The organism is Acinetobacter schindleri, assembly GCF_010918895.1.
In the GTDB taxonomy this organism is placed as follows: Bacteria; Pseudomonadota; Gammaproteobacteria; order Pseudomonadales; family Moraxellaceae; genus Acinetobacter; species Acinetobacter schindleri.
Map to the genome: position 1 here is coordinate 1383994 of NZ_CP044483.1, position 230686 is coordinate 1614679.

218 protein-coding genes, 1 rRNA gene, 2 pseudogenes and 2 riboswitches (2 of these 223 running past the window's edge) are annotated in these 230686 nt (G+C 41.8%); of the genes and pseudogenes, 125 read left to right on the forward strand and 96 right to left on the reverse strand.

Features of this window, described 5'->3' with window-relative positions; translation table 11 throughout:
- A 5S ribosomal RNA gene (gene rrf, locus FSC11_RS06750) occupies positions 1-107 on the forward strand; it begins 8 nt to the left of the window's first position.
- A gap of 728 nt (positions 108-835) precedes the next feature.
- Here rrf and FSC11_RS06755 read toward each other — a convergent pair.
- The 10 genes from FSC11_RS06755 to FSC11_RS06800 all read right to left on the reverse strand — a co-directional run bounded on the left by FSC11_RS06755 (position 836) and on the right by FSC11_RS06800 (position 9595).
- Positions 836-1252 carry a roadblock/LC7 domain-containing protein gene (locus FSC11_RS06755; protein ID WP_163165868.1) on the reverse strand — a complete coding sequence of 139 codons (417 nt, stop codon included), beginning with the start codon at positions 1250-1252 and terminating at the stop codon, positions 836-838.
- Positions 1253-1262: 10 nt separating this feature from the next.
- Positions 1263-1799: a GTP-binding protein gene (locus tag FSC11_RS06760; protein ID WP_163165870.1), complete on the reverse strand. Its 537-nt coding sequence runs from the start codon at positions 1797-1799 to the stop codon at positions 1263-1265.
- 12 nt (positions 1800-1811) lie between these two features.
- Entirely contained in the window at positions 1812-2783 is a 972-nt protein-coding gene (locus tag FSC11_RS06765) for a hypothetical protein (RefSeq protein ID WP_163165872.1), read from the reverse strand.
- 54 nt (positions 2784-2837) lie between these two features.
- On the reverse strand, positions 2838-3197 hold the full coding sequence (locus FSC11_RS06770) for a hypothetical protein (protein ID WP_004895102.1): 360 nt from the start codon (positions 3195-3197) through the stop codon (positions 2838-2840).
- Between the two features lie 485 nt (positions 3198-3682).
- The gene (locus tag FSC11_RS06775; RefSeq protein WP_163165874.1) at positions 3683-4264 is read right to left on the reverse strand and encodes a lytic transglycosylase domain-containing protein; all 582 of its coding nucleotides are present in this window, start codon (positions 4262-4264) and stop codon (positions 3683-3685) included.
- Between the two features lie 133 nt (positions 4265-4397).
- Entirely contained in the window at positions 4398-4883 is a 486-nt protein-coding gene (locus FSC11_RS06780) for a GNAT family N-acetyltransferase (RefSeq protein WP_005222337.1), read from the reverse strand.
- A 112-nt stretch (positions 4884-4995) separates the two neighbouring features.
- Positions 4996-6195, reverse strand: a complete 1200-nt coding sequence (locus FSC11_RS06785) for an acyl-CoA dehydrogenase family protein (protein WP_005222334.1) — start codon at positions 6193-6195, stop codon at positions 4996-4998.
- 28 nt (positions 6196-6223) lie between these two features.
- Positions 6224-7519: an acyl-CoA dehydrogenase family protein gene (locus FSC11_RS06790; RefSeq protein WP_163165876.1), complete on the reverse strand. Its 1296-nt coding sequence runs from the start codon at positions 7517-7519 to the stop codon at positions 6224-6226.
- Positions 7520-7765: 246 nt separating this feature from the next.
- Positions 7766-9139: an ABC1 kinase family protein gene (locus FSC11_RS06795; RefSeq protein WP_004809593.1), complete on the reverse strand. Its 1374-nt coding sequence runs from the start codon at positions 9137-9139 to the stop codon at positions 7766-7768.
- Between the two features lie 147 nt (positions 9140-9286).
- Positions 9287-9595, reverse strand: coding sequence for a hypothetical protein (locus FSC11_RS06800; RefSeq protein ID WP_004809591.1), 309 nt, complete (start codon positions 9593-9595; stop codon positions 9287-9289).
- A 199-nt stretch (positions 9596-9794) separates the two neighbouring features.
- On the opposite strand from FSC11_RS06800, the gene FSC11_RS06805 reads away from it, so the two are divergent.
- The 5 genes from FSC11_RS06805 (at position 9795) to FSC11_RS06825 (ending at position 15675) form a co-directional block, all read left to right on the forward strand.
- Positions 9795-10178 (forward strand): hypothetical protein, encoded by a 384-nt coding sequence (locus FSC11_RS06805; protein WP_004895092.1) that lies wholly within the window; start codon positions 9795-9797, stop codon positions 10176-10178.
- A 358-nt stretch (positions 10179-10536) separates the two neighbouring features.
- Positions 10537-11547, forward strand: coding sequence for a 50S ribosomal protein L3 N(5)-glutamine methyltransferase (prmB, locus tag FSC11_RS06810; protein ID WP_004809587.1), 1011 nt, complete (start codon positions 10537-10539; stop codon positions 11545-11547).
- Positions 11548-11559: 12 nt separating this feature from the next.
- A complete protein-coding gene (gene aroC / locus FSC11_RS06815) occupies positions 11560-12645 on the forward strand; it encodes a chorismate synthase (RefSeq protein ID WP_163165878.1) in 1086 nt (361 codons plus the stop codon).
- Between the two features lie 414 nt (positions 12646-13059).
- Positions 13060-13968 carry an AEC family transporter gene (locus FSC11_RS06820; RefSeq protein ID WP_163165880.1) on the forward strand — a complete coding sequence of 303 codons (909 nt, stop codon included), beginning with the start codon at positions 13060-13062 and terminating at the stop codon, positions 13966-13968.
- A 240-nt stretch (positions 13969-14208) separates the two neighbouring features.
- Positions 14209-14296: riboswitch (glycine riboswitch) on the forward strand.
- Positions 14297-14427: 131 nt separating this feature from the next.
- Positions 14428-15675 (forward strand): D-amino acid dehydrogenase, encoded by a 1248-nt coding sequence (locus tag FSC11_RS06825; protein ID WP_163165882.1) that lies wholly within the window; start codon positions 14428-14430, stop codon positions 15673-15675.
- 61 nt (positions 15676-15736) lie between these two features.
- Here the strand turns inward: FSC11_RS06825 and FSC11_RS06830 are convergent, their stop codons facing one another.
- Both FSC11_RS06830 and FSC11_RS06835 read right to left on the reverse strand, forming a co-directional pair.
- A complete protein-coding gene (locus FSC11_RS06830; protein ID WP_154320143.1) occupies positions 15737-16438 on the reverse strand; it encodes an IS1 family transposase in 702 nt (233 codons plus the stop codon).
- A gap of 79 nt (positions 16439-16517) precedes the next feature.
- A complete protein-coding gene (locus FSC11_RS06835) occupies positions 16518-17177 on the reverse strand; it encodes an A1S_1983 family putative colistin resistance protein (protein WP_163165884.1) in 660 nt (219 codons plus the stop codon).
- Positions 17178-17276: 99 nt separating this feature from the next.
- On the opposite strand from FSC11_RS06835, the gene ispF reads away from it, so the two are divergent.
- Entirely contained in the window at positions 17277-17765 is a 489-nt protein-coding gene (gene ispF, locus FSC11_RS06840) for a 2-C-methyl-D-erythritol 2,4-cyclodiphosphate synthase (RefSeq protein WP_004895085.1), read from the forward strand.
- On the opposite strand, the gene FSC11_RS06845 is transcribed toward ispF, so the two are convergent.
- The 3 genes from FSC11_RS06845 to FSC11_RS06855 form a co-directional block, all read right to left on the reverse strand.
- Positions 17753-18277 carry a protein tyrosine phosphatase family protein gene (locus tag FSC11_RS06845; protein WP_163165886.1) on the reverse strand — a complete coding sequence of 175 codons (525 nt, stop codon included), beginning with the start codon at positions 18275-18277 and terminating at the stop codon, positions 17753-17755. The genes ispF and FSC11_RS06845 overlap by 13 nt on opposite strands.
- A gap of 62 nt (positions 18278-18339) precedes the next feature.
- Positions 18340-19431 (reverse strand): 3-deoxy-7-phosphoheptulonate synthase, encoded by a 1092-nt coding sequence (locus FSC11_RS06850; protein WP_111810749.1) that lies wholly within the window; start codon positions 19429-19431, stop codon positions 18340-18342.
- A 127-nt stretch (positions 19432-19558) separates the two neighbouring features.
- Entirely contained in the window at positions 19559-20449 is an 891-nt protein-coding gene (locus FSC11_RS06855; protein WP_163165888.1) for a sulfite exporter TauE/SafE family protein, read from the reverse strand.
- Positions 20450-21008: 559 nt separating this feature from the next.
- Between FSC11_RS06855 and lpxB the strand changes: the two genes are divergently transcribed.
- Positions 21009-22181 carry a lipid-A-disaccharide synthase gene (gene lpxB / locus FSC11_RS06860; protein ID WP_163165890.1) on the forward strand — a complete coding sequence of 391 codons (1173 nt, stop codon included), beginning with the start codon at positions 21009-21011 and terminating at the stop codon, positions 22179-22181.
- Positions 22182-22190: 9 nt separating this feature from the next.
- On the opposite strand, the gene FSC11_RS06865 is transcribed toward lpxB, so the two are convergent.
- Positions 22191-23126, reverse strand: coding sequence for an AraC family transcriptional regulator (locus FSC11_RS06865; protein WP_171521735.1), 936 nt, complete (start codon positions 23124-23126; stop codon positions 22191-22193).
- Positions 23127-23304: 178 nt separating this feature from the next.
- Between FSC11_RS06865 and FSC11_RS06870 the strand changes: the two genes are divergently transcribed.
- Positions 23305-24519 (forward strand): alkane 1-monooxygenase, encoded by a 1215-nt coding sequence (locus tag FSC11_RS06870; protein WP_163165894.1) that lies wholly within the window; start codon positions 23305-23307, stop codon positions 24517-24519.
- A gap of 83 nt (positions 24520-24602) precedes the next feature.
- On the opposite strand, the gene FSC11_RS06875 is transcribed toward FSC11_RS06870, so the two are convergent.
- Positions 24603-26390 carry an acyl-CoA dehydrogenase gene (locus tag FSC11_RS06875; protein WP_163165896.1) on the reverse strand — a complete coding sequence of 596 codons (1788 nt, stop codon included), beginning with the start codon at positions 26388-26390 and terminating at the stop codon, positions 24603-24605.
- A gap of 113 nt (positions 26391-26503) precedes the next feature.
- On the opposite strand from FSC11_RS06875, the gene FSC11_RS06880 reads away from it, so the two are divergent.
- Positions 26504-27484: a GlxA family transcriptional regulator gene (locus FSC11_RS06880; RefSeq protein WP_004895070.1), complete on the forward strand. Its 981-nt coding sequence runs from the start codon at positions 26504-26506 to the stop codon at positions 27482-27484.
- Positions 27485-27491: 7 nt separating this feature from the next.
- On the opposite strand, the gene FSC11_RS06885 is transcribed toward FSC11_RS06880, so the two are convergent.
- Both FSC11_RS06885 and FSC11_RS06890 read right to left on the reverse strand, forming a co-directional pair.
- Positions 27492-28688, reverse strand: coding sequence for an MFS transporter (locus FSC11_RS06885; protein ID WP_163165898.1), 1197 nt, complete (start codon positions 28686-28688; stop codon positions 27492-27494).
- On the reverse strand, positions 28681-29058 hold the full coding sequence (locus FSC11_RS06890; RefSeq protein WP_227591011.1) for a MarR family transcriptional regulator: 378 nt from the start codon (positions 29056-29058) through the stop codon (positions 28681-28683). Before FSC11_RS06890 ends, FSC11_RS06885 begins: the two co-directional genes overlap by 8 nt.
- Before the next feature lie 317 nt (positions 29059-29375).
- Between FSC11_RS06890 and FSC11_RS06895 the strand changes: the two genes are divergently transcribed.
- Positions 29376-30095 (forward strand): hypothetical protein, encoded by a 720-nt coding sequence (locus FSC11_RS06895; RefSeq protein ID WP_227591012.1) that lies wholly within the window; start codon positions 29376-29378, stop codon positions 30093-30095.
- A gap of 332 nt (positions 30096-30427) precedes the next feature.
- On the opposite strand, the gene FSC11_RS06900 is transcribed toward FSC11_RS06895, so the two are convergent.
- On the reverse strand, positions 30428-30982 hold the full coding sequence (locus FSC11_RS06900; protein ID WP_163165902.1) for a thermonuclease family protein: 555 nt from the start codon (positions 30980-30982) through the stop codon (positions 30428-30430).
- A gap of 232 nt (positions 30983-31214) precedes the next feature.
- Positions 31215-32132 (reverse strand): LysR family transcriptional regulator, encoded by a 918-nt coding sequence (locus tag FSC11_RS06905; protein ID WP_163165904.1) that lies wholly within the window; start codon positions 32130-32132, stop codon positions 31215-31217.
- 91 nt (positions 32133-32223) lie between these two features.
- Between FSC11_RS06905 and FSC11_RS06910 the strand changes: the two genes are divergently transcribed.
- The 5 genes from FSC11_RS06910 to FSC11_RS06930 all read left to right on the forward strand — a co-directional run bounded on the left by FSC11_RS06910 (position 32224) and on the right by FSC11_RS06930 (position 36633).
- Positions 32224-33465 (forward strand): acyl-CoA dehydrogenase family protein, encoded by a 1242-nt coding sequence (locus FSC11_RS06910; protein ID WP_163165906.1) that lies wholly within the window; start codon positions 32224-32226, stop codon positions 33463-33465.
- A gap of 50 nt (positions 33466-33515) precedes the next feature.
- Positions 33516-34637, forward strand: coding sequence for a phosphotransferase family protein (locus FSC11_RS06915; protein ID WP_004895055.1), 1122 nt, complete (start codon positions 33516-33518; stop codon positions 34635-34637).
- Positions 34634-35332: a histidine phosphatase family protein gene (locus tag FSC11_RS06920; protein ID WP_163165908.1), complete on the forward strand. Its 699-nt coding sequence runs from the start codon at positions 34634-34636 to the stop codon at positions 35330-35332. The genes FSC11_RS06915 and FSC11_RS06920 overlap by 4 nt, the downstream gene beginning before the upstream one ends.
- 36 nt (positions 35333-35368) lie before the next feature.
- Entirely contained in the window at positions 35369-36112 is a 744-nt protein-coding gene (locus tag FSC11_RS06925; RefSeq protein WP_163165910.1) for an SDR family oxidoreductase, read from the forward strand.
- A 179-nt stretch (positions 36113-36291) separates the two neighbouring features.
- Entirely contained in the window at positions 36292-36633 is a 342-nt protein-coding gene (locus FSC11_RS06930; RefSeq protein WP_163165912.1) for a hypothetical protein, read from the forward strand.
- Positions 36634-36884: 251 nt separating this feature from the next.
- Here FSC11_RS06930 and FSC11_RS16260 read toward each other — a convergent pair whose 3' ends face one another.
- Positions 36885-37139, reverse strand: coding sequence for a thioredoxin domain-containing protein (locus FSC11_RS16260; protein ID WP_227591013.1), 255 nt, complete (start codon positions 37137-37139; stop codon positions 36885-36887).
- 45 nt (positions 37140-37184) lie between these two features.
- A complete protein-coding gene (locus FSC11_RS16265; RefSeq protein WP_227591014.1) occupies positions 37185-37910 on the reverse strand; it encodes a thioredoxin domain-containing protein in 726 nt (241 codons plus the stop codon).
- Positions 37911-38022: 112 nt separating this feature from the next.
- Here FSC11_RS16265 and FSC11_RS06940 point away from each other — a divergent pair, with 112 nt between their 5' ends.
- Positions 38023-38814 (forward strand): helix-turn-helix domain-containing protein, encoded by a 792-nt coding sequence (locus FSC11_RS06940; protein ID WP_163165914.1) that lies wholly within the window; start codon positions 38023-38025, stop codon positions 38812-38814.
- Positions 38815-38893: 79 nt separating this feature from the next.
- Here FSC11_RS06940 and FSC11_RS06945 read toward each other — a convergent pair whose 3' ends face one another.
- Both FSC11_RS06945 and FSC11_RS06950 read right to left on the reverse strand, forming a co-directional pair.
- Positions 38894-39442, reverse strand: coding sequence for a TetR/AcrR family transcriptional regulator (locus FSC11_RS06945; protein WP_163167734.1), 549 nt, complete (start codon positions 39440-39442; stop codon positions 38894-38896).
- A gap of 9 nt (positions 39443-39451) precedes the next feature.
- On the reverse strand, positions 39452-39796 hold the full coding sequence (locus FSC11_RS06950) for a DMT family transporter (RefSeq protein ID WP_026056812.1): 345 nt from the start codon (positions 39794-39796) through the stop codon (positions 39452-39454).
- Between the two features lie 523 nt (positions 39797-40319).
- On the opposite strand from FSC11_RS06950, the gene FSC11_RS06955 reads away from it, so the two are divergent.
- The 3 genes from FSC11_RS06955 (at position 40320) to FSC11_RS06965 (ending at position 43026) form a co-directional block, all read left to right on the forward strand.
- On the forward strand, positions 40320-41381 hold the full coding sequence (locus tag FSC11_RS06955) for a fatty acid desaturase (protein ID WP_008307398.1): 1062 nt from the start codon (positions 40320-40322) through the stop codon (positions 41379-41381).
- Between the two features lie 314 nt (positions 41382-41695).
- Positions 41696-42406: an SGNH/GDSL hydrolase family protein gene (locus FSC11_RS06960; RefSeq protein WP_163165916.1), complete on the forward strand. Its 711-nt coding sequence runs from the start codon at positions 41696-41698 to the stop codon at positions 42404-42406.
- Positions 42407-42441: 35 nt separating this feature from the next.
- Positions 42442-43026 (forward strand): uracil-DNA glycosylase family protein, encoded by a 585-nt coding sequence (locus tag FSC11_RS06965; protein ID WP_163165918.1) that lies wholly within the window; start codon positions 42442-42444, stop codon positions 43024-43026.
- A 143-nt stretch (positions 43027-43169) separates the two neighbouring features.
- Here the strand turns inward: FSC11_RS06965 and FSC11_RS06970 are convergent, their stop codons facing one another.
- From FSC11_RS06970 to FSC11_RS06980, 3 genes are all read right to left on the reverse strand, one after another.
- Positions 43170-43697 (reverse strand): pyridoxamine 5'-phosphate oxidase family protein, encoded by a 528-nt coding sequence (locus FSC11_RS06970; RefSeq protein ID WP_171521704.1) that lies wholly within the window; start codon positions 43695-43697, stop codon positions 43170-43172.
- Between the two features lie 125 nt (positions 43698-43822).
- Positions 43823-44260, reverse strand: a complete 438-nt coding sequence (locus tag FSC11_RS06975) for a hypothetical protein (RefSeq protein ID WP_017401702.1) — start codon at positions 44258-44260, stop codon at positions 43823-43825.
- 186 nt (positions 44261-44446) lie between these two features.
- Positions 44447-46003: a phospholipase D-like domain-containing protein gene (locus FSC11_RS06980; protein WP_163165922.1), complete on the reverse strand. Its 1557-nt coding sequence runs from the start codon at positions 46001-46003 to the stop codon at positions 44447-44449.
- 123 nt (positions 46004-46126) lie between these two features.
- Here FSC11_RS06980 and FSC11_RS06985 point away from each other — a divergent pair, with 123 nt between their 5' ends.
- The 5 genes from FSC11_RS06985 to FSC11_RS07005 all read left to right on the forward strand — a co-directional run bounded on the left by FSC11_RS06985 (position 46127) and on the right by FSC11_RS07005 (position 52586).
- Entirely contained in the window at positions 46127-47239 is a 1113-nt protein-coding gene (locus FSC11_RS06985; protein WP_163165924.1) for an S-(hydroxymethyl)glutathione dehydrogenase/class III alcohol dehydrogenase, read from the forward strand.
- A gap of 205 nt (positions 47240-47444) precedes the next feature.
- Positions 47445-47975, forward strand: coding sequence for a hypothetical protein (locus FSC11_RS06990; protein ID WP_163165926.1), 531 nt, complete (start codon positions 47445-47447; stop codon positions 47973-47975).
- 521 nt (positions 47976-48496) lie between these two features.
- Complete coding sequence (locus FSC11_RS06995; protein WP_163165928.1) at positions 48497-49546, forward strand: 3-deoxy-7-phosphoheptulonate synthase; 1050 nt, start codon at positions 48497-48499, stop codon at positions 49544-49546.
- A 244-nt stretch (positions 49547-49790) separates the two neighbouring features.
- A complete protein-coding gene (locus tag FSC11_RS07000) occupies positions 49791-50969 on the forward strand; it encodes a PilT/PilU family type 4a pilus ATPase (RefSeq protein WP_163165930.1) in 1179 nt (392 codons plus the stop codon).
- A 411-nt stretch (positions 50970-51380) separates the two neighbouring features.
- Positions 51381-52586, forward strand: coding sequence for a PilT/PilU family type 4a pilus ATPase (locus FSC11_RS07005; protein WP_048881092.1), 1206 nt, complete (start codon positions 51381-51383; stop codon positions 52584-52586).
- 57 nt (positions 52587-52643) lie between these two features.
- On the opposite strand, the gene FSC11_RS07010 is transcribed toward FSC11_RS07005, so the two are convergent.
- The 6 genes from FSC11_RS07010 to FSC11_RS07035 all read right to left on the reverse strand — a co-directional run bounded on the left by FSC11_RS07010 (position 52644) and on the right by FSC11_RS07035 (position 59486).
- Entirely contained in the window at positions 52644-53822 is a 1179-nt protein-coding gene (locus tag FSC11_RS07010) for an MFS transporter (protein ID WP_163165932.1), read from the reverse strand.
- Positions 53823-54051: 229 nt separating this feature from the next.
- Positions 54052-54426 (reverse strand): glycine cleavage system protein GcvH, encoded by a 375-nt coding sequence (gene gcvH / locus FSC11_RS07015; RefSeq protein ID WP_004809515.1) that lies wholly within the window; start codon positions 54424-54426, stop codon positions 54052-54054.
- A 72-nt stretch (positions 54427-54498) separates the two neighbouring features.
- On the reverse strand, positions 54499-55527 hold the full coding sequence (locus tag FSC11_RS07020; protein WP_163165934.1) for an AraC family transcriptional regulator: 1029 nt from the start codon (positions 55525-55527) through the stop codon (positions 54499-54501).
- 152 nt (positions 55528-55679) lie between these two features.
- Complete coding sequence (locus FSC11_RS07025) at positions 55680-56129, reverse strand: MaoC family dehydratase (protein ID WP_004895014.1); 450 nt, start codon at positions 56127-56129, stop codon at positions 55680-55682.
- A gap of 3 nt (positions 56130-56132) precedes the next feature.
- Complete coding sequence (locus tag FSC11_RS07030; protein ID WP_163165936.1) at positions 56133-57977, reverse strand: ABC transporter ATP-binding protein; 1845 nt, start codon at positions 57975-57977, stop codon at positions 56133-56135.
- A gap of 252 nt (positions 57978-58229) precedes the next feature.
- Positions 58230-59486, reverse strand: coding sequence for a mechanosensitive ion channel family protein (locus FSC11_RS07035; RefSeq protein ID WP_004809506.1), 1257 nt, complete (start codon positions 59484-59486; stop codon positions 58230-58232).
- A 358-nt stretch (positions 59487-59844) separates the two neighbouring features.
- Here FSC11_RS07035 and FSC11_RS07040 point away from each other — a divergent pair, with 358 nt between their 5' ends.
- Positions 59845-60624 (forward strand): hypothetical protein, encoded by a 780-nt coding sequence (locus tag FSC11_RS07040; RefSeq protein WP_163165938.1) that lies wholly within the window; start codon positions 59845-59847, stop codon positions 60622-60624.
- 155 nt (positions 60625-60779) lie between these two features.
- Positions 60780-61427 (forward strand): ParA family protein, encoded by a 648-nt coding sequence (locus FSC11_RS07045; protein WP_163165940.1) that lies wholly within the window; start codon positions 60780-60782, stop codon positions 61425-61427.
- Positions 61428-61502: 75 nt separating this feature from the next.
- On the opposite strand, the gene FSC11_RS07050 is transcribed toward FSC11_RS07045, so the two are convergent.
- The 5 genes from FSC11_RS07050 to FSC11_RS07070 form a co-directional block, all read right to left on the reverse strand.
- On the reverse strand, positions 61503-62039 hold the full coding sequence (locus FSC11_RS07050; protein WP_163165942.1) for a DUF2058 domain-containing protein: 537 nt from the start codon (positions 62037-62039) through the stop codon (positions 61503-61505).
- Positions 62040-62061: 22 nt separating this feature from the next.
- Positions 62062-62730, reverse strand: coding sequence for a YoaK family protein (locus FSC11_RS07055; RefSeq protein WP_163165944.1), 669 nt, complete (start codon positions 62728-62730; stop codon positions 62062-62064).
- A 47-nt stretch (positions 62731-62777) separates the two neighbouring features.
- On the reverse strand, positions 62778-63974 hold the full coding sequence (gene sstT, locus FSC11_RS07060; RefSeq protein WP_008307373.1) for a serine/threonine transporter SstT: 1197 nt from the start codon (positions 63972-63974) through the stop codon (positions 62778-62780).
- Between the two features lie 310 nt (positions 63975-64284).
- Positions 64285-66036, reverse strand: coding sequence for a SulP family inorganic anion transporter (locus FSC11_RS07065; protein ID WP_163165946.1), 1752 nt, complete (start codon positions 66034-66036; stop codon positions 64285-64287).
- 200 nt (positions 66037-66236) lie between these two features.
- A complete protein-coding gene (locus FSC11_RS07070; protein WP_004809492.1) occupies positions 66237-66548 on the reverse strand; it encodes an ArsR/SmtB family transcription factor in 312 nt (103 codons plus the stop codon).
- 283 nt (positions 66549-66831) lie between these two features.
- Here FSC11_RS07070 and cysK point away from each other — a divergent pair, with 283 nt between their 5' ends.
- The 4 genes from cysK to FSC11_RS07090 all read left to right on the forward strand — a co-directional run bounded on the left by cysK (position 66832) and on the right by FSC11_RS07090 (position 71322).
- Entirely contained in the window at positions 66832-67830 is a 999-nt protein-coding gene (gene cysK / locus FSC11_RS07075; RefSeq protein WP_163165949.1) for a cysteine synthase A, read from the forward strand.
- Positions 67831-67978: 148 nt separating this feature from the next.
- The gene (locus FSC11_RS07080; protein WP_163165951.1) at positions 67979-70663 is read left to right on the forward strand and encodes a heavy metal translocating P-type ATPase; all 2685 of its coding nucleotides are present in this window, start codon (positions 67979-67981) and stop codon (positions 70661-70663) included.
- 4 nt (positions 70664-70667) lie between these two features.
- The gene (gene cueR / locus FSC11_RS07085) at positions 70668-71099 is read left to right on the forward strand and encodes a Cu(I)-responsive transcriptional regulator (protein ID WP_163165953.1); all 432 of its coding nucleotides are present in this window, start codon (positions 70668-70670) and stop codon (positions 71097-71099) included.
- A 28-nt stretch (positions 71100-71127) separates the two neighbouring features.
- A complete protein-coding gene (locus FSC11_RS07090; RefSeq protein WP_005222267.1) occupies positions 71128-71322 on the forward strand; it encodes a heavy-metal-associated domain-containing protein in 195 nt (64 codons plus the stop codon).
- 42 nt (positions 71323-71364) lie between these two features.
- On the opposite strand, the gene FSC11_RS07095 is transcribed toward FSC11_RS07090, so the two are convergent.
- Both FSC11_RS07095 and FSC11_RS07100 read right to left on the reverse strand, forming a co-directional pair.
- A complete protein-coding gene (locus FSC11_RS07095) occupies positions 71365-71970 on the reverse strand; it encodes a TetR/AcrR family transcriptional regulator (protein ID WP_163165955.1) in 606 nt (201 codons plus the stop codon).
- A gap of 210 nt (positions 71971-72180) precedes the next feature.
- On the reverse strand, positions 72181-73272 hold the full coding sequence (locus tag FSC11_RS07100) for a zinc-binding metallopeptidase family protein (RefSeq protein WP_004894986.1): 1092 nt from the start codon (positions 73270-73272) through the stop codon (positions 72181-72183).
- 317 nt (positions 73273-73589) lie between these two features.
- Here FSC11_RS07100 and ureE point away from each other — a divergent pair, with 317 nt between their 5' ends.
- The 9 genes from ureE (at position 73590) to FSC11_RS07145 (ending at position 81249) form a co-directional block, all read left to right on the forward strand.
- Entirely contained in the window at positions 73590-74072 is a 483-nt protein-coding gene (gene ureE, locus FSC11_RS07105; protein ID WP_163167736.1) for an urease accessory protein UreE, read from the forward strand.
- The gene (locus tag FSC11_RS07110) at positions 74059-74724 is read left to right on the forward strand and encodes an urease accessory protein UreF (RefSeq protein ID WP_163165957.1); all 666 of its coding nucleotides are present in this window, start codon (positions 74059-74061) and stop codon (positions 74722-74724) included. The genes ureE and FSC11_RS07110 overlap by 14 nt, the downstream gene beginning before the upstream one ends.
- A gap of 17 nt (positions 74725-74741) precedes the next feature.
- Positions 74742-75356 (forward strand): urease accessory protein UreG, encoded by a 615-nt coding sequence (gene ureG / locus FSC11_RS07115; RefSeq protein WP_004809476.1) that lies wholly within the window; start codon positions 74742-74744, stop codon positions 75354-75356.
- A 30-nt stretch (positions 75357-75386) separates the two neighbouring features.
- The gene (locus FSC11_RS07120) at positions 75387-76268 is read left to right on the forward strand and encodes an urease accessory protein UreD (protein ID WP_163165960.1); all 882 of its coding nucleotides are present in this window, start codon (positions 75387-75389) and stop codon (positions 76266-76268) included.
- Positions 76269-76621: 353 nt separating this feature from the next.
- Positions 76622-76924 (forward strand): urease subunit gamma, encoded by a 303-nt coding sequence (gene ureA, locus FSC11_RS07125; protein WP_004894978.1) that lies wholly within the window; start codon positions 76622-76624, stop codon positions 76922-76924.
- Between the two features lie 9 nt (positions 76925-76933).
- Positions 76934-77242, forward strand: a complete 309-nt coding sequence (locus tag FSC11_RS07130; protein ID WP_004894975.1) for an urease subunit beta — start codon at positions 76934-76936, stop codon at positions 77240-77242.
- A gap of 15 nt (positions 77243-77257) precedes the next feature.
- Positions 77258-78958, forward strand: coding sequence for an urease subunit alpha (gene ureC / locus FSC11_RS07135; protein ID WP_163165963.1), 1701 nt, complete (start codon positions 77258-77260; stop codon positions 78956-78958).
- Between the two features lie 181 nt (positions 78959-79139).
- Positions 79140-80261 (forward strand): hypothetical protein, encoded by a 1122-nt coding sequence (locus FSC11_RS16270; RefSeq protein WP_163165965.1) that lies wholly within the window; start codon positions 79140-79142, stop codon positions 80259-80261.
- A gap of 100 nt (positions 80262-80361) precedes the next feature.
- Positions 80362-81249, forward strand: coding sequence for a DMT family transporter (locus FSC11_RS07145; protein WP_163165967.1), 888 nt, complete (start codon positions 80362-80364; stop codon positions 81247-81249).
- A 69-nt stretch (positions 81250-81318) separates the two neighbouring features.
- Here the strand turns inward: FSC11_RS07145 and pcaD are convergent, their stop codons facing one another.
- From pcaD to FSC11_RS07205, 12 genes are all read right to left on the reverse strand, one after another.
- Positions 81319-82098 carry a 3-oxoadipate enol-lactonase gene (pcaD, locus tag FSC11_RS07150; protein WP_163165969.1) on the reverse strand — a complete coding sequence of 260 codons (780 nt, stop codon included), beginning with the start codon at positions 82096-82098 and terminating at the stop codon, positions 81319-81321.
- 93 nt (positions 82099-82191) lie between these two features.
- Positions 82192-83397, reverse strand: a complete 1206-nt coding sequence (pcaF, locus tag FSC11_RS07155) for a 3-oxoadipyl-CoA thiolase (protein WP_163165971.1) — start codon at positions 83395-83397, stop codon at positions 82192-82194.
- 171 nt (positions 83398-83568) lie between these two features.
- Positions 83569-84222, reverse strand: a complete 654-nt coding sequence (locus FSC11_RS07160; RefSeq protein ID WP_005222235.1) for a 3-oxoacid CoA-transferase subunit B — start codon at positions 84220-84222, stop codon at positions 83569-83571.
- A gap of 19 nt (positions 84223-84241) precedes the next feature.
- Positions 84242-84913 (reverse strand): 3-oxoacid CoA-transferase subunit A, encoded by a 672-nt coding sequence (locus tag FSC11_RS07165; protein WP_163165973.1) that lies wholly within the window; start codon positions 84911-84913, stop codon positions 84242-84244.
- 37 nt (positions 84914-84950) lie between these two features.
- Entirely contained in the window at positions 84951-86171 is a 1221-nt protein-coding gene (benE, locus tag FSC11_RS07170) for a benzoate/H(+) symporter BenE (RefSeq protein WP_004894958.1), read from the reverse strand.
- A gap of 58 nt (positions 86172-86229) precedes the next feature.
- Positions 86230-87015, reverse strand: a complete 786-nt coding sequence (benD, locus tag FSC11_RS07175) for a benzoate diol dehydrogenase BenD (RefSeq protein WP_005251917.1) — start codon at positions 87013-87015, stop codon at positions 86230-86232.
- 17 nt (positions 87016-87032) lie between these two features.
- Positions 87033-88049, reverse strand: coding sequence for a benzoate 1,2-dioxygenase electron transfer component BenC (gene benC, locus FSC11_RS07180; RefSeq protein WP_163165975.1), 1017 nt, complete (start codon positions 88047-88049; stop codon positions 87033-87035).
- Positions 88050-88145: 96 nt separating this feature from the next.
- Positions 88146-88637 carry a benzoate 1,2-dioxygenase small subunit gene (benB, locus tag FSC11_RS07185; RefSeq protein WP_071320743.1) on the reverse strand — a complete coding sequence of 164 codons (492 nt, stop codon included), beginning with the start codon at positions 88635-88637 and terminating at the stop codon, positions 88146-88148.
- On the reverse strand, positions 88634-90022 hold the full coding sequence (gene benA / locus FSC11_RS07190) for a benzoate 1,2-dioxygenase large subunit (RefSeq protein WP_163165977.1): 1389 nt from the start codon (positions 90020-90022) through the stop codon (positions 88634-88636). The genes benB and benA overlap by 4 nt, the downstream gene beginning before the upstream one ends.
- A gap of 75 nt (positions 90023-90097) precedes the next feature.
- Positions 90098-91018, reverse strand: a complete 921-nt coding sequence (catA, locus tag FSC11_RS07195) for a catechol 1,2-dioxygenase (RefSeq protein ID WP_163165979.1) — start codon at positions 91016-91018, stop codon at positions 90098-90100.
- Positions 91019-91180: 162 nt separating this feature from the next.
- Positions 91181-91471 carry a muconolactone Delta-isomerase gene (gene catC / locus FSC11_RS07200; protein ID WP_004809440.1) on the reverse strand — a complete coding sequence of 97 codons (291 nt, stop codon included), beginning with the start codon at positions 91469-91471 and terminating at the stop codon, positions 91181-91183.
- A 23-nt stretch (positions 91472-91494) separates the two neighbouring features.
- Complete coding sequence (locus FSC11_RS07205) at positions 91495-92604, reverse strand: muconate/chloromuconate family cycloisomerase (protein WP_163165981.1); 1110 nt, start codon at positions 92602-92604, stop codon at positions 91495-91497.
- A gap of 114 nt (positions 92605-92718) precedes the next feature.
- Here FSC11_RS07205 and FSC11_RS07210 point away from each other — a divergent pair, with 114 nt between their 5' ends.
- The 3 genes from FSC11_RS07210 to FSC11_RS07220 all read left to right on the forward strand — a co-directional run bounded on the left by FSC11_RS07210 (position 92719) and on the right by FSC11_RS07220 (position 96895).
- The gene (locus tag FSC11_RS07210; RefSeq protein WP_005222226.1) at positions 92719-93633 is read left to right on the forward strand and encodes a LysR family transcriptional regulator; all 915 of its coding nucleotides are present in this window, start codon (positions 92719-92721) and stop codon (positions 93631-93633) included.
- 415 nt (positions 93634-94048) lie between these two features.
- Complete coding sequence (locus FSC11_RS07215; protein WP_163165983.1) at positions 94049-95419, forward strand: MFS transporter; 1371 nt, start codon at positions 94049-94051, stop codon at positions 95417-95419.
- A 111-nt stretch (positions 95420-95530) separates the two neighbouring features.
- Positions 95531-96895, forward strand: coding sequence for a DcaP family trimeric outer membrane transporter (locus FSC11_RS07220; protein ID WP_171521705.1), 1365 nt, complete (start codon positions 95531-95533; stop codon positions 96893-96895).
- A gap of 38 nt (positions 96896-96933) precedes the next feature.
- On the opposite strand, the gene FSC11_RS07225 is transcribed toward FSC11_RS07220, so the two are convergent.
- A complete protein-coding gene (locus FSC11_RS07225) occupies positions 96934-98346 on the reverse strand; it encodes an aminotransferase-like domain-containing protein (protein ID WP_163165987.1) in 1413 nt (470 codons plus the stop codon).
- Between the two features lie 185 nt (positions 98347-98531).
- Between FSC11_RS07225 and FSC11_RS16125 the strand changes: the two genes are divergently transcribed.
- From FSC11_RS16125 to FSC11_RS07245, 5 genes are all read left to right on the forward strand, one after another.
- Positions 98532-98699, forward strand: coding sequence for a hypothetical protein (locus FSC11_RS16125; RefSeq protein WP_004894933.1), 168 nt, complete (start codon positions 98532-98534; stop codon positions 98697-98699).
- 258 nt (positions 98700-98957) lie between these two features.
- The gene (locus FSC11_RS07230; protein ID WP_163165989.1) at positions 98958-100613 is read left to right on the forward strand and encodes a long-chain-fatty-acid--CoA ligase; all 1656 of its coding nucleotides are present in this window, start codon (positions 98958-98960) and stop codon (positions 100611-100613) included.
- A 316-nt stretch (positions 100614-100929) separates the two neighbouring features.
- Complete coding sequence (locus FSC11_RS07235) at positions 100930-101952, forward strand: flavin reductase family protein (protein ID WP_163165991.1); 1023 nt, start codon at positions 100930-100932, stop codon at positions 101950-101952.
- A gap of 27 nt (positions 101953-101979) precedes the next feature.
- Complete coding sequence (locus FSC11_RS07240) at positions 101980-103143, forward strand: fatty acid desaturase family protein (RefSeq protein ID WP_163165993.1); 1164 nt, start codon at positions 101980-101982, stop codon at positions 103141-103143.
- A gap of 390 nt (positions 103144-103533) precedes the next feature.
- The gene (locus FSC11_RS07245; RefSeq protein WP_026056741.1) at positions 103534-103884 is read left to right on the forward strand and encodes a hypothetical protein; all 351 of its coding nucleotides are present in this window, start codon (positions 103534-103536) and stop codon (positions 103882-103884) included.
- Between the two features lie 81 nt (positions 103885-103965).
- Here FSC11_RS07245 and FSC11_RS07250 read toward each other — a convergent pair whose 3' ends face one another.
- Positions 103966-104676 carry an HAD family hydrolase gene (locus FSC11_RS07250; RefSeq protein WP_163165995.1) on the reverse strand — a complete coding sequence of 237 codons (711 nt, stop codon included), beginning with the start codon at positions 104674-104676 and terminating at the stop codon, positions 103966-103968.
- 282 nt (positions 104677-104958) lie between these two features.
- On the opposite strand from FSC11_RS07250, the gene FSC11_RS07255 reads away from it, so the two are divergent.
- From FSC11_RS07255 to FSC11_RS07300, 11 genes are all read left to right on the forward strand, one after another.
- Positions 104959-105852, forward strand: coding sequence for a LysR family transcriptional regulator (locus tag FSC11_RS07255; protein ID WP_004894919.1), 894 nt, complete (start codon positions 104959-104961; stop codon positions 105850-105852).
- Between the two features lie 203 nt (positions 105853-106055).
- A riboswitch (guanidine-I (ykkC/yxkD leader) is annotated at positions 106056-106167 on the forward strand.
- A gap of 30 nt (positions 106168-106197) precedes the next feature.
- Positions 106198-106935 (forward strand): urea amidolyase associated protein UAAP1, encoded by a 738-nt coding sequence (locus FSC11_RS07260; protein WP_163165997.1) that lies wholly within the window; start codon positions 106198-106200, stop codon positions 106933-106935.
- Between the two features lie 15 nt (positions 106936-106950).
- Positions 106951-107601, forward strand: a complete 651-nt coding sequence (locus FSC11_RS07265) for an urea amidolyase associated protein UAAP2 (protein ID WP_163165999.1) — start codon at positions 106951-106953, stop codon at positions 107599-107601.
- A gap of 3 nt (positions 107602-107604) precedes the next feature.
- Positions 107605-111210 carry an urea carboxylase gene (gene uca / locus FSC11_RS07270; protein ID WP_163166001.1) on the forward strand — a complete coding sequence of 1202 codons (3606 nt, stop codon included), beginning with the start codon at positions 107605-107607 and terminating at the stop codon, positions 111208-111210.
- Positions 111211-111291: 81 nt separating this feature from the next.
- Complete coding sequence (locus FSC11_RS07275; protein WP_163166003.1) at positions 111292-112668, forward strand: hypothetical protein; 1377 nt, start codon at positions 111292-111294, stop codon at positions 112666-112668.
- Between the two features lie 241 nt (positions 112669-112909).
- Positions 112910-113113 carry a hypothetical protein gene (locus tag FSC11_RS07280; RefSeq protein WP_005251881.1) on the forward strand — a complete coding sequence of 68 codons (204 nt, stop codon included), beginning with the start codon at positions 112910-112912 and terminating at the stop codon, positions 113111-113113.
- A 490-nt stretch (positions 113114-113603) separates the two neighbouring features.
- The gene (locus tag FSC11_RS16410; protein ID WP_263600635.1) at positions 113604-113738 is read left to right on the forward strand and encodes a hypothetical protein; all 135 of its coding nucleotides are present in this window, start codon (positions 113604-113606) and stop codon (positions 113736-113738) included.
- Positions 113731-114174, forward strand: a complete 444-nt coding sequence (locus FSC11_RS07285) for a CopG family ribbon-helix-helix protein (protein ID WP_163166005.1) — start codon at positions 113731-113733, stop codon at positions 114172-114174. The genes FSC11_RS16410 and FSC11_RS07285 overlap by 8 nt, the downstream gene beginning before the upstream one ends.
- Positions 114175-114185: 11 nt before the next feature.
- Positions 114186-115994 carry an allophanate hydrolase gene (atzF, locus tag FSC11_RS07290; RefSeq protein ID WP_163166006.1) on the forward strand — a complete coding sequence of 603 codons (1809 nt, stop codon included), beginning with the start codon at positions 114186-114188 and terminating at the stop codon, positions 115992-115994.
- On the forward strand, positions 115991-117013 hold the full coding sequence (locus FSC11_RS07295) for an ABC transporter substrate-binding protein (RefSeq protein ID WP_005222141.1): 1023 nt from the start codon (positions 115991-115993) through the stop codon (positions 117011-117013). The genes atzF and FSC11_RS07295 overlap by 4 nt, the downstream gene beginning before the upstream one ends.
- 55 nt (positions 117014-117068) lie before the next feature.
- Positions 117069-118094 carry an ABC transporter substrate-binding protein gene (locus tag FSC11_RS07300; protein WP_005222139.1) on the forward strand — a complete coding sequence of 342 codons (1026 nt, stop codon included), beginning with the start codon at positions 117069-117071 and terminating at the stop codon, positions 118092-118094.
- A 65-nt stretch (positions 118095-118159) separates the two neighbouring features.
- On the opposite strand, the gene FSC11_RS07305 is transcribed toward FSC11_RS07300, so the two are convergent.
- The 6 genes from FSC11_RS07305 to FSC11_RS07330 all read right to left on the reverse strand — a co-directional run bounded on the left by FSC11_RS07305 (position 118160) and on the right by FSC11_RS07330 (position 123396).
- Positions 118160-119059: a YncE family protein gene (locus FSC11_RS07305; protein ID WP_163166008.1), complete on the reverse strand. Its 900-nt coding sequence runs from the start codon at positions 119057-119059 to the stop codon at positions 118160-118162.
- Entirely contained in the window at positions 119056-120069 is a 1014-nt protein-coding gene (gene ahr, locus FSC11_RS07310; protein ID WP_005222137.1) for an NADPH-dependent aldehyde reductase Ahr, read from the reverse strand. Before ahr ends, FSC11_RS07305 begins: the two co-directional genes overlap by 4 nt.
- A 3-nt stretch (positions 120070-120072) precedes the next feature.
- A complete protein-coding gene (locus FSC11_RS07315; protein WP_004894890.1) occupies positions 120073-121149 on the reverse strand; it encodes an isopenicillin N synthase family dioxygenase in 1077 nt (358 codons plus the stop codon).
- 68 nt (positions 121150-121217) lie between these two features.
- Entirely contained in the window at positions 121218-121547 is a 330-nt protein-coding gene (locus tag FSC11_RS07320; RefSeq protein ID WP_004894887.1) for a DMT family transporter, read from the reverse strand.
- An 11-nt stretch (positions 121548-121558) separates the two neighbouring features.
- Positions 121559-122452 carry an ABC transporter ATP-binding protein gene (locus FSC11_RS07325; RefSeq protein WP_005222134.1) on the reverse strand — a complete coding sequence of 298 codons (894 nt, stop codon included), beginning with the start codon at positions 122450-122452 and terminating at the stop codon, positions 121559-121561.
- Positions 122452-123396, reverse strand: coding sequence for an ABC transporter permease (locus FSC11_RS07330; RefSeq protein ID WP_163166010.1), 945 nt, complete (start codon positions 123394-123396; stop codon positions 122452-122454). Before FSC11_RS07330 ends, FSC11_RS07325 begins: the two co-directional genes overlap by 1 nt.
- Positions 123397-123706: 310 nt before the next feature.
- On the opposite strand from FSC11_RS07330, the gene mtlD reads away from it, so the two are divergent.
- The gene (mtlD, locus tag FSC11_RS07335; protein ID WP_163166012.1) at positions 123707-125833 is read left to right on the forward strand and encodes a bifunctional mannitol-1-phosphate dehydrogenase/phosphatase; all 2127 of its coding nucleotides are present in this window, start codon (positions 123707-123709) and stop codon (positions 125831-125833) included.
- Between the two features lie 65 nt (positions 125834-125898).
- On the opposite strand, the gene FSC11_RS07340 is transcribed toward mtlD, so the two are convergent.
- Together FSC11_RS07340 and FSC11_RS07345 are read right to left on the reverse strand one after the other, a co-directional pair.
- A complete protein-coding gene (locus tag FSC11_RS07340; RefSeq protein WP_163166014.1) occupies positions 125899-126903 on the reverse strand; it encodes an ABC transporter substrate-binding protein in 1005 nt (334 codons plus the stop codon).
- Positions 126904-126913: 10 nt separating this feature from the next.
- Complete coding sequence (locus tag FSC11_RS07345) at positions 126914-127492, reverse strand: ANTAR domain-containing response regulator (RefSeq protein WP_163166016.1); 579 nt, start codon at positions 127490-127492, stop codon at positions 126914-126916.
- A 400-nt stretch (positions 127493-127892) separates the two neighbouring features.
- Here FSC11_RS07345 and FSC11_RS07350 point away from each other — a divergent pair, with 400 nt between their 5' ends.
- The 15 genes from FSC11_RS07350 (at position 127893) to FSC11_RS07420 (ending at position 145370) form a co-directional block, all read left to right on the forward strand.
- A complete protein-coding gene (locus tag FSC11_RS07350) occupies positions 127893-129242 on the forward strand; it encodes an MFS transporter (protein WP_163166018.1) in 1350 nt (449 codons plus the stop codon).
- A 35-nt stretch (positions 129243-129277) separates the two neighbouring features.
- Positions 129278-131824, forward strand: coding sequence for a nitrite reductase large subunit NirB (gene nirB / locus FSC11_RS07355; RefSeq protein ID WP_163166020.1), 2547 nt, complete (start codon positions 129278-129280; stop codon positions 131822-131824).
- A gap of 24 nt (positions 131825-131848) precedes the next feature.
- Positions 131849-133459 (forward strand): nitrite reductase small subunit NirD, encoded by a 1611-nt coding sequence (nirD, locus tag FSC11_RS07360; protein WP_163166021.1) that lies wholly within the window; start codon positions 131849-131851, stop codon positions 133457-133459.
- A 274-nt stretch (positions 133460-133733) separates the two neighbouring features.
- Positions 133734-136514 (forward strand): nitrate reductase, encoded by a 2781-nt coding sequence (locus tag FSC11_RS07365; RefSeq protein WP_163166023.1) that lies wholly within the window; start codon positions 133734-133736, stop codon positions 136512-136514.
- Positions 136514-137137: a molybdenum cofactor guanylyltransferase gene (mobA, locus tag FSC11_RS07370; protein ID WP_163166025.1), complete on the forward strand. Its 624-nt coding sequence runs from the start codon at positions 136514-136516 to the stop codon at positions 137135-137137. Before FSC11_RS07365 ends, mobA begins: the two co-directional genes overlap by 1 nt.
- A 226-nt stretch (positions 137138-137363) precedes the next feature.
- Entirely contained in the window at positions 137364-138425 is a 1062-nt protein-coding gene (moaA, locus tag FSC11_RS07375; RefSeq protein ID WP_163166027.1) for a GTP 3',8-cyclase MoaA, read from the forward strand.
- Between the two features lies 1 nt (position 138426).
- On the forward strand, positions 138427-138693 hold the full coding sequence (locus tag FSC11_RS07380; RefSeq protein ID WP_004809395.1) for a MoaD/ThiS family protein: 267 nt from the start codon (positions 138427-138429) through the stop codon (positions 138691-138693).
- A gap of 1 nt (position 138694) precedes the next feature.
- Positions 138695-139267 (forward strand): molybdenum cofactor biosynthesis protein MoaE, encoded by a 573-nt coding sequence (locus tag FSC11_RS07385; protein WP_163166029.1) that lies wholly within the window; start codon positions 138695-138697, stop codon positions 139265-139267.
- Positions 139268-139312: 45 nt separating this feature from the next.
- Entirely contained in the window at positions 139313-140236 is a 924-nt protein-coding gene (moaCB, locus tag FSC11_RS07390; protein ID WP_163166031.1) for a bifunctional molybdenum cofactor biosynthesis protein MoaC/MoaB, read from the forward strand.
- Positions 140233-141480 (forward strand): molybdopterin molybdotransferase MoeA, encoded by a 1248-nt coding sequence (locus FSC11_RS07395; protein WP_163166033.1) that lies wholly within the window; start codon positions 140233-140235, stop codon positions 141478-141480. The genes moaCB and FSC11_RS07395 overlap by 4 nt, the downstream gene beginning before the upstream one ends.
- 14 nt (positions 141481-141494) lie before the next feature.
- Positions 141495-142250, forward strand: a complete 756-nt coding sequence (modA, locus tag FSC11_RS07400; protein WP_163166035.1) for a molybdate ABC transporter substrate-binding protein — start codon at positions 141495-141497, stop codon at positions 142248-142250.
- Between the two features lie 12 nt (positions 142251-142262).
- Complete coding sequence (modB, locus tag FSC11_RS07405; protein WP_108675985.1) at positions 142263-142949, forward strand: molybdate ABC transporter permease subunit; 687 nt, start codon at positions 142263-142265, stop codon at positions 142947-142949.
- Entirely contained in the window at positions 142949-143596 is a 648-nt protein-coding gene (locus FSC11_RS07410; protein ID WP_163166037.1) for an ATP-binding cassette domain-containing protein, read from the forward strand. The genes modB and FSC11_RS07410 overlap by 1 nt, the downstream gene beginning before the upstream one ends.
- 94 nt (positions 143597-143690) lie before the next feature.
- Positions 143691-144893: an MFS transporter gene (locus tag FSC11_RS07415; protein WP_004894840.1), complete on the forward strand. Its 1203-nt coding sequence runs from the start codon at positions 143691-143693 to the stop codon at positions 144891-144893.
- Between the two features lie 273 nt (positions 144894-145166).
- The gene (locus tag FSC11_RS07420; RefSeq protein WP_163166039.1) at positions 145167-145370 is read left to right on the forward strand and encodes a hypothetical protein; all 204 of its coding nucleotides are present in this window, start codon (positions 145167-145169) and stop codon (positions 145368-145370) included.
- 150 nt (positions 145371-145520) lie between these two features.
- Here the strand turns inward: FSC11_RS07420 and FSC11_RS07425 are convergent, their stop codons facing one another.
- Entirely contained in the window at positions 145521-145859 is a 339-nt protein-coding gene (locus FSC11_RS07425; RefSeq protein WP_163166041.1) for a P-II family nitrogen regulator, read from the reverse strand.
- 406 nt (positions 145860-146265) lie between these two features.
- Between FSC11_RS07425 and FSC11_RS07430 the strand changes: the two genes are divergently transcribed.
- Positions 146266-147279, forward strand: a complete 1014-nt coding sequence (locus tag FSC11_RS07430) for a M48 family metallopeptidase (RefSeq protein ID WP_163166043.1) — start codon at positions 146266-146268, stop codon at positions 147277-147279.
- Positions 147280-147581: 302 nt separating this feature from the next.
- Here the strand turns inward: FSC11_RS07430 and FSC11_RS07440 are convergent, their stop codons facing one another.
- Together FSC11_RS07440 and FSC11_RS07445 are read right to left on the reverse strand one after the other, a co-directional pair.
- Complete coding sequence (locus FSC11_RS07440) at positions 147582-148190, reverse strand: MarC family protein (RefSeq protein ID WP_103800003.1); 609 nt, start codon at positions 148188-148190, stop codon at positions 147582-147584.
- Positions 148191-148218: 28 nt separating this feature from the next.
- On the reverse strand, positions 148219-150255 hold the full coding sequence (locus FSC11_RS07445; protein ID WP_163166045.1) for a choline transporter: 2037 nt from the start codon (positions 150253-150255) through the stop codon (positions 148219-148221).
- A 269-nt stretch (positions 150256-150524) separates the two neighbouring features.
- Here FSC11_RS07445 and betI point away from each other — a divergent pair, with 269 nt between their 5' ends.
- The 10 genes from betI to FSC11_RS07495 all read left to right on the forward strand — a co-directional run bounded on the left by betI (position 150525) and on the right by FSC11_RS07495 (position 162475).
- Positions 150525-151130: a transcriptional regulator BetI gene (gene betI, locus FSC11_RS07450; protein ID WP_005222098.1), complete on the forward strand. Its 606-nt coding sequence runs from the start codon at positions 150525-150527 to the stop codon at positions 151128-151130.
- Positions 151127-152602 carry a betaine-aldehyde dehydrogenase gene (gene betB / locus FSC11_RS07455; protein ID WP_163166047.1) on the forward strand — a complete coding sequence of 492 codons (1476 nt, stop codon included), beginning with the start codon at positions 151127-151129 and terminating at the stop codon, positions 152600-152602. The genes betI and betB overlap by 4 nt, the downstream gene beginning before the upstream one ends.
- 11 nt (positions 152603-152613) lie before the next feature.
- Positions 152614-154269 carry a choline dehydrogenase gene (gene betA / locus FSC11_RS07460; protein WP_163166049.1) on the forward strand — a complete coding sequence of 552 codons (1656 nt, stop codon included), beginning with the start codon at positions 152614-152616 and terminating at the stop codon, positions 154267-154269.
- 127 nt (positions 154270-154396) lie between these two features.
- Positions 154397-155167 carry a TorF family putative porin gene (locus FSC11_RS07465; protein WP_163166051.1) on the forward strand — a complete coding sequence of 257 codons (771 nt, stop codon included), beginning with the start codon at positions 154397-154399 and terminating at the stop codon, positions 155165-155167.
- 334 nt (positions 155168-155501) lie between these two features.
- On the forward strand, positions 155502-157703 hold the full coding sequence (locus FSC11_RS07470; protein WP_163166053.1) for an OsmC domain/YcaO domain-containing protein: 2202 nt from the start codon (positions 155502-155504) through the stop codon (positions 157701-157703).
- Positions 157704-157943: 240 nt separating this feature from the next.
- Complete coding sequence (locus FSC11_RS07475; protein ID WP_163166054.1) at positions 157944-158942, forward strand: acyl-CoA dehydrogenase family protein; 999 nt, start codon at positions 157944-157946, stop codon at positions 158940-158942.
- A complete protein-coding gene (locus FSC11_RS07480; RefSeq protein ID WP_163166057.1) occupies positions 158930-159724 on the forward strand; it encodes a PIG-L deacetylase family protein in 795 nt (264 codons plus the stop codon). The genes FSC11_RS07475 and FSC11_RS07480 overlap by 13 nt, the downstream gene beginning before the upstream one ends.
- Positions 159705-160313, forward strand: coding sequence for a class I SAM-dependent DNA methyltransferase (locus FSC11_RS07485; RefSeq protein ID WP_005222089.1), 609 nt, complete (start codon positions 159705-159707; stop codon positions 160311-160313). Before FSC11_RS07480 ends, FSC11_RS07485 begins: the two co-directional genes overlap by 20 nt.
- On the forward strand, positions 160310-161032 hold the full coding sequence (locus FSC11_RS07490; protein WP_004894797.1) for a glycosyltransferase family 2 protein: 723 nt from the start codon (positions 160310-160312) through the stop codon (positions 161030-161032). The genes FSC11_RS07485 and FSC11_RS07490 overlap by 4 nt, the downstream gene beginning before the upstream one ends.
- 210 nt (positions 161033-161242) lie before the next feature.
- Positions 161243-162475 (forward strand): MFS transporter, encoded by a 1233-nt coding sequence (locus FSC11_RS07495; protein ID WP_034434010.1) that lies wholly within the window; start codon positions 161243-161245, stop codon positions 162473-162475.
- 31 nt (positions 162476-162506) lie between these two features.
- On the opposite strand, the gene FSC11_RS07500 is transcribed toward FSC11_RS07495, so the two are convergent.
- A complete protein-coding gene (locus FSC11_RS07500) occupies positions 162507-163937 on the reverse strand; it encodes an alpha,alpha-trehalose-phosphate synthase (UDP-forming) (protein WP_163166059.1) in 1431 nt (476 codons plus the stop codon).
- Positions 163904-164791, reverse strand: a complete 888-nt coding sequence (otsB, locus tag FSC11_RS07505; protein ID WP_005222084.1) for a trehalose-phosphatase — start codon at positions 164789-164791, stop codon at positions 163904-163906. Before otsB ends, FSC11_RS07500 begins: the two co-directional genes overlap by 34 nt.
- A 665-nt stretch (positions 164792-165456) precedes the next feature.
- On the opposite strand from otsB, the gene FSC11_RS07510 reads away from it, so the two are divergent.
- Together FSC11_RS07510 and FSC11_RS07515 are read left to right on the forward strand one after the other, a co-directional pair.
- On the forward strand, positions 165457-165966 hold the full coding sequence (locus FSC11_RS07510; protein ID WP_227590963.1) for a CocE/NonD family hydrolase: 510 nt from the start codon (positions 165457-165459) through the stop codon (positions 165964-165966).
- Between the two features lie 309 nt (positions 165967-166275).
- Positions 166276-167193: a LysR family transcriptional regulator gene (locus tag FSC11_RS07515; RefSeq protein WP_163167738.1), complete on the forward strand. Its 918-nt coding sequence runs from the start codon at positions 166276-166278 to the stop codon at positions 167191-167193.
- Positions 167194-167304: 111 nt separating this feature from the next.
- Here the strand turns inward: FSC11_RS07515 and FSC11_RS07520 are convergent, their stop codons facing one another.
- Together FSC11_RS07520 and FSC11_RS07525 are read right to left on the reverse strand one after the other, a co-directional pair.
- A complete protein-coding gene (locus tag FSC11_RS07520) occupies positions 167305-168357 on the reverse strand; it encodes an aromatic ring-hydroxylating oxygenase subunit alpha (protein ID WP_163166061.1) in 1053 nt (350 codons plus the stop codon).
- Positions 168358-168549: 192 nt separating this feature from the next.
- Entirely contained in the window at positions 168550-169479 is a 930-nt protein-coding gene (locus tag FSC11_RS07525; protein ID WP_171521737.1) for a LysR family transcriptional regulator, read from the reverse strand.
- Positions 169480-169747: 268 nt separating this feature from the next.
- On the opposite strand from FSC11_RS07525, the gene FSC11_RS07530 reads away from it, so the two are divergent.
- From FSC11_RS07530 to FSC11_RS07565, 8 genes are all read left to right on the forward strand, one after another.
- Entirely contained in the window at positions 169748-170803 is a 1056-nt protein-coding gene (locus tag FSC11_RS07530; protein ID WP_163166065.1) for an aromatic ring-hydroxylating oxygenase subunit alpha, read from the forward strand.
- A gap of 159 nt (positions 170804-170962) precedes the next feature.
- Positions 170963-171310: a nucleoside deaminase gene (locus FSC11_RS07535; RefSeq protein WP_264821050.1), complete on the forward strand. Its 348-nt coding sequence runs from the start codon at positions 170963-170965 to the stop codon at positions 171308-171310.
- Positions 171311-171721: 411 nt separating this feature from the next.
- Positions 171722-172813, forward strand: coding sequence for a BMP family ABC transporter substrate-binding protein (locus FSC11_RS07540; RefSeq protein ID WP_163166067.1), 1092 nt, complete (start codon positions 171722-171724; stop codon positions 172811-172813).
- A 105-nt stretch (positions 172814-172918) separates the two neighbouring features.
- Positions 172919-174523, forward strand: coding sequence for an ABC transporter ATP-binding protein (locus FSC11_RS07545; protein ID WP_420867670.1), 1605 nt, complete (start codon positions 172919-172921; stop codon positions 174521-174523).
- Between the two features lie 41 nt (positions 174524-174564).
- A complete protein-coding gene (locus tag FSC11_RS07550) occupies positions 174565-175662 on the forward strand; it encodes an ABC transporter permease (RefSeq protein WP_163166069.1) in 1098 nt (365 codons plus the stop codon).
- Between the two features lie 21 nt (positions 175663-175683).
- The gene (locus FSC11_RS07555) at positions 175684-176604 is read left to right on the forward strand and encodes an ABC transporter permease (RefSeq protein ID WP_163166071.1); all 921 of its coding nucleotides are present in this window, start codon (positions 175684-175686) and stop codon (positions 176602-176604) included.
- Between the two features lie 32 nt (positions 176605-176636).
- Entirely contained in the window at positions 176637-178022 is a 1386-nt protein-coding gene (locus FSC11_RS07560) for an amidohydrolase family protein (RefSeq protein ID WP_163166073.1), read from the forward strand.
- A 119-nt stretch (positions 178023-178141) separates the two neighbouring features.
- Positions 178142-178825 (forward strand): metallophosphoesterase, encoded by a 684-nt coding sequence (locus tag FSC11_RS07565; RefSeq protein ID WP_163166074.1) that lies wholly within the window; start codon positions 178142-178144, stop codon positions 178823-178825.
- A 79-nt stretch (positions 178826-178904) separates the two neighbouring features.
- Here the strand turns inward: FSC11_RS07565 and cynS are convergent, their stop codons facing one another.
- The gene (gene cynS, locus FSC11_RS07570) at positions 178905-179354 is read right to left on the reverse strand and encodes a cyanase (protein ID WP_163166076.1); all 450 of its coding nucleotides are present in this window, start codon (positions 179352-179354) and stop codon (positions 178905-178907) included.
- Between the two features lie 284 nt (positions 179355-179638).
- On the opposite strand from cynS, the gene FSC11_RS07575 reads away from it, so the two are divergent.
- From FSC11_RS07575 to FSC11_RS07585, 3 genes are all read left to right on the forward strand, one after another.
- The gene (locus tag FSC11_RS07575; protein ID WP_000323725.1) at positions 179639-180448 is read left to right on the forward strand and encodes a formate/nitrite transporter family protein; all 810 of its coding nucleotides are present in this window, start codon (positions 179639-179641) and stop codon (positions 180446-180448) included.
- Positions 180449-180499: 51 nt separating this feature from the next.
- Positions 180500-182224: a bifunctional protein-serine/threonine kinase/phosphatase gene (locus FSC11_RS07580; RefSeq protein ID WP_163166078.1), complete on the forward strand. Its 1725-nt coding sequence runs from the start codon at positions 180500-180502 to the stop codon at positions 182222-182224.
- 187 nt (positions 182225-182411) lie between these two features.
- Positions 182412-183737: a PQQ-dependent sugar dehydrogenase gene (locus FSC11_RS07585; protein ID WP_163166080.1), complete on the forward strand. Its 1326-nt coding sequence runs from the start codon at positions 182412-182414 to the stop codon at positions 183735-183737.
- Positions 183738-184239: 502 nt separating this feature from the next.
- Here the strand turns inward: FSC11_RS07585 and FSC11_RS07590 are convergent.
- Positions 184240-184938 carry a DUF1826 domain-containing protein gene (locus FSC11_RS07590; RefSeq protein ID WP_163166082.1) on the reverse strand — a complete coding sequence of 233 codons (699 nt, stop codon included), beginning with the start codon at positions 184936-184938 and terminating at the stop codon, positions 184240-184242.
- Between the two features lie 259 nt (positions 184939-185197).
- Between FSC11_RS07590 and FSC11_RS07595 the strand changes: the two genes are divergently transcribed.
- The 8 genes from FSC11_RS07595 (at position 185198) to FSC11_RS07630 (ending at position 193771) form a co-directional block, all read left to right on the forward strand.
- Positions 185198-186196: a putative oxygenase MesX gene (locus FSC11_RS07595; protein WP_163166084.1), complete on the forward strand. Its 999-nt coding sequence runs from the start codon at positions 185198-185200 to the stop codon at positions 186194-186196.
- A gap of 42 nt (positions 186197-186238) precedes the next feature.
- Positions 186239-187282, forward strand: coding sequence for a methionine synthase (locus tag FSC11_RS07600; RefSeq protein WP_163166086.1), 1044 nt, complete (start codon positions 186239-186241; stop codon positions 187280-187282).
- A gap of 97 nt (positions 187283-187379) precedes the next feature.
- A complete protein-coding gene (locus FSC11_RS07605; RefSeq protein WP_163166088.1) occupies positions 187380-187874 on the forward strand; it encodes a flavin reductase in 495 nt (164 codons plus the stop codon).
- A gap of 424 nt (positions 187875-188298) precedes the next feature.
- Positions 188299-188970 (forward strand): DUF1345 domain-containing protein, encoded by a 672-nt coding sequence (locus FSC11_RS07610; protein WP_004894751.1) that lies wholly within the window; start codon positions 188299-188301, stop codon positions 188968-188970.
- 235 nt (positions 188971-189205) lie between these two features.
- Entirely contained in the window at positions 189206-189907 is a 702-nt protein-coding gene (locus tag FSC11_RS07615; protein WP_004809323.1) for a VIT1/CCC1 transporter family protein, read from the forward strand.
- Between the two features lie 188 nt (positions 189908-190095).
- Entirely contained in the window at positions 190096-191772 is a 1677-nt protein-coding gene (locus FSC11_RS07620) for a phosphoethanolamine transferase (RefSeq protein WP_163166090.1), read from the forward strand.
- Between the two features lies 1 nt (position 191773).
- The gene (locus tag FSC11_RS07625; RefSeq protein ID WP_103800130.1) at positions 191774-192445 is read left to right on the forward strand and encodes a response regulator transcription factor; all 672 of its coding nucleotides are present in this window, start codon (positions 191774-191776) and stop codon (positions 192443-192445) included.
- Positions 192446-192451: 6 nt separating this feature from the next.
- Positions 192452-193771 carry an ATP-binding protein gene (locus tag FSC11_RS07630; RefSeq protein ID WP_163166092.1) on the forward strand — a complete coding sequence of 440 codons (1320 nt, stop codon included), beginning with the start codon at positions 192452-192454 and terminating at the stop codon, positions 193769-193771.
- Between the two features lie 25 nt (positions 193772-193796).
- On the opposite strand, the gene FSC11_RS07635 is transcribed toward FSC11_RS07630, so the two are convergent.
- On the reverse strand, positions 193797-194507 hold the full coding sequence (locus FSC11_RS07635) for a phosphatase PAP2 family protein (protein ID WP_163166094.1): 711 nt from the start codon (positions 194505-194507) through the stop codon (positions 193797-193799).
- Positions 194508-194546: 39 nt separating this feature from the next.
- Complete coding sequence (locus tag FSC11_RS07640; RefSeq protein WP_163166095.1) at positions 194547-194933, reverse strand: diacylglycerol kinase; 387 nt, start codon at positions 194931-194933, stop codon at positions 194547-194549.
- Positions 194934-195175: 242 nt separating this feature from the next.
- Between FSC11_RS07640 and FSC11_RS07645 the strand changes: the two genes are divergently transcribed.
- Positions 195176-195985, forward strand: coding sequence for an SDR family NAD(P)-dependent oxidoreductase (locus FSC11_RS07645; RefSeq protein ID WP_163166097.1), 810 nt, complete (start codon positions 195176-195178; stop codon positions 195983-195985).
- Between the two features lie 337 nt (positions 195986-196322).
- On the opposite strand, the gene FSC11_RS07650 is transcribed toward FSC11_RS07645, so the two are convergent.
- From FSC11_RS07650 to FSC11_RS07665, 4 genes are all read right to left on the reverse strand, one after another.
- Positions 196323-198653, reverse strand: a complete 2331-nt coding sequence (locus FSC11_RS07650; RefSeq protein ID WP_163166099.1) for a PhoX family protein — start codon at positions 198651-198653, stop codon at positions 196323-196325.
- Positions 198654-198821: 168 nt separating this feature from the next.
- Positions 198822-199598 carry a twin-arginine translocase subunit TatC gene (gene tatC, locus FSC11_RS07655; protein ID WP_005222033.1) on the reverse strand — a complete coding sequence of 259 codons (777 nt, stop codon included), beginning with the start codon at positions 199596-199598 and terminating at the stop codon, positions 198822-198824.
- 10 nt (positions 199599-199608) lie between these two features.
- Entirely contained in the window at positions 199609-200010 is a 402-nt protein-coding gene (tatB, locus tag FSC11_RS07660; RefSeq protein WP_163166101.1) for a Sec-independent protein translocase protein TatB, read from the reverse strand.
- Positions 200011-200019: 9 nt separating this feature from the next.
- Positions 200020-200238 carry a Sec-independent protein translocase subunit TatA gene (locus FSC11_RS07665; protein WP_004894723.1) on the reverse strand — a complete coding sequence of 73 codons (219 nt, stop codon included), beginning with the start codon at positions 200236-200238 and terminating at the stop codon, positions 200020-200022.
- Positions 200239-200678: 440 nt separating this feature from the next.
- Here FSC11_RS07665 and FSC11_RS07670 point away from each other — a divergent pair, with 440 nt between their 5' ends.
- The 4 genes and pseudogenes from FSC11_RS07670 to FSC11_RS07685 form a co-directional block, all read left to right on the forward strand.
- Positions 200679-200936 carry a helix-turn-helix transcriptional regulator gene (locus tag FSC11_RS07670; protein WP_004894712.1) on the forward strand — a complete coding sequence of 86 codons (258 nt, stop codon included), beginning with the start codon at positions 200679-200681 and terminating at the stop codon, positions 200934-200936.
- A complete protein-coding gene (locus FSC11_RS07675) occupies positions 200936-202162 on the forward strand; it encodes a type II toxin-antitoxin system HipA family toxin (RefSeq protein WP_163166103.1) in 1227 nt (408 codons plus the stop codon). The genes FSC11_RS07670 and FSC11_RS07675 overlap by 1 nt, the downstream gene beginning before the upstream one ends.
- A 683-nt stretch (positions 202163-202845) precedes the next feature.
- Positions 202846-204180: an ISNCY family transposase gene (locus tag FSC11_RS07680; RefSeq protein ID WP_015060273.1), complete on the forward strand. Its 1335-nt coding sequence runs from the start codon at positions 202846-202848 to the stop codon at positions 204178-204180.
- Between the two features lie 66 nt (positions 204181-204246).
- Positions 204247-204420 (forward strand): annotated as a pseudogene (locus FSC11_RS07685) (M15 family metallopeptidase); the annotation flags it as partial.
- 20 nt (positions 204421-204440) lie between these two features.
- On the opposite strand, the gene FSC11_RS07690 reads toward FSC11_RS07685, so the two are convergent.
- The 7 genes from FSC11_RS07690 to FSC11_RS07720 form a co-directional block, all read right to left on the reverse strand.
- Complete coding sequence (locus tag FSC11_RS07690) at positions 204441-205211, reverse strand: alpha/beta fold hydrolase (RefSeq protein ID WP_163166105.1); 771 nt, start codon at positions 205209-205211, stop codon at positions 204441-204443.
- A 516-nt stretch (positions 205212-205727) separates the two neighbouring features.
- On the reverse strand, positions 205728-206141 hold the full coding sequence (locus tag FSC11_RS07695; RefSeq protein ID WP_163166107.1) for a hypothetical protein: 414 nt from the start codon (positions 206139-206141) through the stop codon (positions 205728-205730).
- Positions 206138-206506, reverse strand: coding sequence for an immunity protein Imm33 domain-containing protein (locus tag FSC11_RS07700; RefSeq protein WP_163166109.1), 369 nt, complete (start codon positions 206504-206506; stop codon positions 206138-206140). Before FSC11_RS07700 ends, FSC11_RS07695 begins: the two co-directional genes overlap by 4 nt.
- Before the next feature lie 126 nt (positions 206507-206632).
- A complete protein-coding gene (locus FSC11_RS07705; protein WP_163166111.1) occupies positions 206633-207235 on the reverse strand; it encodes a nitroreductase family protein in 603 nt (200 codons plus the stop codon).
- A 418-nt stretch (positions 207236-207653) separates the two neighbouring features.
- Complete coding sequence (locus tag FSC11_RS07710; protein WP_163166113.1) at positions 207654-208145, reverse strand: hypothetical protein; 492 nt, start codon at positions 208143-208145, stop codon at positions 207654-207656.
- A 126-nt stretch (positions 208146-208271) separates the two neighbouring features.
- Entirely contained in the window at positions 208272-209666 is a 1395-nt protein-coding gene (gene fumC / locus FSC11_RS07715) for a class II fumarate hydratase (RefSeq protein WP_163166115.1), read from the reverse strand.
- A gap of 108 nt (positions 209667-209774) precedes the next feature.
- Positions 209775-210782, reverse strand: coding sequence for an SDR family NAD(P)-dependent oxidoreductase (locus FSC11_RS07720; protein WP_163166117.1), 1008 nt, complete (start codon positions 210780-210782; stop codon positions 209775-209777).
- 68 nt (positions 210783-210850) lie between these two features.
- Between FSC11_RS07720 and tusD the strand changes: the two genes are divergently transcribed.
- From tusD to FSC11_RS07740, 4 genes are read left to right on the forward strand one after another with little or no spacing between them, the layout of a single operon-like run.
- A complete protein-coding gene (gene tusD / locus FSC11_RS07725; protein ID WP_163166119.1) occupies positions 210851-211219 on the forward strand; it encodes a sulfurtransferase complex subunit TusD in 369 nt (122 codons plus the stop codon).
- A gap of 44 nt (positions 211220-211263) precedes the next feature.
- The gene (locus tag FSC11_RS07730; protein WP_163166121.1) at positions 211264-211614 is read left to right on the forward strand and encodes a hypothetical protein; all 351 of its coding nucleotides are present in this window, start codon (positions 211264-211266) and stop codon (positions 211612-211614) included.
- 11 nt (positions 211615-211625) lie between these two features.
- Positions 211626-211910, forward strand: coding sequence for a DsrH/TusB family sulfur metabolism protein (locus FSC11_RS07735; protein WP_163166123.1), 285 nt, complete (start codon positions 211626-211628; stop codon positions 211908-211910).
- 16 nt (positions 211911-211926) lie between these two features.
- The gene (locus FSC11_RS07740; RefSeq protein ID WP_163166125.1) at positions 211927-212238 is read left to right on the forward strand and encodes a TusE/DsrC/DsvC family sulfur relay protein; all 312 of its coding nucleotides are present in this window, start codon (positions 211927-211929) and stop codon (positions 212236-212238) included.
- A 180-nt stretch (positions 212239-212418) separates the two neighbouring features.
- Here the strand turns inward: FSC11_RS07740 and FSC11_RS07745 are convergent, their stop codons facing one another.
- Both FSC11_RS07745 and ybaK read right to left on the reverse strand, forming a co-directional pair.
- Positions 212419-212943 (reverse strand): hypothetical protein, encoded by a 525-nt coding sequence (locus tag FSC11_RS07745; protein WP_163166129.1) that lies wholly within the window; start codon positions 212941-212943, stop codon positions 212419-212421.
- A 273-nt stretch (positions 212944-213216) separates the two neighbouring features.
- A complete protein-coding gene (gene ybaK / locus FSC11_RS07750) occupies positions 213217-213684 on the reverse strand; it encodes a Cys-tRNA(Pro) deacylase (RefSeq protein WP_004894581.1) in 468 nt (155 codons plus the stop codon).
- An 871-nt stretch (positions 213685-214555) separates the two neighbouring features.
- On the opposite strand from ybaK, the gene aroQ reads away from it, so the two are divergent.
- The 3 genes from aroQ to accC are packed head-to-tail and all read left to right on the forward strand — an operon-like array spanning position 214556 to position 216830.
- Positions 214556-215011 (forward strand): type II 3-dehydroquinate dehydratase, encoded by a 456-nt coding sequence (gene aroQ, locus FSC11_RS07755; protein WP_163166131.1) that lies wholly within the window; start codon positions 214556-214558, stop codon positions 215009-215011.
- Positions 215012-215027: 16 nt separating this feature from the next.
- On the forward strand, positions 215028-215444 hold the full coding sequence (accB, locus tag FSC11_RS07760; RefSeq protein ID WP_163166133.1) for an acetyl-CoA carboxylase biotin carboxyl carrier protein: 417 nt from the start codon (positions 215028-215030) through the stop codon (positions 215442-215444).
- A gap of 21 nt (positions 215445-215465) precedes the next feature.
- Entirely contained in the window at positions 215466-216830 is a 1365-nt protein-coding gene (gene accC / locus FSC11_RS07765) for an acetyl-CoA carboxylase biotin carboxylase subunit (protein WP_163166135.1), read from the forward strand.
- Positions 216831-216896: 66 nt separating this feature from the next.
- Here the strand turns inward: accC and FSC11_RS07770 are convergent, their stop codons facing one another.
- Positions 216897-217322 (reverse strand): hypothetical protein, encoded by a 426-nt coding sequence (locus FSC11_RS07770; RefSeq protein ID WP_171521738.1) that lies wholly within the window; start codon positions 217320-217322, stop codon positions 216897-216899.
- Positions 217323-217651: 329 nt separating this feature from the next.
- Here FSC11_RS07770 and FSC11_RS07775 point away from each other — a divergent pair, with 329 nt between their 5' ends.
- Both FSC11_RS07775 and FSC11_RS07780 read left to right on the forward strand, forming a co-directional pair.
- Positions 217652-219079: a GGDEF domain-containing protein gene (locus FSC11_RS07775; protein ID WP_163166139.1), complete on the forward strand. Its 1428-nt coding sequence runs from the start codon at positions 217652-217654 to the stop codon at positions 219077-219079.
- A gap of 36 nt (positions 219080-219115) precedes the next feature.
- Positions 219116-220606, forward strand: a complete 1491-nt coding sequence (locus FSC11_RS07780; protein ID WP_163166141.1) for an amidase — start codon at positions 219116-219118, stop codon at positions 220604-220606.
- Between the two features lie 19 nt (positions 220607-220625).
- Here the strand turns inward: FSC11_RS07780 and FSC11_RS07785 are convergent, their stop codons facing one another.
- From FSC11_RS07785 to FSC11_RS16135, 4 genes and pseudogenes are all read right to left on the reverse strand, one after another.
- Positions 220626-221792, reverse strand: a complete 1167-nt coding sequence (locus tag FSC11_RS07785; protein WP_163166143.1) for an MFS transporter — start codon at positions 221790-221792, stop codon at positions 220626-220628.
- 1378 nt (positions 221793-223170) lie between these two features.
- Positions 223171-223311: a hypothetical protein gene (locus FSC11_RS16130; protein ID WP_171521706.1), complete on the reverse strand. Its 141-nt coding sequence runs from the start codon at positions 223309-223311 to the stop codon at positions 223171-223173.
- 413 nt (positions 223312-223724) lie between these two features.
- Positions 223725-224158 (reverse strand): annotated as a pseudogene (locus FSC11_RS07790) (Hsp20 family protein).
- Between the two features lie 710 nt (positions 224159-224868).
- Positions 224869-225009, reverse strand: coding sequence for a hypothetical protein (locus FSC11_RS16135; RefSeq protein WP_171521707.1), 141 nt, complete (start codon positions 225007-225009; stop codon positions 224869-224871).
- 466 nt (positions 225010-225475) lie between these two features.
- Here FSC11_RS16135 and FSC11_RS07795 point away from each other — a divergent pair, with 466 nt between their 5' ends.
- Positions 225476-226120, forward strand: coding sequence for an SOS response-associated peptidase (locus FSC11_RS07795; protein WP_163166145.1), 645 nt, complete (start codon positions 225476-225478; stop codon positions 226118-226120).
- 124 nt (positions 226121-226244) lie between these two features.
- On the opposite strand, the gene FSC11_RS07800 is transcribed toward FSC11_RS07795, so the two are convergent.
- Positions 226245-226445 carry a hypothetical protein gene (locus FSC11_RS07800; RefSeq protein WP_005221851.1) on the reverse strand — a complete coding sequence of 67 codons (201 nt, stop codon included), beginning with the start codon at positions 226443-226445 and terminating at the stop codon, positions 226245-226247.
- Between the two features lie 387 nt (positions 226446-226832).
- Between FSC11_RS07800 and FSC11_RS07805 the strand changes: the two genes are divergently transcribed.
- The gene (locus FSC11_RS07805) at positions 226833-227093 is read left to right on the forward strand and encodes a WYL domain-containing protein (RefSeq protein WP_163166147.1); all 261 of its coding nucleotides are present in this window, start codon (positions 226833-226835) and stop codon (positions 227091-227093) included.
- Between the two features lie 325 nt (positions 227094-227418).
- On the opposite strand, the gene FSC11_RS07810 is transcribed toward FSC11_RS07805, so the two are convergent.
- Positions 227419-227703, reverse strand: coding sequence for a hypothetical protein (locus FSC11_RS07810; protein ID WP_004809157.1), 285 nt, complete (start codon positions 227701-227703; stop codon positions 227419-227421).
- A gap of 907 nt (positions 227704-228610) precedes the next feature.
- Positions 228611-228841: a hypothetical protein gene (locus tag FSC11_RS07815; RefSeq protein ID WP_163166150.1), complete on the reverse strand. Its 231-nt coding sequence runs from the start codon at positions 228839-228841 to the stop codon at positions 228611-228613.
- A 252-nt stretch (positions 228842-229093) separates the two neighbouring features.
- Between FSC11_RS07815 and FSC11_RS07820 the strand changes: the two genes are divergently transcribed.
- Positions 229094-229576: a CinA family protein gene (locus tag FSC11_RS07820; RefSeq protein WP_163166152.1), complete on the forward strand. Its 483-nt coding sequence runs from the start codon at positions 229094-229096 to the stop codon at positions 229574-229576.
- A gap of 38 nt (positions 229577-229614) precedes the next feature.
- Complete coding sequence (locus tag FSC11_RS07825; RefSeq protein WP_163167742.1) at positions 229615-230229, forward strand: aminotransferase; 615 nt, start codon at positions 229615-229617, stop codon at positions 230227-230229.
- Positions 230230-230324: 95 nt separating this feature from the next.
- Here FSC11_RS07825 and prpC read toward each other — a convergent pair whose 3' ends face one another.
- Positions 230325-230686: the 3' portion of a bifunctional 2-methylcitrate synthase/citrate synthase gene (gene prpC, locus FSC11_RS07830; RefSeq protein ID WP_163166154.1), read on the reverse strand. 781 nt of this gene lie beyond the right edge of the window; 362 of the gene's 1143 nt are visible here — the last part of the coding sequence; its start codon lies beyond the right edge, outside the window — the gene reads right to left on this strand; the stop codon is at positions 230325-230327.

The following is a 230686-nucleotide window of genomic DNA, read 5'->3' on the forward strand; positions in this document are numbered from 1 at the left end:
CCATAGCAAGAGTGAACCACCTGATCCCTTCCCGAACTCAGAAGTGAAACCTCTTAGCGCTGATGGTAGTGTGGGATTACCCATGTGAGAGTAAGTCATCGCCAGCTCATTATTCTAAACACCCCCTGTCAAATGACAGGGGGTGTTTTTTTATGTCTAGGATTTAAGAAAGTATCTAAATATTGATTTTTAATCTAAACCCATAGCAGAAAATCTGCACACTATATAAATTCATAGTGGTTGCTATCTTCTAGGATGGATTCCCTGTAATCGATTTTAGTAGTTTTTTTAGCTGATGCTAAGTGCTGTATCGCTATTAAATACGTACCTACAGTGCCTAGGAGGACGGGTGGAAGGTGAATAACTTTGTTTTACCTACCACCCTGGTGATAATAAAACGTTTTGCGAGCTATCGGTAGATAGACTTGTAGCTAGATGGACTCAAATGCCTTATATGAAGGGTATTGATATCTACGGTGTATATTTCATAAAGGATGAAAGATTTACATATAAATATTATTTTTAGTCATATGTTGTACATTTAGATAGAAACTTAGATTATTAAATTGCTGGTTCTTTAATCAGGATTAGTTAAATTAAAATTGTGATTAATTAATATCATATAAATCAGGCAGAAGTAACAGCTGCTCCCGTGATGGCTAGTTTGGGCTCTGCCATTTTATTTGTCTTACTTTTAATCATTTCAGGTATAGTCGATCATATATTTAAATATGCTTTTCTTGCAGGAATTTTGACTGGAATTATGAGCAGTTATTATGAATCTTGATTATATAATATTACAAGCCTGATTCAAGCTTGTAATATTCATATGGAATCAGATTTGAAAGTTAGAAATATCCTGAGCAATTTTTTTCGTGCAATATAACAGTTGACCTAAAAGTACATCATTAGTGGTCATGGCTAGGATCAGCATAGGAAACTTTGGATGCGGAATTGCAGTTAGGATCGCTTTACCATTATTAGCATCCAGTGTAATGCTTTGACAGCCTTCCAGTTGTAATTCCTGCATAAATGCCTGGACCATAGCCACAATAGAACTACTTACCGCAGCAAGTTTTCCTTTACCGTTAGTTTTAATTTTTTCAAATGAGGCTAATTCAAATCCATCAGAAGAGCACAGCATGGTAAGTTCTATACCTTGCACATTGAATAAGAGTGCTTGAATCTGCTTGGCTGCAAATTCAGTTAATTCTTGGGGAGCAGTACGTTTTGCAAGATCATTTAAGGACATGGAATTTTCTTCAGACAGTAAGTTGAACTTCAGTTGTGGCGATCAAGGCATCAACCAGCATTAAAACATCATTTTTTTCACGGGCATCAATAAAGAACATTGGATAAGTACTGTCTTGCTTTTCAGCCCAGCCATGATAGAGAGCAGCATTATTTTTAGCTTTCTTATCAATATGCGTAATGCCAATCACAACGTTTTTAACTTTATCTTTGAAGTAATTGAGATAAAATTCTAGCTCTTCTAGTGGCTCATCAATACTGTCATCAATCAGTAATATTACTCCAATAGCGCCTTGTGTAATTACGTTCCAGATAAAATTAAAGCGTTGCTGGCCTGGTGTGCCATATAAGCCGACTTTGACCCCATCTTCCAGGACCAGTTCACCATAATCGATACCGACTGTTGTTAGTGATTTTTGGTGTGCTTCAAGGTCGGTATTAATTGCTTCGGTACTTAATACATCAATATTAGAAATGGTGCGAATGGCTGTAGTCTTGCCAGCACCCATGCTACCGGCAAATACCAATTTAAATTGGTGCAAGATCAAACTGAATTACTCCTAGATACCGAGCTTTTTACGTAATTTGCTAAAGAAACCCATCATTTTATTAGCTTCCTTTTGAACAGCGGTGGTTGCATGCTGTGTGAATTTGGCTTGATCTGATGAGATCGGTTCAAGCATATTGGCTAGTTGTGAAGCACATAGAAATTGATGAATATATTTTTCACCTAATTTCAACTGTTGTTGTGCATAGGCAACTGATGCACCTTCACTGAAAAGGGCAGCTAATTTGAATAGATCTTTGCGCTGGTCGAAATCTTTAATTTGTGGCCATTTAGCTAAGCGGTAATAGTCTGGATATTCAAGTTCAGCAAATTGCAGATGATGCCATACAAAATTCCAGATCCCTTGGTTAAGATCTTCTGGGCGCACTTGAGTGCGAAATTGCACAATACTATTTAAATCGGCAGGTTCAATGCTGAATTCTGAATCAGGTTGCGGATACCAGTCGATTGCTGGATAGAAGCAATGTTGTTCCAGATCGATAAGAGCTACACGTTTATCATTATTTTTGATTATGTATTTGCTATGACCTGATGGCTGAAATAGCTCATCTAGTATTAATTTAAATGACTGATATGCTATTTTGGCGCTACAAGAGGGTACTATTAATATGGGTTGTTCAATTGAATGAGGCGATTGAGTGCCTGATAAAAACTCACGTTGTAACCATTCAATTAAAGCATGGGGGTGCTCAAAGGGTAAGAACAAGGTATTTTCAATCACCTGAGATGACAATGCAGGGTTTTTCTCAATTTGTAGAAGTGTAAGATTATTACTTTTAATTTTTTGAATATGGGGTAAATCGACAAAATCAGCATTTACTAATAAAAGCTGTAGTTTCTGGTCAGTAAGATTGGTCCATACCAGATTATATTTTTCACTTAAAACATCAACCATTGTACTTTTAAATACATTTATTAAAGATAGGCTGAGGCCAAAAATGGAAATATAGAGAGTATCTTTCATGAGGATGTGCTCAATTTAAGGGTTACCGGAAAAAGTAACCCTCAAATAGCTTAATTAAGCAAAATCTAAACCTTTTTCAAAGTGTTTCAATTCATGACGTGCCATAGCCAGGTTTGAACGACTACGGTCAAGAACTAGATAAAGGAATAAATTTTCATTTGAATCAAGTGGGCGTAGCAAGTGATATTGTTTGCCTAAAGTGATTAGAATGTCTTCGATAGAATCATTCAGATTCAGGCTCGCTGCTACACGACGTTTAGCACGTACAACTTCTGTGTTGCCTGCAGCTGCGAGCTCAAGATCAATTGTATTATTGCCAAGAGTTGCTAATGCAAGACCACTTTCGCTGTCTACGAGTGCTGCTGCAACGAAACCATCAATATCTGTAAGTGCATCTAAAGTAAGCTTGGCCATACTATCCCCTGGAAAATTTTAAATAATGAAGATAAAAAAATTATCGCAAGAATGTTTATATAAAAGAACCAAGAATACAAGTTAAAATAAATTGAAAATATTTAGAAATTAGCTTATATGAAAACTATTAATTGAAATAGAGTATTATTTAAAATTAATTTAAAAATGATTTTATGTGACTTAATTCTTATTAATTTTAAATATTAACATCATATTTGAATAACTAATTGTATGTATAAACTGATTCATTATGTATTAATATTGTAAATTTTAAATAATATAAAAAAAATATAACAAATAATTTTAAATGTTGTATTAATAAACAATATAGGTTTTGATATATTTAAATCAAAATGTGATTTAAATGGTATATAAAAATTTAATAGTGATGTGGGTCAAATAATATTATAAAAGTGGAAAATCATGGTTTAGATGAATAATTAAGCATAATCTATAATTATGCTTAATTACATCTATTAGAAAAACTAAATTGAATTTTTTAACATTTTTTTATGATTAAGTACCTGTTTAGCGTATTTTTTACCTTGCTTACGCATCTTGCGATTATTTTCAAAACCAGATGGACCGACATTATAATATCCTAGCCCCTTTTTTAAGTCGCCTGCAGATTGTTGATAACGCGCTAATATATAGGAGCCACATTGGACATTGGTGGCTTCATGGAATAAATCAGCTCCACAACTGCTTTGCCAATAACGTGGAATAATTTGCATTAAACCCACAGCACCAGCAGGTGAGCTGACATACGGACGATAGGTAGATTCTTGTCGGATTACTGCTGCGACTAAGAGTGGATCTAAATTGTGCTGTTCGGCACTTTTAATAATCAGTGGCGATACGCGATTTGCTGTTTCTGGAGAGATAGAATATGCACTTTGTATCCCTTTGGAAAGTTTAGCTGAGCGTTTTTCTATGGAACCTCCACCTAAAGAAGAACATGCAGTTAAAGTAATTGCACTGCCTAGGAGGATGAGTTTTTTGAAATGCGAGGGTGTAAAAAAATGAGATAAAAGACGTTTTAAGGTAAATGACTTAAAGTAGGTCAAAATTAAATATCCGCATTATAAAATTAATTTGATACTAAAAAATGAACGGTTCAGCGTCAAGCTGATTAACCTTTTAAACCTGAGCTATAATAATTTTTGCAGCTTTTTAGCTTGATCTTTACTTGAGGCACTTTTATATAATTTTCAGCATCCAGATTTCACACGCTTCATTATGCCCCGTATTGCCCTCAGGATATGCCAGATGTTCAAAGCCCAGTTTTTCATAGAGTTTGACAGCTTGCCAAAGGGATTTTGTCGTTTCCAGATAAATCTTATGAAATTTCTGTTGTTGTGCGAAATCAAAAGCCAGATTCAAAATCTGCTTGGCAAACCCATGTTGACGAATGGCTGAGAGGAAGTACATTTTCTGGAGTTCTAGAATGCTATTATCACCTTGTAGGGGAGCAATGCCACCACCACCATAAACTTGATCATCTTCATCGACAATAACCCAGTAAGCAGCATTTGGTTGTTGATAAACCTGATATAAGCTGTCCAGAATAGAATCACCTACTGCAAAACCGGATTCAGCAGCAAGACCAAATTCAATAGAAACTTCACGAATAATTTTGGCAATTTGGGGATTATCCTTAGGCTGGATCGGTCGAATAGAATACATAAATCATGAAACATAAAAAAAGATGGAGGTTTTATAGTCCTAAAACTGTAAAAAATCCATCTTTATAGCTTATAAATCCATCAACGAGTCAGCATGTTCGAGATTCTGCAACCTACTTCAGCTCACTAGATGATTTACCCAGCTCACGACGAGCAATAATCAGCTGTTGGATTTGCTGGGTACCTTCAAAGATATCGAGGATTTTTGAGTCACGAGCCCATTTTTCGAGTAGCTCAGTCTCGCTATAACCTGCAGAAGATGCTAACTCGACGCATTTTAAAGTGATTTCATTAGCAATACGACCAGCCTTGGCTTTGGCAATTGAAGCTTCGCGAGAGTTGGGTTTACGATTGTCTGCCATCCAGGCTGCTTTCAGCATCAGCAGTCGAGCTGCTTCCCATTCTGCTTCCATCCGGTAAATCTGCGCTGCAATATGGGAGGTCTGTAAATAGGGTGTACCGTAATCCGTATCTAGCTGGTCTTTGAATATCTCTTTGATTCGTTCTAGAGATGCTTTGGAACAGCCAATTGCCATTGCAGCAACCAGTGGGCGGGTATTATCAAAGGTTTCCATTACGCCAGCAAAACCTTTGGCAACATCAATATCTGCATTACCCAACAGATTTGCCGCAGGCACACGACAGTCTACAAAGCTGATTGCGGCGGTATCCGAAGCTTTGATACCAAGTTTATGTTCCAGACGCTCGACTTTCATCCCAGGCGTACCTTTGAGTACCACAAAGGATTTGATTGCAGCACGCCCCAGGCTTTTATCCAAAGTTGCCCACACCACTACAGAATCTGCACGTTCACCTGAGGTGACAAAGATTTTTTCGCCATTCAGGATATAGTCATCACCATCTTTGGTTGCCGTAGTACGGATTGCAGCAGAGTCTGAACCACAACCTGGCTCGGTAATCGCCATTGCTGCCCAGGTGCCTTCAAAACGTGTCAATTGTTCCTCATTTGCCACCGCTGCAATCGCCGAGTTACCCAGACCTTGGCGTGGCATGGACAGGAGCAGACCTGTATCGCCATAACACATCTCAATAATACTCAGTGCAGTTGACATGTTGACGCCATTTTTATTAGACGTATCCGTATCACCACGTTTATTGACTGCGGCACCAGCATTCATACCTTCGCTACCAGCATTCATGCCATCTACAACAGAAGCCAGCATATCCAGCTCTTTAGGATAGGCATGTTCAGCCTTGTCATATTTACGGGAAATTGGACGTAATACATTCAGCGCTACTTCATGGGCCTGATCAATCAGTAATTTAAATTTTTTTGGATTTTGCAGATTCATTATAATTATTCCATATTCATGTCAATGATCAGGCATGCAGCCCACTTTGAATGACAGCAGTCGCGCGTAAGTCACGATACCAGCGTTCCACAGGATGTTCACGGGTATAGCCATGTCCACCCAGGATTTGCACGCCATCTGTGCCAATCTTCATTGATTTTTCTGCGCAGAGAATACGGGCCAAATATGCCTCACGATGGAAAGGCTTACCTGCTTCTGCAAGATTGGCAGCGTTCAGCACCAGCATACGCATAGCATCTGTTTCAATTGCCATATCGGCAATCATGAAAGCAACCCCTTGACGATGGGAAATGGGTTCACCAAACGCTGTACGTTCATTGGCATATTGAATACAGTATTTCCTGACAGCCTCGCAGGTACCGACAGCCATGGCACACCACATCAGATTACCCAGATCGATAAAGGCGGTGTAATCAAAATCTTCATCACCGAGACGTTGTGCTGGTGTATTGTCGAAATGCAGTGTGGCAGTTTCATTTGCTTTAAGACCCATCGCAGCTGACTTTTGAATACTGATACTCGGATCACGTTGCACCACAAATACATCCGGCTGACCATTGAGCATGGCACTGACCAGATAGATGTCTGCAGTGGCTGCGAGTAAGACCAGTGTTTTTTCACCCTGAATCAGATAATGATCTTGGTGTGGTGTTGCTTGGGTTGTAAGCCTAAAAGGATTGAAAGCCGGTATATTTTCCTGCGTGGCAAATGTGGCTCGAATACCTTTATCATTTGCGAAAGAAGCCAGATAGTCGGATTGAATCTGTTCTGAGCCCCATTGAGTCAGGGCATTAATCACACTAAAGGTTGAGAGCAAGCCAGCAGTCAGGCTAAAGTCTCCTTTAGCGAGATGTTCGGCAATCAGCACATTGCTTACAATATTCTTTTCAGTCGCTACACCACCTAAGGACTCAGGCAAGGCATAGAAGTTAAGTCCTAAGTCGGTACCATGTTGCCACAGAACCTCTGGAAAGATTTCAGCGTGATCTGCATCGTGAGCAAGCGGATAAAGTACTTCGGCTGAGAACTGCTCCATTGCATCTACGGTCATCTGCTGTTCTTCAGTCAGGCTAAGATCAAACAGGGATTTATTCTGATTTGGCAGGCGCTGTTTTTTAATTTTTTGTCCTGATTTCAGCAGCTTTTGTGTCTGGCTTAGGGTTTTAAAACTTGCCTTAGAGCTTTTATACAGGGACTTTTCAACGAATTTTCGTAGCTTAAACTGATCCAGTAGCTCACTGCCTGCAATTTTAGTCAGTATGGATAAGCCAACTCCTTGGGCCTTATTAACCATATTGCTCATTATCATTATCCTGTTATAAATGTTTTAGGTATTTTCAGAATTATGCTGACAGGTTGCCTGATAAAAAACCATGTCAGGAATGACATGATTGATTGACAATAATGAAGTAAATTTATTTTATTAAGTTTACTAACAAGTTTATGAAATTATTAATAAAATTATATTATTTAAAAATATTAGAATGCAAGAAATTGACCCGGATGACAGAAATCAACCGGGTCAACTTAAAATATCATTTGATTCTCTTTAGAGATGTTTCTTGATCATGGCACGCACATTAGTTTTGGCATCAATCACGGTCATAAAGGTATAAGCACCGATAAATTTACGGCTGATGAACATAAACTCTTTCGGTGGGACGCTGAAATAACGTGATGCCATTGATTTAGAGGCTTGTTGCATGACACGGCTATGCAACTGACTCTTTTTCCAGTCATAGCGATCCTGAGCATCCATTACGCCAGCTGGCAGGTCTTTATTGTTCATTGGCGAGCTAAATGCTTCAGTGGCCAGCAAGAAAACCTTGGCCATATCCGGTTTGATGCTTTGCGGAATCGAGTCAAAGAATTCATAACCAGTCATGGCTTTGACCATCATATCTGAATCATGATGATAACCCGCTTGAATCAGATTACGTGCCACATTGAGCAGATGCTGGTCAAACTGACGGATTGCACCGAAGTCGAGCAGGACAATTTTATCCTGTGCATCGTCACCATTGCCCAAACGTACCAGATAATTCCCGAAGTTCGGGTCAGTCTGCATTTCGCCCCATTCGAAAATCTCGCGTACTGCGATTTCTAGGGAAGCTTCACCGAGTTTATTACGACGTTCCTGTGGCAGAGACAGCATGACCGGACTATTGATTGGTACACCACGCTCATAAGTCATACAGAGCACGCGATCGGTCGAGTAATCTTCAATAATGGTCGGTACGATATAACGTGGATCATTTTGCAGACGTTGACGGAAACGGCGGGTTGTCGCAGCTTCAATTTTGTAGTCCACTTCACGATGCATCATTTCACGAACTTCATCAAACCACTGATCAAATTCACGGGTTTGCGGCACCATACGGGTCAATTTGAGCATGTTTTTAAACAGGCTCATATCTGAGTCAATCGCTTCTGCAACGCCTGGATACTGGATTTTCAGTACCAGTTCCAGCCCGTCAGATTTGCGTTTGGCGCGATGTACCTGAGCTAGTGAGGCTGTTCCTAAAGGTTCATGATCAATGGTTAAATCATCAAGTTTTGAACCAAGCTGCGCTTGTAACTGCGCTTTAATCGCAGGCCAGGCCAAGGCTACAGTCTTATTATTTAATGTATTTAATGCCTGAGTGATTTCTTCTGGCAGAAAATGCTCGCCATAGAGCGCCATCATCTGGCCAATCTTGACGATAGAACCTTTTAGCTTGCCGATTTCTGCAACCAGATAATCTGCCTGTTCTTTCATGGCTTTTTTGCGTTTTTTCTCTTTCTCTTCTTCACTTGAGAACATTGAAGTGGCATTTGATGCTGCCCAGCGGGTGCCTGCAAGTAGGGATGCCTTGGCGATCGATAAGCGTCGATCCATGGATGAGGTTTTCAGTTGTTTGAGCTTATCGTTCTGATCTGACATGTAGAATAAATCCTTTCCCAGCATATAGCAGAATAAATCATTGTAGCGGATATTAACCTGTCTTCACGTATTAAAAAAGTTTTAACAGATTGAATTTACGCTAAACATGATCAGGCTCGATGACCTGTATTTATATTAGCCAAGGCATTATGGCATCTGAAATTGAATTTTTAATTCAGTTCTTTGTTGCAACTGTTGGATATTTGTTTGAATGTGCTGTTGAATCAATGTAATCACGGACTCATGCTGAAAGCCCAGAGCATAACCTTTAACAATCACGATACTGGGCAAACTAAAAAACAGGTAGCGTGCATCTTCTAGCGTTGCCTGCTGAAAAACACCTTGCTGAATTAACATGTCTTGCAAAAATGCCTTTTCCTGCTGCACGTTATGAGACTGTACATCATCCCAATAATTCAGGCGCATGGCCATCAGGTTGTTATGCTTGTAGCTCATAACATTCAACTCGTTTACTTGTATATCTTCGCTATATAATGGAGACAATTCTGAGAGTTTCAATTGCTCATTTGCATAAAATCGATGCTTATAAAGGAATAGGAATTTTCACTGGACTCAGGTAGTATCGGAATATAACTTAAAACAAAATTGATGAGTGCGATTGTAAGCATCATGCCAATTTGGCAAAGGGGAATGTATGCGTTTTGCATGGCTATTAACTGCTATTCTGGCAGGTACAGCTGTATATACACAAGCAGCTCAGGATTATTCAAGGGAATATTCACAGTGTATGAAGTTCACCTATGGTGACCGTACCAAGACTGAAAAATGTATTGCCAAGGAATTAAAAGGGCAGACTAAAATCTTGAAAAAAAGCTATAAAAATTATCTTAAATTAAACGCAAATAATGCTGCTGTAGTAAAAAACCATTATGCTTTGTTTGAATCCAGACTGGACAAGCAATGTGGTCGTATCCGTGCTGGAAACTACACCAAAATCCAGCAAGGACAATGTGCCCTGGCCATGGTAATTGAGCAGTCCAATTATTATCAATCACGTTCTTTTGTCGGAAAACGCTGAGGATCTGATCGGTACTCAAAAGCATAACGGACATGTAAGTTTGTTATACTTTTTAAATTATGGCGAGAATTTGAGATTTATTAAAACTGGACAGAAGCGCTGAATAGGTGAGTCAGTATTATTTATCACCTACTTCATAAAACGTTCGATTTATCTCTCATACTTTAAAGCATTCAAATCCGGATTAAAGCGATCTATTGTTGACCATTCTCATCATCAAATAACAGGCTTCTAAAACCGGATTCAGCCAGAGTGGAGTCGTGCTGTTTTCGTATTTTTCATGGTTTTAGCATTATAAAAGCAGGCGAAACAAGGTATCATAAGGCGTTTTAAAATATGACCTCTGGAGACGCCTTAAGTGGATCGACCGACTATTAGCCCTGAACATTTGCAGGAAGCCGCTGAAAATCTAACCACCATTCGTGATTTTATCCGTTTTGGTGTTACAGCATTACGTCAATACGATGCGCACTTGGGCCAAGGCACAGAAGATTATTTTGCTGAAAGTTCAGCACTGGTTTTACAAACCCTTTCTCTGGACTGGAATGCTGATCCAGAAATTCTGGATTCAAAACTACTTCCAAGCGAAAAAGAAGAGTTTTTGAATCTGTTAGGACGTCGTATCAATGAAAGAATGCCGACATCTTATCTATTAAATCTGGCTTATTTCTTTGGCAAGCCATTCTATGTGGATGAGCGTGTACTGATTCCACGTTCACCAATCGTTGAGCTGATTGAAAACCGTTTTGCACCATATTGCCTGGGCGAAAATGGTGAAATGGGTGCAGCGGTAAATAACCTGCCAGAAAATCCGAATCCAAAAACACCACAACGTATTCTGGACATGTGCACCGGTTCAGGCTGTATTGCGATTGCATTGGCATACGCTTTTCCAGATTCTGAAGTGGATGCAACCGATCTGTCTAAAGAGGCTTTAGAAGTAGCGCAGATCAACTGTGAGCATCATAACAAGCAGTATCAAGTGGCATTGCTTGAATCGGACCTGTTCGCAAAAATTCCTGCTGAAAATCAGTATGATCTAATCGTGTCGAATCCACCGTATGTGGATGCAGAAGACATGGCAGATCTACCAGACGAATTCCACCACGAACCTGAAATGGCTTTGGCTGCAGGTCAGGATGGTCTGGATCTGGTACGTAAAATGCTGGCTCAAGCGGCTGATTACCTGACTGAAGATGGTCTGATTGTAATTGAAGTCGGCAACTCTGAATGGGCAATGAAGCAAAACTTCAATAAAGTTGATTTCCACTGGTTGCAGTTCCAGCGTGGTGGTTCAGGTATCTTCGCATTGACTGCAGCCCAATGCCGTCAATATCGCGATTTATTTATTCAATCGGTTAATGCATAAGGAGTCGTTCACATGGCAGGTAATAGTATAGGGCAACTCTTCCGTGTAACGACTTGTGGTGAATCTCATGGTGTTGGCCTGATGGCGATCATTGATGGGGTTCCACCAGGAATTGAACTGTCTGAAGCTGATTTGCAAAAGGATCTGGACCGCCGCAAGCCGGGTACATCGAAATTTGCAACGCAGCGTAAAGAGCCGGATGAAGTGGAAATTATTTCCGGGGTGTTTGAGGGTAAAACCACCGGCACTTCAATCGGTCTTTTAATCCGCAATACTGACCAGAAGTCGAAAGACTATGGCAATATCGCGCAGACTTTCCGCCCGGGTCATGCAGACTATACCTATACCCAGAAGTATGGTTTCCGTGATTATCGTGGCGGTGGCCGTTCAAGTGCACGTGAAACTGCAATGCGTGTGGCAGCGGGTGCGATTGCCAAGAAATTCCTGTTTGAGAAATTTGGTATTGAAATCCGCGGTCATGTCACCCAGATTGGCACTGAAAAAGCCGAGAAACTGGACTGGAATGAAGTTCCAAATAATCCGTTCTTCTGTGGTGATGTTGATGCCGTTCCACGTTTTGAGGCACTAGTCACATCGTTGCGTGAACAAGGCACCAGTTGTGGCGCGCGCCTTGAAATTATTGCCTCTAAAGTCCCAGTAGGCTGGGGTGAGCCAGTATTCGATCGTCTGGATGCCGATATTGCCCATGCCATGATGTCGATTAACGCCGTTAAAGGTGTTGAGATTGGTGATGGTTTTGGCGTTGCTGAGCAGTTTGGTCATGAAACGCGTGATGAATTAACGACGGAGGGTTTCCTGGCAAACCATGCAGGCGGTATTTTGGGGGGGATTTCTAGCGGTCAGGACATTCGCGTATCGATTGCACTAAAACCAACCGCTTCAATCACCACGCCGGGTAAAACCATCACCATCAATCGTGAAGATACTGACGTGTTGACCAAAGGCCGTCATGATCCTTGTGTGGGTGTGCGTGCGACGCCAATTGCTGAAGCAATGCTGGCGATTGTATTGATGGATCACTTTATGCGCCATCGTGCACAAAATGCCGATGTGGTTGCGCCGTTTGCACCAATTTAACCAAAATAATTCGCTTCTGATCTGAAGTGAATCCAAAAAGTCAGACTTCGGTCTGGCTTTTTTTATATCTGCAAAGGCAATAGATGATTTAGGTGAAGAGAAACTTATTTTTCTTATGCTTTTAAAAAGTTTAGGTTGATTAAAAATAAAGTTCGAAAACTCGTCCAAAAATTGATTCAAAAATTTTTAATGAGTTAGGAAAAGCTTAAAGAGGAGGTATTAAATATTGCAAAAGAAGAAAGCTGGACTTAATTGGTTTATTATTCATTAAAACGCATGAGAGACTTTCTCTAACTTATTATTCGTTGATTTTTCCACTACTTTTTCTCCTGAAACTCTTCGGTTGTTGTATCCTTAATCATTGACAGGCAATTGGGTTCGATTGCCACAGAATTGCATGTTACGAGTGGCTCAATGCTTCATACTATCTTCAGCGTCCTGTTTCCACTGATTGCCCTAATTACCCTGGGTTATACATTAAAACAAAGGCAATGGTTAGAAGACGGATTTTGGCGGGGAGCAGAAAAGCTAAACTACTATGTACTATTTCCAATCATGCTATTCCTGAATCTGGCTACTGCTCAGATTCAGATAGATATTATTCAGGATGTGGTGCTGGTTATTTCAATCATTACTGTACTGGTTTGTGCAGTGCTGTACAGTCTAAAAGCGATATACCGGATTAATTTTGCCCGATTTGGGGTCTATGTACAAAGCATGCTGCGCTTTAATACCTATATTGGCATTGCTGCGGTCAGCACCTTATTTGGTCAGGCAGGGATGACAGTATTTGCCGTCATTATGGTGTTCTTTATTCCAGTCGTAAATACCGTTTCTGTGCTGGCATTTACTAAACCGGCTGATATGCAGTTTGGAAAAATTTTCATATCCCTCGCGAAAAATCCACTGATTTTAGGCTGTCTGGTAGGTGGGCTTTATAATCTGTCCGGATTGGGAATATGGCAGGGTATGAACCAGTTATTGAAACAGATGGCAGCATGCAGTTTGCCTTTAGGTTTGATGTGTGTCGGGGCAGCATTAAAGTTTGGGCAAATTAATCTGGATTTATGGCGCATCGTCTGGAACACAACTGGGCGTATGATTTGCATGCCATTGCTTGGCTTGGGGGTATGCAAGATAATGGGAATTTCCACTCTGACCACTCAAGTGCTGGTACTGTTTTTCGCATTACCCACAGCTTCTGCTTCGTATGTATTGACCAAAGTTCTGGGTGGAGACAGTGAACTTATGGCGAAAGTTATTAGTGTGCAAACCCTGGTTGCAGGATTAACCTTGCCATTATTCTTAACTTTTATCATCTAGTTAAAAGAATCCAATAGAGAAATTTTTCACTCAAAATAGCCTAAGCAAATTAAAATTTTTAATTAACCTATAATCCTATTTCAAAAATCTAATCAAATATCTGCACCTTCATTTAGATTTCATTTTATAGCTAAGCGAGGATAACGTAGCTTTACTAATTACTGTGTCTTTACAACTTTGCACAGTAATTTTTTATTAAGCTCTATAGCATGGTATATAAATTGCAAAACAATACATATGCACATTATTGCAGGAGAGAAATGCACCCGCATTCGCCGAAGGAGCAACGACCCCGGAAACTCTCAGGCAGAAGGACTGTAATAATGCAAAACTCTGGAGAGAAGTGTTGAATCACTCACCGAAGGGGAAGGTTAAGGTATTGATCTCCAATACTGAAATCAAAGCTCTCAGGTAAAAATGACAGATGGGGCAGACATCATAATAAAAAAGGAGATGTCTATGCGTCATGTAATTGTCATTGGCGCCGGGATTACCGGCGTAACCACAGCTTATGAACTGGCTTTATTAGGTTATCAGGTCACTGTTGTCGACCAGCATCTTTACCCTGCCATGGAAACCTCCTATGCCAATGGCGGGCAACTTTCCGCCTGTAATGCAGAAGTCTGGAACCAAAAAGCGACGGTACTGAAAGGCCTGAAATGGATGTCGCAAAAAACTGCCCCATTACTGCTCAACCCGTCTTTTAGTATGCATAAATACAGCTGGCTAATGGAATTTATGGGGAATATTCGTCATTACGAAACCAATACCCGGGAAACGGTAAAAATGGCGTTATTGGCCCGTAAACGTTTATTTGAAATTGCTGAAACAGAACAGATTGAGTTTGATCTGGAAAAGAGGGGAATCCTGCATTTTTATCATACCGAGCAGGATTATAAGGTCGCGATGAAGGTCAATGATCTGCTTTGCAGTGGCGGTCTGGAACGTAATGCGATTTCCAATGAAGAAATTAAACAGATTGAACCCACTTTAACCGGTGATTATTATGCCGGCTTTTTTAGCCGTAGTGATGCTACCGGGGATATTCATAAATTTACTACAGGTCTGGCCAAGGCTTGTGCAGAAAAAGGTGTACTTTTCCTGTTTGGTCAGAATGTACAGGCAGTAGAGCAGAAGGATGACTATATCCGGATCAGCTGTATGCCGAGCAGTGAAAATTCCAATACCAATCCGCAAGAACGACTGGAACTGAAAGCTGATGCCATCGTGGTCTGTGCCGGTGTGGGTAGTTATCAACTCTCTTATCTGTTGGGTGACCGGGTCAATGTCTATCCGGTGAAAGGATATTCAATTACCGTACAGCTTAACGATGAACAAAGTCAGCAAAATGCGCCGTGGGTCAGCCTGCTGGATGAAAGCGCTAAAATTGTGCTCTCCCGATTGGGTAAAGACCGACTGCGTATTGCGGGTACGGCAGAGTTTAATGGTTATAACCGCGACATTCGTGCTGACCGGATTCAGCCTTTAATTGACTGGACACATCGTAATTTTGATATTTCCACTGAATATGTGATTCCCTGGACCGGATTACGGCCAATGATGCCGGATATGATGCCAGTCGTGCGTCAAGGAAAACACAAGCGGGTGTTTTATAATACCGGACATGGGCATTTAGGCTGGACGCTCTCTGCTGCGACAGCAGCAATGATCAGCCAGCAGGTGGCTCAAAACTATCCTGTAGCCTAAAACAAAAAAGATCATCCTCGGATGATCTTTTTTTGGTGGTGTTTCAAAAAGTATGCTGGCATTAAACGAATCCATTATTGATATAAAAGAACGCTAAATCAAAGGCTTTGTAATGATTTTCAAGCTTTTTGGAGAAGTTGCAGCTTCTCCTAAAGCCTCGCCTGATCCGATGCCGTAATCGACAATTATTGCCTTCTATACCCACAGTGAAAAATTTACCAATCAACTGTTTGCATTCTTTAAAGGTCGTAACAAAGCTATCCCAATGGTCACTTGATATACATGTATAGCTTACACCTAACTGCTTCAATTTTAATTTAAGTCGTTTTGCAGTGGCTAAATCTCGGTTACCCCATACATAAGCAACAATTTCACCTGTTTCTCGATGATAGGCATAAATTAGCCATTGTTTATTTTGCTTATGACCAACAAAAGTCCAAAACTCATCTACTTCAAGGGTTTCATAATGACTTTGCTGTGCTCGAAGTTGATATTTTGATTGGCTAAGTGTCCGTAGAACTTTACCGATACTTACTCTTTCAATTTCTGCTATATCCCTGACACCACTGCCTCGCACCATGAGGTGTAATATTTTGGTTTTGATACCTGAGTGACAGCCTTGATAACTGAGAGCATGATCACCAATAAATTGACGTCTGCATATTTTACATTGGTAATTTTGCTTACCATCTACTTTTGTGCCATTTTTCTTTATACTGTCACTTAGGCAGGCTGGACACTTGATTTCTAGAGTTATTCGCATTTCTCTATTTTATCAAAATCCAACCTGCTTTTTTTCAGCATACTTTTTGAAACACCACCCTTTTTTTAATTGAATGAGTTTAGTCATATAGGCGGTAGACACCGCTAAAGCGTTCACAGCCTTTCTGCTGGGTTTTTACCGAAAGAATGGCCTTGGTATAGTGGAATTCATATTTACAGTCGTTTTCGTTATCAGTGATTTCAGTTTTAGCTTCAGGAGTGGTATAAGCTAAAAAAGGAATAGTTTGAGTATCTATACGGTTTTTAGGACTGCGATAGGCAATACCTTCGATCTTGATGCGGTCTTTACTGAGCTGATGGATTTTCAGGTGTACCGGCTGTTTGGCAATCTGGCCCTGTTCAAATTTTAAATAATGCTGGGTCAGGCTTTGATTCAAAGAAATAAAGATATTCAGATCATCTAGACGCACATCAAACTGCTGTTTATAACAGTCTAGTGTTTTGCACTGTTGTAAGCGGTTTAGCCATAATTGATGCGTATCCTGAATAATACTTAAAGGTGCATCAGTAATCAGGTAGGCCGTGAGATACTGGCTCGTCAGATTTTTTCTAAATTCATCCAGAGGCACGGAACACAGCGTCGAGGTTGCTTTACTGGCTTGTGAGCTATCTGAACATTTTAGCGGATGTACGGATGCTGCAGCACCTGTTGCCAAAGTGCTCAAACCCAGCATGAGACCCAGAAGTTTCATCATTTTTATATCAGTTTTCAGCAGCATGATCGCTTATACTTTCACTGTGTTACGCTTGGTCTAACTATAGCGAAATAGAAACGAAGTGTACAAGATTTCAATTGGTTATTTCTAAGGATGAAAACAGTGGTTGCACAAATTCGAATTGGTCAGGGGCTGGATGTGCATGCATTCGAAGAAGGTGATTTTGTCACACTGGCAGGCGTGAAAATTCCACATACCCATGGCCTCAAAGCACACTCGGATGGTGACGTTGTATTACATGCATTATGTGATGCTTTATTAGGTGCATTGGCGCTGGGAGATATCGGTCAGCATTTTCCAGATACGGATCCTAATTTTAAAGGTGCTGACAGTCGTGTATTGTTGAAGCACGTGTATCAGCTGATCTTGGATCGTGGTTATGTATTGAATAATGCAGATATTACTGTGGCCTGTGAACGTCCAAAACTGGCAAAGCATAATCTGGAAATGCGTCAAAGCATTGCAGATGTACTAGAAGTAGATGTAACCCAGATTAGCGTTAAGGCGACGACAACAGAAAAGCTGGGCTTTACCGGGCGTCAGGAAGGCATTCTGTCTATGGCGACGGTCCTGATCGCTCATGCAAAGTGATCAGGATTAATCATTGCCAATTTAAGTTCTTCAGTTGCTTTACGGCCTTGTAGCTGTAAGGCAACAGCATGCAATAGACCCGTCCAAGTGTCGTTCGGTTCCCAGATCTGATGCAGGCTTGCTTGCGCCGTCGGTAGATCCATATCCATATAGTATTGGCGATATAAATACATCAGGCTGCTGACATGCAAGTTCTGGTTGCAATGTACCCAAACGGCTTGTTGCTTGATGAGATGATCAATCATGTCCAGCACTAGCAGGCATTGATCATCGGATGGCATTTCCCATGAAATTGGCAGCTGGATATAGTTGAGTCCAAGCTCCAGACAGATTTTATCTTCATGGTCCAGGTGAGGCTCTGCATTGCTCAAAGCTACATTGATAATGGTCGAGATCCCGTATTCCTTTATCAGCTTGAGCTGTTCTGCTGTCGGCTGGCCTGAAGTAAACAGGTGCTCATGGATGAATTGAAAATTATTAATTTGACAGAGTGCAGTTTCAATTTCATTCATCAGATCATTTTCCTTATGTAGAAATGCAAACGCCATCTTACGATGGCGTTTTGATCAATCGCTTAGCGATTTGGTAAAACGTCCTTTAACGCCTCATGCATATCAAGTAATGCCTTTTCAGTCGTTTCCCAGTCGATACAGCCATCAGTCACTGATTTGCCGTATTCCAGATCACAAAGGTTTGCCGGGATATCCTGACGACCACCTTTAAGATGACTTTCTACCATAATACCAACAATTGATTTATTTCCATCAATAATTTGTTCAGTGATGTTTTTTAGCACTAATGGTTGTAAGTACGGGTCTTTGTTTGAGTTTGCATGACTGGTGTCAATCATGATTTTGGTACTAACTTTCGCTTTTGCCAAAGCAGTCTCAGCCTCTGCAACAGAACCTGCATCGTAGTTCGGTTTGCCATTACCACCACGAAGTACTACATGAGCATATGGGTTACCAGAAGTACGAATGACTGCAACCTGACCTTGATCGTTCAGACCGAGGAAGCTATGACCGTGTTTCACGGATTGCATGGCATTGGTTGCAACAGTCAGGCCGCCATCAGTACCGTTTTTGAAACCTACTGGTGAAGACAGGCCAGATGACATTTCACGGTGAGTCTGGCTTTCGGTAGTACGTGCACCAATCGCTGACCATGAAATTAAATCCTGATAATACTGTGGCGAGTTTGGATCAAGTGCTTCAGTTGCACATGGCAAACCCTTTTCGTTCAGTTCAAGCAGAAGCTTACGGCCAATGCGCAGACCTTTTTCAATATTGAACGAGTCATTCATGTCTGGGTCATTGATCAGACCTTTCCAGCCAATGGTAGTACGTGGTTTTTCAAAATACACACGCATTACCAGATACAGGCTGTCTTTTACTTTTTCGCTCAGCACTTTCAGGCGCTCGGCATATTCTTTGGCAGCTTCAGGGTCATGAATTGAACATGGACCAATCACGACAAAAAGACGTTTATCGTTGCCATCAAGAATATTGCGAATCGTTTCACGACCTTTCAGTACGGTTTGATAAGCATTCTCAGTCAAAGGCAACTCAGTCTTTAATTGTGCTGGAGTTACAAGAGGAATCATGCTTTGGATATTCACATCATCAATATCTGATTGTGAAATAGGATTTGACTGTAGTGTATTCATTGCCGTCACTGGTTCGATCATACAAAAGGTTGTTTAATAGCCCGAATATAACATGAATGATGCGTCACTTTGTTATAAAAAAGATGAATAAATCTTTGAAAAAAAAGTGATGAATCTGAGGTTTAGTTTAAACGGCCTGAGATTTTTCTGCTTCCGTTACCAACTCGGGTTGAGCTGGTTGGGCAGGTTTAGATTTGACTGGATTGAGCATAAAGTTCACACCCAGACAGAACAGGGTAACACCCAGAATTTTACGGATAATTTTCTCAGGCATACGTGAACTGATCAATGTGCCGATCACGATTGCAGGAATAGAACCCACCAGTAACCAGCCTAACAAAGCAAAGTCTACATTACCTGCGCTCATATGGCCCAAGCCTGCGACTAAAGTTAGAAGTACGGCATGCACCACGTCAGAACCGATAATACGAATCATTGGCAAATTCGGGAACATCAGAATCAATGCCATAATACCGAATGCCCCTGCGCCCACTGAAGACAAGGTCACAAAAACACCAAGCACGATTCCCATGATGATAATCAGAGCGCGTTTTTTTCCAGATTTAAAATCGACTTTTTCCAGATCCTGGGTCATATCTGGCAGTTCTTGTTTACGGTATTTATTAAAGAACTTCTCAATTGAAGCGCGGAATACAATAGAAATACCGGTCAGCGTTAGCATAAAACCGAGTACCATGGTGAGTACTGCTTTATAATGGGTAGATTGACTGAGATAGTTCTCAAGTACCCAATGGGTTGCAAATGAGGCAGGAATACTGCCGATTGCCAGCCAGATCACAATGGGCCAGACAATATTCATTTTTTTTGCATGGACAAAAGAACCACAGAATTTAGAGATTGCGGCATATAGAAGGTCAGTACCGATTGCAATGTGCGGTTCAATCCGGAATAGGCTGATCAAAATAGGGGTCATCAGTGAACCACCGCCGACACCAGTAATCCCTACACAGAAACCAACTAACACACCTGCTAAAATAAACTCAATCGGACCAAACATGCATATATGCCAAAATCAAAAAACGAGCATATCTTATGACTATTAAAGATAAGTAGTTGTCTTGATTAATGATTTGCTTATTCCAAAATAAGATAAAGCAAGTGATTAATGAGGTGTTTTATTATCGAAAAAATTGGTGTAAAGGATAAGTCCGGTAAGCTTTCTAAAGAATTTTCTTATAGTTAGGAAATACGATGAAGATTGGTGGAATCGACTTCATGAAATATGATTAACAGTATATAATTTCTCCTTTATTAAAATAAGCAGATTTATTTGATTTAAAAATAGGCTTTTCGTGATAAGGGAAATTAGAAACTTGGTAGGTCATTTTTTATATCATTTTTCAATTGAGCATATTTGTAGTCATGGTAATCTTGGTCATTCTTATCTAAAGTAAATTCAGAAAATCCCTGTAGTCATCATTATATTTGTAGATATAGCGCTTTAAATTCTTAGATTCATCATTTTTCAACCATTTCATGCAGATCGGGATCAAGTTCAGCCTTAAGTTTTTCGTCTTATGCTAATATGCTGACAGCAATTCTCTGAGGATCACATCTTGCAAAAACGGAAGCTTAAAATTGGAATCGTCGTGGGTGAAGTATCGGGAGATACCTTAGGTGCCAGTCTGATTCGTCGTTTTCGTGAGCAGGGTATTGATGCTGAATTTGAGGGCATTGGTGGTCCACAGATGATGGCAGAAGGTTTTAAAACCTATTATCCAATGGATATTCTGTCAGTGATGGGTATTGTCGAAGTCTTAAAAGATATCCGTAAGCTGTTTGCTGTACGTGATGGACTGGTGGAGAATTGGACGAAAGACCCAGTCGATGTATTTATCGGCATTGATGCACCAGACTTTAACCTGCGTTTATCCAAGAGTATCAAGCAACGACAGTTGCCGATCAAAACCGTTCAGTATGTCAGTCCTTCTGTCTGGGCGTGGCGTCAGGGACGTGTGCATGGCATTAAAGCCAGTATCGATCTGGTACTGTGTTTATTTCCATTTGAAAAAGTCTTTTATCAAAAATGGCAGGTACCCGCTGCATTTGTCGGACATCCATTAGCGAGTCAATTGCCGATACAAAATCCACTGGCTGAAGCAAAGCAGGAGCTGGGACTCGATCCTGCCCAGAAATATATTGCCTTGCTGCCAGGTAGCCGCCGTGGAGAAATTGAACGTCTTGGGCCATTGGTGCTGGATACTGCACAAATTCTGCAACAAAAACATCCTGAATATATCTTCCTGATTCCTGCCATCAATGATGCACGTAAGCAGCAAATTCAAGCCTTGCTGCAAACTTATCCGGAAAGCTTACAGGCCCAAATTCGTCTGATGGAAAATACCGGTAGCGATTCCAAAATCGGTCGTCAGGTCATGAATGCAGCAGATATCGTCGCTTTGGCATCGGGAACAGCAACTCTGGAAGCAATGTTGTTACATCGTCCAATGGTGACTTTCTATAAATTACATTGGCTGACTTATCGTATTGTTAAACTTCTGGTGAAAATTCAGTACTATTCATTGCCAAATATTATTGCGGGCAAGAAAGTGATTCAGGAGCTGATTCAATCTGAAGCAACCCCTGAGAATCTTGCTGCCGAAATTGAAGCATTAATGAATATTGAAGCAGCACAGATTCAGGCGATGCAGCATCTGACCATGCATAAGCAACTACTTTCAGGGAATAGTGAAGATCCTGTGACTGCCATTTTAGAACTGGTAAAATAATCTTCTCAGCTATTGTTGACCCTGATGCTGCTGACGATACTGGCTCGGAGTAAGTTCAAACTGCTTTTTAAAGCTCTGACTAAATGCAGTTTCTGAAGAATAACCTACGCGATGCGCAATCTGTTGCACGGTCATTAAGCCATCTCTTAGATAACGTGCTGCCAGACGCATCCGGTGCTGTTGCAGATAAGCCAAAGGCGGTTCACCGACCACTTGCGTAAACAATTGGGCAAATTTGGAACGTGACATATGACATTGTTCAGCCAGACTTTCAACGGTCCAGCTCTGTTCTGGCTGGCCATGGATGACAGCTAAAGCACTGGAAAGTTCAGGATGGCTTAAGGCATTTAACCAGCTGGAGGCATGCCGGGCATTCAAAATATAATCCCGCACACATTCAATAAGTAAAATACTGACCAGATGATCGAGAATACGGTCACGGCCCGGACGTGTATTTTGGGTTTCTAAAGCCAGGAACTGTAATCCGATCTGTAACCATTCCGGGGCTGAATCACTCAAAATATGCTGGATATGCAGATAATCCGGCAAAGAGGTAATTAGCGGTCGCGCCATCTGGATATCCATTTTTGAACGAATCGCCAGAATAAAGTTGCGTTGTGGCTGGACCTGACCGAAATCAATACTTTGCTGTGAATGCGAAGCAAAGAAGCTGTTAATGGGACTACTTTGTGTTAGTTCTTGATCATTTGGACAATGTAGCTGGTGCGCTTTGGCAGATGGAAGCAGAATTAGATCACCCTGCTGTAAGACAATGACATGGTCTGAATCTTCAAAGCTGAGCTGTGCCTGTCCATGCAAAATCACATAGGCCAGCATGGACGGTTCATGTCTGTATAACAGCCGATAAGGATGATGAACATTCAGATAGATATATTCTGATTTGGCTAAATGTATGTCATCAAAAATTTTACTAAGCGCATCCATGCGTGTTCTATTCTGAATTAAAAAGGTATTTTTAATTAAGTCTGCATGTGAATTGAGGTCAGAAATCGGCTGATCAGGACAAAGACGCTGACATAGCTTTTCTGGACGCTGACAACTGTGCACATGCGCTGAATTATTTAACTATAAGGGCAGGGTAACATAAAACAGGAGGGTCGCAATGAATGCCCCTGCAAAAATCACAAATATTCACCTGGAGCAGGACGCTCAGTTGCTGAAGGGCCGCCAGCTAGATAAAAAACGTTTCGGATGGCTGTTGAGTCCCGGTCTGCCAGTCATCGGTATGGGTATTTTGGCCGGCTACCATTTTGGACCGAAAGCCACCAAGAAAGTTTTTGCCTTGGGTGGTCCATTATTACTGCATGTCATCATTCCGACACTAGATGCTCTGATTGGTGAAGATGAAAATAATCCCAGCGATGATCAGATCAAAGCTTTAATCAAAGATCCTTATTATGACCGTATCGTAAAATTGTTTATTCCTTTGCAAATGGCTGCTAATGCTTTTGCAGGCTATGTGGTATCACGCCCCAATGTCTCATTGACCGATCAGGTTCTACTCGGGATCTCGATGGGTGCAATTAATGGAGTCGGTGTAAACACCGCCCATGAACTGAGTCACCGCCCGAATAAATCTGATCACTACTGGTCACATGCCAGCCTGATGCCATTGGCTTATAACCATTTCCGGATTGAACATCCTTATGGACATCATAAACGGGTCGCGACGCCTGAAGACCCTGCCTCATCAAAAATGGGGGAGTCATTTTACAAATTCTGGCCACGTACGGTATTTGGTGGACTTAAATCTGCAATTGAAATTGAAAAACGCCGTTTACAGCGTAAAGGCTTGAGTTTCTTTAGCAAGGAAAATGAATTGTTTCATGGCTGGGGGATGAGTGCTGCTTATCATGCCTTGATGCTGAAAACCTTTGGCAAGAAGATTATTCCATATACGTTAACACAGGCATTTTATAGCATCAGCCTGTTTGAAATTGTCAATTATATTGAACATTATGGTTTGAAGCGTGCTGAAACTGAGAAAGGTAAATACGAGCGTACTTTGCCTGAACACAGCTGGAACAATAACAATATTGTTACCAACCTGTTTCTGTATCAGTTACAACGCCATTCTGATCATCATGCGTTCCCAAGCCGGCCGTTTCAGGCATTGCGCAATTTTGAGGAAGCACCTGTCTTGCCAAGCGGTTATGCGACCATGCTGATTCCAGCTTTGATACCACCATTGTGGTATAAAATGATGGATAAGCGTGTGTATCAACATTATCAAGGCGACCTGAACAAAGCCAATATCTTGCCTGCTAAACGCAAGCAGATTTTCAGAAAATTTGGCATACAAGATAATGCAGCTTAACTATTTTCAGTTTTTAATATTTTCCAGGTTTTAATAAAAAATGCGCCTTTCAGGGCGCATTTTTTATTCATTTTTGTTAAATCTTAAAACCATTCTGGCTGCATATTCAGGCAGGTATCATCAAAGTTCATCAGTAATTGTGCCTGATGTTCAACTTCAGGCAGTTCCCAGCGGATAAAGTATTGAGCTGCCTGCATTTTTCCTGTCAGGAATTGTTGATCTTCCGCATAGTCAGACGAGGCAAATTTTAACTGTGCCTGATTCGCCATTTCCAGCCATAACCAGGCAATAATAGTTTTACCCATCATATCCAGATATAAACCTGAATTCGCCAATGCTGCCTCAACTCGGCCTTGATGCAAAGCCTGACCTAAAACCTGCGTGGTTTTTTGCACAGTCGCAAGATGCTTTTTAAAAGTTTCTGCCAGTTCAGCTAACTTATGATCCTGAATCTCGGATAAAGTTTTCTGGATACGCTGCATGAGCAGGCTTAAACCTTTACCGTTGTGTTGCCACAGTTTACGACCGAGTAGATCTAGAGACTGAATGCCATAAGTGCCTTCATGGATTGGATTCAGACGGTTGTCCCGGTAGCACTGTTCAATCGGATATTCACGGGTATAACCTGCACCACCCAAGACCTGAATCGCCAGGTCATTGGCTTTGGGGCCATAGGCAGAAGGGAAGGATTTGACCACTGGTGTAATCAGATCCAGCAAAATAGCACTCTCTTCATCCTGAGCTGCCTGATGTTCATCAATCAGGCGGGCTGCAAACAGACACAGTGCCAGTGATGCTTCAACATAGGACTTCTGGGTCAACAGCATACGTTTAACATCGCTATGCTCAATGATATTCACTGGTTTACTATTTGGATCTTTATCGGCTACCGGACGTCCTTGTGGACGGTTTTTGGCATAATTCAGAGACTCCAGATAACCACGATAGCCAATCATTGCCGCACCAAGTCCCACACCGACACGTGCTTCATTCATCATCTTGAACATATATTTTAAACCATGACCTGCTTCACCAAGTAAATAGCCTAAGCAATTGTCATTTTCCCCAAAGCTCAGCACCGTCGAGGTAGTCCCGCGATAGCCCATTTTATGCAGTAGGCCGGCCAATTGAACATCATTAGACTCATCAAGTGAACCATCGGCACGGGTCTTGAATTTTGGCACAATAAACAGGGAAATACCCTTCACGCCTTGAGGTGCATCCTGAATCCGGGCAAGCACAAGATGCACAATATTTTCAGTAATGTCCTGGTCACCCCCAGAGATAAACATCTTTTGACCTTTAATCCGATAGGATCCATCTGCCTGAGGGATGGCCTTCGTGGTCAGATCACCAAGGGATGAACCGACATCCGGTTCTGTCAGTGCCATGGTGCCAGAAAAACGGCCGCTGAACATATGGGGTACAAACGTGTGTTTCTGTTCCTCAGTGCCGAAAGCCTGAATCACATTGGCTGCGGCAGCGGTCAAGAAAGAATAAGCCACCGTTGATGGATTGGCAGACATAAAAAAGGCATTACACGCCATATGGACCAGAATTGGTAACTGCATACCGCCGGCATCATAATCATGTTGAGCGCAGAGTAATCCGGCATCGGCAAACTGGTTCCATGCAGTTTTAACTTCAGCAATGGTTTCGACTTTTTTGCCGTCAAAAGTTGGTTCGTGCTGATCTGCTTTGGCATTGTGCGGCGCAAAATAATCGGTAGCGATGCCTTTGGCCGTATCTAAAATACTGTCAAAGGTGGTTTTATCATGTTCCTGATAACGTTCAAGCTCGGTCAGCTGTTCCAGTTTAAAAACGTCATACAGCAGGAAATTCAGGTCTTTGTCATTGATAAGTTGAGTCATATTTAGTTTTAAATCGAGTATTCATATGATGTGTTTAAGACTAGTAGTTGCTTTTATTTTTTAGAATTGTCAATAATGACACTTAAGATGTGAAAAGTGACAATGATATTCAGATGAAAAAGGTGGTGGTTTTAGGTTTTGATGGGGCTTTAGCATCGGCTATTACTGGAGTCGTGGATTTATTTGCCATGGCGGGCGTGAGCTGGAACCGGATTCAGCAGCAGGAAATTCATCGTCTGTTTCAGGTAGAAATTGCCAGTGCTCAAGGACAGGCGATCCGTTGTATTAATGGGATATTGATCCAGGCACATTTAGCTTATGCAGATATCAAGGATGTAGATATTGCCATTGTCCCTACGATTGCCGGACCGATTATCGAAACCTTGCAACAGAATCCGGAACTGATCCGTTATTTAAAGGAAGCAGACCGGCAGCAGAAAGTGATTGCAGGAAACTGTACGGGGAATTTCTTCTTGGCTGAAGCCGGTATTTTGAATGATCGCCAGGCGACCACGCATTGGGGCTTTCAGGATATGTTTCAGACTCTTTACCCTAAAGTAAAACTTCATGCCGATCAGCTGATTAGCCGGGATCAGCATATCTACTGTGCAGGTGGTGGTCTGGCCTGGTTTGACTTAGGACTGCACCTGATTGAACGCTACTATGGTTTTGAGCTGGCGATGCAGTCAGCCAAATCCTTTGTGATTGATTATCGGCGTGACAGCCAGCTGTCTTATTCCTTACTAAAAATTGGCAAGCCGCATCATGACGAGCTGGTACAAAAAGTACAGGATTGGCTGGAACAGCATTTTCATGAAGCGCTTAATCTGGAACAACTGGCAACACGTTTTAACCTCACCACACGTACTTTGATTAGGCGTTTTAAACAGGCACTGGATGTGCCACCGAATCAGTATCTGCAAGCCATCCGGATTGAAGCAGCCCGTAAACGGCTGGAAGAAACCGAACAGGCTGTGGATCTAGTCATGCAACATGTCGGTTATCATGATCCAAGCTCTTTCAGGCGATTATTCCATAAAAAAACGGGGTTAACCCCGTTAGAATATCGCCGTCGATTTAGCCGGCGCTTTTAGCATGTCATCAAGTTGCAGCAGCTTTAACTTTACGTCCATGCAGCAGGTAATACCAAAGCAGACAGCTGAGTGTAATGACCGCACTATACAAATACAAATGCTGATAACCGATCTGATCCAGAAACTGGCCAATAAAATACGGTCCAAAACCAAGTGCAGCATCAAGAGCAATAAAGAAGGTTGATGTTGCCAGTCCCATACGCTCTATTGTGGTACTTTTTACCGCAATGGTCTGGCAAATGGATTGAATATTGCCATAACCAAAACCTAATAACGCTGCACTGGTAAGGAGCATCCATGAATTATGTGCCTGACTGAGTAAACCAATACCGATTGCCATAAGCACAATCGCAGGATACATGATGATATTTTCGCCTTTGCGATCCATCAATGGGCCGGTAAATGGGCGAGAAATCAAAATTGCGGCTGCATACATCAGGAAGAAGAATGAAGCCGCCTGCAACAGGTCAATTTCCTTAGCATACAGGTTAAGGAAAGACAGTACGCCGGAATAACATGCACCAGCAATCAGGATAATAACTGCAATAGGAAAAGCTTTAGGCTCAACAAACTGCGCCAGACGTGAAGTAGGCTGAGCAGACTGCTGCGTACCAGCTTTTGCAGTCAGTTTTACTTTTGAAGTATCAACACCAAAACTGAAGAGCAGACAGGTGAAAGCCACAATAGAAGTAAAAGTGAAAATCACCTTATAGTCATATTGTGACATTAGCCAGATCGCCAGGAATGGACCAACTGCAGTGGCTAGCGTACTACTGGTACTGAAGTAGCCAATGCCTTCAGCACGTCGGGTTGCTGGAATGGTCTGGGCAATGACAGTTCCAATAACAGTCCCTGCGACACCCATCATAAAGCCGTGAGCAAAGCGGATCGCAATCAGATAAGGTACATCCACTGGAATAAAATACAGACCAGAGAACAGGAAAAAGCCCAAGGCTCCGGCAACCAGACTGGCTTTGGCACCCAAATTGGGCAGGAATTTTCCTATCAGCAATCGACCGACTAAAGTCCCAACCACGAATACACCGGAGATTAACCCTGCTTGTGCAGTAGTGGCATCCAGTTCAGCTAAGGCATAACCAACACTGACAATGACCAGGAGATAGAACACCAGAACCAGCTGGAAGTTCATTGCACTAAGAAAAATAAAATTTTTCGTCCAAAGCTTAGATGGAGCCTCAGTCATGTTGAAGCTCCTTTCTCGCCTGAAGGGAATGCATAAACTCTAAAACAAAAGCATGAGCACGTTTCAGCTCATCTTTATTGAAGTCTTGCAGTAATTCTGCTTCCAGAACATCAATCTTGCCGCAACATTGCTGGAACTGTTGTTCACCCATTTCAGATAGCTGCAGTAATTTCTGGCGTTTATCTGTCATGGGTTGTGATTCAATAAAGTTCATTTCCATCAAAGTATTTAAACGCTTGGTTACAGCAGGTTTTGAAATCCTGAGTTCCTGAGCGATATCCAGCGCCGTACATTGACCATTCATTTTGATAATGACCAGACTTTGCCATAAGGAATAATTTAAGCCGTGTTCAATTAACACAGCATTCATTTCATCCCCGAGCAATCTTGCACAGCGTAATAATGCAAATCTAAAACGGGAGGTAGTATCCATAAGGAATAATGTTAACCTGGTTAACTAAATATGCTTAATTTACGCTTATAAATATGAAAATTCAAGTGATGTATCAGTTGCTTCGATATGGCTTAACAGATATTTCAAGGAGTAAATGGGCTAATCTGGTGGGAAAAATCTTTGGTTTTCTTTAACATGCAAATCTGGATGTGAGCAGTGGCTAAGGTGGATTTATGCAGGATTTAGATCTAACAACAATTATTAGTGAATGTTTTAAAAGCAGTTCTAATTTAATGATGGATTTACATCAACCAGCAATTACCTTACCTGAACAGCTGATCCACGCAGTTAAAGAGGCAGCACAGATACGCGCATATACTGAAACAATTCATCATGTAATGTTGCTGGATCAATTTGATGCTTCTCGACTGAGTTATGTCTTTAGTCCGCTTATTCTCTCCGTGCTAAAACATAAAACCATCTTTATCGCTCCAGCCAATACTGAACTGCAACAGATACTGGGAGAATATTTCCGGGTAGAAGCGCTGAAACTAAACCATACCCAAGCCTTACAGGAAATGGATATTTGCTTTGATTTGGCAACTGATGGTTGTTCCATGCCAGATTTACAGTGCTATGCCGTATTCAAGGCCTTACTTGACCCAAATTGTAAGAGCCTGATTGTCATTGGAAATGAACTGGATGCTGGGTTGAAAATATTACTCGAATCATTCGGTATACAGGTTATCCAGCACAAATTGATACAACAGAATTTTGATTTAACTGAAATTGAATTTAAAAAACTGTTATGGAAAAGGAAAACAGATTCAGTTGCCGTCACTTGTGAAGAGATCACGTCAGCTAATATTGAATTAGTTACTCAACTTAGCGGAATACAGCATGCCGATGCCGAGCGTCTAATTGATGACTTGATGTATAGCGAGCATCTGTTCGAAAAAGTCTCAGTCTTTGGCGAATTTACCGAAACTATTTATAAGCATCAGCTAAAATAAAAGATAGCGGAAAGGCATTATTGTCTCAGAGTTGTAGTGATTAGATTTTAGATATGCGCGCGGTGGCAGAGATGCCACACATTCCCCATCACGACACGACGTCGTAATGGGGGAATAAAAGACTTTTGCCTACTTTGAGTTTTTCCAAAGTAAGGTTCTGCCTGCACACAGCCACTTAGACTTTTAAAGAGAAGATAAAGCTGTGCAATACATAATTATAAATATTTATGAATATCATACATTTAAAAAATTCTTGAGTTGCTCTGATGATCTAATATATATCCTGATTAAAATTGTGGGACGGTAGTGAGCCCAAAGGCTCTTTATTCTGCTCAGGATTTTTTCTGTTTACGGTAAACACTTGGTCGTACCGGGTGTGTGCCGCGCCAGAGACCTTTCTTATTTTTCTTGGCATTGCTTTGCAGGCTCATCAGATAGGAGAGGTGTTTCTTGTCACGGATATATTCTTCATAAACCCAAGCCGCACCACGCTTGATCAGTTCTTCATTGACATTTTTACGACGTCGGTAAATGACTCCAACACAGCGTCCATAACGGTCAATATCAGTAATTTGCACACGGACCAGTCTATTCTTGATCATTTTTGAGACCAGCTGCTGGGATTCCTTGCCATAGGCCTGACTGGATTCAGGTGCATCCACATAGGCAAAGCGTAAGCGGGTTTCTGAACGACGGATATTGAAACGATAGCAGGTGAGGGTGTCGCCATCACTGACGGCCTTAACTCGACACCAGTATTTTTTGCCTTTTTTGAAGGGGCGGAACAGTTCTTGTAAAAACACCACAAGTTTGTGCAGCAAATAATAGGAGAAACATAGAGCCACAAGGCCAAGTACAATTTGCCAAGAAGTTGAGAGATGCAACAAAATTAAAATCCAGAACAAGCGCAGTCAGGTGAAGAAATAGCTGACTTATAAAGTGTTCATTCTAGATCAAAGCCTCACGTCTTAAGGCTTTGTAACCGTTTATACGAGGATTTTTTAAGCAAACAAAATAGCCTAAGCAAATAACAAAAAACCAAGCTGCGATTCTTAGGAATAAACCTTTAAAGCTCCATAAATAGCCTAAGCATTTTTAAAATTCACTTATAAAAATAGCCTAAGCAAAAATTTTATTAATCTCACTCCGTAAAAATTGATGTCTATTATTCTCTTGTAAATCCTTATACCAATACATCCCCATATTAATTTTTTGCAGTTTTACAGGGACTTCAAAAATTTTCAGGCTTTTATCAATATGCAAATGATTTAAAACATTTCGGGGAATGGTGAGCATCGCTGAGGGATGCTGCTGCAAAATCTGTAACGCCGTCGAGTAATGCTGACAACGCAGGAAAATTTGCCGAGATAGGTGATTACGGCTTAAATACAGATCTTCAACCAATACACCGGTCCGGCGCGAAGACACACCAATATGTGGGGAGGCGAGATAACTTTTTTCCGTGACTTGTTGCTGTTGAGTACAGACGACAAACTCATCCTGATCCAGTAATTCAAACTGGATTTTGTCGCCCAAAGGCTGTTCCAGATCGATCACAAAATCAACTTGCTGGGTTGCTAAATCAGAAACAATATTCTTTCGGTCCAGTTTAATACTGACAAACTGAATATCCAGATTAAAACGCTGAAAATGTGCGACCAGTTTTGGCAAGATCATCGGTTCAATTTCATCATGTACAGCAATCTTTAGATTTTGTACCAAGGTGGGCTCAAATTGTTGGTTCTGGATGGAAATATTCTGGATGGTGATGAGAGCATGTTTAATTTCTGAATAAATCTGTTCCGCAAACGGCGTTGGCTGCATTTTACTGCCAGTCCGTACAAACAAATCATCCTGCAGATGCTGCCTTAAACGTTGTAAGGCATGACTGGCAGCAGACTGGGTAATTGACAGGATTTGTGCAGCCCGGGAAATACTTTTCTGTTCAAAGACAGCAACAAAAAGTGGATATAAATTGATATCGATCCGATGGAAACTGCGAAGATCGATACTGTTTTTATTATGAATCTGCTGCATATTAAACTATGGAATAAAATCATTTTATTCATAATAGGTTTTAGGTTAAGGTCTTGTAAAGCAGAATAATCATATCCAGAGGAAAGTTGCCATGTTTGAGCTATCAGCACGTGCACAGGACTACGTTGAACGCACCAGAAAATTTATTAGAGATGAGATCGAGCCAATTGAGGCAGATTTCTGGCATCAGGTGCATGAGCTGAATCAGGGCGGTGACTGGACCAAATGGCAATGGCCGGCTGAACTGGAAAATTTAAAAGCCAAAGCCAAAGCAGCAGGGTTATGGAATATGTTCCTGCCATGTGCTGAATTGGGTCAAGCATTGTCGGTCAATGAATATGCGCATATTGCTGAACTGTCTGGACGTAGTCTGATTGCACCAACGGTATTTAACTGTAATGCTCCAGATAGCGGCAATATGGAAGTATTATGGCGTTATGGATCTGAACAACAAAAACAGCAATGGCTCATGCCGTTATTAGAGGGAAAAATCCGCTCGGTATTCTGTATGACTGAACCCGCAGTGGCCTCCAGTGATGCCACCAATATGCAGGCAACGGCGGTCATTGAAGGTGATGAAATTGTATTAAATGGCCGTAAATGGTGGTCATCTGGTCTGGGTGATCCAAATGCCAAAATCATTATCTTTATGGCACATACTCCCGATGAAACTAAAGACCGTCATCATCAGCATTCCATGGTTTTAGTTCCAGTCGATACTGCGGGCGTGAAAATCGAGCGTATGTTGCCCGTCTTTGGTGATTATGATGCTCCACATGGCCACGGCGAAGTTAGTTTTGATAATGTACGGGTACCAGTATCCAATTTTATTGGGGGCGCTGGTCAGGGCTTTGAAATTGCCCAGGGTCGTTTAGGCCCAGGTCGTATTCATCACTGCATGCGTTGTGTTGGCGCAGCAGAAAAATCTCTGGAACTGATGATTGATCGTGGCATGAGCCGCACGGCGTTTGGTAAAGAGATTTTGAAACTGGGTGGTAATCTGGAACGGGTCGCAGAAGCACGGGTTGCAATTGATCAGGCGCGCTTATTAACCTTGTATGCTGCCTATAAAATGGATACTTTAGGGAACATGGCGGCTTTGACAGAAATCTCGGCCATTAAAGTCGTGGCACCAAGTGTGCTGGAAAAAGTCGTGGATATGGCAATCCAGATTCATGGTGGCGCTGGTGTTTCACGTGATACACCATTGACCGGATTCTTTGCCCAGGCACGTGCACTACGTTTGGCAGATGGCCCGGATGAAGTACATAAGGGCATGATTGCAAAATTAGAGTTGGCAAAACGTGGTTATAGTACGCGTCGTAAAAAATAAGTCTTAAGTTTAAAGATATTTAGATAGTAAAAAGATTTTAAGGAAATATTATGGCAGTCATTGATGTCGGTGGAAAAGTTCGTGAGGGTGAAGAACTGGATGTCCGCGCTATAGGAAACTGGCTGATTGAACACGGTGAAAATATTGAGGGTCCAGTTGAAGTCACCCAATATTCTGGTGGTGCGTCGAACTGGACTTATCGCCTGAAATATAGCAATGCCGATTTAATTCTGCGTCGTCCACCTAAAGGCACCAAGGCCAAATCTGCACATGACATGGCGCGTGAATATCATGTACAACGGGCACTGGCTGATCACTATCCAGTTGTTCCGGAAATGTTGTTGCTATGTCAGGATGAATCAGTGATTGGCTGTGATTTCTATGTGATGAAACGCATTGAAGGCATTATTCCACGAGCGAACTTGCCCAAAGAGCTGGACTTCAATGAAGCTCAGGTACGCGAACTCTGTGTCAATGTCATTGATAAACTGATCGAGTTGCATCAGGTTCCTTATCATGGTACTGAACTGGAAAAGTTAGGCAAAGGTGAGGGTTACTGCCGACGTCAGGTAGAAGGTTGGGATAGCCGTTATGACAAAGCTAAAACGATTAACGTACCTTCATTTAAATATGTACGTAACTGGCTAAAAGATAATATTCCTGCCGATTCTAAAACCTGTGTGATTCACAATGACTGGCGTTTTGATAATGTTATTCTGGATCCTGACAATCCAACACAGGTGATTGGGGTACTGGACTGGGAAATGGCGACTCTAGGTGATCCACTGATGGACTTGGGTTCTGCCTTGGCCTATTGGGTGGAAGAGACTGACAATGCAATTTTTAAGGCAACCCGCCGTCAGCCGACCAATCTAAAAGGGATGTTTACCCGTAAAGAGGTTGTAGATTACTACCTGGAAAAAACTGGATTACAGCCAGAAAATTGGACCTTCTATGAAGTATTTGGCATTTTCCGTTTAGCGGTGATTGCCCAGCAGATTTATTATCGTTACTACCATAAGCAGACCAATAATCCGGCGTTTAAAGATTTTTGGGTGGTGATTCATGCATTGCATATCCGTGCCTTAAAGCTGATTGGCAAACAAAAGATCGAAGCCAATGATCTTGCCCAGAAGTATATGAACAAATTTAAAGAGTTAATGCCAAAATGACCACCATTTACCTGATTCGACATGGCCAGGCATCTTTTGGAGCAGAAAGCTATGATCAGCTTTCTCCCAACGGTGAACTGCAAGCCAAGTTACTTGGACGTTATTTCGATTCTATTCTTAAAGAAGCACCTGTGGTGATGGCTGGATCAATGCAACGTCATCAGCAAACAGCGCAATTGTGTCTGGATGAATGTTTTCCTGAAAGTGAATTGATTACTAATCCTGCCTGGAATGAGTTTAATCATACTCAAGTCTTTGCTAGGTATGAGCCGCGATTTAATCAGCCGGAATTATTAAAAGAAGATGTGGCACAACATGCCAATCCTCGAGCGTATTTAAGCAAAATCTTTGAAGGGGCAATTGAACGCTGGACGGGGGGAGATTATCACCATGAATATGAAGAATCCTGGCCAGACTTTAAAAACCGTATTGAATCTGCATTGCAAGATCTATGCGATGAACTGGCTGAGAAAAGACCGCGCTATGCTGTAGTGTTTACTTCAGGTGGCGTTATCTCGGTGGCAGCAGGCAAAATTCTAGGCTTGAGTCCGAGCAAAACTTTTGCCTTAAACTGGGCCATTGCCAATACCAGCATGACGACTTTGCGTTTGGTGGGTAATGAACCGCAGTTACTTAGTCTGAATGAACATCATTTTATTAAGGCAAATCAACCAGAATTACTCACCTGGATCTAAAAGATCTGGAACAAAATGATTTTAAAGGAATAAAAAATGGCTAAAACAATTCTAATTACCGGGGCAAGTTCCGGAATTGGTGCAGGTATGGCACGTGAATTTGCACAAAAAGGTTATAACCTGGCAATCTGTGCGCGTCGTATGGAACGTCTGGAAGCTTTAAAGCAGGAACTGGAAAACCAGTACGGGATCAAAGTGATTGCCAAAACCCTGGATGTGACCAACTATGATCAGGTCTTTGAAGTATTCCGTGCCTTTAAGGAAGAGTTTAGTAGCATTGACCGAATTATCGTGAATGCTGGCGTTGGTGAAGGTCGTCGTATTGGAAAAGGCAACTTTGCTATTAACAAAGCTACGGTGGAAACCAATTTTATTTCTGCCTTAGCCCAGTGTGAAGCTGCAGTGGAGATTTTTCGTGCGCAAAACTCAGGTCATTTGGTCATGATTTCATCCATGAGCGCAATGCGTGGTATGCCAAAACACCTGACCGCCTACGGGGCTAGTAAGGCAGGAGTCGCGCATCTTGCAGAAGGAATTCGTGCAGAGCTGATTGATACACCTATTAAAGTGACGACGATTTTCCCGGGTTATATTCGTACTGAAATTAATGAAGGTGCGAAAAAACTGCCATTTGAGGTAGACGAAAAAACGGGTTCGCGTTTATTGGCTGCTGAAATTGAAAAAGCACCGGTTAAAGCGTATGTACCAAAATGGCCTTGGTTACCGTTGGGCTTGGCTATGAAAGTATTACCACTAAAACTGGTGAATAAACTAGGATAATTCTTGTTTGGATGATCAAAAAGCTCCTAACGGGGCTTTTTTATTTTTGGAATTGAAACATTTTGACTTTAAAAATTAAGAAAATAATGTCTGGAAATTATTTTTTATAAATATGATTATACATTATGGTTTAGCATAGCTAAGGGTTGGTGAATATATGTATATGGGCTTATAACCAAATGAAAAAATTAGCTTTTATCATTATTCTGGTATTGACAGCAATGTCATATGCTCAAGCAGCATCTGATGAAGGAAAAAATCCGGATACGACCCGATTGTGTGAGGGAAAAGGACCTCATGTAAAGCTTACGGTTAAAATTGAGGGTCGTACCATAAAAGGCTCATGTCAGATCGGCTTTAAACCTGCTCAAGTAAATGCCTTGGACTATGAAGCAATGCGCGCTCCCGCTGTGCAAAATGCATGTAAGAGCAAAGCACGTGGTACGACTCTTGTCATGAATGTAAATGGTGAACAGATACCGGGTAAATGTGATCTGGTCTTTAAAAAAAATCATCGTTAAAAATATATTTAACGATTTCTTATTTCACTTTCTATAACCGCTATTATATTAAATGGGGATTTTTCTTGAGGAGAATAGATTTATTTTCCCCTAAGTTTTAAAATCGATTTCAAAATATTTTCATTAAAAATGAATTAAGCATTTAGCAATATTTAGATAGACAGGCTTTGAATTAAATCTCTTTCAAGCATCCAAATCCGATCTTGCCCCCATAAGGCGGAGTATCCTTCCACATAAAATGATGGAACTCCCTATAAGCCTTTATCTAGTAATTCTTTTCGATTTTCTTCAGCTATGATTTTCCAGCTTTCATCATTCAGTGATGCAGTAACTTCCAATTCTGAAATACCTACTCTATCTGCTAAAAAATGAAGTCCTTTCATTGATACTGCATCAACTCCATCTGCAAAAACACCTTTTAAAAAGGAATGTAAAAAAGCATTACCTTTTCCCTGTTGAATCGCATGATGCAACACTGCTAAACCTTGCTTCGTTGCTAATCCCACAGGATCAACTACACAACCAAAGGGTAAATTTAACCGGTTAGCTTCTCATTTTGAGTCTAATAAAATATACAAACGCTTCTCAATTGGAACGGGCAATCCTCTCATTACCATAGGCAGGACAAAACGAAGCTTCAATTCTGCTTGATAATGTTCAGCCAATTGAAAAATACGGTCCAAGGCAAGCCAAGTATAAGGACTACGCAAAGAACAGAAAAAGTGAATCACAGGCTTTATACTTTTTTCTGGTATTTCCTTAAAAATGAGTTGGGGTGGCGAGATTAAAGGTTCTAAATCAGAATCATTTGATAATCTTATTTTCATTAATCTTCTTTCTAGATAATGTAAACGATCAATTCCCCAATACCATTCTCCCTCAAAATAGAACATTGCACCTGAGTAGTGACCTAATTGATGCAATAGCGTGGTTCCATTGGGGGCCGAAACTTGATGCACAGGTGCTAAATTAAATTTTTTCGTCAGCTCAGCCGCATCCCGTTTTGCCCATTCATTTAATCGTTGTTGATCGGGGTTAATTTGTTTTGAAGGCTGGTCAAGTAAATACGTCTGAATGTGAACTTTATAACGCTGTTGTAATTGCGCAATTAATGAAGCACTTAACTGGCTATATGGATCATCAGGTTGATAAAAGTAATGTACTGTACCTTTAGAAAAAGTTAAATTACGTTTTACTTCGTGTAGATTGAAACGAATATTTTGTAATACCGGATTTGTAATTAATTGGGTGATAATTTTTGAAATTATTGGATTCATTTTAAAAGTCCATTTCACTAAAAATAGCTATTCATGCTATGAACTTATAAAAAGGGCAATTTTAACTCAATAACCAATAAGGTCATAAAATCAATTTTTTAATGAGAACAATATGATGCATACCGTCTTACCCTTAGATCAAAGTGCTGGACAGCAATTACGTATGCTTCGAAAAAATGAAAAGTTAAGTCAATTAGATTTGTCTATGATGACAGGTATATCTCAACGCTATTTGAGCTGTATAGAAACTGATAAAGTTATACCCAGTGCTAATACACTGCATATTATTCTTTGTGCCCTGAATGCTCCAATTGAACAATCCAATCTTATATTTTTAGCCTCAGGATATGCACCAAGATATAAGCCAGTGATTCAGATGCAAGATCAAGATATGATTAGCAAAGCACTTCATCATATTTTACACAATCAGAATCCAGCTCCAGCATTTGTGTTAAATAGGAATTGGGATATTGTAGAAATAAATGAAAGTGTTGATGCATTATTAGACTTTATGGAGCTTCCAGAACTACAAGCTAACTCCACAAATTTATTGGATCTGGTTTTTGAAACCGATCATTTTACTTCTCAAATTATAAATGTAAATGAAGTAAAAAGTATTATCTGGCATAGAGCTTCGAAAGAAGCGATTAGCAATTTAGCATTAGCTGAACGTTTAAAAAAATATCATTATTCAAAAGATTTTAAATACCTCATGCCATCAATGCCGTCCTTGGTCTTAATTCACATTAAAGCTAAACAAAATGATTTGAAGTTTTTTTCAACCTTCACAACATTTGGAATACCAAATGGGATTACAGAAGATTCTTTAAGAATTGATCATTTTATTCCCGCAAATGATCAAACTTGGGAAATTATGAAAGGTCTGTATATAGAATCAATCTAACACTCTTATAAGAAATCAAAAAAATAAGATTAAAAGTGTGGTTTTTGCTGCATTTATTTTGAATTTTGTATAGCCCCCCTTATATTAAATAGGTTCTTTTTATGAGTTCATCCTTGTAATGTAATGAGTTTTGTTCATCGATTATGTCTGTTACGGTTTGAAGCCATAAACCATCAGTTGCTAAGCGAATAAACTCCAGTTCTATATAATTATCAGTCTCTGAATATTGCTTTAATTTTTCTTTAAACCATATCCCAAACTTTTTATTGAATGTTGGATCACTGATCATCGTTTTAGTTAAAGCTGTCCAAGGAGACACCAAGCCATCTATACATGTCATGAAAGCACTATGTATATATGCGCGGGTAAACTTTCCATATTCTGTATCATCTTCTGCAATTAAGCTTTCTACCGCTTGATCAAGGTGCAGGATAATTTCAGAAATCATTGCGTCAACTAAAATATTTTTATTGGCGAAATGATGAAAAACTCCGCCTTTTGTAACTCCCACACCATTTGCAACATTCTGAATAGAAACAGCCTGAGTACCATTTTCAGAAGCCAATATAATGGCTTGTTCAATAATACGTTTTCGAATAAGTTCAGGTTGTTTCTTAGGTTGTTGCATTTTTTTCACTTAATGACCTGTGGATTGAGAGAATAGGTTGATAATGGCGACTCCAGATACAATCAAAGCAATACCAAGTAATGCTGGACCATCTAAAGTCTGCTTGAATAGAACGTAGCCAACTATTGCTGTTAAAACAATACCTACTCCTCCCCATATTGCATATGCAATGCCTAATGGGATCGTCTTGATTACTTGCGATAACAGGTAGAAAGCTATACTAAATAAAACTACCACCATAATACTTGGAAATAGTTTTGAGAAACCTTCTGATTTAACTAAAAAAGTACTACCTATGACTTCTGTAATTATAGCCAATCCTAATAAGCCATAGGCTAAAAGAAGAGCATTCATTTCAACACCTTCATATTTAACATACCAACCGATAGGTATGTTAAGCAAATAATGTTTTTTGTAAAACATATTTATAAAGGTTCTCTCCGTCCTTCTAAAATTAACATTATGTATGCTATATGAAATTTTCTATATTTTTCTTTAAATATCAATATATTGTTAAATTCTTTCTGATAGCTTAAAGGATTATAGTAGAAAACTTTTTGTTCTATATGTTAAACGCTTATTTTTTGAACGAAGCCTCACAATAGTAGTGAGAAATTATAAAGCTTTAACTCTTTTGGCAGGCTATCTGATCTTTGAAATCATAGTTTATAAAATAGATATCTCCTTAAAGATTAGTATATTTACTCAATTTTAAAAAATAGAATGCTTAAATAAAATACAATTTTATTGAATTAAAATTTATTTTGTAACAACTGCTTTTTTTCTAAACATCTTGCTTTTAAAACCAGAAATATCAACTTTTATTTTTCGTATTTTCCTTTAATGTACACCCGTCCATAAATTAAAGGTTGTACATATGTCTTCATCCTCGGATATGACCAGTCAGCAGCGGATTGCCAAAGTCAGAACTGTCGTCATGCAGGCTGGCGAGGACCTGCGAGCACGATATCCCATCCTGAAACATCAAAATTTTATTGGTGCGAGTATTCTGGCTCTTGCCTGGTCAGGCATGATTATATCTGCGTTCGCCTTTTATTATGGATATCTGACTGCATGGATCACCATTCCACTGATTGCCATATTTGCATCCTTAACACATGAATTGGAACATGATTTGATCCATTACATGTATTTCAAAAAAATGCCATGGGCACATCATTTAATGCTGGCTTTGGTCTGGTTGGCACGTCCGAATACGATCAGTCCGTGGGCACGTCGTCGCCTGCATCTACATCATCATAAATATTCAGGAACTGAAAGTGACCTGGAAGAACGTGGTATCAGTAATGGTATGCCGTGGGGGATTCGACGTATTTTAGTGATCAGTGACCAGTTGATGTCAGTCTATCTGCGGCCATTTCAGATGTTCAAAATGATCCACCTGTTTCTGGAAAAGCAGCCTGAAAAAGAACGTAAAATTGCACAAATTTCACAGCTGCTTGGCTTTTTGCCTTTAAGTATTGCTTACTACGGTTTGTGTTATGTATTTGCAGTATTTCATATTTCCAATGCGATCGTACCCATGTTTGGTTATGAAATGCTGTGGTCACAAGGCATAATCGAGGCCATGCCATGGGTTAATTTAATGGCAGTCATCTGGGTGCTGCCGAACTTTATCCGTTCTTTTAGTTTACAGTTTGTCAGTTCAAATATGCATTATTACGGCGATATTGACCCGCGTGATGTAATCAAACAAACCCAAGTCTTGAACCCATGGTGGATGATGCCATTCCAGCTATTCTGTTTTAACTTTGGTGCAACACATGCGATCCACCACTTTGTCGTAAAAGAGCCATTTTATATCCGTCATATGACTGCCAAGACCGCACATAAAGTCATGAAAGAAGTAGGTGTGCGCTTTAATGATATTGGAACATTCCGTCGTTTAAACCGTTGGAATGAAATTAAAGCTAAGTAAAATAATAATGAAGTAAAATCCTGCTATAAGCGGGATTTTTTTATTTCTATACTTTAATTTTTAATACAGAAATATTAAGAAGAATTTTAAGAGGTATATATTGATATTGTATTTTAATATTTTGATTATTAATTGTTTTTTATAGTGATGGCGAATACTTATTTAAAATACCATTGCCATTATTAGGCGACAAGGTATAGAAATGGGTAGAAATATAAATATGTGAATGTTCATAAAAAGTGACTATTAAGTTGTTACTCGAAAATTATAAACTGGGGTAAAATTCATCCTATCCTTATGTAAATTAATCTATTATGTTGCTCAAAGCTGCCACGATTGCCTTAATACCTGCTCTAGTCATCCAAGGTAATCGCGTCAAGAAAAAAACGCTACGATTACCAGAACCTGCTGGGGAACGCGAAGGTTTGATTGGGCAGGGGAAACCTTTATCCATCCTGATTGTTGGAGATTCGGCAGCAGCCGGTGTCGGGGTAGATCATCAAGAAGACGCATTAACTGGGGCAATCTTAAGTCAGCTCCAGCAAGATTATCAGATTCGCTGGAAACTTCAGGCGAAAACGGGAGATACGACTTCCAACGTCATTCGCGTATTAGAAAAAATTCTGGCTGAACACTATGATGTTGTGGTGACTTCAGTCGGTGTAAATGATGTTACCAAGCTGATACCCGCAGATGTGTGGATTAAAAAGCAGCAGAAACTTTATCAGGCGATTGAAAGTCGCTTTAGTCCTGAGTTAATTATCGCGGCCGGTGTTCCACCCATGAACATGTTCCCGGCTTTACCAAATCCATTAGCCTGGTTATTTGGTCGTTATGCCAAAGCCATGAACTCTGAGCTGGAGAAATTTGTCAGCAAGAAAGCCAATATGCAGTGGATTGAGTACGATATCAAACAATATCAGGCACTCAATCTGGAAATGGCCCAAGACGGTTTTCACCCGAGTAAAGAAGTTTATACGCTTTGGGGACAGGAAGTTGCTACAAAAATCCGCCAAAAATTTTAGAATAGAATTTTTATACACTAATTTAGTGGAATTTTATGTCGGATATTGAAACCCATCCTCTAGAACCTTTTTTACCGGAAAATTCCAAACTTCTGATGATGGGCAGTTTTCCGCCACCAGAAACACGTTGGAAAATGCGTTTCTATTATCCAAATTATCAAAATGATATGTGGCGGATATTTGGTTTAATTTTCTTTCATAATAAAGATTACTTTCTGGATCTTGCCAATAAGAATTTTCAGGAGATGCTGATTCGGGAATTTTTGCTGGAAAAAGGTATCGCGATCTTTGATACGGCATACCAGATCCGGCGATTGAAGGGGAATGCTTCAGATAAATTTCTGGAAATTGTTACACCGACTGATCTCAACAAACTGCTTGTTCAGATGCCTTTATGTCATAGCATTATGACCACAGGCGATAAAGCAACCGAAACCCTGATGCTATCTATGCCTGAAGGCACAGAAAAACCTGCTATCGGGCAGCCGAGTAAAGCACATTTTGCTGGACGTGAACTAAAACTCTATCGAATGCCATCATCATCACGAGCCTATCCATTGGCTTTGGAGAAAAAGGCGGAAGCCTATCGGGAATTGTTTAGAGATGCTGGACTGATTTAGGCTTTAGCGATAAATGTGAATGCGATACTTATACTGTTTACGTTAAATCTATCTTGATTGAAGCACATATTTCATTTTGGGATTAAGAAAATAAAATGCATGCATATTTATAGTTAATTACCAACTAATAGTAAGTATTAAATCTATGTATCCGGCATCATTTGTGGATATTCCACCCATTTAAAACCATGCGCCTGAAAATCCCGAACATGGCTAAAGTCAGACCAGATCAGGCGGCTGCCTTTGGTCCATCTTAATAGTTTTATTCTGCGATGGACCAGCTCCAGTTCAGCTTCAGTTGCAGGTCGCAGTTCACTGATTTCTGCATATAAACGTACACCTGGATAACTGCTAAATTTACCGCTCATTAAAGATTTTAGCCAAAATGACTGGCTACTATTTACTGCTTGAATACACGCTTTCGAACTATGTGGAAGGTTCTGTTTCAGGCTGGTACAGTAGCGGTCAAAGAAAAAGCCTGTGGGTTTATATTCATGTAAAAATAAAGTGCCGATGGGACTGCTTGTAGGAAATCCATCAGAGGTGATTGTAGATACCGAGCAGTGCATGGCAGCACGCTGGGCATCAGCAAAGACATTCCGGATCTTAAGCCAATCTTGAGGCTGAATATTTACCATCATAAGGTTATCTTCATTTTTTATTATTTTCATTAACATAGCATAGAGCATATATAAAATTGCCGAGACATTACGACTTACCATTCATCTCTATAGAAATTTTAAAATAAAAAAGGCGATTGAATCGCCCTTAAATGTTTTAGTGATGGCTTTAAATATTAACCATCATATTCCACATAATCCCAAAGATTTAAACGAGATTTAATTTCACGACGAATATTCGGTAATAAAGGCAACAGCGTGCCATCGATCCATAAACTCAAAGCTTGTGAAGATAGTAATTGTTGCTGCTCATCAACCAGTTTCGCACCTTTGACGACGACCAAAGTTTCTTCATTGACTTCAGTTTCTACACCTTTAAAGAGCACCTGCAGATCATAGCCAGAATCCTGAATCAGCCATTCCATTTCAATCTGGATATTTTCATTGGACTGGATGATAACCTGACCTTCAATCACTTCTGTATCAGAAATACAATCATGCTCTACACGGATTTTGGCGAGAAACCATTCCTGAGCGGATAATTCTTGAAGGGTTTTGTTTGGTGTGAGGATATCACTTAACTTAAACTGGCGGCTTAAATCAAAAAATTGCATGGGAGTGTGGCGAAAAAACTTCGCATAAAACTGGAAAAGTGTAATTTTAAGGCAATCTAGAGCTGTGGTACAGATCATGACCGCATTGATCGAATAAACGTCTAAAACCTGCACAATTTTCAATTAATCCTAAAATTAACAATCTCTAAAATGAGGTGGAAATTTAATTTTGTCATCTGGTTGTCATCACATTGCCCATTCAGCCGGAAAAGTCGTGACCAAATGCATCATAAAACGCTGGAATCGGGTTGTTTCAGGATCATGGGTAAATTTTAAAATTTTTCCGTCTTTCTGTTGGTCCAGCCAGATAATTTCCCCTTTATCATTCAGCTTAAGTTGATAAGCAATACGTGGCAGATATTTATCTAACGATGCTGCAATTTCATTTTGAAGTTTCTCTGATTCGATCACCAGTCCGACTTCAGTATTCAGGCGTGCTGAACGGGGATCAAAGTTAAAAGAGCCGATAAAGACTTTGCCATCCGCATGGAAAAACTTGGCATGCAGGCTGGAGCTGTTTTTATTTTTAGCTGGAATCACATTACCTGTCATTTTTTCATACCAGGTACGTTCCCGACGTTCGATATAAGGTTTAAATTCCCAGATTTCTATACCATTTTTGAGCAATTGATTACGGTATTGCTGATAGTAGGCATGTACCACAGGCACATCATTCGCCAAAAATGAGTTAGTGACTACCCGAATTTTCAAGCCATTTCGGGCACGCTTGCTCAGATAATCCGTTCCCCATTGGGTGGGAACAAAATAGGAAGACACCAGGTCTAACTGATTTTTTGGTTCACCCATCAGATCTAACATCTGGGTATAGATGAAGTCTTCATCATTTATCGTGTGACGTGCTTTTCTGGGGGAATCGGCAACAAAGTGTGCACTGGCCCATTGCACAGGTTGTGACTGTAATTGTTTGGCAATTTGTTGCTCGGCAATATTGACGCGACGCTGGGTCTCCTTGGCATCCAAACGGGTTTGAGCAAATAATTTTCTTAATTCAACCAAATCATCCGGTTTAGACCTTTCCTCTAAGATCTGCTGGATATCATAACTCAGTGTATCATTCCAGAAGTCGATAAAAGACTGGTTGGCATCTGTGACCGCATTGCCGGCAAAGAAAATATCGACATCGGTAAACTGAAAATCATTGCTGGCTTCAAAATATTCACTGCTGATATTACGGCCACCGGTGACAGCCACACTGCCATCGGCAATTATCAATTTATTGTGCATACGGTGATTCACTTTCTTTAAACGCAGCCCATAATCCAGGGCACGAAAGTGACGAAATTTATAAGGATTAAATAATTTGGTTTCGATATTAGGATGTTGGCTCAGCGCAAGCAGTTTATCATCCAGCTGGGTACCATTCTGGTCATCAATTAATAGCCGGACTTTAACTCCGCGATCGGCGGCATTGAGCAACTGGGACAATACCAGATTGCCAATAAAATCATCGTTCCAGATATAATATTGCAAATCAAGATGATGCTTGGCGTGATTGATTAGGTGTAGCCGTGCTGCAATACTCATAAAACCGTCATATAGCGGCAAATAAGCGGTTAAACCTTCCTGAACGTTTTCCCGGGCTTCGGTTTTTTGAATCCAGTGCTGGGATTGTACCGGCGTAATTTTTGCTTTAGTCGATATGTTTGGATCTAACTCACAGCCTGTCAAAAAAATGGATAAGCTAATAAAACTGATACAAAGTGTTTTAGTTCGGTGAGTCATTGAGTTTCCATTAATTATTTGGCTTTATTCTTCCCATATTAAGGATGTTAATGGTTGAATCTCAGAATAGAAAGAGGTTACTGTTAGTCATCTGTTAAATCAGCAAACAAAGGATAGTTTTAAATGAAATCACGTGCAGCGGTAGCGTTCGGTCCAGGCGAGCCATTACAGATCGTTGAAGTTGATGTCGCACCACCGAAAGCTGGCGAAGTTCTGGTAAAAATTAGCCATACAGGCGTGTGTCATACTGATGCCTTCACTTTATCTGGTAAAGATCCCGAAGGTGTATTCCCGGCAATTCTGGGCCATGAAGGTGCAGGTGTGGTGGTTGAAGTAGGTGAAGGTGTCACCAGCTTAAAACCAGGTGATCACGTGATTCCTCTATATACTGCTGAATGTGGTGAATGTCTGTTCTGTAAATCTGGAAAAACTAACCTGTGTGTTGCTGTACGTGCGACTCAGGGTAAAGGGGTAATGCCGGATGGCACCACGCGTTTCTCTTATAATGGCGAGCCAATTTACCATTACATGGGCTGTTCAACATTCTCTGAATATACCGTGGTTGCTGAAGTTTCTCTGGCGAAAATCAATCCGGAAGCAAATCATGAACACGTTTGCTTATTAGGCTGTGGTGTCACTACAGGTATTGGTGCAGTACATAACACAGCAAAAGTACAGGAAGGCGATACGGTTGCAGTATTCGGTCTGGGTGGTATCGGGTTGGCAGTAGTACAAGGTGCCCGTCAAGCCAAAGCCAGCCGTATTATTGCAGTAGATACCAATGCTGACAAATTTGAACTGGCAAAACAGTTCGGTGCAACCGACTTTTTAAATCCAAAAGACTATGACAAGCCAATTCAGCAAGTCATTGTGGAAATGACAGGCTGGGGTGTAGATCATTCATTTGAATGTATCGGTAATGTCGACGTAATGCGTTCTGCACTGGAATGTGCACACCGTGGCTGGGGTCAATCAGTCATTATTGGTGTCGCTGGTGCAGGTAAAGAAATTTCGACCCGTCCATTCCAGCTCGTGACTGGCCGTAAATGGATGGGGACTGCATTTGGTGGCGTAAAAGGTCGTTCACAATTGCCAGGAATGGTTGAACAGGCTATGAAAGGTGATATCCAGCTAGAACCATTTGTAACCCATACCATGCCGCTTGAGCAGATTAACGAAGCATTTGATCTGATGCATGAAGGCAAGTCGATCCGTACAGTAATTCATTTTAACTAAGCGGATCAATTTTAAAAGACCGGTAAATACCGGTCTTTTTTATGTTTATTTATTTTAAATTGGATACATTTGCCTCTTAAACCCTCACAGAGCTTAACTGAATCCGCACAAGCCTTCTAAAGTCATTTTGGCTCAGAGCTTTATAGTGATGAAAGCATATTGATATGCGTTAAGAAAACCATTTTCAACAATAAGGATAAGCTCTATGTCGAATGATAATTTTGATCGTGATTTAATCAAGAATTCTCCGAAAGAAGTACGTGATGATTTAAATGCCGATCCAATTACTGGTGAACCGGGTGCGCATCCGGTAGGTACAGGTGTCGGTGCTGCAGGCGGTGCAGCTGCAGGTGCAGCAATTGGTTCTGCTGCAGGTCCGGTTGGAACTGCTGTCGGTGGCGTAGTCGGTGCAGTGGTTGGCGGGTTAGCGGGTCATGGTGTAGGTGAAGTGGTAAACCCAACCGAAGAAGAAGCATATTGGCGTGAAAATTCATTAAATACGCCTTATTATACTGAAGCACGTACAAGTTATAGCGATCTGGATTATGATCGTGATTATCATACGGCGTATCAGATTGGTTATGAAAACCGTGCCCATTATGATGCTAATACCCGTTTTGAAGATGCCGAATCTGATTTAAGAATCAAATGGGAACAGGTAAAAGGCGAGTCGCGTCTGAACTGGGAGCAGGCTAAATATGCGATCCGCGATGCCTGGAACCGTGTTTCACGTTGATTCTGCTTTAATAATGAGTCACTGAATCTTGACAAGGTCTGAGGTAGCTTCAGATCTTGTCAAACTTTGGTATAGCTATGACAAATAGGTGGATTGATAAATAAAAATAGCCACACTAATAAATATTTTTTTTACAATTTTTACTTGTCAAATACTGATATACCGCGTATTTTAAATTTCATATTCACATTTTTATGAATTACATAACATGCTCAAGCAACCTGTAAACTTAAACGCTTATTATTATTTCTGGCAGTTTAGATGATTGCCTGAATGCGTTCGGGCAAGTAAAAGGTTGCCCACCCAGTTTATACCTGATCGGCAACCCTGATCAGGTTTTTTTATGCTTGTTATATTTACTAATTTTGGAGACAGCCATGACTTACTTTAACTATTCATACTTTAGCAACTTTTATTGGTTCTACTTTAACCAGTTGATGAACCTTAGCACACAGACACATAGACCCATAAAGCTCAAATAAAAGTTCGGACTGTATTGATCAGTCCAAAGGATGAAAGTCATGAATAGCGTTATTACATCACAACAACAGCAAACTGAAACTCTATTAAGCCTGCCGGCAGAATTGAAAGCACAATTGCCATTGTCTCCACAATTGGCTGAACAGATTGCCGGACAGCGACAAACCATACAGAACATTCTAGAGGGTAAAGATCACCGTCTGATGGTGATTACCGGACCATGCTCCATCCATGATGAAGCCTCCGCACTTGAATATGCAGAAAAATTAAAACAGTTACAGGCTCAAATTTCTGATCAGATTTTCCTGGTCATGCGTGCTTACATTGAAAAGCCTCGTACCACAGTCGGCTGGAAAGGTTTCCTATACGATCCTGTACTGGATGGTTCATCCAATATGCAGCTGGGTCTGCAAAAATCCCGCGAACTTTACCTGAACATTATTGGTATGGGCTTACCGATTGCTTCGGAGATCCTTAGTCCAATGGCGACGGCATACTTCGATGATTTACTGGCTTGGGGTGCGATTGGTGCACGTACCAGTGAATCTCAGATCCACCGCGAAATTTCTAGCCAAATGCCATACAGCATCGGTTTCAAAAATGGCACTGATGGTTCGATTCAGATTGCTTTAGATGCGATTCAGTCAGCTTCTCATCCGCATCAGTTCCTGGGCATGAGCCAATCGGGTTTACCATGTATTTTAAATTCCAAAGGCAATCCAAAAGCCCATCTGATTCTGCGTGGATCAAATAGTGGTCCGAACTACCAGTTATCTGAAATCGAGAAAATCAAAGCCAAACATTCAGCGGAATTGCCAGCATTAGTGATTGACTGTAGCCATGGCAACAGTTCCAAAAATCCGATGTTACAACCGGAAGTTTTAGAGCAGATCGTGGCAGAACGCCTACAGACCAATGTTCGCGGTGTGATGCTGGAAAGTCATCTGGTTGATGGCAATCAGAAAATTTCAGATGGTATGGTTTACGGACAGTCGGTTACAGATGGATGTCTGGGCTGGACAAAAACCGAACAACTGTTGTTAAATATGACAGATTCACTGCGACTGGAAGGTTTAAAGCGTAGTGCTTAAATTTACGGTCATGCCTTTCCTCACACTGTTGGGGGAAAGGCATGAGTGAATGCTACTGAGAGGAAGACTGCTTATAAAGTTTCGATCAGCACCGTTACTATGTAGAACATACAGAATAATAATCATTAAAAATATATTTATAAATACATCAAAAAATAAGTGATTTCACAATAACAATAATTTTTCAGGATCTGCATCAAACCGTTTTATATCGCGCGATGGACATGATCTGAGGGACCTGGATATGTATACACCCGAATTGCTCGATGAAGCACGTAAATTTATGCACCATATGCTGACCAAAGTGGTTGAATATGGAGGTTCCGATCTTTTTATTACCGCAGATTTTCCACCAAGTATCAAACAGCAGGGCTTGATGAAACCTTTTGGTCAGCAAAAACTGGCAGCGGATAAAACCCGTTTGTTTGCCTATGCTTTAATGAATGAACGACAGATCAAGGAATTTGAATCAGTGATGGAATGCAATTTCGGTATCAGTGTACCGGGTGTATCACGCTTCCGGGTCAATGTCTTTCAGCAACAGCATAATGTTGGGATGGTAATCAGAACCATTACTACGGAGATTCCAAGCTTTCAGCAATTAGGACTACCAAACTCTTTGCAACAAGTGATTATGGAAAAACGTGGGCTGGTTCTGATTGTAGGTGCGACAGGTGTTGGTAAATCCACCACACTGGCAGCCATGATTGATCACCGCAATACCTATTCTGAAGGACATATTATTACCATGGAAGATCCGGTGGAATACGTGTATCAACATAAAAAGTCCATGATTACCCAACGTGAAATTGGCGTAGATTGTGTTTCCTGGCATAACGCGCTGATCAATACCATGCGTCAGGCACCGGATGTGATCGTGATTGGTGAAATCCGGGATACCGAAAGTATGGAGCATGCGATTGCCTTTGCTGAATCCGTTCATCTGTGTTTGGCCACCCTGCATTCTAATAATGCCGATCAGGCTTTAGACCGCATTATTAATTTCTTCCCGGAAGAACGCCGCAATCAGCTGTTAATGGATTTATCCGCCAATATGAAAGCTGTGATTTCGCAACGTTTGATCCGTACCGAGGATGGGCAAGGTCGTCGTGCTGCTGTTGAAATTTTATTGAATACGCCGCTGGTGTCTGATTTTATCCGTAAAGGAGATTTTTACGAGCTGAAAACTATTATGGCGCGTTCGCGTGAACTCGGCATGCAGACCTTTGATCAGGCATTATTTGATTTGTACAACCAGGGAGTTATTTCTTATGATGAAGCCTTGCGTAATGCAGATTCGAGTAATGAAATGCGTTTGCAGATCAAATTAAAGAGCAGTCGCATCAATCCAGCTCTTCAGGAAGAAGGAAGTAAAATGACGATACTGGAACAATCCAAGGAAACTACACTTTCCAGAAACTGACATACTGCATTTTGCTGAAACCAAGCTGCAATCAAATGCAGTTGAGTTGGATGATAAATTTTCAGCGGTGGTTTAAAGATCATAAAGCTTTAGCCACCAAGGCTTTTAATTTAATTTCCTTATTCAAAAAATAGTATAGGGCGGATTTATTTCGATGAGTTTCCAATTTACTTTCCTAAAATCTGAACTCTAATTTATCAGTAGTTATAACTATTAGATTTTAATTCCATTAAGATCATTTCCCTTTATTTTTATTTTCCTTGAATCAGGTCACAGAATTATTTGAAAAAATTATCTTTATAAATCAAATGTATTTGAGGCTTTTAAAAAAACGCTGCACAATAAAATCAAAATATATTGATATGAGTCTTTTTTTGAAGATTTATACCATTGTGCATTACAGAGGAAAATATGTTCACGGCAGAGTTATTAGAAGAAGCACGTAAGTTTATGCATCATATGCTGACCAAGGTCGTTGAATATGGTGGTTCAGACCTGTTCATTACCGCAGACTTTCCTCCGAGTATCAAGCATCAGGGATTAATGAAACCTTTTGGGCAACAGGAACTTACCCCAGAAAAAACCAAACTGTTTGCCTATGCACTGATGAACGAAAAGCAGCGTAAAGAATATGAAGCAGAACTGGAATGTAACTTTGCCATTACTGTACCGGGCGTTTCACGTTTCCGTGTCAACGTGTTCCAGCAGCAGCTCAATGTCGGTATGGTGATCCGGACCATCACTGCAGAAATTCCGAATTTCCAGAAGTTAAAATTGCCAGAGTCACTCAAGCATGTGATTATGGAAAAGCGCGGTCTGGTACTCGTCGTGGGCGGTACAGGTTCAGGTAAGTCGACTTCACTTGCTGCGATGATTGATTATCGTAATGAAAACTCAGCAGGCCATATTATCACCGTAGAAGACCCGGTGGAATATGTACATAAACATAAGAAGTCAATGATTACCCATCGCGAGGTCGGTGTAGATAGCCATTCCTGGCATAATGCCTTAAAAAATACCTTGCGTCAGGCACCCGATGTGATTCTGATTGGTGAAATCCGGGATACGGAAACCATGGAACATGCGATTGCCTTTGCCGAAACAGGGCATCTCTGTCTGGGGACGCTGCATTCCAACAATGCCAACCAGACGCTCGACCGGATTATTAACTTCTTCCCGGAGGAACGCCGTAATCAGTTATTGATGGATCTGTCTTCCAATATGAAAGCGATTGTCTCTCAGCGTTTGGTCCGTACTGAAGATGGCAAGGGGCGTCGTGCCGCAGTCGAAATTATGCTGAATACACCATTGGTATCGGATCTGATTCTGAAAGGTGATTTCCATGAATTAAAAGCAATTATGGGTAAATCACGCGAACTTGGTATGCAGACTTTTGATCAGGCATTATTTGATCTTTATAACGAAGGTGCAATTTCTTATGAAGAAGCATTGCGTAATGCTGATTCGACCAATGAACTTCGTCTGCAAATCAAACTGAAAAGTACGCGTGCTAACCCAGCCATGAATAATACAGCCACCGCATTTAGTATGGTGGAAGAGAAAAAGCCGGATAATGAAACGGATGAAGATGCCAGTAGCACAGAACAAAGCTCATAAATCTTAGGCGTTTAAACTAAAAACCGACATGAAATAAGGTCGGTTTTTATTACTGGATTAAGCTATAACAGTTGTACGTTGAACCACGAATTTAAAATACAGCAGGCTCAGAGCTGTTAGAGCGGCACAAATAATAAAGGCGAAGCTAAAGCTTTGCCTGGTAATCATCATCCCAACGACTAATGAACCAATGGCAATGCCGATGTCGTAGCAGGTGTAGAAAGTCGAAGTGGCATAGCCAATCCGGTGCTTGGGAGCACGTTGAATGGCGAGAGTTTGCAAGCAAGGTTGAGCACTGCCAAAACCCAATCCGATCAGTACGGCTGCCAGCATAAATCCAGTCAGGGTATGAATCTGACTTAAAACCAATAGCCCCAGACTAAAGGTAAGAACCGCAGGATAAATTACATATTGTGGACCTTTACGGTCATAAATTTTGCCAGTAATCGGGCGTAGGCTCATCATGGAAATGGCAAAAACTACAAAGAATAAGCCTGCGTACTGCATCAGATGAATTGAACTGGCAAAGGGGGCAATAAAGGACATGATGCTGGCATAAGAGAAGGATATCATCATGGCCATTAAGGCAATGGTCAGGGATTTTCTCTCAACAAAATCACTTAAACCCCACTTGGTTTTTTCAGCTTCACTGTCTGGTTGTTTGACTTCTTGCACCGGAATTAGAAAGCAGAAGATATAACCGATAAAGATCATGGCTACCAGTACAGCAGTCACCATGGTATAGCTTAAATAAGGAATAAGACTTAGGCCAATGAGGGGGCCGAGTACAATTCCGAGATTCATCGACATGGCATAATAGCCCATGCCTTCGCCTCGGCGACTATCCGGAATAAACTGGTTTACCACAGGAACACAAACGGTAGTGAGGATACTAAACCAGACTCCATGGATTAAACGCAGAATATATAAATTGGTCATATTGCTAATAAATAAATAGCTAAAAGCAATAAAACAGAACATCGTCGCCGAGATAATTAAAGTACGGCGCTGTCCCAGTTTTTCAATAATCAAACCACTAAATGGGCGGATCAAGATTGCAGAAACCATGAATAGCGTCAGGGTTAATCCGGCTTGGGTTACGCTGCCCCCAAGTTCTTTAAGAATATAAATCGGTAAAATCGTAGTTTGAGCAAAATAAAAAATAAACAAAAACAGATTATTTGCCAGACAAAGCAAAAAGGACTTTGTCCACAACGGCGTTACAGTTGCGTTCATCATGATCCAGAAATTTTAATGTGAGACGCTAGGCCAAAATTAGTATTTTTTTATGGAACATGCTGAATGCGATATTCAGCAACGAAGCGTGTCACGAAGACTATATGGGAGATTATGTGAATAATACAATAAAAAACGACAAATGTGGTGTCATTTTAATATGTAAAAGGTCTTAAAAATTCAGGTATAAAAAAATCAGCCCGCAGGCTGATTCTTAAAACAGGTTAAATTAAAGCCCTGCTTCATATTCAGTATTGCTGAGCAGTTTTTCGACATCTGCGATATTATCTGGCTTGATTTTGTAAATCCAGCCTTTGCCATACGGGTCATCATTAATGAAATCCGGATCATCTTCCAGTGCCGGGTTAATTTCAACAACGATACCAGAAACAGGCGCATGGATATCTGACGCAGTTTTTACAGATTCGACAACACCTGCTTGCTGACCTGCGGTCACGTGTGAATCAAGATCTGGCGCTTCAACATAGACCAGGTCACCTAAAGCATCCTGTGCATGGTCAGAAATACCGGTCACCACAAGATCACCCTCAATGCGTACCCATTCATGTGTACTTGCGTACTTTAATTCTGAAGGATGATTCATTGATAACTCCTTAAATCGCTTAGGTTCATTTTTGACATGATTTATACATTCTTTTGCTGCAAAACAAAAGGCTTATAGATACGGATCTTTACGCCAGTTGCTTGGACTGCGACCACTCCAGCGTTTAAAGGCACGACTGAAGTTGGCGACATCACTATAGCCGAGTTCATCGGCAATCTGTTCCAGAGTGAAGTCTGTTCGTGAAAGCAGGGAAGTTGCATGACGATAACGTACTTCATCGACCAGTGTCGAGAAAGAAGTGCCTTCTGCGGCCAGCTGACGTTTCAAGGTACGATCCGACATATGCAGACGATCGGCGACTGCTTCAATACTAAGATAATGCTGTTCTGAATTGGTCAAAATATCCCGTACCCGCATGGCAATACGATGCCGTTCACCCAGTGCGGAAAGTTCTGCTTCACACTGGTTAATCGCAATCTGGCTGGCAATTGGGTCGGCATGCACCAGTTTATTCATCAGATAGTTTTTATCAAAGCTAAGTAACAGATGTGGCTGTTCAAAACGAAACTGATGCGTAGGGAATTTCACCATAAAGCGTTCAAAACCTTCCGGCTTTTTAAAATCGAAATCGATTTCTCCGGTTGCATCGCTGATCCCGGTAATGGCTTTAGCCATACTGATCAGACCGATCATCAGGGCGATTGAAATTTCAGTACGCAGCGGTTCCATCTGAATATCAGTTTGTAGCTGTACTGTGGCCTTGACCCCAAAGGTCGAGAAGAACAGTTGTAGGAAGGGCAAACGCAACTGAATAAAACGGTTGGCCAGCACCAAAGCTTCGGTAATATTGTTTGCCGTCATGATGGCATAGCCAATAAAGCCATGAATAGAAATACGCATCTGTGTGCCGAGGTGATAGCCCAAGGTCGGTTCACCAGTCAGCTTGAGTGCGTGTTTAACCATATCATTGGCAATGGCAGTTGGAATTCGGAACTCAGGGTCTGCCAGCTGTTCGCTGGTTAACCCAAAAGGTTTGAATAGCGACTCATCGTTATAGCCCCAGCGGGAGATAACGTCGAGAAGCAAAAGACCATAAACACCCGGGATGCCTTGGTCTTGGCGTGGAACAATTATCTTCATGCGCGATCCGTTGCACTCAGTCAAATTTTTTCTATTTATGTGCCCATATTGGCATGAACTAGCCAGTTTTATCTTTAAAATTGTTGGACAAAATGCTGAGCCTTACCCAAACACTTCAAGCAGATTAGCCTGAAATGTGGGTAAAAATCAAACTAAACTGCTGTAAATTCTCGCTTAAATACCAGAATATTTGTGGTTGAATTAAACAGAACCTGATCTTGCTGGTTCAAGGCCTGTGTTTCATAGCGAACGATGCCACGATCAGGTTTACGTTTGGAAGGTTGAATATCAGTGATGGTCACAATCACCCGGATTTCATCATCAGGTCGGGTCGGGCAGGGCCAACGCACATGCGAATCCGCTCCAATCAAACCATAAGCAACCGGGAAACATTCGGTCCATAAACGCATGACCACCGCAGCAGTATGCCAGCCACTGGCGGCTAGACCCCGGAAGATCGGATGCTGTTCGGCCTGTTCCGCATCGACATGAAACGGTTGCGGGTCATAGGCATGAGCAAACTTTAGAATTTCATCCTTACTCATGCGGTAAGAACGACTTTTAAATTCATCACCAATCTGCAGGTCTTCCAGGTATAACATGTTCTATCCTTGTTCTTTTGTGTCGTGTTCTATTAAAAATCCGCCAGTCTGACGTTGCCACAGATGCGCATAAATTCCATTCAATGCCACCAGTTCATCATGTGTGCCTTGTTCGACAATCTTACCCTGATCTAGCACAATCAACCGGTCCATTTGCGCAATAGTAGAAAGACGGTGAGCAATCGCAATCACGGTTTTACCTTTCATCAGCTCATCCAGACTGCTCTGAATTGCCGCTTCAACTTCTGAATCCAGTGCACTGGTTGCTTCATCCAGAATCAGAATAGGTGCATCTTTCAGAAAGACACGGGCAATCGCAATACGCTGACGCTGACCACCAGACAGCTTGACGCCACGCTCGCCAACATAGGCCTCATAACCACGCTTACCGCGCATATCGCTTAGTTGCGGAATGAATTCCTCTGCCTCAGCTTTACGCACCGCCTCAAACATTTCTTCATCCGTCGCATTCGGACGACCATATTTGATGTTTTCAGCCACACTACGATGTAGCAGTGAAGTGTCCTGTGTCACCATGGCAATATTCTTGCGCAGGCTATCTTGAGTCACATCTTCAATATTTTGTCCATCGATTAAAATACGACCTTGGTCAATACGATAGAAATTCAGTAATAATTGAATCAGGGTAGACTTACCGGCACCAGAACGACCCACCACACCGATTTTTTCACCCGGTCGAATGGTCAGGTTCAAACCATCAATCACGTTTTTGTCATTATAGGCAAAACAAACATTATCAAATTTGATTTCACCCTGTTTTAGTTCCAGTTCTTTAGCATCCGGCTTGTCCTGAATCGAAATTGATTTACCCAGAGTTCCCATGCCGTCCTGAATGGTTCCGACATTTTCAAACAATTGCGAGGTTTGCCACATCAGGAATTCGGCAATACTATTCAGTTTCAGTACCATCGCCGTAGTTGCAGCAATAATGCCGAGTTGAGCCTGACCTTCCATCCATAACCAGATCGCTGTCCCTAATACACCGCCATAGAGTACGAGGCTCAGCAATAAAATACTGATTTCATACTGGGCCCCCAGTTGCATCTGTTTATAAACCGTCACCATAAACTCTTGCATGGATGCTTTGGCATACTGGCTTTCACGGCCTGCATGAGCAAAAAGTTTAACGGTCTGAATATTGGTATAGGCATCGGTCACACGGCCAGTCATTACCGCACGGGCATCGGCCTGTTCATGCGAGATTTTGCTGAGACGGGGAATAAAATAGCTGGCAGCACAGATAAACAGTAGCAGCCATACCATCAGTGGAATAATCAGATAAGCAGAAATTGAACCGAGTACGATGTTAATGGTAATGAAATAAATCACTACATAGGCCAGCATATCGCCGAGAATGACCCAGAATTCACGGATCGCCAGTGAAGTCTGCATGACCTTGGCAGATAAACGACCGGCAAAGTCATTGTGGAAGAAATCCAGGCTTTGCTTGAGCAGCAGATTATGGAAACGCCAGCGCAAACGCATCGGGAAATTACTGTATAAAATCTGGTGCTTGATCAAGGATTGCGCACTGGCAAAGAAGATATTGGCCAGCAGGACTATAGTGAGTAAAGTCAGGTTGGTCGCATGTTGCTCCAAAAAGGTGTCTGGCTGACTTTGGCTGAGCCAATTAACCAGATCGCCAATTTTAGCATACAGCAAGGCCTCGAAACTGGCTGCACCCGCAGTACAAAGGACAAGAATCAACAGATAACGGCGTACGCCATAAGCTGCTTGCCAGACAAAAGGGAAAAAACTGGTGGGCAAGGGTTGGTTCAGATTTTTGGTGGGATAGGGGTCTACCAGCCGTTCAAGCCATCGAAACATTAGTGTGCTCTTTTCTCATGCATTTTGCTTTTCACGGATTATAAAGGATTCTGTTTTTATAAGGCTGAATTAAGGTGAAATTGCCACAAAATGATTAACTAAATCAAACTTTAGGTTGCAAAGCTTAAAACCTGGAAAAGTTAATTTCAGGTAAATAAATTTTAAAAAGACATTGATGAGATTACATGTCTAAATCAATAAAAAAAGCCTGAGATGACGTATCATTTCAGGCCTGGAGTAACTGCGTTGAAATTAAGTAATAATTGGCGAAGCAGGCGCTGTAAATACTTCCTTAAAATCGCTGCCTGAAGGTGCCTGATACACTTTCAGGCCAAATTCAGGAATAATTGCCAATACATGATCCATAATATCAGACTGAATATTCTCATATTCAGTCCACACCGTGGTATTGGTAAAGGCATAGATTTCTAGCGGTAAGCCTTCACTGGTCGGCTGTAATTGACGCACCATCAGAGAAAAGTCTTTAGTAATACCCGGATGCTGTTGCAGATAAAATTCCAGATAGGCACGGAACGTTCCTAAATTAGTTAAACGGCGCTGATTATATTGGGAATTATGCTGTAACTGCTGGTTGAATTTGACCAGTTCTTCAGTCTTGGTATTCAGGTAATGATCGAGCAGGATAAAGTTTTTCAGTTTGGTCTGTTCTTCCTCACTCATAAAATGCACGCTGCTTTGATCAATATGAATCGAACGTTTGATACGACGCGCACCAGCTTCCTGCATTCCTCGCCAGTTTTTAAACGTATCCGTCACTAACTTGTTGGTTGGAATGGTCGTAACGGTTTTGTCAAAGTTTTGCACGGTCACGGTATGTAATGACATATCAATCACATCACCGTCCGCATTCAGTGAAGGCATTTCAATCCAGTCACCGATACGCACCATGTCATAAGAAGAAATCTGTACTGAAGCTACCAATGAAAGAATCGTGTTCTGAAACACCAGCATCAGCACGGCAGCCATTGCACCGAAACCGGCCAGCAAGGTAAATACATCCTTTTTCAGGAAGGTACCCAGAATCATTAATCCACAGACAATAAAAATCAGCAGTTTCACTAGCTGCAAATAGCCTTTAATCGGTTTATTGCGTGATTTGGGGTTGCGCTGATAAATCAGGTTAAAAATATTCAGCAATTCACCCAGTGCTAGGGCAATGGTTAGGAAAATAAAAGCCTGAGCACCCATCTGTACAAAGGTCTGCACTTTATCTGACAAGTGTGGAACCGTGCTGATCCCATTCATAATCACAATGGCGGGTACAATATTGGCAATACGGCGAATTACACTGTGTTCCGCAAAGATCGTGTTGTTGGCAAAAGGTAATTTGGAAATCAGTTTACGAATTCCACGAACAACAACCTGTTTGGCAAACAGATTGGCGATAAAAGCCACCGCAATCACAATGCTTAAAGAAGACAGCATTTCCAGCCAAGGGTATTGATCTGCCCAATCTTGAATGTTCTGAATAAATCTAAACTGTTCCAACTGATCTTTCTCTTCAATGTAAAAATGCCATACAGTTTATAGGCTTAGAAATTATTTATTAACCTTGAATAACGTTTTAAAACATATCTGTCCCGTTACAGCATTTTGATCCTTCAATATTATGCTTATAAAAAGATACAAAAACGGATAGAGAAGCAGATTCTGCTTATTTAAAATTTGATTAACCAGCGGTCATCCTTATGACTTGTTGAAATGATCAGGAAAGTTTTAAAACTGTTAATTACATCAGATGAACAGGAGACTTTATCCGCATTTCATATCAGCTCCTAAGTAGCCCAACTATGATAAAGATGCACATCAAAGATCACCCTCCTACAAAAATACAAAGGGTAGAATTATGCAAAAACAGTTAGCAATTGTCGGTCTAGCCTTAGCGCTGAATGCCTGCGGTGATGGGAATGATGATATTTTTAGAGGTGTAGATGGTTTATCCTCAAGCCGCTTGACAGGTGTCTATCTCGGCAGTTTTACAGATGAAAATCTGAGTCCGCGCTCTATTCTAGGTGTGATCGAGAAAAATAGTAATTTCTGGTTATTGTATTCACTGCCAGCAGATAATGGTTATACTGGTATTATGCGTGGGCAGTTTTCTTTATCGGGCAATCGCTTTAGTGCGACCAACATTCGCGACTATAATTTTGCCCTGAATCAAACTGCTAGCGTAACCCTGAATGGTCATTATACGGCGGAAAAGAACCTGCAGGGAAATGTCAATAATACCAATAATCGGCCTTTTAACCTTATTTATAATACAGATTACAGCCGTGACAATACCAGTATATCCAGCCTGCAAGGGCACTATAGCGGTCGAACCACGACTTTAACCAATAATGTAATTACTACAGTCAATATAGACCGTTGCGGAGTGGTGACAGGAATTGTCGGCGATCAGGACAAGTGTGCATTTGCAGGAAGAGTGAGTTCGGAAAACAATGCGCCATATTTTAATATTCATCTGGTCTTAACAGGTTCTGCAAGTTCCGACTGTTTGAATGGGGCACAGGAAGTAGATGGGATATTGCTGAACCAGATTGATAGCCAGTCAATTTATATGATGGCCGAGAACAGCAATCAGCAGGATGCAATTCTGTTTATTGGACAGAAAACTCAAAATTGATCTTAGTCAGAAAGATTTTTAAACAAAACATCTAAGGGTGCTTTTTTATGATCTAATTTAAATGAGTTTTGACTTTTCAAATTAAATCATTCATTTTAAAACCATAATTATTTTAAGTATTTAATAATATTTTTGATTAAAAATACGGGGATAATATGACGATCTTTGTGGTGACCAGTCCGAAACGAGGTTCAGGTAAAAGTACCTTGGCAATGAATCTGACAGAATATCTGCGTCTTCAAGCCAGAACACTCTATATTGATACCGATGACGACAAGCAGAATTTTGAATGGGTGGCTTTGCATCGTACAGGTTTTGGCTTTGAACATATTTCCTTAAAAGACCATCCAGATGAGTTAATGCGGCGTGTAGAACAGGTCAAAACTCAATATGATGATATCGTGATTGATATCGCCGGGCATGATAGTTATGCATTGCGCTCGGTGTTAATGCGAGCAGATAAACTGATTATTCCTATGTCAGCAGAGGCTGAAGAGCAGGAGATGTATACTGAGATGCTGCAACTGGCCATCAGTGTTGCACAGTTTAATACCCAGTTAAAAATCTATGGAATACTGATGCGTGTACCTCAGCAGATCGAAATCTCGCAAATTGAAGCAAATCAGAATTTTCTCAAAGCCATTCCTGGTGCACATTTTTTGAATACTATTATTTATGAGGATGAAGCCTTTGATGATGCAAAGAACTTGGGCTGTAGCATCTGGGAACATTCACCAAAACAAGGGCAACGTTTTGATCAATTTATTCAGGAGCTAATGGCTGATACAGCACAGCCAGTTTGATTGTCTACCTCGAATCATTATGTTAATAGTGCTTAAAAAAAGCTCCCGAAATAGGGAGCTTTTGGCTTTCATGGATTACCACATCAGGTCATCCGGAATCACATATGCTGCATATGGATCTTCTTCATCGGTAGTCTGTTCATTCTTTTCGGAATTATTCACAATGATGAAGCCTTCCATTTTGGCATTGATACGATCCGCCAGTGCTTTAGGCAGGAAAGCATAGCTGTCATTTTCGCGGGCGATCACCAAACTGCCTGCAACCAGGGCATTATAAATTTGCTGATTCAGATAGACTTTCTTGATTTTAGAATCATCAATAAACTGATAGGAAATCTCACCATCAGTATCGCGAATTTTATGCTGATTGATCATCTGCATAATGGCAGCTTTGAGTTCTTTTTCCTGCAGCGCTGCCTTTTTCTCTTGTTCAATGGCCTGATCTTTTGCCAGTTTTTCCAGTTTGACCTGTTCAATTTTCGCCTTGATTTCAGCTTCAGTACTATCACCAGTGCGCTTTTCATGAACGGCCTGCTTTGACAATTTTTTTGCTTTCTTATTATCGACCAGACCTGCCTTTAACAATTGTGCCTGTAGTGCGTTTTTAACCATGAGTATTTCCAGAGAATTAATGCTATAAGCGTCGATAATGTAAATAAATGATCCAGTAAATCAGGCTTAGACTAAGGCTGAGTGCTGCCGGGATCAGGAATGCGTTTAATTTTAAATAAGGATAAATACAGCTGGCAAGAACACCGCCAATTAAAAATCCGATCAGGATCAGTAAATGCAGGATAGTCCGTCGAGATTCAACTTCCAGTCCACGCAACTTATAGCCTAATGACAGCCCAAGATCGGTTAATACACCAGATAAATGCGTAGTGCGGATAATCGTGCCTTTATAGTGACTGACCATGGCATTTTGCACACCCATCGCCACACAGGCCCACAGCAAGCCATAATGAGGAAAATACGGTAACAAGATCCAGCACAGGATAATAAAAAGAGCCACCAGACTGAGCGGATATCCATAACGGCGGCCTAGCTGAAAGTGACTATTTCCCAAGATAAGACCGCTATACATTGAGCCAATGACATAACACGCAGTAACCAGGCACAGATAGAGAATCTGTTCAGGCTGCCATTGCACCAGTGCCATGGCCAGCATACTGATATTCCCGGTCATATGGGAAACGGATTGGTGCAGGAGAGTAACCAGACCGAGTACATTAATCATGCCGGCATTCACGGCAAGAAAAAATGCACCCAGTTGAACCCAGATGGGTAAACGCTGTAATGGCATAACAACTCAACATCTATTGGCAAAAATATTGAATTATCAATATAAGATCAATTAGATGCGCGGTCTACAGCTGTAGTAAATAAAACGTCAGTTGATGAGTTGAGTGCAGTTTCAGTTGAATCCTGCAATACGCTAATCACCATACCGATTGCAACGACCTGCATTGCGATATCAGAAGAAATACCAAACAGCCCACATGCCACTGGAATCAGCAGCAATGAACCACCGGCAACACCAGAGGCACCACATGCAGAGACTGCTGCAACCACAGACAGAATCAGCATGGTACTAAAGTCGGCACTAATACCCAAGGTATTGACTGCTGCCAAGGTTAGAACCGTAATGGTCACTGATGCACCACCCATATTGATGGCTGCACCCAGTGGAATGGCTACACTTGAAGTGGATTCAGACACACCTAAGCGTTTCGCCAGATCCAGATTTACCGGAATATTTGCAGCTGAGCTACGGGTAAAGAATGCAGTGATGCCACTTTCGCGCAAGCAGGTAAAGACTAGTGGATAAGGATTGGCACGTGTCACCAATGCAACCAGTAATGGATTCACTACCAGTGCTACGAAGGCCATCGTTCCAAGCAATACTGCCAGCAAATGACCGTAGCTTTCTAAAGTTTCCAGACCCGCTTCGGCAAAAGTAACTGCTACCAGACCAAAAATACCGACAGGTGCAAAGCTAATTACCAGACGGATCACATGGTTAATGGCATTTGCTGCATCATTTAATACGGTTTTAGTGGTTTCAGATGCATGACGGAATGCAATGCCCAGTGCCACAGCCCAAGCCAGAATACCAATGAAATTTGCTTCAGCAATTGCAACCACCGGGTTCGCAACAAAGCTGAGCAGCAGATTTTTCAGGATTTCACTTAAACTGCCTGGTGGCTGTAAGTCACCTTGTGCAGCGACGTCCAGGAACAGCGTACTTGGAAACATGATGCTGGCAATTACAGCACTCACTGCGGCCAGGAACATGCCGATCGCATACATGTACATGATCGGGCGCATACGGGAGTTGCCTTGACCCACTTTAAAGTTAGCAATGGAAGCTAGAACTAAAATGAAAACGAGGACAGGAGCGACAGATTTAAGAGCTTTAATAAAAAGGTCGCCTAGCAGACTGAGGTAGGGCGCATATTCTGGAAAAACCAGCGCGACACCAATACCAAGTATAATGGCAATGATGATTCGGGAGACTAAACTCATACGCGAAAGGGCAGAGAACATAAGGTTGCCTTGTGTAAATTACGAGGGCTAAATGCGGAAAAAATTTGCGTTATTTTATACTTAAAATTCTATGTGCTTAAAATATATTTTTAGTTTAAATATAAGTTTATGAAAATAAATAATAATTATAGAAAACCACCTATACTTTTTGTCTATAATTTAATCAAAATCAGGTTTTGGACAAAATTTTAAGATGAAAATGTATACCATATATTTATTATAGAAATGCTCTTAAAAAAGTGATCAATTTTGCTGATACTACGAGATGCCTTCAAAATTAATCACGTTGTTCCTGGAACAGTCAAATGAGTTAAATGGAATAATCTTTACTGTGATCATTAAACAGATCGGGGGAGAGATCCCGAATTGCCTGATAGTGCGTCAGATAAATCCGTCCACTGAGATGTTTAAGCAATTTGGATTCCTGTAAGCGATCCATGACTGGTCCTTTCACTTCAGCAAAGTGTAGACGAATATTGAGTTTGGACAGTTCTGTATTCAGATCTTCCAGCATTTCCAGAGCACTAAGGTCAATGGCACTGATACTGGAACAGTTCAAAATGACATGCTTAAGCTGGTCTTTATCACTGACCGCATTAATCAAAAAGCCCTTAAAAGCATTAGCATTCAGGAAGCTTAGATTTTCATCAATACGCAATGAAAGCACCTGATCTGAAGTTAGCACCTGATGGCGCTGCACGTTGCGGAAATGCTGGGTGCCTTCAATCAGGCCGACTACTGCAATATGCGGACGGGAAATACGCCACAGCATCAGCACGAAGGTGGAAATAATGCCAATGACCAGACCTGTCGAGATATCAATCAGCACCACACCAAAGAAAGTTACCCACATGGCAATCCCGTCTGCTTTGGAATAGCGCCAAGCGTTCATAAAGGGCTGGAAATCAACCAGTTTCCAGATCGATACAATAATCGTGGCGGCAAGAATCGCCAGTGGCAGGTCTTCAAAGAAACCGGTAAAAAACAGGCTGACCAAAATAATCAGCAGGGAAGACAGTACACCCGCCATTGGCGTTCTGGCACCAGCATCCGCGTTGACCACAGTACGTGACAAGCTACCAGTAACTGGAAAGGCAGAACTGACTCCGGCACTAATATTGGCAATACCCAGTGCAATCAGTTCCTGGTTACTGTTCAGTTGGCTGCGTTGCTGTAATGCTGTTGCTTGCGCGATAGACAGCGATTCCACAAAACTGATCATCGCAATCATGGTCGCGCCTGGCAGCAAGGTGAGCACTAAATCCCAGTTCCAGTGTGGAAAACTTAAAGGTGGAAATCCGGAAGGAATTGCACCTACCGTTTTGATCCCTTGTGTTTGTAGATTTAGATACACCACAGCCAAAATACCCAAAGCGACTAGCATTAATGGAACAGCACGCACCAGAAAATCAGTCGATCCAATCCGGCTTTGTACAGACTGGGATTTCAGAATTTTTGGAAGATAGATCAGCAGGCCAATGGACAGCAGCCCAAAAACCAGACTTGGCCAGTGAATCAGATGGAGATATTCCAACAGGCTAAACACAAATTGCTGAAGATTATTGGCTTGTAATGGCACATCGACCAGAAACTTAAACTGTCCAACCGCAATCAGCAGCGCAGAAGCAATAATAAAACTCTGAATTACCGGATGGCTAATCAGCTGAATCAAAAAACCAAAACGCATTAAGCCTAATAATAGGGAAATGATTCCGACCATCAGCGCCAATAAAGTTGCTGCTTCGATATAGACGGGTGAACCGACTTCAAATAAAGGATTCAGCGTGGCGAAGGTCATCATGGAAATGATGGCCACAGGACCAATCGACAAGGTACTGCTACTACCTAGCATAGCGTACAGAATCATAGGCAGGATACTGGCATATAGCCCCATGATCGGCGGCAATCCAGCAAGCATGGCATACGCCATACCTTGCGGCACCAGCATGGCAACCACAATTAACGAAGCCAGCACGTCGGACTTGAATTTAACCGGACTATAGTGGCTTAACCATGACCAGGCCGGTAATAATTGCAGCAGTTTTGGCTTCGAATTGGACATATAAAAGTCTAAATCACAAATATAGATATATTATGCACATTTTCTGCTAAGAAATCATGGATAAAAGTGGAGCTTGATCAACCCTCATATAAAAAATGACCTGACCAGTTCTTAGTAATGATTCTGTCTCAAAGAGATGATCTACATATTGAAGATCATCTCCAGTGCTAAGAGGAATGTTTAGACTCTAGATAAAATGCTTAAGCTTTTGCACAGTACAATTGATACAGCGTATTCAGGATGACCACCAGATTCTGATCTTTAATAGAATAGAAAATTTGCTTACCATCGCGGCGGGTACTGACCACATCACTTTTACGTAACATCATCAATTGCTGGGAAAGTGTAGGTTGCTGGATGTGGGTGAGATTTTCAATTTGGGAAACGTTGAGTTCCGCTTGGGAAAGATGACATAGGATGATGAGACGGTCAGTGTTTGCAAGAGATTTCAGGATGCCAACCACCTGATCAGCTGAATCACGCATGGTGGTGATTTCAAGATCGGTATTCATTCAGAATGTCCATAGAGATAAAATACAGCGCGAATGATTATAAAGGTCTGAATCCTTAAACATTTGGTAAAAATCACTTATTTTTATGGCTTTTTGTGAATTTAAATATCAATAAAAATTATATATTTGATATTAAATAATCAGTTATTTTTATTGTATATTAATAACTTATATAACAGTTGATTTGCCATAATAGAGTGCAGATTCCACTTTCTTCTACAAAATCTGAAAATACTTGTATGATGATAGTGCACTTCGAGCTAATAACATCAGGGATATACTAATGAGTACAGATGCAGCATTTCCTACGCCCAACAATCTGGGAATAGCGGTTTACAGTAACAATGCAGAAGCTATTGGCAATACACCTCTTGTGCGCATTAACCGTGCCATCACAGGTGGAGCAACTGTACTCGCGAAAGTTGAGAGCCGTAATCCGGCATTTTCGGTGAAATGCCGTATTGGTGCAGCGCTGATTGCAGATGCTGAAAAATCTGGCAAGTTAAAACCAGGCATGCACATTGTTGAACCAACCAGTGGCAATACTGGTATTGCACTGGCTTTCGTTGCTGCAGCAAAAGGCTATCCACTTACACTGACCATGCCAGCCAGCATGAGTATCGAACGCCGTAAAGTGGTCAAAGCCTTTGGCGCTAACCTGATTCTGACTGAACCTGCGAAAGGTATGAAAGGTGCAGTAGATGAAGCGGTTCGTTTGGTGACTGAACAGCCTGAAACATATTTCCTGCCACAACAGTTTGAAAACCCCGCTAACCCGAAAATCCACGAAGAAACGACTGGCCCAGAAATCTGGGAAGCGACTGGCGGTAATGTTGATATTCTGGTCGCTGGTGTAGGAACGGGTGGTACCATTTCAGGTATTTCACGTTACTTCGAAAAAGTCCGTAACAAGCCGATCTATTCGGTTGCCGTTGAGCCAGCTGAGTCACCAATCATTGCTCAGGCGAAACGCGGTGAATCATTGACGCCTGGACCACATAAAATCCAGGGGATTGGTGCGAACTTTATTCCTGGTAACCTTGATCTTGATCTGGTAGATGAAGTCATTGCAATTGACAGTACTACGGCAGTGGAATGGGCACGTAAAACGGCATCGCAAGAAGGTATTCTGGTGGGTATATCAAGTGGTGCTGCGATGGCTGCGGCTGCACAACTTGCAGCACGTCCTGAAAATTCAGGTAAAAACATTGTGGTAATTTTGCCAGATGGTGGTGAACGTTACCTGTCATCGATATTGTTTGAAGATATTTCTGCAGAATAATTTTCAGCAAGTATTTGGCAATACGTTAAAAGCCCGGGTTTATGATCCGGGCTTTTTTATTTTCACATAAAGACTTGACCTTCCAACTATGGGAAGGTTTAAGCTATAAGCTAGATTCAAACCACCAATAAAATGAAGGAGATGTGCCATGCAGGAACTGTCGAATACTCGACTGTATCAAACGACTGTACAGATTGAAGGCATGACCTGTGCTTCTTGCGTGGCACGGGTAGAAAAGGCTTTAAAGAAAATTGAAGGCGTAGTTTCGGCTCATGTCAATCTATCTACGGAAAAGGCATCGATTAGTGCCGATCATGTGATTCCCTGTGCCGAGATTATCCAGAAAATAGAGCGTGCTGGCTTTAAGGTGGTACAACAGAAATTCGAACTGGATATTGAAGGCATGAGCTGTGCCTCTTGTACTGCCCGAATTGAAAAAGCCCTCAAAAAAATTCCAGAAGTGCTGGAAGCCAATGTGAATCTGTCTACCGAAAAGGCTTATGTCACTGCAGTCAGTTCTTTACAGCCACAGGTCTTGGTCAAAGCCATTCAGAAAGCCGGTTTTGATGTCAAAGCAGATCAGCTTGAACTAAATATTGAAGAGATGACTTGTGCATCCTGCGTCGCTCGGGTGGAAAAAGCACTCAATAAAGTGGAAGGCGTCACTGCGGCCAGTGTCAATCTGGCCACTGAAACGGCACAGGTTTTTGGTTCAAACCTGAATATTGCTAATCTGATCCAAGCGGTTAAAAAAGCCGGTTATGAGGCACAGCTAAAAACTGCAAAAGTGAATTTTGCCGAGCAGCAGACCTTCCAGCAGAAAAAAGCTGAAGAAACAGCTTCATTGTATCGTGATCTTTGGATTGCCCTAGCGCTGGCATTACCGGTATTTATTCTGGAAATGGGATCACATCTGCTTCCGTCCTTTCATCATTTTGTTGCGCATAATATTGGTACGCAGAACAGCTGGTATATCCAGTTTGTACTGACCACTTTGGTATTATTGTTTCCGGGGCGGCGTTTCTACCAGCATGGGATTCCAGCTTTACTGCGACTGGCACCTGATATGAACTCGCTGGTAACGGTGGGTACAGCGGCAGCATATCTGTTTTCAGTTATCGCAACATTCTTCCCATTTTTATTGCCGCAAGCCACCGTACATGTCTATTTTGAAGCGGCAGCAGTCATTATTGCCTTGATCCTGTTAGGTCGCTACCTGGAAGCACGTGCCAAAGGCAAAACCTCACAGGCGATTCAATACCTGATTGGCCTGCAGCCTAAAACTGCACGTGTCTTACAGGATGGACAATGGCTGGACCTGCCCATTTCCGAAGTCCAGCAGGATATGATCATCGAAATTCGCCCGGGTGAAAAAGTCGCAGTAGATGGTGTAGTGACTTCCGGTCATAGCTATGTCGATGAAGCGATGGTGACGGGTGAACCGGTGCCTGTAGCCAAAAATATTGATGATAAAGTTGTTGGCGGCACTATTAACCAGAATGGAACCTTGCAAATCCGTGCGACCGCCGTGGGTGAAGATTCAGTACTGGCGCAGATCATTAAAATGGTCGAGCAGGCGCAAGGTGCCAAACTGCCGATTCAGGCAGCTGTAGATAAAGTTACCTTATGGTTTGTGCCTGCGGTGATGGGTCTGGCCTTATTGACCTTTATGGTCTGGTTCCTGTTTGGTCCTGAGCCACAATTAAGTTATGCACTGGTTAACGCCGTGGCAGTTCTGATTATTGCTTGTCCATGTGCCATGGGCCTGGCAACACCGACCTCGATTATGGTCGGTACCGGTCGTGCGGCAGAAATGGGGATACTGTTCCGTAAAGGCGAAGCTCTACAGTTATTGCAGCAAACTAAAGTTGTGGCAGTCGATAAAACCGGAACACTGACAGAAGGAAAACCTGTCATGACTGATTTTCAGGTGCTAGAAGGTTTTAATAAACAGCAGGTTTTGCAACTGATCGCCTCGGTAGAAGCCAAGTCTGAACATCCGATTGCCTATGCGATTGTGCAGGCAGCAAAAGAGCAGCAGATCGAATTAATCGAAGTAAGTAAATTTGATTCGATTACTGGTGCCGGGATCAAAGCACAGATCAATAATCAGGATATCCAGATTGGTGCTGAACGATTGATGCAACAGCTGGGTTTAAATACCGAGCACTTTGCTGGAATAGCCTCTAAATTGGGACAAGAAGGCAAGACACCGCTGTATGCAGCGCTCGATGGAAAACTGGCAGCCATTATTGCTGTAGCTGATCCGATTAAAGATACCAGCTTTAAAGCCATTGAAGAATTGCATCGTCAAGGTCTGAAAGTCGCAATGATTACGGGTGATAACCCACATACGGCGAATGCGGTAGCACAACAACTCAAGATCGATCATGTGATTGCTGAAGTCTTACCTCATGAAAAAGTCGATGCCGTAAAAATGCTGCAAAAAGAGCATGGCATTGTAACCTTTGTGGGTGATGGTATTAACGATGCACCGGCTCTCGCTCAGGCAGATGTCGGCATGGCGATTGGTACGGGGACTGATGTTGCAATTGAAGCAGCAGATGTAGTGCTGATGTCTGGCAATATGCAGCATGTCGCCACCGGCATTGGCATCAGTCAGGCCACCATCAAGAATATTCGACAGAACCTGTTCTGGGCCTTTGTCTATAATATTGCATTGATCCCAATTGCTGCGGGTATCCTGTATCCATTCTTTGGCATCCTGCTTTCACCAATGTTTGCCGCAGGTGCAATGGCTTTGTCATCGGTATTTGTTGTTAGCAATGCCTTGCGTTTAAAGCTGTATCAGCCACTATCAGCACAGGAGTAAATCAGTGAATATTGGACAAGCCGCCAAACGAGCTGGTATCTCGGCCAAAATGATTCGCTATTATGAAGAGATTGGTCTGTTACCTGCGCCGAAACGTAGTGAAAGTGGCTATCGTGACTATAGTGATGCTGATATCCGTATGCTCGGTTTTATCCAGCATGCACGCGAGCTGGGATTTTCCTCGGAACAGATGAAAGAGTTGTTAGGCCTATGGCAGAATGAAGTGCGGCAGAGCAGTGAAGTTAAACAGCTGGCACAAAAACATATCACTATACTGGAACAGAAAATTCAGGATATGCAGGCCATGGTCAAAATTTTGAAGCAATCGGTCGCGCGTTGTGCTGGTGATGAGCGTGCCGATTGTGCAATTTTAAAAGATATCGAGCAGGGACTGGATACAAATCCACCCTCCAGCCATCACTCAACTTCAAGTTAGAATAAATCATTCCTAAGGAGATAAGCACATGAAATTTCGTATTGAAAATATGACCTGTGGCGGTTGTGCACGTAGTGTTACTGCAACCATCAAGGATCTGGATGAACATGCACGTGTTGAAATCGATGTAGAGAAAAAGCTGGTTGAAGTAGAAACTGGCGTACATCAGGATGAAATCGTTGCTGCACTGACTGAAGACGGTTTTCCACCTGTAGCAGTATAAGTAGCGCTACGAAAGCAAGCCTGACCTGTGTGTCGGGCTTTTTTATACAGAGGTATTGTTGGGTGCAATCATCAAGGCTTGATTGACATAGAGTTCAATCAATCGTTCACGAGAACCGATAGCTTTTTGATAGCTGGTTGAATTCAGTAACAAGGAAGCGCCATAGGTCACTGTCCAGATAAAAGACAGATAATCCCGGATCGACATGCTACTGTTATTGGCATCCAGATATTCACGAGTAAGGTCACGGATACTCAGAATCCGTTCTTCACGAACCTGATACAGTTCCTGAAACAGTTCTTTCAGACCTTTTTCAGTATTGGTCAGGCGCTCCTCAATCATATGCAGTAAAATGGTTCGATTGGAATTGTGCAAATGATAAAGCATATATTCCGATACATAAGTCCGGAAGTCAGTATTAAAACGTTTGGAAATCTCTAGAAGACGCTGTTCATTTAAAATAATCAGTTCCAGATATAACTGGTTTTTGCTTTTAAAATGCTTATAAATGGTCCCCTTGGCAATATCCATTTCACTGGCAAGCTCATTCAGCGTAATGTCTTCGTTATTATCCAGAAGCAGGTTCTCGGCCATGCTCAGAATTTTTTCTTTACGCAGAAGAAAGTTCTGTTGTCTTACACTACTCATCTTATCTTTACTAACGTGTCGAAAAAGAACAATAACAGCCTAATTATTTTCAGATTAAATGAATATCAAACTATGGTCGTGCATGGTAATAAAATTGTTGGATAATTGATCATTTACTGGCTAAATTCATGAAAATGACCAGGATCTGGTGGCTAAACGGCAATGTAGAAGATAATTCTCATTGTTTTAGAACTTGACGGGGCAGCGATTTTAGCCGGGTAATTTTGAATCAGCTTCTTTAAATGCTTTGTCCAGTACATGACTATGAATAAAGCGCAACTTGTTTTTTACTACTTCGGTAAGCGTAAATGGATAGGCATCTTCCAGTCCCATGCTACGATTCAGGGCGTTCAGGTTAAACGTTAAAGTGATCCAGTTATCCAGAATGTGTTCAATGTCTTTGCCGCCAATCGGGCATTCATTAAAGGACATGCTGGCCAAGGTTTTACCATTTCCATCAACACGCAGACCACCATAAAAAGCGGTTTCCAGAGTATCCATAATATGCAGATAATGCGCCCAGGTTTCAGCCCAATCTTCCCATGGGTGTGCCGTCGCATAGGTGCTGATATATTTTTCTTGCCAATTTTCTGGCGCACCTTCTTCATAATGGCGCTGCAGCGCAGTAGCATAATGCTGACGTTCATCGCCAAAATAAAGTCTAAATTCTTCAATCAGTTCTGGATGAAGATGCTGCATGATACTGAAATAAAAATGCCCACTTTCATGGCGGAAGTGACCCAAAAGAGTGCGATAATTTTCACCCATATCAATACGCGTGGTTTCCCGATACACCACATCTGCTTCAATGGCATTCATGGTGATCAGGCCATTGGCATGCCCGGTTAACACTGGCTTACCATCCATAGGCAATAAAAAGTGAAAACGCAGACCAAACACATCATCATCTGTACGTTTTGGACGCGGCATCATATTCATGCGCTGGGTAAGATATAAAAAGCGCCGTTTGGCCTCTTCAAGCCGTCGCCAGTAGGTAATAACGTCGGGATCATCCAGATTGGGAATGATATGGGTCAGCTGACAGGACTCGCAGTAGTCCTCATCGCAATCGCCCGGAATCATCCAGTTACAGACCTGATAATGGGTATAGTTATAGCAAGGCTTATAGTGCGTGGCACGATATTCTGATTTCAGCGGAATCCACTCATCTTCACTGATTTTTTCAAAAGTGCACATGTCCTTTTCCGATGCGATATAACCAATCGGAGATTTGCAGTGATGGCATTCAGTAGAATAAAAAAAGATCTGATGCTCACATTTGGGACATTCAAAATATTTCATTTTCACTCCGTGAAAAGCGTGGAACCGCTAAGCCCGAGTAATTTTACTTAAATCCAGTTGCTAGCATATCATTTAAATAAAATTAAATAATTCAGATAATTAAGTCAAACTAACTAAATTATTAACTCAGCTGGCTGCTCTTATATTTTAGCCGCAATTGAAGATAGGTGAAATGTCATTCGTAATTTTTATGTAAGAAAATTGAATCCAATATCTTGGCACGATAAATGCTTTATTTTGATGCAATATTTTCTGTTTTTTGATCAATTGTTCCGCTTTGGAACGTGATGAATCAAATTGATGCATATAGGGCCAAGATGAAGATTTTTACCCAACGTCTGGAAGATGCCAGTCACTCTACTAATATTGAAAGCATTGAACTCAGCTTTGATACGCGTCAAAAAAGCCGTTTCCGCGCTACGCTAAAAAATGGCACCGATATTGGTGCAGATCTGCCACGTACCGGGATTTTACGTAGTGGTTCAGTCATCGCCACCGATCATGGTGAATTGCTGCGTGTTAATGCCAAGCCAGAAACCTTGATGCAGGTCACTGCAGATCATGAATTTGATCTTTTAAAGGCAGCCTATCACCTGGGTAATCGTCATGTGCCACTGATGCTGACCCCAACGGCACTGTATTTTGAACCGGATCATGTGCTGGCTGAAATGGTCGAAGGTTTAGGTTTACATGTAGATACCGTACAACATCCGTTTGAACCAGAGAGTGGTGCGTATGCACAGCATCAGCATGATCACCGTTTAAGTCCAATCAAGTCACTGCATCATGTCGCACATTAAGGCTTCTCAATTACTCAGCCTGCTAACCCTGTCTTCGACGGCACTACCGGTCGGCGCTTACTGCTATTCACAAGGGGTTGAAAGCGCGATTGATACCGGCTTGATTCATGACGAAGCTTCCAGCATTGCCTACTTTAATGAAGTGTTGGAAATGCTATTGCTGCGGTTCGAACTGCCGATTTTAAAACGTTTAATGCAAAGCTATGACGATGAAATCATATTTCAACATTGGGCTGAAATTTACAGGGCAAGCCGTGAAAGTAAGGAATTACTGGCAGAATCCCAGCAGCTGGCATTTTCACTGAATGCCTGGATTCGTGATGTACTCAAGCGACCAGTAAAAGTCAAAAAACAGTATGGCTACGTTCCAGTCTATGCCCAGTTGTGTGGCGAATTGCATTTAGAAGTCGATGATGTTCTGACTGCTTATGCATTTGCTGTTCTGGAAAATCAGGTATTAGCTGCTGTGAAAACAGTGCCTTTGGGGCAAATGAGTGGCCAACGGATTCTCTGGCATCTGCATGGAGAAATTCCGGCACTTATCGAGCGTGCCATTAACCTGAGTGATGATGAGATGAGTAGCGCTTTGCCGAATTACGCCATGCTGAGTATGCGCCATGAAAATCAATATTCCCGTTTATTTAGATCTTAAAAATTAAAGGAAAAATTATGTCAGAACGTAGTCCATTACGCGTTGGAATCGGTGGCCCAGTGGGTTCAGGTAAAACTGCTTTAACCCTGAATTTGTGTCAGGCCTTGCGAAATAAATACAACATGGCCGTGGTCACCAATGACATTTATACCAAGGAAGATTCGAACTTCCTGACCCGTAATGAAGCGATGTCGCCTGACCGTATTGTTGGTGTTGAAACTGGTGGCTGTCCACATACTGCGATTCGTGAAGATGCCTCGATTAACCTTGCTGCAATTGATGACCTGTGTGAAAAGTTTGATGGACTGGAGCTGATCATTATTGAAAGTGGTGGCGACAACTTGGCCGCGACATTTAGCCCAGAACTTTCAGACTTAACGCTTTATGTGATTGATGTTGCGGGTGGTGAAAAGATTCCACGTAAAGGTGGCCCCGGTATTACCAAATCGGACTTACTGATCATTAATAAAACCGACCTAGCACCGATGGTGGGTGCAAATCTGGATGTTATGGATCAAGACGCAAAACGTATGCGTGGCGAGAAACCATTTTTATTTTCCAATATGAAAACCAAAGATGGTCTTGAGCAAATTATTGAATTTATCGAAAAACAAGGTCTGTTTAAGGCATAGGTTAGTTAGTCAGGATAAGTGCACAACGAAATGAATAGCGTGGTAGAAGCAGAACGCGGCTCAGCAGCAAAACTCTGGTTTGCACGTTTACAACTGGGTTTCGAGGCCGATTTCAGTAATGGACGAACCATTCTGCAGCATCGCAAGCATGAGGGTCCAGTTCGTGTGCAAAAAATGCTGTGGCCTGAAAAAACCGGAGTCTGTCATGCAATTATTGTACATCCACCTGCCGGAATTGCCGGAGGAGATCACCTGAGTTTCGATATGCGCGTCGGAGCAAATGCGCACGGACTGGTGACCACACCAGGCGCAGGTAAATGGTACAAGACTAATCTGAAACAGGCCTATCAGCATATTGATATTCGTGTGGAAGAAAAGGGGATTTTTGAATGGCTGCCGCAGGAAACTATGTTATTTGATGGTGCCAATGCACATGCGTCCACCACTATTCATTTAGATCAAACTGCCAGTTTTATTGGCTGGGACATGCTGGTAATTGGTCGTCAGGCAAGATACGAGCAGTTTGAGCAGGGCGGTTATCGCAGCCGTTTTCTACTGTATCGCGGTGCAAAGCTATTGGTTGCAGATCAGCTGAAATTCTCCGGACAGGATCGCTGGTTAAACTCCTGTCTGGGTATGAATGGACATGCTGTGATGGGCAGTCTATGGGCTGTACCGCCTGAAAAATATCGTGCAAGTTTTTATCTGGATGAGCACATTGATCTGATTCGTGAACTCATCATGCGTATGGATGTGCCGGTGACATTAACGCTACTCGATGATGTGCTGATGGCGCGTTATCTCGGAGATGACGTGCGCCAGTGTCATGATGCATTTGCTGCGATTCGTGCACGACTACGTCGTTACTGGTTTGGATTAGATGAAGAGTTTCCGAGGATTTGGCGGACATAATCCCTCCTTGCGTAGCCGTGCTACTCACCCTTTGATAAAGGGAGGAGAAAAAGGGATTTAGGGAGATTAAAGAATCGTTTGACTGGTAAAAGAGAGGATCAATTATTTTACCTCTTCCTTGTGGTGTAGCAGTGCTACTCATCTCCTAAAAGAAGAAGGAAATCTACTTTCATTTTCCCTCCCTTTGGGAGGGAGTTAGAGGGAGGGTCTATGACAATGAAGGTTCACCTCACCCTAAACCTCACTTGTACGTCGCTTTTAAAGCAATGCTTAAAAGCTCGTTCAGGAGAGGGAACACTGAATGAATTTGCACACATTTTGCATTAAAAATATTGAAGAAATAGGAAATAGACATGGAACTAAATCCGACTGAAAAAGACAAAATGCTAATTTTTACTGCAGGACTGGTGGCAGAGCGTCGTAAGGCACGCGGGCTAAAATTGAATTACCCGGAAGCCATTGCCTTTATTTCTGCTGCTTTACTGGAAGGTGCACGTGATGGAATGACGGTTAGCGAACTGATGCATTACGGCACGACTTTGCTGAAACGTGAAGATGTGATGGAAGGTATACCTGAAATGATTGCTGAAGTTCAGGTTGAAGCGACCTTTCCCGATGGCTCTAAGCTCGTCACTGTGCATCAACCGATTGTCTAGGAGCATCATATGATTCCGGGTGAAATTTTTACGCCAGATACTGATATTGAAATGAATGTGGGCAGACAAACCTTAAGGATGACCGTGGCCAATGCGGGTGATCGTCCGATTCAGGTGGGTTCACATTTTCACTTTGCCGAGGCCAATGATGCTTTGCAATTTGACCGCGAAAAAGCTCATGGCTATCGCTTAAATATTGCAGCAGGAACAGCCGTTCGATTTGAGCCTGGACAAAGCCGTGATATTGAATTGGTGGCTTTAGCCGGTAAGCGTGAAGTGTATGGCTTTGCAGGTCGGGTCATGGGCAAGTTGGACTAAAGGAATACTTATAAAATGAAAATGTCACGCCGCGCTTATGCGGAAATGTTTGGTCCAACAGTTGGCGATCGTGTTCGTTTAGCCGACACCGAACTGTTTATTGAAGTGGAACAAGACCTCACCACCTATGGGGAAGAGGTCAAATTTGGTGGAGGTAAAGTCATTCGTGATGGCATGGGGCAATCTCAGCTTTTAGCCGATGACGTTGCTGATACTGTGATTACCAATGCGCTGATTGTCGATTGGTGGGGTATTGTCAAAGCAGATGTTGGTTTGAAAAATGGCCGCATCTGGAAAATTGGTAAAGCAGGCAACCCTGATATTCAGCCTGATATTACTATTCCATTGGGTGCTGCAACCGAAGTCATTGCAGGTGAAGGGCAGATTCTCACTGCTGGCGGTGTGGATACCCATATTCACTGGATTTGCCCACAACAGGTGGAAACGGCATTGATGTCAGGTGTGACCACCATGATTGGCGGTGGTACAGGACCTGCGGCAGGCACATCAGCAACCACCGTGACACCGGGGCCTTGGCATATCTCGACTATGCTACAAGCCATTGATGATTTACCGATGAATATTGGTTTACTCGGTAAAGGAAATTTAAGTCAGCCTGAGCCGATAGCCGAGCAAATTAAAGCGGGTGTGGTCGGTTTAAAACTGCATGAAGATTGGGGTTCAACACCTGCAGCTATTGATAACTGTTTAACCGTCGCAGATCAGTATGATGTACAGGTGGCGATTCATACAGACACACTAAATGAAAGCGGCTTTCTAGAAGAAACTTTGGCAGCATTTAAAAACCGTACTATTCATACTTACCATACCGAAGGCGCTGGTGGCGGACATGCGCCTGATATTTTAAAAGCTATTGGTCAGCCGAACGTATTGCCATCTTCGACCAACCCAACCCGTCCATATACCATCAATACGATTGATGAACATTTGGATATGTTGATGGTGTGCCATCATTTAGACCCTGCAATTTCTGAAGATGTGGCATTTGCGGAAAGTCGTATTCGCCGTGAAACTATTGCAGCGGAAGATATTTTGCAGGACTTGGGTGCAATTGCCATGATGTCATCAGACTCGCAAGCAATGGGGCGCGTTGGTGAAGTGGTGATTCGCACATGGCAAACCGCACATAAAATGAAAGTGCAGCGTGGACCTTTGGAGGGTGACAATGCCACACATGATAATAATCGTGTAAAGCGTTATATCGCCAAATATACGATTAACCCTGCCATTACCCATGGTTTAAGTCATGAAATTGGTTCGGTGGAAGTGGGTAAACTTGCCGATTTAATCTTGTGGAAACCTGCGTTTTTTGGGGTAAAACCATCCATGATTATTAAGGGTGGTATGATTGCAGCTGCGCCAATGGGCGATATTAATGCGTCTATTCCAACACCGCAGCCTGTGCATTATCGTCCAATGTTCGGTGCCAATGCTAGAGGCGTGCATAACACCTGCATTACCTTCTTGTCGCAAGTGGCTATCGAAGCAGGCGTCCATGAAAAACTCGGTTTGAAAAAGTTGATTAGTCCATGTAAAAGCACACGGGATATTCAGAAGAAAGATATGAAGCTGAATACTTACTGTCCTGTGATGGAAGTTGACCCTGAAATTTATGAAGTTCGGGCGGATGGGAAATTACTGACTTGTGAGCCTGCGGAAGTGTTGCCGATGGCGCAAAGGTATTTCTTGTTTTGATTTACCTCTCCCTAACCCTCTCCTAGAAGGAGAGGGAAATACTTTATTAATTTAATTGCTGCTATGTTCCTTCTCCCTGTGGGATGAGGAATATAATTCCGCAAGAGGATGAGGGAGTTGATTTAGTTTTTGATTTAAAAGAATATGGGTATAAATAAAAATATGACTGAAATGGAAAAAGATGGCTTTAGATTTAAATGATGAGGTGAGCGAAGAATTTCTCAAAGAGATAAGGAAAATTGCTAAGAAATATTCATCTGGTTTTGAAAATGAATTAAGAGGGGCGCTTTCTGAACAAATTTTAAAAATTAGAGCCTTTGTAGAAAGTGAAAGCTTAAATGAAATTTGTACTTATGTGTCTGTATTACCTGTTTTTGATTTTAAGCACCAACTAATGAATTATATGACTCGTTATCTGGGAGCAAAGAAGTTTGATGAAAATATAGATGATTTAGAAAACCAACTGCTTGAACTTGCCTATTCGATAATTTTTGCTTATTTGACAGAATATAAATTACGAAAACCCAATTTAGAAAAAATGGAAGCTTATGAGTTAATTGAAAATTATTTAAATGTTGGTCGATGGAAAATAAATAATTTTAAATATGCAGGAGATAAAATTAGTTATAGCATCTACCATCTTATTTTTAATATTATAGAAGATAGGTATAAAAAATCTCAGTTAATTCAGGCTGAGGAAAAATTCCAAATAATAGATAACTTTATTTCAAAAGTAGATGAATGGAATGAGTCCTTTGAACTTAAACATAAAGCAGTCTTAGATTTAGAGAAACAATTAGAAGAAAGTAAGCAGACTTATGATTTTGTCTTATTAAATAAAGGTTTTAAGGAGCTTTATGAACAGAAAAAATTAGAGTTGAAAGAAAGGAGAGAAGATTATTCGCAATTTGGAGCTACCCTAGTATGTGTGCCATTAGCTGTAATTATTGCAATCATTATTTTAATTTTGACAGGCTACGAAGCTAAATTAGCATCAATGTGGTTTTTAGTAATACCAATTACGACATTAATGTTATTTCTGTTTTATTTTACTCGAGTAGGATTGCAACATGTGCGTTCAGTTCAATCTCAAATGATGCAACTCGAACTTCGAATGGCACTCTGTCAGTTTATTCATAACTATGCAGAAGACTCTGAAAAATTGCATGCTAAAAATAAAGCAGGTTTTGAGAAATTTGAAAATATTATCTTCTCACCATTAGTTTCATCAGATGATAAAATTCCCACCACTTTTGATGGCATGGAACAACTTGCCAAATTAGTGAGTGAATTTAGAAGGTAATCCAAACTTTCCGCTATCAACTTCAAACCCTTTTTTAATTAGTCATCTCATCTGCAAAGGCTTAAAATTATTTCACTTTTAACCTAACAGCAGATGAGACATGGCAATCAGTTGGATCTTCTTTACCTTAATGGCTGCATTCATGCAGGCATGGCGTAATGCATTTCAAAAACAACTGAGTTCGACTGTTGATGTCTGGGGCGTAACGCTTGCGCGTTTCTTGTTTGGTTTTCCACTTGCATTTATATATATCCAACTACTGTACCATTTTTACCCAGTCATTGAAGCTGTGCATTTTACTGCAAAGTATTGGATATATATTTTCATTGCAGGAGTGAGCCAAATTCTTGCCACTGTACTGATGGTGCAACTGTTTAAACAAAAAAATTATGCAATTGGTGTCGGACTTGCCAAGAGTGAAGCCATCTTAGCCGCGATTATTGGCGTGGCTTTTCTATCAAATCACTTATCGTTCTTAGCCTGGATTGGTGTACTCATTGGCGGTTATGCAGTATTTTTACTGAGTAAAGGTAATCAACTGAGTGGACTATCTGCTAAAACACTGATGATTGGGGTAGGTAGTGGGCTTTGTTTTGCTATTACTTCATTATTGGTTCGTGAAGCCAGTCTAGAATTAACTAATTTACCTGTATTACACCGTGCATCTTGGGTATTGATTTCAGTCATTGGCTTCCAATGCATCAGTATGCTCATTTACCTAAGCCTATTTAGCCGTAAAACACTCGTCGCTATGCGCGAACGTATGGGACTGACTATGAAAGTAGGCTTTTGTAGTTTCACAGCCTCCCTTGGTTGGTTTACTGCCATGAGCATGATGAGTGTACCGGTGGTGAAAACCTTAGGGCAGATCGAGATTTTATTTAGTATGCTGATCTCGGCGTATTTCTTTAAAGATAAACTGGCCAAGGCTGAACATTGGGGACTGGTGCTGGTGGTGATTGCGGCAATTTTAGTGATCTGGGCCTAGTTTTTATTTTATATGTTCCAGAAAAAAGCCACTGATGAACAGTGGCTTTTCTATTATTACAATGGGCTTTTAAGCTGCAATAAATTTTTGCACTGCCTGATTAAAAGCATCAGGTTGTTCGATATTTGAAATATGTGACGCATTGATTTCAAACAGTTGGCTGTTGGCAATACGATCTACCATATACTGACCATCAGCCACAGTCGTTACAGGGTCTTGCTGACCTGCAACCACTAAAACTGGCACAGTAATGTCTTTCAGTTGTTCGCGTACATCCGCTTTAGCCAAAGCTTCACAACAGTTTGCATAACCTTCCGGGCTGCCAGCTCCCAAGTCGTTTTGAAGATTATTTACCACTGTTGCGTTGCTTTGAATAAAGGGTTCAGTAAACCAGCGTGATGCTGCAGTAGAAGCAATCGGTTGTAAACCTTGTTCACGCACCAGCGTGGCACGTTCCAGCCAGGCCTGTTCCTGACCGATTTTTGCTGCTGTATTGCACACCACCACCTGATTAAAGCGTTCTGGACGGTTAATCGCCAACCATTGACCGGTTAAGCCGCCCATTGAAATACCGCAGAAAGCTGCTTTTTCAATATTTAAATGATCAAGCAGATTCACCACATCTTGACCAAGTTGATCAATGCTATATGGGCCTTGTGGTGCAGATGAAGCCCCATGACCACGGGTGTCGTAGCAAATCACAAAGAAATCTTGCTGGAAAAAATCAATTTGTGGTTGCCACATTTTGAAATTTGTACCCAGAGAATTTGAGAAAACCAGTGCAGGTTTTGCAGCATCACCAAAAGTCTGGTAATTAATTTGTGCATCATTTGATGTAAATGTTGGCATTAAAATCCCTCCCGACCTCCCTTTCTTGCATTTGATTCAAAGCAGTACTTTGAATCTACATTCAGGGAGGAGGTTTATATTTTTAATTGTCTTTTAGACACGTTCAATAATCAAAGCGATACCTTGACCGACACCAATACACATAGAGCATAGTGCATATTTGCCACCAGTCTGTTCAAGCTGGTTGAGTGCAGTCGTCACCAGACGTGCACCAGATGCGCCGAGTGGATGACCCAAGGCAATCGCACCGCCGTTCGGATTGACTTTTTCCGAGCCATCTTCAATACCTAGGTCACGAGTACATGCCAGTGCTTGGGCAGCAAAAGCTTCATTCAGCTCGACCACATCCATCTGCTCTAAAGTCAGACCGGTTTGTGCCAATAGTTTTTTGATGGCAGGTGCAGGACCAAAGCCCATGATGCGTGGTTCAACACCAACAACAGTTGAACCAATAATTTTGGCACGTGGTTTTAAGCCATGCTGAGCAACCGCTTCATCAGATGCGATTAAAAGAGCAGCTGCACCATCGTTAATTCCGGAAGCATTACCTGCCGTTACTGTACCGTCTGCTTTCACCACAGGTTTCAATTTCGCCAATGCCTCTGCTGTGGTTGAAGCACGTGGATGTTCATCTTTATCCACGACTACCGGATCGCCTTTACGTTGTGGAATCACCACCGGAATGATTTCTTTATCAAAGAAACCTTTGGCTTGTGCTGCAGCTGTACGTTGCTGGCTGGTCAGGGCAAATTTGTCCTGATCGGCACGGTTAATTCCGAACTGTTCAGCGACATTTTCAGCCGTTTGCGGCATGGTTTCCACGCCGTACATTTCTTTCAGTTTCGGATTGATAAAACGCCAGCCCATCGTGGTGTCTTCAATCTTCTGGCTACGGCCATACGCCGTTTCTGACTTGCCTATCACGAATGGGGCACGAGACATGCTTTCTACACCGCCGGCAATAATCAGATGGGCTTCACCGGCTTTAATCGCACGTGCTGCCATTGCAACTGCATCCATCGATGAACCACACAGGCGGTTTACGGTCGTTGCCGGTACCTGATAAGGCAAACCTGCAAGCAGGGATGACATACGACCGACGTTACGGTTGTCTTCACCGGCCTGATTGGCACAGCCATAGATCACGTCATCGACCTGTTCCCAGTTCACCGATGGATTACGTTCAATCAAAGCTTTGATTGGTACAGCACCTAAGTCATCTGCACGGAGAGGCGCGAGGCCGCCGGCATAGCGGCCGAATGGGGTACGGATAGCATCAATAATATATGCGTTTTTCATTTGTTTAATCCTTTTACCTCCCTTAATCCCTCCTGAAAGGAGGGAGACTTACCCGGACTCAAAAAGCTTTGAGTTTCGATATAAAGTCTCCCTTTCTTGCGCATCAACTTAAAGTAATGCTTAAGTTTTGCTCAGGAGGATGAGGAGGATTTTAAATTTCTTTAAAGCGTCTTAACCTTGAGTCGCATCAATCAACTTGGCGCCAGTCAATGACTGCAATTCTTCAAATGACAGACCTTCGACTTTCTCAATCACTTTCATACCTTCGTTGGTCACATCAATCACACAAAGGTCGGTATAAATGCGATCGACACATTTCAATCCAGTCGCAGGATAAGACAGTTCAGCCACAATTTTTGGCTCGCCTTTTTTGGTCACGTGATCTGTGGTAATAAAGACTTTTTTTGCACCCACAGCCAGATCCATCGCACCGCCGACTGCAGGAATTGCATCTGGAGCACCAGTATGCCAATTCGCCAAGTCACCATTTTCAGCGACCTGGAAAGCACCCAGTACGGCGATGTCTAAGTGACCGCCACGCATCATTGCGAAAGAGTCACCATGATGGAAGAAAGAACCGCCTTCAAGTAAGGTCACGAATTCTTTACCAGCATTAATCAGTTCAGGATCGCGGTCTTCTTCAGCAGGAGGAGGACCGAAAGCCAACAGGCCATTTTCAGAATGCAGGAAGACGTCTTTATCGCTTGGCAGATAGCTTGAAATCTTTGTTGGTAAACCAATACCCAAGTTCACATAAGCGCCATCAGGAATATCTTGTGCCACACGTTCAGCGATCTGGTCACGGGTCAGTTTGCTATAGCTCATTATTTATCTCCGATGCCAATTATTGTGCAGGCTTAACTTGAACAATGTGTTGAACAAAAATTCCCGGGGTGATGATGTGCTCTGGATCCAGTGCACCCAGTTCAACCACTTCAGAAACTTGAGCAATGGTCACATCTGCTGCCATTGCCATGATTGGGCCGAAGTTACGCGCAGATTTACGGTAGACCAGATTGCCCCAACGATCGCCTTTAGAAGCTTTAATTAAAGCAAAGTCAGCTTTAATTGGATTTTCTAAAACGTAGTCTTTACCTTCATAGTTCATGGTCGGTTTGCCTTCAGCCAGCAAAGTACCAAAACCGGTAGGGGTATAGATTGGACCTAGGCCCATACCAGCGGCCTGGATACGGCAAGCCAGATTACCTTGCGGTACCAGTTCCAGTTCAATTTTTCCTGCACGATAAAGCTCGTCAAATACCCAGGAATCAGACTGACGCGGGAATGAGCAGATGATTTTACGAACAGCACCAGCTTTAAGCAGTTTCGCCAGACCATAGTCGCCATTACCGGCATTGTTGTTAACAATAATCAGGTCTTTAATACCCAATTCGATTAAACCATCAATCAGTTCAGCAGGCTGACCCGCTGTACCGAAACCACCGATCATAATGGTAGAACCGTCCTTGATCTGGGAGAGTGCTTCTTTCAATGATAATGAACTTTTATCTATCATAATCTGGTCCTTACATATCCTAAACTGATGGATGTCTTTAAACTCGTTTTGAATCTGATGCTGTAACTGGAACTGCGTTACGGTTTTTCTGTGACAGCAGAAAATGTGCTACCAGGCCAATGCAAATTCCCCAAAAGACTGAACTCAGTCCCAAGAAATGCATGCCGGAAGCAGTCGCTAAAAAGGTGATCAGTGCTGCATCACGTTGCGACTCTTTGCCCATGGCCACGGAAATATTGGTGGCAATCGCACCCAGTAATGCCAGTCCTGCCAAAGCAGCAATGAGTTCTTTAGGCATCAGGCTAAACAGCATGACGATGCTGCCGGCAAATAAGCCGCCTAAAATATAAAAAAGCCCATTCGCCACACCGGCGATATAACGCTTTTCTTTCAGCTCATGTGCGTCTTTGCCTAAACACAATGCAGCCGTGATAGATGCCAGTACGATGGTAATACCCCCAACACAGGCCACAGCAAGCGAGGCAATACTGGTTGCACTAATAATTGGCTTGGCGGGCATGTCATAACCACTGAGTTTGATAATCGCCATTCCCGGTAAAAACTGGCCAGACAGGCTGACCAGAATCAGGGGGAGGGCCAGATTCAGGGTTGAACTCCAGGTCCATTCTGGTGCAATAAATTGCGGAATCGCCAGACTGAAATCTGCTGTGACCGGGTTAATCTTACCCAATAACATGCTTAAAACCACACCGGCAACCAGCACCCAGACCATGGCATAACGTGGACTGAAACGCTTGGCCAGCAAAAATACCGCCAGCATGCCAAAGACGATATAGGGCATGGTATCGGTCGCGGTAAACAACCCTAAACCAAACTGCAGTAAAATCCCCGCCATCATTCCGGCAGCGACTTCCTGAGGAATCCAGGACAGTAACTTGTCGAAATAACCGGTGATCCCAATGAAAAAAATCACCACAGCAGAGGTGATATAGGCGGCAACCGCTTCATTGAGCGAAATATCGGGAAACAGCGTGACTAATAAAGCCGTTCCGGGTGCAGACCAGGCAGTCACTACCGGTATTTTGTATTTAATCGATAAAAAAATACCGGCAAGTGCAGCACCAATAGAAATTCCCCAAATCCATGAAATCATCATGTCCGGGGAAACTTGAGCTTGCTGAGCCGCCTGGAAAAAAATGATCAGTGGGCCTGAATAGGAAATCAGCACTGCTAAAAACCCTGCAACAGTGGCTGAAATTGACCAATCATTTTTTAATGTCTGAAACAGGGTGTTCATTGGTGATGTGCCTCCTTGCGTCGAACCATGAGCCTGTTAAAAATCGTGATGATCAGGATTAGCCCTGATCACCACCACCGACCGGTACCACTGTACCTGTCATATAAGATGATTCATCCGAAGCCAAGAATACAATCGCATTCACTTGCTCCTGAATCGTACCGTAGCGTCCCATGAAAGTACGGTCAATGGTCTGATCAACCACTTGCTGCATCCATTCTTTTTCAGATTCAGTCAGTGGATTGGCATTGCGCGGTACTTTACGTGGCGGTGCTTCTGTACCACCAGTAGCAATGGCATTAACACGAATTCCATCTTTGGCATGTTCAAAGGCAAGGGAAGCGGTCAGGCCGTTCACACCACCTTTCGATGCCGAATATGGCACACGGTTAATGCCGCGTGTTGCAATGGAAGATACGTTTACAATGGTACCTTTCTGATTTTTAATCATTTCCGGAAGAACTGCGCGGCAGCACCACAGTGTCGGGAACAATGAACGGTTCACTTCCTTGATAATTTCCTCTTCAGAAAACTCCTCGAAAGGTTTCATCCAGATCGCGCCACCGACGTTGTTGATTAGCGCATCGACACGGCCATAAGTCTCAAGGGCTTTTTCAACGACTGATTGAGCACCAGCAAACGTTTCCAGATTGGCTTTGACGGTAATCGCATCACCGCCAGTCGCTTCAATTTCAGCCAGAACTTCTTCCACATAAGGGGAAAGGTCAGCCATGACGACTTGAGCGCCTTCGTTCGCCACTTGCAGCGCGACACCGCGACCAATGCCTTGAGCGGCACCGGTCACGATTACGACTTTATTTTCAAATCTTTGACGATTAGACATTGAACAAATTCCCTCTATTAGTTGGCAGAGAATTTTTCAAACAGGAAGCTTGCAGGTTTTACGCCTTCAGCATCTAGCCAGCCGCGAACTGCTTCTACCATTGGTACAGGGCCACACAGGTAGACATCTACATCACCACCATTTAGCCATTCGTTTTCGATATGACCGGTTACATAACCTTTACGCTTATGGGCAGATTCAGGGTTAGCAACCACTGTACGGTATTCGAACCACGGGAATTTTTCTTGCAGTTCGTTCAGTTTTTCAATCGCTACCAAGTCGAAATCATTGGTCACACCAAATACTAAACGCACTGGATGTTCTGAATTTTTTTCTTCCAGCACTTGCAGCATCGACATGAAGGGTGCAATACCTGTACCACCAGCCAGCATCAATACTGGACGGGTCACAGGGCGCAGGTAGAAGCTACCAAATGGACCAGTAAAGGTCATTTTGTCGCCAGCTTTGGCATTGGCACTCAAGAACTCACTCATTTTACCGTTTGGCACGTTACGTACCACAAAGCCGGTTAAACGGTTGCCTGGTTTAGAGCTGAATGAATAAGAACGGGTTTCAGTGGTACCTGGAATACCCACGTTCACATATTGACCGGCAAGGAAGTGGATGTCTGGTTGACCTTCATCTAACTGAATGTCAAAGGTAATGGTCGAATCAGACAGGTTTTCGACACGCGCCAAAGTACCCTGGAATGCATGAATTTCAGTTTTGCACACTTCAGAAGAAGCCTGGATCTGGAATACGGCGTCAGACGTTGGTTTACATTGACACGCAAGAATGTAGCCTTCAGCTGCTTCTTCAGGGGTTAATGCATCTTCAATATAAGTTTCTTCAGGCATGTCATACGAACCTGATTCACAAAACGCACGGCACGTTCCACAAGCACCATCACGGCAGTCCAAAGGAATATTGATCTTTTGACGGTAAGCCGCGTCTGACAGTGTTTCACCGTCGCTAACAGAAATAAAACGTGTAACGCCATCTTCAAATTGAAGTGCAACATTGTGGTTTGACATGGCTGAATATCCTATATAAATCTTTAAAACTAAACCTTTCAGCCAAGCTTCCGTTTGACTGAAAGGGTTTTTACCTTGCTGTAAATCAATACAGTCTTAAAGGTGATAGATGTCGATAACCTGATTGATGTAATCATTTTTCAGTACCACGTATTTGCTTAAAATTTGTGGTTTATCGCCTGAAAAATCGATTTCATAACGTGACATACCGAAGTAGCTGTAGCTGTTTTTATAACGGAAACTCAAGGTGTTCCAGTTAAAACGTACAGTGACCTTGTCGCCATCACGTTCAACAACTTCAATATTGCTGATGTTGTGGCTGGTACGTGTATCCGGCATGGTGGCAGATGAGCGTTCAGTCTTAATCCGGAACACGCGGTCTTCTAAACCTTGACGGTCTGGATAATAAATCAGGGAGATTTCAGACTGTGGATCTGTAGTCAGTTTGTCGTCGTCATCCCAGGCTGGCATCCAGAAAGAAGCAGTAGGGGCATAACAAGTTAACCAGTCATCCCATTGTTCATCATCTAAAAAGCGGGCTTCCTGATACAGGAACTGCGCAATATTTTCTAAAGTGATGTCGCTCATGCGTTTTCTCCTTCAGTAGATGCTGCAATTTCTTTTTCAGTCGCGATGCCTTTTTTGATCAGTTCTAACCAGTACTGGTGCTGAGCCAGGTATAGACCTTCATCTTCAGTTTTAATACCAGACAGTTTTGGTTTTAAACCAATTTCGTTGGCAGCATCGTCCGGGCCTTGGATCCAGTGTTTGGAACCGCGACACATATCGTTCCACTCAAGCGCGATACCTGCGTAACCAGCCTGACATGCACGGAATTCTTCAAGATCGTCTGGGGTTGCCATACCTGATGCGTTAAAGAAGTCTTCATACTGACGGATACGACGTGTACGTGCTTCCGGCTCTTCACCTACAGGCGCGATACAGTAGATCGTCACTTCAGTCTTATCGACAGAAATTGGACGTAACACACGGATTTGTGAACCGAACTGATCCATGAAATATACGTTTGGATACAGGCACAGGTTACGTGAACGTTCGATCATCCACTTCGCCATTGCTTCACCGTATTGCTCGGTATATTCATCTTTCTTGGCAAAGTTAGGACGGTCTTCCGGGTTAGCCCATTGCGTCCAAAGCAGCATGTGACCATGTTCAAAGCCGTAAGAACCACCGCCTTGTTTGCCCCATGAACCTGCACTCATGGCACGAATATTGTCACCCGCTTGTTTTTCTTTACGTTGCTGAGTCGTTGCAGCGTAGTTCCAGTGTACTGCAGACACGTGGTAACCATCGGCACCGTTTTCAGCAGTCAACTTCCAGTTACCTTCATAGGTATAAGTCGAAGCACCACGTAAAACTTCCAGACCTTGATCAGACTGACCCACGATCATGTCAATGATCTTGGTCGCTTCGCCCAGGTATTCTTCCAGTGAAGGAACATCTGGATTCAAGCTACCAAACAGGAAACCTTTATAGTTTTCAAAACGGGCAACTTTTTTCAAGTCATGCGAACCATCTGTGTTAAAGCAATCTGAATAACCAGCTTCTGCCGGGTCTTTTACTTTTAATAACTTACCTGAGTTATTAAAAGTCCAGCCGTGGAATGGGCAAGTATAAGTCGCTTTATTGCCTTTCTTGTTACGGCACAATTGTGCACCGCGATGCGAACAGGCATTGATCATTGCATTCAGTTCACCTTGACGGTTACGAGCAATGATGATTGGCTGACGGCCAATATAGGTCGTATAGAAATCGTTGTTGTTTGGAATCTGGCTTTCATGCGCCAGATAAACCCAGTTGCCTTCAAAGATGTATTTCATCTCCAGGTCAAACAGAGCTTGGTCTGTGAATACAGACCGGTGAAGTTTAAATTCACCAGATTCAAAATCGTCAACTAGAAGCTCATCAATACGATCAAGATGACTGGTGTTAATTACAGGAATACGAGGCATGTCCGTTCTCCGACTTTCCAAGGAGGGGAAGTCATCGGGATGAATCTAATGATTACACCCCGAATCCATTTTGTATTAAGCGCTTGCGCGGCGACGATCAACTTCAGTAGAAGGTGCGTCTACTTTTTCTTTCACAAGTTCAATATCAAATTGAATATGTTTGAAAGGACCTTTCAAACCACGTTTTGCAATTTCAGCTTCATCAGTTACGTCTACAGCAGTTGCCACCAGACCTTCACGAGTCGCGAATGCAAAGTCATCCCACAGGTACTGGTCGCCTTCGATGTTGAACTGAGTTGTCAGCTTGCGGTAACCCGGTGCAGAAACGAAGTAATGCACGTGTGATGGACGGTTACCGTGACGGCCTAATTTGTCCAGTACGAATTGAGTCGTGCCTTCTGGAGGGCAGCCATAACCTACTGGCATAGTGGTTAAAGCCACATATTTACCATCCTGGTCGCTGAAAATAGAACGGCGTAGGTTAAAGTCAGACTGTGACTTGTCAAAGAATGAGTAGTTACCCAGACTGTTGGCATGCCAAACTTCAACTTTGGCACCTTCAATGATATTGCCGTCAGTATCTTTAACTGTACCTTCAATGATCAGTGTCGGAATTTTGCCTTCTTCAGAGCCATCATCCATACGGGCAAAGCCGACAGATTCAGGAGCACCCGCCACATATAACGGACCTTCAATCGTACGTGGCGTACCGCCAGTAATACCTGCTTTGGCATCTGCTTCATCAGCACGTAAGTCTAAGTAGTGTTCCAGACCCAAGCCTGCAGCCAGTAGGCCCAATTCATTAGCTTGACCGGCATCGGTAAAGTATTCCAGACCTTTCCACAGTTCTGACTGAGAAATATCAAGATCTTCGATCGCCTGGAAAAGGTCACCTAGCAGGCGCACAACGATTTGCTGGAAACGCTCGTCTACAGGACCTGTGGCTGTATCCACGTTCATTTGTTTAACTAATGCATCAATTTGTTGACGGTTCATACTATTGCTCCTTAAGTATGTCTGTTTATTGGTGGCTGTTGTTTCAATCCTTATGGCTGAAACTTGGCTGCCACAGTCCTTTGTTAATTACCCTCTGAATACCCTCATCGGATGTGTTCAGATTTGACCGACCTGGCATGTTCCAGGTCTCGGTCATTGTGATCAGGTGTCATCTTCCCGGATTGAAGAAGGGTGGCGGTTTAGTGCCATGATTTCGATATCCATATATGGATACAGTGGTAAGCCCTGCAAAATGTTGTGCAGCTCTTCGTTACTTTCCACATCAAAAATACTGATGTTTGAATACTGGCCTGTGATGCGCCAGATATGGCGCCATTTACCTTGGCGCTGTAAATCCTGTGAATAGGCTTTTTCAACAGCCTTGATTTCGTTGGCTTTCTCGGCAGGCATATCCAGCGGGATATTTACATCCATACGTACATGAAACAGCATGTCTCACTCCTCAATCTAATTGCTTATTTACGGCGTAAATTGTCGATCTTGTCTTCATCCAGCTGAATGCCCAGACCGGCACCTTGCGGTAGATGCAGCTCAAAATTCTGATATTGCAGTGGTGTTTTCAGAATTTCTTCTGTCAGCAGTAGCGGGCCGAATAGTTCAGTACCATAGACCAGATTCTCAAAGGTCGAGAACAGGTGAGCGGATGCAATTGTTCCTACTGAACCTTCCAGCATGGTGCCACCATACAGGTCAATCCCTGCAAGGTTAGCCACTGTTGCGACATCACGGCCTTCCAGTAAACCACCTGATTGCGCCACTTTAACTGCAAATACCGAAGCTGCATTAGTACGAGCCAGCTTATAGGCAGTGCTTGGCCCCATCAGTGATTCATCGGCCATAATGGCAATATCAAAGCGACGGGTCAGACGTTGCATGGCATCAATATTGTCAATAGCACAAGGCTGTTCAATCAGGTCAACGCCACCTTCCTGTAGTAGAGTAATGCCCTTAATCGCATCTAGCTCTGACCAGGCACGGTTTACATCTACACGGATCGAAACGTCGTTGCCTAATGCTTTTTTAATTGCCAGAACATGTTCAACATCTGCTTCTACTGGACGTGAACCGATTTTTAGCTTGAAGAAGTTATGGCGTTTAGCAGCCAGCATCTCTTGTGCTTCAGCAATGTCTTTTTCAGTATCGCCAGAAGCCAGTACCCAGAGGACCGGTACGCCATCACGTAAACGACCGCCTAGAAGTTCAGAAAGTGGTAAACCTAAACGCTGCGCCTGAATATCCAGCAGGGCAGTTTGAATGGCACATTTCGCAAAACGGTTGCCATTAATATTTTTTTTGATTGCTTGTAATGTCTGTGCAACATTTAAGCCTGATAATGTTTTTAAAAGCGGTACAAAATAAGTATCAATATTTACTTTGACACTTTCAGGGCTTTCATCACCATAACCTAAGCCACCGATCGTTGTTGCTTCACCCCAACCGATGTAACCATCTTCAGTGGTGATTTTGACCAATACCAGGGTCTGGGTTTGCATCGTCGCCACTGCCATCTTGTGAGGACGAATGGTTGGAATTTCTACCAGCAAGGTTTCAACTGACTTATACATAATACGGGTTCACATTCTTGCTTTAATGCTTTGACTTGATATACCTTAAAAGAATCATAAATGGCTGTCGAAGACCATTTTTGCATTTTATTATATTTAAAAGGTATGCACGTTATGGAGCTCAGACATTTAAGGTATTTTGTAGCAGTAGTTGAAGAGCAAAGTTTTACTAAAGCTGCAGAGAAACTTTTTATTGCCCAGCCCCCATTAAGCCGTCAGATTCAAAATCTTGAGGCAGAACTTGGTATTGCGTTATTTGAGCGTGGCAGTCGACCACTTAAAACCACTCAGGCTGGTTATTTTTTCTACCAGCATGCGGTAAAAATTCTGGCCAATGCTGAAGAAGTGAAGTCCATGACCAGGCGTATTGGTATGGTGGAACGCACGGTTACCATGGGTTTTGTTGGATCTCTGCTTTATGGATTGCTGTCGCGCATTGTCTACTTATATAGGCAGCAACAGCCACACCTGAAAATTGAACTGGTGGAAATGACCACCATGGAACAGGTTAAGGCACTGAAAGAAGGGCGTATAGATGTTGGCTTTGGGCGTTTACGTATTTCTGATCCGGCATTAAAGCGGGTACTGTTGCGTGAAGAACGTCTGGTACTCGGTGTACATTCCAGCCATCCTTTATCTTCCCATAATAAAGGGATATATCTTGCTGATATTGTTGATGAAAAATTATTTCTCTATCCTAACCATACCTCTCCAAGTTTCGCCACCCAGGTACAGGGATTATTTTCAGAATATAATCTGGAACCACAACATGTCCGAATTGTAAGGGAAATTCAGCTGGCGCTGGGGCTGGTCGCAGCGGGTGAGGGTGTATGTATTGTACCGGAAAGTGCTCATTCGATTCAGTTAGCTCACCTTAACTATATCCCGATTCTGGACGAGAGTGCAGTCAGCCCGGTTTTTCTGACTATGCGCAATATGGACGAGAGTGAAGACATCATGTCCTTATTTGATTGTATTTACCAAGTGTATGATTTAGAAGCAATTAAATATGATAGAAACAGTTTTTAGATATGAATTTATCCCTGAATATACCGCGCCTTAGACTTAAGTTTAAGGCTTGGGCGGAATTTTCTCCTTACCCTCTAAAAAAAGTATGCAGTGATCTACGACTTTAGTGCAATCGGGAAATTTTGATAAAGAAGAAAATTTTAAATCCTCCTTTTATACCTATTTTGTTTGATTGCTGATCAAAGTGCTCTGACATTCAACCTTTTAGGTTCTTTCATACCCTAAACCTATATAAAAACCAGGTATTTCAGCCAGCAAACCTGATTTATGATGAAAACATCGGTCCTGGAAGGTCGATTCTGCCTGTAAACAACTTTGAAGGTATAGATATAGATATATTCGGTTTTGGACATTTATCCAGCCATGCTGCATTGTTGCTCCATTAATTGGAACGTTGCATTTGCAGGAGGCAAAGATGGAAGCAACCAAAGTCAATATCAATACATTAATTGATGAAGCGAAATTTACACCATTTCACTGGGGTGTTCTGATCTGGTGTTTGATCATTATTATTTTTGATGGCTATGACCTGGTGATTTATGGAGTAGCCTTACCATTATTAATGCAGGAATGGTCTTTAACAGCGGTACAGGCAGGGATGTTAGCTAGTACTGCCTTGTTCGGCATGATGTTTGGTGCCATGAGTTTCGGCACGCTGTCCGACAAAATCGGGCGTAAGAAAACTATTATGCTCTGTGTGGCAATTTTTAGCGGATTTACCTTCCTGGGGCCATTCGCCAGCTCACCGGTAGAGTTTGGAGTTTTACGTTTTCTGGCTGGTCTCGGCATTGGCGGAGTTATGCCAAACGTTGTAGCGCTAATGACCGAATATGCGCCTAAACGTATCCGTAGCACCTTGGTTGCCCTGATGTTTAGTGGTTATGCGATTGGCGGTATGACGTCTGCACTTTTAGGTGCATGGCTGGTACCACAGTTTGGCTGGCAGATCATGTTCTATATTGCCGGTGTTCCTTTATTGGCTTTACCGTTAATCTGGAAATTCCTGCCTGAATCGTTGATGTATCTAACCGTCAAAAATCAGACTGTAGAAGCACGAAACATCATTAAAAAGATTTCACCTGCTCAAGATGTTACAGAAAATTCTCAATTTGTCCTGAACGAAGTGAAAAAGGGTGATGAAGCGCCATTAAAAGCATTATTTCAGAAAGGTCGTACATTCAGTACCTTCATGTTCTGGATTGCTTTCTTTATGTGTCTGTTGATGGTGTATGCATTGGGAAGCTGGTTACCAAAGCTGATGATTCAGGCGGGTTACTCATTGGGTGCCAGTATGATCTTCCTGTTCGCCTTGAATATTGGCGGCATGATTGGCGCAATTGGTGGGGGGTATCTGGCTGATAAATTCCATATCAAAAAAGTGCTGACCATTATGTTCCTGTGTGGTGCATCTGCCTTAATCCTGCTTGGTTTTAACAGCCCGCAGTTTGTACTTTATACTCTGATTGCAATCGCTGGTGCTGCAACGATCGGTTCACAGATCTTGTTATATACCTTTGTTGCACAATATTACCCATCTACTGTGCGTTCTACCGGAATGGGTTGGGCATCGGGAATTGGTCGTATTGGTGCCATCGTTGGACCCGTTTTGACAGGTGCATTGCTGACAATGGAACTACCACACCAAATGAACTTCTTTGCCATTGCGATTCCAGGCGTGATTGCAGCGCTGGCTATTTTTCTAGTGAACCTGAGAGCTTCTGTAGATGGTGAAGTGCTTGAAACCTCTGGATCAAGCGAAGCCATACTTGCCAAAGAAGCGAATTAATAAAGAAAATATCAGTTAATAAAGTAAATATTTCAATGGAATAGGTCACCATCATAAATGGTGGTGATCGGTTGCTGGAATCAAATTGCACAATAAAAAAGCGAGTTTAGGATGAACATGTCGCAATTCACTAATCAACAATCAATCAACAATTCAACCTTCAAACGTAAAGTTTTGATGAGCATGATGGCAATAAGTATAGGCGGTATCAGCCTGTCAGCTATAGCGCAAAGCACAGCTCAATCCAGTCAGGATGAAATTGAGCAGTTGCGTCAGGAAGTCAAAGCCTTGCGTGCCATGATTGAACAGCAGCAGTCCCGACAAGTTACATATGCAGCACAGGCAACAACACCGGCAGCTATAGCACCAGCAGCCAAACCGGTCATGAAACTTACTAATGGTGCTGAATTCAATCTTTACGGGAATGTCCGTGCCGATGCCTCTTATCAGGCTGAAGGCGGTTCAGCAACACGTATGTATAACCAGATTAATGCTGTTCCACTTGAGGGTGTAGGCGAGCGCAGTGATGAGTTTAAATCGACACTTTCTGCAACCCGTCTAGGGATGGACTTTAAAGCTCCTGTAGGTGCTGGGGACAAAGCCCTGAGTGCTAAAGTTGAAGTAGATTTCCTTGGTGGCGCAGGTCTGGATAATTTACGTATCCGTCATGCTTATATGAGTTATGCCAACTGGCTGATTGGTCAGACCTGGTCAAACTTTGCTATACCGGATTATATGCCAGAAACTGTAGATGCTTTGGCCTATGCAGGTGGTGCAGTAAAGCGTACGCCTCAGGTTCGTCATACCAGTACCTTTAGTCCTGCTACCAATCTGGTTCTTGCAGTAGAAGATCCAAAAGATGCCACCATTACTGGAATCAAACAGCGTTTGCCTGCCTTAACCGCGCGCCTAAACCATAAGTTTGCTGATAATCTTAGCGTCAGTGCCCGTGCCATGGGGAATGAAAAGCGTGTCAATGAAGATGAAAAAATGGCATGGGGTGTAGGTCTGGGTGCAAAATATGAAGTTGTACCGGGTACTACTTTAAAAGCCGACTATTATCATGTGAAGGGCGATAGCAGCTTTGTGTCTTATGCTAATCCTGGTGTAGTTAGAGCGACGAATGGGGATCTTTTACAAAGTGAGTTCGACTCGATTACTGTCGGTTTAACTCAGCAGTTTAATGACAAGTTACGTGGTACCTTGGGCTATGGTTATATGAATTTTAGTAATGATCAAGACTATGTCAATGCACTAATCGCCTCAACTCCTGCGGATGCGACACAATCTAATGCGACCAAGGCTAATAAAGACTTATGGCAAGCGTGGGCTAACGTGTTCTATAGCCCAACCAAGCCTTTAAGTTTCGGTCTGGAATATGTCTATGGTGAACGTGAGGCATTAGGTGCAGCCACGAATGGCAGTAATAAAGGTGAAGATAACCGGATTAACGCCGTGGCGATCTATAGCTTTTAATACGTCTCAGATTATATTTTGAAAAGCGTGAACTCAGTTCACGCTTTTTTATTGTGTTCAATTTGATCGATGATCTGTTCTACAGCTCGAGCAAGTTCATCTGTCCATTCAAAAGAACAATTTAATCGAATAAAGTTCTGCGCTGCATGTTTAGGCCTGAACAGCAGACTCGGTGCAATGGAAATCTTCTGTTCAAGCAAATCTGTATAGAGCTGTTGCGAATCCATATCTTCAGGCAGCTCTACCCATAAAAAGTAGCCCGTTGGATAATAGTGAATCTTACAGTCTTCAGGTAATCTGGCTTTGAGTTCCTGATAAAAACGTTTTTTGTTCTGATTTAAATGACGGCGCAAACTACGCAAATGCTTTTCATAATGATGATGCGCAACAAAATCTACCAATGTATTCTGTAAAAGCGGACTCACACTCAGGGTACTCATCAACTGTAGATGTTGAATAGCATTGGAATATGGGCCTGCAAAGACCCAGCCCACCCGTGCACCCATGCCTAGCGTTTTAGAAAATGAACCACAGTGCAGCACCATATTTTCCTGGTCAAAATATTTCACTGGCACTGGTTTTTCCTTGCCAAAGTTCAGTTCCTGATAAACGTCATCTTCAATCAGATGCACCTGATACTGAGCTAAGCACTGTGCAATATTTTCTTTAAATTCTGTAGAAACTGTATAGCCAATCGGGTTCTGTGCGTTCAACATCAGCCAGCAGACTTTGATCGGATATTGTTTCAGGACTTTTTCAAAAGCTTTCAGATCAAAACCACGTTCAAGATCATCAGGAAGAGTAATGACATTTAGTCCCAGTCTTTCAGCAGCTTGCCAGGCTCCATAAAATACGGTTTCCTGTAAAAGAATATAATCACCCGGTTGGGTGAGTGCCTGTAAAGACAAATTTAGAGCATCTAGCGCACCGGACGTAATGACAATGTCATCTGAATGGCATGATATACCTTGTAATTGATAACGTCCGGCAATGATCTGGCGCAGCTCCAGATTACCCGGTGGCATATTTGGATGATTCAGATAGCTGTTTTTACGTTTGGAATGCTGGGATAATAACTGCATAAATTTGCTATTAAATAGCAGTTCAGGATTGGGGAATGCCGATCCCAACGGGATCATATCTGTTGCCTGAGTATCTTTAAGATAGTTAAATACCACCGAATTGATCTGTATTTTCTCGTGAGCTGCTAATGTTTCTTTAATGGAAGTTATTGCAAGATCAGCACGTTCAGCAATGTAATAACCGGATTTATCTTTGGCATACAGCCAGCCTTGTGCCTCAAGTTCCTGATAGGCATTTAACACTGTCATCAGGCTATAACCGGAAAGTTCGGACTGCTCACGCAATGAAGGGAGTTTGTTATGGGCTTTCCAGATGCCATCTTCAATCATATGGCGAATACTGAGTGCGAGTTTCTCAAATTTATACATACATCAAGAAAAATAAAAAATGGAAGTTTATCTGCATATATAGCATATTTAGTCAGGTTAAATATAACAGTTGGAGCAGTTATGATTTATCTGTTATATTTTTTTAAGCAGTATTTGTATCTACTCATTTTTTGCAATCGGGCTGAAAATAAGGATAGTCCCTAAATCCAGCGACAGGTGAGCAGATGACTCCAGACGAACAGAAAAAAGCACCGAAATATGCAGACAGCAGTATTTCTGATGAAGCTTTCAAAAAGATGATTATTTGGTTCGCTATTTATGCAGGGTTGTTTTGTCTGGGGGTGGTTTTAGTGGTCAACGCTGATAACCTGTTCTTCTCAGGACTCAAATAATAAAGAATCCCGGTTTAATGACCGGGATGTTTATTCATATAATTATTCCATTATAAAAAATGATAGTTTTTGATACTTTCATAGACGCCGTAGTTTTTGTCACATTTTGCTACTTGCTTTCATATTTTTCCTTGCTAGATTCAAGCAAGTGATGCGTTTATTTTGCAGTGTCTGCTAATCTGCGCATCATGCTTAAATAAAAATATTTAAAAATCTCGACAACAATATGGACGTATAACAAGGATAAAGGAGCACAACATGCTTGGAAATATGATGTTTCAGCCCTTACTGATCAGCAGCATGATTGAACATGCAGGACGCTATCATGCCGATACTGCGGTAATTTCAAAAAATACTGATCTCAGCATGACCCATACGACCTGGGGCGAAATTCGTAACAATGCCAAACGTTTCGCCAATGTGCTGAATCAGCTGGGACTGCAACATGGCGACCGTGTCGCGACCATTGCATGGAATAACCATCGTCATCTGGAATCCTGGTATGCCATTTCTGGAAGTGGCTTTGTTTGCCACACGATTAATCCACGTTTATTCCCGGAACAGTTGGTATTTATTATTAATGATGCATCAGACCGCGTAATCCTGTTTGATAAAACCTTTGTACCATTAATTAAAGCCGTCAAACCGATGTTAAGCAAGGTGGAGCACTTTATCTGTCTGGATGCAAAAGATGAGGCCATCCTTGAAGCTCTTCCAGATGTGAAATTCTATGATGAGCTGATTGCCGATCAATCTGATGATTTTGATTGGCCTGTACTCAATGAAAATGCAGCAAGCTCACTGTGTTATACCTCTGGAACTACAGGTCATCCAAAAGGGGTTTTATATAGTCACCGTTCAACGACATTACATAGTTTTGCGATCAGTTTGCCGGATTCACTGAATGTATCTGCACGAGATATCATGCTGCCTGTAGTACCGATGTTCCATGTCAATGCCTGGGGGACACCATATGCAGCAGCGATGGTCGGCTGTACTTTGATATTGCCAGGCCCAGGGCTAGATGGCGCAAGTTTAGTCAATTTAATTGACAGCTATAAAGTATCAGTTGCACTAGGTGTACCAACGATCTGGCAAGGTTTGATTGCAGCAGCGCAACAGTCGGGTTCCAAGTTAGAAAGCTTAAAACGCAATGTCGTCGGCGGTTCGGCATGTCCGCCTTCAATGCTAAAAGTATTTAAAGAACAGTTTGATTGTGAAACCATTCATGCCTGGGGTATGACGGAAACCAGTCCACTTGGCGCAGCCAATCAGATTAAAGCCAAACATCTGGATTTGAGTGAAGAAGAGCGTTTAGAAATTCGTCTTTCTCAAGGTCGTCCACCATTTGGTGTCGACTTGCGTTTGACTGATGAAGAAAATGGATCGAATGAAATTACTCGCGATGGTGAAACCACAGGCAATCTGCAGATTCGAGGTCACTGGATCATCAATAACTATTTTGGCAAGGAAGAATCTTCTTTAACTGCTGATGGCTGGTTTGATACGGGGGATATTGCCACCTTAAATGAAGATGGCTTTATGAAAATCAGTGATCGTGCCAAGGATCTGATCAAATCGGGCGGAGAATGGATCTCCTCGGTGGAACTGGAAAATCTGGCTATGGGTCATCCGCAAATAGCCATGGCAGCTGTTATTGCTGCACAGCATCCGAAATGGGATGAACGCCCAATCCTGATTGCGATTAAAAAACCTGACAGTCAGCTCACCGAGCCAGAACTGCTGGATTATTTTGCTGACAAAGTGGCGAAATGGCAGGTGCCAGACAAAGTAATTTTTGTCGATGCAATTCCACTGAGTGGTACTGGCAAGATGCTGAAAAAAGACTTGCGTGAAAAGTTCGGAACAGTATTGCTGCATCAGCAAACAGAGCTCAGCCCAGCTGTAGAATAATACCTATAAACTCTGCCAAAATAACAAGGCTGACTACAGAAATGTGGTCAGCCTTTTGCATATTTATAGCCATAAAGCTGATAGAAAAATAGTCAATCCATATAGGCGAACTGGCATGAAATGTCTTTCCGATTTACATGCCGAAAACTAACTTTAATCAAAGTACATCATTTTGTCCGACAAAAAACAGGAATTCTACCGACAGAAACATGATTTGACCCGAATTGACATGGAACGAATCATAAAAGCCTATATTCTGAATGCATAATAAATAGACAGATGTACATTAATTCTGTTTCTGTATGAGGTAATAAAAATGACAAGTATGCAAAGCTACAAGCCTCACTGGATCCGAGAAGACTTCATTGATTTCATTGCTGAAAAAGTTCATCCAACTTTGGCATTGAAAAAAGTTAAGGCAGAAGTGATCAGCATCCAGCTTATTGGCAATGATTTTTATAAGATCCAGTTACGTCCAAATTTCAACTTTCAGGCTAAAAAATTTCAGCCAGGACAGAATGTAGCTGTCACTTTAAGGCTGGATGGTATTTTGCATCAGCGTCATTATTCTGTCGTTACAATGCTAAAAAATGGCGATGTAATTATCGCTGTTAAACAGCAGGGCAAAGTATCCCGTGCCTTGAGCTCCTCACAGCTGGGTGCTGTAGTAGAACTTTCACAGCCACAGGGCGAATTCACCCTGCTGAGTTCCCCTAAACCCATTTTAATGCTGGCCTCAGGCAGCGGTATCACTGCAATTTACTCCTTACTGCAAAAAGCCGTAGTGCAGTTTCAGCATCCGATTGATCTGATCTACTTCACCCGTGATGATGCGTTTCATGCTGAAATCAAAACCTTGGCACTGATGCATCCACATCTGAAATATCATCATTTTAATACTGTGGAGCATAAGCAGCATCTCAGCCTACAGTTACTCAACAAGCTGGTGCCTGATTTTGAACAACGTGAAATTTATGCCTGTGGTTCAGCTGCCATGATGAAAACAGCACACCGTATTGCTGAAAAGCTTTCCGTGAAATCCAGTTTCCATTCTGAATACTTCCAGATCGTGGTGGATGAAAAAGTTAAAGCACAACCTGTGCAATTCCAGCGATCGCATCAGGAGTTTCAGGCCAGTTCTACTATTCTGGAAAGTGCTGAACAAGCAGGTTTGCGTCCTGCACATGGTTGCCGAATGGGAATTTGTAATACCTGTTCCTGCACCAAAGTCAGTGGCTCAGTAAAAAATATTTTGACTGGTGAAATCGATCACGAGAGCAATACCCCGATCAAATTGTGTATCTCCCAGGCCGTTAGTCCTGTGGTGATTAATCTTTAATCCCTAGAAAAATAAGAAGGTACTCCCATGAATATGCAAATTGATTTTAAGCGGCACAGTAAGACCCAATTTTTAAGTCCTGAACAGATTGAGGAATTTGGTGCCAAGGTGGATGCGATCCGACGTGAGGTGATGGATGATTTAGGTGAAAAAGATGCTGAATACATCTATAAAATCCGTAATTTTGTCCGCTATAGCGAAATTGCTTCCCGGGGCATGCTGATGGTGGCCGGTTGGTTGCCACCAGTCTGGCTACTCGGTACAGGCTTATTGGGTATTTCCAAAATCGTAGAAAATATGGAACTTGGTCATAACGTGATGCATGGCCAGTTTGACTGGATGAATGATCCAAGTCTGAATGGTTCGACTTATGACTGGGATACCATTGCCACCGGTGATGACTGGAAATACACCCATAACTATATTCATCATACTTATACCAATATTGTCGGCATGGACCACGATGTGGGTTATGGCCTGATTCGTGTCAGTGAATCGCAAAAATGGGAACCCCGTTTTCTGTTTAATATTCCACTAACAATTCAGTTGATGGTGTTATTCGAATGGTACGTGGGTCTACAGCGCCTGCATCTGGAAGATGTAATTGCCTATAAAACCAAAACCTGGAAACAGGTTTGGGATGAAGCAGCGCCACTACGTAAAAAGATACGCTGTCAGGTACTGAAAGATTATGTATTCTTCCCGATTATTGCCGGCCCAAATGCCATTCCAGTATTTACTGGCAATGCAGTGGCCAATGTGATTCGTAGCCTGTGGGCTTCCGCTGTGATCTTTAACGGTCATTTCACGGAAGATGCTGAAACTTTTGAAATGGACAATACGGAAAATGAATCCCGTGCGGAATGGTATCTGCGTCAGATCCGCGGTTCGAGTAATTTCAGTGGTACCGAATGGCTACATATTCTAAGTGGTAACTTGAGCCATCAGATTGAGCACCATTTATTCCCGGACATGCCAGCGAACCGTTATTCAGAAGTGGCACCAAAAATCAAAGCATTATGTGCTGAATATGGTATCCACTATAACGAAGCCAGTTTTATGAAGCAGTTTTCGACCGTTTGGGTTCGCGTTGCAAAATGCTCTGTACCAAACGAATGGCATGCACAAATTGCAGAAAAAGTGCAAAGCGCAAAATCTATATTGAATGCTGTAAAAGCCAAGTTCTTTTAATCACTTTTCTTTAACAGCATTATATTGATGTTTCTTAACCAGTTTGGTACTCCTCAATAACTTTGGATGGGTTATTGAGGATTTTTTTATCTGAGCTTCTTATACATATCAACTTGGTTGTAGATTGTCTTGGATCTAGTGATATTAATTCCAAATAAGCTTAAAAAATGCCAATACCTTATCAAACTGAAGTATTTTAAAATATTTGATTCATTAGAATAATTAAGTAATACATCATATTTTATGGATAAAATATGAAGAATTATTTTCAAAAAAACACTCATGCAAAACAGACTTGGTACGGCTGAAACGCTTTGTCTACAACAACTCGCTAAACTTTAGGAAAGTTCTTTTTATAATGGCGGCGTCGTAACATTCAAGGTCTTAGGTTTGAAATATCTTAAATATTTTTCAGGAATCTCCTTATTATTGCTGTTAACTGCTTGTAACACCACTGAAGCGCCAGCTCCAGATTATCAGGGCAACTGGAAGAACACTCTGGAAAATCCAAAACTTGAAAATATCCTGGTAATTGCTAAAAATGGTGAAAATTATCTGATTACCAATACCATCAAAGATAAGGAAACCGGTAAAACAGAGAAAAAGAACCCGATGCCCGCGGCTGTGAATGAAAATGGCATGCTTCAGTTGAATGCAGGGGCGGGAATAGTCGATTTTGTAATTGATGAGAAAACTGGCAACCTTGTAGGGTCAGGTTCAGTCTACAAAAAAGCCAAATAATGCTCTAATCTAATCCATTTAGAAATAACAATATAAATGTCATGAAACGGAATTATTCATGACATTTATTTATATAGATATTTAAGCAATATGCCTTAATAATTCGGTAAAATCCTGCACAAAATAATTTGCTCTAGCTTTAATCAGCTCGATTTCATGAGCAGAATACTGATCATAAATTGCCACTACCTCTATTCCTGCATTATTCGCAGCTTCTACACCAATTAAAGAATCTTCAATAATCAGGCAATCTTTGGCTTCAATTTTAAAATGCTCAAGAACATTCAGATAAATTTCTGGATGTGGCTTGATGTTCTGGACATTTTCGCGGGTGAGGATTAAGGCAAAATCATCATCAAAGCTGATTTTAGCGTTAATATTTTGATTATTGTCCTGATAACGCTGCACATTGAATAAACTGGTGGTTGTGGTTAAGGCCAGTGGAATCTCTTGCTTTTTCAGGGCCTGGATTATAAGTTCCGCCTGAGGTTTTAATTCGACCACATGATCCAGAAAATGTCGTGAAATACTGTAACGGCGGTTTTTAACGTCTTCTTTGTTTAGTTCAAAACCGTATAGTTCTTTTAAATAACCACAATATTCCAGATAAGGATCAGGCAAATGTCGAAAGGCTGTCAACTGTAGATCCCGCTGCTGCTGGATCAATTTTAAATTGGCTTTTATACCGGAAAACTCATAAATCAGGGCAGCATCGACCTGATTCCAAATGCCTACAGAATCAATCAACGTACCATCCAGATCAAAACAGACTAGCTTTTTGTTCTGAAACATGACACTTTTCCCTTAATTTCCACAGTCTATTCTGTGCGGCTGAGTATATAACATGCGACTTAAGTGTTTCAGCTGAAATAAAAGATAAGGGTTATCCATTTTACATGAAGTGGTATTTGATAGAGTTGCATATCGGGTAAACAGTATTTTTATTGCAAAACACATCCTGAATGATCATACAGATAGTTACAAAGTGTTATATTTGGACATTGGCACTAGATCAAATTACGCGGATGATAGGATCCGCCAAAATGATTAAAAAATTGAAGGAAATGTGTTTCTGTGTTTGAACTTGACTGTAAATTGCTTAGCATCTTTTATTATGTCTACAAATTTAAGAACGTCTCCCATGCAGCCGATTATCTGGATATGAGCCAACCGACGGTGAGTAATCTGCTCAATAAAATCCGTCAGCATTATAATGATCCTTTATTTTTGCGTATTGGCAATGAAATGCTGCCGACGGATCTGTCAAAGCAGCTATTTCCTTTGGTCAGTGAAGCGCTGAGTAAAGTCGAAACCATTAATAATTTTACTATTGATTTTGATCAGACCACATCCCAGCAGCGTTTTACTCTGGCGATGACCGATGTATCGCATCTGGTTTTGTTGCCAAAAATTTCACAATATCTGAAACAGCACGCTTCGCATATTCGTCTGAATGTACGTCCAATTACTTCAGAAACCAGCTATCAAATGGCCAATGGAGAAATTGATCTGGCTTTAGGTTTTCTGCCGAATCTGGAAAATGGTTTCTATCAGCAGAAATTGTTTGAACAGTATTATGTGGTGATTGCAGCCAAAGACCATCCACGGCTGGTTGGCGACAGCCTGACTATTGAAGAGTATTTGCGTGAAACGCATATTGATATTGATGCCGGGATGGGACATTACCATATTGAAAACGAATTGCTGAATCTAGAACTCAAGCGAGACATTCTGATGCGCTTGCCAAGCTATTTAGGCGTAGGACTGGTGGTGCAGGAAACCGATGCAATTGCGACTGTGCCTTATTATTTGAGTGAAGTATTACTATCGCGTGGCAATCTCAAGATTTTTAATGCGCCGATTGCATTCCCGACCTATTCTGTGAAGCAGTATTGGCACATGTCCTGTCATCATAAAACCAGTCATCAATGGTTACGCAATATATTGCATGAGATTTTAAGTAAATAATCCTGCAGCTATAGACCCGGACTTAGTCCTCATCTATAGATTTTAAAATCCCGGCCTATGCTGGGATTTTTGTGTTTTGGTGCATCTTGATGCCTATAACAGATTCTTGCACCTGAATTGATCAGTTAAAACCCCAAAAAGTATTACTAAATGGAAAAACAGTATTACTAAATTGGCACAGCCTTTGCATCTATCAAACTCATCATAAAGTGATCTAGGGTTCCGATACATGAACATTCATGTATGTCTGAGACCGAGAGTTCACGGCGAAAGGAAACACTGATCGCTACACGGAGGGATAAAAGCCCGGGAGGTAAACCGTACAAGTTAGATGCAGAGGCTGTTATGAGCACAACTACTTATCACGAAGATTCCGCACTGTGGACTGAACTTTTACCGGGTGGCCATCACTGGTCTGCGCGCATTCAACGTGGCGCAGTATTACAACTTAAATCCTTGGGCGCAAATGCCAATGTTTCTCTGTTCTGTGTGAATAGCGAAGACAAGCTTGAAGCCTATAACATGCCAGACAGCTTAAAAGGTCAACACAGCGCATTTTTAAGTACAGGACACATTTTGGCGTCAGATTTGGGTCGTGCGATGGTGTCAATAGTCAAAGATGATCATGGTTGGAATGATGCTTTTTGTGCCCCAAGTACCGCACCGCAAATTGAAGCACAGTTTGGCATGAATACCTTCCAGGATGCCCGCAACGACATGTACCGCAACGGCAAAGACAGTTTGCTTTTAGAGATGACCAAGTTTGGTTTATCTGCCACTGATCTCAGCAATACATTAAATCTCTTCTCAAAAGTTCAACCGGATGACAACGGCAACCTCAGCTATGTGGCATCTGACAATACCGATCAAGTGATTGAACTACGTTTTGAAATGGATTGTTTGGTGTTTTTATCATCCGCACCACATGCTTTAGACAATAGCGCCGTGTATGCACCTGCCGATGTTCAATTATCTTTATATAAAGCACTTCCTTTAGGTGAAACAGACGTATGTCGTGATTCATGCTCGCAAAATCAGCGTGCATTCCAAAATAATAATCGTTATTACGCTCTTAGCGCTTAATTGGGGGAATACAACATGACAGCTTTAGTCAACCTTGAAAAATCAGTACTCAGCGAAGTTTGTCCTGCCGGTGAAGCGTGGATGTGCGAAGTCAAGAAAGGCCAGTATTTCCGTATCGTTGATCTCGAAGGCAACCAGGCGGTGGATACTTTGTTTATTTCCGCACATAACCCTGAAGAGCGTTATAGCGCAACCGATACTCTAACCATTAATCAGCAAATCTATTTAGAAGAAGGTACGGCTTTATACACTAACTTTGGCAACAAAATTGCCACCATTCATGATGATAACTGCGGTCGTCACGATACTTTAGGCGGTGCATGTTCATGTGAAAGTAACACGGTTCGTTATGCCCATGACAAATACCCAATGCACAGTTGCCGTAACAATTTCATGATTGCATTGTCACAGCATCCAATTGCGAAAAAGCATGGTTTAAACGTGCGTCATATTGGCCCAAACATTAACTTCTTTATGAATGTGCCTGTGACATCGGAAGGTCATTTGAAATTTGATGATGGTATTTCCGCACCGGGGAAATATGTCGAGATTAAAGCCGAGATGGATTTGATCGTGCTGATCTCAAACTGCCCACAACTGAATAACCCATGTAATGCCTATAACCCAACAAAAATTCAACTGATTGTCCGTGAAGGCGAGGAATAAGCCATGTTTAATAAAGTTCTCATCGCCAACCGTGGTGCAATTGCGTGTCGTGTTATTCGTACCCTTAAAAAATTAGGCATCCAATCGGTTGCCGTCTATTCAGAAGCCGACCGTGATTCATTACATGTGACTTTAGCAGATGAAGCTGTTTTCATTGGTGATGCACCTGCGAGCCAAAGCTATTTAAATGTCGATAAAATCCTAGAAGTCGCAAAACAAACCGGTGCAGAAGCGATTCACCCGGGCTATGGCTTCCTCTCTGAAAATGCCGAATTCTGTAATCTGTGTGAAGCACAAGGCATCGTATTCTTAGGGCCAAATGCCGAACAAATGAAAGCTTTTGGTCTGAAACACACCGCACGTGAATTGGCAATTCAAGCCAATGTGCCATTACTTCCGGGCAGTCAATTGTTGGCTGATGAAGCCGAAGCACTGCTAGAAGCGGAACGTATTGGCTATCCTGTGATGCTGAAAAGTACCGCAGGCGGTGGTGGCATCGGCATGCGTTTGGTCTGGAATGCTGAAGAGCTGAAAGATGCTTATGCAACTGTGTCATATTTAGCGCAAGCCAACTTTAAAGATGCAGGCTTATACCTCGAGAAATTTGTACAAAATGCCCGTCATATCGAAGTGCAAATCTTTGGTGATGGCAATGGCTTGGTGTTGGCACTGGGTGAGCGTGATTGTTCGGTGCAACGTCGTAACCAAAAAGTGATTGAGGAAACCCCTGCACCACACCTTAATGATACGCAACGTGCCTATATCCAAAATGTCGCGATTCAGTTGATGCAATCGGTGAATTACCGTTCTGCCGGAACCGTTGAATTTGTGATGGATACTGACACACAAGAATTCTACTTTCTGGAAGTGAATACTCGTCTACAAGTCGAACATGGTGTCACTGAGCAAGTCTTTGGTGTGGACTTGGTTGAATGGATGGTGACTTTAGGCAGTGGTGATTGGAAAGCACCAACGTCAAAACTTGAGTCTCAAGGTCATTCGATTCAAGTCCGTCTCTATGCAGAAGATCCAATCAAAAACTTCCAGCCAAGTGCAGGCTTACTGACTCATGTCGAATTCGATGAGAATGCCCGTAATGAAACGTGGGTAGAAACAGGCTCAAATGTCTCATCTTTCTATGATCCGATGATTGCCAAAATTATTGTGACTGCGGATGATCGTGAGTCTGCGATTCAAGCCATGACCGATACACTGGCTAAAACCCAAGTGGCTGGTATTGAAACCAACCTTGAATATCTGCAAAACATTATCGACTGTGATGTGTTTAAAGCCGGTACGCAAACCACACGCTTCTTAAATACTTTTGAATGGAAAACCCAAAAAATTGAAGTGTTACAAGCCGGTATTCAAACTGCGGTGCAAGATGTGACAGGTCGTTTGGGCTATTGGGATGTCGGTGTGCCGCCCTCAGGTGCGATTGATCCGTTATCTTTAAATGTGGCGAACCAACTATTAGGCAATGCACCAAATACCGCAGGTTTGGAATGTACGCTACAAGGCCCAAGCTTAAAATTCCATTGCGATAGCCAAATTGTACTCGCAGGTGGCGATATGCCATCGACTTTGGATGGCGTTCAAGTTCCGATGTGGCAAACCGTGAATGTGCGTAAAGGTCAGGTGCTGAAATGTGGCAAGATCGCCACAGGTTGCCGTACCTATATCGGGATTAAAGGTGGTCTGAATGTGCCTGAATATTTAGGCTCACAAGCAACCTTTACCCTAGGTCAGTTTGGCGGTCATGCCGGGCGTAATTTACTCATTGGCGATATGCTTCCAATTACGGCATTTACATCGACTGAAACTAGAGCATTGGCACCTGAACAAATCCCTGCATTCTCAAATACATGGGAAATTGCGGTGATGTATGGTCCACATGGCGCACCTGACTTCTTTACCAAACGTGATATTGATTCGTTCTTTGCGCAAGAGTTTGAAATTCACTTTAACTCAAGCCGTACAGGTGTGCGTTTAATTGGTGAAAAACCTGAATGGGCGCGTACCGATGGCGGTGAAGCAGGTTTACATCCATCGAATATTCATGACAATGCTTACGCCATTGGTGCCATCGACTTTACAGGCGATATGCCAATTATTTTGGGGCCAGATGGTCCAAGTTTAGGCGGATTTGTTTGTCCGGCGGTGATTGTCAGCTCAGAACTGTGGAAAGTGGGTCAGTTGAAAGCAGGCGATAAAGTTAAATTTGTGCCTGTCAGCTATCATCAAGCCAGCATTTTAAATGAAAAATATCATGCCATGCTGAATGCTGAAAACACGGCATTGGTAAACTTTGATGAAGCCTTGTATGCAGAGAAAAATACTTTAGAAACACTCATTTTAGATACTTTAAAAGCTGAAAATGGTGCGCCTGATGTGGTGTATCGTCCTGCGGGCAACAACTATATGTTGGTCGAATACGGCGATTTAGTGCTTGATCTGAATTTACGTTTCCGTATTCATGCCTTAATGCAGTGGGTCAAAGACCAGCATATTCAAGGTATTATTGATTTAACCCCGGGTATTCGTTCTCTGCAAATTCATTTTGATTCAATTCAACTTGAGCAAACTGATTTACTGCGTTTATTGCAAGTGGCTGAATCTGAATTGCCAGACGTAACGGAAATGCAAGTACCTTCACGTACCGTGTATTTACCACTGGCTTGGGAAGATTCACAAACGCAACTTGCAACCGAACGCTATATGCAAACGGTACGACATGATGCACCGTGGTGTCCTGATAACGTGGAGTTTATTCGCCGTATTAATGGTTTAGACTCTAAACAAGCCGTGAAAGACATTGTGTATAGCACCAATTATTTGGTCATGGGTTTGGGTGATGTGTATTTAGGTGCACCTGTGGCAACACCGCTTGATCCACGCCATCGTTTAGTGACCACAAAATACAACCCTGCACGTACATGGACGCCTGAAAATGCCGTAGGTATTGGTGGTGCGTATATGTGTGTCTACGGTATGGAAGGTCCGGGTGGTTATCAGTTTGTCGGTCGTACCACGCAAATGTGGTCACGTTACCGTAAAAACCCTGACTTTGAACAAGGTATGCCGTGGTTACTACGCTTCTTTGACCAAATTAAGTTTTATGAAGTGTCTGAAGCTGAACTCATGCAAATGCGTGAGGACTTTAAAGCAGGGCGTTTAAAACTGCGTATTGAAGAAGGTGTACTCAACCTCAAAGAATACAATGATTTCTTAACTGAAAACCAAGCATCCATTTCTGCATTTAAAGCGGTGCAACAAGCCAACTTTGATGCTGAACGTAAACGTTGGCATGAAGCAGGGCTTGCAGAATATGTGTCTGAAAGCCTAGATGCGGTGGATGATGGTGAAGGTGTAGAAGTGCCTGAAGGTGGCTGTGCGGTGGAATCGCATATGCCGGGTTCAATTTGGAAAATTGAATGTCAGTCGGGGGATATTGTGGAAGAAGGTGCAACTTTAGCTGTGATTGAAGCGATGAAGATTGAGATTCCAATTATTGCGCCTGAGCGTATGCGTGTCGATGCGATTACGATTGAAAAAGGGCAAACGGTGAAAACGGGGCAGGTGTTGTTTACGTTGGCGCCAGTGGCTTGATGAAATAGATATGAAAAGACCGTCCGTAAGGGCGGTTTTTTGATTAAAATAAATGAATAAAACCTCTTGATCACAATATTTATGAATGAAACCTATTACTTAACGTTCAAAGTCAAAGCTTTAGAAAATAACTCAGAATGGTCTAAATATAAAAATGTTAGTGCAACTTGTTGGGTAAAGGCATTTTCTGCAATGAGTGCTTATAGAGAATGTGTTCATTACTTAAAGCGTGAAAATCTTAAAATTCAAGGTTTAGATGATTCAATTATCAATGTGACACGTGAAATTTTTATAGACCGAGATATTGACTTAGAGCATTTTGATAATGCACAAAAACATGGATTCTCTATTTTTTATCTTGGGGTAGATGAAAGTTTAGATGAACCAAAATTTGTAAAATTTGAATCTGATGAAAAAATAGATATTGGCCAGATATTAAAGAATAAAAACTCAATGGATAGACATCAATTTTGTTTACATCCGAGAGCTGGAGACGAATGTGATAAAAAAATCATTAAAGCTCACTCAATTCAAAATAGTCAGTCTCTTTCATCTATTGCCAAAGATGGACACGTATATCAGCTAGCTCATAAATATAGACATCAAATAAGAACCTTTTCGGAATATGAAAAAATAGGAATAAATGAAGCTTCTATCTTTAAAGGTTTTTGTAAAAAACATGATAATGAAATTTTTGAACCGATCGATAATGCAAGACTAGAACCAAATGCAGAACAAATATTTTTATATGCGTATCGATCATTGTGTAAAGAAATTTATCAAAAATACAAAGTTATTCAAGTTTTGAAAGAAAATATTCCTTTGATGTCTACAAAAGACCAAGAGGACTTAGGTTGGCATTTACTTGGTAATAAGAAAGGTTATGAAGAACTTATAAAAATTAAGAAAAACTATGATGCCACTTTTCTGAATAAGTCATTTGATAAGGAAATTTTATATTTAATTTTTTATTCAGATACACCAATGAATCTAGCATTCTCATCATTAATTTACCCAGATTATGATTTTCAGGAAAATTTGTTGCAAGATCTAAGCGATCTAAAAAGTGACAGAGACTTGATTACCTATTTTTCAGCACCGATGAATGATGGTTGGGGCTACGTATTTGCTTGGCATATACAAGATAATGTTTCATGTGAGCCATTTATTATAAGTCTAGGAAGAACGATAGAAACAGGTATATCAATAGAACACACACTATTTCAATATATGATTTTAAATTCAGAAAATCATGCCTTGTCACCAAGTTGGTGGGAAAATTTAGAGCAATGCGAACGATCACAGATTATTTATGCCCTTAACCATAAGCTAGATATTATGTCTCGAAAGACTTCTAGCCAAGAAAATGATGATATCCCAGATGTATGTGAGTGGACATTTAATGATATTTTAACAAATATAGAGTGGTTTAAAGAAATGCTAGAATCGACCAAATAACAGGTCTTTTAAAAGATCTTTAAAATGGTAATTATTTGACGATTACTTGTATATCTAAGACGTCGCCAAGATGAACAATATTATCCACTCACGCTTTGTCGCAAGCTTTTCAGACCTTAAAAAAAACCCAATGGAAGTGGTCACTAATGGTTTTATCGAAACAATATCATTCTTAAAATTACATTAGGTGAATAATTTTCTTGTTAAAATCAAAACAGGAATTTTCAGGGATGACTGGAATATGGCAAAGAATCTACAAGAACTTTTAGGAAAGCGTAGCCTTGAAAGTCAAAAACGAATTTTAGAAAAGGCAAATGAAATTTTAAATAATCTTGTTCAAGAAGATCGTCAATTATTAAAAATTGCAGAAGAAGTTGAAACTGAAAAAACTATAAAGATAAGTATTAATGAGCTACGAGCTCGAGTTCACAAAAACCGCGCTTAATAAGGTTTTTGAGATGTTCAGCCACACTTTGATGCACACTCGAACCCCAATGGTGCAAAATGGGCTATTTTTTAGCCGAACTTAATAAAATTAAATCATCCTTATTCTGGCTTATATATGTATGTGATCGATTTTAAAAGCATTCTGCTTAAATCTATTCTATTTTTATATTGTGGCACGCTTAATGCTTTTATTTATATACAACCTAAATAGAGGAGAACAATACACTTGATCACTCAATTACAAACATCGGTTAACCATTCATGTATAAAAAGAATAGCAAGGACATGATCATCAAAATGGAATAAACTGGTGAAATACAAAACTTACTTTTGCTTTAGAACAAGCCCCATCTCACTGTTATGGGGCTTTTTTTCGCCTTTTTACCCAATTTTATTTATCACGTCCCAATAAGCACAAACTGGCACGCTTTCTGCATTTTCCTAAGTAATACGAAATTTTGGTTTTGTAATATCCACAGGAGATGCACATGAACAATCCGACATCAAATAAAAAAATGCATCCATGGCTTCACTTTCTGGTTGAGCTGCTCAGCGTACGCGCAGGCTTTCACATTAAACAGTCTCCACAATACCAACAATCCAAGGATCAACATCGTGCCTAAACAAAAATTGGCACGGATCAGTATCACCGTGCCAGAAACCACATTACAGGCAATGGATCAAAAAATTGTCGAGCAGCACTATGAAAGCCGCTCGCAGGCCATTGTCGACATGATTAACCGCCACCTGATTGATGATCTGGTGATTCGCGATGAAGTCATGGTTGGCACACTCACCTTGCTCTATGACGTCAGTCTGAAACCGCTGCGCAACCAACTGGTCGATCTGCAACAGCAGTATCTGGCACAAGTGATCAATTCACTTCATATCCAGCTTGATGATGAAAAAATCCTGCAAGTCATGCTGATGCAGGGTGCGAGCAGTGACCTGAAAGAAATTAGTGAACAATTTATTGCATTGAAGGGCGTGATTAAAGGGCATCTCGAACTGATGGATGCCGTCATGCCGCCTATTCCACAAAATACCGAACACACTTAAGGAGAACAGCTGTGCACAACTTATGGACAGTACAGGACTGGCAACACGCTTACCAGAATAACAATATCCAGCTCAATGACCTGATTCAGTATGTTGCCGATTTTAACAATGATGATCATGCCTGGATTTCAATTGCGACTGCAGAACAATTACAGGCACAAATTGATGCATTGACTGGCGCAGATATTGCAAGTTTGCCACTTTATGGGGTGCCATTTGCAGTCAAGGACAATATTGATGTTGCAGGATTCTATACCACTGCGGCATGTAAAGAAGCGGCTTATCTGGCAACTTCTGATGCGACAGTAGTCGCCAAACTCAAAGATGCCGGTGCGATTGTTGTCGGTAAAACTAATTTGGATCAGTTTGCAACAGGGCTGGTCGGTGTTCGCTCTCCGTATGGCGCGGTAAAAAATAGCTTTAATCCTGAATATATCAGTGGTGGTTCGAGTTCCGGTTCCAGCGTGGTGGTGGCCAATGGATTGGTACCATTTTCACTGGGTACAGATACAGCTGGTTCGGGTCGTGTTCCGGCAGGACATAACAATATTGTTGGACTCAAACCGACCAAAGGCTGGTTCTCGACCACAGGCCTGATTCCGGCTTGCCGCACCATCGATGTGATTTCGATTTTTGCCTTAACGGTGGATGATGCCTGGCAGGTGGCGCAAGTCATGCAGGGCTATGATGCCAGCGATGAGTATTCCAGAATGCATCCTCAGAATGTCCCTAGTCAATTTTCAAAAGGGAAAATTGCCATTCCAGATACGCTGGAATTTTATGGTGATGCCGAAACCGAAAAAGCATTTCAACTGGCAATCGAGCGCATACAAAGCTTGGGCTATACGGTAGAGCCGATTGATTTTGTGCCATTTCAGCAACTGGCATCAGCCCTGTATAACCGCTCTTGGGTTGCTGAACGGACCAGTGCCGTTGAAAAAATGGTGAAACGTGAGCAGACCCATGCCGTGATTGGTCAAATCATTGCACAGGCAGATCAGTTTAGTGCTGTAGATGCCATGCAAGATGAATATGAACGTGCTCGACTCAGCCGTATTATTCAAAATACCTTGGCGGATTATGATGCCTTGATGGTACCTACAGCGCCTACCATTTATCGAATTGCAGAGGTAGAAGCGGATCCACTGGTTAAAAACATCCACATGGGCGCTTATACCAATTTTGTCAATTTTGCTGATCTGTCGGCTTTGGCATTACCCAATAGCATTCGTGCCGATGGTTTGCCAACCGGTGTGACCTTTATTGCGCCGGCCTGGATGGATGAAGCACTGGCCAAGTTTGGGCAAAAATGGCAGCAGGTGAGTCAGTTAACACTCGGAACCTCTGCACGCACCTATGAAAAAACCACGGAAATTTCATCAAGTCATAGCGTCAAACTGGCTGTCGTCGGTGCACATCTAAGTGGAATGCCGCTGAACTTTCAGCTGACCACACGTGGTGGCACCCTGATCAAGCAGACCCGGACTGCTTCGCATTACAAACTGTATGCTTTAAAAAATACCACACCGCCAAAACCTGGTCTGCAATACAATGCGAAAGGTTGTTCAATTGAAGTCGAAGTCTGGGACATTCCGCGTGCACTGTTCGGGGACAGTGTTGCAGAAGTTCCGGCACCTTTGGGGATAGGTAATGTTCAGCTGATCGATGGTACTTGGGTCAAAGGCTTTATCTGTGAAGGTTATGCACTTGAGGATGCAACAGATATCAGTCATTTCGGTGGTTGGCGCGCCTATATCGAATCTAAAAAAGTCAGCAATACCAAGTTTAAATGCGCATGCATAGGGGAAATCGCACGATGATTAAAAAAGCCTTGTTGTCAGCATCTGTACTGACCACGATTTTATTAGCAGGCTGTGACAATACAGCCAAAGTACCGGAACCAAAAGCCAAAGCTGAAGGCAGCGTGAATACCAAGCCCATTACGATCGGTTACAGTGATTGGCCGGGGTGGGTGGCATGGCAAGTCGCGATTGAAAAAGGCTTCTTTCAAGAGGCAGGGGTCAATGTTGAGTTTAAGTGGTTCGATTATTCAGCATCGATGAGTGCTTTTTCGGCCAATCAACTTGATGCCGTTTCGGTATCCAATGGCGATAACTTGGTGATTGCATCCGGTGGTACCAAGGGCATCATGATCATGGCGACCGATTATTCAGCTGGGAATGACGTCATTATTGCTAAAAATGGCATAAATTCGATTCAAGAACTAAAGGGCAAGCAAATTGCGGTCGAAAAAGGCTTAGTTGATCATCACTTGTTAAATACGGCTTTAAGCGATGCGGGTATTGCACATACTGATGTGAACTTGGTCAACGCGGTCACCAATGAACTACCACAAGTCTTTTCAAGTCCTGATGTGGCTGCGATTGCGGTATGGCAGCCGGTGGCCAATCAAGCCTTGAAAGCCGTTGCAGGTTCCAAGATTATTTATTCCTCTCAAGATAAACCTGGTCTGATTTATGACACTTTAACGGTCAATATGACGCATTTGTCTGCACACAAAGAAGAATGGAAAAAAATCATTCAAGTGTGGGATAAAACGGTGAAATATATTAATGATCCAGCCACACGTCCTGATGCCTTAGCCATTATGGCAAAACGCGTTGGTCTTGAAGCCGATCAGTATGCACAGTTTATTGAAGGGACGCATTTATTGGATTTGGCAGCCAATAAAAAGGTATTTGAAAAATCGAACAACTTTGATTCACTCTATGGTTCAAGCTATCACGTCAATGAATTTAACTTTAAAAATGGTGTATATACCCAAAAAGTCGATGTAGATGGGGTCATTTATCCCGAACTTGTACAATCTTTACCATAATCTTTTTTATACAGGCTTTTCGTATCGAAAGGCCTTTTTTCGTTAAGGGGGCTGTATGTTAAAAAAATTATCTCTTTCTGTGTTGGTTGCTTCAAGCTTAATTCTCGTAGGCTGTAGCAAATCATCAGATACCACAACTGAAGCAAAAGCAGTCAATTCAAGTACTGCTCCGATCCGTATCGCCTATAGTGAATGGCCGGGTTCACTCGCTTGGGAAGTGGCAAAGGCAAAAGGATGGTTTGAGGAGGCAGGCTTAAATGTACAACTTGAATGGTTCTCCGACTATAACGCATCAATTCAAGCCTTTTTGGCAGGCAAAATTGATGGGGCGAGTGTCGCCAATGGCGATAACTTTATGCTGTCTTCACAAGGTGTGAACGGGAGCATTATTTTGGTCAATAGTATGTCGACCGGAAATGATATCATTATTGCGAAACCGGGCATTGAGTCTGTTAAAGAGCTTGCAGGGAAAACCGTTGCATTCGAGAAAGGCTTGGTCAGTGAATTGTTCTTTACCACCGCGATGGAGAATGAAGGTCAAGATCCGAGCAAAGTCAAAGTCGTTAATGCGGTGACCCAAGAACTATCACAAGTCTTTAATACACCAGGGATTGATGCGATCACGCTTTGGCATCCATTTGGTTTACAGGCCCTTAAAGCTGTACCGGGTTCTAAAGTCATTTATGATTCAAGCAAAACACCGGGATTAATTTACGATGTTCTTTCGGTGAACTTGCCAAACATTGAAAAACGTAAAGATGAGTGGACCAAATTGATCGTGGTGTGGGACAAGATTGTGAAATATCTTGAAGACCCTGCGACACGTGCAGATGGTATTAAAATCATGGCAGATCGTGCCGAGATTAAACCTGAACAGCTTGAAAACCTGATGGCGGGTACGACCTTGCTCGATTTAGAAGATAATAAAAAAGTCTTTGTTAAAGGTGATGGCTTGGACTCACTGTATGGTTCTTCTTATAACGTCAACAAGTTCAATATGCGTGTCGGAATTTATTCAGAAAGCCCTGTTGTCGAAAATACCATCTATCCACATTTGGTCAATGCTGCACAAGCTGAATAATCCATCTAAGCTTGATAAAAAAGGGCTTTTTAGCCCTTTTTTATGACTCACGATTTAAGCGAAGTTCATGCTTCAATCAGCCAAACTTTCTCAATATCATGTGCAGTGACCCATAACACATCACCACACTGCATTACCGCACCACTTCCAGCATTCTCTTGTGCAGTGATCTGCCTTAAAATCTTGCCAGAAATCAAATCAATTTCGATTAACAATAGATTTGTCGTTCTGACCCAAAGTCTGTTTTTAGATGCAAAAATATCCCCACCATCGCCATGTGCATGTTCAGGGAGTTGAATGGTTTGAACACACTCACAGGAGAGAGCATCAATTTTTGAAACCGTGCCATGCTTTTGATTAAGGCTAAACACATATTGATCATTGGCCGAGATAAACCAAGGGGTTTCATCAACATCAATCACATGTGTTACACGGTTTAAGAAAGGATCAATCCGTTGTACGGAGGCGTGTTGAGTGTTGGTGAGCCAAATTGCACCTGCACCATAGCAAACATTATAAGAGCTCGGTAAGACTTCAATATGTTGTTCAATTTGACCGCGACACGGTGCAATTTTGGTGAGTAATCCTTCTGCGGAGACCACCCAAATGGCATCATCGGATGCCGCCAAACTAAATTCACCCGTTAAATCCGCAAGACCCGTCGGAATGATGGCTAAAACTTCATTACTAATCTGATCTATTTTATAAATGGATTGATTTTCTAGACTCGCCACCCATACTGCTGAAAATGCACACACCGGAATTCCTGCAGCCTTAGGCACTTGAATTTCAGCCACCACCTGATTGTCTTGAGCCGAAAACTTTTGTAAGACATCCTGATTGGTGGCCCAAATATAGCGGCCATTACTCGCCATAAAGTCGACAAAACCGGAAACATGCCGAGTTTGTAGCGTAAGATGTTCAATGGGTACTTCATTTGATTCAAGCAAAACAGCATGATTCATCTATGTAACTCCTGCATATTGATGACAGCACGGTAGCGCAGTTTCCCCTGACGTAACTTCTCAATCGCATCATTGACTTTCGAGATGGGAAATTCCTCCACCCAGGGCTGTATATGGTGACGTGAGCAGAAATCGAGGAGCTGATGCATGGCAATCGGTGTACCTGTGGGTGAACCTGTTAGACTAATTTGTTGATCAATTAGCTGAAAGCTTGAGATTTTAAGAGGAGCTTCGACCAAACCGACCACATGAAACTTTCCTTCAGGAGCCAATAAGCGAATGTATGCATCCCAATCGAGTGCTTGATTGACCGTATCCACAATCAGATCAAAATTTTGTGGGGGAATATCATCAAGCTGAGTCGAGGAAAGGACTTGGTCTGCACCTAATTGTTTTAGTTCATCATATTTTGCAGGGTTTGAACTAAACGCAGTGACTTTGCAGCCCCAAGCTTTGTAAAGTTGCACTGCAATATGTCCTAAGCCACCAATACCAATCACGCCCACATGATGAATCGCTTGAATACCATGTTGCAGTAAAGGGGTAAATACCGTTAAACCACCACAGAGTAATGGTCCAACACTTTGGAGATCCATATTTTCAGGAATAGGAATCACCCAAGAGGCTTGCGCACGGACATGACTCGCAAAGCCACCATGACGTCCTACAATCGTGGATTCAGATTGTTTGCACAGATTAGGTTTGGCCGACAAACAAGGATGACACGTTTGACAATGACCCGATTGCCAACCTAAACCGACCACTTGATTGGGGACTAGATGTTTTACCGTGCTACCAAGCTTTGAAATACGTCCAATGACTTCATGACCCGGAACGAAAGGATATTGTGTTTGTTGCCAATCATTATCAAGCATAGAGAGGTCAGAGTGGCATAAGCCACAGTACATGACCTCAATTTCAACCTCATCGGGGTTTAAGTCGTTAAACTCAAACTGATAAGGTTGAAGTGCTTGCTTAGGCGCATGTGCGGCATAAGCAAATACAGGCATCACTTATGCTCCTAAGTCATCATAATTGTGTTTACCAAAATGGACATTTGGACCAGTCAGTTGAATTTCGCCACGTTTGACCATCTCACGCATATAACGAAAGCCTTGCGCACTGACTTCAAATAGATGTTGACCTGCAATCACAGGCGGATATTTCTCTAAAGCTTCTGGCGTTGCAAATTGAGGCAACGGTTTAATCTCGACATCATAGTCACAAGCAAAGAATAGCGGGAATGAATAACGTTCATCACGGACTTTACGAACACGATGAGAGGTTGCAGTAAAGCGACCGCCACTTAAGGCTTCAATCATGTCGCCAATATTGACCACAAATGCATCTTCAATGGGAGGTGCATCAATCCATTCACCTTTAGAGTTCACCACTTCGAGTCCTGCTGCAGTAGGTAACAAGATGGTGAACAGCTCCATATCGGTATGTGCACCAAAACCAAAGATATCTTCTGCTTCTAGATCATGTGGATAGTGCATTAAACGTAGTTGAGAGGTGGGTCGTGTGACTAAACGGTTAAGCGCATCGGGTTCAAGTTGAAGGGCCAATTCAAAACCGCGCAGCAGCACACGTCCTAAGGCAATCACATCTTCATAATAAGCGCTAACATCTTGCTTAAAATTCGGGAGATCGGCCCATACATTCGAGCCATGCATCGGTTTTTGAGCAATCACGTCAGGATCATCATCAGGTAAATCCCAACTCAAATCGAAAGCTTCTTTATTGTCTGTTTTGTTGGGTAATTCTGCCAAATCAGGACGATCAATCGCTTCAACACGTTCTTCACCCGGTGGCACATATCCACGATGCTTAATGCCAAATTTGCCGGCGTAATACTGCATTTTTTCTTCAAAGGGTAAGGCGAAAAATGCTTTAGCTTGGGCTTGTAATGCTTCTATATGTGCTCTCGGAATGCGATGACCCTTAATATATAAAAAACCGACATGCTCAGCCGCTTTGCCGAGTTCTATCGCAACCTGTTGTTGATCTGCAGGATCTGCACTGTACAACCCTGAAATATCAATGACAGGAATTTCACTGAAATCTTTTTCAATCGTTTGAATGCTCATGTTACCCCCTAAAATGAGGCACGTATGGTGTGGAACAATGCGTGCCTTGTGAATTTACTAATGTCTGCTTAAATTTCAGTACTGTTTGAAAAGACGTTAATAATGACGATGCCAAGCACCATAAAGGACAGCCCAATCAGCGCTGCCGTGTCCAAATGCTGTTTATAGAAAATCCAACCAATGCATGAAATCAAAATAATGCCTGCACCCGACCACAGGGCATATGTAATACCCACGGGGATGGTTTTCATGGTGAGCGCTAGAAAGTAAATTGCGATCAGATAGCCAATGACAGTGATCGTGGATGGAATCCATTGGCTAAAACCATTCGATGCTTTTAAAGCAGAGGTCGCAATCACTTCTGCCACAATTGCAATCATTAAATAGAGGTAAGCCATATTGATCTCACTTACTTGCTAGTACTGACTTTGGTCATACGAGGAATCACCGGTAAATCTGCCAAAGCAGGATCAAGTTCATCTTCTTCGGCATGCACCAATTGATCGACACGTTGACGTAAGCTTTTAAACTCAGGTGTCAGCATGAGGTCAGGATGACGTGGGCGTGGCAAGTCGACTTCAATAATTTCTTTAATCTCACCTGGGTTGGCTTTCAGTGCCACGATACGGTCGGCAAGTAGAATGGCTTCGTCCATATCATGGGTAACAAAAATGATGGTAATGTCGATGTTTTTCCAAAGATCCATTAAGTGACGTTGCATTTTTTGGCGCGTATGTGGGTCAAGTGCACCAAAAGGTTCATCCATGAGCAGAATTTTCGGTTCATTGACTAAGGCGCGGGCAATGGCGACACGCTGTTTCATCCCACCTGACAGTTGGTGTGGATATTGATTTTCGTATTTTTCTAAGCCAATGATGTTAATCCACTCGCGTGCTTGGGCTTCGGCTGCTGAATGACTTTGGCCCTTCATTTTTGGACCAAACATTACATTTTCTTTGACGGTTTTCCACGGAAAGAGGGTATAGCCTTGGAACACCATGCCACGCTCAGGACTTGGGCCTGTAATCGGTGTACCATCCACTAAAATCTCACCACTACTATATGGGTCTAAACCTGCAACCACACGGCTAAAGGTCGATTTACCACACCCAGAGGGTCCAATCACACAAATAAATTCACGTTTATGGATTTTGAGATCTAATGCATTTAAGACCGTGCGTTCTGTTTTGCCATGTTTAAACTTTTGTGTGAGTTGTTTTGCTTCTAAGATCACGGGACGTTGGTAAATCTTGTCAAAATAGTGACGTGAATCAAATGCATCAGTATGTTCAAGCTGTGTCATTAGTGTGCTCCCGCTTTCCATTTAAATAAACGTTGACCGATTTTCATCAGGACGACATCGCAGATCAGACCGATCATCCCAATAATTAAAATTGCAGCGAAGACATTGTCGAAATGTTGGTAGCGTGCTTGCTGGGTGATAAACCAAGTAATGCCAGAGGTGCTGCCAATCAGTTCAGCCACAATTAAGTAAGTCCATGCCCAACCGAGCAGTACACGCAAATTACGGTAAATTTCAGGTAATGCTGCAGGGATCACCACATGTAACAGACTTTTGAGTTTATTTGTGCCCAGAGTAAAACCGGCTTCAATCAAGCTACGGTCAACCAAGCGTGTGGTATTGGCAATAATCAGAATTTGTTGGAACAAAGTGCCAATCACAATAATGGCAATTTTTGGTGCATCGTTGATCCCTAAAATTGCAACGGCTAGGGCACCAAATGCAGGTGCAGGCAAATAACGGAAAAATTCAACAAAAGGCTCGGTCAGTTGGGATAGCTTGTTTGAAAAACCGCATAAAATTCCGAGTGGGACACCGACTAAGGAAGAAATAAAGAATGCAGTAAATACCAATTTAATACTGTGCCAAAGGCTTTCGTGAAACCATGGCGCATTGGCTTGGGCAGGCGGGGTGGTAAACGCTGTTACCAAGGCTTTAGCAACCTCATGCGGTGCAGGTAGGTATATAGGATTAACTAAAATCCCTTGCGGTGGTGTTAGGCCTTGATCCACTGCATTCTGTGCCTCTGCATAAAACACATCTTTGTGCACACGACTATCGACTTGTAAAAAGCTGACACTACCCGATTGGGTAATCTGTACTTGCGGATGCCATATAAATGGTAAGTAACTTACCGCACACCAAATGAGAATTGGTATTAAAAATGACCCCAAGCCAAACAACAGTTTGTTCCTTTGACTGAGTTCACGTGCAACGTAACTCATAGTGTTGCCCCCAATATTACGTTTTTTATAAAATGTAATACTGACTAAGCAAAATGGATGCCATGATGGGCTGAAATCATCAGGATGATGAAAGAATCTGATTTACAAAGAAGAATTGAAAAGATGGAATAGGCTACTTACCTAACTTAACATTCTGATTACGTATAAAAACATAAAACCTAGCATTTTAGCCTTTATTGATTATTTTTTAACCCAAACTATTTCATATTTTTACATCAGTTTAATTCGGCTTTGTTTTTCCTTAAGGTATTGTCCACTTCTTAACTCATTGAATTATAAAAGGGGAGCAATGCTAGAATTTAAAAATCAAATCATACACGGCGCAATTTTCGATATGGATGGAACCATGTTTGATACCGAACGCTTGCGCTTTCAAACCTTGCAACAAGCTTCACGTGAGCTGATTGGCATTGAATTTTCTGAAAGTTATTTAATGCAGTGTTTGGGCCTTAGTGCTCGTAGTGCAGAGCAATTGGCTAAAGAGCGTTATGGAGAAGATGTACCTTATGCCGAGATTCGTCAACGTGCCGATGTGCTGGAACTGGAGCACGTGCGTCAGTACGGCGTTCCGATTAAAAAAGGGCTATTACAAGTGCTGGAACGCCTGCGCAAAGCTGGCCTGAAAATGGCGGTAGCCACCTCAAGCCGACGTGCGATCGCAGAAGAATATCTGATCAATGCCAATGTCTATAAGTTTTTTGATGTACTGGTCTGTGGCGATGAGATTAAACAGGGGAAACCTCATCCGGAAATTTTTATCAGTGCAGCCGAAAAAATCAATTTAAGTCCGGCCCAGTGCCTGATGTTTGAAGATTCTGAAAATGGTCTGCGCTCTGCCTATGATGCAGGCGGGATGACGGTGCTTTTCAAAGACATCAAAACACCGAACGAGTCGATGCTGGCACAAGCCCAGTATTATTATGAAACAGTCGAAGATTTCTTGACGGAACTGAACCAGTTTGTGCCTGTTCTGGACATGCCAGAACTACAGACTGCTTTTCCGCAAACACTGAATCAGTTGACTGTCGGGATTCACGGTTTTGGTGCAATTGGGGGCGGTTATCTGGCTCAGGTGTTATCGCACTGGGATGGGTACACACGTCCGCGCAAAATTATTGCTTCGACACGTAATCCGCTTTATCAATCTAGCGTTAATGCTTTTGGCACTTACTGTATTCGCTATGGTCAGAATTCGTTTGACCAGCGTATTGAAAATATGAGCGTGATTGATGCGCATGATCTGGAACAAATGCAGAACATGTATATTGAATCCAGTCTTGTAGCCGTCTGCGTACCTGAGGAAGCACTGGTTTCTGAAGCGGAGGTCATTGCACAGGGCTTATATGCACGCTATCTGGCTTATGAGCAGCAGGATCAGCCACTGACAGTTTTAATTATCCTGAATAAAATCGGTGCTAAACAACAGGTGATGCAGCAGATTCTGAATCGTCTGCGACGGATTACCGATGAACAGACCGCCCAGAAAATTATAGATCAGCATTATTTCTGTGACACCGTGGTCAACCGTATGGTGTCCAAGCTGTCAGACCAGAAACTGTATCGTCAACTGCGTATCAAATACAACATGTTTAAGCAGTATCAGCTGGATGAGGATCTGTCGGTAGTTGATCTGGATGATGCTACGGCACTGAATGCAGAACAGGAACATCAGGCTGGGCTATATATTGAAGACCTGCGCCGTAATTTCCAGCCGAGTCATATCCTGCAGTCGATGGATCTGATTCTGTTTAATGCTGAAACGGATATGCCGATTTATGTGGAAAATAACAGTCCCTTACTGGCCAAAATGCGGCAGATGATTCTGGTGGATGATATTGCTAATATCCAGCTGATTAAAAACCGCTTATGGAATGGCGTGCATGCAATGATGGCCTGGTATGCCAGTCTGCGTGGACATCCGACCATTGGTATTGCCATGTCAGATCATGCAGTCAGAAAATTTATGCACCAGTCTTTAGCTCAGGTGAAGCATAGTCTATGTTACCAGATTCCAAAACATGCCTCAGATCTGGAACGTCTGGCTCAAAGCTTTAGTGAATCCTGTGCCCATGCTTATCAGGATCCATGCGCACGTGTAGGTCGTGAGCCTTTAAGAAAACTTGAGCATAGTGAGCGGGTGATGGGCTCATTGGCCACCTTGCTCAAATATAGCTTGCCTTTTGATGTGGTTTTAAAAGGAGCAGTACTTGGTTATGTCTATGCTCTGGAGCAGGGCGTATGCGAACAGCAGGAACTGTTGATGCATTTGCAGATCCAGTTAAGACATATGGCATTAGAACCGCAGCTCTATGAGATGTTGTATGACGAAATGTCACAATTCATCAATCAGATCATTGCTGGAAAACTGTCCTTGCAGAAATTCATGCAACTGAATTTACAACAGGCATTCAGCTAAATAAAGTATTAAATTAAAAAGACCCAAAATTTTTCTGGGTCTTTTTTATGAGAATAGATAATGTTTTAAACAGCGGTCGCTTCTTGCTGATAAATACAGGATTGCGCAATCTGTTTTTTCTCGGCTGCGGTCATTTCAATATTTTCCCATTTTTCCATTTGCTGCAAGAGCCAGCTAAAATCTTCCAATTTGGGTTGGGCACTTTCACCATGCATATTACGGATAATTGTCTGAATCTTATGGAAGTCATAAACATGCTGATGATCAGAACATTCAAACTGGATAATCTTATAATCGACCAGCATCTCCCAGACTTCAGACAGGTCAGTTCTCTGTTGCAAATCGGCCTGGGCTTTCTGAATCGCAGTCACTAAAGCTTTTAAGGTCAGTGGATGTTGTTCTGCCCACTCCTGACAGACTGCTAATACTTTGTCTGCCACTGCAGGAATAATATTTGGGCTGGAAGCCACAATAAAACTATGACCTTCAATCTGTGCCTGAATATTCCACGGCTCGCCTACACAAAAGCCATCAAAGACATGTTGGGCAATACCTTTCACCATCGAGGGCGGTGGCGAGGTTAGCATATGAAAGTTTTTAGCCAAATCTGGATCGGTCAGTGCCAGCCATTCACGTAAACAGAAATGATGGATTGAATATTTATATACATGCGCCAGATTCACGCGTTTATTTTCTTTCAGTGCTTGCACGACTTTTTGCGAACTGGTTTTTTCATCGAAATCCGGATGTAAATCCAGCGCATAGCAAATATCCTGGCGCAGACTGATAAAGGCCTGATTAATGCTGAGTACCAAAGGCGTTTGCAGATTGGCTTTCAGTTGATCCTGACCAAGTGCTGCAGCTGGCAACATTGCAGACAGGCAGTGCGCGACATCAAGGAAGCCATAAGCCAGACGGTCACGCAGACTGGCCCATGAAGCTTCCCGGATCAAGTTCACCTTTAAACCTTGTTCCTGAAAATAACCCTGTTTTTCCGCCCATAAGATCGCGACACAATCGAGCAAAGGAATAAAGCCGATATTAATTTCATGCTGTTCCAGTTCAGACATTTTCTTCTCCTTATTCGCCCGATAACAGTTTTTGTGCATCCAGCAGACGTCTTGCCATTTCGCCCAAAGTTATGCGGTGACTCATGGCATTTTTGCGCAGCAGGGCAAAAGCCTGTCCTTCGCTCAGGGAATGCAGTTGAATCAGCAAGGATTTAGCTTTGTCGATGTCACGGCGGTCTGCCAGCTTATCTTGGGTTTCCTTGAGATCATTCAGCAGTTTTTTATGCTTATGGAATTGCTCAATGGAAATTTCCATGATGCTATTCAGCTTGCTCGGATCGATACCATCAACAATATACGCCGTCACACCCGCATCAATCGCGCTTTTGATAGTGTCTTTGTTGGAGTTCTGGGTAAAAAGAACCGTAGGTAATTCATACTGGCTGACGCAGCTTTCGATAATGTCTCGATGCGGGTGATCCATATTCAATAGAATGACATCTGCCTGCAGATTCTTGACATGCGCCATACTCAGATCGTGGACGATCAGGCAGGCAACGACGATAAAATCATGCGCAGTCAATGAATCCTGAATAAATTCAGCACGCTCGGCATTGTCATCAATGAGTGCAATTTTAAGTTTTGGCATATTACAGCTTTATTTTGATCCAATGATCGGTACATCTTGAACACATTTATATGCAATTTTTGCGCCATTTTTATGCAACGTTAAGCAGGGTTTTCTGTATTTTTATGATTCCTTTTTGTGCAAAAGCTTTGAAACAGTGCAATTCCATCAATGTCGTAGGGGATTGCAATGCCTATAAATAAGTTGAGCCAGCGCTTTATCCCTAAAAAATAAGTAAAAAAGCCTTTTTTATAAAATTGGCACAGATCCTGCTAAGTATTTAACAAGATAAGAGTATTGAGTCAAAGGCGACTTATACCTGAAAATTTAGACGGCCAATGACGTCCGTTCTGTTCGATTCTGACCTGCCAAAGCCACAGGCCAGGATATTTATAACGTTCAGTTCTGGAGGAAGATGGTCATGTCTTCAAATTTACAAGTTCAAAAAGCAACAAAAATAAGTCTATTCAGTTTTTCCAGCGCAGCGATGCGTGCCTTCCACATGAGCTGGCTGGCATTCTTTGTCTGTTTCTTCGCCTGGTTTGCCTGTGCGCCGCTGATGCCGGTCATTACAGGTGAATTCAATCTGACCAAAGCACAAATCGCCAATATCAATATTGCTGCGGTTGCTATCACTATTCTGGTTCGTCTGATTGTGGGGCCTTTATGTGACAAATATGGTCCACGTAAAACCTATTCTGCATTACTGATCATCGGCAGTATTCCTGTCTTTGGTGTCGCAGCTTCTAATAGCTACGAATCCTTCCTGTTCTTCCGCTTATTGATTGGCGCCATTGGTGCCAGCTTCGTGATTACCCAATATCACACCAGCATCATGTTTGCGCCAAATGTCGTAGGTACGGCAAATGCGACAACTGCAGGCTGGGGCAATGCAGGTGGTGGCGCCACGCAGGTATTGATGCCATTAATGCTGGCTGCCCTGGTGATGTTCGGTGTTGAACAGGCAATGGGCTGGAGAATTGCATTGATTGTGCCGGGCGTGATGATGGTGATAGTAGGCTTCCTGTACTGGAAACTGACTCAAGACTGTCCTCAAGGCAACTTTAGTGAATTACGTGCCCAAGGCGTCAGTGTCGGCAGCGATAAAAAAGGCGGCATGGCGATTCTGATGCATGCAGCGAAAAACTACCGTGTGTGGATCCTGTTTGGTGCCTATGCTGCCTGTTTCGGTATCGAAATCTTCATTCATAACATCGTGGCAATGTACTACGTAGAAAACTTCGAGTTTGGCCTGAAAGAAGCGGGTATGGCTGCGGGGATCTTTGGTTTGCTGGCGTTATTTGCACGCGCCTTGGGTGGCATCGTATCTGACAGAGTCGCACTAAGCAAAGGACTGGATGGCCGTACCAAAGTATTGTTCCTGATGATCCTTCTGGAAGGTGTGTTCTTGGTAGTGTTCTCACAAATGAACAGTGCAATGCTGGCAATCCTGACCATGACGGTATTTGCCCTGTTTACCCACATGGCCTGCGGTGCGACCTATGCGCTGGTGCCATTTATTGATCGTGATGCACTGGGTGGCGTGGCGGGCATTATCGGTGCAGGCGGTAACGTAGGCGCAGTTGCAGCGGGCTTCTTATTAAAAGGCATGCTGGATATCCAGACCACATTAATGGTGCTGGGTGGGCTGGTAGTGATTGCTGCGAGCTGTGTACTAATGATCCGCTTCTCGGTTGAGCATAAGGAAAAAGAACAGCGTCTGTTTGAACAAGCGATCCAGGATCGCAACCTTGCTGAAGCGCAAAATTAAGACCAAATATTTTAAAATTAGTAGGAAGTAAACATATGAAAATTATCATGATTGGTTATGGCATGGTGGGCCACAAATTTATCGAATCTGTACTTGAACAGGCGGGCGATGATATTGAAATCACTATTCTGGCTGAAGAACCACGTCTGGCATATGACCGTGTTCATTTAACTGAATATTTCAGTGGAAAATCAGCAAAAGACTTGACCCTTTGCCGTAGCGACTTTGCGGATGCATATGGGATCGACCTGCGCTTGGGCACTAAAGCAGTTTCTATCAATCAGCACACTCGTACTGTGAATACCCAGCATGGTGAAGAGTTAACTTATGACAAGCTGATTCTGGCAACAGGTTCCTATGCTTTTGTTCCCCCAATCCCGGGGAATGATCGTGAAAACTGTTTCGTTTACCGTACGATCGAAGACCTAGATGCCATTCGTGCAGCCAGCCTGAATTCAAAAACCGGTGTGGTAATCGGTGGTGGTCTGTTGGGTCTGGAAGCAGCTAAAGCCCTGCGTGATCTAAATCTGGAAACACATGTTGTTGAGTTTGCGCCACGTCTGATGGCAGTCCAGATTGATGATCTTGGCGGAAAAGTTTTACGTTCAAAAATCGAAAATCTGGGTGTAAAAGTTCATACCCAAAAAGCAACCTCATCTATTGAAGACGGTGCCAATGCTAAACATGTGATGAAGTTTGGTGATGGTGCTGAACTGGAAACCGATATTATCCTGTTCTCTGCAGGGATTCGTCCACGTGATGAATTGGCGCGTCAAAGCGGGCTGGCTATTGGTGAACGTGGCGGAATCATGATCAATGATTACTGTCAGACTTCTCATCCAGATATTTACGCGATTGGTGAATGTGCACTCTGGAATAACAAGATTTTTGGTCTGGTGGCTCCAGGCTATGACATGGCACGTATCGCTGCAAAGCATGTGCTGCAAGAAGAATGTGCAGCATTTGCTGGCGCAGACATGAGCACCAAGCTGAAACTGATGGGTGTAGATGTTGCTTCGGTGGGTGATGCACATGCCATGACACCAGGTTCACTGAGCTATTTCTACGCCGATGAAGCGGCTCAAGTCTATAAGAAAATCGTGGTCAATGCCGAAAAGACCAAACTGTTGGGTGCAGTACTGGTCGGTTGTGCCAAAGAATATAACGACCTGCTGCAAATGATGCTGAATGGACTGGCTGTACCTGAGAATCCTGAAAGCCTGATTATGCCGGGCTTTGATCAGGCGACTGCTAAAGCAGGTGGTAGCGGTGTGGATCTACTTCCAGACAGTGCAACCATCTGTTCATGTAATAACGTGTCTAAAGCAGATATCTGCTCTGCGATTGCTGATGGTTCAACTTCACTCGGCGCTCTGAAAAAATGCACCAAAGCAGCAACCGCTTGTGGTGGCTGTGCGCCACTCGTCACTCAAGTATTGAAGTCCGAGTTGCAACGCCAAGGCGTAACGGTAAATAACCATTTGTGTGAACATTTTGCTTACTCACGTCAAGAGCTGTATCACCTGGTTCGAGTTAATGAAATCAAAACGTTTGATGACCTGATTCATCAACATGGACATGGGCTGGGCTGTGACATCTGTAAACCGACAGTAGCGAACATTCTCGCATCTTGCTGGAATGATTTCGTCTTAAAACCAAGCCATGCTGGCTTGCAAGACAGTAATGACTACTACCTGGGCAATATCCAGAAAGATGGTTCTTACTCAGTCGTGCCACGTATGGCGGGTGGTGAAGTTACGCCTGATGGCCTGATTGCGATTGGTCAGATTGCTAAAGAATATGGCCTATATACCAAACTGACAGGCGGTCAACGTGTCGATATGTTTGGTGCACAAGTGCATCAATTGCCTGAAATCTGGGAAAAACTGATCAATGCCGGTTTTGAATCAGGTCATGCTTACGGTAAATCCTTACGTACCGTGAAATCTTGTGTCGGTAGCACCTGGTGCCGTTATGGCGTAGATGATTCGGTTGGCTTGGCGATCTTCCTGGAAAACCGTTACAAAGGCCTGCGTTCTCCACATAAACTGAAAATGGCCGTGTCTGGCTGTACCCGTGAATGTGCCGAAGCACAAAGCAAAGACGTGGGGGTGATTGCCACTGAAAAAGGCTGGAACCTGTATGTTTGCGGTAACGGCGGTATGAAACCACGCCACGCGGAACTACTGGCATTTGATCTGGATACTCAAACCCTGATCCGCTATATCGACCGTTTCTTCATGTTCTATATCCAGACTGCAGATCGTTTGCAACGTACTTCGGTATGGCGTGACAACCTGGAAGGTGGCCTGGATTATTTGAAAGATGTCATCGTGAATGACTCGCTTGGTCTGGCCGCTGAACTGGAACACCGTATGCAGCATGTGGTGGGTACTTATCAGGACGAATGGCGTACTGCGATTGAAGATCCTGAAGTTCGTAAACGCTTTAAAACCTTTATTAATGCCAAAGCTGAACTGCAAAATGATCCTCATGTTCAATTTACTGAAGTACGCGGCCAGATCCGTCCGAAAACTGAAGCTGAACGTGATATCACACGTATTCCAGTAGTTGAAGCCTGATTCAAAGCATAAGGAAGAAAGAAGATGACCATTTTAAAAGATATGAATGAACTGAATTGGGTGGAAGTGTGTGCACTGGATGACATTACCCCGAATACCGGTGTAGGTGCATTAATTGAAAATCAGCAAATTGCTTTGTTCCGTGTAGGTCATGAAAAGCGTGTTTATGCCTTAAGTAACCAAGATCCATTTAGTAAAGCATTTGTAATGTCACGCGGGATTCTGGGTGATCTGCAAGGGGAACGCGTCGTCGCTTCACCAATTTACAAGCAGCATTTCAGTCTGGCAACCGGACGCTGTCTGGAAGATAAAGACCAAAAGCTGCTGGTATTTCCAAGCAAGATTGAAAATGGCAAAGTCTGGATCAGTCCGACCCCTCAAAAAACCTATATCACCAACAACGGCACTTCTCAGGAAAAGATGAAGCTGGTTTTGGTGGGGAATGGTTTAGCCGGCATGCGCTGTCTGGAAGATTTATTGGATATGGCACCTGACCGTTATGAAATTACTGTGATTGGTGAAGAATCTTGGGGCAACTACAACCGTATTATGCTATCACCAGTACTTTCGGGTGAGAAAACTATTGATGACATCATGCTGCATCCACATGCCTGGTATGCTGACAAAGGTATCCGTCTGATTGCCGGTGATCCGGCGGTTCGCATCGACCGTCCTCGTAAACACGTATATACCGAAAAGGGCGAAGTGATTAGTTATGACCGCCTGATTCTGGCGACTGGTTCTAAACCATTTGTTCCACCGATTCCAGGGAGTGACTTAAAAGGTGTACTGAGCTTCCGTGATATTTATGATGTCAACAGCATGCTAGATTACTGCAAGACCCGAAAAAATGCCGTAGTCATTGGCGGAGGACTTTTAGGTCTGGAAGCAGCGTATGGACTAAAACAGCAAGGCATGAATGTGACTGTGTTGCACCTGATGGACCGCATCATGGATCGCCAGCTAGACAGTAAAGCCAGCCAGATGCTGAAAACAGCGATTGAGCAGAAAGGTATCACGATTCTGACTGCAGCGAATACCGAATGCTTGTTTGGTGAAGAAGGTCATGTGACTCAAGTCAAACTCAAAGACGGGACTGTGCTGGATGCTGATCTGGTGGTGTTTGCCGTGGGGATCCGTCCAAACATGGTTTTAGCACAAAGCGCAGGCTTACGTTGTAACCGTGGTGTATTAGTGAATGACACCATGCAGACTTTTGACCCAAGTATTTATGCGGTGGGTGAATGTATTGAACATCGAGGTCAAACTTTTGGTCTGGTTGAACCACTTTGGGGCCAGGCGTTTATTTGTGCATCACATCTGGCCGAGCATGGCAGTCTGACGTTCAAAGCACCAACTGTTCCGACTCAGCTGAAAGTAAGTGGCTGTGATGTATTTTCGGCAGGTGACTTCGAGCCAAAAGAGGATTTTGAAGATATCGTGCTAAATGATGAGAAACGTCAAATCTATAAACGCATTATTATTCAAAAAGATAGAGTAATTGGTGCAGTGCTGTTTGGGGATACTGAGGATGGTGCCTGGTATGCTGAGCTAATTGCAGATCAAACCCCAATTGCAACGATTCGTAACAAGCTACTTTTTGGTCGGGATTTTGCATTAAAGAAAGCAGGGTAATTAGATCTCTGTAATTAGTACTTCATAAGAAGGATGTCATAGCCTCAAATGGAGTGCTAAAGCAACCGTTTACGTGTAGGCATTCCCTTACTTTTGAAAGATCAAAAGTAACAAAAATCTTGGATTCCCATACATTACGTCCTGTAATGATGGGTATCGGTGGCATCCATGCCACCTCACGATAGTGAATGCTTACATGAATTTCATATTTCAAATAAAGCCAAGATAAAAATCGGAATTACGTGAATTTAGATAATTTAGGAGCACAGCAGCAATGAATAGTATCCCAGTGGTGGAACAACTGCATAGCTCCATAGAATTAAAAACTAAAACCACACAGACCACATGCCCATATTGCGGCGTGGGTTGTGGTGTGACTGCACATGTAACGCCGACCACATCAGGTCCGAAAGTGACTGTCGAAGGTGATGTCAAACATCCTTCGAATTACGGAAAATTGTGCATCAAAGGCAGTAATCTGGCAGATACTTTAGGACTGGAAACCCGTTTATTGCATCCAATGTCAGGCCGTAAAGACCAGCGTGAAGTTACTGATTGGAATACTGCAACTTCAACGATTGCCCATAAATTCCAGCAATACATTGAGCAGTATGGCCGTGACAGCATTGCCTTTTATGTCTCGGGCCAGCTGCTGACTGAAGACTATTATGTGGTCAATAAGTTTGTCAAAGGCTATCTCGGCACGGCAAATATTGATACCAATTCACGTCTATGTATGTCTTCCGCTGTAGCTGCACATAAGCGTGCCTTTGGTGAAGATCTGGTTCCAGCCAGTTATGAAGATTTCGAACATACTGACATGGTGGTGCTGGTGGGTTCCAATACTGCATGGTGTCATCCGGTGCTCTACCAGCGCATCATGAAAGCCAAGGAACAGCGTGACCTGTTCGTGGTCGTGATTGATCCGCGTTTTACCAGTACCTGTGAAGCAGCAGATCTGCATTTGCCTATTCTGCCAGGGCAAGACGTTGCACTATTTAATGGCCTATTACAGTACTTATATCAGCATGGTGATGTAGATCAGGAATTTGTTGCTGCACATACCCAAGGGCTGGAACAGGCCTTGACCAGGAGTACTGCGGAAGCTTCGATTGAAAATGTTGCGGCACGCACCGGTATTTCAGCTGCTAAGCTGAGTCAATTCTTTGAAAAATTTGCCCAGATTGACAAAGTCATGACGTTGTTCTCCATGGGTGTAAACCAATCCTCCCGTGGCGTAGATAAAGCCAACAGTATTATTAACTGCCATTTGCTCACCGGAAAAATTGGCAGACTCGGTGCAGCTCCATTTTCCATGACCGGCCAACCAAATGCGATGGGCGGACGTGAAGTCGGTGGCTTGGCCAATATGCTGGCAGCCCATATGGATTTAGAAAATCCGGAGCATCAACAGCTGGTGCAAAACTTCTGGCAAAGTCCATATATTGCCAAGCAAGCGGGTTTTAAGGCAGTTGATCTATTCCAGGCAGTCGAAAGCGGCAAGATCAAAGCCATCTGGATCATGGCCACAAATCCGGTCGTCAGCTTGCCCGATGCCGATCAAGTGAAGCGTGCTCTGGATAAATGTGAATTCGTAGTGGTCTCTGATATCTGTCAGGATACGGATACTACTCAATATGCTGATGTATTACTTCCAGCTTTAGGCTGGGGCGAAAAAGATGGAACCGTCACCAATTCGGAACGCCGTATTTCAAGGCAACATGCCTTTTTAGATGCGCCGGGTGAAGCCAAAGCTGACTGGTGGGCGATTGCACAGGTGGCGAAGCAAATGGGCTTCAGAGGGTTTGATTTTCACAATAGCCATGAAATTTTTAAAGAGCATGCCGGACTCTCTGCCTATCAAAATGTAGAAATTTCCCAACGTCTAGAAACCCCATATTTCCGTTATTTTAATCTGCAAGGCTTGAGTAATTTAACCACAGAAGAATATGACAAACTGGAACCAGTGCAATGGCCGGTTTCGGATAAACAGCAACCTGCTCAATCTGTAGGAAGATTATTTGCCCAAGGCCAGTTCAGTCATGCTGATGGTAAAGCAAGATTTATTGCAACTACTGCAATTGATCCGGTCAATCAGGTTTCCAGTGAATATCCTTTAATTCTGAATACTGGTCGGATTCGTGACCAATGGCATACTATGAGCCGCACTGGATTATCTGCCAATCTCAGCACACATCGTGCCGAACCGTATTGTGAAATTCATCCGAATGATGCACTGAAATACGGGATTCAGGATGGTGAGCTGGTCGAAGTTCGTTCTGAATGGGGACAATGTATTTTACGTGCTCAGGTTAGTGACAATATCCGTCGTGGTCAGGTCTTTGCACCAATCCACTGGAATGATCAGATGGCATCCGATGCACGTATCGGCAAGCTGGTGAATCCAGTGGTCGATGCCATTTCTGGCGAGCCTGAGTTTAAGCATACGCCAGTGTTGATTCAGCCATTCCATACCCAGTGGCAGGGTGTGCTGTATGTACGTGAAGGTTATGAAAGTTATGTGCAACCCTTTATTGATAAAACCATCTGGTGGACCAAGGTAAAGGCTATTCGTGCGACACGTTATGAAATTGCGGATCGTCAGAAATTCAATACCACAACCCAACAGTTAAAGAACTTATTGCCTTTTACTGAAGAGGACTTTGAATGGCTAAATCTGGAGGACCAGACCGCGCATATCAGCCATAGCATAGTGTTGCAGGACGGCAAGCTGATTGCCAGCCTGTATATCGCACCAAAAGAGCTGTTGCCAGATCGCGACTGGTTATCGGGGCTATTTCAGCGTGAACGACTCAGTGCCATGCACCGTAAAGCGTTGCTGGCCGGTCAGGCGATCTCAATGAGCAAGAGTGAAGGTGCGCTAGTGTGCAGCTGTTTTAAAGTCGGTAAAAATCGCATCATTCAAACCATAAAAGAAAAAAATATCACCAATGAAAAACAGGTGACCGCATGTCTAAAAGCCGGCGGCAACTGCGGTTCCTGCTTACCTGAAATTCGTGGCCTGATTAAAGCTTGCCAGACGGAGTCCGTATAATGAAAAGAATCCATAAGAGTATAAATTATCCACCCACCGATTTAGTCATCCTGGCCGGTGGCCAGGCGCGTCGGATGAATGGCATTAACAAGCTGCTGCAAAAGTTTGATGATGAAATTCAACTGATCAAGATTCACCAGCAGCTTAGATCGCGTGTTAGTCAGGTCTGGATCAACAGCCACCGTGATCACTCCATTTATGAACGCCTTATTCCATCAATCCGTTATTTTCAGGATGATGAACCGGGCTTTCACGGACCCTTGATGGGCATGAAAAGTGCCTGGTCTCATGTGCATTCGGACTACGTGCTGTTTGTACCATGCGATGTGACTTACATTCCAAAAAAGGTTATTTCTGGATTACATCGGGCCATGCAGCGAGATCCTCTTTGTGAAGTGGCTGTAGTGGAAATAAATGATATAGCGTTGTATCCATTCTGCTTACTTAAACGAAGCAGTTTGCCGACACTGGTTCAGCATCTTGAACAAAATCAGCGCAGCTTAAGACATTGTTTTGCGAAAATGCACATGCAAATAGCGCGATTTAAAAATCATGCACTGTTTTTTCACAGCATTAATTCCTTTGATGAATTGCAGCAGCATCAGCAACTGCATTTTCTCTAAGTGCTGATTGAGTAGTGCTTAAAAGTAGGGCAATACACCTGTTTCAAACCCTTATTTTTATTAAATTCCAATAAATCGCACTCAAATATTAAAAAACCGCAATTTCTGCGCAAAGTTGGAACACTTATTGCAATTTAACCCAAGAGCAATAGCAATTTAATAGGGCATCGGTCAGCAAAAAATTGGCTAGAAACAAAGTTGATGATCGCCCCTGATGGAATAAGCAATGAACCACATCAATCCTTTACAGCAGGCTGAACCAGTCCCGGTATTTCAGGATCAGTTTGGACGCAATAAGCGTAAGCTCCGTATCTCTGTGACGGATCGCTGTAATTTTAAATGTGTTTATTGCATGCCAGAACATCCGGAATGGATGAAAAAACACGATTTACTCAGCTTTGAAGAACTCTATTATTTTTGTGAATTCATGGTTCGCCGTGGTATTGAACAGATCCGGATTACCGGTGGTGAACCTCTGATGCGCCAAGGTGTAGTGCATTTTATTGCCGAACTACAGCAACTGAAAAAAATCGGCCTGAAACGTATTTCAATGACTACGAATGGTCATTATCTCAAACAATATGCAGCAGAATTAAAGCAGGCCGGGCTAGATGACCTGAATATCAGTCTGGACAGCCTGGATGCAGAGCAGTTTGAACAGTTAACTGCAAAAAAACTGCAACCCGTATTAGAAGGCATTCAAGCAGCCCAGCAGGCTGGCTTTCAAATCAAAATTAATACAGTACTCATCAAAGGCATCAATGATGACCAGATTCTGTCTTTGGCACACTGGGCCAAACGCGAACAAGTTGAATTGCGTTTTATCGAGTTTATGCCACTCGATGGCGACCAGAACTGGTCACGTGATCATGTGGTTAGCGAGCAGGACATTCTGGATCAACTGGCACAAGCATTTGAAGTAAAGATCAGACAAGGTCAGGGGGCTAATCCAGCACGAAGCTATTACATTGACGGTATGTCGATCGGCATTATTTCAACGATTACCAATTCATTCTGTAGCAGCTGTGACCGACTGCGACTGAATGCTCAAGGTGAATTCTTTAACTGCTTATTCTCAACTCAAGGTTTAAAAATCAAAAACAGTATTCAACAGTTAAGACAGCACCTAGCATCAGCTGAACACATGCTGCAACAACAGCTGCAACCCTATATCTGGAATAAAGCTGCTGGCTTTCATGCCATTCAGGCTCAGCAAAGACTGTTCAATCCCTCCCATAAAACCCATTCAAATTTCCGAAAAATCAGCATGCATATGATAGGAGGCTAAGATGACTACAAAACTTCAATCATCAATTACCGTCAAAATCGAATCTTTCGGTGCGATCGAACGTCAGTTGCCTCAAGATTTAACTGTGCAATGTCAGATAGACAGTCTGGTTGCCGATGTACTCAATAAAGTCATTCAGTCCTTTCCAGAAGCTTTCAACTTGTTAGAGCGTTGTGCCTGTGCCATCGGTGAAGACATTATTTCTCGTCAGACTCGATTAAACCAGGACAGTACTCTAGTGTTGCTGTCACCAGTCGCAGGAGGTTGAGATGGAACTGAAACAATTTGCCCGTATTCAGGACACACCGCTGCAACAGGACGTATTTGATGGGATTCAATATTTTCCTGAATGTGGGGGAATCGGTATTTTTGTCGGAACAGTACGAAATCATCATGAGGGTAAAGCGGTTAAAGCACTGAAATATACCGCTTATGCACCTGTTGCTGAAAAGATGATTCGCCAGATCGAGCAGGAAATTCAGGCTGAATATGGCGTGTCCTATGTCCGAGTTGTACATCGCATCGGTTCACTGGATATTGGTGATATCGCCATTATTGCCATGGCCTATGCACCACATCGTAGGGAAGCTTTTCAAGCCTGCGAAGAAGCCGTGGAACGGGTCAAGCATGAAGTACCGGTCTGGAAAGAAGAATTCTATATGGATGGCAGTAGCCAATATGTCGAAGGTTGCTGCATTCGTAGTGACCAGGGTTCAGATCATCACCCTCATAGAAAGCATGCGCATACGCATACTCATAACTGTACTGATGCACATAAATCGGAAAAATTGCCTTTGAACCTGATTCAGCCAGATGTTCCTGCTTATCAATGGCCGCTATAAATTCAAGTTTGAGTAAAAAATGGAAAGATTCAAGAAGGATAAGCCATGAAAGATGTCGGAATGAAACCGGAGAGTTACCGCACTGCTATTGCCACCGGAATTCTGCATGCGCCGCCACACTGCATTGAATTACTGCGTAATGGTAATACCGACAAAGGTGATGCGCTAAAAACCGCCCGGATCGCAGGGATTTTAGGCGCAAAACGTACTGATGAACTCATTCCTCTATGTCATCCACTGCCAATTTATCGGGCCGATGTGGAATATGAGCTTGAAGAAGCCCATGTAGTGATTACTGCGGTAGTGGAAACGATTGGTCCAACGGGTGTGGAAATGGAAGCACTGACAGCAGTCAGTCTGGCAGGTTTGACCCTTTACGATATGCTGAAACCACATTGTGAGCCGGAAGAATTATGTCTGGATCAGGTTAAACTGGGGCAAAAAAAGGGTGGAAAATCACATTTCACTCGTGTTTTGAAAGAACCTTTACCAGCCTCTGTCATTGTACTTTCTGATACCGTGGCATCGGGCAAGAAAGCCGACACAGCCGGGCAGAATGTGATGGAAATTCTGGAAGAAGCTAATTTTGGCTATATCCACTATCAGGTGATTCCGGACAGTCCTGAACAGCTAAAAGCTTTAATTGAACAGCAAAAAAATGATTATCCATTAATTCTGACAGTGGGTGGTACGGGACTCGGCCCTAAAGATCTGACAGTGGAAACTATTCAACCCTTACTAACCCGCGAAATTCCGGGACTGATGGAAGCTGCACGCAGTTTTGGTCAACGTCGTACACCTTACGCAGCACTGAGCCGCGGTGTCGCAGGTTATATTGAAAACAGCCTGATCCTTACCTTACCGGGTAGCCGCCAAGGGGCTAAAGAATCCTTAATGGCGATTTTACCTGCACTCGTACATCTGTTTGATGTACAGAAAAATATTCCCCATGTAGGAGGCTATGAATGAACTCTGCTGTAACGACAGAACATTCCGCCTGTGGCAGTGAACCCGGCCTAATTTCTGTCGATCAGGCTCTGCAGATGATTCTAGATCATACTGATCATCTAGGCATTGAAACACTGCCCTTAAGTCAGGCACTGAACCGTTTCGTAGCCGAAGATATTTATTCAAAAACTCAGCTGCCGATATTTTCGCAAAGTGCTGTAGACGGTTATGCCATCTATATGGATATGGACATGCCAGTAGAAAGCAGTTTTGAGCTGATCGGTGAAATTCGTGCTGGACAGGGAGCTGATCTGATACTTGAGCCAGGTCAGGCAGTACGCATCTTTACTGGCGCGAAAATTCCGTTGCAGACCACGACGGTGGCAAGACAGGAAATTGTACAGCTCAGGGACTCGACTATTATCTTGACTGAAGCCTTACGACTGGATGCTGATATCCGTCAAGCCGGTGAAGAAATTCGCATGGACCAATGCCTGGCTGTTCAGGGGCAGCAGCTCAGTATTGGAACAATTGCAGCCTTAAGCATGGCAGGGATCCGGGAAGTTTCAGTTTATCGCTATCCTAAAATTGCAGTGGTGATTACTGGGGATGAAGTGGCTGACACTGTGGAAGACCTGAATTCCGGCAAAATTTTCGATACCAATGCTCCTTTAATTCAAGCCTGGTTCCAGTCCAGAAACCAGCAGGTTGAGATCATGCATGTTGCCGATACCGAACAGGCGGTCAGCGCACTATTTCAAAGGCTGAGAACCCAGTATGATCTGATTCTGACCACCGGTGGTGTATCGGTAGGAGATTATGACTTTGTCCGCCCGGTAGCACTGAAAATTGGTTTTGAACAGTTATTCTGGAAAGTCAAACAGAAACCTGGCAAGCCAATGTTCTTCGCCAAATCTGAGCGACCCGATCAAAATCCATGTTATTTACTCGGTCTGCCGGGTAATCCGGCTGCAGTCTATATAGGCATGCAGGTGTATGTATCAACCTTAATCAGTACGTTACAAGGTCAAAAGCAATTACCGCAATGGTTTAGTGCAGTAATAAGTCATGACTTGAAAGCTGATAGCCGGGAACGTTTTTTGCGTATGGCAGTAAGTTTTGAATCGGGAATGTTAAAGCTTTCCAGCTTGCCGAAGCAACAGTCGCATATGCTGAGTAACCTGATGCAGGCCAATTGTATTGTCCGTATTCCGGCAGCGCAAAGCATCCAGGCCGGTCAGATCCTGCAAGGTCTGTTTATTTAAGGGATATGTCACCGATGAAAAAGGGATTGATCTTATTCAGTGCAGTTTTCCTGTCCTGTTCAATCCAAGCCGGCAGTACCGTCCGAGTCTATGCGGCTGCCAGTCTGAGCAATGCTGTGACGGATATTGCCAGACGTTATGAAAAACAGTATCCCTCAATCAAAGTAGTGCTGGTCTTTGCAGCGTCTTCATCGCTCGCCCGGCAAATTGAAACTGGCGCACCGGCTGATATTTTTTTCTCTGCCGATCAGGACTGGATGAACTATCTGGTAAAAAAACAAAAAATAGCTAGATCTCAAGTAAAGCCCTTATTAAGCAATGAACTGGTATTAATCAGTCCTTTACAGCGTCAGCAAAGCTTTCAGGCCAGTTCTCAATTTAATTTTGCCCAGTCCTTTCAGGGGTATGTATGTACCGGACAAATGGAATCTGTGCCTGTCGGCAAATATGCCAAACAGAGTCTAACCAATCTGAAATGGTTAAAGGGTCTGCAAGGCCGCATTGTCGGAACAGATAGTGTACGTTCGGCTTTGGCTTTTGTGGAACGTGGTGAATGTCAGGCCGGGATTGTGTATAAAACCGATGCGTTACAGAGTAAAAAAGTGAAAATTGCTGGGGTCTTTCCAGCTCATACGCATAGCCCGATTGTCTATCCAATTGCATTGACTCAGCAAGGCAGTAAAAATGCCGATGCAGTCAATTTCATGCGTTTTATGAGTCAGCATACCGAGGCGAAAAAGATTTATCAGCACTATGGTTTTAAACTCTAGGATGGTTCCAGTATGCTGACACCAGAGGAACTCAGTGCATTGTATCTGTCAGCAAAAGTTGCAGGTTTTGCCACAGCGATCAGTTTGCCGTTTGCCATTTTATTGGCGTGGATTCTGGCACGTCATGAGTTTCGCTTGAAATATGTGGTGGAAACACTGTTACACCTGCCGATGGTTTTGCCACCTGTGGTATTGGGCTATTTATTATTGATTGTCTTTGGTGGCAATGGCTGGATTGGACAATGGTTGCAGCAGTGGGGCATTCAGCTGGCTTTTAACTGGAAAGGTGCAGTGCTGGCCGCCATGATTGTGGCTTTCCCCTTAATGGTGCAACCGATCCGGTTGTCCTTTCAAATGATTAATCCGCAACTGGAACAGGTAGCAAATTCTTTGGGTGTTCAGCCCTATAAAGTCTTTTGCAGTATCAGCCTACCGCTGGCGTTGCCCGGTATTCTGATTGGCAGTATTCTCTGTTTTAGCCGCAGTCTGGGAGAATTCGGTGCTACCATCACCTTTGTTGGCAACATTCCTGACGAAACCCGCACCATTCCGATTGCGATCTATTCCCTATTACAGCAACCTGATGGCGAACAGATGGCTTTACGACTGGTGCTTTTATCTCTAGGTCTGGCTTTTGCAGCATTATTGGCGAATTACTGGATTATGCAAAAATATCAGCAGAAAATTCAGGAGCGCTAATGCTGCAGTGTGAGTTTCATTATCAAAAGGATGCCTTTAGTTTAGATGCAGCAGTCCAGATGCAGAATTCTGTCCTGGGAATTGTTGGACCTTCGGGAGCAGGAAAAACCACTTTTCTTAAATTACTCCTTGGACTCTATCAACCACAATCTGGCCATATTCATTTAAATAAACAGATCCTGACTGATACAAATCAGAAAATTCATATTCCCATCCATCAGCGTAAAATCACTTTGATATTTCAGCAGGCGATGCTGTTTCCACATATGAATGTTGAACAGAACCTGCTTTACGCTAAAAAATGGGGCAAATTGGAACAGGAAAAATTCCAATTAAAGGAGATTGCTGAATTATTGGAAATTGATCATCTATTGCAGCGTCGGGTTCAGCAATTATCGGGTGGGGAAGCACAGCGTATTTCGATCGGACGGGCACTGTTGTCCAGTCCTGAATTACTGCTCTTGGATGAGCCATTGACTGGCCTGGATACCAAACTGAAACAGCAGATCCTGCCATTTTTTACTCGCATCCGCGATGAAATACAGGTGCCGATGATTTATGTGACCCATCATCATGAAGAGCTGGAACAGCTGGATGCAGAAATTATTGAATTACAGGATCATCAGCTAAGCAATTCGCCGAGATAACTTTTTTTAAGAATACTTATAAAGAGAAAATAAAATAAATTTCAAGTAATTTGGCTTGGCGTATAATCTTAAGCCATTACCGGATACTACATGGATGAATATGACGGATATTGCACAGACCGAAGTAACGCGGTCTGCCTCAAAAATGGTTTTACCCATTGTCTTTGCTGTTGCCCTTGCACATTTCTTAAATGACCTGATTCAAGCCTGTTTACCAGCCATCTATCCCTTATTGAAAACTAATTATGACCTGAGTTTTGGTCAGATCGGCTTAATCTCTCTCGTGTATCAATTGACGGCGTCTTTATTACAACCTTGGGTGGGCTTCTATACTGACAAATATCCAAAGCCTTATCTTTTACCGATCGGTATGGGCTTTACCCTGTTTGGGATTCTGCTGTTAGCTCTATCTCAGAGTTTTGTAATGCTATTGGTTTCCGCTGCAATTATCGGGATCGGTTCTTCGACTTTTCATCCGGAAGCATCGCGTGTAGCGCGTATGGCTTCTGGTGGCAAGCTCGGTACTGCACAATCAGCCTTTCAGGTCGGTGGCAATAGTGGCTCTGCAATAGGACCGTTACTGGCTGCACTGATTATTATTCCAAATGGACAAGCGTCTTCGGCATGGCTGATGCTGTTTGCTGCTTTTGGCATATTTGTATTATTTAAGGTTAGCCGCTGGACCATCACAAATAGCCAGACACAACTGAAAAAGATGGGTGCTACAGCAGCGTCCAAACTGCATGGAATCACTTTAATCCGTGCGCTTGGTGTCATTGGTATCCTGATGATCGCCAAATTTACTTATACCGTGAGCATCAGTAATTATTTTACTTTTTACCTGATTGATAAATTTGGTATCTCAATCCGAGATGCGCAGCTCTATCTATTTGCCTTTTTGGGCGCCGTCGCTTTGGGCACTTTCTTTGGCGGGCCGATCGGCGACCGGATCGGCCGTAATGCAGTGATCTGGTTTTCCTTTTTAGGTATGGCACCATTTGCCTTACTCATGCCGTATGCCAATTTATTCTGGACTTGTATCTTTTCAATTTTCGCTGGCCTGATTTTATCGTCAGCATTTTCAGCGATGGTGGTTTATGCTCAGGAAGCAGTACCAGGCCGTGTGGGTACGATTGCCGGTTTGATGTTTGGCGTAATGTTTGGCATCAGTGGGATCGCAGCAGCAGGATTAGGTTATGTGGCAGATCATACCAGCATTGCCTGGGTATTCCAGTTATGTTCATACCTGCCATTATTGGGCATACTGAGTTTCTTCCTGCCTAAAACTCAAAAATAAAAACAGGATCAAGACCTACGTTCAAAACAGAATATTGCCTATCTTAAAACCTCAAAGATGAAGCATTTTTGAGGTTTTCTTTATATTTCATCTGAACTTTATAAAGGGAAGATTAGGTAAAAATATGTGATTGATATTACATTGCTTTATTTAGTAAATATTATATTAGATTATAATGAATAAAATATATCCAATTTAAGAATTGGAATAATAATTGCTTAATCTAAAACAAAGAAAAATCAATTCAGTAATTACAAATTTGGAGGGGAAGCGATGAAAGTAAGAATAATATTTACTCTCGCATTATTAAGCGGCATTTGCATGTTTACGACCATCACTATGGCAGGTGAGGGTGGTTTGCATTTTGCAGAAAAAAATATTGCTAAGGCAGCAGAATATCTTGAGAAAAAGAAAATAACGGTAGCAGATAGCGAAGTCTTACATGCCAAAACAGTCGAAGCTAAAATTCAAAAATAAGTATTTAAGCTATCCAGAATAAAGCTCACGCCATCATGAGATGGGTGAGCTGTTCTGTAAGTTATATAGCTCCACTAACTGAAATATAATTTGCATAGATTCATAAACAGCATTTCTGTAGAGATAAATTTTTACTCCTACAAAAGATGCCTAAATTGCTGCTAATCCAGTTTCGCTGGTTCTGATTCGCACGACCTGCTCTAAGGGCGTGACAAAAATTTTGCCATCACCAATTTTATCGGTACATGCCGCTTTAATAATACCTTCAATGACCTGATCCACCTTTTCATCCGGGACGGCAACTTCTACTTTTACTTTCGGAAGGAATTCAGCACTATACTCAGCACCATGATACATTTCAGAGTGACCTTTCTGGCGCCCGGCACCTTTTACCTCAGTGACTGTCAAACCATGAACACCCTGATGAGAAAGTTCAGCACGTACATCATCGAGTCTGAATGGTTTAATAATTGCTGTTATTAATTTCATCTCGATCTCCTTGGCTTATCTTAATTCTTTAAAAATAGAAGCCATTGAAGAGAGATACAATTTAAATATGTATTTACTGTTTCAAATTCACTTCATAGACACGAAATCCGCCTGAATGATTTTTCAGATTGCTTTTGTATGAATAAAAGGGAGGATTAAGTTAGAAATGAGTACTGTTACTTTTTTTAATCTTATTTCTTTGCTTTAATTCTGCTTATCCTGATTTAACCTTAACCAATCCTCATTTTTAATATAAAAATAATTAATTCAGAAGCTTAGTTTAAAAAATTATTTTCTAAGTGATTAGCAATGGAATAGTGACCAAACATTTATTAAATACAGCTTCACAATTCAAAAGAATTCCGCTAAAACTACAATCAAATGTTAATAAAATGTAATTTTTTGTATGAAAAATTTATTTTCAGCACTCATTGCTGTTGGGGCTCTAACGGGTTGTATCAATACCACTCATATGGGACACGGAGCTGACCGTAAACAACTCATGTTGTTATCTCAAGATCAGGTCGTTGAACAGGCGAAGCGTAAATTTACCCAAAAAACGGGACTTATCGAAAAAGAATATTCAAGTGAAGCTGAAATACGTTGCGCTAAAATTATGAACAGGATAATTCCTTATACGGATCATTACATTTCAGCAGATCGAACAATTAAATGGGGCGTTCATCTTTATCATTCAGACAAATCCAATGCAGGTGCCTTGGCTAATGGGATGATTTTCATGAGCTACAAGATGGTAAATCGTGCGATGCTGGATGATGAAGCGCTGGCGTACATTCTGGCGCATGAAATGGCACATGTTATTCGTGAGCACCAGCGTGAAACACAGAGCTGGAAATATATTGTAAGTCCACTTTTAGTGGGAACTGCCTGGGCAACAGCAGGAACTTCAGCACTGATTACGGGCATATTACATGATGGGTATGGTAGTACCTATCAGCGCCGCATGGAGAAAGAAGCAGATTTGTTGGGACTCGAACTCATGGCAAGAGCAGGATATAACCCTAAACAGGGAATTGCAGTATTCGCTCAGTTCTATCCGACTTTTCTGAAAGAATACCCGATACAAAGCAAATTACCTGCATTTATGCAACAGCATCCATCTTTAAAGCAGCGTTTAAAATATGCTGAAGAAAATCTGGATAGCCCGATGGCGCTTTATGATAAAAGCACTACGGAACAGTTGAGCTCTAAAAATCTGATTGAAATCAAACAAGATCCGAATACGAGGTTACTGATTAATGGTCAACTGGTACGTAATATTGATATTGAGTCGATCACCAAGGATGCAGAAGGTAAGCTCCATTATGTACTCAAATCGAATGTGCAAACCAGCGTCACCAGTCAAAGTCCAGTGAGTCAACCCAAAGACGCCTTGAGCACAGTGAAAAGGGTGCTATAACTTGATAAACATGGATTTACCAGACTTCAACAGCATATGATTTATAGTGTTTTAAACTGAAATCAATTGTTTGATGATGCGTTGAAATGAATGAGAGTAAATACCAAGAAATTAACCGCTAAATTGCTCACGGCCCATTGGACACGTGAGCAGGACATTATACTGATTGAAAATAATAATTTACCTATTGAACAACTCAGTGAAATGCTGAAATGCAGTCAAGAAGATATTATGGCCCGCCGAAAAGTCTTAGGGCTAGTGACGCGCAATAAACAGTTAAGACGGCTTTTATAATGATTGAATTAACCTTGCATGATGCCATTTACGCCCGTGACAATCATATCAATCGCAATTGTCCCAATCAGCAGTGCAGCAACACGACCAACAATATCGACATATAAATCGATATAGTTGGAGTATTTATGCTGTAAATGATCATGTAAATATTTCATCAGAATTAACAGGCTACAGGTCAGAAACAGGGTAGAGAAAATCACCAGAATGGTTTGCCATAAACTGAGCTGAATGCCGGTAATCACGGATGCCGAAATGGTTCCTGGACCAATCATAAAGGGCATGGCAATGGTGCCCGCCAGATGACTGGGTGCACCACGCATGACCCCAATCGTATCGGCACCTTCAAATACATAACGATAGCCAATCACCAGAAAGATAATACCGCCAAAAATCTGAAAGGATTCAAAGCGGACATGCAGCACTTCCTGAAAGAAGGCTTCACCAGTTTTTGCAAAAATGATGAACACAATAAAGCTGATCAGACTGCCCTGAATCAATGCCATGTTGAATACTTTAGCCTCGGAATTACGGATAATTCCGAGCATGTAAATACTCATCAAAAAAGGATTGAGCAGGGAGAAAAATAGGGCAAAGGCATTTAAAGTTTCTGACATTATTCAATCCTTTTTAATGGGTCTTATCCTAAGATTCGCGATCCGGAAACAGTGGGCGTTTACCCGGACTAATCCGGTTGATATGCAGATACATCATATGACGTTCATATTTATCCAGAATGTCATTGATCACCTGTTCTTTGCTATAACCCACCAGATCATTGCCCTGAGAACCTTCAAATAGGTAACTTTCCAGACGGTAGTAATAGCGTTTGGTACGTTTCCCGCGGGCACTGAAGTTTGGCGTGTCATAACGTACTGGCCAAATGGCATAGACAAAGTTTTCTTCTTCATCTAGCTGAATAACCAGATCCAGATGATAAAGTTCAGGTTCATGATCAACCGGTTTTTCCTGTACATCGACTTGTATCCCTTTGCTGATCAGCTCGCTGGCTACAGCCTGAATTGCCGGTTTACACACGTCATCCAGCATGTTTCGGGTTTGGTTCAAGCTGGGATGCAGCATGACCCGACTCAGGCGTTTCTTCCAGTTAAAAATATCGACATTGCCGACCACAGGCGCTGCATTCAGACTGGTACTGGCTTGACGGAAATCTTCAAGTCGCAAAGATTTATATAAACCTGCCATCACAAAGAAGATCACGAAACTAAAGGGCAGGCCCATAATAATCGTGGTGTTCTGTAATGCTGTCACGCCATTGGCCATCAGCATCGCCAAGGTCAGCAAGCCAATCGCAATCGCCCAGAAAATACTGAGCCAGCGTGGAGAGTCATGCTCGATATTGCTAAATTTAGTGGTGAAATTGCCTAATACCAATGCTCCAGAATCTGCCGAGGTCACATAGAATAATAAACCGGTAATCGTGGCCACGCCTACGGTAAACATAAAGCCGGGATATTGGGCTAACAGATCATAAAAACCGTGGGCCGGGTTATCGAGAACGGTCGCTGCTAACTGAGTATTACCATCAAAAATAACGCTATATAAGGCGCTGTTACCAAAAATAGATAACCAGGTCAGGGTAAATAACAATGGAATAACCAAAGTCCCAGTGACAAATTCACGAATGGTACGACCACGTGAAATCCGTGCCAAGAACAGCCCCACAAAAGGTGACCAGGCGATCCACCAGGCCCAGAAGAACAAGGTCCAGCTATTCATCCATTCTTTCGGCTGCTCAAAAGGAAAACTGGTCAAAGACAGTTGAGGAAACTGGCTGATGTAGTCGCCAAAGTTCTGGATCAAGGCACCCAGTAAAAACTCGGTATTGCCGACAAATAGAATGAACAGCAGTAATCCGATCGATACGTAAATATTGATCTCTGAAAGAATGCGAATACCTTTGTTGACCCCCGCAGCGACAGAAAAAATCGTAATAATCACGGCCACCAGAATTAAAGCGGTCTGGACCCAGAGATTTTCCGGTAAACCAAACAGCACATGCAGACCATAATTTAATTGTACGACGCCAATACCGCAGGTGGTGGCAATACCAAAAATCGTCCCGAGTACCGCAGCAGTATCTACTGTATGTCCAATTGGACCATTAATTTTTTTACCGAAGATGGGATAGAGTGCCGAACGGATGGTCAGTGGCAGGTTATAACGATAACTGAAATAGCCCAGTGCGACCCCAATCAGTGCGTACATACTCCAGCCGGTTAAACCATAGTGAAACAGCGTCCAGACCATGGACTGACGTGCAGCCTCAAAGGTTTCGCCTTCACCCACCGGTGGATGCATATAATGGGAAAGCGGTTCTGCCACCGAGAAAAACATCAGGTCAATCCCGATTCCGGCAGAAAATAGCATCGCCGACCAACTCAGTAGACTAAATTCTGGCTTGGAATGTTTAGGACCCAATTTAATTTCGCCATAACGTGAGCAGGCGATAAAAAGGATAAAGACCAGATACAGTGTTGCCGCCAACAGGTAGTACCAGCTAAAGGTCGCACTGACCCAGTTTAAAATATTGGTAATAACCTGATTGGCCTGTTCATTAAATAAAATGGTGATGATAGAAAACAGCAGAATAAGCGTTGCCGAAAAATAAAAGACCACTTTATTCAGACTATCTTGCACCTCTTCGTTTTTCTTTTGCATAAATCCATGACCATCGTTTTGTTGCCGGATGATCTACAGTGCAGTGTGATTTGAAAGCAAGAGCCTGCGGTAAAGCTGCCTTGTTTTTGTGAATTACAAACTTTTGCAAATCCAAAACAAACTGCGCTGTACATCAAGGGTGAGCTGGCACTATAATTTTTATTAATTGAACGTTCAATTAAAAAAGCGTTTATGAATTGTTACATCACTCTGCTATTGATCTAGCAGAATGGTTTTCTATTGTTATATTCGTTATTCAGGTCAGTCTTATGCCAAAAGTTGGTATGCAGCCGATCCGTCGCCAGCAATTAATTGATGCCACCTTAGCTGCCGTGAATGAATTGGGTTTTGCCGAAAGCTCAATCAGTCAGATTGCCCAGCGCGCCGGAGTATCAACCGGCATCATAAGTCATTATTTTGGCGGTAAAAATGGGCTCATTGAAGCAACGATGCGTTATTTATTGCAGCAGTTAGGTAAGTCTGTTGCAGAAATGCAGTCCCAAGTGGATAGCACACCTGAACAACGTTTACTGGCCATTGTGCGAGGCAACTTTGCTGCCCCACAAACAGATAAAGCGGCCATGAAAGTCTGGCTGGCATTTTGGGCCAGCAGTCTGCATCAACCTGATTTACACCGTTTACAGCAGGTCAACCATTACCGGCTGCATTCCAATATCAAGCATGAATTCATGAAAGTGCTGCCTAAGGCACAAGCTGAAAAAGCCGCTCAAGGACTGGCTGCGCTGATTGATGGCTTCTGGTTAAGGGGTGCACTGATTAATGAAGAACTTGACCCTGAAATGCCGATAGAACTTTGTAGTGACTATATCCGACAGCAACTCAAGAATGACTCAACTGCGAGGGAATCCCATTGACACACTTTAATCTGCAACGTCCTTATATCCACGGACAATTTGTCGATGCTATATCCAACAGCACATTTGAAACAATTAATCCGGCGACCGGCGAAGTTCTGGCGGAAGTCCAGATTTGCAGCAAAGACGATATCGACCGTGCAGTAAAATCTGCTCAGCAAGGGCAAAAAGTCTGGGCAGAAATGACGGCGATTCAACGTTCCCGTATTTTGAACAAGGCAGTTGCTATCCTCCGTGAACGTAATGACGAGCTGGCACGTTTAGAAAGCCTCGACAGTGGTAAAGCATTCAGTGAAACATCCACCGTCGATATTGCGACAGGTGCAGATGTACTCGAATACTATGCGGGCATTTTGCCAGCATTAGAAGGCCAGCAAATCCCGCTCAGAAGCAGTTCTTTTGTTTATACCCGCCGTGAACCTTTGGGTGTGGTTGCCGGAATTGGTGCGTGGAATTACCCGATTCAAATTGCCTTATGGAAATCTGCTCCTGCACTGGCAGCGGGCAATGCCATGATCTTTAAGGCGAGTGAAGTAACGCCTTTAACTGCATTAAAACTGGCAGAAATTTATACTGAAGCAGGTGTACCGCATGGTGTATTTAATGTGGTGACCGGTAGTGGTGAAATTGGTGGCTATCTGACTTCACATCCGGACATAGCCAAAGTTTCATTTACCGGTGGTGTCGCGACCGGCAAAAAAGTCATGGCCCAAGCTGCGAATTCCAGCCTGAAAGAAGTGACTATGGAGCTGGGCGGAAAATCCCCGCTGATTATCTGCGAAGATGCCGATCTGGATCTGGCAGCAGATATAGCCATGATGGCCAACTTCTACAGTTCCGGTCAGGTCTGTACCAATGGTACTCGCGTATTTGTACCTTTAGCCTTAAAAGCAGAATTCGAAGAAAAGATTTTGCAGCGTATTCCTTATATCCGCATGGGGGATCCACTTGATCCTGAGACCAATTTTGGTCCAGTGTCCAGCTTCTCTCATATGGAAAAAGTGCTGGATTATATCGAACAGGGCAAAAAAGAAGGCGCTCGTTTACTTTGTGGTGGTGGCCGTGCCGAAGATGAACAATTTACCCAAGGCGCTTATGTGCTACCTACGGTATTTACCGATTGCCGTGACGACATGACGATTGTCCGTGAAGAAATCTTTGGTCCAGTCATGAGTATTTTGAGTTATGACTCAGAAGAAGAGGCGATTCGTCGAGCCAATGACACCGAGTATGGTCTGGCAGCTGGTGTCGTGACGCCCAATCTGGCACGTGCGCATCGTATTATTCATCAAATCGAAGCTGGCATTTGCTGGATTAATACCTGGGGCGAATCACCGGCAGAAATGCCTGTCGGTGGCTATAAACATTCGGGTGTCGGTCGCGAAAACGGGATTGTCACGCTACAGCAATATACCCAGACCAAGTCAGTTCAGGTCGAACTCAGTCTTTTCCAGTCTGTATTTAGCGCATAAGGGAGGATTGGATGAATTACGATTATATTATTATCGGCGCAGGTTCTGCGGGTAATGTACTGGCTGCGCGTTTAACGGAAGATCCAGAGATCAAAGTCTTGTTGCTGGAAGCGGGTGGTCCGGATCATCGACTGGATTTTAGAACCCAGATGCCAGCCGCTTTAGCTTATCCCTTGCAGGGACGCCGTTATAACTGGGCCTACCTGACCGACCCCGAACCACATATGAATAACCGTCGGATGGAATGCGGTCGTGGTAAAGGCTTGGGTGGTTCTTCGTTAATTAACGGCATGTGCTACATTCGCGGTAATGCCATGGATCTCGAACAGTGGGCCAGCCTGAAGGGGCTTGAACACTGGAGCTATGCCGAATGTCTGCCATATTATAAAAAAGCGGAAAGCCGTGATATTGGTGGCAATGATTATCATGGCGATTCTGGACCGGTTTCGGTGGCAACGCCTAAACAGGGCAATAATGAACTGTTTCATGCCATGATCGAAGCGGGTGTACAGGCCGGTTATCCACGTACCGATGATCTGAATGGTTACCAACAGGAAGGCTTCGGTCCTATGGATCGAACTGTGACGCCGCAAGGCCGTCGTTCCAGTACAGCACGTGGTTATCTCGATATGGCCAAAGGTCGCGACAACCTGACGATTATTACCCATGCCATGACCAATAGAATTCTGTTTAACCAGAAACAGGCGATAGGTGTAGAGTATTTCGAGGGGCAAAATACCTTGCAGCCGATTCAGGTGTTTGCCGATCGTGAAGTGCTACTTTGTGCTGGTGCAATTGCATCACCGCAAATCCTGCAACGTTCTGGTGTGGGTTCGGCTGAACTGTTAAAAAGTCTGGATATTCCTGTAGTTCAGGATTTACCGGGAGTGGGTGAAAACCTGCAAGACCATCTGGAAATGTACTTGCAATATCAGTGCAAAAAACCGGTGAGCTTATATCCGGCTTTGAAATGGTATAACCAGCCGATGATTGGGGCAGAATGGTTATTTTTGGGTAAGGGCATTGGCGCGAGCAATCAGTTTGAAGCAGGTGGTTTTATCCGCTCTTCAGATGAATTTGAATGGCCGAATATTCAGTATCACTTTTTACCGATTGCGATTAACTACAATGGCACCAATGCCATTCATGAGCATGGTTTTCAAGCTCATGTTGGTTCAATGCGTTCGCCGTCGCGTGGCCGTGTCCGTCTGAAATCCAAAGACCCGTTTGAGCATCCAAGTATTCTGTTTAACTATATGAGTACGGAACAGGACTGGCGCGAGTTCCGCGATGCGATTCGGATCACTCGGGAAATTATGCAGCAGCCGGCACTTGATCCCTATCGCGGTGAAGAAATCAGTCCGGGCAAAGAGGTACAGACTGATGCCGAGATTGATGAATTTGTGCGTCAGCATGCAGAAACGGCTTATCATCCATCCTGCAGCTGTAAAATGGGTGAAGATGACATGGCGGTAGTCGATGGTTATGGACGCGTACATGAAATGCAGGGTCTGCGTGTGATTGACGCCTCGATCATGCCTTTGATCATTACCGGTAACCTCAATGCAACTACAATTATGATCGCTGAAAAACTGGCAGACCATATTCGTGGCAAGCCTGCTCTTGCGCCTTCATCTGCACCTTTCTACAAGGCATCTCACGCTTAACTCATAGCTTCATTTTCTATTGCCGAGTGCAAACAGGAATAAAGCAAAATTTACTTTACCTCAAGCTTTATAAGGCCGTCACCGGTTTAGGTCTTATTTAGCCTGTGCTTAATACAATTTATATTTTATGAAAATGTTATATAAAGCAGTGCTGTTTGGCTGTGCTGCTGTTTCAAGTCTTTACTGTTATGCCGATGATGCGGAAGTAAAAAAAATAGAAGCAAGCGGAAACTTGAGTGTGGTCTCCAAGTACGTCTCCCGTGGTTTAACCAATGCACCTGAAAATGACGACCTTGCTGTGCAGGCAGCATTGAATCTGGCTTATGGCAATTTTTATGTCGGATATTGGGGATCTACGCTTGGATACTCTTATGCAGAAGTGCAGGGACGTTCGGGACATCGTTCAGACAAATTCGAGCATGATTTTTTGCTGGGTTATACCCATAGCAGCGAAAACTATGACTGGGATTTATGGAATGCGACCTATTATTATCCGGGCGGTGAGAACACCACTGGAAATGAGTTGGGCTTAAATGTAAGTCGTGCATTGAATGATCAGACCAGTATCGGCGCCAGCGTATCGACCTATCTGTATGATGTGGCTTATGCCAATCAGGGCGATACCTTTTATATGCTGAATCTGAGCCACCAGTTAAATGATCGTCTGAATGCCAGCGTTACGGCAGCAGGGAGCTATTTTAACGATGAAGGCAAATATGAGGGTGGTGAACTGGGCTATACCGAAAAGCAGGTTGCCTTTCGTTATGCTTCTGCCGGACTTAGTTATACGCTTTTACCGCAGTTGAGTGTGTCTGGTGAATATATCTTTGGTGGTTATGACCGCTATGATGACAAGCAGCGTAATCTTGCAGTATTTGTACTGAGTTATGATTTCTAAAGTTATCTCAGACTAGGCAGGTGAAAATCTGCCTTATCCGCCATGTTAATTGATAATATAATTCATGACTTGAAGTTGATTCATGCTCCGGCAGCTCAGAAAAGACTGAAGGTCTGGTTTAATCTGGCAGAATTTCAGACAAATATTATCAATTTCATAAAATAATTCTATAATAGCGCCCATTCTCGGCAGCGTTATCCAGACACTTAGTCAAATGGCATAACCTGACCATTTTCTATTTTTCATTCAAGTTCTCCTCCGTGAACCGGCTTGTATATTCAGATTCAGCATCTTATCTGTCCGTGACGGCACATAAGAATATTTAGGTATCCACATGGAAATTAAGGTCAATTATCTCGATAATCTTCGTCAGGAAGCCAAGTTCGATGACTTCACGGTGATTGCCGATCAGCCGATCCGCTATAAAGGCGATGGTTCGGCACCCGGCCCATTCGATTATTTTCTGGCGTCATCGGCACTTTGTGCGGCTTATTTTGTCAAAGTCTATTGCGCAGCACGTGACATTCCGACTGATAATATCCGCCTTTCGCAAAATAATATTGTTGATCCTGAAAACCGCTATAAACAGATTTTTAAAATTCAGGTGGAACTGCCGGCTGATATTTCTGAAAAAGATCGCCAAGGAATTTTACGTTCGATCGACCGTTGTACCGTCAAGAAAGTAATTCAAACCGGTCCTGAATTTGTCATTGAAGAAGTGGAAAGTATTGATGCGGATGCTCAAGCCTTGTTAATGCCAAGTCTAGCTTCTGAAAACAGTACGTTTATTCCAGGTAAAGACCTTCCGCTGGAAGAAACGATTGCCAATATGTCTGCCATTCTAGCAGGGCTTGGCATGAAAATTGAAATTGCCTCTTGGCGTAATATCGTGCCGAATGTGTGGTCGCTACATATCCGTGATGCGCAGTCGCCAATGTGTTTTACCAATGGTAAAGGTTCAACCAAAGAAAGTGCGCTGGCATCTGCCTTGGGTGAATTTATTGAACGCCTGAACTGCAACTTCTTCTATAATGATCAGTTCTGGGGTGAAGATATTGCCAATGCAGAATTTGTGCATTATCCAGATGAAAAATGGTTCCAGCCAGGTCCGAATGGCGAACTACCTGCAGAAGTTTTAGATGAACATACCCGTGAAATTTATGATCCTGAAGATGAGTTATTGGGTACCCATCTTTATGACACCAACTCGGGTAATAAGGCTCGTGGCATCTGTTCATTGCCATTTGTACGTCAATCTGATGGTGAAACCGTTTATTTTCCGTCGAATCTGATTGAAAACTTATACCTGAGCAATGGTATGAGCGCCGGGAATACGCTGGCTGAAGCGCAAGTACAATGTCTGTCTGAAATTTTTGAGCGTGCAGTTAAACGCGAAATTCTGGAAGGTGAACTGGCACTTCCGGATGTGCCTGAACATGTTCTGGCAAAATATCCAAAAATTGTTGAAGGCATTAAAGGTCTGGAAGAACAGGGCTTTCCGGTTCTGGTCAAAGATGCGTCATTAGGCGGCCAGTTCCCGGTGATGTGTGTCACCTTGATGAACCCGCGTACCGGCGGTGTATTTGCCTCATTCGGTGCCCATCCTAACTTTGAAGTGGCCTTAGAGCGTAGTTTGACTGAATTGCTGCAAGGTCGTAGTTTTGAAGGTCTGAATGATCTGCCAAAACCAACCTTTAGCAGCAATGCAGTGACTGAACCGAATAACTTTGTTGAGCACTTTATTGATTCTAGTGGTGTAGTGTCTTGGCGTTTCTTCAGCGCGAAATCAGATTATGATTTTGTCGAGTGGGATTTCACCAATAATGGTCAAAACTCGAATGCGGATGAAGCTCAGGAATTATTCACGATTCTTGAAGACATGGGCCATGAAGTTTATATGGCGGTGTATCAGCATTTGGGTGCCACCGCTTGCCGTATTCTGGTACCGGGCTATTCGGAAATCTATCTGGTAGAAGATCTGGTTTGGGACAATACCAACAAGGCTTTGTTATATCGTGAAGATATCCTGAATCTGCACCGTCTGGATGATGAACAACTGCAAGCATTGGTTGAGCGTCTGGAAGAAGCAGATGAGGATGACTATACCGAGATCAAAACCTTGATCGGTATCGAGTTCGATGAAAATACTGAATGGGGCCAGCTCACTATTCTTGAACTGAAACTTCTGATTTATGTGGCTTTGCAGCAATTTGAAGAAGCTAAAGATCTGGTTGAGCAGTTCCTGCAGTTTAATACCAATACCGTTGAACGTGGCCTGTTCTACCAGTGCATGAATGTCGTTCTGGAAGTCATGCTGGATGATGACATGGAACTGGAAGATTATGAGCACAACTTCCGCCGTATGTTTGGTGATGAACGTATGGATGCGGTGATGGGTTCAGTTGAGGGCACAGTTCGTTTCTATGGCCTGACTGAAACCAGTATGAAGCTTGAAGGTCTGGATCGTCATTTACGCCTGATTGATAGCTATAAAAAACTGCATGCAGCACGTGCCAAGTTTGTAGCCCAGCAGTAATCCATAGATAGCTGCATCAAAAAACCGCCTCAAGATAGGCGGTTTTTTGATGGCTTTAAATATCTAAGATTTACAAATCAGACAAATTCCTGACAAAAAGCTACAGTATTTTGCGCCAATACTGGGCATAAATTAATTCATAAACAGTGATTTACATAATGAATAGTCAAATACTCACTTTGCTATTCATCTTTAAAAACCCGATAAAAGAATCTTAATGATATTTAATGAGGAAGATGAATGTACCTCAAACAGCTGGTCGAACAATTAAAAGTAGAATTTAATTCTTCTTCGACTGATCCTGAGCAGCGGATTGATCACGCTTTACATCAGCTGATTCCACACAGTCTGGAGGTGCCATACCCGGGTGAAGGACAGACCTTAAAACGCTGGCAAATCCTGAGTCAGGTTGCTGCCATAGACTTGAGTCTGGCCAAGCTACATGAATCGCATCTGGATGTACTGGCGATACTGCATGAACTACATGCTGATCCTGAGCAGATTGTCGGATTGACTGCTATCTGGGCAGCAGAAGGTGGTCCTAAACCTTTACAGCTGGAAGATGATCTGCTTTCCGGAATTAAACCATGGTGTTCAGCCGCGGGTCAGGTACAGCAGGCTTTATTGACCTATCGGGATGAAGAAGAACACTCGCAACTGTTACTGGTAGATATGACCCAGCATGGGATTCAGATCAATACCAGTGCCTGGCATGCTGTAGGGATGCAATATACACGCACGGCTGAGGTCAGCTTCAATCAGGTCAAAGTCAAAACCATCAGCAAGCCAGACTATTATCTGGATCGTCATGGATTCTGGCATGGTGCGGCTGGCGTCGCTGCCTGCTGGTTTGGTGCAACGCTCAAACTGGCCGGTTATTTAAAACATGCCATGCATCATAAAACTAATCCATTTAGAGAAATGTATCTGGGTGAGGTCAGTAGCAAGCTGTATGCAACTCGTGCACTATTTCATGAAACTGCAAAATTGATTGATGCCGACCCTAGGCATAATCATGAGTTAATGATCCGAGCTTTACGTGCCCAGGTCGAAGACACTGCACTGGCAGTACTGGAACTTTGTGGTAAAGCCTTGGGTGCAGCACCATATTGCCAGGAGGCGGATTTTGCCCGCTGTGTAGCAGATTTGCCCGTATTTATCCGGCAAAGCCATGCTGCATTTGATTTGCAGTGTATTGGTCAACTGACGATGGAGGATGAACAGACATGGGCACTTTAAAACATCCAATCGTTGAAGACCGTATTATTCAGGGTGAAGGAACAGCGCTAGAAGAATGGCAGCAGAGTCAGCAGCTCCATCATTTAAAAGCGCTTGAACTGAGTAAAATATTTCCCCTAAATAGTCGCATTTGTATTGTTGCTCCACATCCGGATGATGAAATTCTTGGCTGTGGCGGACTGATTCAGCAGCTGGATGCAGCGGGTTATGAGATTGTTCTGTTTGCAGTCACCAATGGCACAGCCAGTCATCCCGACTCGAGACTATATACACCAGAGCAGCTGGATCATATCCGACCTCAGGAAACAATAAATGCTTTAGGCCTTCTCGATCTGAAACAATCGATACCGCGTATTGCGCTGAATATCCAGGATGGTGAGGTAGCGCAACAACGTGACCAGTTAGCAGCTGCTTTAAAACCGTATTTGCAAGCAAATGATATTCTGGTAACCACTTTTGAACATGATGGCCATCCTGATCATGAGATTACAGGTCAGGTAAGCAAACAGCTTGCAGCAACGCATTCTTTAAAATGTTTACAGGTGCTGATCTGGACCTGGCATTGGGCCAGTCCTGGAGATAATCGTATTCCCTGGCATAAAGCCCTTAGACTTGAACTCAACACAAAGCAGTTAGCGCGTAAAATACAAGCCATGCAATGTTTTAAAAGCCAGCTTGAACCGGACTCCAGTACAGGTAAAGCTGCTATCGTATCGGGCAGCGCATTAGCACGTCTTTTACAGCCATGGGAGGTCTATATTGATGACGAAGGCCATCTATAATCATGACTACTTCGCCGAGCTGTATCGCATAAATAATGGCGATCCCTGGCAGTATGAACAGCGCTGGTATGAGAAGCGCAAACGCGATATGACCTTGGCTGTACTACCTTATCCGAAATTTAAAAATGGTATTGAAATTGGCTGTAGTAATGGGGTACTGAGCGCCGAGCTGGCTGAACGATGCGAAGCTTTACTGTGTATGGATGCCAATTCGACCGCCATACAGCTAGCGAATCAGCGCCTGATCCATGATCATGTCAAAGTGGTGCAGGGGATTGTGCCACTGGATTTGCCAACACAGCAGTTTGACCTGATTGTTGCCAGCGAAATGCTATATTACCTTGAAGAAAATATTCTGCTGCAACTGATTGAATGGATGAATACGCATCTCAGTCCACAAGGCTGTATTGTGGCTTGCCACTGGAGACATGCGATTGAAGGCTTCAGTCTGAATGGAGAACAGGTTCATCAGATTTTAAAACAGCGATTGCATTATTATCACCACACACAGTTACAGGATGCCGATTTTTTTCTGGATGTCTGGACACATGACGTAAATTCGATAGCCGTACAGGAAGGATTATTATGAAAAAAATTGGTGTTGTCATTCCGGCCTGTAACGAAGAAGAAGAAATCGAACATTGTCTACAGGCACTGGAACGGGCACGCCAAAAATTTTATCAAGACATGTCTCAAAGTCATGGCATACAAATTCAAATTCTAGTCGTGATGGATAGCTGTACTGATGCTACAGCAGAAAAGTTAAACACTTATAATGTTTTAGCTATAAGTTGTAATTATCGTTGTGTAGGAAAAACCCGTGATCTCGGTATACAGCATTTGATCCAACAAGGCTATGACTGGATTTGCTGTACGGATGCAGATTCCAGAGTACATCCAGACTGGTTTAAGACCATGCTGCTGCATCAGCCTACACATGTGATTTGCGGAGTCGTTGAAATTGCGCAATGGGATCACTTAAGTTTAGCTACCCAAAAAAAATATCTGCACCATTATCAGGATCATATGGGGCATCGGCATATTCATGGGGCCAACCTTTGTTTTAAAGCATCGAGTTATAAGGTTCTTGGCGGCTTCAAACCTATGCCATGTCATGAAGATGTAGATCTGGTTAAACGCGCAGAAAAAATGGGAATGCATATTACCTGGTCTAACCAGTTGAGAGTGGTGACCAGCAGTCGCCTGATTTCACGTGTCCGTGAAGGATTTTCACAATTTTTATGGAGCATTGAACGACAAAATCAGGATAACAAATCCAATACAAAATGCCTGAGAAAAATTATTTGAAAATTTTTGAAACTATATTTTTCAATGAATCATAGGCTTAACAATTTGGCCGATTTTTTTGATTAAAACCTATTCCATTTAAAATAAAACTGCTTATAATTCATCCAAATTAAGCCCTGTGAACTAATACATTTCAAGTATAAGTTCATGGGGTTTTTCTATGGATCAACGGTTTGGGATACCGCACCGAAATTTTTACTGGTTCTTACTATGTACGCTCCGTTATTACCTGCTTCTCTTCGTGCGCTTCCACGTAGTCATTGGCAACGTATTGCCACTGCACTATGTTTTTTCGCTCTGGGTTTTAGTACTGCTGCCTGGGCACCGTTGATTCCACTGGTGCAGCAGCGCCTGAATTTAAGTCATTCAGATTTCGGTGTGTTATTGCTTGCCGCGGGCGTAGGTTCAATGATCGCCATGCCATTGGCAGGTCGTATGGCACATCGTTACGGCTGTCGTTCTGTTATCGCTACAGTATTGGCCGCATTTGTTTTAATTCTGCCTGCATTGGCATTTAGCCCGACTAAATTGCTATTGGCAGCCGCTTTATTTTGCTTCGGTGCTAGCGCTGGCGCACTCGGCGTATCGGTTAACCTTCAGGCAATTAAACTGGAAAGTCAGCAACGTAAAAGCATGATGTCACTGTTCCACGGCGTATGTAGCTTGGGTGGTTTGGCAGGTGTGTTAGGTATGACCAGTATGCTGGCATTTGGTCTTGCACTGCCTTTAAGTGTACTGGTGATCAGTATGAGCATTTTACTGATCATGGTATTTGCTGTGCCATTCTGTCTAAAAGCAGAAGCTGCAGCTGAAGCAACAGAATCTGAAGATACTACCCAGAAAGCTGCCCATAAACCACGTCCAACATTTGCAATTCTTTGCATGGGATTGATCTGTTTTATCGCTTTTCTGTCTGAAGGCGCAGCGATGGACTGGAGTGGAATTTACCTGAATACTCAATTTAAAGTTCAAGCATCTCAAGCTGGTCTAGCTTACAGTTGCTTTGCTGCTTTAATGGTTGCAGGACGTTTAAGTGGCCATCTGATTATTCGCTTCTTTGGTGAAAAGAACACGATTCTGTACAGTGCCACTTTGGCAGGTTTGGGTCTTCTGACTGTGGTATTTGCACCAGTGTGGTATGTGGCTTTGATTGGTTATGCGATCCTGGGTCTGGGTAGCGCAAATATCGTTCCGCTGATGTTCTCACGTGCAGGACGTCAAACTGAATTACCCAAACATATTGCTTTATCTTATGTTTCTGTATTTGCTTATACCGGTTCTTTGCTTGGGCCAGCATTGGTGGGCTTCGGAAGCGAGATCATGGGTCTAAGCCAGGTATTTTTTATCATTGCAGTTGGCCTGATCAGCATTACTGTACTGAACCAGCTGACTTCTGCTCCAGCAACTGCAGCAGAAGCAGAAAAAACACAAACACCAGCATAAAGCTGGTGTTTTTTGTTTAAATCAAAGCAATTTAATGCTGTAAATAAAGATCGTGAGAGGGTGACTTACTAAGTGGCTGGTAAATATACTGGCTACTTACATGTTTAAGATCTTTTAAGAAACAATCACGCCAATGTACAATGTCATAGTCCATCAGGCCTTGAAATAGCGCCTGATAACGTGCAATACGTTCAGACTTCGGCATTTTCACTGCCAGCTTTAAGGCTTTGATCATGCTGTTGTTATCATAAGGATCGACCAGTAAAGCTTCACGCATCTGCTCAGCAGCACCCGCATATTTGGACAGAATCAAAATGCCCGGATTTTCTGGATCTTGAGCAGCAATATATTCCTTCGCTACCAGATTCATGCCATCACGTACCGAATTGACCCAGCAGATTTCCGACTTGCGATATAAACGCATCAAGGCATGATGGCCTAAAGCATCATAATGACAGTCAAAGACCGGTTGATCTGTATGAGGGAAATCCTGATTCAGCTGATCGACACCTCGTTTTAAATCCCGATATAGATTGGCATAGGTCGGAACTTCCAGTCTGCAAGGACAGGCAATCTGAAACTGGCGTATCTTCGACAACATTTCAGGAGTTTCCTGGAAACATTGACGCAGCGCATCCACCTTCTGTAATAAGCCCTTGCTATAGTCAATTCGGTCTACTGAAATGATATGTTTAACATCAGGTGATGAACTGAAATCAAATGGCAGTTCAGTATGAGTGAGTTGTCCCGCACGACGCTGGATTGCAGTAGGATGCACACTGATCGGATAAGCTTTTACTTCTACCTGACGCTGTCCATTACGCAGAATATTGTTGGTATGTGCAGTTAGAGATAGGGTAGTTTTCAGGAAATCATAACAGTTTCTCTGATCCTGCTGCGTTTGCATGCCAAGCAGGTCGTACTGTGCCAGATGCGCTGCAAGATGCTGGCTGCAGGCTAGATCTTGCCATTTTTGTGTCTCTGGAAATGGAATATGCAGGAAGAAACCGATACGATTGCGCATGCCCAACTGACGGCAGTAATGTGCAACACTTAAGAAATGATAGTCATGCACCCAGATCATGTCACCCGGTTCGATAATTTTCTGCAACTGGCGGGCAAACTTAAAATTGACATCCTGATAGATCCGGTAATCCTGATCTGAGTAATCAATATATTGATTCTGGTCATGCATTAGCGGCCATAGTGCACCATTCGCAAAACCACAGTAAAAACCCTGATATTCAGCTTCAGAGAAACTACAGGTATGATATTCAATCTGCTGATCTTTCAGGACGTCAAAGGAATTCTGCCTATACGCCGTCTTTTTGCCATTCCATCCCATCCAGATGCCACCTATACCATTTAGGGCATCTTCCAGAGCAACCGCAAGACCACCTGCCTGAGTGGCATTCGGGTTCGGTAATGTTACACGGTTGGATAATACAATGAGTCGGGACACGTTTTTTCTCCTTTCATTTCTTGTTTTAACGCTTTTAGTGATGTTAAAAATTCATGTAAGAAAAAACCGACATCTGCCACGTCGTCTAAACGAGCTTTGGCTGCGCTTTCTCCTGGGCCAACTTTGATTGACATACCTCCATAGTCATTAATGATGTGAAAACCAGCTTCATCCGTTAAATCGTCCCCAATGAAAATGGGGTAAAACTGCTCAGCTTCAAGATCCTCTAAAATATGCTGGATTGCCGCACCTTTATTGCAACCGTGGGGAACCAGTTCATAGACACATTTGCCGCTTTTTAATTCAAAACTTGAAAATTGTTTAAGATAATTATCAATAATGGCTTTTGCCTGATCTGCATATTCAGGATGTTCACGGAAATGCAGAGCAACTGAATGGGTTTTGTGTTCTACCCGAATCGGCTGCCATTTATGCTGCTGCTCAAGCACACTAGATTTGAGTTGTTCGAGTTCTTTGTGATTGATATAAACAAGTTTTTGACCTATACCATCTTGCTGTAGCAGCTCTATGCCATGTGATCCGATAATATTCCAGCGATAAGGCTGAATCAGTCGTTGTGCTTGCTCGATAGAACGTCCGGTAACCAGATATAAAGGTAAAAATTGCTGGATTTGTGCAATATTATTTAGGGTGGAAGAGGGGATAAAACTCTGTTCAGGATCTGGATGAAATTCTGAAAGTGTACCGTCAATGTCTAAAAATAAAATACAGGGTAAGGAATTATATTTAGCTCTCCAATCCAGCTTTTTCGCTATCTCGGTATAAATAGAATCTAGAACAGCATTTGTAGTTTTCATTGTTAGGGTGTAATAAATTACAGTCTCTTGATGCATTGATTATTTTTATAACATGTCAAGATCTGTGATCTGCTTATTCCTATAATGAATAATACATTTCACCTATCTACTGTAACGTTGCAATATCTTGTAAAAATGTCTTGAAAATCACATTTGTATAAAATTCTCTCTTGATCAGAAATTTCAAAAATCTATCAAGATATGAATAAGCATAGTTTTGTATAAGAATTTTTATGACAGACAAGAAGCATTGTCAGTTTATAAATGCAGTGTTAAGAAGTGATCTAAAAAGAAAAACAGAGAGAAGGAGATCATTTCGTCAAATCAAACTTAATAAAAACTATGAATATAGATAAAAATGCATGGCTCATTGATCGAGGAATGCATCATCATAATAATTAGGATATAAGCAATGAAGCTGCTCAATAAACTTTGTGCTGCCATGGCAGCGACGGTCACTGTGGTTGCAGTGACCGTGGGTGTGGTCAATAAAACTTTCACCCCCCTCAGCAAGTCACTTCAGATTTAAGTTACCTAGAACCACAATCTTTTACTGACTCTACAGGCATGACACAACCTGCCATTACATTAAAAATACTAAATTAGGAACACGACAGTTCGAAAGTCAAGTTCAACGACCATTACTCACAAATGCAGATGCAAAATGGAGCAATTACACTCGCGATTATGATTATCCCAATATGGTCACTTTGCCTGTACAGTGGATTAAAATGCGTGATGGTACCAAAATCGCAATTCGTGTTACCTTGCCAGCTGATCAGAATAAACAACCTGATTTTACTAAACCTCATCCAGTGATTTTAATCCAGACAGCCTACAATACAGGCTTTGCAGGCCAGATTGCGGATATGGCAGGCGGCCCGAATCCTGAGTTTGTACGCTGTGGTTATGCCACAGTAGTTGCCGATATACGTGGTACCGGTTCTTCAGAAGGGAGATGGCAGGCATTTGATGGCATTGAACAGCAGGACAGTTTTGAAATTATTGACTGGGCCAGCAAACAGTCATGGTCAAATGGCAATATTGGTCTCTATGGTGTTTCTTATCTAGATATTACCAGTCTGCTGGGGGCGTATACCCAGCATCCAGCCGTAAAAGCCGCATTTCCAATGGTACCAATTGGTGATGGTTACCGTGATATTTTATTCAATGGCGGCAGCTTAATCCCAACTTTATCCCATTATGGATGAGTCTGGTTGACTTGCTGGGTGTATTACCAGTTGATGCGATTCAAAATGATCCGGTGAATGGTATTACTCTAGGGCTGGATAAAATTCAGAATTTGCTGAAGGCAAAGCCTCACCATCAAATCATTCTTGTTTTCAAAATTAGCTTTTAAAATATAAGTTGGGTTAACTGCTGGGAATGTTATTAGCTATAAATACAAATTGAATAAATATCATTATTATTATTTAAAACTGAAAAAAACTAATAGATAAAAATTTTATGCTTTATGATCAGCATATTGAAATTGCTTTATGAAAATTCTGCAGGAAGACATGTTAGAACTTCGTCATTTAAAAACTTTAGTTGCTTTACGAGAACATGGTTCATTGGTCGCCGCTGCAGGAGATCTGTGTCTTACACCTTCAGCCTTATCTCATCAATTGCGTGAAATTGATCAATGGTTTGGCGTAGAAGTCGTAAATCGCCGCAGTCGGCCTGTGAGCTTTTCCAATGTTGGACAGCGATTACTTAAACTGGCAGATGAAATATTGCCTCAGGTACAGATTGCTCAAAGTGATATTACTCGCATTGTCCATGGACAGACGGGACGTATTATTTTCTCATCTGAGTGCCATAGCTGCTTTGACTGGCTGATGCCTTTACTCAATCAGTATCGTATTCAATATCCAGATGTAGATTTAGACTTTGCCTCTGGTTTTGAAGCCAATCCGCATGAGCTGTTACAAACTGGTGAGTTTGATTTGCTGATTACCGCCGATCCGATCGCATTAAAAGGGATAGAGTATTTTCCGATTTTTGAATATGAATCACGTTTGGTACTTTCCAATACTCATCCACTGGTACGTGCCAAAGAGATTAGAGTACAGCAACTGGCAGAAGAAACACTGGTGACTTACCCGGTGGATAAACATCGCCTGGACATCATGTCACGCCTGTTTATTCCAGCCAATATCTTGCCAAAACAGATCCGGACGACTGATTTAACCCAGATGTTGATTCAGCTGGTGGCAAGTGGACGCGGAATTGCAGCATTGCCGGACTGGGTCGTAAATGAATATGAGCAAAAAGGCTGGGTAAGCTCACGCCGTCTGGATTGTGTCGCACCTGAAGGGTTACGTCGTACTTTATTTGCAGGCTATCGCACTGAGGAAAAACAGAAAGATTATTTTGAAGGATTCCTGAAGCAGTTAGAACGGTTCTCCAAGAAAAGAGAGGCATATTATGATTAACGTTTGTTATCATTTCTTTGAAAGCATGTGTCATTCAAGAAAGACTCTGATCCACTGTTCAAACTGAAAGCTTGAAAATAATAATCCAGAATCAGAGCCTTTCATTTCAAATCAAGCCGCAAATAAAGGACTGAATCCATGCTTACGCAGCAATTTCCGGTACATGCTGGAACTGCGATCTGCCGGGAAATGTGCTTCTAAAGACAAGTCTAAAGGCAGATATTCAGGTTTCTGGTTTTCGACGATTAACCGGTCTTCTTCAAAAATTTTCAGGTTAAAGTCATAGGCATCTTGAACTGGCAGGTCTTTGTCATAATTCCGGCAGATGGGTGCAAACAGCCGCGTAGTACGTGCTGTCATAGGCGAAGCTGCATTCATAATGACCTGTTTGGCATCATTGGGAAAATGAATGGTCAAGGTCGCGGTAAAGGGTACACTGATCTCAAAATGGCGTAGCCATTTAAAGTCTTTTGCACCGCGCTGATCCAGCCCGATCGGATAGCGTCCAACGGTACTGATATAGTCAGCAGCAAAACCATCATCGGTTTCATAGGTTTGATAATCGGGTACTTCTGAATTATCCGGATCGCCAAAAGTATCTGGATGTACCCATGCAAAGTGTGCGACATCAATAAAACCTTCTAGCTGCCGACCGGCAAAACACTGAATATCAACTTTCGGGCAAACCAGTTGTTGGTAATCTGCTTCATCCCAGTAAGGCATTTGCGGAATATTTGCTTCAGCCTGTTTATCTGCCAGCAGTGAGCACCAGATCAGACCATATTTTTCTACGGCGGCATAGGTTTTTAGATTGAAACGCTCAGAGATTTTTTGCTGCGGATGGGCCGGGATACGATTACATTTTCCACCTGATCCAAAGCGTAGACCGTGATAAGGACAAACCACACCTTGTCCATCATTTTTTCCCAGACTTAAAGCAACCCCTCGATGTGGACAGGTATCTCGCGCCACAATAATTTCATCCCCGATTTTATAAATTACCAAGGGCATATCCAGCAACATGGTCCCGATTGGCTGTTCAGAGACTTCGCGTGCCAAGGCTACCGGATACCAGTATTGCGCTAACAGATGCCAGTCATGTTCTGAAAATGTCATATGAACAGGTAAGTCAGGCTGATACGTGAGGAGGGTTTTACTATTCATGATTGCCTCAAATCGGTGTTATTCGATTGAATATAGATCAACAGCCTATTCACCGAAATTAGAGAAATCTGTATGAGGTATTGAGAAAATTAGAACACTCTTTACCATTTGAAGATCATTCTCTTTTATATGTGAGCATATTTTGAGAATTAACGCGTTTTTACGGAAAAGGTAGACATCACAAATCATTTATTAGGCTGCTTGCTGAGAAATCTGACTTTTTAATTGTTCCATCTGTTCAATAATATGTTTGATCATCAGCTGGGAGGCTCGTGATATCTGACGTTTTGGCGCCACGCAAAGGGCAATGGTCAAAGGACGTACACCTTTTTCCGTAATCAGTTTAAAGATCAGTTCATCGCGTTGTAGTTCCGGGAAGACATCCAGATAACTCAAGATGCCAATACCGGTATTGGCCTTGATCATGCTGTTCATCAGGCGGATATCATTAGATTCCGTTTTGCGTGCCGGAATGAATTTGTGATGTTTGTACATGGCCTGTACATAGTCATGAATGATCAGCGGCTCTGCTGCAATAAAATGATTGTCATCCAAGGTATCTGAAAAATAGATTCGTTCAGCCTCAGCAAGGGGATGCTGTTTGGACATGACAAAGCCCAAAGGCAATTCCAGAAAATGCAGCACTTCCAGCTGATGATGGGCTTTGGGATTAAGAATCAGCCCGAAATCCAGTTCGGTATCGATAATTTTTCGGGCAATTACTTCACTGTCTGCCACCCGTATATTGAAATTAATCCAAGGATACTGCGCGTACATATGCTGTAGTGACTGCATTACAAAGCCTTCGTTCAAGGCAGAAATTAATCCAAATTCGATACTGCCACGTTTGAGTCCCTGAATTTCATCAAAGCGGATACAGGTCTGCTGAAACTCCTTTTGCCATTTTAGAATATCCGCATATAACATTTCACCCGCTAAAGTTAACTTCAATCCGTTGGGCAAACGTTCAAACAGGTCAATACCTAATTCTTCTTCAGCCAGGGCGATCTGCCGGTGAATCGCAGATACCGAAATAAACAACTGATCTGCAGCCTTACGTAAACTGCCACTTTTCGCCACTGCTATAAAGTAATCAGAAAAGCGTGAAAACGGGGTATTTATCAATTTACTCAAGCCTGTTTCACCTGTACTTAAAATTCAATAAAAGCTTTATGCGAGTTTTATGCCAAAGCAGGAAGCTAAGGCCCAAGCTAATCAAGTATTACAAGGTGCCGTTCTAATTTTTAGAATGATTTATACGAAACATTCTAATAGACGAAAAAGTAAAAAAACGAGTAATTTCAATTGTAATTAACCGGAACGCTAGCCAGCACAAGCCACGTTTCAGGGGATTAAAAATATTCAGGATTTTGCAGAAAAAAGGTTTCATATGAACGCTATTCCAATGATCAATGTATTTAGCAAGCCATGCTACAGCCAGTTTGATGATCAGGATTGGGAAATTCTGGCGCATCATTGGTATCCGGTTGCACGTATTCAGGACGTGAACGAAAAGCCACAGCAAGTGACTTTGCTGGATGTCAAACTGGCAATTTATAAAACTGAAAGCGGCGTCATTCATCTGGTACGCGATATCTGTCCGCATCGTGGTGTACCACTGAGCAAGGGCTGGGTTTCTGGGGAAAATATTGTCTGTCCCTATCACGGTCTGCAATACAACGAACAGGGAAAATGTATCAAAATCCCAGCGCAACCCGAGTTGACTAAAATCTCAGACCGTTTCTCGCTCAGCAAATTTCCAGTCGTAGAAAAATACGGTCTGATCTGGACCAGCCTGTTTAGCCGAAATGAAAGTGCTGCCAATTTCCCGGTACTAGATACCTGGGATACCGCAGAACATCAATCTATTTTACCGCCATTTGTGGATATTTCCGGTTCGAGTGGTCGTCAGTTAGAAGGCTTTATTGATGTCGCGCATTTTGCCTGGGTACATCACAATGCTTTTGCCGATCGTGATAATCCGGTGGTGCCGAAATACAATACCGAACGTACGCCATATGGTCTGCATACTGAATATGTCAGTAATGTCAGCAATTATCCTCATGGCATGCAGCATCTGGCACCTGAAGGATTTTTATGGAAACGCGTGTTTGATGTCTATCCACCATTTTCTGCGATATTAACTGTGCATTTTCCAAATGAAGGCATTCTTAAAATCCTGAATGCCTGCTGTCCAGTGTCACACAACCAAACCAGACTGTTTGTACCATTAACCCGAAATTTTGATACCACTGGCGATTTACAGGCAGTTTATGATTTTAATGCACAGATCTTTGCTGAAGACCAGGAACTGGTAGAAAGTCAAAAACCGGAAGAGCTGCCACTGGATATTTCCATGGAAGCACATTTTGAAGCAGATCGCTCATCAACAACTTATCGACGTATATTGGCAGAATGGGGATTAAGTAAACGTTATATTGTTTAAAATAAACCAATATATTTTTATTTAACAAGCAAGGGTTATATTTAAATAAATCATATTTCCTTAAAATATAAATTCTCCATTTAAAATTTATTATGGTATAAATAAATGAGCCGTCCAAATCATCAGTAGATATTAAAGTTTTTAAGACTTTCCAATGACGTGGGACGGCGTGCTACCCAGCTGGGACATCATCCCTTTGGAGCAGTACTGGTGGCGCCAGATCATGAAACGGTGCTGCTCACCCAATGTAATATTGATACGGTCAATCATGCAGAATCAACATTAGCCCGTATTGCTGCGACCAATTATCCAGCAGTTTATTTATGGCAATGTACGCTTTATACGGCAGTAGAACCTTGCTGTATGTGTGCTGGAACCATCTATTGGGCCAATATAGGCCGTGTAGTTTATGGTATTTCGGAAGGACATTTAGTTGAATGTACCGGTAATCATCAGGAAAACCCAACGATGAGTGTCAGCTCACACTATATCTTTAGCCATGGATAAAAGGAGATTGAGTTGATTGGACCAGTACCTGAGATTGAAACTGAAACGGTCAGTTTACAACAGCAATTCTGGCAAAGCAGATAAGCCTTTTTAGAAGAAAATCCCATTTTAAGAATGGGATTTTTTATTTTTACAGAAATTATTTTAAATATAAATGCACATTTTAATAACATTTAATTTTATCAAATGCACCTATTTAACTCATTTTATTTAATATTAAAAAAATTATTTATTAATAAATATTAAAATAATAAAATATTACTTTTATTTTAAAAGAAATAAATTAAATAAATCATTTTTTAATCAAGTTGGAATAGTTATTGCTAATTATAAAAAGAACCGATTTTACTCATCTGAGTAAAGTTATTGATTAGTGTGCATGGGGCACAAGTACAAAAAGAGCGGAAGAGAATGAAAGAAAAAAAGATCTTTAAAACCGGATTCAAAACACTGATGGGGATACTATGTGCGGGTGGCCTGGTGGCGGCATCAATGACTCATGCACAGGATAAAGCAGCATTTGTATATATTGGCCCAACCAGTGACCATGGCTGGACCTATTCACATGATCAGGGCCGGATCAAGGCTGAAAAAGCGCTGGGCGGCAAATATAAAACCTCCTATATCGAAAATGTTCCAGAAACTGCCGATGCAGAGCGTGTTATCCGTAACCTGGCGCAGCAGGGCAATAAAGTCGTTTTTGCCACCTCATTTGGCTATATGAATGCCATGGAGAAAGTCTCCAAGCAGTTCCCGAATACGGTATTTATGCATTCCACTGGTTATAAGCAGGGCAAGAACCTGGGGGTATATGACGTTCGTACCTATGAGGGTGCCTATATGCTCGGTGTGGTTGCTGGGCAGAAAACCAAAAACAATGTTTTAGGTGTCGTGGCATCATTCCCGATTCCTGAAGTGGTGCGCAACATCAATGCTTATACTTTGGGTGCGCAAAGCGTGAATCCAAAAGTGAAAACCAAAGTGATCTGGGTCAATTCATGGTTTAACCCGGGCAAGGAACGTGATGCTGCATTGGCATTGATTGCTCAAGGTGCCGATGTGTTAATGCAAAATACTGATTCTCCGGCAGTCGTTCAGGCGGCTGAACAGAAAGGGGTCTATGCATTTGGCTGGGACTCGGATATGAGCAAATTCGGTCCTAAAGCCCATCTGGCGGCTTCGGTACTCCATTGGGAAAAAATCTACACCCCAGTGATGACTCAGGTCAGCAATAAAACATGGAAGCCAAGTGCACTGTGGTATGGGGTAAAACAGAAAGCAGTCGATATTGAGAGCTTCGGACCAATGGTAACCGCAGGTGAGAAAAAGAAAGCACTTGCTGTTCGGGATGCGATCCTGAAAGGTACCTTGCACCCATTTACTGGCCCGCTCTATAAACAGGATGGTTCAATGGTCATTGCTAAAGGTAAAACACTGGATGATGCCACCCTGAGCAAAATGAACTACTACGTAAAAGGTGTAGAAGGTTCACTTCCGAAATAAAAAACAAAATAACAGACATCACATCATTCTAAAAACAGGCTCATGATTCATCTGGTCTTTAGCAAAAGGCAGATGAATCAACCAGCCGCATAAATCAGGGCACTTATGATGAATCCAACACATGATCTGTCTACACCTATGCCCAAGATGAATACAGGTTCAGGCAAGGATATTCCGCGACTGGAGCTGGTCAATATCTGCAAAAGCTATAATTCACTCAAGGCAAATGACCAGATTCATTTGACTGTATATCCTGGACAGATTCACGCCATCTTGGGTGAAAATGGTGCTGGGAAAAGCACCCTGATGAAAATTATTTATGGTGCAGTCAAAGCCAATCAGGGACAAATTCTGTGGAATGGTAAGGAAGTCCGAATAGACAGTCCTTCAATGGCAAGAAAACTCGGGATCGGCATGGTCTATCAGCATTTTTCCCTGTTTGAGACCCTGACTGTTGCTGAAAATATTTTATTGGGACTGGATGAAAAAGTAGATTTACCGAACCTGAGCAAGAAAATTATTGCCGTTTCTGAACAGTATGGTTTACCTGTCGATCCGCGAAGGGAAGTTCATTCCTTATCGGTAGGTGAGCGGCAGCGTGTAGAAATTATTCGTTGCCTGTTACAACATCCAGCGCTGATTATCCTGGATGAGCCGACTTCAGTTTTGACACCCCAAGCGGTACGGCAGTTATTTAAAACTCTGCGCATGCTGGCATCTCAGGGAGTTTCTATTTTATATATCAGTCATAAACTGCATGAAATTAAAGAACTCTGTGATGAAGCCACGATTTTGCGTAATGGACAAGTCACCGGAAACGTCGATCCACGAGAAAAATCGACCAGTGATTTGGCCCGCCTGATGATTGGCCGTGATTTACCCACTTATATACGCGCAGAATATCAGGGCATACCAGAAACCTGTTTTCAGGTTGAAAATCTTGGCTATCAGTCTGATGATCCTTTTGGTGTGTCCTTACAAAATATCAATCTTAGCGTTCAGGCAGGTGAAATTGTCGGTATTGCCGGTATTTCCGGAAATGGACAGGCCGAACTGCTGTCTTTATTGTCCGGGGAAGCGCTGACCAAAACCGGCAGGCTTTATCTGGAACAACAGGAGATTACTGCATTAACTGCTGGCCAGCGGCGTAATGTGGGACTTGGGTTTGTACCGGAAGAACGTTTAGGTCGTGGTGCCGTCCCCAATATGACATTGGCTCAAAATGTGCTATTGACCGCCTATCGTCAGAAATTCACCCGTTGGGGCTTAATTAAATTCTCAGATATCCAGACTTTTGCTGAAAAAATTATCAAAAAATTTGGGGTTAAGGCCAGTGGTGCGAACGCAGAAGCCCGTTCTTTATCGGGTGGGAATTTGCAAAAATTTATTGTCGGCCGTGAAATTCTGCAGAATCCAAAATTCCTGATCGTGGCTCAGCCCACATGGGGCGTAGATGTAGGTGCTTCCATGTTTATCCGCCAGACGCTGATCGATCTGTCACGTCAAGGGGTCGGTATTTTGGTGATTTCCGAAGAACTGGAAGAACTGTTTGAGATGAGCGATCGCATCTGTGTACTCGCCAATGGCGAGCTGTCGAATCCAGTTCCAACCCAGCAAACCAATGCAGAAAGTATTGGCTTACTCATGTCTGGCATTCAACGCCATGAAGCGACCTCGAACACGGCAGAGGAGCAACACGCTCATGCTTAAGACTTTATTAGAACAACAAATGATTTTGGGAGGATGAGCACATGCATTTACTCGAACCACGTGAACATCCGTCACAACTGATGAAATGGCTGTCACCAGTTATTGCCCTGGCAGCCATGCTGGTCGTTGGCAGTATTTTATTTTTAATGCTGGGGATTAGTCCTGCACAGGCCATGTATGTGTTTTTTGTTGAACCGCTGATGACCTCCTATGGCTGGAGCGAGTTGGCCGTTAAAGCAGGTCCTCTAATTCTGATTGCCCTGGGTTTAGCTGTTGGGTTTCGTGCCAAACTGTTCAATATCGGTGCCGAAGGTCAGCTGATCATGGGTGCCATTTTTGGCGGTGGTATCGCACTACTGTTCCATGAACAGGCAGGTTGGTGGATTTTACCTCTTATGATTTTTATGGGTGCAATTGGCGGTGCCTTATGGGGCGCAATTCCTGCATTACTAAAAACCCATTTTAATGCCGAAGAAACCCTGACCACCTTGATGATGAACTATGTCGCACTGTTTGTATTGCTCTATCTGGTTAATGGTCCTTGGCGTGATTCAGAGGGCATGAATTTTCCGCAAACTGTCATGTTTAGTGAAAGTGCCATTTTACCGATGATTCTGGAAGGAACACGGGTTAATGCTTCAATCTTTATCATCGCTGTGGCTGTGCTTTTGTTCTGGCTCTTTATGCGTAAAAGCATGACTGCTTTTAAATTGGAAGTCAGCGGACAGGCTCCTCTAGCTGCTAAATATGCTGGTTTCTCATCTTCCAAAGCGATCTGGCTGAGTCTGGTGATTTCCGGAATGATGGCGGGGATTGCCGGGATATGTGAAGTAGCAGGCCCAATCGGTCAGCTGAATCCGAGCCTGTCACCGGGTTATGGCTATGCCGCAATTATTGTCGCTTATCTGGGTCGTCTGAATCCGATTGGTATCGTACTTTCCGGATCGTTAATGGCATTGATTTATCTCGGTGGGGAAATGGCACAAATGCAATTACAGCTTCCGGTCGCAATTACCGGGATATTCCAAGGCTTGCTGCTGTTTTTCCTGTTGGGATCGGATGCCTTGATTGAAAACCGTTACCGCTTTGCCAAAAAACGTGTAGTGCCTACAGCTGAACCTGCTTCGGCAAATGCTTAACAAGATCGGAGGAAAAACAATATGGCTATAGAAATGACCGCAATTCTAGCCGGCACAATCGCCGCAGCAACGCCTCTAATCTTTGCCGGTTTAGGTGAGTTGGTGTCACAGCGCACTGGGGTAATTAATTTAGGCGTAGAAGGCATGATGCTGGTCGGTGCCATTGCCGGTTTTGCCTTTGCTGCCCAATATGAAGCCAGTGTATTTAGTGCCTTACTGATCGGTGGGCTGGCAGGTATGCTGATGGCATTGATTTTTGCTTTCTTCACCTTATCACTTAGTACTAATCAGTCGGCCTGTGGTTTAGCTTTAACTATTTTTGGGCTGGGTATTTCTGCATTTTTAGGTCAGAACTATGTCAGCATGGCTTTACCGGGTTTAAGTAGCTGGAATATACCTGTACTGGCAGATATTCCCTTCATTGGTCCAATCCTGTTTCAGCAAAACTATGTGGTCTATCTGTCCATACTGGCATTTTTTGCTGTGTGGTTTGTATTGGCAAAAACCCATCTGGGCTTGCTGTTAAAAGCAGTAGGAGAGTCACCTGAAAGTGCACATGCCATGGGTTACCACGTACTGGCTATTCGCTACGGCGCCGTCCTGTTTGGCGGCTTGATGGCAGGTATTGGGGGAGCATTCTTATCTACTGTATATACCCCAATGTGGATTGAAAATATGGTCGCAGGTCGGGGCTGGATTGCAATTGCTCTGGTGGTCTTTGCTGTCTGGAAACCATCCCGACTGATGCTGGGTGCTTATCTGTTCGGTGGTGTGACCATCCTGCAGTTTCATGCGCAGGCATTGGGGATCAAAGTACCCAATGAGTTTTTAGCAGCTCTGCCTTATCTGGCGACGATTGTAGTACTAGTCGTAATTTCCCGAGACAAGAAACTTTTGAAGATGAATCTGCCAGCGTCATTAGGCAAAACGTTTGTGCCTTAAACCTATCAATTAAAAAGATGATATAGAACAAAATGAAAATATTAGCAGCAGCCTATGTGCTGACCATGAATAGTCAAAATGAATGCATCAAAAATGGGGCGATATTGATTGAGGGAGACCGAATCAAGGCCATAGGAACCAAGACCGAACTTATCCAAAAATATCCCAATGTCATCGTGCGTGATTATCCTGAAGCCCTATTAATGCCAGGCTTAATCAATACTCACTGTCATTCCGGACTATTAAGAGGCACTGCTGAAGGACTGCCAGTATGGGATTGGCTGGAACAGTTTATTGATCCCATGCATCGTGTGCTTCAACCTGAAGATGCCAAGGCTGCCTCGTACTTGTGTTATGCAGAAGCGTTATTATCCGGTACCACGACCATTGTCGATATGTGGCGCTACATGGATGGTAGTGCAGAAGCAGCACAACAGCTCGGTATCCGTGCAATCTTGGTACCTTATGTCGCCGAGCACCCTGACCATGACTATTTTGAAACCTTAAAAACGAATGAAGCCCTAATTAATCGTTGGCATCAGCAAAGTCATGGCCAAATTCAGGTCTGGGTGGGCTTAGAACATCTGTTTTATGCTGAACCTCATGCACTCAAACGTATTCAAAGCTTATGCCAGGATTATCAGACCGGTTTTCACACCCATAGCAATGAAAGCCAGTTTGATGTCCAGGAAAACTTGCGCCGTCATGGTGTACGTCCAATCCAGACACTGGAACAGCTGGGTCTTTTAGATTTTCCACATACCTTACTTGCACATTGTGTGTGGGCAGATTCTAATGAAATTCGAATTTTGAAAGAACACAATGTTGGAGTTGCCCATAATCCAGTTTCAAACATGAAACTGGCCTCAGGTGCTGCGCCTGTACTGGATATGCTCAAACAGGGGATTGCTGTCGGTTTAGGCACAGATGGAGAAAAAGAAAATAACAATCTGGATATGTTTGAGGAAATGAAGACGGCTTCTTTATTGGCCAAGTTTTCTTCTTTGGATGCAGCAGCCCTAGATGCATGGTCTGTTTGCCAGATGGCCACCTGCTTAGGTGCAAAGGCATTGGGCATGCAGGATCAGATTGGTAGCCTGCAAGTGGGGAAACTAGCTGACATTATTGCTGTAGATATCGCTACCCCACGTATGACGCCGTTGGTGGATGAAGGCCGATTATTTAATTTATATACTAATCTTGTACATGCTGTTCAGGGACAGGATGTCATCATGACCATGGTTGGCGGTAAAATTGTCACTGAAGGTGGGCAATTGCTGAATGCAGATCTACAAAGCTTAATCGATGAAGTCAATCGGGTTACACCTTTACTCTTTAAACGACGTGATGCATGGATGGCACACAGAGGTAAAGCTATCAATGAATTAAATCGAAATTCAGCTGAGGAAACTGAATAAATACTAGCTTAGCAATGAGCTATATTGCAGACTGTATAAACCAGTAACCCAAATTTAAACCTGTATACCTATCCTAATCGCATCGTCCTATTTTAGTGATTTCAAAGATTCCACATATCATGATGACGCTAAGCAGAAATATTCGAGGAGCAGATTATGCTGCCATTTATGTGGTCGGAGATCTACATGGTTGTTATCGCCTTCTGATGCAAGAATTGGAAAAAATCCGGTTTAATTTTGAGCAAGATTTGTTGATATGTACCGGCGATCTGGTGGATCGAGGCAGTGAAAATCTGGAATGTATTTCTTTATTAGATCAACCCTGGTTCTCCAGCGTCCGAGGCAATCACGAGGAAATGTGCATCAAAGGGCGTGATGATGTATGGATTCAGGATATGCATGCACGAAATGGTGGTGAATGGTTCTATCTGTTATCCACCGAAAAACAGGATGAACTCAGCGAAATCTTATCTAAGCTTCCATTGGTCATTGAAATTCAACTTGAAGATAAAAAGATTGGCATTTTGCATGCGGATATTGATATCCATGACTGGAATCAGTTTAAGACAAACATTGCCAAAGGCGAACGAAAAATTCCGGGTTTAACTTCAGCTTATACTAATGCGTTATGGGGAAGAGGCCGTATCCGGCATCATTCCAAGCGCTATGGAACCGTTAAAAACATTGATGAGATCTATTTAGGGCATACCATTGTGAAAAGACATACCCAGATTGATAACTGTCACTATATCGATGTCGGTTCCTCTTATACCCAGAAGCTGTGTATTGTCAAAATTAAATGAGGATAAGGGTGGTGGTATAAAAGATCTCCTTACGAAGAAATAAAAAGCCATCAATATGATGGCTTGATTAAACGATTAATTAATAGGTTTTATAAGGTAAAAACTTGCCAGACAATACGACATTTACCCGGTCACCGTTTGGATTTTCCTCACGCTGAATATCCATGCTGAAGTCGATTGCGCTCATAATACCATCACCGAATTCTTCATGGATCAGCTCTTTAATAGTCGAACCATATACATTTACAACTTCATACCAGCGGTAAATTAAAGGATCAGTAGGAACACTGGTTGGCAAAGAGCCTTTATAAGGTACAATTTGCAGCCATGCCACCGCCTCATCACTAAGGTCAAAAATCTGACCAATTTTCTCTGCCTGCTGTTTATTAAATGCCATTTGTCCTAGGCAGGCAGCCGTTACCCATTCTTTAGAAAGACCAATTTCTTTGGCGACATTTGCCCATTTAATTGACTTTAAAACTTTCGCTGAAATGATCATGTCAGTTACTTGTTGACGATGGGTAATCATAAAAATCTCCAGATTATTTTTGAAATACATTTATATGAATTTTCATTAATGCAGTTCTCATGCCAACTAGAGAACGAAACTAGTTTTAAATAGAGCGTAAAAAATTGAATGATTTTTAAATAATTTATGGCACATCTTTTGCTTCATTTATAACAAGCATGGCAATGGCGCCATAACAAAATTACCTGTTCTGATATTTAAGGCAATGACGCCTAAGGTTTTAAAGACCTTAGGCGTCTTTTTGTTTAAAAACAGGTCCAGATATTAAAAATGAGGACGATGACATGGCATATCTTGCTCCTGCAGAGTTTGCAAAAAAAGTGGTAGATGCGGGTGAATCCAAATTACATATGGCAACCCGTGATGTATTGATTCGTGCCTTTATGGCAGGTGCGATTTTGGCACTGGCAGCGGTATTTGCCATTACCATAGCCGTGCAAACAGGATCAGCACTGATTGGTGCGCTCCTGTTTCCAGTTGGTTTTTGTATGTTGTATTTATTAGGCTATGACCTTTTAACTGGGGTATTTGTACTTACGCCGTTGGCATGGCTAGATAAACGCCCAGGGGTGACATGGGGACGTATTCTAAAAAACTGGGGCTTGGTGTTTGTAGGGAACTTTACAGGTTGTTTGGTTGTTGCGGTGCTTATGGCAGCGGTTTATACCATGGGTTTTGCAGCGGATCCAAACCCTGTCGGCGTGAAAATTGCGCATATTGGCGAGGAGCGGACATTAGGTTACGCCGAATACGGATTCGCCGGCTGGATGACTATTTTTATCCGTGGCATGCTGTGTAACTGGATGGTGTCATTAGGTGTCATTGGCGCGATGATGTCTACTACCGTGAGTGGCAAATTCATTGCCATGTGGATGCCAATTATGCTGTTCTTTGCCATGGGCTTTGAGCATTCTGTAGTGAACATGTTCCTGTTTCCATTTGCCATGATGATGGGCGGTGACTTCTCGATTGCTGACTACTTCCTATGGAATGAATTGCCGGTTGCTTTGGGTAATCTGGTGGGTGGTTTGGCATTAACAGGTCTGGCACTTTATACCACCCATGTCCGTACTGGTGTTAAAAAAGAATTTTAATATTCACCATTTTATAAAGGGATCATATAGATCCCTTTTTGAGCTTTCAGCATGAAAAAAACATTAAAAGTTAGTATTGGGCAATATTCTACTGCCGGAATTAAACAACAGAACCAGGATTTCCATGGAGTATATCTGCCCGAAGGACATGTGCTGAAACAGAAAGGGATTGCCTGTGTTATAGCGGATGGAATCGGTAGCAGTAATGTCAGTCATCTTGCAGCAGAAACCGCCGTTGGCAGTTTTTTATCTGACTATTATTCTACTTCAGATGCCTGGAGTACACAGACTTCAGCAGAACGGGTGATCCGCGCGACCAATTCATGGCTTTATGCACAGACTCAACAAAGTCAAGGACGTTTTGATAAAGACCGAGGTTATGTCTGTACCTTATCTGCACTGATTTTAAAACAGCAACAAGCCCATATTTTTCATGTTGGTGATAGTCGTATTTACCGCATTCGCGATCATGAAATTGAATTACTGACCCATGATCATCGTGTCTGGTTGTCATCCAGAGAGCATTATCTCAGCCGAGCCTTAGGTGCAGATTATCGTATTGAAATTGATTATCGAAATATTGAGCTCAAAGAAAAAGATATTTTTTTACTGATGACCGATGGGGTTTATGAATTTGTCACAGATCAACAATTATTAGATTTAATTTTAATAGATGCAGATTTAAATCAACTTGCCAAAGCATTCGTTGAAAAAGCTTTAGAACAGGGCAGTGATGATAACTTAAGTCTACAGGTGATCCGTGTAGAACAGTTGCCTGAACTGAATCAGTTTCATATTCAGCAGGATTATGTATTTCCACAACAGCTCAGTAAAGGTGAAGTTTTTGAAGGCTATGTGATTGATAAAATTTTGCACCAAAATCATCGCAGTTGCCTATATTTGGCACACGATACTCAGCAGCAGCCTTTGGTCATAAAAACTTTGGGAGTAGATTTACAGCAAGATAAGCATGCCGTAGAGCAGTTTCAACTCGAAGATTGGGTATCAAAACGTCTGAAGCATGACAACCTGATGCAGTGTTATCCACATAACACTGAGAAAAAATATTTATTCCAATGTTATGAATATTTGCAGGGTGAAACCTTAGCTCAATGGCTGCATCGCCAGGAAAAGCCTTTAAAGCTCGATGATATTTTACCAATTTTGCAACAAACGGCCTTGGCTTTAAATGCAATGCATCGGCTGGAGATGCTGCATCAGGATATACGGCCAAAAAACATCATGGTTTTAAATGCAGAAAATGCCATGAAAATTAAACTGATTGATTATGGTTCAACAGCAGTAAGAGGTCTGGTCGAAATTAATCCTAAACATGCGAATCGAGCACTCGGAACCTTGGCATTTATGGCACCGGAGTATTTTACTGATCATTCACCATCTGTACGTTCAGACCAATTTTCTTTGGCGGTCATGGCCTATTATTTACTCACCAAACAATTACCTTATGGGACAGATTTAGCTCGCTGTAACAGTGTAAAGCAGCTTAAAAAAGTTCAATATCATTCCATCAGGAAATATCGGCCTGATTTACCTATATGGTTAGATAAAATTTTAGGCCAAGCGCTGAGTATTGAACCGACACATCGTTTTGAGGCCTTGTCTGAACTCATTCATAATCTAACGCATCCTTCCAAAGAATTATTAAACTCTAAACCACCAGCGATCATTGAACGTGATCCTTTACGTTTTTGGCAAATGAGTTGTGCCGTATTAGGGCTATTATTTTTACTGAGTATTGCATGGCCATTTATTTGAAAAGACAGGATCAAACTATGCTTAAAATTAGCGGTATATAGATAAGTTTTTATTCAAACTAGACCATGAGATTGAATGTCAAAAGCGCAGCAATCAATCAACAACCAGATAAAACAAGAACCCTATAGTTGTCATTTGAACAGACTTCTAAGATAAGCAGATAACAACAAAAAAGCAGGGAACCAAAATGTCTGCTCAAATTTTATCGTCTATCCTGAGTACTGCCATAATATTGGCATTCGCTGGATGTACATCGTCATCTAAGTCTCCGATTACAGACAGTTATGGTCCTCAACCTGAGCTGCCTGAACCTAAATCCAGTTTGTTCCCTGTCGTTAATATCGCACCAGCCAAAGGCTGGCCAGTAAATACTATGCCTACACCGGCTGCGGGTTTAAAAGTGCAGGCATTTGCCAAAGGTCTTCAGCATCCACGTTGGCTCTATGTTCTGCCGAATGGAGATGTATTGGTGGCGGAAACCGATGCGCCGCCCAAGCCTGAAGATAGTCAGGGGATTAAGGGTAAAATCATGAAAGTGGTCATGAAAAGGGCAGGATCTTCTCATCCAAGTCCTAACCGTATTAGTCTACTTCGTGATAATAACCATGACGGCGTTGCTGATCAGAAAACAGTATTTTTGCAGAATTTAAACTCGCCATTTGGCATGACCCTAGTTGGAAATACACTATATGTAGCGAATACAGATGCTTTAGTAGGTTTTCCTTATCAGCCAGGTATCACTCAAATCAAAGAAAGTGGTCGCAAAGTATTGGCTTTACCGGCAGGTCCCTTAAACCATCATTGGACCAAAAACGTGATTGCCAATCCTGAAGGAACCAAACTCTACATTACAGTTGGCTCCAACAGTAATGTAGCTGAAAATGGCCTAGACCAAGAAAAAGGACGAGCTCTGATCATGGAATTTGATATGGCCAGTTCTAAGGCACGGCCATTTGCAACTGGCTTACGTAATCCTAATGGTATGGATTGGCAGCCTCAAAGTGGAGCATTATGGACTGTAGTCAATGAGCGGGATGAAATCGGGAATGATTTGGTACCTGACTATATGACCTCAGTGAAAGACGGCGCTTTTTATGGCTGGCCTTATAGTTATTATGGTCAACATATAGATACACGGGTAAAACCACAAAATCCCGGACTGGTAGCACGGGCGATTAAACCGGATTATGCATTGGGCAACCACACGGCATCATTAAGTTTGAGTTTTTATAAAGCTGAGTTAATGCCTCAATATCGCGGTGGTGCACTAATTGGTCAGCATGGTTCTTGGAACAGAAAACCACATAGTGGCTATAAAGTAATTTTTGTACCATTTAGTAATGGTCAGCCTTCCGGTACCCCACAAGATGTCCTGACAGGCTTTTTAAGCAAAAATGGAGAGGCATTAGGAAGGCCAGTGGGTGTAACAGTAGATTTATCAGGCGCAATATTGGTTGCTGATGATGTAGGAGATACGATTTGGCGTGTGTCACCAGATGAACAAGTCCGTTAATCAGCAAGAAAAGGGATAGAGATATTGATGTTTATATTCAAAAACTTAAATACCAGTATGCTATAGTTTTACTTGGGAAAATATTCAGAAAAATAAAAGCCTTATAGTCTCTCCCAAAACTATAAGGCTTAGCGGCTGTAGTCTCTTCTTTTATTACTTACTATCCCGGTAAGTTCGCTGTCTTGGCGACTTTATTATCGTTATAATGCGATTATTATCAGCTTTCCTTGCTGACTCTTTATGTGAAATATAATGTCAAAAATTTTGACGATAGAAAATAGGGTAATTACTCTAATTTGTGTAAGCAATTTCCTACAAAAAAATAACACTTTTATACAAAATAAAACATTATATGAAAATTCTTGTAAATATATTCATTTCCAATGCACCTGAATCAGATTATCTCGATGATTTTTATTAGAAAATAATTAATACGGTATATACCCTTTAGGTATCATTGCTTGAGCAAATGACTATAATTAACCTCTTCTAAGAAGCCAATTTAACAAATTAATAGCAATCTATATTCTCCATCATTTTCAACAGGAGCTCTATGCACACAGGGTAAAACTTGCTGTGCTGGATGATCAACAGCGAGTCGCCAGAGATTTCCCGTGCCTAAATTGACAGGCTTTACATCAGCTTTAGCCCGATAATGCAGATCGAAGAAATATTCTTCCAGAAACGTCTCAAACTCAGTTTCTGATCCGTCATGTAACTGCTTGAGTTGTTCCCTGATTTCAGGAATCAAGATTTTTTGCTCAACCTGGTCATTGGGCAAAATCTCACTTGCAGCACCGTGATAGGTGCATAAAAATGTATCCGTTTCGATAGGGGAGCGATCCACATGGTAGGAATAGACATCGGTCGAAATAAAATCAAACTCATCATCCCGTTCATAGCATTTCAGCAAATTCAGGCAAGGGGAAGCGCCGTAGTCAGTCAATAGCTGCATATCTTTTAATATGATTTCTCTAGCCACATGACCCTGTTCAGAAAGCTGAAGCGCCAAAAGATCTTCAACAGAAACTTCAATCATATTTTCTTTTAAATCTAGTTTAGCGACGATTTCTTTAAAATCACCAGACAAATTTCTAGACCAGCAGATGGCATTCGCCTCGCCCAGAAAATCCGAATATACGAGTTCAGAAAAAGTTGAAACCACTCGAACTTGAGGATTGCCAGAAAAGGTATTGGTCATTTCAAAATGAAGTCGCTATTTATAAATCGTGCTCAATAATACACTTTGATGTTTAGAAATGAATAATGATCAGCAACATAAACTAGGATCTTAATTTTTCTATTAAAGTATAGATCATTATTTATACACTCTACTCATCAAGATGAATTTAACTCATCTTTTACTGAATTTATATCGTTTTACTCATGTTTGGATTCACGCTTAAATACAGCCATACAGAAATTTGCTTTTTTATAAAAATTTAGGGTGGCATATCTCCATGAGTACAGCATTCCAATGTTCAATTAAACGTATTCGTTTTGATGAGAACTACGAACCAGCAAACAATACACGTCTAACCACCAATTTTGCCAATCTGGCACGTGGTGAAAGCCGTCAGGAGAATCTTCGTCGTACACTTGCGATGATTAATAACCGTTTTAACAGCTTGGCAACGGCAGATAACCCTAAAGGTGATCGTTATTCACTGGAGATCGATATCATCTCTGCTGAAATTGATATTGAGGGCAATGGTCAAACCTTTCCATTTATTGAAACCTTGAAAAGTACCATTATCGACCATCATAGCAATGAACGCATTGAAGGCATGATCGGGAATAGCTTCTCATCTTATGTACGTGATTATGACTTCAGTGTGGTATTGCCATCACTTGGCTATAAGGCCAATGAAAAACCTAAAGACTTTGGTGACCTGCACGGCAAGCTGTACCAGCATCTTGTGAATTCAGCAGTCTTTAAAGCTGAATTTAATAAACAGCCTGTGATTTGTCTGAGTGTTTCAACCACGAAAACCTACTACCGCAGTGCCAATGTGCATCCTGTTCTAGGCGTGGAATACACCAATGAAGAGCATTCCCGTACCGATGAATATTTTAAAAAAATGGGCTTAAGTGTTCGCTACTTTAAACCTGAAAATGGCAATGCACCCTTGGCATTCTATTTTGCAGGTGACTTGCTGTACGATTACACCGATTTTGAACTGATCAGTGCGATCAGCACCATGGAAAGTTTCCAGAAAATCTATCGTCCTGAAATTTACAACACCAATTCACCCGCAGGTGTGGTGTATCAGCCTAGCTTGAGCTATGGCGACTATTCATTGACCCGTATTGTCTATGACCGTGTTGAACGTGGGGAACTGGCAGTCAAACAAGGTAAATGGACAGAGGAAAACTTCATTAAGCCATATAAAGACATTCTGGATGAATGGGCTGCCAATTTTAAAGTAGCAACGGCTCAGCAAGACAACGCTGCCTGATAGATCACATATATAAACGAATTTAGAGAAAGAAGATTAGACATGGCACTTTTACAACCTGAAAAGTTACTCCCGACCTCTACAGCAGGCAGCTTGCCAAAACCGTCCTGGCTGGCAGAACCTGAAAAGCTCTGGTCAGCTTGGAAACTTGAAGGTGAAGAACTACTAGAAGCGAAACGTGATGCCTTAAAACTGTCTTTGCATGAACAAGTCCATGCTGGCATTGATATTGTCAGTGATGGTGAACAAACCCGTCAGCACTTTGTGACCACGTTTATCGAGCATCTAGAAGGGGTGGATTTTGAAAAACGTGAAACCATGCGTATCCGTAACCGTTATGATGCAAGTGTACCTTCAGTAGTCGGTGAAGTTTCCCGTAAAAAAGCAGTGTTTGTGGATGATGCAAAATTTTTGCGTAGCCAAACCACGCAGCCAATCAAATGGGCACTGCCTGGCCCAATGACCATGATTGATACGCTGTACGATGGTCACTACAAGAGCCGTGAAAAACTGGCATGGGAATTTGCCAAAATTCTGAATCAGGAAGCACTTGAGTTAGAGGCAGCAGGGGTTGATATCATTCAGTTTGATGAGCCAGCATTCAATGTATTTTTCGATGAAGTGAATGACTGGGGCGTAGCAACTTTAGAACGTGCGCTTGAAGGTCTGCAATGTGAAACTGCGGTACACATTTGTTATGGTTATGGCATTAAAGCCAATACCGATTGGAAAAAGACCCTCGGTAATGAATGGCGTCAGTACGAAGCAGCCTTCCCTAAACTGCAACAATCTAAAATTGATATCGTGTCACTCGAGTGTCAAAACTCGCGTGTACCGATGGATCTGATTGAGCTGATTCGGGGTAAAAAAGTCATGGTCGGTGCGATTGATGTTGCAACCAATCAAATCGAAACGCCTGAAGAAGTTGCCAATACACTGCGTAAAGCCTTGCAATTTGTGGATGCAGACAAATTGTATCCATCAACCAACTGCGGGATGACACCTTTATCTCGTCAAGTGGCTCGGGGCAAACTCGAAGCACTAAGTGCTGGGGCTTCGATTGTTCGTCAAGAGCTGGGCGCTTAGCAGGAAATGGTCTTCACCAGAGGAGGGTAAATGATCCATAAATTATTTGCCTGACTTTGAGTAAAGGCAGGTTACATATACATTTGAGACAAAAGAGATGATTGAAGCAACTGACTTTAGAAATGCAATGTCCTTATTAACCACGGCTGTAAATGTGATTACGACCGAAGGTGTAGCAGGAACACATGGCTTTACCGCATCTGCCGTTTGTAGTGTGACGGATACACCGCCGACATTACTGGTTTGTATGAATCAATCTTCTCGCTCGCATGCACATTTTATGAGAAATAACGTGCTGGCAGTAAATGTACTCAGCACGCAGCATGAATACATCTCCAATGCATTTGCATCTAGTAAATTCAGCTCAGAAGAGCGATTTAAGATAGGCGAGTGGACAACTCTTAAGACAGGTGCTCCAATTTTAGAAGATGCTTTGGTGAGCTTTGATTGCCAGATTGAAGAAATTCAAAAAGTGGGTACACACAGTATTTTCTTATGTCGAGTCATCGCGATTAGACGCAGTCAGCAAGAGGAAAGTCTGGTGTACTTCAACCGCGCATATCATCAGGTTGGTCAACTAGAAACTGCGTAAATGTTCATTACTTTAATATTGAATTCTTTTAAAGTGTGTAGTCGAGACCAGAATCCTAAGCCTGGTTCATAAAAATTAGGCTAATCAAAGTTTAGTAATTTGATTTTTAGCTTCAATTTCTTCGGAAAATTTCAAAATTAACTTTGATGAACATCAATATTGGAATTACATATTTAACTGACGTCTACCTAAAGTCTGCTGCACACTTTTTTAGTTTTTTAGCTAAAAGGGTTCAAGATTCAGTTTCCTTAAGAATAGGGAATTAATTTTTTTAGTTTCTTTTACTACTAGATTTTAAAATATCTATTTTATCGTAATCTTGAATCAGTATGCCTTTATCTACTAAAAGCTCTTTTATACTGTTGTTTTAATAAAATACTTTATACTGCTAGATGAAAGCATCTCATGACATGCAGGACAGCCCATGCGTTTCCTCCAATCTATAAGAACAGCGCTTCAGTCCCGACTTTATTTCTTTATTATCTTTCCATCTATCCTGATTTGGTATTTTATTTTCTATTCAGCAACTCATTTAAGCTGGTCTACCTGCATTTTGATGAGCTGGAACATTACCATTTATGCTTACTTACTTTTTACTATCAAAAAGCTCTGGCACATAGACCATCACCATATCCTACAACGTGCCATACAACAGGATGCCAGCAAATGGGTCATTCTGGTGCTTGTCATCATCACTTTAGTGATGTGTTTTATTGCCATAATTATTGAAATTCATCATTTACCTAAAGATGCTGCCATCAGAACCGGCCATTTAGGGCTATCCATCCTGACTATTATTTCGGCCTGGTTCCTGATGCACACCATTTTTGCAATTCATTATGCCCATGACTTTTATTTAGCCCTAGAAAAGCATAAACATGGCGGACTGGCTTTTCCTAGTACGCCAAATCCAACCTATCCCGATTTTCTGTATTTTAGCTATATTATTGGCACTTCAGCGCAAACGGCCGATGTATCAATTACTCGCCAACCCATGAGAATACTCAATACTTTACATTTGCTTCTGGCGTATGGATTCAATACCACGATTTTGGCCATCGCTATTAATGTAACAGCAACCTTTATCAGTACTTGAAAACACAGCATTTAATAATAAATAAACTGTAGTGATAGGACTGTGACTTGTAAATTTCTCAGATGTTAAAATGAGTGCAATTGGAAAAATGCAATCCATGCAATAAAAATTGGTAAATCAGAGCGCTCACCCATTCATGAGCTGTTCTGAACAAGAGTTTATTAAATAAAGAGTTGTTTCTTCAAGCGAAATAAATATACGATCATGATGTTGAGAACAAAAAAGAGACTATACCGTGCGTCATTCTTATCATCTTGAAAAACATTATTTTGAACGGGCGGGCTGGTTGCGCGCAGCTGTACTCGGGGCAAATGACGGAATTATTTCTGTCACCAGTCTGGTGGTGGGAATGGCAGCCAGTGGCGCGTCTACACATACCTTGTTGGTGACTTGTGTAGCCGGATTAATTTCCGGAGCTGCGTCAATGGCTGCTGGAGAATACATCTCGGTCAAATCCCAGCAGGATATTGAAAAGAATGATCTGAATATGGAGGCACGTGAGCTTAAACGTCATCCAGAACATGAACTGAAAGAACTGGAAAATATTTATATCCAGCGTGGCTTAACCCCTGAGGTGGCCCAGCAAGTTGCCTTGCAGCTCACCGCACACAATGCTTTAGATGCACATGCCCGCGATGAAATTGGTATATCAGAAAACACTTCGGCTCAACCTTTTCGGGCTGCATTTTCGTCCGCTATCGCTTTTACTATAGGCTCACTATTTCCTCTACTTTCTATTTTGCTCTTGCCTGAACAGTACCTGGATAAAGGCGTGATGCTGATCGGTGTGCTTAGCCTCGGGATTATGGGCGCACTGGCAAGTTATACAGGAGGGGTGAGCATCTGGAAAGGTTCGGCCCGAGTCATGCTTTGGGGGGTGATTGCCATGCTATTTAGCTCCTGGATCGGCTCATTATTTAATGTGGCTGTAGCTTAAATGTACTCAGGATGTGCTTTTCAAATTCGCTCTAGTCAGGGAATCACATCCTTTTTAAAACAATAAGTCTAAACAAGGGTGAAACAGTAGCATTGAAAATTTTATGAAGTTCGCAAAGAAAGGATTTTAAGTCATTTTTAAGCTTCAGATTTTAGGCTAAAGCATCTTAAAGTCTTTGAACTAAAAAAATGCTTAAGCTGCCTTCTTTTCCCGGTCTACGCCAGATCAAATCCATCAGCCTTGCACGCTTCAACCTGTTACTCGCCATTTGGCTAGGGCTGGTCTTAAACTTTGCTTTCTGTCAGAAAATCCATCAACTGACGCCCTATACCAATCTCAAGGCAGGCGCATTGTTGGCGGCTACAGTCCTGGTGGTTATCGGCTTGTACAATCTGGTCTTGCAATGGCTGAACTGGAAATGGAATGTCAAGATACTGGCCAGTGTGCTGATTATTCTGGGTGGTTTTAGTGCTTATTTTGTCAATAGTCTGGGGGTGGTAATTACACCGGACCAGATCCAGAATATGCTGCAGACCGATGCCCGTGAAGTCCGTGATCTCTGGTCAGTACGACTGTTGATCTGGACGCTGGTCTTTGTGGTTTTGCCGCTGTGTATCGTCTGGATGCTGAACATTCAGCCTGCATCTTTTGGGCGTCAATTGTGGCATAAAAGCCTGAGCAGTCTGCTTTCGGCCGTATTGATCCTAGGACTGTTATTCTGTTTTTATGTCGATTATGCAGCCATCTTCCGCGAGCATCGTGATCTGAAGGGCATGATTTCTCCGCAAAACAGCATTGTATCCACCGTATCCTATTATAAAAAGAAAGTACCTAAAGCCAATTTGCCTTTGATTCCTTATGGTGAAGATGCCCATCTGCTACAGCAGGCTCAAATACAGAAGCAACCTAAATTGATGGTGCTGGTGGTCGGGGAGACTGCACGTGCCGAGAGTTTTGCTTTAAATGGCTATGCACGTAATACCAATCCTGAACTGGGCGAGTTAGCGGTGATTAATTTTAGTCAGGTCAGTTCCTGTGGTACAGCAACCGCCGTTTCAGTCCCGTGCATGTTTTCGGGCATGTCCCGTCAGCATTATGACGAACAGTTAGCTAGCCACCGTGAAGGTTTACTGGATATCGCTCAGCGTGCCGGTTATCAGGTGACCTGGATCGACAATAATTCTGGCTGTAAAGGGGCCTGTGACCGGGTGCAGCAATATCAGATTCCTGCCCAACTGAAACAGAAGTGGTGTGATGCTGCTGGTGAATGTTTTGATGAAATTCTGGTGGATAGCCTGAAAGATTATCTGGCACATCTGGACAAAAATAATTTGAAACCGCAGTTAATCGTGTTACATCAGATGGGCAGTCACGGGCCGGCGTATTTCAAGCGTTCCAAAGCGCCGTATCAGCCGTTCCAGCCGACCTGTAACAGCAATGCCATTCAGGGCTGTAGCGCTGAAGAATTAAAGAACAGCTATGATAATTCGATTGTCTATACAGATCATGTGCTCGCTCAAATTGTCGAGACTCTAAAACAGCAAAGCCAGTATCAGACTGGTTTTTGGTATCTGTCTGATCACGGAGAATCGACCGGAGAGCATGGTTTATATCTGCATGGTGCACCTTATAGTATGGCGCCGACCCAGCAAACCCATGTTCCGATGCTGATGTGGTTCTCAGAGCTCTGGACGCAGCAGAATGCCCAGCAGGTGAGCTGTCTCAAAGCACAGACCAAACAGGCGCGCAGTCAGGATCATCTTTTCCCCAGCTTATTAAGTCTGCTGGATGTAAAAACGCAAGTGGCTGAAGTTAAAAATGATATGCTTGCACAATGCTCATCATCATTAAAGAACAGAGCTTGAAATGCATAAAATACTGATTATCGAAGACGACTTTATGATTGCCGAGTCGACTGAAACCTTGCTCAAGCTGCATCAATTTGATGTGCATTGGGTCAACAATGGTCTGGATGGTTTAAAGCAGTTACAACAGCAGGCTTATAATATTGTCCTGCTGGATCTGGGCCTGCCGATGATGGATGGTATGCAGGTGCTTAAACATATCCGGCAGAAGTTTCCCAATTTACCGGTGCTGATTATCTCTGCCCGGGATCAGTTACAGAACCGAGTCGATGGACTGAATCAGGGGGCAGATGATTACTTGATTAAACCCTATGAGTTTGATGAACTGCTGGCCCGTATTCATGCTTTGATCCGACGCAGTAGTCCCCCAAATACCGGGGCAGAGAGCCATAAAAAGTTATCACACAGTGGTCTGGAATTGGATCTGGAGCAGCATATCGCATGCTTTAACAGTCAGCCGATCGAGTTGTCTAATCGGGAATGGTCGATTCTCACCGCATTACTCACTCATCCCAGCAAAATTTTTTCTAAAAATGATCTAGAAGACAAGCTTTATGACTTCGATAGTGATGTCAGCAGTAATACCGTTGAAGTGTATGTGCATCATCTGCGGGCGAAATTAGGCAAAGACTTCATCCGTACCATACGTGGTCTAGGATATCGCTTAGGATAGAGCCTTATGCAGAAACGTTATTCTTTGCAAAAACGCCTGATTATCTACATTTCGTTATTTAGTCTGGTACTGGGCTGTATCCTGATTTTCGCTGCCTACCGGATTGCCCTCGAAGAAATAAATGAAGTGCTGGATAAACAGATGCAAAGTCTGGCCGAGCGCATTGCGGAAAATCATCCACGACCGCTACAAAGCCAAATCGATCTGGAAAAACAGTACAGTGAAGAAGATTTGTTTGTAGATATTTGGTCCTATGCAAATACAGCTACTCCCTTGCATCCACAGGATGTGCTGGTTGCACCGGTCAAGAAAGCAGGTTTTTACAAGCATCAAACGCCGTATGGCACCTGGCTCACCTATATCATTCCAAGTGACCAGTTGCAGATTCAGGTGAGTCAGCAGCAAAATGTCCGGCAGGAGCTGGCGCTGGAACTGGCTGGCAATATGTTTCTGCCTTATGTACTTTTCTTGCCTTTTGCCGTGTTCGGTTTAGGCTGGATGATCCGGAAAAATTTTCAGCCGCTGCATGACTTTAAAACGGAACTGGCCAGCCGTAAGGCACAAGAATTAAAACCAATTGAAATGAAAGATTATCCTATGGAGCTGGAACCGACCATTCAGGAAATGAATCATCTGTTTGGTCGAATTTCCCTGGCTCAACAGGAACAACGTCAATTTGTCGCGGATTCTGCCCATGAATTACGCACGCCACTGACCGCACTCAACTTGCAGCTGCAAATTTTATTGCAGCAGTTTCCGCAGAGCGACTCGCTCCATAATCTGAGTCAGGGCGTTTTGCGCATGCAGCATCTGGTCAACCAGTTATTGAGTCTGGCCAAACAGGATGCCTCCGACAGCTTAACCGAGTCGGCACAAATGCTTTCGCTCAATCAGATGACCGTGGCCTGCATTGAGCAGCTGATTCAGCTGGCCTTACAGAAAGAGATTGATCTGGGCGTAGAACAGCAACAGGAATTGCGAATTCAAGGACAAGCTTCGACCTTGCACTCGATTATTTATAATTTAATTGATAACGCGATTAAATACACTCCGAAAGGCGGCGTGATTAATGTATCGATTTTTCAGCAAGGCCAGCAGGCAGTTTTACAGATTGAAGATAGTGGAGCCGGGATTGATCCTACACAATTCACCCAGATCCGGCAGCGTTTCTACCGGATTCATAACCATGCCGAAATTGGCAGCGGTTTAGGTTTGTCAATTGTAGATAAAGCCACCGAGCGCTTGGGCGGAACGCTGGAATTTTCGCAAAGTAACAGTCTGGGTGGCCTGTGTGTACAGGTCAAATTTCCTGTGATCGAAGCCTAAGTGGATAGGCTTTGGTTTTTAGGCATTAAGGCTGTCTGATGTTCATGTGCATGGGAGTGGCTTTGTCCAGCGGCAGTTTGTGGCTAAATAGCGCATAGCCAATGACATTCATGCACCAAGTCATCCAGCCGGTCCACAGGTTATGACTCAGGAAATGTGCGCCGCGCATCATTTGTGCCCAGCCCATGACGAAGCCTAAAATCAGTGCCGCGATCAGGAAAAAATAAGCCCGCTTGCGGTTAGCAATCCGATAGACAAAATAGCCAGCCATCAAGGCAAAACCGCTGGATGCATGTCCTCCGGGAAAACAGTGTCCGGCAGTGGCACTCAAATCCCACAAAATACCATCATGGGTAGGAATAATCATATCCCAGGGACAGGCATGCGCCGACTGGGATTTTAAAATACCAATTGAGGCCGTGGTCAGCACCACCATGCTAAAGAAATAGCCAAATTCCCAGCGCCGTTGATGCCAGTTCTGCCATTTCAGTGAAACTAGCCAGCCGGCTAACAATGTTATGTACACCAGAATCAGCAGATTTTTGACATAGTGGTGATTGAGTTCTGCCAGTGCCCAGTGTTGCCGCAGGGGAAATTGTCCCTGATCATCAATGAACGGATAGATCAGCTGTAAATCAACCCTCCCAGCTACATCAAAAAAATTCCAGAGCATCAAAAAACTGAAAATCAGCAGCAATGTTTGTGTTAGTAAAAACCGGGAATGCTCGAATATCATTTTAAATCTTCCATTTTTCTTGCTGTAGCAGGCGCGTGGTCAAATCAAATGGCCCGCTAAAATAAGACCCCAGGTCACGGTAATTAAACTGAGTGCTACAAACTGGGCGGCGCTGCCCATATCCTTGGCATTTTTAGACAGTTCATGCTGCTCCATGGAAATACGGTCTACCACCGCCTCAATCGCCGAGTTAAGCAATTCAACGATTAGCGCCAGCAGACACACAGCCACCATCAGCGCTTGCTCAACCCGGCTCACCGGCATGACAAAGCTCAGAGGAATCAAAATCAGGTTGATGAGCAGGATTTGCCGGAAGGCCTCTTCATTTTGAAAAGCTGTTTTAAAGCCGGCCACGGAATAACGGGTCGCATTCAGAATACGCTGTATTCCCGAGGTGCCTTTATAGGGTGAACGGTAGGAAGACATAGCTGTCATGAGTCAATAAAAGGAAACTCTAACTTAAGATTGCAGGCTTAAAACTCTCTTAAAAAAAATGGTCTCTATGTGTTTTTTTAATAAAAATGATATTTAAATTTATGTGCAGAATTAAGAATTTTTTAAGTTTGGGCGTTTATCTTAAGTACTAAGTTATTTTTCGTGATGTGATCCACATGACCTGCGGCAGATTCGATCTTGAATCATTCTGTTAAGAACAAGAGAAAGTATTTATGCCTAATTTAACTGCAACAATTATGGATGCTACTTCTGGTATTGGTCAGGCTATTGCAAAGGTTCTGGGCCAAAACGGGGTCAATCTGGTTCTTATTGGGCAGAATCAACAGATTCTGCAAAGAGTACATGACAATATAGCCCAATGTTATCCACAGCTAGAACTGGATTTAATTCATTGCAACTTTGCCGATCAGCAAAGCAGGGAAGAGCTGGTAAAAGCTCTTGCTACGCTGAATAAACCCATTCACTACTACATTAACAACATCAGTATCAGTGATTTCAAGCTATTTATACAGCAGCCGCAAGAAATCATGGAACAAATGATGCTGATTAATGCAGTTTATCCAATGCAGCTGATACAAAAGATCCTGCCATTGATATCTATCAGTCCGCCTGGCCAAGTCATTAATGTAGGTTCAACCTTTGGCAGTATTGGCTATCCTGGATATGCGAGTTATTGTGCCAGCCAATTTGCCCTGCGTGGTGCAACCGAAGCACTAGCCCGTGAATACAGCAAAAGTTCAATCAGATTCAGATACTTTTCATTACGGGTTACCGAAACCAATATTCATCATTCAAATGCAATAGAAATGAATATCAGACTGGGAAAAAATATTGACAGTCCCGAATTTGTTGCTGAAGAACTGTATCAGTTTTTACATCGAGATTGTCAGTCGTATCAGGTCGGCTATCCTGAAAAAATTTCGATAGCTGTTAACCAGATTTTACCAGACTTAATATCAGCATCGATTAATAGAGAGTTACCAACGATTTGTGAATGTGCTGAAAAAGTTGCTAGTTTCTAACTGTGATTCACAGACTGAAGAAGCAGAATATTAATATAGTTCCCTTAGAGTGGCAGGTATCAATCCCTCCTTGGATACCTGCTTTTTTTTAGAAAAATACTCAAAACTAAAGCTGCAAATTACAAGTCTTCCAAGTAGAAGATAGCTGAAGCTATGATTAGTTGTATTGGATTTCACTTATATATTGATCCGAAGTCCACTTCATACTTTAATATTTATATCAATTTAACTCTAAACAAAAATATTCTTTTTATTGACCAGTTAACTCTTAAAATTAAAAAACATTCAAAAATTAAAATGCCGGCATTGAGCCAGCATTTTAATTTAAGTGAGCTATTTAACCGGCTATAACACCGCCATCATTGCGCGTAATCACAACAGTTGCCGAACGTGGACGTGCGGTCTTATTCGAACGATCTGATTGACTTGCAGGCCAGTTACTGGTTGGAGCATCAAAGGTTTTAGAATCTTCACCTGGATGCTGTACATTGATGAAAATGGCTTTATAGTCCGGTGTCATGGTCACACCTGTAATTTCACACTCTTTTGGACCAGTCAGGAAGCGACGTAAATTTTCATCGGTCACTTGGGCACCCGCAATCGTCGCTTGACCATTAGAGGTTGTTGCTGGACCACCATCACCTACTTGTCCAGGCAGGGCAGCCAGCATCATACAGTTAGTGGTATCTGTATAAGCGCCGTCGTCTGTCTGAATCCAGAGTACGCCACGAGGATCAAACCACATACCGTCTGGTGAAGACAGATCATTATTATCATTTAAACCCGACAGGTTGATATTGGCATCCATCGATGCTTCAGCACCGAATAGGTAGATATCCCATTCAAAGCTTTCTGATGCAGTGTTTTCTTCCTTAAAGCGAATAATATGGCCATTCACATTACCTTTACCGCCTTCAGGATCTGAGTAATTACGTGGGTTGGCAGCATCAACAGGTTGTGTTGAACTATTGCCACGGTTACTGTTATTAGTCAGGGTAACGTAGACTTCACCGTTCTCCGGGTTAACGGCTACCCATTCAGGACGGTCCATCTTCGTTGCACCAACGGCATCGCCTGCCAAACGTGCAAAAGTTAATACATCCGCATCAGAGCTAAAAGGATATACCGCATTTTCTGCAGTTAAACCATTTTTACCGTGAGCAAGTTCAATCCATTGACCAGTTCCATCTGCATTGAACTTGGCAACATAGAACTTACCGTTATTCATATATTTGTCACCAGCACGGTAGCCGGTATTGATATCTTTTGGATCCCATTTTGCATCAGAGACAAATTTGTAAATGTATTCACCACGTGAGTCATCGCCCATGTAGAAGGCAAACTGTTCACCTTCAATCGCACGGCTAGCACGACAGTCTTCGTGAGCAAAACGGCCCAGTGCAGTACGTTTTACCGGATTTGCACTATTATCAAATGGGTCAATTTCAACAATCCAGCCAAAGGTATTTGGTGCATTACGATAGTCTTGACTTGCAGAGGCTTTGGTTACGTTAGCTGACCAGCGGTCATACATATCTTGTGATTCAACTCCAGCCTGAGCTGTTTCCCATGCATAACGTGAAGATTTATCTAAATAAGCAATACGGCCTTGCTTATCGAGTTCAGGAATTTTTTGATTGAGGGCATCTTTAAGATAAATGATGCTGCCTTTTTCATCACGTTTAACTGTACCATCGGCATTTTTTTCAGTTTGATATGAAATATCTAAGCCTAAGCCATAACGCTTAAGTGCAGTTTTCTCAGCTTCGCTACGATCTGCATATTGGTCTGTACCTGAACGCTGGAAATAACCAATAAAGTTTTCCTCGGCAGTTAAATAAGTGCCCCATGGTGTATAACCATTACCACAGTTATTGTGTGTACCACGAGTCTGACGACCGGTAGGAGAGAAAGCAGTGCGGACTAATGGAGAGTTTGTCACCGGCCCAGAAAAATCCATCACTGTTGAAGCCGTAATACGGCGGTTAAATGGTGAGGATTTAACGATTTCTACCGCTTGAGTTTCGGTATTTTTCTTAATATGCACAATTGAAACACCATGTGCATTCACTTCACGGATGACTTCATCTTCTGGACGACGACCATCAACTTTTGTTGGTCCTTGAGGATGTAAAAAAGTTTGATTGATATATTCATGGTTCATCACCAGCAGGCCATGCTCAGATGCATTCTCGTCATAACGGCCAGTCTTAGTGCTTAAACCAAAATAGCTCATACCATCGTGGCAGTCACCAGAACGGAACTGAAAGCTTGGGCCGTTCGGAATATTGTTATCGTCCCAGTCAGAGTAGATAGGATGAATTGAGTCACCCATTGCATATAGGACAGTGGCTGTATAGCCTTCAGGAACCGTAACCCAGTCATCCAGGTTTTTTTTCACTGGGCTAAAACTTAATTTTTCTGGACGAGCATTGTTGTCTGCTGGCGGATTCGGATTGCTCTCATCGTCCCCAATATTGCCATTTTCATTGTCATCGCTACACGCAGTCAGGCTAGAAGCCAGTGCCAATGCTGCAGCCCCACTTGCAGTCTTTGCAATCAAGTCACGACGTGACATAGATTGTTCTAGAATATCCCGAAAATGATGATTATCTGAAGTGTTATTGTCCAGTTCCTGATTTTCATCATAAGGTAGGTAATCTGTCATTGTTTTATTCCCACAACTAAGGTTTGGTTGTTTTAAAGTCAGAAATAAACTAGCAGTTAAATATGACTAAAAGGTGAAGCTTTTATTTCAAAATAATTAAATAAAACATTTATTTATATAAATAAATTAATGTTAAAAAGCCCCCAGTAAGGAGGCATTTTTTCTTAATTAGCTATTTTTCAGATGTCGCTTTTCCAGAAATTTTCCCGCCATTAAACCTAGCTCAAACAGCAGCCACATGGGTACAGCCAGCATGATCATGGACAGGGCATCAGGGGGCGTTACAAACATGGCCACAAAAAAACACCCCACCACAATAAAGCGTCTTTTTTCTACCAAAGTCTGTGTGCTTACCACACCGATCAGAATCAATAACAGGGTAATAATCGGAATTTCAAAGGTAAATCCAAACACCAGAAAAAGTTTTAAACAGAAGGCCAGATAACTATTAATGTCAGTCATGGGCGCGACAGTTTCAGGCGATACACTGATAAAAAAATGCAGGATAGACGGCAAAGCCACCAGATAGGCAAAAGCGATACCCGCATAAAACAGGACAATGCTGCCAATCAGGAGCGGCAAAGCCAGACTTTTTTCTTTTTCATATAGTGCCGGCTTAACGAAGGCCCAAAGTTGATACAAGATAAAAGGCATGGCGATCAGCAGGGCAACAAAAAAGTTCAACTTAAACGGCGCCATAAATGTCGCAGTTACATCGGTGGCAATCATGGTAGAACTTGCCGGTAACTGGGCACGTAAGGGCTCGGATAAAAGCTGATAAGTATGCGTCGCAAATGGTAGCAGACAGAAAAACAGTCCGATCAGTATTCCCACAATCTTGAAAAGATGCTTGCGCAGAATCACTAAGTGCCGGGTAATCGGCATTTCTTCTAGGTGAACTTTCTGGGGATCGCTGCTGGCTTGAGTCGACGGTAAAATATTCATACGGCCACCTTCATGTCAGGATATTTTTTTCTTGCTTGGCGACCTGCCTAGCCGGAGTTAAATGAACCGGGGAAAGCGGTTGATTGACCAGTTCATAACTTGACTGAGTTTTCAGTACCGGCTGTTCTGAAATTTTTGTGACCGGCTCAATTGGTGCATTGAGATCAGCCATTTGTGCTTGCATTTTGGCTTCCAGTTCCTGAATACGTTTCAGCTCGGATTGCATTTGCTCACGTAGTTCAGACAGACGCAATTCACGGTCAAGATCATTTTGTATATTGCTGACGGTTCTTTTTATCTTGGTAGACCATTTACCTATAAAACGAACTGCCTCAGGTAGCTTATCTGGCCCGAGCACTAGAAGTGCAATTACCCCAAAGGCTAGCAGCTCAGTCATTCCAATATTGAGCATGACGATACCTTAACTTTTGATTGAACTCTCGCTGACTTTAACTTCAGCATCAATAGTGCGGGGCTGTTGAATTTTTGCTGCTTCAGCCTCTTCTTCACGCACAGATTTTTTAAAGTCCTTGATTGCACCGCCAACATCTTTGCCCAGATTTTTGAGTTTAGACGTGCCAAAAAGTAAAATTACGACGATTGCAAAAATAAGTACGTGCCAAATCGATAATCCTGCCATGTTGTCCTCATTACATCTTTTTTAAATTTATGGGCTTATCTCAACATTAATAAATGACAAATCCATGACGTTTTGATGGCAGTTTGGAGACAGGAAGCAAGAGGGAAGTTCGCAATGAGGTGTGCTATTTATTTTTTTAAATTTTTCTGGTTTATAAACTTAGTAAAGTTAATATTTTAAGAAATGAAAAAAAGTAAACATCCCCAACTAAGAATATCTGAATTACCATTCTCCACGATTATCTTTGTAGATATACCGTGTAATTCAGAAAGCGTTTATTAGCTAATTATTCGCTATATAGCGAAATATAGAGGTATGAACTCTAATGTTCGCCATATAGCAAATATAAGATAAATATATTAAGATATTCGCCATATAGCAAACTTATATATACTGGTTAGCAATATTTCGCTAAATGACGAACAGATGGGGGTGGTTTTATGGCTAGTCGTGCAGAGATTGGAGTAAAAATACGTGAAGCAAGGCGGAAATTAGACTACACACAACAAATGATGGCAAAAAAATCTGGAGTCAATAAATCTACCATTTCTGAAATAGAAAATGGTCGTTTCACAGGCTCATTTGATATTTTTGAACGTCTAATAGATGCGGTTGGATTGCAGTTTGAAGTCACGCCCAAAAAACGAAATCTGCCAAATTGGAATGACATCGACACTCTATTTAGTGAAGAAGATTGATGGACAACTTTCAATTACCCACAGAAATCAAGTCTATTGAAATATTTACAGATAATTTCAAACAGGGCTTGTTGACGCATAGTGGTCATTATTACTATCAACCAGTACAAGAACAAAGATTTGTATCTCTTACAATGACTTTACCGGATATGCAGGGATATTCACATGGGGCATTACATCCTATTTTTTCCCAAAATTTACCAGAGGGGCATAATCGCCATTTTATTGCCAGTAAACTTGCTCGATATGCCAATGTAAATGAAATGTATTTATTGGCTCTGCAAGACGCTAATGGTATTGGCATGTTGTCCTATAAAAGTGAATTGCAATTACCAGAAGTAGAAATAGTTAGCCTCGATGAAATTCTTAACTACAATAGCCAAGTTCCACTTTTTCCACAATTATTAGAAAAATACTATTTACGAAACTCTTTAGCTGGAGTTCAGCCCAAAGTTAGCATTCCTAATGTGACTAGTCTAACGGAGCGCACTGTTCAACAAAAAGACCTGATTGTTAAGTCTTATGATGCAGACTTTGATTTGCTTACGGTAAATGAATTTGTCTGTATGGAAGCTGCTCGTCATTGTGGTTTACAACCACCAAAAACATATCTATCAGCCAATTTAGAAACCTACATTATTGAGCGTTTTGATAAAGCTGCTGATGGAACCAAGTTAGGCTACGAGGATTTTACTACTCTTCTCAAAAGATCTAATGACCCAAACGAGAAGTACAAGGGGAGCTACGAAAACTTGCTGAAAGCCACCTATCTATACACCCGAAGTGAAGCAGAAGTCGTAAAAATGTATAAGTACATTGTTTTTAATTGCCTGATCGGGAACGGTGACGCTCACCTTAAAAACTTTGCTCTGCAATACACGCCAGATATGAGTGAGATCTTTGTATCACCACCTTTTGATATCACACATACACTCATTTATAAAAATATTGATGATCAGCTTGCCCTTAAAATAAATGGCAGTAAGCAATTCCCAACTAAGGCAGAGCTGTTGAAATTGGCTGAAAGTCCTGAATTTCGCATTAGAAATGCCAAAGAAATTATAGAGTATTTCAGTGACCAAATTGCTAACTATTTAAAGTTATCCAATGAAATTGAATACTTAGATGGATTGCGAGAATCTATTGAGCAGAATCTATCAAAGGTAATGAGCACTCATTCAATCAAGCCTGTATATAGACATGACAAAAAGAAAAAGTACAAATAATCCATTCTAGAATAATTTACAACCGTAGTAGCTACTATTATTGAGAGATGCCCTCAGAGACGTGGGATTTATTTTCCATTCAATGATATAGAATAAACCCGAACAGACTGGTCATATCGGTAACAGGCTGACATTTATTGAGGGAGGGAAGTGTTGACTTAGGTATTCCTTGGCAGTTTGGCGGGATCAGAGATAGTAATATTGCGGTTTTGAGATTAGTAGATATAAGTAACACCAGAATGGATTTCTCAGATTTACAGTAGAAATTTTTTTAAAAAGCTTGAATACCAAGATGCAATTCGCAAGGAAGGTGAAGATTTTGCGATTGAATACAAACGAAAAGCTTTGGTCGCTAATGTATAAAAATCGATGAAAATTTTTGATAGATCGAAGATTTTATTTGATAAAACTAGTAATGATTTTTTCCTAAGTGAGTTTTATTTCATTATTAGCTTTATTTTTTCGCAATTTCATTTTTAGCTTTAATTTCTACTGAAAATTTCAAAATTAATTTTTATGAACAACATATATAGAGATAGGCTATCTGCATAACATCCTATTTAACATAATATACATTATACGAAATCAGTATGTTACTCACCATTCAAAATGTCTATATTCTCACCAATAAAAATGTCTAGTTTATGATGGTTTAAACATCATGGACTGGATATGAAATATAGATGCTGATCACTATGTCTGACAAAGAAATTCAACGTCTTGCTGTTCTGCAAGACGTTCGAGATCATCGTATTACACAAGTCCGTGCTGCTGAAATCCTTAATCTTTCAACCCGTCAAATTACCCGGTTATTACAGAAGCTCAATCAAGATGGTGTTTCAGGTATGGCGCATGCCAGCCGTGGTCAACCTGGCCATCGTCGCCATGATGATTTATTAAAATCAAAATGTCTTTCCATTATTTCCGAACATCTGCTGGGATTTGGACCTACCTTGGCCCATGAGAAGCTCAGCAGCATATTTGACCTGAATATCCCGGTAGAAACGCTTCGGCGCTGGATGACTGCAAATGACCTCTGGATTCCGCGATCCAAGCGCCTTAAACGTCCATATCAGCCACGTTATAACCGTGATTGCTTCGGTGAGCTGATCCAGATTGATGGCTCATATCATGACTGGTTCGAAGGACGCGCTGCTAAGTGCTGTTTATTGGTGTATATCGATGATGCCACTGGAAAGCTGTTGCATCTGCGCTTCTGTGAGGCAGAAACGACCTTCGACTATATGCTTTCAACCCGAGCCTACATTGAACAATACGGTAAGCCTCTGGCCTTTTATAGCGATAAACATTCGGTCTTCCGAGTGAACCAGAAATCGAGCCAGGACAGCAAGATCACGCAATTTGGCCGGATTCTGAATGAGTTAAACATTGATATTATCTTTGCCAACTCACCACAGGCTAAAGGTCGCGTAGAACGCGCGAATAGAACCCTTCAAGACCGTTTGATCAAGGAGATGCGTCTGGAAGGCATCAGTTCAATTGCCGAAGCCAATGCCTGGTTACCCTGCTTTATTGAGCATTTCAACCAGAAGTTCGCCAAGTGTGCGCGAAATTCAAAGAACTTACATCGTCCGCTAACAGAGTCTGATGCTGAGCTGGAGGATATATTCACCTGGCAGGAACCGCGTAAGGTCACGAAGAACCTCACCATCACCTATGACAAGTGTATTTATCTGCTTGAACCGACAGAGCTGAATCATAAGCTTGTTGGGCAATACATTTCATTTCTGGAGTACCCGGATGGCACTGTGGCGATCATGCATGAAGGACGGAAGATCAACTATAGTGTCTTCAATAAACTGGCTGGACTACAGCAGAATGAAGTGGTTGAGAATAAAAGATTAGGCTCGGTTCTGGCGCATATCCAGCAACAGCATGAAGAGTTGGAAAAACAAAATAAACGTTCCCGTCTCAAGAAAAGTATGCCGAGTCGTAAAGCTCAGAAAGCGGTTATTGAACAAAGAAATTTAAATCCTGTGCTTGACTCTTGCAGTTAAAAACAGGACATTTTAAATGGTTTATCGCATAGACATTTTAATTGGTGAATAACACAGTAATAAAGTGGTTATGAACTCTATGGGCAAGTGGCTGAATCCGTTGGACTCACTTGGGGCGGTCGCTGGAAATCAATCAAAGATTATGGTCATACTGAATATCGGATGCCCGGTCTGAAAAAAACTGCTGAAATGGCAGCCCAGCTGATTAATGAAGGTCAGCTACAGGCAGCTGCATACTGACCTTCAAGTTCTAACAGATTTTATTGTTGTGCATCCAGAAAGGCTTGCATATGGTTCAGCACCTCTGCTGGCTTTTCACCATGTAGCCAATGCCCTGCGCCTTCAATGAGTTCAACATTGGCATGCGTAAACTGACGTTCAATCGCAGCGAATTGCTCTGGTTTGGAAATATAAAATGAGTTCCCGCCTCTTAAGAAAAGAGCTGGTATATCAACTGGCGCGAGATCTTTCCAATGTAGAATATCCTGATAATGATTATATAATGCCTGCACATTAAACAGCCATTGTCCTTTATTAAAGGATTTTAGCAGGAATTGAATCACCATTTCTTCTTGTAAATATTCACGCATGATTTTTGTCGCATCCAAGCGTGAATTGACGTTGGCACGCTCTACAGCAAATAAAGCCTCAAAAATTTTTACATGATGATTTTCATGATATTGAATTGGAGTGATATCAAGAACCACCAGTTGCTCTACCTGATCTCGTGCAATATCAGCCAGCTTCATGGCAACCTTGCCGCCCATAGAATGCCCCACCACAACAAATTTTGTGATGTTGAGACTATTTAGGGTTTCAAGCACATCTTCTGACATGAGATGGTAATCATGTTGCTCGGTATGTCCCGATAAACCATGATTGCGTAGATCTAACTGAATGACTGTACGTTGACTTGCAAAATGTCGCGCCAGCATTCCTAAATTACTCAAGCTTCCGAATAAACCATGAATGAAGACCATTGGTACAAGTGTAGAGTCATCATGAGTGGTGATTTGGTAGTTGAGGATCATTTGAGAATTCCGTGATTTCATATTTCAGTTGTTGATATTGGAATTTTATTGGAAATTAATCAATTGCCAATTCTTAAAATTATTAATTTTGCTTAGGCTATTTATATTATATAGAGTTATTTGCTTAGGCTATTTGTCAAACTTATTTTTAGCGTTGTGAATGTAGTCTTTTGTTCCTCAATATTTGAATGAATCATCAGGCATAAACTAAAGGAATCTTGTTGAATGAGTACGAGGAAATAATTGAATGTTGATTTCGGGAATATGGTCTTAATTTTTCAGTAAGACATCAATGGATTCAAAACCGTCTCTCCCCGTTATGATTATCTTCACTATATATAATTTCTTAGGCTATTTTTTGATGATACGGAATGAAAAAGTTATGCTATCTCACCTTCCGCATTAATGTTTAATAATTTTAACCAATACTTAATTTTTCTTGGTATATTCCCCGGGAAAATTCTCATCCATCTTATTTTTATGTAGTTTTAATAAATTAAATATCAGAAAATTAACCTAATTCAAAGGCTTTGATTTATCTTCTTTAGCGGATTGCTCTGCCCTGCTCTTACAAAATACGCCTGCAGTCATGCCAGAATTGTTAATGCTCTGATTTTGACGGTCCAGATAGTTCTGTGCAACCATCTCCATCATGGAAGCCATACTCAACTGGCTATTTTCCTGAGAAGCTTGCAAAATATTCTGATAAGCCTGAATGCGATCACATAATGCCTGACGTTCGGTGCTGATACTCGGCTTTTCTGACGCTGTATGCGGTTCATCTAGAATGGCTTTGCTTTCATTAACCACGCGCGTTTGCTCAGCAATATACTGATCAAATTGCTCTTGGGTCATTTTCTCGGCTACGGCGTAATTCGTGATGAATACACCGTTAAGCCCCAGAAAAATAGCAAATGCTAATCGGTTCATTCCTGACCTTCTTTCCATACATCTTCATAATCATCAGCATCGATCATGAAACGAAAGCCTTGATCTAGTGCCAGATAAGGAAGAACTTCTGGAGCAATATCCTGTAATTCACGTACAGTCATAATTTCAAAGTCAGCATCGCTGGATACTTGTTCACCGCCGTAGATATACCAGCTCACTTTTGTCGCTGCATCTGGGGCCTTGCGAATACCAACAATGGGGTCCTGATTCAGGGTATGGACGGCCACTGCAATGACGTCATCCCCACTCACCTCTACATAAGCAGAACCGACTTCTTCGCATAACAATTTCTGTTCAGCAATAAGCTCTTGAAGCGGTGAAAGTTTCTGGGTGTTCTTTGACATGGCGCCATTTCTCTTAGATTTAATGCGCCCTAAGTGTAGCCTAATTTTTATGATTCGGAATATGCTTTTATCGACTTTAAAGTGGCATCTACCTATAAGAATTTAGACAGATGCCAGTTTTTCAAATTATTGGAATACTTTGAAACGGTCTTGATCCGCCATAAAGTCTTTGGCACGCGCCTCGCCTTCTACTGAACCAAATACCAGTTGTGCTCTCAGTTGCCAGTTTGCTGGAACGTCCCATTCTGCATGAACCTGTTCATCTACGATCGGATTGTAATGCTGTAAAGATGCACCCAAGCCTTCAGTATGCAGTGCTGTCCAAGTCGCAAACTGAGCGATCGCAGTAGAATGTTCTGCCCAGATCGGGAAGTTATCTGCATAAGATGGGAACTGATCTTGTAGGCCTTTCACGACATCTAGGTCTTCAAAGAATAAAACCGTCCCTAAGCCTGCAGCAAAAGTCCCCATTTTCGCTGCGGTTTTTGCAGCACTTTCTTCATCTTTGGCATAACTTTTTAATTTTTCTGCGACAAAGCCCCAGAATTTCTCATGTTCACCATTAAACAGAATCACGGCACGGGAAGATTGTGAGTTAAATGATGAGGGACTTTGTTTAATAGCGTTTTGAATCAAATCAGTTAGGAATTCAGGAGATTGTGTGGCATTCTTGCCAATCGCGTAGATTGTACGGCGTTTTGTAATTAAATCTAAAAACTGATTCGACATTAGTGAAAATCCTTTGATATATCTTCGGAAAAACTGGAACCTTCACTTATTTTTATGAAGGAAATCTAATAAATAAGAATTCTATAATTCATTTACTCATTAGTACTTATAGCTTAAGAAAATATGCTTAGAATAGCTATATTATTAAAGTAATATCTTTATATATTCTCATGATAAAGAATGGCTTATTAATTTATTTTTTATCAAAAGATAAAATAAATGCCCTTTTATGAACCAATTTCTGTTTTAAAATAAGTCATCATGTTCAATGATGCAGGAGAATTTTTTTGAATGAAAAATAGAAAGATTTGCTTAGGCTATTTGTGAGAATTGAACTCATCAAATAGTTTTTTGAAACCTATTAAAATTCATCCCCCAAATATGGAGGATGATATTAAATTAATCAGTTTAAATTTACTTAGAATTTGGCATTAAGGACTTGAACAGAGACTTTATTTTTCCACAGTTCACGTAATACTGGCAGATAAAACTTCTCGCCCAGATCAACCAGTTCAGCATCAATCAGAGCATGGATATCATGCATAAATAGATAATCCAGCTCTACAGTCGTGAGCTTCATATGCTTTTTTTGATATTCCTTACGCTTCTGCTGTGCCTGTTTAACAAGCTGATCTGCAAAGGCTTTATCTTTGAACTGAGTAATTGCATTTAAACGCAGTTCAATAATCCCCCAACCAGCTAAAAACATCTGGAAAGTTTCAAAATCATTGGTCGTTGATTCCCATGACATTTCATCCAGATTTTCATTATCGGGAAGTACAGGTAAAAGAAGTTCCATAACACTTGAAAAAATCTTTTTAAAATTCAGAATAAATTTAACAGGATGCTCACCTGGATAATCCTTGAATTGCACCTTTCTTTGAACATCTGTTAAATAAATATCAAGCATAAAACAATCATCAGTGGTTAATCTCATCTAGTGCTATTGTACGCAACTCTGCCTGAGATAAAAACCACTGCTGACTATTCGATGATAAAACAGGTTTAAAGATTGAAAATAAAAGCGTTACAAGTTTTATTTCGCATTCGCTGAAACCATTTTTTCAGGACGGACGACTTCATCAAACTGTTCAGCTGTGACTAAACCAAGTTCTACCGCAACTTGTTTTAGAGTTTTACCTTCTTTATAAGCAGTTTTGGCAACCTTGGCTGCATTCTCATAACCAATCACCGGGTTCAATGCAGTAACAAGCATTAATGAATCATGTAAGAAATGCTCAATCTTGTCACGGTTCGGCTCAATACCGACGGCGCAGTGATTATTGAAACTATTACAGGCATCACCGAGCAGCTGAATGGATTGCAACAAGTTATACGCGATTACAGGCATAAATACATTCAGCTCAAAGTTACCCGATGCACCTGCCACATTAATGGTAGTGTCATTTCCAAGCACTTGTGCCACGACCATGGTCATCGCTTCGCTTTGAGTCGGATTCACCTTACCCGGCATGATGCTAGAACCCGGTTCATTTTCAGGAATACGGAGTTCCCCAAAGCCGCAACGTGGCCCACTGGCTAACCAGCGAATGTCATTGGCGATTTTATTCAGACTCACCGCTAAAGTTTTTAATGCACCGGAAGCAAAGACTGCCGCATCACGACCTGCCAAAGCTTCAAATTTGTTTGGTGCAGTGACAAATGGCAGTCCAGTCAGTTTTGCCAGAGTTTGCGCTGCTTTTACTGCATAGTCAGGATGGGCATTCAAGCCTGTACCTACTGCTGTCCCCCCTAAAGGCAATTCATATAAACCATGCAGTGCCTGTTCCAGACGCAATAAACCGTGATCTAGCTGAGACACATAACCACTAAATTCCTGACCCAGTGTCAACGGCGTAGCATCCTGTAAGTGAGTACGGCCAATTTTGACGATGTCTGAGAATTCCTGAGATTTGGCATGCAAGGTATCACGCAGTTTTTTTACTGCTGGAATCAGTAATTCATTGATTTGCAGACTTGCAGCGACATGAATTGCTGTTGGGAAAGAGTCATTCGTTGATTGAGCACGATTAACATGATCATTCGGATGAACCGGTTTTTGAGAACCTAAAGGATTTCCCAGATTCTGGTTAGCGATATTGGCAATCACTTCATTACAGTTCATATTGCTCTGCGTACCAGAACCTGTCTGCCACACCACTAACGGGAATTGACTATCCCATTGCCCTGCAATCACTTCTTCTGCTGCTGAAACAATATAACCTGAAAGTTCATGCGGAATCTGATTTAATTCGGCATTCGTCAAGGCTGCCGCCTTTTTAACCAGACCCATGGCACGAATCATGGGCCGTGGCAGACGTTCATTACCAATTTTAAAGTTCTGCAAACTACGCTGAGTTTGTGCTCCCCACAGTGCTTCACTGGGTACAGCAACTTCACCCATGGTGTCATGTTCAATACGTGTTTGCATATTTAACCTCTTTATAAAGTTTTAATATTTCCTTGTTCCATCTTAGGCAAAATAGAACAGTATGTAAATGATAATTATTATCAATAATTGGGATAGCGTTAATCGGTATTATTGCCCACGTAATGTGTTCTGATAAAAACGCCACTCGTCTTCAAGCATTTGCCGAATCGAACGCTGAGGCTGCCAGTTTAAAGTCTTCCTGGCCTTTTCCGCCTTAGAGCCAACCTGATCTACTTCCGGATTAGTGTAATATAGCGCCTCTTCCGTCTTGATATTGATTTGCGTCACTTCACCAATTTCATCGAGCAATTTCTGAATCGAAATCAATTCGCCCGCTATATCAAAGGCTTCACAGGCAAAACTTTGTGTACTGAGCCATTGCAGACTCTTAATGACTGCATCACAACAATCTAATACATGCAAAAAACTGCGTTCTACAGTTTTATCTTCAGTATTGGCCTGTTTTCGCAGTTCAATACTTTCCCGCTGTAAGGCCCCAACCTGCATGGCCAAAGGCACGATATTTTTTGGTAGCGGCGGTACCACTTCACCCAGTACCCCATGTTCAAAGGCACCCGAAATATTGCATAGTCTGAGGATCGCAATTTTCCATTCATTATCAGTACGTGCAGTATCACGGATAATTTCTTCTACCATCTGTTGAGACTTGATATAAGGGTTTGGATAACTGAAATTAAATGGTGTTTCTTCAGTCAGATCAGGACTGGATTGCCCATAAACAGCAAGGCTGGACAAATGCACAAGATTACGAACACCCGTCCGTTGCATGGCACGTAAGAGACTCATAATACAACTGACATTATCATTGTAATATTCCAGCGGTTTTAGTACCGATTCTTCTAATGATTTAAAGCTTGCAGTATGTACCACGGCGTCAATGGAATTCTGTTCAAAGACTTTGTTTAAAGCAGGCGTATTACGGATATCAATTTTAACAAAAGGCACATACATACCGGAAATGAACTCAAGACGTTCTAGTGTCTGCAGGCTGGCATTGGCCAGATTATCGACCACAATGACCTGTTGCCCTTGTGCGAGCAGACTTAAAGCAATATGAGAGCCTATAAAGCCTAAACCACCGGTCACTAAAATCATTGTATACTACCTTTTTATTATGTAGCCCAGATCAACTGCTTAGGTTGATCAAGCCTGTAGTGAATTTCATGAGCACCTTAATTCTTATTACCTCCGCCCCGACGTCGATACATGCGTGGCATGCCTTGGGACTTGCCAAAGCATTAAAGCAAAAACAGGAAGACTTTCGGGTTTTCTTTTACCAAGACGGTGTGTCTGTTGCTAATGCTTTGCAATGGGTACCGGATGACCAGCGTCACCTGACCCGTGAGTGGCAGTCCTTGCAAATACGTCTGCCCGTATGTGTAAGTGCGGCGTTAGCGCGTGGTATCACAGATCAGGAGAATGCTCAACGTCACAATATTCAACAGCATAATCTTGCAGATCAGTTTGAATTGGTCGGATTAGGGGAACTCGCTGATGCTGTTCAATCTGCACATCGTCTGCTTCAATTCTAATCGGTCTATTTTTTGGGATATGTTGCTTTTAAAAGGTATATTGTGTGAAATCTGTACTCGTTATATTAACTCAATCGAATCTGAATTCCTTGCAGGTTCATGAAAGTCTTTCTGCGACCATGGTACTTGCGACCTTTGGTTCAGACGTAAAAGTCTTATTACAAGGTGCTGCTTTAAGCCTATTACGTTCAGATCTGCAATTTGAACAGCTTAAACATGCGTTCAAAATTGCTTCCAACATGATCGATAGTTTTGAATTTTATGATCTGACCCCAATTCTGGTAGAAAGTAAAAATCAAAACTCGCCTTTTATACAAAATACTGAGCAAGAAATTGAATTTATCGAATTAAACCCCGCCTTTATTCAAGGCTTTGACCATGTATTGTATTGGTAAGGTTGCTCACCATGTCTGATAAAACTCTTTATATGATTCAAGCCAGCCATGCGGCTACAGCACAGATTCTCGAACAACTGTCCCAACTCTATAGCGAAAATGATCAGGTAATTCTGATGGGCGATGCAGTCTTGTCAGTTGAGCATCCATTTATTCAGCAGCTGAAACAGATTTATATGCTGAAAAATGAGGCTGAATTATTGTCTCAACCAGAAGTAAAAAATTTGAAAATTATTAACTATGCCGAATTTGCAGAACTATGCCTGGGCTTTAGTCGCTGTATTTCTATGAAGTAACACATACGGATCTATCATGAATTTAGAGTTAGACCAAGATGGTCATTTAGTGGACTATACCATCTGGAATGAAGACGTCGCACAGGTGCTTGCCGAGAGCTTAGAGTTAAAACTGACCCCTTGGCATTTTGAAATCTTACAGGCTGTACGTCAGTTTTATCAACAGTTTGGTCATTCTCCAGCGACACGTCCTCTCATCAAATTCCTGATAAAAACTGTAGGGCCTGAAATCAACAATGCTGTACTTCAGGAAAAATTTAATACAGGCTTGGTAGCACGCCACCTTAGCCGTTTGGCAGGCATTCCTAAACCAGCGAATTGCCTTTAAGCAGATGTATAATCACTACTCATGCAAGTTTAAAAACGATACAGTCTACTTAACTTGCATGAGATGGTTTTTATACCCTGTAGCTAAGAGTATAAAGTCTGCAATCATACAGACCTTCATCGCTCAGCTTAATTATGAAGCTCACGTTAATACATCAAACTGGTATTGTTCACCTCTAGATCATACCGTGCTTAAACTCATCTCATCAGAAATTATATGTGTTTCATAATAAGAATAACGCGTTTTCAATTTTGCCGATGCTCGTGTCAGTTCATGTTGGTACTCAGGCAAGAATGTCTGTAGCAAATTAATATTGGCGAGTGCCTCCTCCTGTTTAAGCGCCTTATTTTCCAATAATGTTTGTTGCCTGTTTAGAAATATTCTCAGCTGCAAATATTCAGGCTTATGTCCATCCTGCATTGCAAATAGCATACTGGCAAAATCTGAAACAAACTGAGCGCGCTGTTGGTTCAAAGGCTGAGATTGATTCCGCACCACTCCCTGACGCTGTACAGCCTGATTCAAACTTTCTGCCTGACGGTCTAGAAACGGCGTATGGGTATTCATCCCATAAAATGCTAAACTGCTGGTGCGCTTCAATCCCAATTCTTCCCGATGGATTTCATTATGGACCTGATAACCAATCAACCATAAGATTAAAAATAGAGCCACAGTACTAAGCAGGTAAACGCCTTTTTCATTCATATGCCATCTCCCGGTTAAAACCGTGCAGAAGTGATTCCCCAAGTGACAAAAATAGACAAACAGCGTTAAACCAGATAACGATCTTCATGAGCAATGCTCCAATTTATTTTTCTTTTAATTTCTTATTGTTGTAAGTAACTCATGGTTACCTTTGCATTAAAACAATATACAAATGCAAAAAAAATGTGTAGCGCTTTCCGACCAAAAGAAAACCCGAATTTTGCTCTCCGGGTTTAATTAAAATACTAATTAATGTCTTTTTAATACATTAAATTATTCATCAACTATATCAATAAAAGGTGCATTTAAAACCTTGGCTAAATCTGCTGGGTTTAGACCAATGTCCAAACCACGCTTGCCACCACTGACATAAATTTTATTCAGCCTTTCTGCTGATACGTCAATCACAGTTTTCAGGCGTTTCTTTTGTCCCACTGGGCTGATTCCACCCACCAGATATCCGGTTAATCGTTCTGCCTGTTTAGGATCTGCCATCTGCAATTTTTTACAACCGAATGTAGCAGCTACTTTTTTAAGATTAAGCTGATGATGAACAGGTAATACTGCCACAAAATATTGCTTTTCATCCGTGACTAATAGCGTTTTAAAAACCTCTTCAACAGCTAGGCCCAGTTTCTCTGCTGCTTCTAAACCAAAGCTTTTAGCATTGGCATCATGTTCATATTCGTGAATGCTATATTCGATTTTATTGGCTTTTAAAAGTTTGCAAGCTGGAGTCATGATATTTGACTATTTTGTTTTAGATAGCTGCATTATATAAAATTCACACCTTTCTCGAACATGTCTAGACTATTTATAAACCATATTATTCGATAAAGTTTCTACGAAAAGCCTTATTGCAAGAGGGTGAGTATCGTTGAGTTGACCTCCTACGACCATTCACCGACTTAGTAGACGACCTTTTGCCAATTTAAATGCTTTATCTTTTGGCTGAATATTCAGCATTGAATACAATTCTATGAACATTTCAGTCAATCTCACTATTTTGCGATACAGGAATTAAAAATAGGGCGAATCAGTAAGTTTAACTCACTACCTGATTCCACTGTTAAGCTCAGGAGTTGACTCTTTTTCTATGCATACTCACAACTCTAAGGGATCTTAAAATAATAGCTGATTGAGATATTTTTTAATTTAAAATAAATTAAATTCAATAACTTATTTAATAAAATCCTATATAATTAGAATTATTATATAAAAACCATTCATGGGCACTTTTTAAACAGAATTTTTTGTCACTAAAATTTAAGATGAATAAGCTTTAAACCTTAAATACTGCAAACATCTAGCAGGATCTGATCAAAAATAGTTGACTTCTTTATTGTCTGTCGGCAATGTTACATAAACATTATTAACTGTTTTAGCCAATTAGGCTTACAATGTAAAAATCCGACATAACTCCCATAAATGTCATTTTTTAACATTGCCAATTCCTTGCAAAGTTCTCATTATATAGCCCACTATCAGGCAGGCAACTTCTACACCAATTCAGACAAAATTTTTATAAAATGTAGAATTTCATGCCATAATAAAGGAAGTTTGCTGACATCTTGCAAACTTTTTTTGACACTTTTGAATTGGAGCAAGCTGAATGAGTTCGACCATTTTGGTCATTCATGGACCGAATCTTAATTTGCTGGGAAAGCGTGAACCAGAAGTATATGGTCACTTGACTCTTGATGACATCAATCAGCAGCTCAGCGTTCAGGCTAAAAATGCCACACTAGAATTAGACACTTTCCAAAGCAACTGGGAAGGTGCCATTGTCGACCGAATTCATCAAGCACAACAAGACGGCGTGCAATACATCATTATTAATCCTGCAGCTTTAACGCATACCTCTGTTGCAGTGCGTGATGCACTTCTTGGCGTTGCCATTCCATTTATTGAAGTCCATTTGTCTAACGTTCATGCACGTGAGGCATTTCGACATCATTCATATCTGTCCGATAAGGCGATCGGCGTGATCTGTGGTCTGGGTGCAAAAGGCTATGCCGCTGCCCTCGATTACATCATTGAAAAAATTCAATCTTCTAAGCAATCTTAATTAGGAATACTGTCTCATGGATATCCGTAAAATCAAGAAACTCATCGACCTGATGATTGAGTCTGACTTACAGGCGATCGAAGTTAAGGAAGGAGATCAATCCATTGCCCTGACTCGTCGCAATCCAGTGGTTGCAGCAGCTGTTCCTGCAATGCCTGCACCTGCAGCTGATGTACCTGCTGCAAAATCTGCACGTGGTGCTGTGGAAAAATCTCCGATGGTTGGTGTGTTCTATGCAGCACCAAGTCCAGGCGAAGCACCATTTGTGAAAGTGGGTCAAACTGTTTCTGCTGGTGAAACACTTGGTATTATTGAAGCCATGAAAATCATGAACCCGATTGAAGCAACTCAGAGCGGTGTGATTGAAGAAATTCTGGTGAAAAATGGTGAAGTGATTCAGTTCGGTCAGCCACTTTTCCGTTACCGCGCTTAATCACCTCGGGGATTCATAATAATGTTGCAAAAAGTTTTAATTGCAAACCGTGGTGAGATTGCCCTGCGCATCACCCGAGCTTGCAAAACTTTAGGAATTAAAACTGTCGGTGTCTATTCAGATGCTGACAAGGACTTGATGCATCTACGTTTCTGCGATGAAGCAGTATGTATCGGTCCTGGCGCAAGCAGTGACAGTTACCTAAATATTCCAGCAATTATCACAGCAGCTGAGATTACTGGTGCGGATGCGATCCACCCAGGTTATGGCTTTCTGTCTGAAAATGCTGAATTTGCTGAAATTGTTGAAAGTTCTGGCTTTATCTTTATTGGCCCACGTCCTGAACACATTCGCCTGATGGGTAATAAGGTTTCTGCCATTATTGCCATGAAAAAAGCCGGCGTACCAACAGTACCAGGCTGTGACCATGCAGTAACCATCCACAATGCCCTTGCTGAAGCCAAAGAAATCGGCTTTCCGCTGATCGTAAAAGCTGCTGCGGGTGGTGGCGGACGTGGTATGCGTATCGTTGAACGCGTGGATACCCTGCTCGAGTCTGTACAGGCGGCACAACGTGATGCAGAAATGTGGTTCGGCGATGATACGGTTTATATGGAACGTTTCCTGCAAAAGCCGCGTCATGTTGAAGTACAGATCTTAGGCGATGGTAATGGCCATGCGATCCACTTGTATGACCGTGACTGTTCTTTACAGCGCCGTCACCAGAAAGTACTGGAAGAAGCTCCTGCACCAAACCTGCCTGAACAGGCACGTGCTGACATTCTGGAAGCTTGCGTAAATGCATGTAAGTTAATGCAATACCGCGGTGCGGGTACCTTTGAATTCCTGTTTGAAGACGGCGAATTCTTCTTTATTGAAATGAATACCCGTGTTCAGGTAGAACATCCTGTCACTGAAATGGTGACTGGTGTTGACATCATTGAACAACAGCTTCGTGTCGCAGCCGGTCTGGGTCTGGATATTCAGCAAGAAGATGTCGTTGTTAAAGGTCATGCGATCGAATGCCGTATTAATGCGGAAGATCCATCTACCTTTATGCCATCTCCGGGCATGATTGAGACTTTTTACACACCAGGTGGTGCAGGTATCCGTTTAGATTCGCATATCTACCCAGGTTATAGCATTCCACCGTATTATGACTCGATGATTGCCAAGCTGATTTCACATGGTAAAGATCGTGAAACAGCCATTGCCCGTATGAAGCAGGCGCTTGATGAAATGATTCTGACTGGCATCAAGACCAATATCCCGCTGCATAAAGATCTGATCCTTCAGGATGAGAACTTCTGTGAGCAGGCAATGGATATTCACTATCTCGAAAAACATCTGCTTAAACAACTTGAAGGTGCTGAAGAAAAGGCTTAATCCTCTCTCAGTATCCTCAATAAAAAAACCGCTGATCATTCAGCGGTTTTTTTATTATCTGTAACCTTAAGGAAGAATACGTCTTAAAGTTGCAAAACACTGTTCTGCCTTTTCAGTAGCACAGAAATTAATCGTATGTGGGTTCTGCCATTTCACAAAATACTGTGAGACTTCACCAGACTGATCTTCCTGATTGCCAGAACAGTCTTTCTGGTTATTGTCATATTTCACCTGAAGAATTAAGGCCGGAACCTGAGCGGTGGTATCTTGCGGCAACTGATAGTCATAGATGCCTGATGACCATTCATCACCACTTTTAATAATCACATTGTTATCACTTTTAAAATTATAATATTCAATACACTTGCGGTTAGTCGGGATTTCCATTCCCCATAAGCCCATGATTTCAGGACGTGTTACGATACGGAAGGTATTGGCAACAGCTGAAGCTTGTGCTGCTGTTTGGGTATTTTTATTTATATCTGCAGCCATCGCCCAGGTGGTTAAGGTAAGCAGCATAAGGCTTAGACATGTTTTTTTCATATTAAAAATAGTATTCCTTGGATTGTCCCTAACTTAGCATATTTTTGACAGTGGGGAGTATGGCGAAAAATCATTTCATCTACTTAAATAAAAATATCAGCTAGATACATAATAGCCATTTCTTTTCCACATTATTTTGTTTATATTTTGTACTTATGCGATTTTAAGTATTGATTAAATTACAAACAATCAAAAACAAAAAGAAAGATCTCAAAGCTTATTTAACTAAAAAAACAGCATGTGATTTTTCATTGTAAATATACTAAGGTAGCTTCATTTTGCGATTTGCTGATTTTAAAGAAAAACAACTGGATCCGGATAGCTCTGCATATCTCATTATTGCGCTGTTAATTCTTATCTGTAGCTTTATTGGCATTGCAACGCGACCAACCGGCTATTTAGCATTTTTATGGCCAGCCAATGCAGCCCTACTCGCCTTCTTTTTACGCTTTCCACAACTCAACAATAAAGGTGGCTGGCTAGGTGCGTTCAGTGCTTATATGTTTGCAGACCTGCTCACAGGTGACTTTTTTCTACAAAGCTTTTTTCTGACACTTTCAAATCTGTTAAGCACTATCGTTTCCCTATTCTGTATTCGCTATTTCAAAATTAATTATAAGTACTACAACAGCGGGTTTACCTTTATTCATCTGTTCGGTATCTGTGCCTTCGCAGGATGTCTGGCCAGCGCAGCATTTGCAGTGATTACTCTGGTGAATATCCCCGGTTCCTTTATCACTCCGGAAAACATGAAATCTGACTTTTTCCTGTGGTGGACTGGGGAAATGGTTAACTATATTATCATCCTCCCTTTGGTACTGGCCTTTCCTAGTGCCAAGCAAATTCGTTATTTTGCGAAAAATCGCAGGAAAAAATCTTATTCTTTCAGTTATTTTTTTCCGATGATCACTGTCGCAGTCTGTGTGGTTTTAACTCATATTTTTGCCGGGCCTGGCGCATTAATCTATCCTCTGGCCGCCTTAATCTGGGCAGCACTCACTTATCGTATTTTTACAATCTCGATTATTAATACACTGGTTCTGATTACCACTTACAGTAGCCTGACACAGATCTATCTGGCTGATCAAACCCTTGCAGATTCTACGACTTTTGTATCTTTACGTATCGGCCTGTTTATGCTGGCACTGGCACCACTGATTCTATGCATTATCAGCCAAAACCGGAATGAGCTGTATAAGCATGTGCTTTATCTCGCCAATTATGACAGTTTGACACGCACTATGAACCGTCATTATTTCTTTAAAGAAGGTGAAAGTTTACTAAAACAGTCTAGAAAATTGTCGTTCTCTCTTATTATGCTGGATATTGATTACTTTAAACGCTTAAATGATCAATACGGCCATCATGTTGGTGATGCAGTTTTACAGCAATTCTCTGAATTGGTGCGTACCAATCTGCGCAGCTGCGATCTGTTTGCCCGGATTGGTGGTGAAGAGTTTGTCGTCTTAATGTGGGATATAGAGCACGATGAAGCGCATTGGGTGGCTGAACGTATTCGTGAGCTGGTGCAGCAAACACCAATTTATCTGGAACACGGCAAATCGGTGCATATCACGGTAAGTTTGGGTATTACCCATCAGGAAGCACCACAGCAGACCGAATTGCAGGATCTGATCAATATTGCAGATCAGGCGCTTTATCAGGCCAAGCATATGGGTCGTAATCAGGTCGTACTTGCATCTTAAAATTTTTAACTTTTATTTATTCAAACAGGGAATGTCATGAATTATCAGGAATATCTTAGCTATGATGGTCTGGGACTGGCCGAGCTGGTCGCAAAAAAAGAAATCCATGCTTCAGAGTTACTGAATATTGCTTTAGAACGCAGTAATCAGGTCAATCCTGAATTAAATGCCATCGTGATCCCGATGCATGATTATGCCTTAAAACGTACTGAGGCAAATTTATCAGGTCCTTTTGCAGGTGTGCCCTTCTTGGTTAAAGATCTGTTTCAGGAGTATGCCGGTTATCCGACTTCTTATGGCTGTACTGGTTTTAAACGTATTGGCTATATTCCGGATACCAATGCGGAAATTGTGAATCGCTGGGAAAAGTCCGGCATTGTAACTTTTGGCCGCACCAATACACCTGAATTTGGAATCAAAGGCATTACCGAGCCAGATGCCTGGGGTAGCTGTAAAAACCCTTGGAACTTAGCCCATAACAGTGGCGGTTCATCAGGTGGTTCTGCTTCTGCTGTTGCCGGGGGGATCGTGCCGATTGCGGGTGCGGGTGATGGCGGTGGTTCGATTCGAATTCCTGCTTCTTATTGCGGTCTGTTTGGTTTGAAACCAAGCCGGGGACGTACACCTTGGGGGCCACAAATGAGTGAAGCCATGCATGGTGCAGCGATTCAGCACGTTCTGACCAAAACCGTTCGTGACAGCGCTGCGATGCTGGATGCTACGCATGGTGAAGATCATCATTCCATGTTCAAGATCGAACGACCACATACGCATTATCTGGAGATTATTCAGCAACCACCGAAAAAACTGAAAATTGCATTCAATACCAAATCTCCTATTGGCACCAAAATCTCCAAAGATGCAGTTCAGGCCATCGACCAGACAGTGAAACTTTTGGAATCATTAGGACATGAGGTAATTGAAGATCATCCAGCGATTGACGGGATGCAATTGGCTAAGGATTTTATTACCACCTGGTTCAGTCAGTTCTCTTATATGCTTGAGGAAATCCGTAGGCAATATCCGTCTAAATCAACTGATTTTGAGCTAGATTCTCTGGTGTTATGTGCTTTTGGTGCCAAGACCACGGCGATTGAATACATCCAGAATCTGAACAACTGGGGTGTCTATGTTTCCCAGATGAATCATTTCTTTGATTGCTATGATTTATACCTGACACCAGCAACGGCATCGGTGGCTCCACGCAATGGTGAAGTAAAAACACCCGCTTGGCAAAAACCGATTATGAAAGCATTACTGGGTATGGGAAGGGCACATCTATTGGCGCAGGGTAAACTGATTGATCAGATCGTCAAGGAAAACCTGAAATGGGTGCCATTTACCCAGTTATCCAATATCACTGGCCTACCCGCCATGTCAGTACCACTATACTGGAACGAGCAGAATCTACCATTAGGATCTCAATTTATCGCGCCGTTTGCTCGTGAAGATCTGTTATTACAACTGGCTGCGCAACTAGAAGAAGCGCAACCATGGTTCGATCGTTATAAAGATATTCAGATCTAATAATTCAAGAATCATTATTTCAGGTGGACTTTGTGGGTTCCACCTGATTGGGTAAACCAGATAAAAATAGTAAACCCATTAGCGTAGCCACAGCGGCATATATAAAGATAGTCGCACCGCCAAATTGATCCCAGTACTGACCAGCAAGAATACTGCCACTAGCGACGCCAATCCCCCACATGGTGCTATAGAGTGCTTGACCTCGTCCCTGCTGTCCTGCCGAGAAATTCTGGAAAATCACCCGCATCGCAATCATATGAAACAGGCCAAAACTAAAAGCATGAATACTTTGTGCCATAAACTGCACTATAAATGGCGAAGGCAGCAGACCTACAATCAGCCAACGCAATCCTGTCAGCAACAAACAGATTATTACCAGTGTTCGCCACGACCAGCGATTAAAAAATAAAGTCGCATAAGCAAACATGATAATTTCCGCAATCACCCCAACCGACCACAGTAGTCCAATCTGACTGGTACTATATCCATGCTGACTGAGAAAATTGCTATAGAAGCTATAAAATGGCGCATGGGAAAAAAGCATAATCAGCTCAATGATGAAAAAGCTGTAAACCACTGGCCGTTTCAAGATTGGCCATAACGGTTCAAGCTGTTTTTGTGCAGATGGCGCCGTCGAAGGTTCCTTAATGCTAAAGGACCAGATAAAAGCAAGAAATGAAATACACAGTAATAATACTGGCAGCATACTGACCGGGATAATTTCAAATATTGCTCCAACAGCAAAAACACCAACAATAAAACCCACCGATCCCCATTTACGCACTTTGCCATATAGCTCGGCACGTTTTTCTCCGAGCCAGAAAAGCGTCACACCTTCAAATTGCGCCAGAATCGCATTTTGGAAAAAGCTAAAAATTAGCATCAGCAATGCCACAGACTGAAAGCTGTTTGGAACGATAAAAATCATAAACCAGATACAGGCTTCCATCCAAGTAGCAATGCGCACCAGCAGCATGCGTTTGCCAGATTTGTCAGCAATCCAGCCCCAAATGAGGGGTGCAAAAAAGCGAGTGACAATGGCAATTGAAGATAGAATCCCGATCTCTGAATAACTGAAACCTTGATCTTCAAGATACAAACTCCAGAATGGCATGAATGCGCCTACAATGGCGTAATAAAAGAAATAGAATCCGCCAAGTCGCGACTGGATGGGAAGATTGAGCATTAAAATAGGCTTACCTAATGATTTATAAACTTAAAAGATTTAAAAATGAATCACATTGTATTCGTTTGTCTCCATTTCAACTCAACAATCTATAAAATTTATTTTTTGTGAATTTTTAGATTTTACGAAATTACTTTTCCAAAATTTTAATCAATTTCTTGTTGATTAAATCATTGTCATACCTCAAATAATGTCAGAAGCTTCTAATTATCAATAAGAATATTCATCCTATTTCATTAACATTTGATACTTGGTATATTTTTTATGAGCTTTTGGTTCATTACAGCTTTATATGAATGAATATCTACAAATAATACTTCATAAAAAACCTCCCGAGGGAGGTTTGATTACAAAGTATGGGCCAATACGTAGATGACTGTACTAATAATTACGATAGCCAATAAAGTTATTAATATTTCAAGCTTAGTCATTAAAGGACACTCTGACTTCTTGTTACTTATATTGTAGCCTATCTTAACACTGAATCCTAAATATAAAGGATTACTAGAAATTTTAAAATATTTGCACTTTATTAATTCAGATTAAATCTAATGAATCCAGTTAATTATATTTTCTATCATTAAATCGACAGACGGCTTACTTCCAATATGCATCTTTAAAAATTTGACTTTCATTATTCACCATGATCATTTTCATCAAAATCATTGAACCACGTACAAAGCTTTATCATTATGAATTTCTATTGAATATTTAATGATATTTTTTTAGCTTCTAATAGACCAGCCCTGACTTCACCTTAAGAAACAGGGTAACTTTATATCCAAATGTATCTAGCCCTACTGTACTAAACCTATTTAATTTCTTTCAAGCAATCGCGACATAACTTAATTTCTTCGCTATCAGCCGTACATTCAAACTCAATGGTACTATGTAGGCCAAATAAGCAAAGCACGAACTGGAACATATCGATCTCCTTGCTTTAGTGCTCCCCTATTCAAGATATAAGGAGAATGATCCCTAGAATTTAAAAATCTCATCTAACTATATAAAATTAATAGAAAATTAAACCGATCAATCCCTAATTACCATTTTATAGTCCTTAGCCAAATATTTTCTCTTAAAACTATTTAAAGATAACTTCTGAATAGATTCATGTAAGTATAGGAAATATACGTTAATAGTTCTTACCCGTTAGTTTTATGTTTCTTTAAGTACTTGTTAAACAAGTATGATGGCTTCTCATAAATATATAAATTGCCTAGAAAGCTACTAATTGCAAAATCAACAAATACTCAGCCTAGTCGTTTCTTCAGTTAAACAAGGCTAAGGATTACTTTAGCTAATATTTGCATTTGATTGTTATTATTCCTTTCTAAATAGTCAAAGACCTCACTCATTTGTGAGGCCTTTGATCAATTTATTCAGGAATATTTGGTGCCTTAGATTCTGTCCCCGCTTCGTGATGAGAACAGTTTTTTGCATTTCCTTTTTTATATTTAGCCTTTTTATAACAATATCCAGCTAATACACCTGCGCCAATCAATGTTAATAATTTCATTGCTCACCTCAATAGATTAGAAATAACAACCTCTATAGGTATCATCTATATGGATTGCATTCCAAAGCTATTTGGAAAGTTTTTTTAAATGAAAGGTTAATTTATGTGTATAAAATAAAAAAGCCCACATTCCTGTGAGCTTCCCCCTTAACCATTTTGCGCTGATTTAGGATAGTTGATAAAATATACAACGATCAAACAATAGACAATCTATAAAAAATATAAATATATATAGGTATTAAATATATATCTATATTAAATAAGTCTGAAATTTAATTATTGCAACAAATAATCAAACCAGCAACCTAGTTCTGAAGGTAATAAAAACCACCCGAAGGTGGCTTAAATTTGTTCTATTCTTATTAGAAAACTATTTTTATTATTGAGTCTTCGACTCTCCCCATACCTGTTCATTATTTTTTACGACCAATAGGAATCTGGCGTGCCATCGCCTTTTCAGGGACATTCCGTTGCAGCTCTATAGTCAATAAACCATTGTCATAATCTGCCTGCTGAATCTCGACATGCTCATCTAGGCGTAACGATAACTTAAATGAACGGCTTGCTGCATATTCTTATATAAATATTCAACGTTTGGATCATTTTTTTCTTCTTCTACTACTTCACCAATTATAGTCAGTACCTTGTTTTCCAAATTAATCTCAAGTTGATCCTGATTAAATCCTGCAGTTGCAATAGAAATACGATAATTATTATCTCCTGCTTTTTCAATATTATAGTGGGGATAGTTTGGCGTATCGCTTTGTAATGCAAAATCGAATAGATCACTTAAGCGGTCAAAACCAATACTCCGACGGAATAGTGGTGATAAACTGAAATTACTCATCGTAACACCCTCCTGATTTTATAAACTAGCTGAGACTTCATTATCGATTCTGATAATAGAATAAGAAGCAATATCTGGATTGCTATCTTATTTATCAGGGTACATGCAGGTATTTTCAACGGCAGAAATAAATGAAAATGCATTTCTTACCTTATTTATATTTTTCTCGGGAGATTTAGAAAAAATTATATTTAAGCAAGTATTTAAAACATCGTTTTTTTCTTAGGAAAGGCAAAAAATTAATATTTTTTTATAAAAAAAACCGCACCTTGGGGAAGATGCGGATAAAACTCGATATTTAATCAAGTGTGGAGCTTTTTGAACACCTAGTAAAATAATCAAGATTCAAGAAACTGTCAATAAAATATTTAACTAAAATCTTAATTGATAAAGATAAAATTTCCTATTTACCGGGTTTTATGAGCATCTATCTAAGTAGGCTCAATCCTTATTGTCACCTACCTCGCCCCCGTGGACCTGATGATCAATTTCAGTTGCACCCTTCAAAGCCAATAAACAAAATATAAGGTTTAGCATAATTTTTCTTCCTATGAATAAGTTTATGGGAATGTTTAAGTATTTTCCTCTTTTAACTACCTTGATTTAAATATCATCTTATTAAAAATTAAATAAGATCATTTACATCACATTAAAAATTTCCTGAATCTAAGAAAATTTGAGGAATCTACTTAACAATATTGTTCCAGCAATTAAGCCGAGAACTCTTTTAATAAAAATCTATTTACTGTCTCATCAAAATCCGGATTTGCGAGAATTGGCTGATTATTTTTAATAACTTGATAGCAACAGCTTGCAGCCACACCTACACCTAATAATGTCAACAATTTCATTGTTCACCTCAGATACTAAAAAGTTAAACTTAAACTATCATTCAAAATTGTAGCCTTCCAACTTAGTTTTGATGATTTTATGTTCTGTATGTAATTGAATGTAGGTAAGATAAATGGTGTTGGGTAAAAAATATACAGTTAAGTAAACATTGTAATTAACCTACTGTCTAGCACCACAGTTTTGTCAAAAAGGTCAATTCAGGTTAATTATGACTTAAATTACTTCTGTTTAATTATGTCCTTATTCTAATAAAAATAAAATAACAGGCATCCGGCATACTAGGTCTGAATGCATTACATGACCAGTTTCTTAAAGAGTAAAATGTTTATATTTCATGTTTAATACTGAGTGGAAAGTTATTCCAAACCTGCAAAAAGTGTAATTACGTTTTTAAGTGGTTTTGTGTCTATATTCATCTTATCTTAATTTTTATTACAGATAAAAATTAGAATGTAGAGGTCAATTATGTGCTCAAACTATGAGTTTCCTTCGAAACAACGCTTGTCTTTACTCGACATTCATGAAGAGCAGCTGGAATTAGAAATTAAATCTCATGTCTATCCACTTGCACCTGCTCCTATCATTATGCGTGGTACGGAAAATTTTGAACTCGATATTGCCCATTTTGGACTAATCCCTTCCTGGGCGAAAGAATTAAAATTTGGTCGTCACACCTATAATGCACGTACTGAAACAGTTGCCGGCAAACCCAGTTTTCGGCATGCCTGGGTAAAAAATCAATTTGCATTGGTGCCTGTAGATGTGTTCTATGAACCTAAATATATAGATGGAAATTCACATTGGTTTGGAATTTCACATGCAGATGGTAACCCTTTTACTGTTGCTGCAATTTATGATGATGCCCATATTGATGGCAAGAGAATCAGATCTTTTTCAATGTTGACCATGAACGCAGATAAACATCCATTTATGAAACAGTTTCACCGTCCAGACGATGAAAAGCGTTCGATTATTGTCATCCCGGAAAAATTGCGCTATGACTGGTTGCACTGTAGTCATGAAGAAGCCAATGATTTTTTTATTGAAATGAAAGACGAATTTATTGCCAAGCCTCAGAATAAAGAAAATTTATTAGATAAGAAAAATTAAGTACTCATAACAGCAGTCAGTTTACTTATTTAAATACTTATAGAGCAAAAATATTTTATTAACAATTTTTAAAAGACAATTAAAAGCCCAAATAAAATTGGGCTTTATTGGATTAGAATTAGTTTCACTCTTCCACTTCTAGAGGATCACCATCTTCCGGACGTGTATGACGCGTAGCATCATCTGCCGGGTCAACACTTGAACCATCTTTAGTAATTGCATTATATAATTCATCTTCCTTCTTATCATCGATAAATTCCTCGTCATCAAATTCCAGAGGCTCATTATCATCATCGAAGTTTAAAGGCTTTTCTTCATCTTTCATGGCGATCCCTTCATAATTATCATGAGAAATTCTTATGCTCAAACATTGGTTAAAGTTATTCAATAGTCAACAATCATCATTTGTGTAACTAAAAAGAAAGAAGAGTAAAATTTAAAATGTTTTAAAAAACTATCCGCTAATTCTTCTCTTAGCCTAAATCTATAATTTAAATGATTTAAAAATAAAATCTTTCTTGAAAGTAAGCTAACAAAGATAATCAGTTATCTTATACCTGATTAAAATAGAAATTTTATTAAGGGATGGATACACAACAAAACCATAACCTTCTAGAGATACTACATAATAAAACTCCGATTAGAATTATTTTTAAAACATGAGTTTATCAGTTGTATTTCATGCGATATTTATATTGATATCGAGGTTAATATGAGTAATCGGCATATCAAAGAAATAATTTCCTCAGCTGGACGTAACTTGCATACCATTATCATCACTGCGCGAGAAGATGATGGTTCAATTGAAACACGCGAGGCGGAACCTTATAGTTATCGTCGTAAAGGTAAGACTGAGAAATTTTTTTGTTATGACATCCGCAGAGATGGTATCCGAAATTTTCATGTTGATAATATTATTTTCGTTGAAGAAACAGAAAATACTTTTTATCCACGCTGGCTCGTAGAGGTTTAGGCTTAAACTTCATCAATAAAAATTAAACTGATCTAAAAAAGCCCGCCTATTATATTGCAGGTCAATTCTAACAAGTTTAATAATAAATGAAATTAACGAATTTTCTTATTGATTAATTTATGATCAATTCAGCTTTTTGATTTATAGAGTAACCAAAAATTTAATCAACTATTATCTATTTAAATGACATTTAAAAATAAGATGCATAATTTTTGGGATTGTACTTTATTATGCATTTTTTTCATCAATGTCCTTCCAAACTTAAATTCAGTTATGAAACCCAAAAGAAAACCGCCTTATGGCGGCTTTCTTCAAGTTTCAATACTTAGCGCTGTTGTCCGCGTTGATTTTGTTGATCACGCTGATGAGCTTGTTGTGTTGAATCTTGCTGCTGACCTTGTTGATTAGGCTGCTGTTGCTGTTGCAGATCCTGCTGATTCTGTTGATCTTGCTGGTTCTGCTGATTTTGCTGACGTTGATTTGGATTCTGTTGATTTTGCTGGTTAGGCTGTTGCTGTTGCTGTTGATTTGGATTTTGCCATTGGTCTTGCTGATTTTGCTGACGCTGTTGCTGATTCTGGTTCGGATTTTGTTGGTTTTGGTTAGCCATTGGAGACGCTCCTTTTTCCTTTATAAGTAAATGAACCGATCTTTACGAGTTCAGTATTTACTCTACAGCCTTCTGCATAAACTCCAAGTCATAACCTGTTACAGACTAATTCAATGTAAAATAATTTGATTTAAACCATTGATAATGCATTTTTACACTTACATTATTTACCCAAGCATCTCGTAAATAATAAGAATGGCTACTAATATGTGCAGATGAAATCTATATCTTAAAAAATGCAAAATTCTAATTTTATAAAATATAAACATTTTATGTATAATTCGTAAAATTATTAACTATGAAACTTAGATTTAATATTTTTTCAAGACATCAAAACCTATATAAAGATTCTAAATACTTTATACAGGGAAGATCAAAAATTGGTTATACACTTAATTAAAATACAAGTCATTTTTGAGAAGATTAAACAATTGGGTTAAGTATGGGGCGAAGACCCAATTACCGAACATTCTAGTCTAAATATATTCAAGTCAATTAGTATAGCTTTCTATCATATTATAATTTTGTATATAAGCAGAATCGTCAATCCCATGCACTACGACATAGTTTCCGCAATCTGTAACCATCTGAAGATTGATCAATACATTCACTTATGCAGAAAGACTAAAAATAAAACCAAAGGAATTACTGCTGATAAAAGTTTTTTCATGATATTCCCCTAAAAATGAAGGAAAATTTTATTTTTAATTATTAGTATATGATTAAAGCGAGGAACAAAAACAAAACAAAACAAAGCAACCCTTTTAAGATATTAATTACTGCATTATAAACCCTTTATATTATAAATAAAAATAAGTAAGCAAATATTTTATAATATATTGTTATCTAATAGTTTATTAAAAAAACCTCTAAGAAAGAGGTTTTTTAATCTTATTCAAATTATCAATTAAATCGCGACCATTTTTACAATAATCGTTTGGGTATCTTCTTTTTCATCGGGTAATTGCAAACGTTTTAACTCCTTGCTTTTCACCTTTAATTTTAAATTCTGGTAGGTAATAATCGTAGGAATCTGATCAAAATACTGTGCATCCGCATCAATTTCTTCCTGAAATAAAGGGGTACCCAACTGATAGTCCAGACTTTTCAGGACTACATATTTAACTGTAGTTTTCATTGTAACAACCTACTTTCATCAAGCACTTTATTTTTATTTTTACCACTGTTTAAGCTGAGATGATACCGTTAAATGCAAATTTTGCTTAACTCTTGGTCAAACACACTCATTCGCTGAATTTTGAACATGTGTATCTCATATTTAGCTTTTAACAGCATGTTTTGTATAAATGTATACAATCGTAAGGGTGATTGAAGAATCCGCATTTCGTCTATACATTGAATATATCACCCTCAAATAAAAATGATAGCCATGTTAAAAGAATGTTGGGATTTACTCGAACAAAAAAAACTGAAAGTTGCTTTTGTAGAAAGTGCAAGCTCAGGCTATTTAAGCAGCCAGTTTTCGCTTTATAAAGAATGTGGTGCACAAATTTTACTCGGTGGACTGGTTTGTTATGATGCCAATCTGAAAATGTCAATCTTAGGGGTACCTCAGGATTTAATTGATAAATATTCCCCAGAATCCCCGGAAGTGACGAATGCACTTGCGATTACCGGTCAGAAGCTGTTTCAAGAAGCAGATTTGATCGTAGCTTGTACCGGCTTGCTCAAACCTGGTGGCAGTGAATGTAAAGAAAAGCCGGTAGGAACTTTTTTTGTTTCGGTTTTCTATAAAGGTCAAACTTATGATTATCGCTATCTGATTGATGGTACACCTGAGGAACGCCTGGATATATTGACGGAACAGATTGCGGATCAAATGATGGATTTAATTGATAGCAAAACTGCTTAATTTCGCGTCTTTATAAAAATTGGTGGATGAGGATAATGATGAAAGCCAATATTAGTCTGTTTTTACTTGGTCTTTGTATTAGCCCATTGAGCCTTGCGACGGTGGGTGGCCCACAAAACCTTGAAGTTTTGGGTTATGAAGCCAAGGACCAAAAACTCTATCTGTTGCGCCATTATCTGGATGGGCGTGGACGTCTGCCTCAACTGTATTATTATAATTTTAAATCCAAGATGCCAAACCAGCTGATTCAGGTCAATTCCCTATATATCAATCCTAAAACCAAGAAAATTGACTATGATCAGAATAGCAAGAAGTTTGATCAGGAAATTGCCAAAATCAAGAAACGTTTGACTCCGGTAGTTCCTCTTCCGAAGCAGAATATTCAGCTCAAGTTACTAAAGACCAGAAAAGGCACTGCACCTGCATGGCATGATCCGAAACAAAGCGTACCTAAATGGACCTATCAATATCGGATTGAATCAGGTCACTATAAGAGTCCAATACAACAGGCTATCAGCTATAAACCCGATTTAAGGTTAAATCAGATCTATAAAATTCCGAAACAGGATAAATTACTGGTCACTGTAAAATATTTAGGCATTCAATTTGAAACTGGGTATCACATTGAAGATCCCGCCCTGCTCAGCCGTTAAACGAAAATTTAATAAAACTAGAACTAAATAAAAATAGTGTATAAAAAAATAAGGTCTCACTGGAGACCTTATTTTTTATTTACAATAGCTGTAACTTAAACTGCTATGGCGCCGCGCTCAGCAATTGGAATCACTTTACGTAGTTCCGGACCCGTATAGTCTGCGCTTGGACGGATAATACGGTTATCTGCGCGCTGTTCCATCACATGCGCTGCCCAACCGGTAACGCGTGACATCACAAAGATCGGTGTAAACAGTTTGGTTGGAATACCCATGAAGTGATAAGCAGATGCATGGAAGAAATCAGCATTACAGAATAATTTTTTCTCACGCCACATGACTTCTTCACAACGGACTGAAACTGGATAAAGTACAGTGTCGCCTACATCTTTCGCCAGCTTCTCTGACCACTGCTTGATAATGCCATTACGCGGATCATTGTCTTTGTAGATTGCAT

Bases quoted from the DNA above. Each gene is read 5' to 3' on its own strand.
- FSC11_RS06755 (WP_163165868.1), bottom strand. From the start codon at position 1,252: ATGTCCTTAAATGATCTTGCAAAACGTACTGCTCCCCAAGAATTAACT.
- FSC11_RS06765 (WP_163165872.1), bottom strand. From the start codon at position 2,783: ATGAAAGATACTCTCTATATTTCCATTTTTGGCCTCAGCCTATCTTTA.
- FSC11_RS06770 (WP_004895102.1), bottom strand. From the start codon at position 3,197: ATGGCCAAGCTTACTTTAGATGCACTTACAGATATTGATGGTTTCGTT.
- FSC11_RS06780 (WP_005222337.1), bottom strand. From the start codon at position 4,883: ATGTATTCTATTCGACCGATCCAGCCTAAGGATAATCCCCAAATTGCC.
- FSC11_RS06785 (WP_005222334.1), bottom strand. From the start codon at position 6,195: ATGAATCTGCAAAATCCAAAAAAATTTAAATTACTGATTGATCAGGCC.
- FSC11_RS06790 (WP_163165876.1), bottom strand. From the start codon at position 7,519: ATGAGCAATATGGTTAATAAGGCCCAAGGAGTTGGCTTATCCATACTG.
- FSC11_RS06795 (WP_004809593.1), bottom strand. From the start codon at position 9,139: ATGTCAGATCAGAACGATAAGCTCAAACAACTGAAAACCTCATCCATG.
- FSC11_RS06800 (WP_004809591.1), bottom strand. From the start codon at position 9,595: ATGAGCTACAAGCATAACAACCTGATGGCCATGCGCCTGAATTATTGG.
- FSC11_RS06805 (WP_004895092.1), top strand. From the start codon at position 9,795: ATGCGTTTTGCATGGCTATTAACTGCTATTCTGGCAGGTACAGCTGTA.
- aroC (WP_163165878.1), top strand. From the start codon at position 11,560: ATGGCAGGTAATAGTATAGGGCAACTCTTCCGTGTAACGACTTGTGGT.
- FSC11_RS06820 (WP_163165880.1), top strand. From the start codon at position 13,060: ATGCTTCATACTATCTTCAGCGTCCTGTTTCCACTGATTGCCCTAATT.
- FSC11_RS06825 (WP_163165882.1), top strand. From the start codon at position 14,428: ATGCGTCATGTAATTGTCATTGGCGCCGGGATTACCGGCGTAACCACA.
- FSC11_RS06830 (WP_154320143.1), bottom strand. From the start codon at position 16,438: ATGCGAATAACTCTAGAAATCAAGTGTCCAGCCTGCCTAAGTGACAGT.
- FSC11_RS06835 (WP_163165884.1), bottom strand. From the start codon at position 17,177: ATGCTGCTGAAAACTGATATAAAAATGATGAAACTTCTGGGTCTCATG.
- FSC11_RS06845 (WP_163165886.1), bottom strand. From the start codon at position 18,277: ATGAATGAAATTGAAACTGCACTCTGTCAAATTAATAATTTTCAATTC.
- FSC11_RS06850 (WP_111810749.1), bottom strand. From the start codon at position 19,431: ATGAATACACTACAGTCAAATCCTATTTCACAATCAGATATTGATGAT.
- FSC11_RS06855 (WP_163165888.1), bottom strand. From the start codon at position 20,449: ATGTTTGGTCCGATTGAGTTTATTTTAGCAGGTGTGTTAGTTGGTTTC.
- FSC11_RS06865 (WP_171521735.1), bottom strand. From the start codon at position 23,126: ATGGATGCGCTTAGTAAAATTTTTGATGACATACATTTAGCCAAATCA.
- FSC11_RS06870 (WP_163165894.1), top strand. From the start codon at position 23,305: ATGAATGCCCCTGCAAAAATCACAAATATTCACCTGGAGCAGGACGCT.
- FSC11_RS06875 (WP_163165896.1), bottom strand. From the start codon at position 26,390: ATGACTCAACTTATCAATGACAAAGACCTGAATTTCCTGCTGTATGAC.
- FSC11_RS06880 (WP_004895070.1), top strand. From the start codon at position 26,504: ATGAAAAAGGTGGTGGTTTTAGGTTTTGATGGGGCTTTAGCATCGGCT.
- FSC11_RS06885 (WP_163165898.1), bottom strand. From the start codon at position 28,688: ATGACTGAGGCTCCATCTAAGCTTTGGACGAAAAATTTTATTTTTCTT.
- FSC11_RS06890 (WP_227591011.1), bottom strand. From the start codon at position 29,058: ATGAATGCTGTGTTAATTGAACACGGCTTAAATTATTCCTTATGGCAA.
- FSC11_RS06895 (WP_227591012.1), top strand. From the start codon at position 29,376: ATGATGGATTTACATCAACCAGCAATTACCTTACCTGAACAGCTGATC.
- FSC11_RS06905 (WP_163165904.1), bottom strand. From the start codon at position 32,132: ATGCAGCAGATTCATAATAAAAACAGTATCGATCTTCGCAGTTTCCAT.
- FSC11_RS06910 (WP_163165906.1), top strand. From the start codon at position 32,224: ATGTTTGAGCTATCAGCACGTGCACAGGACTACGTTGAACGCACCAGA.
- FSC11_RS06915 (WP_004895055.1), top strand. From the start codon at position 33,516: ATGGCAGTCATTGATGTCGGTGGAAAAGTTCGTGAGGGTGAAGAACTG.
- FSC11_RS06920 (WP_163165908.1), top strand. From the start codon at position 34,634: ATGACCACCATTTACCTGATTCGACATGGCCAGGCATCTTTTGGAGCA.
- FSC11_RS06925 (WP_163165910.1), top strand. From the start codon at position 35,369: ATGGCTAAAACAATTCTAATTACCGGGGCAAGTTCCGGAATTGGTGCA.
- FSC11_RS06930 (WP_163165912.1), top strand. From the start codon at position 36,292: ATGAAAAAATTAGCTTTTATCATTATTCTGGTATTGACAGCAATGTCA.
- FSC11_RS16265 (WP_227591014.1), bottom strand. From the start codon at position 37,910: ATGAATCCAATAATTTCAAAAATTATCACCCAATTAATTACAAATCCG.
- FSC11_RS06940 (WP_163165914.1), top strand. From the start codon at position 38,023: ATGATGCATACCGTCTTACCCTTAGATCAAAGTGCTGGACAGCAATTA.
- FSC11_RS06945 (WP_163167734.1), bottom strand. From the start codon at position 39,442: ATGCAACAACCTAAGAAACAACCTGAACTTATTCGAAAACGTATTATT.
- FSC11_RS06950 (WP_026056812.1), bottom strand. From the start codon at position 39,796: ATGAATGCTCTTCTTTTAGCCTATGGCTTATTAGGATTGGCTATAATT.
- FSC11_RS06955 (WP_008307398.1), top strand. From the start codon at position 40,320: ATGTCTTCATCCTCGGATATGACCAGTCAGCAGCGGATTGCCAAAGTC.
- FSC11_RS06960 (WP_163165916.1), top strand. From the start codon at position 41,696: ATGTTGCTCAAAGCTGCCACGATTGCCTTAATACCTGCTCTAGTCATC.
- FSC11_RS06965 (WP_163165918.1), top strand. From the start codon at position 42,442: ATGTCGGATATTGAAACCCATCCTCTAGAACCTTTTTTACCGGAAAAT.
- FSC11_RS06970 (WP_171521704.1), bottom strand. From the start codon at position 43,697: ATGAAAATAATAAAAAATGAAGATAACCTTATGATGGTAAATATTCAG.
- FSC11_RS06975 (WP_017401702.1), bottom strand. From the start codon at position 44,260: ATGCAATTTTTTGATTTAAGCCGCCAGTTTAAGTTAAGTGATATCCTC.
- FSC11_RS06980 (WP_163165922.1), bottom strand. From the start codon at position 46,003: ATGACTCACCGAACTAAAACACTTTGTATCAGTTTTATTAGCTTATCC.
- FSC11_RS06985 (WP_163165924.1), top strand. From the start codon at position 46,127: ATGAAATCACGTGCAGCGGTAGCGTTCGGTCCAGGCGAGCCATTACAG.
- FSC11_RS06990 (WP_163165926.1), top strand. From the start codon at position 47,445: ATGTCGAATGATAATTTTGATCGTGATTTAATCAAGAATTCTCCGAAA.
- FSC11_RS06995 (WP_163165928.1), top strand. From the start codon at position 48,497: ATGAATAGCGTTATTACATCACAACAACAGCAAACTGAAACTCTATTA.
- FSC11_RS07000 (WP_163165930.1), top strand. From the start codon at position 49,791: ATGTATACACCCGAATTGCTCGATGAAGCACGTAAATTTATGCACCAT.
- FSC11_RS07005 (WP_048881092.1), top strand. From the start codon at position 51,381: ATGTTCACGGCAGAGTTATTAGAAGAAGCACGTAAGTTTATGCATCAT.
- FSC11_RS07010 (WP_163165932.1), bottom strand. From the start codon at position 53,822: ATGAACGCAACTGTAACGCCGTTGTGGACAAAGTCCTTTTTGCTTTGT.
- gcvH (WP_004809515.1), bottom strand. From the start codon at position 54,426: ATGAATCATCCTTCAGAATTAAAGTACGCAAGTACACATGAATGGGTA.
- FSC11_RS07020 (WP_163165934.1), bottom strand. From the start codon at position 55,527: ATGAAGATAATTGTTCCACGCCAAGACCAAGGCATCCCGGGTGTTTAT.
- FSC11_RS07025 (WP_004895014.1), bottom strand. From the start codon at position 56,129: ATGTTATACCTGGAAGACCTGCAGATTGGTGATGAATTTAAAAGTCGT.
- FSC11_RS07030 (WP_163165936.1), bottom strand. From the start codon at position 57,977: ATGTTTCGATGGCTTGAACGGCTGGTAGACCCCTATCCCACCAAAAAT.
- FSC11_RS07040 (WP_163165938.1), top strand. From the start codon at position 59,845: ATGCAAAAACAGTTAGCAATTGTCGGTCTAGCCTTAGCGCTGAATGCC.
- FSC11_RS07045 (WP_163165940.1), top strand. From the start codon at position 60,780: ATGACGATCTTTGTGGTGACCAGTCCGAAACGAGGTTCAGGTAAAAGT.
- FSC11_RS07050 (WP_163165942.1), bottom strand. From the start codon at position 62,039: ATGGTTAAAAACGCACTACAGGCACAATTGTTAAAGGCAGGTCTGGTC.
- FSC11_RS07055 (WP_163165944.1), bottom strand. From the start codon at position 62,730: ATGCCATTACAGCGTTTACCCATCTGGGTTCAACTGGGTGCATTTTTT.
- sstT (WP_008307373.1), bottom strand. From the start codon at position 63,974: ATGTTCTCTGCCCTTTCGCGTATGAGTTTAGTCTCCCGAATCATCATT.
- FSC11_RS07065 (WP_163165946.1), bottom strand. From the start codon at position 66,036: ATGTCCAATTCGAAGCCAAAACTGCTGCAATTATTACCGGCCTGGTCA.
- FSC11_RS07070 (WP_004809492.1), bottom strand. From the start codon at position 66,548: ATGAATACCGATCTTGAAATCACCACCATGCGTGATTCAGCTGATCAG.
- cysK (WP_163165949.1), top strand. From the start codon at position 66,832: ATGAGTACAGATGCAGCATTTCCTACGCCCAACAATCTGGGAATAGCG.
- FSC11_RS07080 (WP_163165951.1), top strand. From the start codon at position 67,979: ATGCAGGAACTGTCGAATACTCGACTGTATCAAACGACTGTACAGATT.
- FSC11_RS07090 (WP_005222267.1), top strand. From the start codon at position 71,128: ATGAAATTTCGTATTGAAAATATGACCTGTGGCGGTTGTGCACGTAGT.
- FSC11_RS07095 (WP_163165955.1), bottom strand. From the start codon at position 71,970: ATGAGTAGTGTAAGACAACAGAACTTTCTTCTGCGTAAAGAAAAAATT.
- FSC11_RS07100 (WP_004894986.1), bottom strand. From the start codon at position 73,272: ATGAAATATTTTGAATGTCCCAAATGTGAGCATCAGATCTTTTTTTAT.
- ureE (WP_163167736.1), top strand. From the start codon at position 73,590: ATGAAGATTTTTACCCAACGTCTGGAAGATGCCAGTCACTCTACTAAT.
- FSC11_RS07110 (WP_163165957.1), top strand. From the start codon at position 74,059: ATGTCGCACATTAAGGCTTCTCAATTACTCAGCCTGCTAACCCTGTCT.
- ureG (WP_004809476.1), top strand. From the start codon at position 74,742: ATGTCAGAACGTAGTCCATTACGCGTTGGAATCGGTGGCCCAGTGGGT.
- FSC11_RS07120 (WP_163165960.1), top strand. From the start codon at position 75,387: ATGAATAGCGTGGTAGAAGCAGAACGCGGCTCAGCAGCAAAACTCTGG.
- ureA (WP_004894978.1), top strand. From the start codon at position 76,622: ATGGAACTAAATCCGACTGAAAAAGACAAAATGCTAATTTTTACTGCA.
- FSC11_RS07130 (WP_004894975.1), top strand. From the start codon at position 76,934: ATGATTCCGGGTGAAATTTTTACGCCAGATACTGATATTGAAATGAAT.
- ureC (WP_163165963.1), top strand. From the start codon at position 77,258: ATGAAAATGTCACGCCGCGCTTATGCGGAAATGTTTGGTCCAACAGTT.
- FSC11_RS16270 (WP_163165965.1), top strand. From the start codon at position 79,140: ATGGCTTTAGATTTAAATGATGAGGTGAGCGAAGAATTTCTCAAAGAG.
- FSC11_RS07145 (WP_163165967.1), top strand. From the start codon at position 80,362: ATGGCAATCAGTTGGATCTTCTTTACCTTAATGGCTGCATTCATGCAG.
- pcaD (WP_163165969.1), bottom strand. From the start codon at position 82,098: ATGCCAACATTTACATCAAATGATGCACAAATTAATTACCAGACTTTT.
- pcaF (WP_163165971.1), bottom strand. From the start codon at position 83,397: ATGAAAAACGCATATATTATTGATGCTATCCGTACCCCATTCGGCCGC.
- FSC11_RS07160 (WP_005222235.1), bottom strand. From the start codon at position 84,222: ATGAGCTATAGCAAACTGACCCGTGACCAGATCGCTGAACGTGTGGCA.
- FSC11_RS07165 (WP_163165973.1), bottom strand. From the start codon at position 84,913: ATGATAGATAAAAGTTCATTATCATTGAAAGAAGCACTCTCCCAGATC.
- benE (WP_004894958.1), bottom strand. From the start codon at position 86,171: ATGAACACCCTGTTTCAGACATTAAAAAATGATTGGTCAATTTCAGCC.
- benD (WP_005251917.1), bottom strand. From the start codon at position 87,015: ATGTCTAATCGTCAAAGATTTGAAAATAAAGTCGTAATCGTGACCGGT.
- benC (WP_163165975.1), bottom strand. From the start codon at position 88,049: ATGTCAAACCACAATGTTGCACTTCAATTTGAAGATGGCGTTACACGT.
- benB (WP_071320743.1), bottom strand. From the start codon at position 88,637: ATGAGCGACATCACTTTAGAAAATATTGCGCAGTTCCTGTATCAGGAA.
- benA (WP_163165977.1), bottom strand. From the start codon at position 90,022: ATGCCTCGTATTCCTGTAATTAACACCAGTCATCTTGATCGTATTGAT.
- catA (WP_163165979.1), bottom strand. From the start codon at position 91,018: ATGAACCGTCAACAAATTGATGCATTAGTTAAACAAATGAACGTGGAT.
- catC (WP_004809440.1), bottom strand. From the start codon at position 91,471: ATGCTGTTTCATGTACGTATGGATGTAAATATCCCGCTGGATATGCCT.
- FSC11_RS07205 (WP_163165981.1), bottom strand. From the start codon at position 92,604: ATGTATAAGTCAGTTGAAACCTTGCTGGTAGAAATTCCAACCATTCGT.
- FSC11_RS07210 (WP_005222226.1), top strand. From the start codon at position 92,719: ATGGAGCTCAGACATTTAAGGTATTTTGTAGCAGTAGTTGAAGAGCAA.
- FSC11_RS07215 (WP_163165983.1), top strand. From the start codon at position 94,049: ATGGAAGCAACCAAAGTCAATATCAATACATTAATTGATGAAGCGAAA.
- FSC11_RS07220 (WP_171521705.1), top strand. From the start codon at position 95,531: ATGAACATGTCGCAATTCACTAATCAACAATCAATCAACAATTCAACC.
- FSC11_RS07225 (WP_163165987.1), bottom strand. From the start codon at position 98,346: ATGTATAAATTTGAGAAACTCGCACTCAGTATTCGCCATATGATTGAA.
- FSC11_RS16125 (WP_004894933.1), top strand. From the start codon at position 98,532: ATGACTCCAGACGAACAGAAAAAAGCACCGAAATATGCAGACAGCAGT.
- FSC11_RS07230 (WP_163165989.1), top strand. From the start codon at position 98,958: ATGCTTGGAAATATGATGTTTCAGCCCTTACTGATCAGCAGCATGATT.
- FSC11_RS07235 (WP_163165991.1), top strand. From the start codon at position 100,930: ATGACAAGTATGCAAAGCTACAAGCCTCACTGGATCCGAGAAGACTTC.
- FSC11_RS07240 (WP_163165993.1), top strand. From the start codon at position 101,980: ATGAATATGCAAATTGATTTTAAGCGGCACAGTAAGACCCAATTTTTA.
- FSC11_RS07250 (WP_163165995.1), bottom strand. From the start codon at position 104,676: ATGTTTCAGAACAAAAAGCTAGTCTGTTTTGATCTGGATGGTACGTTG.
- FSC11_RS07260 (WP_163165997.1), top strand. From the start codon at position 106,198: ATGAGCACAACTACTTATCACGAAGATTCCGCACTGTGGACTGAACTT.
- FSC11_RS07265 (WP_163165999.1), top strand. From the start codon at position 106,951: ATGACAGCTTTAGTCAACCTTGAAAAATCAGTACTCAGCGAAGTTTGT.
- uca (WP_163166001.1), top strand. From the start codon at position 107,605: ATGTTTAATAAAGTTCTCATCGCCAACCGTGGTGCAATTGCGTGTCGT.
- FSC11_RS07275 (WP_163166003.1), top strand. From the start codon at position 111,292: ATGAATGAAACCTATTACTTAACGTTCAAAGTCAAAGCTTTAGAAAAT.
- FSC11_RS07280 (WP_005251881.1), top strand. From the start codon at position 112,910: ATGGCAAAGAATCTACAAGAACTTTTAGGAAAGCGTAGCCTTGAAAGT.
- FSC11_RS16410 (WP_263600635.1), top strand. From the start codon at position 113,604: ATGAACAATCCGACATCAAATAAAAAAATGCATCCATGGCTTCACTTT.
- FSC11_RS07295 (WP_005222141.1), top strand. From the start codon at position 115,991: ATGATTAAAAAAGCCTTGTTGTCAGCATCTGTACTGACCACGATTTTA.
- FSC11_RS07300 (WP_005222139.1), top strand. From the start codon at position 117,069: ATGTTAAAAAAATTATCTCTTTCTGTGTTGGTTGCTTCAAGCTTAATT.
- FSC11_RS07305 (WP_163166008.1), bottom strand. From the start codon at position 119,059: ATGAATCATGCTGTTTTGCTTGAATCAAATGAAGTACCCATTGAACAT.
- ahr (WP_005222137.1), bottom strand. From the start codon at position 120,069: ATGCCTGTATTTGCTTATGCCGCACATGCGCCTAAGCAAGCACTTCAA.
- FSC11_RS07315 (WP_004894890.1), bottom strand. From the start codon at position 121,149: ATGAGCATTCAAACGATTGAAAAAGATTTCAGTGAAATTCCTGTCATT.
- FSC11_RS07320 (WP_004894887.1), bottom strand. From the start codon at position 121,547: ATGGCTTACCTCTATTTAATGATTGCAATTGTGGCAGAAGTGATTGCG.
- FSC11_RS07325 (WP_005222134.1), bottom strand. From the start codon at position 122,452: ATGACACAGCTTGAACATACTGATGCATTTGATTCACGTCACTATTTT.
- FSC11_RS07330 (WP_163166010.1), bottom strand. From the start codon at position 123,396: ATGAGTTACGTTGCACGTGAACTCAGTCAAAGGAACAAACTGTTGTTT.
- mtlD (WP_163166012.1), top strand. From the start codon at position 123,707: ATGCTAGAATTTAAAAATCAAATCATACACGGCGCAATTTTCGATATG.
- FSC11_RS07340 (WP_163166014.1), bottom strand. From the start codon at position 126,903: ATGTCTGAACTGGAACAGCATGAAATTAATATCGGCTTTATTCCTTTG.
- FSC11_RS07345 (WP_163166016.1), bottom strand. From the start codon at position 127,492: ATGCCAAAACTTAAAATTGCACTCATTGATGACAATGCCGAGCGTGCT.
- FSC11_RS07350 (WP_163166018.1), top strand. From the start codon at position 127,893: ATGTCTTCAAATTTACAAGTTCAAAAAGCAACAAAAATAAGTCTATTC.
- nirB (WP_163166020.1), top strand. From the start codon at position 129,278: ATGAAAATTATCATGATTGGTTATGGCATGGTGGGCCACAAATTTATC.
- nirD (WP_163166021.1), top strand. From the start codon at position 131,849: ATGACCATTTTAAAAGATATGAATGAACTGAATTGGGTGGAAGTGTGT.
- FSC11_RS07365 (WP_163166023.1), top strand. From the start codon at position 133,734: ATGAATAGTATCCCAGTGGTGGAACAACTGCATAGCTCCATAGAATTA.
- mobA (WP_163166025.1), top strand. From the start codon at position 136,514: ATGAAAAGAATCCATAAGAGTATAAATTATCCACCCACCGATTTAGTC.
- moaA (WP_163166027.1), top strand. From the start codon at position 137,364: ATGAACCACATCAATCCTTTACAGCAGGCTGAACCAGTCCCGGTATTT.
- FSC11_RS07380 (WP_004809395.1), top strand. From the start codon at position 138,427: ATGACTACAAAACTTCAATCATCAATTACCGTCAAAATCGAATCTTTC.
- FSC11_RS07385 (WP_163166029.1), top strand. From the start codon at position 138,695: ATGGAACTGAAACAATTTGCCCGTATTCAGGACACACCGCTGCAACAG.
- moaCB (WP_163166031.1), top strand. From the start codon at position 139,313: ATGAAAGATGTCGGAATGAAACCGGAGAGTTACCGCACTGCTATTGCC.
- FSC11_RS07395 (WP_163166033.1), top strand. From the start codon at position 140,233: ATGAACTCTGCTGTAACGACAGAACATTCCGCCTGTGGCAGTGAACCC.
- modA (WP_163166035.1), top strand. From the start codon at position 141,495: ATGAAAAAGGGATTGATCTTATTCAGTGCAGTTTTCCTGTCCTGTTCA.
- modB (WP_108675985.1), top strand. From the start codon at position 142,263: ATGCTGACACCAGAGGAACTCAGTGCATTGTATCTGTCAGCAAAAGTT.
- FSC11_RS07410 (WP_163166037.1), top strand. From the start codon at position 142,949: ATGCTGCAGTGTGAGTTTCATTATCAAAAGGATGCCTTTAGTTTAGAT.
- FSC11_RS07415 (WP_004894840.1), top strand. From the start codon at position 143,691: ATGAATATGACGGATATTGCACAGACCGAAGTAACGCGGTCTGCCTCA.
- FSC11_RS07420 (WP_163166039.1), top strand. From the start codon at position 145,167: ATGAAAGTAAGAATAATATTTACTCTCGCATTATTAAGCGGCATTTGC.
- FSC11_RS07425 (WP_163166041.1), bottom strand. From the start codon at position 145,859: ATGAAATTAATAACAGCAATTATTAAACCATTCAGACTCGATGATGTA.
- FSC11_RS07430 (WP_163166043.1), top strand. From the start codon at position 146,266: ATGAAAAATTTATTTTCAGCACTCATTGCTGTTGGGGCTCTAACGGGT.
- FSC11_RS07440 (WP_103800003.1), bottom strand. From the start codon at position 148,190: ATGTCAGAAACTTTAAATGCCTTTGCCCTATTTTTCTCCCTGCTCAAT.
- FSC11_RS07445 (WP_163166045.1), bottom strand. From the start codon at position 150,255: ATGCAAAAGAAAAACGAAGAGGTGCAAGATAGTCTGAATAAAGTGGTC.
- betI (WP_005222098.1), top strand. From the start codon at position 150,525: ATGCCAAAAGTTGGTATGCAGCCGATCCGTCGCCAGCAATTAATTGAT.
- betA (WP_163166049.1), top strand. From the start codon at position 152,614: ATGAATTACGATTATATTATTATCGGCGCAGGTTCTGCGGGTAATGTA.
- FSC11_RS07465 (WP_163166051.1), top strand. From the start codon at position 154,397: ATGAAAATGTTATATAAAGCAGTGCTGTTTGGCTGTGCTGCTGTTTCA.
- FSC11_RS07470 (WP_163166053.1), top strand. From the start codon at position 155,502: ATGGAAATTAAGGTCAATTATCTCGATAATCTTCGTCAGGAAGCCAAG.
- FSC11_RS07475 (WP_163166054.1), top strand. From the start codon at position 157,944: ATGTACCTCAAACAGCTGGTCGAACAATTAAAAGTAGAATTTAATTCT.
- FSC11_RS07480 (WP_163166057.1), top strand. From the start codon at position 158,930: ATGGGCACTTTAAAACATCCAATCGTTGAAGACCGTATTATTCAGGGT.
- FSC11_RS07485 (WP_005222089.1), top strand. From the start codon at position 159,705: ATGACGAAGGCCATCTATAATCATGACTACTTCGCCGAGCTGTATCGC.
- FSC11_RS07490 (WP_004894797.1), top strand. From the start codon at position 160,310: ATGAAAAAAATTGGTGTTGTCATTCCGGCCTGTAACGAAGAAGAAGAA.
- FSC11_RS07495 (WP_034434010.1), top strand. From the start codon at position 161,243: ATGTACGCTCCGTTATTACCTGCTTCTCTTCGTGCGCTTCCACGTAGT.
- otsB (WP_005222084.1), bottom strand. From the start codon at position 164,791: ATGCATCAAGAGACTGTAATTTATTACACCCTAACAATGAAAACTACA.
- FSC11_RS07510 (WP_227590963.1), top strand. From the start codon at position 165,457: ATGGTCACTTTGCCTGTACAGTGGATTAAAATGCGTGATGGTACCAAA.
- FSC11_RS07515 (WP_163167738.1), top strand. From the start codon at position 166,276: ATGTTAGAACTTCGTCATTTAAAAACTTTAGTTGCTTTACGAGAACAT.
- FSC11_RS07520 (WP_163166061.1), bottom strand. From the start codon at position 168,357: ATGAATAGTAAAACCCTCCTCACGTATCAGCCTGACTTACCTGTTCAT.
- FSC11_RS07530 (WP_163166065.1), top strand. From the start codon at position 169,748: ATGAACGCTATTCCAATGATCAATGTATTTAGCAAGCCATGCTACAGC.
- FSC11_RS07540 (WP_163166067.1), top strand. From the start codon at position 171,722: ATGAAAGAAAAAAAGATCTTTAAAACCGGATTCAAAACACTGATGGGG.
- FSC11_RS07545 (WP_420867670.1), top strand. From the start codon at position 172,919: ATGATGAATCCAACACATGATCTGTCTACACCTATGCCCAAGATGAAT.
- FSC11_RS07550 (WP_163166069.1), top strand. From the start codon at position 174,565: ATGCATTTACTCGAACCACGTGAACATCCGTCACAACTGATGAAATGG.
- FSC11_RS07555 (WP_163166071.1), top strand. From the start codon at position 175,684: ATGGCTATAGAAATGACCGCAATTCTAGCCGGCACAATCGCCGCAGCA.
- FSC11_RS07560 (WP_163166073.1), top strand. From the start codon at position 176,637: ATGAAAATATTAGCAGCAGCCTATGTGCTGACCATGAATAGTCAAAAT.
- FSC11_RS07565 (WP_163166074.1), top strand. From the start codon at position 178,142: ATGATGACGCTAAGCAGAAATATTCGAGGAGCAGATTATGCTGCCATT.
- cynS (WP_163166076.1), bottom strand. From the start codon at position 179,354: ATGATTACCCATCGTCAACAAGTAACTGACATGATCATTTCAGCGAAA.
- FSC11_RS07575 (WP_000323725.1), top strand. From the start codon at position 179,639: ATGGCATATCTTGCTCCTGCAGAGTTTGCAAAAAAAGTGGTAGATGCG.
- FSC11_RS07580 (WP_163166078.1), top strand. From the start codon at position 180,500: ATGAAAAAAACATTAAAAGTTAGTATTGGGCAATATTCTACTGCCGGA.
- FSC11_RS07585 (WP_163166080.1), top strand. From the start codon at position 182,412: ATGTCTGCTCAAATTTTATCGTCTATCCTGAGTACTGCCATAATATTG.
- FSC11_RS07590 (WP_163166082.1), bottom strand. From the start codon at position 184,938: ATGACCAATACCTTTTCTGGCAATCCTCAAGTTCGAGTGGTTTCAACT.
- FSC11_RS07595 (WP_163166084.1), top strand. From the start codon at position 185,198: ATGAGTACAGCATTCCAATGTTCAATTAAACGTATTCGTTTTGATGAG.
- FSC11_RS07600 (WP_163166086.1), top strand. From the start codon at position 186,239: ATGGCACTTTTACAACCTGAAAAGTTACTCCCGACCTCTACAGCAGGC.
- FSC11_RS07605 (WP_163166088.1), top strand. From the start codon at position 187,380: ATGATTGAAGCAACTGACTTTAGAAATGCAATGTCCTTATTAACCACG.
- FSC11_RS07610 (WP_004894751.1), top strand. From the start codon at position 188,299: ATGCGTTTCCTCCAATCTATAAGAACAGCGCTTCAGTCCCGACTTTAT.
- FSC11_RS07620 (WP_163166090.1), top strand. From the start codon at position 190,096: ATGCTTAAGCTGCCTTCTTTTCCCGGTCTACGCCAGATCAAATCCATC.
- FSC11_RS07625 (WP_103800130.1), top strand. From the start codon at position 191,774: ATGCATAAAATACTGATTATCGAAGACGACTTTATGATTGCCGAGTCG.
- FSC11_RS07630 (WP_163166092.1), top strand. From the start codon at position 192,452: ATGCAGAAACGTTATTCTTTGCAAAAACGCCTGATTATCTACATTTCG.
- FSC11_RS07635 (WP_163166094.1), bottom strand. From the start codon at position 194,507: ATGATATTCGAGCATTCCCGGTTTTTACTAACACAAACATTGCTGCTG.
- FSC11_RS07640 (WP_163166095.1), bottom strand. From the start codon at position 194,933: ATGTCTTCCTACCGTTCACCCTATAAAGGCACCTCGGGAATACAGCGT.
- FSC11_RS07645 (WP_163166097.1), top strand. From the start codon at position 195,176: ATGCCTAATTTAACTGCAACAATTATGGATGCTACTTCTGGTATTGGT.
- FSC11_RS07650 (WP_163166099.1), bottom strand. From the start codon at position 198,653: ATGACAGATTACCTACCTTATGATGAAAATCAGGAACTGGACAATAAC.
- tatC (WP_005222033.1), bottom strand. From the start codon at position 199,598: ATGAATATTTTACCGTCGACTCAAGCCAGCAGCGATCCCCAGAAAGTT.
- tatB (WP_163166101.1), bottom strand. From the start codon at position 200,010: ATGCTCAATATTGGAATGACTGAGCTGCTAGCCTTTGGGGTAATTGCA.
- FSC11_RS07665 (WP_004894723.1), bottom strand. From the start codon at position 200,238: ATGGCAGGATTATCGATTTGGCACGTACTTATTTTTGCAATCGTCGTA.
- FSC11_RS07670 (WP_004894712.1), top strand. From the start codon at position 200,679: ATGGCTAGTCGTGCAGAGATTGGAGTAAAAATACGTGAAGCAAGGCGG.
- FSC11_RS07675 (WP_163166103.1), top strand. From the start codon at position 200,936: ATGGACAACTTTCAATTACCCACAGAAATCAAGTCTATTGAAATATTT.
- FSC11_RS07680 (WP_015060273.1), top strand. From the start codon at position 202,846: ATGCTGATCACTATGTCTGACAAAGAAATTCAACGTCTTGCTGTTCTG.
- FSC11_RS07690 (WP_163166105.1), bottom strand. From the start codon at position 205,211: ATGATCCTCAACTACCAAATCACCACTCATGATGACTCTACACTTGTA.
- FSC11_RS07695 (WP_163166107.1), bottom strand. From the start codon at position 206,141: ATGAACCGATTAGCATTTGCTATTTTTCTGGGGCTTAACGGTGTATTC.
- FSC11_RS07700 (WP_163166109.1), bottom strand. From the start codon at position 206,506: ATGTCAAAGAACACCCAGAAACTTTCACCGCTTCAAGAGCTTATTGCT.
- FSC11_RS07705 (WP_163166111.1), bottom strand. From the start codon at position 207,235: ATGTCGAATCAGTTTTTAGATTTAATTACAAAACGCCGTACAATCTAC.
- FSC11_RS07710 (WP_163166113.1), bottom strand. From the start codon at position 208,145: ATGCTTGATATTTATTTAACAGATGTTCAAAGAAAGGTGCAATTCAAG.
- fumC (WP_163166115.1), bottom strand. From the start codon at position 209,666: ATGCAAACACGTATTGAACATGACACCATGGGTGAAGTTGCTGTACCC.
- FSC11_RS07720 (WP_163166117.1), bottom strand. From the start codon at position 210,782: ATGATTTTAGTGACCGGTGGTTTAGGCTTTATAGGCTCTCATATTGCT.
- tusD (WP_163166119.1), top strand. From the start codon at position 210,851: ATGAGCACCTTAATTCTTATTACCTCCGCCCCGACGTCGATACATGCG.
- FSC11_RS07735 (WP_163166123.1), top strand. From the start codon at position 211,626: ATGTCTGATAAAACTCTTTATATGATTCAAGCCAGCCATGCGGCTACA.
- FSC11_RS07740 (WP_163166125.1), top strand. From the start codon at position 211,927: ATGAATTTAGAGTTAGACCAAGATGGTCATTTAGTGGACTATACCATC.
- FSC11_RS07745 (WP_163166129.1), bottom strand. From the start codon at position 212,943: ATGAATGAAAAAGGCGTTTACCTGCTTAGTACTGTGGCTCTATTTTTA.
- ybaK (WP_004894581.1), bottom strand. From the start codon at position 213,684: ATGACTCCAGCTTGCAAACTTTTAAAAGCCAATAAAATCGAATATAGC.
- aroQ (WP_163166131.1), top strand. From the start codon at position 214,556: ATGAGTTCGACCATTTTGGTCATTCATGGACCGAATCTTAATTTGCTG.
- accB (WP_163166133.1), top strand. From the start codon at position 215,028: ATGGATATCCGTAAAATCAAGAAACTCATCGACCTGATGATTGAGTCT.
- accC (WP_163166135.1), top strand. From the start codon at position 215,466: ATGTTGCAAAAAGTTTTAATTGCAAACCGTGGTGAGATTGCCCTGCGC.
- FSC11_RS07770 (WP_171521738.1), bottom strand. From the start codon at position 217,322: ATGGCTGCAGATATAAATAAAAATACCCAAACAGCAGCACAAGCTTCA.
- FSC11_RS07780 (WP_163166141.1), top strand. From the start codon at position 219,116: ATGAATTATCAGGAATATCTTAGCTATGATGGTCTGGGACTGGCCGAG.
- FSC11_RS07785 (WP_163166143.1), bottom strand. From the start codon at position 221,792: ATGCTCAATCTTCCCATCCAGTCGCGACTTGGCGGATTCTATTTCTTT.
- FSC11_RS16130 (WP_171521706.1), bottom strand. From the start codon at position 223,311: ATGAAATTATTAACATTGATTGGCGCAGGTGTATTAGCTGGATATTGT.
- FSC11_RS16135 (WP_171521707.1), bottom strand. From the start codon at position 225,009: ATGAAATTGTTGACATTATTAGGTGTAGGTGTGGCTGCAAGCTGTTGC.
- FSC11_RS07795 (WP_163166145.1), top strand. From the start codon at position 225,476: ATGTGCTCAAACTATGAGTTTCCTTCGAAACAACGCTTGTCTTTACTC.
- FSC11_RS07800 (WP_005221851.1), bottom strand. From the start codon at position 226,445: ATGAAAGATGAAGAAAAGCCTTTAAACTTCGATGATGATAATGAGCCT.
- FSC11_RS07805 (WP_163166147.1), top strand. From the start codon at position 226,833: ATGAGTAATCGGCATATCAAAGAAATAATTTCCTCAGCTGGACGTAAC.
- FSC11_RS07810 (WP_004809157.1), bottom strand. From the start codon at position 227,703: ATGGCTAACCAAAACCAACAAAATCCGAACCAGAATCAGCAACAGCGT.
- FSC11_RS07815 (WP_163166150.1), bottom strand. From the start codon at position 228,841: ATGAAAACTACAGTTAAATATGTAGTCCTGAAAAGTCTGGACTATCAG.
- FSC11_RS07820 (WP_163166152.1), top strand. From the start codon at position 229,094: ATGTTAAAAGAATGTTGGGATTTACTCGAACAAAAAAAACTGAAAGTT.
- FSC11_RS07825 (WP_163167742.1), top strand. From the start codon at position 229,615: ATGAAAGCCAATATTAGTCTGTTTTTACTTGGTCTTTGTATTAGCCCA.